General features: G+C 37.8%; 232 protein-coding genes, 1 tRNA gene, 4 pseudogenes, 1 riboswitch and 1 other annotated feature (2 of these 239 running past the window's edge). Of the genes and pseudogenes, 41 read left to right on the top strand and 196 right to left on the bottom strand.

Features of this window, described 5'->3' with window-relative positions:
- The 62 genes from rpsB to smc all read right to left on the bottom strand — a co-directional run.
- Positions 1 to 71, bottom strand: partial view of a 30S ribosomal protein S2 gene (gene rpsB / locus CD001_RS18615; RefSeq protein ID WP_096189097.1) — the beginning only. 628 nt of this gene lie to the left of the window's left edge; only the first 71 of its 699 coding nucleotides appear in the window; the start codon lies at positions 69 to 71; the stop codon falls past the left edge of the window.
- Positions 72 to 225: 154 nt separating this feature from the next.
- On the bottom strand, positions 226 to 795 hold the full coding sequence (locus tag CD001_RS18620) for a DUF6115 domain-containing protein (RefSeq protein ID WP_096189098.1): 570 nt from the start codon (positions 793 to 795) through the stop codon (positions 226 to 228).
- A 15-nt stretch (positions 796 to 810) separates the two neighbouring features.
- Positions 811 to 1,131: a hypothetical protein gene (locus tag CD001_RS18625; protein ID WP_096189099.1), complete on the bottom strand. Its 321-nt coding sequence runs from the start codon at positions 1,129 to 1,131 to the stop codon at positions 811 to 813.
- Between the two features lie 36 nt (positions 1,132 to 1,167).
- Positions 1,168 to 2,544 carry a DUF342 domain-containing protein gene (locus CD001_RS18630; protein WP_179298815.1) on the bottom strand — a complete coding sequence of 459 codons (1,377 nt, stop codon included), beginning with the start codon at positions 2,542 to 2,544 and terminating at the stop codon, positions 1,168 to 1,170.
- A gap of 58 nt (positions 2,545 to 2,602) precedes the next feature.
- Positions 2,603 to 3,379: a FliA/WhiG family RNA polymerase sigma factor gene (locus CD001_RS18635; RefSeq protein ID WP_096189101.1), complete on the bottom strand. Its 777-nt coding sequence runs from the start codon at positions 3,377 to 3,379 to the stop codon at positions 2,603 to 2,605.
- Positions 3,380 to 3,389: 10 nt separating this feature from the next.
- The gene (locus CD001_RS18640; RefSeq protein WP_096189102.1) at positions 3,390 to 3,743 is read right to left on the bottom strand and encodes a hypothetical protein; all 354 of its coding nucleotides are present in this window, start codon (positions 3,741 to 3,743) and stop codon (positions 3,390 to 3,392) included.
- Complete coding sequence (locus CD001_RS18645) at positions 3,743 to 4,246, bottom strand: chemotaxis protein CheD (RefSeq protein ID WP_096189103.1); 504 nt, start codon at positions 4,244 to 4,246, stop codon at positions 3,743 to 3,745. The genes CD001_RS18640 and CD001_RS18645 overlap by 1 nt, the downstream gene beginning before the upstream one ends.
- A complete protein-coding gene (locus CD001_RS18650; protein WP_096189104.1) occupies positions 4,239 to 4,880 on the bottom strand; it encodes a chemotaxis protein CheC in 642 nt (213 codons plus the stop codon). Before CD001_RS18650 ends, CD001_RS18645 begins: the two co-directional genes overlap by 8 nt.
- Positions 4,880 to 5,341, bottom strand: a complete 462-nt coding sequence (locus CD001_RS18655) for a chemotaxis protein CheW (protein WP_096189105.1) — start codon at positions 5,339 to 5,341, stop codon at positions 4,880 to 4,882. The genes CD001_RS18650 and CD001_RS18655 overlap by 1 nt, the downstream gene beginning before the upstream one ends.
- Positions 5,342 to 5,401: 60 nt before the next feature.
- Positions 5,402 to 7,456 (bottom strand): chemotaxis protein CheA, encoded by a 2,055-nt coding sequence (locus CD001_RS18660; RefSeq protein WP_096189106.1) that lies wholly within the window; start codon positions 7,454 to 7,456, stop codon positions 5,402 to 5,404.
- Positions 7,457 to 7,469: 13 nt separating this feature from the next.
- The gene (locus CD001_RS18665; RefSeq protein WP_096189107.1) at positions 7,470 to 8,528 is read right to left on the bottom strand and encodes a protein-glutamate methylesterase/protein-glutamine glutaminase; all 1,059 of its coding nucleotides are present in this window, start codon (positions 8,526 to 8,528) and stop codon (positions 7,470 to 7,472) included.
- 77 nt (positions 8,529 to 8,605) lie between these two features.
- Positions 8,606 to 9,487 (bottom strand): MinD/ParA family protein, encoded by an 882-nt coding sequence (locus CD001_RS18670; protein ID WP_096189108.1) that lies wholly within the window; start codon positions 9,485 to 9,487, stop codon positions 8,606 to 8,608.
- Positions 9,484 to 10,614, bottom strand: a complete 1,131-nt coding sequence (gene flhF / locus CD001_RS18675; protein ID WP_096189109.1) for a flagellar biosynthesis protein FlhF — start codon at positions 10,612 to 10,614, stop codon at positions 9,484 to 9,486. The genes CD001_RS18670 and flhF overlap by 4 nt, the downstream gene beginning before the upstream one ends.
- Positions 10,611 to 12,656 (bottom strand): flagellar biosynthesis protein FlhA, encoded by a 2,046-nt coding sequence (gene flhA / locus CD001_RS18680; RefSeq protein WP_096189110.1) that lies wholly within the window; start codon positions 12,654 to 12,656, stop codon positions 10,611 to 10,613. Before flhA ends, flhF begins: the two co-directional genes overlap by 4 nt.
- Positions 12,657 to 12,697: 41 nt before the next feature.
- Complete coding sequence (gene flhB / locus CD001_RS18685; RefSeq protein WP_096189111.1) at positions 12,698 to 13,777, bottom strand: flagellar biosynthesis protein FlhB; 1,080 nt, start codon at positions 13,775 to 13,777, stop codon at positions 12,698 to 12,700.
- Between the two features lie 2 nt (positions 13,778 to 13,779).
- Complete coding sequence (gene fliR, locus CD001_RS18690; protein WP_096189112.1) at positions 13,780 to 14,556, bottom strand: flagellar biosynthetic protein FliR; 777 nt, start codon at positions 14,554 to 14,556, stop codon at positions 13,780 to 13,782.
- 5 nt (positions 14,557 to 14,561) lie between these two features.
- Positions 14,562 to 14,831, bottom strand: a complete 270-nt coding sequence (gene fliQ / locus CD001_RS18695; RefSeq protein ID WP_096189113.1) for a flagellar biosynthesis protein FliQ — start codon at positions 14,829 to 14,831, stop codon at positions 14,562 to 14,564.
- 12 nt (positions 14,832 to 14,843) lie between these two features.
- On the bottom strand, positions 14,844 to 15,512 hold the full coding sequence (fliP, locus tag CD001_RS18700; RefSeq protein ID WP_096189114.1) for a flagellar type III secretion system pore protein FliP: 669 nt from the start codon (positions 15,510 to 15,512) through the stop codon (positions 14,844 to 14,846).
- A complete protein-coding gene (locus tag CD001_RS18705) occupies positions 15,506 to 16,207 on the bottom strand; it encodes a flagellar biosynthetic protein FliO (protein WP_096189115.1) in 702 nt (233 codons plus the stop codon). Before CD001_RS18705 ends, fliP begins: the two co-directional genes overlap by 7 nt.
- Positions 16,208 to 16,228: 21 nt before the next feature.
- A complete protein-coding gene (locus CD001_RS18710; RefSeq protein ID WP_096189116.1) occupies positions 16,229 to 16,588 on the bottom strand; it encodes a response regulator in 360 nt (119 codons plus the stop codon).
- A gap of 36 nt (positions 16,589 to 16,624) precedes the next feature.
- On the bottom strand, positions 16,625 to 17,827 hold the full coding sequence (gene fliY / locus CD001_RS18715) for a flagellar motor switch phosphatase FliY (protein ID WP_096189117.1): 1,203 nt from the start codon (positions 17,825 to 17,827) through the stop codon (positions 16,625 to 16,627).
- Positions 17,820 to 18,815: a flagellar motor switch protein FliM gene (fliM, locus tag CD001_RS18720; protein WP_096189118.1), complete on the bottom strand. Its 996-nt coding sequence runs from the start codon at positions 18,813 to 18,815 to the stop codon at positions 17,820 to 17,822. The genes fliY and fliM overlap by 8 nt, the downstream gene beginning before the upstream one ends.
- Before the next feature lie 36 nt (positions 18,816 to 18,851).
- Positions 18,852 to 19,283, bottom strand: a complete 432-nt coding sequence (fliL, locus tag CD001_RS18725) for a flagellar basal body-associated protein FliL (RefSeq protein ID WP_096189119.1) — start codon at positions 19,281 to 19,283, stop codon at positions 18,852 to 18,854.
- A gap of 3 nt (positions 19,284 to 19,286) precedes the next feature.
- A complete protein-coding gene (locus tag CD001_RS18730; RefSeq protein ID WP_096189120.1) occupies positions 19,287 to 19,517 on the bottom strand; it encodes a flagellar FlbD family protein in 231 nt (76 codons plus the stop codon).
- A 91-nt stretch (positions 19,518 to 19,608) separates the two neighbouring features.
- A complete protein-coding gene (locus tag CD001_RS18735) occupies positions 19,609 to 20,850 on the bottom strand; it encodes a flagellar hook protein FlgE (protein ID WP_096189121.1) in 1,242 nt (413 codons plus the stop codon).
- 83 nt (positions 20,851 to 20,933) lie between these two features.
- Positions 20,934 to 21,323 (bottom strand): TIGR02530 family flagellar biosynthesis protein, encoded by a 390-nt coding sequence (locus tag CD001_RS18740; RefSeq protein ID WP_096189122.1) that lies wholly within the window; start codon positions 21,321 to 21,323, stop codon positions 20,934 to 20,936.
- Positions 21,324 to 21,342: 19 nt separating this feature from the next.
- Entirely contained in the window at positions 21,343 to 21,807 is a 465-nt protein-coding gene (flgD, locus tag CD001_RS18745) for a flagellar hook assembly protein FlgD (protein WP_257009860.1), read from the bottom strand.
- An 8-nt stretch (positions 21,808 to 21,815) separates the two neighbouring features.
- On the bottom strand, positions 21,816 to 23,084 hold the full coding sequence (locus tag CD001_RS18750; protein ID WP_096189124.1) for a flagellar hook-length control protein FliK: 1,269 nt from the start codon (positions 23,082 to 23,084) through the stop codon (positions 21,816 to 21,818).
- Positions 23,085 to 23,114: 30 nt separating this feature from the next.
- A complete protein-coding gene (locus CD001_RS18755; protein WP_096189125.1) occupies positions 23,115 to 23,672 on the bottom strand; it encodes a MotE family protein in 558 nt (185 codons plus the stop codon).
- 14 nt (positions 23,673 to 23,686) lie between these two features.
- Positions 23,687 to 24,124 (bottom strand): flagellar export protein FliJ, encoded by a 438-nt coding sequence (gene fliJ / locus CD001_RS18760; protein ID WP_096189126.1) that lies wholly within the window; start codon positions 24,122 to 24,124, stop codon positions 23,687 to 23,689.
- The gene (fliI, locus tag CD001_RS18765) at positions 24,121 to 25,443 is read right to left on the bottom strand and encodes a flagellar protein export ATPase FliI (protein ID WP_096189127.1); all 1,323 of its coding nucleotides are present in this window, start codon (positions 25,441 to 25,443) and stop codon (positions 24,121 to 24,123) included. The genes fliJ and fliI overlap by 4 nt, the downstream gene beginning before the upstream one ends.
- Positions 25,430 to 26,233, bottom strand: coding sequence for a flagellar assembly protein FliH (fliH, locus tag CD001_RS18770; protein WP_179298818.1), 804 nt, complete (start codon positions 26,231 to 26,233; stop codon positions 25,430 to 25,432). The genes fliI and fliH overlap by 14 nt, the downstream gene beginning before the upstream one ends.
- Complete coding sequence (gene fliG, locus CD001_RS18775; RefSeq protein ID WP_096189129.1) at positions 26,226 to 27,236, bottom strand: flagellar motor switch protein FliG; 1,011 nt, start codon at positions 27,234 to 27,236, stop codon at positions 26,226 to 26,228. Before fliG ends, fliH begins: the two co-directional genes overlap by 8 nt.
- A 15-nt stretch (positions 27,237 to 27,251) precedes the next feature.
- The gene (fliF, locus tag CD001_RS18780) at positions 27,252 to 28,841 is read right to left on the bottom strand and encodes a flagellar basal-body MS-ring/collar protein FliF (RefSeq protein WP_096189130.1); all 1,590 of its coding nucleotides are present in this window, start codon (positions 28,839 to 28,841) and stop codon (positions 27,252 to 27,254) included.
- Between the two features lie 233 nt (positions 28,842 to 29,074).
- The gene (fliE, locus tag CD001_RS18785) at positions 29,075 to 29,383 is read right to left on the bottom strand and encodes a flagellar hook-basal body complex protein FliE (protein WP_096189131.1); all 309 of its coding nucleotides are present in this window, start codon (positions 29,381 to 29,383) and stop codon (positions 29,075 to 29,077) included.
- 26 nt (positions 29,384 to 29,409) lie between these two features.
- Positions 29,410 to 29,865, bottom strand: coding sequence for a flagellar basal body rod protein FlgC (flgC, locus tag CD001_RS18790; protein WP_096189132.1), 456 nt, complete (start codon positions 29,863 to 29,865; stop codon positions 29,410 to 29,412).
- 6 nt (positions 29,866 to 29,871) lie between these two features.
- Entirely contained in the window at positions 29,872 to 30,276 is a 405-nt protein-coding gene (gene flgB, locus CD001_RS18795; RefSeq protein ID WP_096189133.1) for a flagellar basal body rod protein FlgB, read from the bottom strand.
- Positions 30,277 to 31,433: 1,157 nt separating this feature from the next.
- The gene (gene codY / locus CD001_RS18800; RefSeq protein ID WP_096189134.1) at positions 31,434 to 32,213 is read right to left on the bottom strand and encodes a GTP-sensing pleiotropic transcriptional regulator CodY; all 780 of its coding nucleotides are present in this window, start codon (positions 32,211 to 32,213) and stop codon (positions 31,434 to 31,436) included.
- Positions 32,214 to 32,225: 12 nt separating this feature from the next.
- On the bottom strand, positions 32,226 to 33,629 hold the full coding sequence (gene hslU, locus CD001_RS18805; RefSeq protein WP_096189135.1) for an ATP-dependent protease ATPase subunit HslU: 1,404 nt from the start codon (positions 33,627 to 33,629) through the stop codon (positions 32,226 to 32,228).
- A 143-nt stretch (positions 33,630 to 33,772) separates the two neighbouring features.
- Positions 33,773 to 34,318: an ATP-dependent protease subunit HslV gene (hslV, locus tag CD001_RS18810; RefSeq protein WP_096189136.1), complete on the bottom strand. Its 546-nt coding sequence runs from the start codon at positions 34,316 to 34,318 to the stop codon at positions 33,773 to 33,775.
- 16 nt (positions 34,319 to 34,334) lie between these two features.
- The gene (xerC, locus tag CD001_RS18815) at positions 34,335 to 35,228 is read right to left on the bottom strand and encodes a tyrosine recombinase XerC (RefSeq protein ID WP_096189137.1); all 894 of its coding nucleotides are present in this window, start codon (positions 35,226 to 35,228) and stop codon (positions 34,335 to 34,337) included.
- Between the two features lie 73 nt (positions 35,229 to 35,301).
- Positions 35,302 to 35,607 carry an FAD-dependent oxidoreductase gene (locus CD001_RS27385; protein ID WP_096189138.1) on the bottom strand — a complete coding sequence of 102 codons (306 nt, stop codon included), beginning with the start codon at positions 35,605 to 35,607 and terminating at the stop codon, positions 35,302 to 35,304.
- Between the two features lie 76 nt (positions 35,608 to 35,683).
- Positions 35,684 to 37,756, bottom strand: coding sequence for a type I DNA topoisomerase (topA, locus tag CD001_RS18825; RefSeq protein ID WP_096189139.1), 2,073 nt, complete (start codon positions 37,754 to 37,756; stop codon positions 35,684 to 35,686).
- Positions 37,757 to 37,967: 211 nt separating this feature from the next.
- Positions 37,968 to 38,840, bottom strand: a complete 873-nt coding sequence (gene dprA, locus CD001_RS18830) for a DNA-processing protein DprA (RefSeq protein ID WP_096189140.1) — start codon at positions 38,838 to 38,840, stop codon at positions 37,968 to 37,970.
- A gap of 103 nt (positions 38,841 to 38,943) precedes the next feature.
- The gene (gene sucD, locus CD001_RS18835; protein ID WP_096189141.1) at positions 38,944 to 39,849 is read right to left on the bottom strand and encodes a succinate--CoA ligase subunit alpha; all 906 of its coding nucleotides are present in this window, start codon (positions 39,847 to 39,849) and stop codon (positions 38,944 to 38,946) included.
- 17 nt (positions 39,850 to 39,866) lie between these two features.
- Complete coding sequence (gene sucC / locus CD001_RS18840; protein ID WP_096189142.1) at positions 39,867 to 41,030, bottom strand: ADP-forming succinate--CoA ligase subunit beta; 1,164 nt, start codon at positions 41,028 to 41,030, stop codon at positions 39,867 to 39,869.
- Between the two features lie 536 nt (positions 41,031 to 41,566).
- Positions 41,567 to 41,737, bottom strand: coding sequence for a small, acid-soluble spore protein, alpha/beta type (locus tag CD001_RS18845; protein WP_096189143.1), 171 nt, complete (start codon positions 41,735 to 41,737; stop codon positions 41,567 to 41,569).
- A 50-nt stretch (positions 41,738 to 41,787) separates the two neighbouring features.
- Complete coding sequence (locus CD001_RS18850; RefSeq protein WP_096189144.1) at positions 41,788 to 42,105, bottom strand: EscU/YscU/HrcU family type III secretion system export apparatus switch protein; 318 nt, start codon at positions 42,103 to 42,105, stop codon at positions 41,788 to 41,790.
- Entirely contained in the window at positions 42,102 to 43,709 is a 1,608-nt protein-coding gene (locus CD001_RS18855; protein WP_096189145.1) for a hypothetical protein, read from the bottom strand. Before CD001_RS18855 ends, CD001_RS18850 begins: the two co-directional genes overlap by 4 nt.
- A 46-nt stretch (positions 43,710 to 43,755) precedes the next feature.
- A complete protein-coding gene (locus tag CD001_RS18860) occupies positions 43,756 to 44,532 on the bottom strand; it encodes a ribonuclease HII (protein WP_096189146.1) in 777 nt (258 codons plus the stop codon).
- Positions 44,533 to 45,193: 661 nt separating this feature from the next.
- Entirely contained in the window at positions 45,194 to 46,036 is an 843-nt protein-coding gene (ylqF, locus tag CD001_RS18865; RefSeq protein WP_096189147.1) for a ribosome biogenesis GTPase YlqF, read from the bottom strand.
- A gap of 13 nt (positions 46,037 to 46,049) precedes the next feature.
- The gene (gene lepB / locus CD001_RS18870) at positions 46,050 to 46,595 is read right to left on the bottom strand and encodes a signal peptidase I (RefSeq protein WP_096189148.1); all 546 of its coding nucleotides are present in this window, start codon (positions 46,593 to 46,595) and stop codon (positions 46,050 to 46,052) included.
- Between the two features lie 317 nt (positions 46,596 to 46,912).
- On the bottom strand, positions 46,913 to 47,254 hold the full coding sequence (gene rplS / locus CD001_RS18875) for a 50S ribosomal protein L19 (RefSeq protein WP_096189149.1): 342 nt from the start codon (positions 47,252 to 47,254) through the stop codon (positions 46,913 to 46,915).
- Positions 47,255 to 47,372: 118 nt separating this feature from the next.
- The gene (gene trmD, locus CD001_RS18880) at positions 47,373 to 48,122 is read right to left on the bottom strand and encodes a tRNA (guanosine(37)-N1)-methyltransferase TrmD (protein WP_096189150.1); all 750 of its coding nucleotides are present in this window, start codon (positions 48,120 to 48,122) and stop codon (positions 47,373 to 47,375) included.
- Positions 48,119 to 48,643: a ribosome maturation factor RimM gene (rimM, locus tag CD001_RS18885; RefSeq protein WP_096189151.1), complete on the bottom strand. Its 525-nt coding sequence runs from the start codon at positions 48,641 to 48,643 to the stop codon at positions 48,119 to 48,121. The genes trmD and rimM overlap by 4 nt, the downstream gene beginning before the upstream one ends.
- Positions 48,636 to 49,052: a YlqD family protein gene (locus CD001_RS18890; RefSeq protein ID WP_096189152.1), complete on the bottom strand. Its 417-nt coding sequence runs from the start codon at positions 49,050 to 49,052 to the stop codon at positions 48,636 to 48,638. The genes rimM and CD001_RS18890 overlap by 8 nt, the downstream gene beginning before the upstream one ends.
- Positions 49,053 to 49,149: 97 nt before the next feature.
- Positions 49,150 to 49,377: a KH domain-containing protein gene (locus tag CD001_RS18895; protein ID WP_096189153.1), complete on the bottom strand. Its 228-nt coding sequence runs from the start codon at positions 49,375 to 49,377 to the stop codon at positions 49,150 to 49,152.
- A gap of 36 nt (positions 49,378 to 49,413) precedes the next feature.
- Positions 49,414 to 49,686, bottom strand: a complete 273-nt coding sequence (gene rpsP, locus CD001_RS18900) for a 30S ribosomal protein S16 (protein WP_096189154.1) — start codon at positions 49,684 to 49,686, stop codon at positions 49,414 to 49,416.
- Positions 49,687 to 49,838: 152 nt separating this feature from the next.
- Positions 49,839 to 51,182 carry a signal recognition particle protein gene (gene ffh, locus CD001_RS18905; protein ID WP_096189155.1) on the bottom strand — a complete coding sequence of 448 codons (1,344 nt, stop codon included), beginning with the start codon at positions 51,180 to 51,182 and terminating at the stop codon, positions 49,839 to 49,841.
- 12 nt (positions 51,183 to 51,194) lie between these two features.
- Entirely contained in the window at positions 51,195 to 51,524 is a 330-nt protein-coding gene (locus CD001_RS18910; protein ID WP_096189156.1) for a putative DNA-binding protein, read from the bottom strand.
- Positions 51,525 to 51,619: 95 nt separating this feature from the next.
- The gene (ftsY, locus tag CD001_RS18915; RefSeq protein WP_096189157.1) at positions 51,620 to 52,627 is read right to left on the bottom strand and encodes a signal recognition particle-docking protein FtsY; all 1,008 of its coding nucleotides are present in this window, start codon (positions 52,625 to 52,627) and stop codon (positions 51,620 to 51,622) included.
- A 27-nt stretch (positions 52,628 to 52,654) separates the two neighbouring features.
- The gene (gene smc / locus CD001_RS18920) at positions 52,655 to 56,224 is read right to left on the bottom strand and encodes a chromosome segregation protein SMC (RefSeq protein ID WP_096189158.1); all 3,570 of its coding nucleotides are present in this window, start codon (positions 56,222 to 56,224) and stop codon (positions 52,655 to 52,657) included.
- 254 nt (positions 56,225 to 56,478) lie between these two features.
- Between smc and CD001_RS18925 the strand changes: the two genes are divergently transcribed.
- A complete protein-coding gene (locus tag CD001_RS18925; RefSeq protein ID WP_096189159.1) occupies positions 56,479 to 56,697 on the top strand; it encodes a DUF1128 domain-containing protein in 219 nt (72 codons plus the stop codon).
- Between the two features lie 652 nt (positions 56,698 to 57,349).
- Here CD001_RS18925 and CD001_RS27010 read toward each other — a convergent pair.
- The 14 genes from CD001_RS27010 to CD001_RS18990 form a co-directional block, all read right to left on the bottom strand.
- A complete protein-coding gene (locus CD001_RS27010; protein WP_257009861.1) occupies positions 57,350 to 57,475 on the bottom strand; it encodes a hypothetical protein in 126 nt (41 codons plus the stop codon).
- A gap of 506 nt (positions 57,476 to 57,981) precedes the next feature.
- Positions 57,982 to 58,107, bottom strand: coding sequence for a hypothetical protein (locus CD001_RS27015; protein ID WP_257009861.1), 126 nt, complete (start codon positions 58,105 to 58,107; stop codon positions 57,982 to 57,984).
- A gap of 398 nt (positions 58,108 to 58,505) precedes the next feature.
- Positions 58,506 to 59,267 (bottom strand): ribonuclease III, encoded by a 762-nt coding sequence (rnc, locus tag CD001_RS18935; protein ID WP_096189161.1) that lies wholly within the window; start codon positions 59,265 to 59,267, stop codon positions 58,506 to 58,508.
- Positions 59,268 to 59,347: 80 nt separating this feature from the next.
- Entirely contained in the window at positions 59,348 to 59,581 is a 234-nt protein-coding gene (gene acpP / locus CD001_RS18940; protein WP_096189162.1) for an acyl carrier protein, read from the bottom strand.
- 79 nt (positions 59,582 to 59,660) lie between these two features.
- Complete coding sequence (gene fabG / locus CD001_RS18945; RefSeq protein ID WP_096189163.1) at positions 59,661 to 60,401, bottom strand: 3-oxoacyl-[acyl-carrier-protein] reductase; 741 nt, start codon at positions 60,399 to 60,401, stop codon at positions 59,661 to 59,663.
- 2 nt (positions 60,402 to 60,403) lie between these two features.
- The gene (gene fabD / locus CD001_RS18950) at positions 60,404 to 61,345 is read right to left on the bottom strand and encodes an ACP S-malonyltransferase (protein ID WP_096189164.1); all 942 of its coding nucleotides are present in this window, start codon (positions 61,343 to 61,345) and stop codon (positions 60,404 to 60,406) included.
- A 2-nt stretch (positions 61,346 to 61,347) separates the two neighbouring features.
- On the bottom strand, positions 61,348 to 62,349 hold the full coding sequence (gene plsX / locus CD001_RS18955) for a phosphate acyltransferase PlsX (protein WP_096189165.1): 1,002 nt from the start codon (positions 62,347 to 62,349) through the stop codon (positions 61,348 to 61,350).
- 1 nt (position 62,350) lies between these two features.
- A complete protein-coding gene (gene fapR, locus CD001_RS18960) occupies positions 62,351 to 62,944 on the bottom strand; it encodes a transcription factor FapR (protein WP_407081116.1) in 594 nt (197 codons plus the stop codon).
- Positions 62,945 to 63,008: 64 nt separating this feature from the next.
- Complete coding sequence (gene recG, locus CD001_RS18965; protein ID WP_096189167.1) at positions 63,009 to 65,039, bottom strand: ATP-dependent DNA helicase RecG; 2,031 nt, start codon at positions 65,037 to 65,039, stop codon at positions 63,009 to 63,011.
- An 86-nt stretch (positions 65,040 to 65,125) separates the two neighbouring features.
- Positions 65,126 to 66,004, bottom strand: a complete 879-nt coding sequence (sdaAA, locus tag CD001_RS18970) for an L-serine ammonia-lyase, iron-sulfur-dependent, subunit alpha (RefSeq protein ID WP_096189168.1) — start codon at positions 66,002 to 66,004, stop codon at positions 65,126 to 65,128.
- 24 nt (positions 66,005 to 66,028) lie between these two features.
- The gene (gene sdaAB, locus CD001_RS18975) at positions 66,029 to 66,691 is read right to left on the bottom strand and encodes an L-serine ammonia-lyase, iron-sulfur-dependent subunit beta (protein WP_096189169.1); all 663 of its coding nucleotides are present in this window, start codon (positions 66,689 to 66,691) and stop codon (positions 66,029 to 66,031) included.
- A gap of 466 nt (positions 66,692 to 67,157) precedes the next feature.
- Positions 67,158 to 68,015 (bottom strand): DegV family protein, encoded by an 858-nt coding sequence (locus CD001_RS18980; protein WP_096189170.1) that lies wholly within the window; start codon positions 68,013 to 68,015, stop codon positions 67,158 to 67,160.
- 31 nt (positions 68,016 to 68,046) lie between these two features.
- Positions 68,047 to 69,729 carry a DAK2 domain-containing protein gene (locus CD001_RS18985; protein ID WP_096189171.1) on the bottom strand — a complete coding sequence of 561 codons (1,683 nt, stop codon included), beginning with the start codon at positions 69,727 to 69,729 and terminating at the stop codon, positions 68,047 to 68,049.
- A gap of 21 nt (positions 69,730 to 69,750) precedes the next feature.
- Positions 69,751 to 70,116: an Asp23/Gls24 family envelope stress response protein gene (locus CD001_RS18990; RefSeq protein ID WP_096189172.1), complete on the bottom strand. Its 366-nt coding sequence runs from the start codon at positions 70,114 to 70,116 to the stop codon at positions 69,751 to 69,753.
- Between the two features lie 484 nt (positions 70,117 to 70,600).
- Between CD001_RS18990 and rpmB the strand changes: the two genes are divergently transcribed.
- On the top strand, positions 70,601 to 70,789 hold the full coding sequence (gene rpmB, locus CD001_RS18995; protein ID WP_096189173.1) for a 50S ribosomal protein L28: 189 nt from the start codon (positions 70,601 to 70,603) through the stop codon (positions 70,787 to 70,789).
- 188 nt (positions 70,790 to 70,977) lie between these two features.
- Here rpmB and spoVM read toward each other — a convergent pair whose 3' ends face one another.
- From spoVM to CD001_RS19070, 15 genes are all read right to left on the bottom strand, one after another.
- Positions 70,978 to 71,058: a stage V sporulation protein SpoVM gene (gene spoVM, locus CD001_RS19000; RefSeq protein ID WP_096189174.1), complete on the bottom strand. Its 81-nt coding sequence runs from the start codon at positions 71,056 to 71,058 to the stop codon at positions 70,978 to 70,980.
- A gap of 171 nt (positions 71,059 to 71,229) precedes the next feature.
- Complete coding sequence (locus CD001_RS19005; protein ID WP_096189175.1) at positions 71,230 to 71,886, bottom strand: thiamine diphosphokinase; 657 nt, start codon at positions 71,884 to 71,886, stop codon at positions 71,230 to 71,232.
- A gap of 24 nt (positions 71,887 to 71,910) precedes the next feature.
- Positions 71,911 to 72,504, bottom strand: a complete 594-nt coding sequence (gene thiT / locus CD001_RS19010) for an energy-coupled thiamine transporter ThiT (protein ID WP_257009862.1) — start codon at positions 72,502 to 72,504, stop codon at positions 71,911 to 71,913.
- Positions 72,505 to 72,638: 134 nt separating this feature from the next.
- Positions 72,639 to 72,743, bottom strand: a riboswitch (TPP riboswitch).
- An 18-nt stretch (positions 72,744 to 72,761) separates the two neighbouring features.
- Positions 72,762 to 73,412 (bottom strand): ribulose-phosphate 3-epimerase, encoded by a 651-nt coding sequence (rpe, locus tag CD001_RS19015; protein ID WP_096189176.1) that lies wholly within the window; start codon positions 73,410 to 73,412, stop codon positions 72,762 to 72,764.
- A 2-nt stretch (positions 73,413 to 73,414) separates the two neighbouring features.
- A complete protein-coding gene (gene rsgA, locus CD001_RS19020) occupies positions 73,415 to 74,296 on the bottom strand; it encodes a ribosome small subunit-dependent GTPase A (RefSeq protein WP_096189177.1) in 882 nt (293 codons plus the stop codon).
- Positions 74,297 to 74,557: 261 nt separating this feature from the next.
- On the bottom strand, positions 74,558 to 76,549 hold the full coding sequence (pknB, locus tag CD001_RS19025) for a Stk1 family PASTA domain-containing Ser/Thr kinase (protein WP_096189178.1): 1,992 nt from the start codon (positions 76,547 to 76,549) through the stop codon (positions 74,558 to 74,560).
- On the bottom strand, positions 76,546 to 77,307 hold the full coding sequence (locus CD001_RS19030; RefSeq protein WP_096189179.1) for a Stp1/IreP family PP2C-type Ser/Thr phosphatase: 762 nt from the start codon (positions 77,305 to 77,307) through the stop codon (positions 76,546 to 76,548). Before CD001_RS19030 ends, pknB begins: the two co-directional genes overlap by 4 nt.
- 223 nt (positions 77,308 to 77,530) lie before the next feature.
- Positions 77,531 to 78,886 carry a 16S rRNA (cytosine(967)-C(5))-methyltransferase RsmB gene (gene rsmB / locus CD001_RS19035; RefSeq protein ID WP_096189180.1) on the bottom strand — a complete coding sequence of 452 codons (1,356 nt, stop codon included), beginning with the start codon at positions 78,884 to 78,886 and terminating at the stop codon, positions 77,531 to 77,533.
- A gap of 1 nt (position 78,887) precedes the next feature.
- A complete protein-coding gene (gene fmt / locus CD001_RS19040; RefSeq protein ID WP_096189181.1) occupies positions 78,888 to 79,829 on the bottom strand; it encodes a methionyl-tRNA formyltransferase in 942 nt (313 codons plus the stop codon).
- Between the two features lie 549 nt (positions 79,830 to 80,378).
- Positions 80,379 to 82,811: a primosomal protein N' gene (priA, locus tag CD001_RS19045; RefSeq protein ID WP_096189182.1), complete on the bottom strand. Its 2,433-nt coding sequence runs from the start codon at positions 82,809 to 82,811 to the stop codon at positions 80,379 to 80,381.
- Positions 82,808 to 84,016 carry a bifunctional phosphopantothenoylcysteine decarboxylase/phosphopantothenate--cysteine ligase CoaBC gene (coaBC, locus tag CD001_RS19050; RefSeq protein WP_096189183.1) on the bottom strand — a complete coding sequence of 403 codons (1,209 nt, stop codon included), beginning with the start codon at positions 84,014 to 84,016 and terminating at the stop codon, positions 82,808 to 82,810. The genes priA and coaBC overlap by 4 nt, the downstream gene beginning before the upstream one ends.
- A gap of 88 nt (positions 84,017 to 84,104) precedes the next feature.
- Complete coding sequence (rpoZ, locus tag CD001_RS19055; RefSeq protein WP_096189184.1) at positions 84,105 to 84,326, bottom strand: DNA-directed RNA polymerase subunit omega; 222 nt, start codon at positions 84,324 to 84,326, stop codon at positions 84,105 to 84,107.
- 4 nt (positions 84,327 to 84,330) lie between these two features.
- Positions 84,331 to 84,942 carry a guanylate kinase gene (gmk, locus tag CD001_RS19060; protein ID WP_096189185.1) on the bottom strand — a complete coding sequence of 204 codons (612 nt, stop codon included), beginning with the start codon at positions 84,940 to 84,942 and terminating at the stop codon, positions 84,331 to 84,333.
- A 499-nt stretch (positions 84,943 to 85,441) separates the two neighbouring features.
- Entirely contained in the window at positions 85,442 to 85,705 is a 264-nt protein-coding gene (gene remA / locus CD001_RS19065) for an extracellular matrix/biofilm regulator RemA (protein WP_096189186.1), read from the bottom strand.
- Between the two features lie 152 nt (positions 85,706 to 85,857).
- Positions 85,858 to 86,739 (bottom strand): YicC/YloC family endoribonuclease, encoded by an 882-nt coding sequence (locus CD001_RS19070; protein ID WP_096189187.1) that lies wholly within the window; start codon positions 86,737 to 86,739, stop codon positions 85,858 to 85,860.
- A gap of 280 nt (positions 86,740 to 87,019) precedes the next feature.
- Between CD001_RS19070 and CD001_RS19075 the strand changes: the two genes are divergently transcribed.
- Positions 87,020 to 88,732 (top strand): Rqc2 family fibronectin-binding protein, encoded by a 1,713-nt coding sequence (locus CD001_RS19075; RefSeq protein ID WP_096189188.1) that lies wholly within the window; start codon positions 87,020 to 87,022, stop codon positions 88,730 to 88,732.
- Between the two features lie 152 nt (positions 88,733 to 88,884).
- Here CD001_RS19075 and CD001_RS19080 read toward each other — a convergent pair whose 3' ends face one another.
- From CD001_RS19080 to spoIIGA, 25 genes are all read right to left on the bottom strand, one after another.
- On the bottom strand, positions 88,885 to 90,702 hold the full coding sequence (locus CD001_RS19080; protein WP_096190682.1) for an ABC transporter ATP-binding protein: 1,818 nt from the start codon (positions 90,700 to 90,702) through the stop codon (positions 88,885 to 88,887).
- 30 nt (positions 90,703 to 90,732) lie between these two features.
- A complete protein-coding gene (locus CD001_RS19085) occupies positions 90,733 to 92,487 on the bottom strand; it encodes an ABC transporter ATP-binding protein (protein WP_096189189.1) in 1,755 nt (584 codons plus the stop codon).
- 444 nt (positions 92,488 to 92,931) lie between these two features.
- Complete coding sequence (locus CD001_RS19090) at positions 92,932 to 93,579, bottom strand: class I SAM-dependent methyltransferase (protein ID WP_257009996.1); 648 nt, start codon at positions 93,577 to 93,579, stop codon at positions 92,932 to 92,934.
- Positions 93,580 to 93,604: 25 nt separating this feature from the next.
- Positions 93,605 to 94,231 (bottom strand): orotate phosphoribosyltransferase, encoded by a 627-nt coding sequence (pyrE, locus tag CD001_RS19095; RefSeq protein WP_096189191.1) that lies wholly within the window; start codon positions 94,229 to 94,231, stop codon positions 93,605 to 93,607.
- Entirely contained in the window at positions 94,212 to 94,943 is a 732-nt protein-coding gene (gene pyrF, locus CD001_RS19100; protein ID WP_096189192.1) for an orotidine-5'-phosphate decarboxylase, read from the bottom strand. The genes pyrE and pyrF overlap by 20 nt, the downstream gene beginning before the upstream one ends.
- Positions 94,925 to 95,854, bottom strand: a complete 930-nt coding sequence (locus tag CD001_RS19105) for a dihydroorotate dehydrogenase (protein ID WP_096189193.1) — start codon at positions 95,852 to 95,854, stop codon at positions 94,925 to 94,927. The genes pyrF and CD001_RS19105 overlap by 19 nt, the downstream gene beginning before the upstream one ends.
- Positions 95,851 to 96,618 (bottom strand): dihydroorotate dehydrogenase electron transfer subunit, encoded by a 768-nt coding sequence (locus CD001_RS19110; protein WP_096190683.1) that lies wholly within the window; start codon positions 96,616 to 96,618, stop codon positions 95,851 to 95,853. Before CD001_RS19110 ends, CD001_RS19105 begins: the two co-directional genes overlap by 4 nt.
- Positions 96,619 to 96,629: 11 nt before the next feature.
- Entirely contained in the window at positions 96,630 to 99,839 is a 3,210-nt protein-coding gene (carB, locus tag CD001_RS19115; protein WP_096189194.1) for a carbamoyl-phosphate synthase large subunit, read from the bottom strand.
- On the bottom strand, positions 99,832 to 100,920 hold the full coding sequence (locus CD001_RS19120) for a carbamoyl phosphate synthase small subunit (protein WP_096189195.1): 1,089 nt from the start codon (positions 100,918 to 100,920) through the stop codon (positions 99,832 to 99,834). Before CD001_RS19120 ends, carB begins: the two co-directional genes overlap by 8 nt.
- A gap of 1 nt (position 100,921) precedes the next feature.
- Positions 100,922 to 102,214 (bottom strand): dihydroorotase, encoded by a 1,293-nt coding sequence (locus tag CD001_RS19125; protein WP_096189196.1) that lies wholly within the window; start codon positions 102,212 to 102,214, stop codon positions 100,922 to 100,924.
- A complete protein-coding gene (locus tag CD001_RS19130; protein WP_096189197.1) occupies positions 102,198 to 103,106 on the bottom strand; it encodes an aspartate carbamoyltransferase catalytic subunit in 909 nt (302 codons plus the stop codon). Before CD001_RS19130 ends, CD001_RS19125 begins: the two co-directional genes overlap by 17 nt.
- 188 nt (positions 103,107 to 103,294) lie before the next feature.
- Positions 103,295 to 104,614: a uracil permease gene (gene uraA / locus CD001_RS19135; RefSeq protein WP_096189198.1), complete on the bottom strand. Its 1,320-nt coding sequence runs from the start codon at positions 104,612 to 104,614 to the stop codon at positions 103,295 to 103,297.
- Positions 104,615 to 104,857: 243 nt separating this feature from the next.
- Complete coding sequence (gene pyrR / locus CD001_RS19140) at positions 104,858 to 105,403, bottom strand: bifunctional pyr operon transcriptional regulator/uracil phosphoribosyltransferase PyrR (protein WP_096189199.1); 546 nt, start codon at positions 105,401 to 105,403, stop codon at positions 104,858 to 104,860.
- A gap of 196 nt (positions 105,404 to 105,599) precedes the next feature.
- Positions 105,600 to 106,511, bottom strand: coding sequence for an RluA family pseudouridine synthase (locus CD001_RS19145; RefSeq protein ID WP_096189200.1), 912 nt, complete (start codon positions 106,509 to 106,511; stop codon positions 105,600 to 105,602).
- Positions 106,511 to 106,978, bottom strand: coding sequence for a signal peptidase II (lspA, locus tag CD001_RS19150; protein ID WP_096189201.1), 468 nt, complete (start codon positions 106,976 to 106,978; stop codon positions 106,511 to 106,513). Before lspA ends, CD001_RS19145 begins: the two co-directional genes overlap by 1 nt.
- Positions 106,979 to 107,160: 182 nt before the next feature.
- Complete coding sequence (gene ileS, locus CD001_RS19155) at positions 107,161 to 109,923, bottom strand: isoleucine--tRNA ligase (protein WP_096189202.1); 2,763 nt, start codon at positions 109,921 to 109,923, stop codon at positions 107,161 to 107,163.
- A 66-nt stretch (positions 109,924 to 109,989) separates the two neighbouring features.
- Positions 109,990 to 110,226: a binding site (T-box leader), on the bottom strand.
- 93 nt (positions 110,227 to 110,319) lie between these two features.
- Positions 110,320 to 110,841, bottom strand: coding sequence for a DivIVA domain-containing protein (locus CD001_RS19160; RefSeq protein WP_096189203.1), 522 nt, complete (start codon positions 110,839 to 110,841; stop codon positions 110,320 to 110,322).
- A gap of 123 nt (positions 110,842 to 110,964) precedes the next feature.
- Positions 110,965 to 111,738, bottom strand: a complete 774-nt coding sequence (locus tag CD001_RS19165) for a YlmH family RNA-binding protein (protein ID WP_096189204.1) — start codon at positions 111,736 to 111,738, stop codon at positions 110,965 to 110,967.
- A gap of 29 nt (positions 111,739 to 111,767) precedes the next feature.
- On the bottom strand, positions 111,768 to 112,034 hold the full coding sequence (locus tag CD001_RS19170) for a YggT family protein (protein ID WP_096189205.1): 267 nt from the start codon (positions 112,032 to 112,034) through the stop codon (positions 111,768 to 111,770).
- Positions 112,035 to 112,054: 20 nt separating this feature from the next.
- Entirely contained in the window at positions 112,055 to 112,498 is a 444-nt protein-coding gene (locus tag CD001_RS19175; protein ID WP_096189206.1) for a cell division protein SepF, read from the bottom strand.
- A gap of 21 nt (positions 112,499 to 112,519) precedes the next feature.
- Positions 112,520 to 113,206, bottom strand: a complete 687-nt coding sequence (locus CD001_RS19180) for a YggS family pyridoxal phosphate-dependent enzyme (RefSeq protein ID WP_096189207.1) — start codon at positions 113,204 to 113,206, stop codon at positions 112,520 to 112,522.
- A gap of 429 nt (positions 113,207 to 113,635) precedes the next feature.
- The gene (locus tag CD001_RS19185; RefSeq protein WP_096189208.1) at positions 113,636 to 113,908 is read right to left on the bottom strand and encodes a YlmC/YmxH family sporulation protein; all 273 of its coding nucleotides are present in this window, start codon (positions 113,906 to 113,908) and stop codon (positions 113,636 to 113,638) included.
- Between the two features lie 223 nt (positions 113,909 to 114,131).
- Entirely contained in the window at positions 114,132 to 114,917 is a 786-nt protein-coding gene (gene sigG / locus CD001_RS19190; protein ID WP_096189209.1) for an RNA polymerase sporulation sigma factor SigG, read from the bottom strand.
- A gap of 126 nt (positions 114,918 to 115,043) precedes the next feature.
- Positions 115,044 to 115,763: an RNA polymerase sporulation sigma factor SigE gene (gene sigE / locus CD001_RS19195; RefSeq protein ID WP_096189210.1), complete on the bottom strand. Its 720-nt coding sequence runs from the start codon at positions 115,761 to 115,763 to the stop codon at positions 115,044 to 115,046.
- 25 nt (positions 115,764 to 115,788) lie between these two features.
- Positions 115,789 to 116,709: a sigma-E processing peptidase SpoIIGA gene (gene spoIIGA, locus CD001_RS19200; protein WP_179298819.1), complete on the bottom strand. Its 921-nt coding sequence runs from the start codon at positions 116,707 to 116,709 to the stop codon at positions 115,789 to 115,791.
- Between the two features lie 184 nt (positions 116,710 to 116,893).
- Between spoIIGA and CD001_RS27020 the strand changes: the two are divergent.
- A pseudogene (locus tag CD001_RS27020) lies at positions 116,894 to 117,748 on the top strand (transposase); the annotation flags it as partial.
- Between the two features lie 221 nt (positions 117,749 to 117,969).
- On the opposite strand, the gene ftsZ reads toward CD001_RS27020, so the two are convergent.
- From ftsZ to CD001_RS19310, 20 genes are all read right to left on the bottom strand, one after another.
- Complete coding sequence (ftsZ, locus tag CD001_RS19215; RefSeq protein WP_096189214.1) at positions 117,970 to 119,124, bottom strand: cell division protein FtsZ; 1,155 nt, start codon at positions 119,122 to 119,124, stop codon at positions 117,970 to 117,972.
- A 39-nt stretch (positions 119,125 to 119,163) separates the two neighbouring features.
- A complete protein-coding gene (gene ftsA / locus CD001_RS19220; RefSeq protein WP_096189215.1) occupies positions 119,164 to 120,474 on the bottom strand; it encodes a cell division protein FtsA in 1,311 nt (436 codons plus the stop codon).
- Positions 120,475 to 120,716: 242 nt separating this feature from the next.
- Positions 120,717 to 121,076 carry a small basic family protein gene (locus CD001_RS19225; protein WP_096189216.1) on the bottom strand — a complete coding sequence of 120 codons (360 nt, stop codon included), beginning with the start codon at positions 121,074 to 121,076 and terminating at the stop codon, positions 120,717 to 120,719.
- Between the two features lies 1 nt (position 121,077).
- Positions 121,078 to 121,776: a DUF881 domain-containing protein gene (locus tag CD001_RS19230; protein WP_179298820.1), complete on the bottom strand. Its 699-nt coding sequence runs from the start codon at positions 121,774 to 121,776 to the stop codon at positions 121,078 to 121,080.
- Between the two features lie 5 nt (positions 121,777 to 121,781).
- Positions 121,782 to 122,495, bottom strand: a complete 714-nt coding sequence (locus CD001_RS19235) for a DUF881 domain-containing protein (protein WP_306454084.1) — start codon at positions 122,493 to 122,495, stop codon at positions 121,782 to 121,784.
- A complete protein-coding gene (locus CD001_RS19240; protein WP_096189219.1) occupies positions 122,470 to 123,255 on the bottom strand; it encodes a cell division protein FtsQ/DivIB in 786 nt (261 codons plus the stop codon). The genes CD001_RS19235 and CD001_RS19240 overlap by 26 nt, the downstream gene beginning before the upstream one ends.
- 200 nt (positions 123,256 to 123,455) lie before the next feature.
- On the bottom strand, positions 123,456 to 124,364 hold the full coding sequence (gene murB, locus CD001_RS19245) for a UDP-N-acetylmuramate dehydrogenase (RefSeq protein ID WP_407081117.1): 909 nt from the start codon (positions 124,362 to 124,364) through the stop codon (positions 123,456 to 123,458).
- A gap of 474 nt (positions 124,365 to 124,838) precedes the next feature.
- A complete protein-coding gene (gene spoVE / locus CD001_RS19250; RefSeq protein ID WP_096189221.1) occupies positions 124,839 to 125,936 on the bottom strand; it encodes a stage V sporulation protein E in 1,098 nt (365 codons plus the stop codon).
- Between the two features lie 71 nt (positions 125,937 to 126,007).
- Complete coding sequence (gene murD / locus CD001_RS19255) at positions 126,008 to 127,369, bottom strand: UDP-N-acetylmuramoyl-L-alanine--D-glutamate ligase (protein WP_096189222.1); 1,362 nt, start codon at positions 127,367 to 127,369, stop codon at positions 126,008 to 126,010.
- Positions 127,370 to 128,344, bottom strand: coding sequence for a phospho-N-acetylmuramoyl-pentapeptide-transferase (gene mraY, locus CD001_RS19260; RefSeq protein WP_096189223.1), 975 nt, complete (start codon positions 128,342 to 128,344; stop codon positions 127,370 to 127,372).
- Positions 128,345 to 128,576: 232 nt separating this feature from the next.
- Entirely contained in the window at positions 128,577 to 129,524 is a 948-nt protein-coding gene (locus tag CD001_RS19265) for a Mur ligase family protein (RefSeq protein WP_179298821.1), read from the bottom strand.
- Position 129,525: 1 nt separating this feature from the next.
- Positions 129,526 to 130,989: a UDP-N-acetylmuramoyl-L-alanyl-D-glutamate--2,6-diaminopimelate ligase gene (locus CD001_RS19270; protein ID WP_096189225.1), complete on the bottom strand. Its 1,464-nt coding sequence runs from the start codon at positions 130,987 to 130,989 to the stop codon at positions 129,526 to 129,528.
- A 154-nt stretch (positions 130,990 to 131,143) separates the two neighbouring features.
- Positions 131,144 to 133,081, bottom strand: a complete 1,938-nt coding sequence (locus CD001_RS19275) for a stage V sporulation protein D (protein WP_096189226.1) — start codon at positions 133,079 to 133,081, stop codon at positions 131,144 to 131,146.
- Between the two features lie 110 nt (positions 133,082 to 133,191).
- Complete coding sequence (locus CD001_RS19280) at positions 133,192 to 135,414, bottom strand: penicillin-binding protein (protein ID WP_257009863.1); 2,223 nt, start codon at positions 135,412 to 135,414, stop codon at positions 133,192 to 133,194.
- A gap of 39 nt (positions 135,415 to 135,453) precedes the next feature.
- Positions 135,454 to 135,813, bottom strand: coding sequence for a cell division protein FtsL (ftsL, locus tag CD001_RS19285; RefSeq protein ID WP_179298822.1), 360 nt, complete (start codon positions 135,811 to 135,813; stop codon positions 135,454 to 135,456).
- Between the two features lie 2 nt (positions 135,814 to 135,815).
- Entirely contained in the window at positions 135,816 to 136,757 is a 942-nt protein-coding gene (gene rsmH, locus CD001_RS19290) for a 16S rRNA (cytosine(1402)-N(4))-methyltransferase RsmH (protein WP_096189228.1), read from the bottom strand.
- Positions 136,758 to 136,778: 21 nt separating this feature from the next.
- Positions 136,779 to 137,210, bottom strand: a complete 432-nt coding sequence (gene mraZ, locus CD001_RS19295) for a division/cell wall cluster transcriptional repressor MraZ (RefSeq protein ID WP_096189229.1) — start codon at positions 137,208 to 137,210, stop codon at positions 136,779 to 136,781.
- Positions 137,211 to 137,449: 239 nt separating this feature from the next.
- Positions 137,450 to 139,075 (bottom strand): bacillithiol biosynthesis cysteine-adding enzyme BshC, encoded by a 1,626-nt coding sequence (bshC, locus tag CD001_RS19300; protein ID WP_096189230.1) that lies wholly within the window; start codon positions 139,073 to 139,075, stop codon positions 137,450 to 137,452.
- Positions 139,076 to 139,325: 250 nt separating this feature from the next.
- Positions 139,326 to 139,709 carry a DUF3397 domain-containing protein gene (locus CD001_RS19305; RefSeq protein WP_257009864.1) on the bottom strand — a complete coding sequence of 128 codons (384 nt, stop codon included), beginning with the start codon at positions 139,707 to 139,709 and terminating at the stop codon, positions 139,326 to 139,328.
- Positions 139,702 to 140,589, bottom strand: a complete 888-nt coding sequence (locus CD001_RS19310; RefSeq protein ID WP_096189232.1) for a ketopantoate reductase family protein — start codon at positions 140,587 to 140,589, stop codon at positions 139,702 to 139,704. Before CD001_RS19310 ends, CD001_RS19305 begins: the two co-directional genes overlap by 8 nt.
- A 385-nt stretch (positions 140,590 to 140,974) precedes the next feature.
- Here CD001_RS19310 and CD001_RS19315 point away from each other — a divergent pair, with 385 nt between their 5' ends.
- Complete coding sequence (locus CD001_RS19315; protein WP_096189233.1) at positions 140,975 to 141,454, top strand: N-acetyltransferase; 480 nt, start codon at positions 140,975 to 140,977, stop codon at positions 141,452 to 141,454.
- 222 nt (positions 141,455 to 141,676) lie between these two features.
- Here the strand turns inward: CD001_RS19315 and CD001_RS19320 are convergent, their stop codons facing one another.
- From CD001_RS19320 to CD001_RS19340, 5 genes are all read right to left on the bottom strand, one after another.
- Entirely contained in the window at positions 141,677 to 142,225 is a 549-nt protein-coding gene (locus CD001_RS19320; RefSeq protein WP_096190685.1) for an RsfA family transcriptional regulator, read from the bottom strand.
- A gap of 227 nt (positions 142,226 to 142,452) precedes the next feature.
- Complete coding sequence (locus tag CD001_RS19325; RefSeq protein ID WP_179298823.1) at positions 142,453 to 143,199, bottom strand: enoyl-CoA hydratase/isomerase family protein; 747 nt, start codon at positions 143,197 to 143,199, stop codon at positions 142,453 to 142,455.
- Between the two features lie 294 nt (positions 143,200 to 143,493).
- Positions 143,494 to 144,834 (bottom strand): IS1182 family transposase, encoded by a 1,341-nt coding sequence (locus CD001_RS19330; RefSeq protein WP_096189235.1) that lies wholly within the window; start codon positions 144,832 to 144,834, stop codon positions 143,494 to 143,496.
- A gap of 340 nt (positions 144,835 to 145,174) precedes the next feature.
- A complete protein-coding gene (rpmF, locus tag CD001_RS19335; RefSeq protein ID WP_096189236.1) occupies positions 145,175 to 145,348 on the bottom strand; it encodes a 50S ribosomal protein L32 in 174 nt (57 codons plus the stop codon).
- A gap of 47 nt (positions 145,349 to 145,395) precedes the next feature.
- A complete protein-coding gene (locus CD001_RS19340) occupies positions 145,396 to 145,902 on the bottom strand; it encodes a YceD family protein (RefSeq protein WP_096189237.1) in 507 nt (168 codons plus the stop codon).
- Positions 145,903 to 146,235: 333 nt separating this feature from the next.
- On the opposite strand from CD001_RS19340, the gene CD001_RS19345 reads away from it, so the two are divergent.
- On the top strand, positions 146,236 to 147,471 hold the full coding sequence (locus tag CD001_RS19345; RefSeq protein ID WP_096189238.1) for a nucleotidyltransferase: 1,236 nt from the start codon (positions 146,236 to 146,238) through the stop codon (positions 147,469 to 147,471).
- A gap of 68 nt (positions 147,472 to 147,539) precedes the next feature.
- On the opposite strand, the gene CD001_RS19350 is transcribed toward CD001_RS19345, so the two are convergent.
- Together CD001_RS19350 and CD001_RS19355 are read right to left on the bottom strand one after the other, a co-directional pair.
- Positions 147,540 to 148,592, bottom strand: coding sequence for a SepM family pheromone-processing serine protease (locus CD001_RS19350; RefSeq protein ID WP_096189239.1), 1,053 nt, complete (start codon positions 148,590 to 148,592; stop codon positions 147,540 to 147,542).
- Positions 148,582 to 149,373, bottom strand: coding sequence for a patatin-like phospholipase family protein (locus CD001_RS19355; protein WP_096189240.1), 792 nt, complete (start codon positions 149,371 to 149,373; stop codon positions 148,582 to 148,584). Before CD001_RS19355 ends, CD001_RS19350 begins: the two co-directional genes overlap by 11 nt.
- Positions 149,374 to 149,562: 189 nt before the next feature.
- Between CD001_RS19355 and ylbJ the strand changes: the two genes are divergently transcribed.
- Positions 149,563 to 150,792, top strand: coding sequence for a sporulation integral membrane protein YlbJ (gene ylbJ, locus CD001_RS19360; protein ID WP_096189241.1), 1,230 nt, complete (start codon positions 149,563 to 149,565; stop codon positions 150,790 to 150,792).
- A gap of 1,013 nt (positions 150,793 to 151,805) precedes the next feature.
- On the opposite strand, the gene coaD is transcribed toward ylbJ, so the two are convergent.
- The 11 genes from coaD to CD001_RS19415 form a co-directional block, all read right to left on the bottom strand.
- Positions 151,806 to 152,288 carry a pantetheine-phosphate adenylyltransferase gene (gene coaD, locus CD001_RS19365; RefSeq protein ID WP_096189242.1) on the bottom strand — a complete coding sequence of 161 codons (483 nt, stop codon included), beginning with the start codon at positions 152,286 to 152,288 and terminating at the stop codon, positions 151,806 to 151,808.
- Positions 152,289 to 152,852 (bottom strand): 16S rRNA (guanine(966)-N(2))-methyltransferase RsmD, encoded by a 564-nt coding sequence (gene rsmD, locus CD001_RS19370; protein ID WP_096189243.1) that lies wholly within the window; start codon positions 152,850 to 152,852, stop codon positions 152,289 to 152,291.
- Between the two features lie 603 nt (positions 152,853 to 153,455).
- Positions 153,456 to 154,667, bottom strand: coding sequence for an MFS transporter (locus CD001_RS19375; RefSeq protein WP_096189244.1), 1,212 nt, complete (start codon positions 154,665 to 154,667; stop codon positions 153,456 to 153,458).
- Between the two features lie 222 nt (positions 154,668 to 154,889).
- On the bottom strand, positions 154,890 to 155,165 hold the full coding sequence (locus CD001_RS19380) for a YlbG family protein (RefSeq protein ID WP_096189245.1): 276 nt from the start codon (positions 155,163 to 155,165) through the stop codon (positions 154,890 to 154,892).
- An 88-nt stretch (positions 155,166 to 155,253) separates the two neighbouring features.
- The gene (locus CD001_RS19385; protein ID WP_096189246.1) at positions 155,254 to 155,694 is read right to left on the bottom strand and encodes a YlbF family regulator; all 441 of its coding nucleotides are present in this window, start codon (positions 155,692 to 155,694) and stop codon (positions 155,254 to 155,256) included.
- Between the two features lie 46 nt (positions 155,695 to 155,740).
- Complete coding sequence (locus CD001_RS19390) at positions 155,741 to 157,222, bottom strand: hypothetical protein (RefSeq protein ID WP_096189247.1); 1,482 nt, start codon at positions 157,220 to 157,222, stop codon at positions 155,741 to 155,743.
- Positions 157,201 to 158,865 carry a DNA repair helicase XPB gene (locus CD001_RS19395; RefSeq protein ID WP_179298824.1) on the bottom strand — a complete coding sequence of 555 codons (1,665 nt, stop codon included), beginning with the start codon at positions 158,863 to 158,865 and terminating at the stop codon, positions 157,201 to 157,203. Before CD001_RS19395 ends, CD001_RS19390 begins: the two co-directional genes overlap by 22 nt.
- Positions 158,866 to 159,066: 201 nt before the next feature.
- Positions 159,067 to 159,309: a YlbE-like family protein gene (locus tag CD001_RS19400; protein ID WP_257009865.1), complete on the bottom strand. Its 243-nt coding sequence runs from the start codon at positions 159,307 to 159,309 to the stop codon at positions 159,067 to 159,069.
- Between the two features lie 15 nt (positions 159,310 to 159,324).
- The gene (locus CD001_RS19405; RefSeq protein ID WP_179298825.1) at positions 159,325 to 159,765 is read right to left on the bottom strand and encodes a YlbD family protein; all 441 of its coding nucleotides are present in this window, start codon (positions 159,763 to 159,765) and stop codon (positions 159,325 to 159,327) included.
- Between the two features lie 79 nt (positions 159,766 to 159,844).
- Positions 159,845 to 160,912 (bottom strand): CAP domain-containing protein, encoded by a 1,068-nt coding sequence (locus tag CD001_RS19410; protein ID WP_096189251.1) that lies wholly within the window; start codon positions 160,910 to 160,912, stop codon positions 159,845 to 159,847.
- Between the two features lie 169 nt (positions 160,913 to 161,081).
- Positions 161,082 to 161,510 (bottom strand): CBS domain-containing protein, encoded by a 429-nt coding sequence (locus CD001_RS19415; protein ID WP_096189252.1) that lies wholly within the window; start codon positions 161,508 to 161,510, stop codon positions 161,082 to 161,084.
- 167 nt (positions 161,511 to 161,677) lie between these two features.
- On the opposite strand from CD001_RS19415, the gene CD001_RS19420 reads away from it, so the two are divergent.
- Both CD001_RS19420 and ytvI read left to right on the top strand, forming a co-directional pair.
- On the top strand, positions 161,678 to 162,031 hold the full coding sequence (locus CD001_RS19420) for a YugN family protein (protein ID WP_096189253.1): 354 nt from the start codon (positions 161,678 to 161,680) through the stop codon (positions 162,029 to 162,031).
- Positions 162,032 to 162,471: 440 nt separating this feature from the next.
- Positions 162,472 to 163,530 carry a sporulation integral membrane protein YtvI gene (ytvI, locus tag CD001_RS19425; protein ID WP_096189254.1) on the top strand — a complete coding sequence of 353 codons (1,059 nt, stop codon included), beginning with the start codon at positions 162,472 to 162,474 and terminating at the stop codon, positions 163,528 to 163,530.
- A gap of 114 nt (positions 163,531 to 163,644) precedes the next feature.
- Here the strand turns inward: ytvI and CD001_RS19430 are convergent.
- The 8 genes and pseudogenes from CD001_RS19430 to cyoE all read right to left on the bottom strand — a co-directional run.
- Positions 163,645 to 163,818 (bottom strand): annotated as a pseudogene (locus tag CD001_RS19430) (IS3 family transposase); the annotation flags it as partial.
- A gap of 1,101 nt (positions 163,819 to 164,919) precedes the next feature.
- Positions 164,920 to 165,378 carry a DUF420 domain-containing protein gene (locus tag CD001_RS19440; protein WP_096189256.1) on the bottom strand — a complete coding sequence of 153 codons (459 nt, stop codon included), beginning with the start codon at positions 165,376 to 165,378 and terminating at the stop codon, positions 164,920 to 164,922.
- Between the two features lie 403 nt (positions 165,379 to 165,781).
- The gene (locus CD001_RS26710) at positions 165,782 to 166,027 is read right to left on the bottom strand and encodes a hypothetical protein (RefSeq protein ID WP_218839259.1); all 246 of its coding nucleotides are present in this window, start codon (positions 166,025 to 166,027) and stop codon (positions 165,782 to 165,784) included.
- Positions 166,028 to 166,231: 204 nt separating this feature from the next.
- The gene (locus tag CD001_RS19445; RefSeq protein ID WP_096189257.1) at positions 166,232 to 166,582 is read right to left on the bottom strand and encodes a cytochrome C oxidase subunit IV family protein; all 351 of its coding nucleotides are present in this window, start codon (positions 166,580 to 166,582) and stop codon (positions 166,232 to 166,234) included.
- A gap of 4 nt (positions 166,583 to 166,586) precedes the next feature.
- Complete coding sequence (locus tag CD001_RS19450; RefSeq protein ID WP_096189258.1) at positions 166,587 to 167,207, bottom strand: cytochrome (ubi)quinol oxidase subunit III; 621 nt, start codon at positions 167,205 to 167,207, stop codon at positions 166,587 to 166,589.
- 2 nt (positions 167,208 to 167,209) lie between these two features.
- Positions 167,210 to 169,012 carry a cytochrome c oxidase subunit I gene (gene ctaD, locus CD001_RS19455; protein WP_096190686.1) on the bottom strand — a complete coding sequence of 601 codons (1,803 nt, stop codon included), beginning with the start codon at positions 169,010 to 169,012 and terminating at the stop codon, positions 167,210 to 167,212.
- Positions 169,013 to 169,083: 71 nt separating this feature from the next.
- A complete protein-coding gene (gene coxB / locus CD001_RS19460) occupies positions 169,084 to 170,106 on the bottom strand; it encodes a cytochrome c oxidase subunit II (RefSeq protein WP_096189259.1) in 1,023 nt (340 codons plus the stop codon).
- Between the two features lie 36 nt (positions 170,107 to 170,142).
- Entirely contained in the window at positions 170,143 to 171,063 is a 921-nt protein-coding gene (cyoE, locus tag CD001_RS19465) for a heme o synthase (RefSeq protein ID WP_096190687.1), read from the bottom strand.
- 588 nt (positions 171,064 to 171,651) lie between these two features.
- Here cyoE and CD001_RS19470 point away from each other — a divergent pair.
- Positions 171,652 to 172,548 (top strand): COX15/CtaA family protein, encoded by an 897-nt coding sequence (locus CD001_RS19470; protein ID WP_096189260.1) that lies wholly within the window; start codon positions 171,652 to 171,654, stop codon positions 172,546 to 172,548.
- Positions 172,549 to 172,601: 53 nt separating this feature from the next.
- Here the strand turns inward: CD001_RS19470 and CD001_RS19475 are convergent, their stop codons facing one another.
- Both CD001_RS19475 and pyc read right to left on the bottom strand, forming a co-directional pair.
- Entirely contained in the window at positions 172,602 to 173,051 is a 450-nt protein-coding gene (locus tag CD001_RS19475; RefSeq protein WP_096189261.1) for a Dps family protein, read from the bottom strand.
- 207 nt (positions 173,052 to 173,258) lie between these two features.
- Positions 173,259 to 176,705 (bottom strand): pyruvate carboxylase, encoded by a 3,447-nt coding sequence (gene pyc, locus CD001_RS19480; RefSeq protein ID WP_096189262.1) that lies wholly within the window; start codon positions 176,703 to 176,705, stop codon positions 173,259 to 173,261.
- A gap of 566 nt (positions 176,706 to 177,271) precedes the next feature.
- Between pyc and CD001_RS19485 the strand changes: the two genes are divergently transcribed.
- Together CD001_RS19485 and CD001_RS19490 are read left to right on the top strand one after the other, a co-directional pair.
- Entirely contained in the window at positions 177,272 to 177,574 is a 303-nt protein-coding gene (locus tag CD001_RS19485) for a hypothetical protein (protein ID WP_142303617.1), read from the top strand.
- Positions 177,540 to 177,971, top strand: coding sequence for a transposase (locus CD001_RS19490; protein WP_142303618.1), 432 nt, complete (start codon positions 177,540 to 177,542; stop codon positions 177,969 to 177,971). The genes CD001_RS19485 and CD001_RS19490 overlap by 35 nt, the downstream gene beginning before the upstream one ends.
- 632 nt (positions 177,972 to 178,603) lie before the next feature.
- On the opposite strand, the gene CD001_RS19495 is transcribed toward CD001_RS19490, so the two are convergent.
- Complete coding sequence (locus tag CD001_RS19495) at positions 178,604 to 178,888, bottom strand: YlaN family protein (RefSeq protein WP_096189265.1); 285 nt, start codon at positions 178,886 to 178,888, stop codon at positions 178,604 to 178,606.
- A gap of 379 nt (positions 178,889 to 179,267) precedes the next feature.
- Entirely contained in the window at positions 179,268 to 180,200 is a 933-nt protein-coding gene (glsA, locus tag CD001_RS19500; RefSeq protein ID WP_096189266.1) for a glutaminase A, read from the bottom strand.
- A 218-nt stretch (positions 180,201 to 180,418) separates the two neighbouring features.
- Here glsA and CD001_RS19505 point away from each other — a divergent pair, with 218 nt between their 5' ends.
- Positions 180,419 to 180,904 carry a hypothetical protein gene (locus CD001_RS19505; RefSeq protein ID WP_096189267.1) on the top strand — a complete coding sequence of 162 codons (486 nt, stop codon included), beginning with the start codon at positions 180,419 to 180,421 and terminating at the stop codon, positions 180,902 to 180,904.
- A gap of 207 nt (positions 180,905 to 181,111) precedes the next feature.
- Here the strand turns inward: CD001_RS19505 and CD001_RS19510 are convergent, their stop codons facing one another.
- Positions 181,112 to 182,464: a PhoH family protein gene (locus tag CD001_RS19510; protein WP_096189268.1), complete on the bottom strand. Its 1,353-nt coding sequence runs from the start codon at positions 182,462 to 182,464 to the stop codon at positions 181,112 to 181,114.
- Between the two features lie 101 nt (positions 182,465 to 182,565).
- On the opposite strand from CD001_RS19510, the gene CD001_RS19515 reads away from it, so the two are divergent.
- Positions 182,566 to 183,159: a YhcN/YlaJ family sporulation lipoprotein gene (locus CD001_RS19515; protein ID WP_096189269.1), complete on the top strand. Its 594-nt coding sequence runs from the start codon at positions 182,566 to 182,568 to the stop codon at positions 183,157 to 183,159.
- Between the two features lie 89 nt (positions 183,160 to 183,248).
- On the opposite strand, the gene CD001_RS19520 is transcribed toward CD001_RS19515, so the two are convergent.
- Entirely contained in the window at positions 183,249 to 183,704 is a 456-nt protein-coding gene (locus tag CD001_RS19520) for a pyridoxamine 5'-phosphate oxidase family protein (RefSeq protein ID WP_096189270.1), read from the bottom strand.
- 279 nt (positions 183,705 to 183,983) lie between these two features.
- Between CD001_RS19520 and CD001_RS19525 the strand changes: the two genes are divergently transcribed.
- Positions 183,984 to 184,187 (top strand): YlaI family protein, encoded by a 204-nt coding sequence (locus CD001_RS19525; protein ID WP_096189271.1) that lies wholly within the window; start codon positions 183,984 to 183,986, stop codon positions 184,185 to 184,187.
- 49 nt (positions 184,188 to 184,236) lie between these two features.
- Here CD001_RS19525 and CD001_RS19530 read toward each other — a convergent pair whose 3' ends face one another.
- Positions 184,237 to 184,587 carry a YlaH-like family protein gene (locus CD001_RS19530; protein ID WP_096189272.1) on the bottom strand — a complete coding sequence of 117 codons (351 nt, stop codon included), beginning with the start codon at positions 184,585 to 184,587 and terminating at the stop codon, positions 184,237 to 184,239.
- A 150-nt stretch (positions 184,588 to 184,737) separates the two neighbouring features.
- Here CD001_RS19530 and CD001_RS19535 point away from each other — a divergent pair, with 150 nt between their 5' ends.
- Positions 184,738 to 184,923, top strand: a complete 186-nt coding sequence (locus CD001_RS19535) for a DUF5325 family protein (protein ID WP_096189273.1) — start codon at positions 184,738 to 184,740, stop codon at positions 184,921 to 184,923.
- A gap of 12 nt (positions 184,924 to 184,935) precedes the next feature.
- Here the strand turns inward: CD001_RS19535 and CD001_RS19540 are convergent, their stop codons facing one another.
- Complete coding sequence (locus tag CD001_RS19540; RefSeq protein ID WP_096189274.1) at positions 184,936 to 185,718, bottom strand: inositol monophosphatase family protein; 783 nt, start codon at positions 185,716 to 185,718, stop codon at positions 184,936 to 184,938.
- Positions 185,719 to 185,960: 242 nt separating this feature from the next.
- Complete coding sequence (locus CD001_RS19545) at positions 185,961 to 186,149, bottom strand: hypothetical protein (RefSeq protein WP_096189275.1); 189 nt, start codon at positions 186,147 to 186,149, stop codon at positions 185,961 to 185,963.
- A 300-nt stretch (positions 186,150 to 186,449) separates the two neighbouring features.
- On the opposite strand from CD001_RS19545, the gene CD001_RS19550 reads away from it, so the two are divergent.
- Positions 186,450 to 187,070 carry a DUF1054 domain-containing protein gene (locus tag CD001_RS19550; protein ID WP_096189276.1) on the top strand — a complete coding sequence of 207 codons (621 nt, stop codon included), beginning with the start codon at positions 186,450 to 186,452 and terminating at the stop codon, positions 187,068 to 187,070.
- Between the two features lie 60 nt (positions 187,071 to 187,130).
- Here the strand turns inward: CD001_RS19550 and CD001_RS19555 are convergent, their stop codons facing one another.
- Positions 187,131 to 187,406, bottom strand: a complete 276-nt coding sequence (locus CD001_RS19555; RefSeq protein ID WP_096189277.1) for a UPF0223 family protein — start codon at positions 187,404 to 187,406, stop codon at positions 187,131 to 187,133.
- Positions 187,407 to 187,605: 199 nt separating this feature from the next.
- On the opposite strand from CD001_RS19555, the gene CD001_RS19560 reads away from it, so the two are divergent.
- Positions 187,606 to 189,075 (top strand): aminotransferase class I/II-fold pyridoxal phosphate-dependent enzyme, encoded by a 1,470-nt coding sequence (locus CD001_RS19560; RefSeq protein WP_096190688.1) that lies wholly within the window; start codon positions 187,606 to 187,608, stop codon positions 189,073 to 189,075.
- Between the two features lie 430 nt (positions 189,076 to 189,505).
- Here CD001_RS19560 and CD001_RS19565 read toward each other — a convergent pair whose 3' ends face one another.
- The 4 genes from CD001_RS19565 to CD001_RS19580 all read right to left on the bottom strand — a co-directional run bounded on the left by CD001_RS19565 (position 189,506) and on the right by CD001_RS19580 (position 193,124).
- A complete protein-coding gene (locus tag CD001_RS19565; RefSeq protein ID WP_096189278.1) occupies positions 189,506 to 189,634 on the bottom strand; it encodes a GapA-binding peptide SR1P in 129 nt (42 codons plus the stop codon).
- Positions 189,635 to 189,981: 347 nt separating this feature from the next.
- Positions 189,982 to 190,422, bottom strand: a complete 441-nt coding sequence (locus tag CD001_RS19570; protein ID WP_096189279.1) for a hypothetical protein — start codon at positions 190,420 to 190,422, stop codon at positions 189,982 to 189,984.
- Between the two features lie 681 nt (positions 190,423 to 191,103).
- On the bottom strand, positions 191,104 to 192,237 hold the full coding sequence (locus tag CD001_RS19575) for a M23 family metallopeptidase (RefSeq protein WP_096189280.1): 1,134 nt from the start codon (positions 192,235 to 192,237) through the stop codon (positions 191,104 to 191,106).
- A gap of 32 nt (positions 192,238 to 192,269) precedes the next feature.
- Complete coding sequence (locus CD001_RS19580; RefSeq protein ID WP_407081119.1) at positions 192,270 to 193,124, bottom strand: polysaccharide deacetylase family protein; 855 nt, start codon at positions 193,122 to 193,124, stop codon at positions 192,270 to 192,272.
- Between the two features lie 287 nt (positions 193,125 to 193,411).
- Between CD001_RS19580 and CD001_RS19585 the strand changes: the two genes are divergently transcribed.
- Together CD001_RS19585 and CD001_RS19590 are read left to right on the top strand one after the other, a co-directional pair.
- Positions 193,412 to 194,929: a glycine betaine uptake BCCT transporter gene (locus tag CD001_RS19585; protein WP_096189282.1), complete on the top strand. Its 1,518-nt coding sequence runs from the start codon at positions 193,412 to 193,414 to the stop codon at positions 194,927 to 194,929.
- 162 nt (positions 194,930 to 195,091) lie between these two features.
- Positions 195,092 to 195,493 (top strand): hypothetical protein, encoded by a 402-nt coding sequence (locus CD001_RS19590; RefSeq protein WP_096189283.1) that lies wholly within the window; start codon positions 195,092 to 195,094, stop codon positions 195,491 to 195,493.
- A 167-nt stretch (positions 195,494 to 195,660) separates the two neighbouring features.
- Here the strand turns inward: CD001_RS19590 and lpdA are convergent, their stop codons facing one another.
- The 5 genes from lpdA to CD001_RS19625 form a co-directional block, all read right to left on the bottom strand.
- Positions 195,661 to 197,070 (bottom strand): dihydrolipoyl dehydrogenase, encoded by a 1,410-nt coding sequence (gene lpdA, locus CD001_RS19600; protein ID WP_096189285.1) that lies wholly within the window; start codon positions 197,068 to 197,070, stop codon positions 195,661 to 195,663.
- Between the two features lie 4 nt (positions 197,071 to 197,074).
- A complete protein-coding gene (locus CD001_RS19605) occupies positions 197,075 to 198,367 on the bottom strand; it encodes a dihydrolipoamide acetyltransferase family protein (RefSeq protein ID WP_096189286.1) in 1,293 nt (430 codons plus the stop codon).
- Positions 198,368 to 198,681: 314 nt separating this feature from the next.
- Positions 198,682 to 199,659, bottom strand: a complete 978-nt coding sequence (locus CD001_RS19610; RefSeq protein WP_096189287.1) for an alpha-ketoacid dehydrogenase subunit beta — start codon at positions 199,657 to 199,659, stop codon at positions 198,682 to 198,684.
- 3 nt (positions 199,660 to 199,662) lie between these two features.
- Positions 199,663 to 200,751: a pyruvate dehydrogenase (acetyl-transferring) E1 component subunit alpha gene (gene pdhA, locus CD001_RS19615; RefSeq protein ID WP_096189288.1), complete on the bottom strand. Its 1,089-nt coding sequence runs from the start codon at positions 200,749 to 200,751 to the stop codon at positions 199,663 to 199,665.
- An 823-nt stretch (positions 200,752 to 201,574) separates the two neighbouring features.
- On the bottom strand, positions 201,575 to 202,216 hold the full coding sequence (locus tag CD001_RS19625; RefSeq protein WP_257009997.1) for a YkyA family protein: 642 nt from the start codon (positions 202,214 to 202,216) through the stop codon (positions 201,575 to 201,577).
- A gap of 319 nt (positions 202,217 to 202,535) precedes the next feature.
- On the opposite strand from CD001_RS19625, the gene CD001_RS19630 reads away from it, so the two are divergent.
- Both CD001_RS19630 and def read left to right on the top strand, forming a co-directional pair.
- Positions 202,536 to 202,715 carry a YjcZ family sporulation protein gene (locus CD001_RS19630; RefSeq protein WP_407081120.1) on the top strand — a complete coding sequence of 60 codons (180 nt, stop codon included), beginning with the start codon at positions 202,536 to 202,538 and terminating at the stop codon, positions 202,713 to 202,715.
- A 189-nt stretch (positions 202,716 to 202,904) separates the two neighbouring features.
- Positions 202,905 to 203,486: a peptide deformylase gene (gene def, locus CD001_RS19635; RefSeq protein ID WP_096189291.1), complete on the top strand. Its 582-nt coding sequence runs from the start codon at positions 202,905 to 202,907 to the stop codon at positions 203,484 to 203,486.
- A gap of 181 nt (positions 203,487 to 203,667) precedes the next feature.
- On the opposite strand, the gene CD001_RS19640 is transcribed toward def, so the two are convergent.
- The gene (locus tag CD001_RS19640) at positions 203,668 to 204,441 is read right to left on the bottom strand and encodes a Cof-type HAD-IIB family hydrolase (RefSeq protein ID WP_096189292.1); all 774 of its coding nucleotides are present in this window, start codon (positions 204,439 to 204,441) and stop codon (positions 203,668 to 203,670) included.
- Positions 204,442 to 204,974: 533 nt separating this feature from the next.
- On the opposite strand from CD001_RS19640, the gene CD001_RS19645 reads away from it, so the two are divergent.
- A complete protein-coding gene (locus tag CD001_RS19645; protein ID WP_096189293.1) occupies positions 204,975 to 205,184 on the top strand; it encodes a DNA-dependent RNA polymerase subunit epsilon in 210 nt (69 codons plus the stop codon).
- 5 nt (positions 205,185 to 205,189) lie between these two features.
- A complete protein-coding gene (rnjA, locus tag CD001_RS19650; protein WP_096189294.1) occupies positions 205,190 to 206,854 on the top strand; it encodes a ribonuclease J1 in 1,665 nt (554 codons plus the stop codon).
- Here rnjA and CD001_RS27390 read toward each other — a convergent pair.
- The 3 genes and pseudogenes from CD001_RS27390 to CD001_RS19665 form a co-directional block, all read right to left on the bottom strand.
- A pseudogene (locus tag CD001_RS27390) lies at positions 206,841 to 207,098 on the bottom strand (IS5/IS1182 family transposase); the annotation flags it as partial. The gene rnjA and the pseudogene CD001_RS27390 sit on opposite strands and share 14 nt — an antisense overlap.
- Positions 207,099 to 207,101: 3 nt before the next feature.
- A pseudogene (locus tag CD001_RS27395) lies at positions 207,102 to 207,266 on the bottom strand (IS5/IS1182 family transposase); the annotation flags it as partial.
- Between the two features lie 435 nt (positions 207,267 to 207,701).
- Entirely contained in the window at positions 207,702 to 208,253 is a 552-nt protein-coding gene (locus CD001_RS19665; RefSeq protein WP_096189297.1) for a peroxiredoxin, read from the bottom strand.
- Between the two features lie 285 nt (positions 208,254 to 208,538).
- Between CD001_RS19665 and CD001_RS19670 the strand changes: the two genes are divergently transcribed.
- On the top strand, positions 208,539 to 209,375 hold the full coding sequence (locus CD001_RS19670; protein WP_096189298.1) for a mechanosensitive ion channel family protein: 837 nt from the start codon (positions 208,539 to 208,541) through the stop codon (positions 209,373 to 209,375).
- 193 nt (positions 209,376 to 209,568) lie between these two features.
- On the opposite strand, the gene CD001_RS19675 is transcribed toward CD001_RS19670, so the two are convergent.
- The 6 genes from CD001_RS19675 to CD001_RS19700 all read right to left on the bottom strand — a co-directional run bounded on the left by CD001_RS19675 (position 209,569) and on the right by CD001_RS19700 (position 215,643).
- Positions 209,569 to 209,820 (bottom strand): YkuS family protein, encoded by a 252-nt coding sequence (locus tag CD001_RS19675; protein WP_096189299.1) that lies wholly within the window; start codon positions 209,818 to 209,820, stop codon positions 209,569 to 209,571.
- Between the two features lie 227 nt (positions 209,821 to 210,047).
- Positions 210,048 to 211,181: an N-acetyldiaminopimelate deacetylase gene (locus tag CD001_RS19680; protein WP_096189300.1), complete on the bottom strand. Its 1,134-nt coding sequence runs from the start codon at positions 211,179 to 211,181 to the stop codon at positions 210,048 to 210,050.
- Positions 211,182 to 211,186: 5 nt separating this feature from the next.
- On the bottom strand, positions 211,187 to 211,906 hold the full coding sequence (dapD, locus tag CD001_RS19685) for a 2,3,4,5-tetrahydropyridine-2,6-dicarboxylate N-acetyltransferase (protein WP_096189301.1): 720 nt from the start codon (positions 211,904 to 211,906) through the stop codon (positions 211,187 to 211,189).
- A 254-nt stretch (positions 211,907 to 212,160) separates the two neighbouring features.
- Positions 212,161 to 212,769, bottom strand: a complete 609-nt coding sequence (locus CD001_RS19690; protein WP_096189302.1) for a hypothetical protein — start codon at positions 212,767 to 212,769, stop codon at positions 212,161 to 212,163.
- Between the two features lie 407 nt (positions 212,770 to 213,176).
- Positions 213,177 to 214,238: an HD-GYP domain-containing protein gene (locus CD001_RS19695; RefSeq protein WP_096189303.1), complete on the bottom strand. Its 1,062-nt coding sequence runs from the start codon at positions 214,236 to 214,238 to the stop codon at positions 213,177 to 213,179.
- A 316-nt stretch (positions 214,239 to 214,554) separates the two neighbouring features.
- The gene (locus tag CD001_RS19700) at positions 214,555 to 215,643 is read right to left on the bottom strand and encodes a mechanosensitive ion channel family protein (RefSeq protein ID WP_096189304.1); all 1,089 of its coding nucleotides are present in this window, start codon (positions 215,641 to 215,643) and stop codon (positions 214,555 to 214,557) included.
- Between the two features lie 515 nt (positions 215,644 to 216,158).
- Between CD001_RS19700 and CD001_RS19705 the strand changes: the two genes are divergently transcribed.
- The 8 genes from CD001_RS19705 (at position 216,159) to CD001_RS19740 (ending at position 222,540) form a co-directional block, all read left to right on the top strand.
- On the top strand, positions 216,159 to 216,851 hold the full coding sequence (locus tag CD001_RS19705) for an ATP-binding cassette domain-containing protein (protein WP_096189305.1): 693 nt from the start codon (positions 216,159 to 216,161) through the stop codon (positions 216,849 to 216,851).
- Between the two features lie 488 nt (positions 216,852 to 217,339).
- Positions 217,340 to 217,765 carry an Hsp20/alpha crystallin family protein gene (locus CD001_RS19710; RefSeq protein WP_096189306.1) on the top strand — a complete coding sequence of 142 codons (426 nt, stop codon included), beginning with the start codon at positions 217,340 to 217,342 and terminating at the stop codon, positions 217,763 to 217,765.
- A gap of 17 nt (positions 217,766 to 217,782) precedes the next feature.
- On the top strand, positions 217,783 to 218,085 hold the full coding sequence (locus CD001_RS19715; protein ID WP_096189307.1) for a YppG family protein: 303 nt from the start codon (positions 217,783 to 217,785) through the stop codon (positions 218,083 to 218,085).
- Between the two features lie 279 nt (positions 218,086 to 218,364).
- Positions 218,365 to 219,114, top strand: a complete 750-nt coding sequence (gene nfsA, locus CD001_RS19720) for an oxygen-insensitive NADPH nitroreductase (protein WP_096189308.1) — start codon at positions 218,365 to 218,367, stop codon at positions 219,112 to 219,114.
- 219 nt (positions 219,115 to 219,333) lie between these two features.
- The gene (locus tag CD001_RS19725; RefSeq protein ID WP_096189309.1) at positions 219,334 to 219,969 is read left to right on the top strand and encodes a class I SAM-dependent DNA methyltransferase; all 636 of its coding nucleotides are present in this window, start codon (positions 219,334 to 219,336) and stop codon (positions 219,967 to 219,969) included.
- A gap of 18 nt (positions 219,970 to 219,987) precedes the next feature.
- Positions 219,988 to 220,464 (top strand): S-ribosylhomocysteine lyase, encoded by a 477-nt coding sequence (locus tag CD001_RS19730; RefSeq protein ID WP_096189310.1) that lies wholly within the window; start codon positions 219,988 to 219,990, stop codon positions 220,462 to 220,464.
- A gap of 14 nt (positions 220,465 to 220,478) precedes the next feature.
- The gene (locus CD001_RS19735; RefSeq protein ID WP_096189311.1) at positions 220,479 to 221,402 is read left to right on the top strand and encodes a PLP-dependent cysteine synthase family protein; all 924 of its coding nucleotides are present in this window, start codon (positions 220,479 to 220,481) and stop codon (positions 221,400 to 221,402) included.
- A 1-nt stretch (position 221,403) separates the two neighbouring features.
- Entirely contained in the window at positions 221,404 to 222,540 is a 1,137-nt protein-coding gene (locus CD001_RS19740) for a bifunctional cystathionine gamma-lyase/homocysteine desulfhydrase (protein ID WP_096189312.1), read from the top strand.
- Positions 222,541 to 222,622: 82 nt separating this feature from the next.
- Here the strand turns inward: CD001_RS19740 and CD001_RS19745 are convergent, their stop codons facing one another.
- Together CD001_RS19745 and CD001_RS19750 are read right to left on the bottom strand one after the other, a co-directional pair.
- Entirely contained in the window at positions 222,623 to 222,850 is a 228-nt protein-coding gene (locus CD001_RS19745; protein ID WP_096189313.1) for a hypothetical protein, read from the bottom strand.
- A gap of 202 nt (positions 222,851 to 223,052) precedes the next feature.
- Positions 223,053 to 224,396 carry a transposase gene (locus CD001_RS19750; RefSeq protein WP_257009867.1) on the bottom strand — a complete coding sequence of 448 codons (1,344 nt, stop codon included), beginning with the start codon at positions 224,394 to 224,396 and terminating at the stop codon, positions 223,053 to 223,055.
- Between the two features lie 89 nt (positions 224,397 to 224,485).
- Here CD001_RS19750 and tnpA point away from each other — a divergent pair, with 89 nt between their 5' ends.
- Complete coding sequence (tnpA, locus tag CD001_RS19755; RefSeq protein WP_096189315.1) at positions 224,486 to 224,887, top strand: IS200/IS605 family transposase; 402 nt, start codon at positions 224,486 to 224,488, stop codon at positions 224,885 to 224,887.
- Between the two features lie 539 nt (positions 224,888 to 225,426).
- Here the strand turns inward: tnpA and CD001_RS19760 are convergent.
- Positions 225,427 to 225,849, bottom strand: coding sequence for a GNAT family N-acetyltransferase (locus CD001_RS19760; protein WP_096190690.1), 423 nt, complete (start codon positions 225,847 to 225,849; stop codon positions 225,427 to 225,429).
- Positions 225,850 to 225,857: 8 nt separating this feature from the next.
- Positions 225,858 to 226,373 (bottom strand): YjcG family protein, encoded by a 516-nt coding sequence (locus CD001_RS19765; RefSeq protein WP_096189316.1) that lies wholly within the window; start codon positions 226,371 to 226,373, stop codon positions 225,858 to 225,860.
- Between the two features lie 292 nt (positions 226,374 to 226,665).
- Here CD001_RS19765 and CD001_RS19770 point away from each other — a divergent pair, with 292 nt between their 5' ends.
- The 7 genes from CD001_RS19770 (at position 226,666) to CD001_RS19800 (ending at position 230,410) form a co-directional block, all read left to right on the top strand.
- Entirely contained in the window at positions 226,666 to 227,226 is a 561-nt protein-coding gene (locus CD001_RS19770) for a phosphatidylglycerophosphatase A family protein (RefSeq protein ID WP_096189317.1), read from the top strand.
- 252 nt (positions 227,227 to 227,478) lie between these two features.
- On the top strand, positions 227,479 to 227,676 hold the full coding sequence (locus CD001_RS19775; RefSeq protein WP_096189318.1) for a hypothetical protein: 198 nt from the start codon (positions 227,479 to 227,481) through the stop codon (positions 227,674 to 227,676).
- A gap of 99 nt (positions 227,677 to 227,775) precedes the next feature.
- A tRNA-Val gene (locus CD001_RS19780) sits at positions 227,776 to 227,851 on the top strand.
- A 239-nt stretch (positions 227,852 to 228,090) separates the two neighbouring features.
- Positions 228,091 to 228,621 carry a GNAT family N-acetyltransferase gene (locus CD001_RS19785; RefSeq protein WP_096189319.1) on the top strand — a complete coding sequence of 177 codons (531 nt, stop codon included), beginning with the start codon at positions 228,091 to 228,093 and terminating at the stop codon, positions 228,619 to 228,621.
- 735 nt (positions 228,622 to 229,356) lie between these two features.
- Complete coding sequence (locus CD001_RS27150) at positions 229,357 to 229,566, top strand: hypothetical protein (protein WP_407081150.1); 210 nt, start codon at positions 229,357 to 229,359, stop codon at positions 229,564 to 229,566.
- A 290-nt stretch (positions 229,567 to 229,856) separates the two neighbouring features.
- Entirely contained in the window at positions 229,857 to 229,958 is a 102-nt protein-coding gene (locus CD001_RS19795; protein WP_096189320.1) for a YjcZ family sporulation protein, read from the top strand.
- Between the two features lie 356 nt (positions 229,959 to 230,314).
- Entirely contained in the window at positions 230,315 to 230,410 is a 96-nt protein-coding gene (locus CD001_RS19800; RefSeq protein ID WP_096189321.1) for a YjcZ family sporulation protein, read from the top strand.
- Between the two features lie 161 nt (positions 230,411 to 230,571).
- Here CD001_RS19800 and ltrA read toward each other — a convergent pair whose 3' ends face one another.
- Positions 230,572 to 230,686, bottom strand: the end of a protein-coding gene (gene ltrA, locus CD001_RS19805; protein ID WP_096186737.1) for a group II intron reverse transcriptase/maturase. Its footprint extends 1,145 nt past the window's final position; 115 of the gene's 1,260 nt are visible here — the last part of the coding sequence; its start codon lies off the right edge, out of view; the stop codon is at positions 230,572 to 230,574.

Below are 230,686 nucleotides of genomic sequence, written 5' to 3' on the forward strand. Positions count from 1 at the left end.
TTCCAACGGCGTGTTTGATGACCGAAGTGCACCCCTGCTTCTAATAATTGTTTCATGGAGATCACTGCCACTTCACTCACCTCCTCTTGGTTTTTTTTCCTCCGTTCGCATCTCCTTTAAGTGAAACTGCAAGAAATGCAGCACCACCACTTAAATCAGCAAACGTGTGTGATTAACACCGAGAAATAATATACCATATTGTTCATCTTATGACAAGGGCTCTCGTTATAATTGTTTATTAAACTTTAACAGTAGTTCTACTTCTCCTGCTCCCATATCTAGTTGTTTGGCAATATCGTGTACGTTGTAACCTTTTTCATATAATGAAAGGACCTTTGAAGTTGTGGAAGTTTCTACATATTTATGTGCAGTTTCTTCTTGAGGAGAGGGAGGTTCGTATAATGAGTACTTTACATCTTCAAAATCTTCATGCTCCTTTACACGCTCATTTGCATAACTTTTAGAATCACTGCTTTTATGATCGACATTTGCCGTAGACACTTGTGCCTGGTCCTCGACTGTATTTGTATGCTCTTCCGGTTGTAAGTTCGTATGAACGCTGTTTTGTACATTAGGATGACCTTCATGTTGAATATTTAAATGATTCATCCGTCGTGCAAGCCTGTCGTTATTGTCCTTCATTTCGGTCGTATAGGCGATTAATAAATCTTCCATCTCTTTTACCGTTTTCTTGTGATCGTTTGGATGCTGCTCATTTTGTCTTTGGAATAGGATGACAATGAAGAAGAAACTAATAAAATGTAACATTAAGCTTACAATTAATAAATATACCATACATACTTTTCCCCTTTACCATGATGCGTCAAAATTCTTACCTTTATATGGGTGATGCTCATTTTCCTCTTCTTCTTTGCCTTTTTTTCTATGTTCATATGTAAACATTTGATCTTTGCCACGCTTTTGTCCATCGTCTTCATTGTTAAGATTCTTCTTTTGAGAATGTTCAGATTCTGTAACTGACTTCTTCTTTTTTTGTTCCTCTTCCTCTTTACTTTTAGCAATATATCCTTGGGTGATTTGTCCACGCTGCTGTAATTGATCTTGGATTTTCCCGGCTGTCTGAGTACGAGGCAAAGCTACTTGCATTCCGAGTGACTTTACTCCTCCCATAACCGTTCCCTCCTTAAAATCTCTCGTTAACAATATTTACAGTGATTCAAAGCTGATTTCCCGTTGGTCTAATCGGAACATAACATATTTGTGTTTCGTAACGATTTTCCGTCTATATTTACCAAAATGGATATTTGTATTCGGGTAAAGTTCATTAAAAATACGAATTTGACTATTGGACTGACTTTGAAAAACAACCTCTAAATCGGCGAGCTCATCTTTTATCTCTTCAATGTTCTGTTGTGTTTCTTTAAATGAGTTTTGCACCCGCAGTTTCATAATCCGGTCTTGGCTGCTCAATTGACTTTGCTTTTCTTTTTGTATTAATTTTTTATATAACAATCCCAGCTTTTGTACATCTGATTGTAACGTTTCTAATTGAACCTTTAAAAGCTTTTCTTTTTCGATAGCATGTTGTCCAATTCCTAAATAAAGAGAGGTAGGTGTGTTCATATTATTTCCTACTTCATTTACTTCAATGCCTTTACCTGCAGAAATGCTGCCTCCAACTATATTACCGCGGCCATGTTTACAATAAACATACCCCTGCGCTTCTATATGACTATGTAAAATTGATTGTGAAACGACGACATCTCTGGAAACCCTTACATTCCCTTGATTAATAAAAGACGTAGTAAAGTCACCTTTTGCTTCGATGATTCCTTTTCCTTGAGCTACTACACCTTGATGAATAAAAATAGAGCCCCCAGCTTCTAATGTAACTCCTTCCACGGATCCGTGAATTCTGATATCTCCCGCCGCTTTAATACGAAAGCCTTCTGGAACATTCCCTCGTATATTGACATTGCCGACAAAATCGATATTTCCTACTTTTAAATCCAAATCACCATTCACTTCGTATACTGGATAGACGTGAATAACTTTACGATCAACAGACAACTGGCCATCTACCGTAGCAATAACTTTCGTCCCTTCTTTATTAATTCTCGTATTTTTTCCGGGTCTTAGCTTCATATCTTTGCCCGGCTTCGGTTTTAATTCTACCCCTAGTACGTTCATACCCGATATTCCGTCCTTACTAGGAACTTTTTCACCTACTACCGTTCCTTGAGTAACGGATGGGATTTCGATTACTTGTTTTAAATCTACTTTTACTGTATCATCTAGAGCAATATTCTCATTTTTATTTAACGGAATTATCGGCTTTAAATAAGCATCTTCTCCATCAACTGCCTTCTTCCCTTCTGCTACGATGACTGGAGATGTAACTTTTCCATCTTTCATATCTTCAACAATATTTTGATGAATCCCGTATTTAATTCCGTGTTCATTGATAAACTGTTCTATTTCGTCTAAACTTACTTGTTCATTTGCTGTCGACTTCAGTTTAACATAGGCTTTTAAATGATCATCACTTATCTCAATTTCAAAAATATCATTTAATTCAATCATTGGTATCATCCCTTAAATGTTTACTAGACATCTATTTGGCAGATACTAAATTAGTATCTTATATGTGTTCTTTTTTCTTTAACAATTTTTGTTGTAATTTAAACAGCGTTTTAGAATGTATTTGAGAAATTCTAGATGTCGATAGCTTTAAGACTTCACCTATTTCAGTTAATGATAATTCTTCAAAATAAAATAAACTGATCACAAGCTGCTCCTTTTCAGACAGCTGCTTGATGACTTCTTCTAATTCTCCCATTTGTGCTTTTTTTACAAGACTTTGTTCAGGAGTTAAAGTGTTCCGATCAACAATGGTTGAGGAATAAGATTCTTCTCTTTCACTATCTTGTGTCGGTTCATCAATTGACAACTGATTCGCTAAAAAACTCTCATTCATAATATGAAGAACATCTTCCTCTTTCATCGATATCTGTTCTGCGACTTCAGTAGAAGAAGGTGTCCTCCCTAATTCTTGTTCTAGTTTTTCGATCGTTTGTTCGATTTTCTTTGACTTTTCACGTAGAGATCGCGGAAGCCAATCTTCCTGCCGCAACCCATCTATAATTGCACCGCGAATTCGAAAAGAAGCATACGTATCAAATTTAAGATCTCTTGAGTGATCAAACTTTTCTAATGCATCATACAAACCGAACATCCCATGGCTCCGTAAATCATCTAAATGAACATTTTTCGGAAGGGTTGCTCCAATTCGTTGAACATGATATTCAACTAACGGAGTGTATGCATGGACAAGTTGGTCACCCGCAACAGTATCGCGATCTGATGTCCAGCGATCCCAGTCTTCTATTAGTTTCTTTGTAACATGAACTTGAGGCATCGGAACCCTCCTACTCATTCAATAATTGTTTTACATAACCACTCGTTTTCTTCACTTCGTCTTTTTGAAATTCAGCTTCTCGTTCGCTTTGACCTTGCTTCATTTCAGCAATCTGTTCTTCTAATTCTTCAGGTTGATTTTCTTCCTTTAATAGACGACTTTCTTTTTGTGAATGCTGTTTTTCAGCAAAAACATATTTATAAGACCAGTAAAGGAAGATACCAATTACTCCACCTATGATTGAACCCATTAGGCTTCGGATTACAGATGTTAAAAAAGTATTTATAAATATAGATGATAAAAACACGGTGACTAACCCGATGAGTGAAAAGTGAAAAAACCATTTGATGTTCCCTTGAATCATTAGATCTCCTTCACTCCTTTATTTACAGTTCGAATTTCTAGTACCATCGTGCTTGGGTTAAATTCAATTGTTCTACCACTGTTCCCGCCTACATCTTCACTTACGATCGGGATCTTATGTGCGTCCAAGGCTTGTTTTACTGCTTCAACATTTCTCGGTCCGACCCTCATCACTTCATTATGTGTAGAAAATTTAAACATTTGTGCGCCTCCAGCTATTTTGGCTTTTAATCGGATAACAGTAGCACCTTCTTTCATTAATCCGCTAACTAAATCTTGAATAGCTGTATTCGCATATTTTGCTCGATTTATTGCGCCTGATTTTGCTAATGATGAATCAGGGAGCATAATATGTGCCATCCCAGCTAGTTTCTTGCGCTCATCAAATATAATGATTCCAACGCAAGAGCCTAGACCTGATGTACGAATCGTATTAGGGGGGGTTGTAAGTTTTAAATCTGCCATTCCTACTTTAATAACTTGAGCTGATAATACGCTATTCATCGACTGGTACTCCTAAAGATTCAAAGATTTTTTGAAAGGAGTCAGGATCCGGTAATAGAAAAAAGTGACCTTTCGTTTTAGTAATATTTTCTTCATCCTTTTCGTCTATTTCGGTATCGATCACGATTGCATAGTCACCAGTTCTGGAGATTTCGATTAACCCGTGACTAATAATAGCCATCATCATATCAATTGCTACTTCTGGAGGGGTCGGCTGTAAATTCAGTTTCGTAAAATCAGCCAGTGCCGATAAGTATGAACCTGCGAGAATATTCCCCATTTCATTTAGTGCTGATAAACCCATTTCCGAATAAGGAGGTGCTGTTAAATCTATACTTTCATCACCAGTTAAATGCTGAATGAGCACAGATGCTTCTTCAACAGGAAGCATAAAAAACATATTTCCTGGGGCATCTCCTTGAATTCTTAAAAAAATGCCCGCAACAACCGTTTCTTCACCACCAAGAGTATCACTTATTTCATTAAAAGGAACTACATTGACAGACGGGACTTGCATTTCAATTTCCTTATTTAATAAATTTGATAAAGCAGTCGCAGCATGTCCCGCTCCAATATTACCTACTTCTTTTAACGTATCTAAATGATAATCTTTAATGTTATCTAAGTAACTCATTAGCCATGAGCCTCAATCTCATGTAATTCATTTATTTCTTGATGATTTAACACTTTATCTAAGTTTAGCAATATTAAAAGACGCTTATCTAGTTTTGCTACACCTCTAATATAATCAGCTTCAAGACCGCCAACCACTTCAGGTGGAGGTTCAATCGCCTCGCCTCTTATGTCGATGACATCATTAGCAGCATCAACAATTAACCCTACTTCCATTTCTTCATATGAAATAATAATAATCCTTGTCGCATTTGTCTCTTCTGCAGGTTCTATCCCAAATCGAGACCTTAAGTCTATAATTGGTGTTACAACCCCTCTTAAATTAATGACTCCTTTAACAAATGGTGGTGTATTTGGCACACGTGTAATATGCTGGACACGCTCAATGGACTTCACTTGCTCAACTTCAACTCCGTATTCTTCATCCTTCAATTGAAATACAATTACTTTTAAATCCGTCACGTTTACGACCTCCTAATATAAAATCTTTCATAATCACTTACAAGTTTCCTAAATCATCCATTACGATTTGATTAACGAATTACAATCAACAATAAGTGCAACTTGTCCATTCCCTAAAATAGTTGCCCCGGATATAGCAAAGACATTTGTTAAATAATTCCCTAATGATTTTAAAACAATCTCTTGCTGACCAATGAATGAGTCAACGACGAGAGCAGCCATTTTCTCCCCTTTGCGAACAATCACAATTGAATGATACTTGCCTTTCTCTGTCGTTTTCGGAACGTCGAAAAATTCATTTAAATAAATTAACGGAACGACACTGCCTCTAAAATCGATTACCTTCTGATTATGGGCAGCCAAAATTTCTTCATCTTTAATAATTGCCGTTTCAATAATCGATGATAAAGGAATCGCAAAAATTTCATCTTCCACTTCTGTGAGCATTACTGATATGATCGATAAAGTGAGCGGTAATTGAATTAAAAATTCAGTCCCATAACCAGGCTCTGAATCTACTGAAACGTTTCCGCCTAATGATTCAATTTTGCTTTTTACAACATCCAACCCAACACCTCTACCTGAAATATCAGATATTTGGTCTGCTGTACTTAATCCACTCGAAAACAGAAGTTCATACACTTGTTTATCAGTTAACGACGAGGCATTCTCTTTCGATACGACACCGCGATCAATCGCTTTATTTAAGACTTTTTCACCATTAATACCTGCACCATCATCAGACACTTCAATAAATACATGGTTTCCACTATGATAAGCATTAAGCGTGATGTTACCTTGAGCTGGTTTCCCGTTCTTTTTTCTCGTCTCTGGGTCTTCCACCCCATGATCAATCGAGTTTCTTAATAGATGGACGAGCGGATCGCCAATTTCATCGATAACCGTCCGGTCTAATTCTGTTTCAGCACCGATGATTTCTAAATGGACATCCTTATTTAAATCTTTTGACAGTCCCCGAACCATTCTCGGAAATCTGTTAAATACTTGCTCGACAGGGACCATTCGCATATTTAAAATAATATTTTGTAAATCACCAGAAATACGAGACATATGTTCAACAGTTTCTGTTAATTCGTTACTGTTAACTTCTTTTGAAATTTGCTCTAATCTTCCTCGATCAATAACGAGTTCCTCGAATAAGTTCATTAATGTATCGAGGCGTTCAATATTCACCCTTATTGTTTTATTTGCTGACGGTGCTGCTTTTTGTTTGTCACTTTCTTTTTCTTGATTATTTTCACCTGAATTATCATCCTTCTCAGATAACTTTTCTGTTAAAGAGTCTGCAGAAGAATCATGATCGTAGTTGTCTGTAATGTTATTTATTGCATCAAGATTTAATTCATCTATCACGACTTTTTCAATTTCAGACACCTTCATAACACGTTCTTTGACCTCATTTGCCGATTCTTTTGTAACGAGTGTAACGATAAATGATGTTTCGAACTTCTCCTCTTCCAACTGTTCAACTGTAGGATTTGACTTGATTACTTCACCAATTTGTTCTAAAACTTCAAAAACCATAAACACTCTAGCGGCTTTTAATATACAATCTTCTCTCAAATGAATGGAGAGATTAAATGACGAGAAACCTTGTTCTTTAGATTGTGATAAAACGGTTAATTCAAAATCATCAAATCGAAGTTCTGAGGCAACTTCGGTCTGACTTTTATGTTCCTGTGTAGCAGTCGTTGCTGCTATTTCTTGTACAGCTTCGCCTTTTTCAATTCGCTCAAGCTTGTCAACAATTGCTTTAACATTCTTTTTACCTGAACCGTTATTTGAGATGTCTTCAACCATTTCTTCTAAATAATCGACAGATTCAAAAACGACATCCATCAATTCACTCGTTGCTGAAATTTGATTATTACGAATCCCATCCAGCACATTTTCCATCTGGTGAGTTAAGCTTGCTAAATCTTCAAATCCCATCGTAGCAGCCATTCCTTTTAACGTGTGCGCTGACCGGAAAACTTCATTGACAATTGATGTATCACTTGGATTTTTTTCTAACGATAATAGATTTTCATTCATCGCTTGTAAATGCTCGTTGCTTTCATCAATAAACATGTCCAAATATTGGTTACTCTCCACAACCTTACCTCCTCTAGTTACATTCACTCACAATTTTTGGTGCGACATCTTCTAAATCTAGGACAAAATCTACTTTTCTCGTTTCAACAGCTGATCTCGGCATTCCATAAACAATCGACGTCATTTCTGACTCAGCAATACTACATGTCTGTGTGTTCATTTTTAAATTCAAAAGTCCTTTCGTTCCATCAGAACCCATTCCTGTTAGGATTGCAGCAATGACTTTTACATTCAATTGACAGAGAGAGTTGAACATTGTGTCAACAGATGGTCGGTGACCATTAACCGGTTCAGACACGTCTAATTTAATTACAATGGAAGTTCCCATTTTTTTCGCTAATAAGTGGTACCCTCCAGGGGCAATATAAGCAACTCCTTGCTTTAAAATCTCTCCATCTTCTGCTTCCTTCACCGTAATTTTTGAAAGAGAGTTTAACCGTTGGCTTAATGATTTTGTAAATCCTTTAGGCATATGCTGAACGATTAATATCGGATGCGGAAAACATTCTGGAATGACCGGCAGAACTTCTTGCAATGCCTTCGGACCACCGGTTGATGTGCCAATTGCTACGACCGTTTTTGTTTCACTCTTACTCGAAAATCTCTTATTGATCTGTTTTATATCATGACTATGAGGAAGCGATTTTTTCCTTTCAAATTTAGAGAGCTTCGTTACTTTCGTTTTCGCAGCCCATTTTACCTTTTCGACTAAACTACTCTTTACTTTATGTATATCTAGAGAGATTGGACCTGACGGTTTAGGAATGAAATCAAAGGCGCCTAATTCCATTGCTTCAATTGTCGTTTCGGCGCCTTCCTTCGTCGTACTGGAAAGCATAATTGTTGGTGTGGGGTACTTTTCCATAATTACTTTTAAAGCATGGATTCCGTTCATAACTGGCATTTCTACGTCTAATGTGACGACATCAGGTTTATATTGAACGATCTTCTCTAAAGCATCTTCTCCATTACGAGCTTTAGCGATAACGTTTATCGCAGAATCTTCTTCAAGGAAATCACTAATCATTTTTCTCATAAATGCAGAATCGTCGACGACTAGAACGTTAATCATTGGCGTACCCCCTTTATATTTTTTTCGTGAATGTCATCCTTTTCCGAACGACTTTAAGTAAGATATGTTTGATAGATTTATGATTTAAATAACCTTTTTACTTTTGATAGAAAATATTGATACCGATCAATTTCTTCTTCATACTTGCTTGCTGTATAATTTTTTGCGATTTTCTTTATCGCGGCCGCTGGTTTGGAGTTAGGTGCGTCCAAAATGAACGGCCTTTGTGAACGGACAGCTTTACGAACTGAATTATCATCAGGGATTGCTCCTAAATAATGAACTTCTTTCTGTAAAAAACGGGTGCTCACATTTAGAATGTTTTGAGCTGTTGTATTTCCTTCATTTTTATTGAGTGTCCGATTAACAACGATCGATAACGGAACCTCTTCATCTTCAACGTGAATGTGCTTAATCATCGCATAAGCATCTGTTACAGATGTCGGCTCCGGCGTTGTCAAAAGAATAATTTCATGAGCAGCTAATAAAAACTGGAAAGAACTTTTACTCGCCCCTGCACCCATGTCAAAAATAATATAATCATAATGCTCATTCATGACTTGTAATTGACTCATAAAATGCTCTTTACGATGATCATTCATCTCAAAGACATCTCGTAACCCTGAACCGCCAGCGATATAAGAAATACCATCAGGGGTCTTTTCGACTATATCCCAGATCGGCAACTCTCCTTCTAGAAGATCAACGATCGATAACCTAGACGTTTGTCCCAATAAAATATCAATATTCGCCATCCCTATGTCTAAATCAAATATTAACACGTTTTGCCCCTGATTTTGAAGCTCTAAGGAAAAGTTGACGACAAAATTTGACTTGCCGACCCCTCCTTTTCCGCTTACGACACCTATAACTTTAGTCTCATCCCTTTCGATTACCGACCGAGACTTACGCGCTATAGTGACTCTGTTTCTTAAAGCATCCGCTTGGTCTTTCATCATTTGTTTCTCCTTAAGACCTTATGAACAATGTCGCTAACGTTAGCTTCAGTAATGTCATCTGGGACATTTTGTCCTGTTGTAATATAAGATAAGCCTATTCCACTCTCGGCGATGACGTTGATCATAGCCCCAAGAGAATCGGTTTCATCTGCTTTAGTAAAAATAAATTTATTTATATTAATATGGTTAAATTGTTCAACGATTTTTTTCATATCGCGATATTTTGACGTTAATGATAAGACAAGGTGAGTTTCCATTTCTTCATTAAAATCGATGACTTGACTAAGCTGCTGAACATATAGTGAATTTCTAAAATTACGTCCTGCTGAATCAACTAGTATGAAATCGCAGTCTTTGAACCTTAATTTCGCTTGTTGAAAATCCTCTATTGAGTAAGCAACTTCAATTGGTGCATGTAAAATTTTCGCATACGTTTTCAATTGTTCTATGGCAGCAATACGGTATGTATCAGTAGTAATAAACGCAACTTTTTTTCCATCTTGTATGGATGCTTTCGCTGCAATTTTAGCGATTGTTGTCGTTTTCCCAACACCTGTAGGACCGACTAGATTTAAAAACTTTTTATTATAAGAAACTCCGCCATTAGGGATATCACGAATCAGTTCCTTTAGTTCTTCTACTGTCCAGTCCATTATTTCTTCCTTTTCTTTTGTTTCTCCCTCATGTTTATACCATCGTTTTAATAGATTCTTCATGACATTCAATCGATTGACTTCATTAAGTTCCTGATCAACAAGGACCTCATTGATCTCATTTAACGCTTCAGGATATTCTTCGTGACTTCGTAAATGACTTCTATTCATCGCTTCAATCATTTTTTTAATATTTTCGATCTCCGATTTCAGGTGATGTTTACGTTCAGTTGAAGGAAAAGGAGATTTTTCAGGACTTGCTTTTACTGGTCCTTTTCGAATCACTTTTGTCTTTCGTATTGCATCAGGGTCAATCGCTGCGATCACTTCAATATTTTTTTTTGTAAAAAAACCTAATATCCCGCCAGTTTCGACCTGTTTTGAATTTAAAATGACTGCATCCTTTCCTAATTCTTGACCAATCTTTGTCATCGCTTCCTGCATATTTTTCGCTATATATTTTTTTATCTTCATGACCCATTCACCACCCCGACACTTTGTACTTCTATATGCGGCTCCAACTCATTGTAAGATAACACTGGAACTTGAGGAATATACCGCTCAATCAAGTTACGAACATACATTCGAACAGCTGGTGAACAAAGGATGACCGGCATTTGACCTGTTTCTTGCATTCGCTCAACTTCCTTCATTGTCGTCTCAATAACAGATTGCATCGTATTAGGATCTAAGTTCAAAAAGTTTCCATGTTCTGTTTGTTGAACAGCATCTGCTATCGTCTTTTCTACGGATCCACCGACAGTAATGACGTATAATGGCTCATTTTCAGCCGTATACTGCTTGGAGATTTGTCTTGACAATGATTGTCGGACATATTCAGTTAATAAATCGGTATCTTTTGACATTTGACCGTAATCTGCCAATGTTTCAAATATGACAGGTAAATTTCGAATTGAAACCTTTTCTTTTAATAAATTACTTAACACCTTCTGAATTTCCCCAGTTGACAGTGGGTTCGGTGTTACGTCTTCGACAAGCGTTGGATACGACTCATTTAAATGGTCAATAAGCTGCTTCGTTTCTTGTCGGCCAAGTAATTCATGAGCGTGACGCTTAATTACTTCTGTTAAATGAGTAGAAACAACGGAAGGTGGGTCTACAACTGTATAGCCTGATAATTCAGCTTGATCCTTTAATTCCTCTGATATCCAAAGAGCCGGAAGTCCGAATGCAGGTTCGATCGTCTCTATACCAGTCACTGACTCATCTTCAACTCCTGGGCTCATCGCCATAAAATGGTCTAACAGCAGCTCACCTTTCGCTACTTCATTGCCTTTTATTTTTATTGAATATTCATTTGGTTGAAGTTGAATATTATCCCGGATACGAATGACTGGTACAACCATTCCCATTTCTAATGCCAGTTGCCTTCTAATCATCACGACGCGGTCTAGGAGATCCCCTCCTTGGTTGGCGTCAGCTAATGGGATTAATCCATAACCAAATTCAAATTCAATGGGATCAACTTGCAATAAATTCACGACACTCTCTGGAGATTTAATATCCTCTTCTTTTCCAACTGGTTCTTCCTCTTCTACGTTTTCCACTTCAAGCATCTTCTTCTCATTTCTTTCAAGGAAGAAGCCTCCAGCACCTAAAATAACTGCGACAATCGTTGTAATAATTGGATCAATAGGTGTTAAAAAACCTAAAAGTGCAATGGTAGCTCCTGCGACATAAAGCATTTTAGGGTACGCGAACAACTGACGTGTTACATCGTGACCAAGGTTTCCTTCAGAGGCAGCTCTCGTCACGACGATTCCTGTAGCCGTAGAAACAAGAAGTGCTGGAATTTGACTAACAAGTCCATCTCCGACTGTTAGCAGCGTATATTTATTTGCTGCTGACGTAAGGTCTAATCCTTCTTGTATCATTCCAATGACTAAACCAAAAATAATGTTAATTAAGACGATGACGATCCCAGCAATTGCGTCCCCTTTAACAAATTTACTTGCACCATCCATCGAACCGTAAAAATCTGCTTCTTGTTCAATTTTCTTTCTACGTTCTCTCGCTTCAGAATCAGAAATCATCCCTGCATTTAAGTCTGCATCAATACTCATTTGCTTTCCTGGCATCGCATCTAATGTAAATCGCGCGCCGACTTCTGAGACACGTTCAGCCCCTTTTGTAATGACGACAAACTGGATGACGACTAAAATAATAAATACAACAAAACCGACAAGTGCATTTCCTCCAACAACAAAGTCTCCAAACGTCTCAATGACATTTCCTGCATCTCCGTGATTTCCTAAGATTGCTCTAGTTGTAGATACATTAAGACCGAGACGGAACAACGTCACAAGTAATAATAATGTTGGAAATATTGAGAACTGCAGCGGTTCTCTTGTATTCATTGAAACGAGTATAATTAAGAGCGCAAAGGAGATATTAATAATGATTAAAAAGTCAATCATTCCAGTTGGCAGTGGAATAATTAACATGATTACGATAAGTATAACTCCTAATAATATACTTAAATCTCTAGGTGCCATTGCGCTTCTCTCCTTCTAATATCGAAATACATTAAACGATCTTATAATTTCTTTTGAATGCGATATACATATGCTAGTACCTCTGCTACCGCTTTAAATAGATCTTCTGGTACTTGATCCCCTATTTCTGCTTGAGCATATAAGGCTCTTGCGAGCGGACGATTCTCAACTGTTACGACATGATTGTTTTTAGCAACGTTGATCACTTTTAAGGCAATGTAGTCAACACCTTTTGCTACGACGACCGGAGCATCCATTTTTGAATCGTCATATTTTAGTGCTACGGCATAATGAGTCGGGTTCGTAATGACGACATCAGCTTTTGGTACTTCTTGCATCATCCTGCTCATCGCCATTTGTTTTTGTTTTTCTTTAATTTTGGATTTGATCAGCGGGTCACCTTCTGTTTTTTTATACTCATCTTTCACATCTTGTTTTGACATTCGAATATTTTTTTCGTGGTCGTATTTTTGATACATATAATCTAAGATTGATAGAAAAATAAGTAAGAAAGCAACAGACAGTCCCATAATGACAGTCAAATTACCAATTAAGCGAACACCTTCTCCGACCGAATATAAACCTAATTTTAATATTTCATCAAAAAACACCCAGATGACAGTAAACGTGACAATACCGACGAGTGTTATTTTCAACATAGATTTTAAAAATTCTACAAGCGCACGAATTGAAAAAATTCGCTTTGCACCTTTAATTGGATCAATTTTACTAAGCTTCATTTTAATAGCTTCTGGTGCAAATAAAAATCCAACTTGCACATAGTTGCTGAAGATTCCGGCAACCATTGCAATGAACATAATTGGTGCAACGATAATCACAGCTTGATATGTATAGTTTAAAAACATCGAATGAACATTTTGTTCTGTTAAATCAAGTAAAAGATATTCTTCATAAGTAAACCTCGCAATTCCAAACATCTGCTCTGCTGCAAAACTTCCAATAAACCAAAATAATAAAAAGACAAATAATAATATAAATGCTGTATTGACATCAGTACTTTTCGCTACTTGACCTTTTTTTCGAGACTCTTGTCTTTTTTTCGGTGTTGCCTTTTCAGTTTTCTCTTGAGCGAAAAATTGTAAATCGAGGGAAAGATACATCCCTAAACTCCTCCATAAAGTTCCATCAATGTTCTCATTGTCAATGTCATCGTTTCGATTAAATATTGAACTAACACGAAGAACGGAGCCATGACTAAAAAGAGAATAATAAAACCTGCAATAATCTTTAAAGGCAAACCTACAACAAAAACGTTTACTTGAGGAACCGTCCGGGAAACCATCCCTAAGGCTACATCAACTAAAAACAGAGAACCGACAATGGGCATCGCCATTTGGAAGGCAATAATAAACATCGTATTAAAGCTAGTAACGACATGATTCATTACAGATTCATCTCCTATTGGTAGAAACAATTGCTCTAAAGGGACGAACTGATAACTGAAAAACACACCGTCCAATAATAAATGATGTGCATCTGTCGCAAGTAAAAACAATAAGGCAAATGTATATAAATAACCACCAGTTAGAGGGCTTTGTGCTCCCGTTTGCGGATCAATAACATTGGCAATCATAAAACCCATTTTTATATCGATGAAACCACCAGCTACTTGTATTGCATATAAAATAATTGTTGCAACTAAACCTACTGTCAAACCTACGAGTGCTTCTTTTATAATAAGTAAAAAATATTCGTAATTGATTTCAAAAACTGGCCAATCACCTGTAAAAAAAACTAACCAACTTATAAAAACTCCGATGCCAATTTTTAATGGCGCTGGAATGTTTTGATACGAAAAAAAAGGTAACGTGACTAAAAAAGCGGTGATACGAACGAAAATGAGTAAAAATGCTGGAAACCATTCAAATATTTCAATCATTGGATTTATCCTACAAACTGATGCAAGTTACTGTATATCTGTTGAGCAAATGCCAGCACTTGAGAGAGCATCCATGGTCCAAAAATAACTAACGCGAGTAATACTCCGACTATTTTCGGGATAAATGCTAATGTCTGCTCCTGGATTTGTGTCGTTGCCTGGAATATACTGACGATTAAACCGAGTCCTAAAGCCGTTATTAACAGTGGACCCGCTACTAAAATCACAGTAAATACCCCACGCTCCGCTAAACTTATAACCATTTCTGCACTCATTCGAACCACCCTTTAAAAACTAAGTAACAATGACCTGACAACAAGATGCCAGCCATCGACCATCACGAACAGGAGTATTTTAAATGGCAATGAAATCATTACTGGTGGTAACATCATCATCCCCATCGACATTAAAACACTGGCAACAACCATATCAATGACTAGAAAAGGAATAAATATCATAAAACCAATTTGAAAGGCTGTTTTAAGTTCACTAATGGCAAACGCAGGAACTAAAGAAGTTAACGGAATATCTTCTAATGATTCCGGCCTGTCCAATCCTGCATAGCCCATAAATAAAGCAAGATCTTTTTCTCGTGTATGCTGTGCCATAAATTCTTTCATTGGTAACGCTGCGGCATCAAATGCCTCTTCTTGGTTTATTTCACCTTCAAACAATGGTTGAAGTGCTTCTTCATTTACCTCCGCAAATACAGGTGCCATAATAAAAAATGTAATAAATAAGGCCAAACCGATCAGCACTTGGTTCGGTGGCATTTGCTGTGTTGCAAGACCGGACCGTACGAATGATAGAACAACAACGATTCTTGTAAAACAAGTCATTAAGATCAATATACCTGGTGCAATCGCTAAAACTGTTAAAAGTAGGAGCAGCTGTACGGTTGCTGTTAAATTTTCCGGGTCGTCACTAAAAATATCTAGCGCTGGAATTTCTACCATCTGTCTTTCTCCTTAAATGACGAGTGAGCTTTTTCTTGAGAGTCTTTAACTTCTTTCAACTTATTATCTAACAAGCTATGAAACGATTCAGATGACTGATTTTCAGAACCTCGACGTTTTTGCATCCATGTAGATAATTTTTTTATCGGTTGTTCAAGACCTTCAGTTGGCTTATGCTCTTCAAGAATTTTTTCGATCTCATCTTCATCTTCAATTTCTTTTAATAACTGCACTGTTTCTCCAACGCCGACAACGAATAGCTTATCTCCAATTCTGACAAGCTGTATCGACCGGTTCGCCCCTAACCCTACTCCGCCTATACTTTCGATTGTTGAATGGCTCCGAAATGATTTAGAGCGGTTATTTACAAATTTCAACAGACCGTAAATGAGGAATATGACAACACCAAGTGCCAAGAACATTTGCATAGATAACAAAAATAAGTTTTGTTCACCTATTCCGGCTACCTCACTAGATTCTTCATCCGAATCATACGTTGTTTCATCAGCTCGGTCCTCTACGTGTTCATCCTGATCAATTAATGAATCTTCATGCTGCTCAACATTTTCAATTTCAAACATATCCCCAACTTTACCGTCACCTTCTCCGAACTGCTCAGCAAATGAGAAGGTAGGGATGGAAAAGGCAAAGCATATGACAAAAATAAATATCGTTCTTCCAATTGCTTTCAACATTTACACTCCTCTGAAGCGATCTTATCCTAATGTTTTATTAATCGCTTCTAACACGCGATCGGCTTGGAAAGGCTTCACAATAAAGTCTTTTGCACCTGCTTGAATCGCATCGATAACCATTGCTTGTTGCCCCATTGCTGAACACATTATCACTTTTGCATTAGGATCATGCTTTCGAATTTCTTTCAACGCCGTAATCCCATCCATTTCAGGCATTGTAATATCCATCGTAACTAAATCAGGTGACTGCTCTTTATACATCTCTACAGCTTGAGCTCCATCTCCCGCTTCCCCTACTACTTCAAAATCATTTTTCGTTAAAATATCTTTGATCATCATTCTCATGAATGCAGCATCATCAACAATAAGTACTTTTGTCATTTTTCTAATTCCTCCTAGCTATACGTGTTAGTTCCATTATCTTAATTTTTTTAAACGATCTTTCGGACTGACGATGTCAGTTAATCGTACACCAAAGTTTTCATCAATAACGACGACTTCACCTTTTGCAATTAACCTTTGGTTCACTAATATATCAATCGGTTCACCTGCTAATTTGTCTAACTCAATAATTGACCCTTGGCTGAGCTCTAAAATATCTTTAATTGATCGCTTCGTTCTTCCTAGCTCTACCGTCACTTCTAGAGGGATATCTAAAAGCATATCTAAATTTTTCACTTCAGAACCAGTTAATGATGGTGTATCAAAGTTTGAGAATTCAGCAGGTTGAACATTAGCTGACCGTTCAGACTGTTTCGGTCCAGATGATAAATGCTGAGGTTGATTTCTTTCTTGCAATTGCGAAGCACCACCTTGTTGAGCTAATCTATCTTCATTTGACTCGGATGAAACTGCTTCTTGAGTTTGTTGTGAGTGTGGCGCTGTTTCCTTTTCATGACTGTCCAATGATTGGTTCTCTTGAACCCCTTCTTCAGGATTCATTAGTTGCTCTACCATTGTTTTCGCAAAGTTTACAGTAACTAGTTGCATAATCTTTGAATCAATTAAACTGCCAACTTTTAAATCGAATGAAATTCGAATTAATATATCATCATCTGGAATGTCTACACCGTCAGGATCTTCTTGTAAATTTAATGCGTCAATATCTGGTGGTGATATATCAACTCGTTTGTTGAAGATCGTTGACATCGATGTAGAGGCAGAACCCATCATTTGGTTCATTGCTTCTTGAACAGCACTCAATTCCATTTCACCAAGCTCTTCATTTACATTTGATCCGTCATTTCCTAGCATTAAATCTGCAATGACTGCAGCATCTCTGCTTTTAATTACGAGTAAGTTTTTCCCTTGAAACCCCTCTGTATATTGAACAGAGACAGCAACGTGTGGCTGTGGGAACTCTTTCTCCAATTCATCATGTTTTACAACTGATACTCTAGGTGTCGTAATATCTACCTTTTGATTAAGCAGAGTAGATAGTGCAGTTGCTGCGCTTCCAAATGAGATATTACCAATCTCACCTAAGGCATCCTGTTCAATTCCTGATAAATAATTTTCAACAATTAGATCTGAAGATGTTTCATTTCCCGCTGAATCGTCTTCATCCATCCCATTTAATAATGCATTAATCTCTTCTTGTGAGAGCATATCATCATTCATCTTCGTTCCCCTCCTCATCAATGATGTCAGTGATTTGAACTGCTGTGTTGGATTTCTTTTTCCCTGGCTGTGCTTTAAATTTCGAATGATCGCCAACCCTGACAAGTAATGGATCTTCGATTGATTGATCGAGTTCGATAATATCTCCTTCAGTTAAATGTAAAAACTCGTTGATAGAAATTTGTGAAGTACCTAACTCGACAACAACATCTAATGGTGCTTTTTTTAAGTTTGTTTCTAACGATTCAATTTCACCCGGTTGTCGCTCTTTTTTCTTTGTTTGCATCCATAAATGAACAGACAATTTAGGCAAGATTGATTCAATGACAACATGAGGAATACATAAGTTTATCATACCGGACGTTTCGCCAATCGTCGTTGATAAAGAAATGACAACGACAGTTTCATTAGGAGATACGAGCTGTAAAAACTGAGGATTTACTTCTAAATCATCCATCACTGGATCAATTTCCTCAACTGATTCCCAAGATTCGCGGAACGTTTCAAGCGTCCGTTGAAATAATTGTGTCATAATTTTCGTTTCAATTTCTGTTAAGTTCTCAACTTTATTTAATGCTTCTCCTTTGCCGCCTAGCATTCTGTCAAGCATCGCATAACCAACATTCGGATTAAATTCCATGACAAATCTTCCCTCAAGCGGATATGGCTCAAATACACTTAGTAATGTCATCTTTGGTATTGAGCGGATAAACTCGTCATATGGCAGTTGGTCAACAGAAGCAACATGTATTTGAACAAATGTTCTCAGTTGTGCTGAAAGCTGAGTTGTTAAAAGACGCGCAAAATTTTCATGTATTCTTGTTATGCTTCGAATTTGATCTTTTGAAAAGCGAAGTGCTCTTTTAAAATCGTAAACCTTTATTTTTCTTTCGCTTTCCTCTTTTTTTAATTCATCTGCATCCATTTCACCTGTAGATAATGCAGAAAGGAGGGCGTCAATTTCTCCTTGTGATAATACATCTGCCAAAGAGCCTCACCTCTCTTTTTCGTTTCTAGCGTAATTTTATTGAATCACTAAATCTTTCACATAAACTTTTTCAACATTTCCTTCTTGCATCACTTCATTGACTCTAGAACGAATCTGCTCTTCTAATCCGCGGATTCCTTCTGCACCTTGAAGATCACCTTCTCTTAAGTCGGACAATTCTTGAATGATAATGTTTTTAACTTGGAAATCTCTTTTCGTAAACTCATCTTTTGCATTTCGGTTCTCAAGTTGTACAACAAACGTTGTGCGGACAATATTATTAGATAATAAGTTCGTAGTAATTTCTTCTGTTTCTGCAGAAACTTTCAACACTTCATCAATTGTCGGTTCCCCTTCTGCACTCGTTTGTTGAAAAAACTGAGTATACAATACAAGGGTTAAAACACCAATAAGCGTTAATGCAACGAGCATAATAAGCATGATGTTAACTAATCGATTTTGAAACAATGTTTAACCCTCCTTTTCTTTAAGTACAGATGTATTCTGTACAGCTACTCCTGCAAGTCCTATTTTTTGATAAAATGCTTTTACTTTTTCAACTACTTCTACTTCTGATTCCTTTACGACTATTTTCTTCCCATTTATCAAAGTCACTGTTGTATCAGGGAGTGATTGTATTTGCTCAATGAAAACAGCATTTAATGTGAATATTTGGTTATTTAGTCTAGTTAATTCCACCATTGTGTTTTTAACGGTGTTTTCTCAACACCTTTCCTCCTTTTAATAAAATGGGGGGGCTTAGTGCGAACGCCACACTAAGCCTGTTCCCTTCTTATCGTTTTAAGTTAACAAGTTCTTGGAGGATTTCATCTGATGTCGTAATCATTCTTGTATTTGCTTGGAAACCGCGTTGTGCCACGATCATTTCAGCAAATTCTTCAGAGAGATCAACATTTGACATTTCAAGTGCTGCCCCTGTCAACGTACCTCGTCCTCCGTCTCCAGCAAAACCAACTTGTGGAGCACCTGAGTTGTTTGACACTTCATACAAATTATTGCCTGCTTTTGACAGTCCACCTGGGTTATTAAAGTTTGCTAACGCAATTTGTCCAAGTATCCTCACTTCACCGTTAGAGAATACACCATTTATCTCGCCAGTCGCAGATATGTTATAGCTTTCAAGGGTGCCGTCCATATTTCCTGAAATGTGATAAACATCAGCTGTTGTATTTCGAGCAAACTGGGACATGTTTGATAGATTCATTTCAATCTCCAAGTCATCTGCATCATCCAAGTCTATACCATAAAGGCCATCTGTAATCGTAAGGTCCAGTGTGCCTCCTGCAACCACTTCACCAGAAGAGTTGAATTGTAATCCGCCTACATCACCTATAGCGTCAAACCCTCCATCAGCATCAACAATTCCGACTGTCCATGCATTGCCTTCTTCTTTACGAAAACCTAACTCTAATTCATGAATTCTCCCTAGCGAATCGACAAATTCATAAGGAACTGTAATTTCTTCACCAGTCTCTGTATCTGCATTTAAGTTCCCTCTAAATTCAATAGAATCAGTTGCTTGTGGCGCCATCAATTCGCCTGCAGCAATTTCTAAGTTTCCAATTCCTGCAGCTTCATTAATATTTCCATCAGCATCAACACCGTAGCCTTGAACTCTTAAGCCGTCTGAATTGACCAAGTTTCCTTGCTCATCTAAATAAAAGTTACCTGCTCTCGTATAATAAGATTGTTCTCCATCATTCACGATAAAGAAGCCATCTCCCGAGATTCCCATATCGAGATCTCTTCCTGTCGTTTGTAAAGAACCTTGCGTATGGATTGCATCAATTGATGCTAAGCTGCTGCCTAGTCCGACTTGTTGAGGATTTGTTCCCCCACGATTATCTCCTGCTGTACTCGCACCGGATAATTGTTGACTTACTAAATCTTTAAAAGTTGTTCGACCTTTCTTATATCCGAATGTATTAACGTTAGCAATGTTATTACCAATCGTATCAAGCTTTGTTTGGAAGTTATTCATTCCACCGATACCAGAATACATAGAACGTAACATGTGTTTGTGCCCCTTTCAGATCCGTTTAATTTCACTGCTTCAGTCATTCCACAGCTGCTAGCTTCCTTTCGGTCCAGCTAGTTTTAGCCATCAATTAAGATAGCTCCGTTAATATTTGTAAACACTTGTGTTTCAGCTTCTTCACGGTCCATAGCAGTAATGACCGTTTCGTTTTTCGCACTAACGATTAACGCCGCGCTATTCGTTACCACTAGTGAGTCTACGACTCCTTTATCTTTCGCTGCCTTTACTTTATCGTGAATTTCTTCCCACGTTTCAGGTCGTATGTCAATTCCTCGATCTTGAAGTCTCTTTTCTGCATGCTTACTAATTTTTAAATCATTTTTGTGATCGAGTGATTCGTTTAAGAGCTTCTGGAAAGAGACGGATGGCTTCGATTGTTTATTTGTCGATTTTATCGCTGGCTTCGGTAACGGTTGCTGCAGGTGATGGGGCATGATTTTATGTCCCATAATGTTCACCTCCATTTTCCTATTCAACTATGTTTGGTAATGAAACGGACCTTATATCATCCGTCGAAACAGTATGGTCATCATCTATAATTAATTCTGCTTTTCCTTCTTTGAAAACAACAGATGTAACGATACCCTCCAAAAGTTCAACCCTTTTATTACCGTTATCACTTTCAACTTCTTGTTCCCATTCGACACTTTTCCCAATGAGATCACTGTGGGTGATAAATTGATCATTTTGCATTTGATCAACTAGCTTCGCCATAGACTCACTCATATTTGTCATTTGTTCAAGTGATGAAAATTGTGCCATTTGAGCAATAAACTCTTTATCTTCCATCGGATTTAATGGATCTTGATTTTGTAACTGTGTAATTAATATTTTTAAAAATGCATCTTTATCGAGGTCAGAGTTTCCATGCTCTTGCATTCTTTTTTGGTAGTCCTGTAAATACAAACTGTCAGTCATTTGAACCGGCATCATTTATCACCCTATACTTCCATATTTATCGTTTCTTCTAAAAAGTCAGCAAAGCTCTCTTCCCCTTGCGCTTCTTCTTCATTCGTATCGTCTTTCAAAGTCTCTTCTTTGTTTGCTGACTCATCATTAGTCTGATCTTTTAATGAATGTTGCTGAGCAGTTTGCTGCTGAGACACTTCGATTTTATCAACTTGTATTTGTTGAGCTTGAAAAGCATTACGCAAGTGTTGTAACTGCCCTTCAATTAATTCTCTAGCTACAGCAGTTGTCGTCATCATTTTTGCAACGAGCACACCATTTATTTGTTGGATCGTAATATCAAGTCTCCCAAGGGATTCTGGGTGCAGCTTAATATTTAGTTGCTGTACACCATTTCCTAAGTTTTGAAATTGACTCCGCGCTAAAATATTTTGAAACTGGCGTAAAAACTGCTGTTCAGATGGTCGATCAGCTTGTTGTTCCCCAGCGTGTACGATAAATTGCTGCAATCTTGACATATGACTGTTAGATAAGTCTACATTCATTGTCGGCAATACATTAGATAATGTTTTTGAATCACGCTGTGTGGCATGCTGTTGATATACTTGTTCCGCTATTCGCTTTTCATTCATTTGTTGTGTTAGTCTTCGCGTCCATTCATCTGGCTGTAACGAACGGTGCGGACCTGATTGTTCAGACTTCATAAATCGTTCGAGATCTTTTGCTAATGCTTCATTTAATTCTCGAACTGAACTAGAAGTTGATAGCTGTTGGAAGTTCGGGAATGCTTTACTTATCATTTGTTCAAATTGACGTATAGTCGGTTGGTCAATGTCCACGGCCTCATTTTTCTCTTGATAAGCGATTGCTATCATGAAGGCGATCAATTGTAATGGTTCATTCACAAACGACATTTCATCAACTAATTCCTCAAGAGGTGTCCCTTCTTCAAAAAGTGCTTTTACAGCTTCTTGAATCTCGGTCGGAAAAACGTTGAGCAATCGTTTATTTTCGTCTAACTCCAACATCCCCATGTGTAAATAACCATCTTCATAAGGAATCTCTTCTAGCAATTCCTCAATCATCCTTAATAATTGTGCAACATCAAATGTCTCATCCTCTTCTAAAACATCGATATACGTTTGCAAGTCATATTCAGTCTCTTCACTGCCTAATACTTTTTGCAATGAAAGTAAAAACTTGCTATCTGCATCTGTTTTTCCTTCTTTCGACAGTTTCTGTTCTGTAAGTGATCCATTCATTTGCTGCAGGCTTGCCATCATTTGAACGATTGCATTCATTTTCTCACCCCCTTTCAGCTAGCTTCATCGTTAATTAGATAACTGACTAACGATTTGTGCTGCTTCTTCTGCATCCATTCTGGCTAAAATTTGCGACCTTGAGTCTAAGCTCATTAACTGTAAATACATGACAGCTTCATCTTGTGACAACTCACTCATAATACTTGCAGCTTTCGAGGCTGTCATCCCTTCCAACGTCCGGACTACTTCCTGTAAGTCTGGTCTTTCTTCCTCTTGATCTTCCTCATTATTCTCATTCTCTATATAAGATTGAATTTCTAATTCAAGTTGACTGATTTCCTCATCTTTCATTGCTAACTCATATTCCAATTGTTCAATTTGCGATAAATAGTTTTCATTCTCGTGTTCTAATTGAACGAGTCTTTCTTCCCTCGAACCATCACTCAATTCATCATCATTTTCATCAGAAATGAAAGGCAAAGCTGAAAAGGCACTTTTCACACTATCACTAACGTTAATCCCCATGTAGTAAAGTAAAACGACTGCTAAAACGACTGCAAAAATTGCTGGGATTAATACGACCATAAAGAACAATTGTAATTTACTTTGTTTTTGATTTTCGCTCATATGTTCACCTTATTTCATCGCTTCAAAAACTGTTGAACAGAAATTTCATCTAGAAATTTGTTCTCTTTTACTTTTTCTGCCTCAATATACTGCTCGTATTTACGTGATTTCATTTTTTCATATTTTTTTACGTCAATCGATTTAAACATTAAAAACTGTTCTTGATCATTCATTCGATTTCTTGCTTTTTGAGTCTCATACTGCAATTTATCTATTTCACGTTTCAGGTGGGATATCGTCTGCTGAGTTTGCTGAATCGCTAATATCGATGTACCTGTTTGTATTTTGTCATTATAGTAATCTTCTAGTTCTTCCTTCTCTTTCATGTAGTGATACAGTTTTGTTGCGACATCTTCGAATTGTTTCATCGCCTCTGTATACTTGGATTCAGCTTCTGACTTTTCGTGCTCTTTTACTTCTAATACTTTTTCAAGCGTGAATTGAAAACTCAAGATTTCCCACCTCTTCCGTATGCATTGACTAACTTTTCTACCGATTCTTCATAAGACACTTTTTCATCCGTACTTTGCTTTAAATAATTGATAATATTAGGATGTTCTTTTATTGCAGCATCAACTTCTTTATTTGACCCCCGCTTATAAGCACCAATACTGATCAAATCTTCTGAATCTGAGTATAAAGCTAACAAATGGCGTAAATGGTCTGCAGCTGCTCTATGCTCCCTAGGAACGATGTCATTCATAATCCGGCTTATACTAGTTAATACATTTATTGCAGGAAACTGCCCTTTATTAGCTAATTTACGGTCTAGTACTAAATGACCATCTAGTATCCCCCGAACCGTATCGGCAATTGGCTCAGAAAGGTCATCTCCGTCAACAAGAACCGTATAAAAGGCAGTAATTGAACCAAATTCATTTGTACCGCTCCGCTCTAAAAGTCGTGGTAACAAAGCAAATACGGAAGGAGTATACCCTTTAGTAGTAGGAGGTTCTCCTACAGCTAGTCCAATCTCCCTTTGAGCCATTGCAACTCGTGTAACGGAATCCATCATGAGTGTGACATTGAGCCCTTGATTACGAAAATATTCGGCAATTGCTGTTGCGGTCATCGCACCTTTTATCCTCATAAGTGCTGGCTGATCCGATGTAGCTACGACAACAATCGTATTTTTCAATCCTTCTGTTCCTAAATCTCGCTCAATAAAATCTCTTACTTCTCTGCCCCGCTCTCCAATGAGCGCAATGATATTCAAATCCGCTTCAGAATTTTTTGAAATCATCGCCATTAATGTACTTTTTCCGACGCCACTGCCGGCAAAAATCCCAACTCTTTGCCCTTTTCCAACTGTAAACAATCCATCAATTGCCCGTACTCCAAGGCTAAGCGGTTCATGTATTCTCGGACGCTTTAACGGGTTAGGTGGCGGATTATCAGTTGGGTAAGAAAATAAACGATTATCAAATGCGCCACCGTCAAATGGTCTGCCTATACCATCGACGACTTTACCGATTAAATCTGTCCCAACTTTAATTTCTAGAGGTCTATTCGTTGCTTCTACTAAAGAGCCAGGTGCAATGTCATTAACGTGGTCAAATGGCATAAGCAACACATTTTCATCGCGAAAGCCGACAACTTCAACTTTAATTTTCCTGTGTGAATGATCACCAATTAAAATATGGCAAATTTCTCCTACCGACACTTGCGGACCTTTTGATTCAATCATGAGGCCGACAACTTGAGACACTTTTCCATATTGTTTAAATGTATTAATGTCATTCACTTGTGGAATAAGGTCACGAATATTCATCTTGATCCCCTGCTTTTAACATTTCATGGAGTGCCTTTTTCATTTCTTCAAGCTGACTATCTATCGATGCATTCACTTTCCCAAAAGGAGTCTCAATAATACAGCTGTGTTTGAGTAACGAAGAGTCAGGATATATGTATAAGTGCCTTGTGTGTAAGGCAATTTCTTTGATTTCCTGCTCGTGTTGTAATGTAAGCTCATATGCACTTACCGGTACATATATTTTCACTTCTTCTTGTTCTCTTACTTCTTTTACAGCCTCTTTTACGAGATGTATCCATGCATTGTGATCTTTTACGATTGATTCTCCAATTATTTTTTCGGCAACTTTTAATGCAAGGTCTAACAAATCGGATTCTGCTTTTTCGACCTTTAAAAAATAATCTTCTTGTGCTTTTCGAACGGCATTTTCTGCCTTTTTAATTAGCTCATCATATGACTGTCTGCCTTCCAATACCCCGGCTTCATATCCTTGTTTTCTTCCAGATTTTTCTGCTTCAGTGAATTTTTTCTCAGCTTCATTGAGAACATTTTTTTCATATTGTTCAAGTTCCATTCTTTTAGCTGCTATTTCGTCATATGCTTCATTTAATAAAGCACCTGCATGCTGCTGTGCCTCTATTAAAAGCTTTTCCGGTTCTTTATAGTGAACATTCTTTCCGGTATCCTGCTGATCTTCATGAATATCTATTTGGTCTTCATGAGAAGCAACGAATACTTGTCGAACATTAATCGTCTTAACCGAATCGTCTAACTCCTTCGCATTGGCTGATTTAATTAGCTTAGACAATGATATCATCTCCTCCACCACGTGCGATGACGATTTCACCTGCTTCCTCTAGACGGCGAATGATAGCAACAATTCTTGTTTGGGCTTCTTCGACATCACGCAGGCGGACAGGCCCCATAAATTCCATCTCGTCTTTAAACGTTTCTGCCATTCGCTGTGACATATTATTAAAGACGATATCTTTTACTTCATCACTAGCAACTTTTAAAGACAATTGTAAGTCTTCATTTTCAACATCTCTTATCACTCTCTGAATTGAACGATTATCGAGAGTGACGATATCTTCAAATACGAACATCCTTTTCTTAATTTCTTCTGCAAGCTCTGGGTCTTGTATTTCAAGAGCGTCCAATATTGTTCTTTCTGTACTTCGGTCAACCCCATTAAGAACTTCAACTACCGATTCAATACCGCCTGCTTGAGTGTAATCTTGGGTCACTGTTGCTGAGAGCTTCCTTTCTAATATAGCTTCAACCTCATTAACAATTTCCGGTGACGTACTATCCATAACGGCAATTCGTTTAGCTACATCTGCTTGTACTTCTTGTGGCAATTCAGATAAAATCTGGCCTGCCGGTTCACTATCTAAATAAGATAAAATAAGAGCAATAGTTTGTGGATGTTCATTTTGGATAAAGTTTAAAATTTGTCCAGGCTCAGCTTTTCTTGCAAAATCAAAAGGTCTTACTTGAAGCGTTGAAGTGAGGCGGTTTATAATTTGCATCGCCTCTGACTCTCCTAACGCTTTTTCAAGAACATCCTTTGCGTAACCGATGCCGCCTTGCGTAATATAATCTTGTGCTAATGCTAATTGATGAAATTGTTCTAAAATTTCTTCTTTCGTATTTGCATCAACTTTTCTAACGCCTGCTATTTCTAACGTAAGCTTTTCAATCTCTTCTTCAGTTAAATGCTTATATACTTGTGCTGAAACATCCGGACCTAGAGAGATGAGTAAAATAGCGGCTTTCTCTCTACCCGTTAGCCCTTTTTTTTTCGCCACTTATTCTTTCACTCCTTAGTCCTCTGAAAGCCAGGTTCTTACTAATTTTGAAAACTCTTCCGGCTTCTCTTTTGCAAGTTTTTCTAATTGGCGACGTCTAGCTTTTTCCTCTGAATCGACGTCATCCCCAATATCTGGAATGTCTATCATCGTTTGTTCACTTTCGACGACTTCTTCATCTTCGTCTGATTTTCGTTTATTTCTAAATAGAAGGAATAGCAGCAAGATTACGAGTAGCGATAGCCCTCCAAGTGCGTAATACCACCACGGTGTTCCGGAGGCAATATCGTCAAACTCCACTTTTCCATAAAAAGGCTGTGATGATACGTAAATTCTTTCTTCAAGCTCATTCGCTCCCCATTCCGCAGTCACATCAGTATCAATAGACGTTCTGACAATTTGCCCTAATATTTGTTGGATATCATCCAACCGGTTCGGTGGTAAAGAATTTGGATCTTCTGGGTCTGGAGGCTCAACCATAACTTGAATCCCGATATCGCGTACTTTATAAGGACTTTCTACGATATCCCTTTGAATTCGATTCACATCGTTATTAATCCGTTCTTCAATTAGTTCATAATCTCCTGAGCCGCCACCTACTACACCAGGGTATCCCGGTATGTCTGTTTCGCCTGCACCAGGTACTCCTCCTTCAGCAACTTCATCGCCTGTATACGTTTCAGTAATACGTTCGACACTTACTGAAATTCCTTCCATGTTTTCTTCGTCCACAGGTGTTACTAGTTGTTCTTGCCTGTTCTCTTGCGTGAAGTCTATATCAGTCGAAACTGACACTAGAACTTTATCTGGTCCCATCATTGTGCCGAGCATTTGTTGTATTTGTCTTTGAATGTCTCGTTCAACGTCCTGCTGAATTTTACGATGCTGCTCATAAACTGAAAGTGTCGTGTCTCCGACCATTGAAGGATCATCATGAAGTTCTAAGTAGTTTGACATTTGGTCCATAATGACAATGTTTTCTACCGGCAGATCTGGAACACTTTTAGAAACAAGATGATGAAGCGCTCTTATTTGACCTTGGTCCAGATTGTATCCAGGCTGTAAATTCAACAAAACAGAAGCTGTTGCTTGTTCTGGTTCATCTGAAAGCCAAATACTTTCTTCTGGAAGTGTAATCATCACTTGTGACGATTGGACACCGTCTACATTTCGAATTAAGTCCTCTAATGTCGTTTGTAATGCCGCTCTTTCTAATAAGCTGAACTCATTATCAGTCGTTCCAAAACCCATATTATCTCGAAAAGTTCCATAATCGATTCTTCCAGACTGAGGTATACCTTCCGCAGCTAAATCTACTTTTAGGTCATCCACCATCGTTTCTGGAACTAGAATCGTCGTCCCATCATTTGTAATTTCTGACGATATCCCCCTGTTGTCTAAAGTACCTTTAATCTCACCTGTTTCTTGAGGTGTTAGGTTTGTATATAAAGGAACATGATTCGTTCTTGCCCCAAACCAAACAAAAGATAAAAATAGGAGGAGTACGAGGACTATAGAACCGACTAATAACCCTTTTTGATTCGTCGTTCTTGATTGCCAAAATTCAGTTGTTTTATCTCTGTAATGTATAAGCTTTTCGTTCATGTTTCCTCCCGCACCACTGCTTTAAATTGTCTCTGCTGAACCAGCCATAAAATTACTTACCATCTTTTTAGAAGGCAATGAAACAAATATAAAATTAAAATTCTATTAACATCTCAAAAAAAATTCCGATAAAGTAGATAAGACCGACAAAAACAGAATTGTTCTCACGTATATATGTATTAAAGAACAATGTTCAATCAAATAAATTCACTATTTTGAACAAAAAAAGACAATTAAACTTGCATTCTCATTATCTCTTGGTAGGCTTCGATTACTTTATTACGAACTTCTACTGTAGTTTGCAGTGCAATACTTGCTTTTTGACCGGTAATCATCACATCATGCAAATCAACATTTTCACCGCGTGCAAGCTTTTCGGTCATATTTGCAGAGTCAACTTGAGCTTGGTTTACATCTTTAATCGCTTCATCTAACCAGCTTTTAAAGGTTTCTTGCGCTTCGTTCGGAGCAATTTTCGGTTGCTCAGGGGTTTGTTGAATTGGTCTCATAATATTTGTTACTTGATTTATGTTTCCATCCATTTTACTCACCTCATCTTTTGATCGTTTTATCTGCCTATTTCAAGTGCTTTTAACAACATATTTTTATGTCCGTCAAGTACTGTAACATTCGCTTCATAGGATCGTGTTGCACTCATAAGATCAATCATTTCCTTTAATGGATCAACATTAGGCATTTCGACATAGCCATCCTCATTCGCATCAGGATGATCCGGCTGATAAACTTGTCTGAACGGTGTTTCGTCTTCAATGACTTCGCGAATTTTCACACCATCACCCGTGCCGCCTGAACGCCCCATTGCACGGCTTAAATGTGAAGTAAATGATGACTTTTGATTCGGTTCCATGACAACCATCTTTCTGCGGTAAGGTTCCCATTCTCCATCAACCATTCTACCTCGTGTCGAATCTGCATTTGACATATTTGCAGAGACAACATCCATTCTAAGTCTTTGGGATGTTAATGCAGAGGCGGATGTATTCATTCCATTAAAAATACTCATTCCTCATTATCCCCCTTGTCCTAAGACAGTGCGCACACTGTTGAATCGACCGTTCATACGATCAATCAGAGCATTATAGTAAATTTGATTTTGTGCAAGCTCTGCCATTTCTTTGTCAATATCAACATTATTTCCGTTGTGGTTATACATCGTATTATTTTGCTGAACAACTCTAGCAGCTTCTGAATTCGTAACACCGCCAAAATGACTATGTCTTTCATCCGTTCTATGGGCTTGAAGATTTGTGTGAGACGATGCTCGATCCAACTCATGTGAAAATAGTGTTTTCTTAGCCTTATAGTTCGGAGTATCGACATTCGCAATGTTTTGCGCAATCGTATTTTGTCGTGTCATAGAAGCAGAGAGTCCTGTTTGGATAAGTGAATTTGTCGAATTATTGATAATATTCACGGATATACTCCCCTTTTTATTTATAATTCTTCAAAAATCGCCTTTTTTTACCTGTACAGATGTATTTTATATAATAATCTAGTAATTGTCTAACAGTCTCAGGCAATGTGTTTAGTTCGATAAAAAAGACCTAATAAAATTTAAGAATATAGTCTCAACATAGGAAATATGTCTTTACTATCGATAAATCATGTTCCATTCCAAAAAAGAAGGCATTTATCATACATGTCCTTTTACCTAAAATTCTAGCACAAATTTCGACAGAATTATTCAATTTCTCCAAATTGACTAAAATATTTTCCGAAAACCGTTTTACCTTCTGTTAAAACTCGCAATCGATAATCATTTATGTGATAAATATCTCTTTTCATAGGGATATTGGATCAGTCTGGGGAAAATAAGAAAAGCGCAAGCGCCTTCGGTTATCGACGAAGAAAACTGGTTGGACTACTAAACACCACGTTCTGTGGCATACCCGACACTAGAATGTCCTGTTCTTCGGACTGGCCCGAGTGAGAGGTGATGGAAGTATCTCAAGTCGTTCATGTTGCCTCTTCCTCTACCTGAGTTGCTTCGTAGTATGTCCGTCGAGGTAAATCGCTAGATCAGATCTTCTGCTAACCCCCCGTGTCCTACGAGAACGCCGAAGTCACCACATCCGTGTGGAAGCTCGTGATGTAACGCTCTTCGCTGAAGCTAGACAACGATCGAGAGATTGAAATTTTATCCTTTCTTAACCTTCAAAGAAAAGAGGTACCCTTAACAAGTACGATCGTACTTATTAAGAATACCTCGCTGAGGGGATGTTCAAAAAGTCTAGGAAAGGTAGCTTTCGAGCCTCTGAGTTGACTCGTTTCTTCGTTCTTCACGTATTAACACGATATGCTCAGCTAATCAAAACTTCGTCGACTTGAAAACACACTATCTCTTCCTTTACAAGTACAAGCTAAGCTTTGTCGTGTATCCTTTAACCGAACAAAATCCACGTCCTGTTGCATATCCGGCATTAGGATGTTCTATCATTCGTGACAACTCGTAAGAGTAGACCACCTTCGGCTAAAGCCCTGGTGTCCTGTAGGAACGACGAAGTCACCACATCCGTGTGGAAGCTCGTGGCTCTTTTTGTCCTCCTTTTTAAACACACACTTTAATTGACATTATGAATTTTTTAACTTGTCCAGTTCAACTAAGAATTTATTGTTAAGTACTTTAATGTACGTCCCTTTCATTCCTAACGAACGAGACTCAATGACACCAGCACTTTCTAATTTTCTGAGAGCATTTACGATAACCGATCTAGTTATGCCTACTCTGTCAGCAATTTTACTTGCAACTAGCAATCCTTCGTTGCCATCTAATTCTTCAAAAATGTGCTCTACTGCTTCTAATTCACTATAAGATAATGAACTGATCGCCATTTGAACAACTGCTTTACTTCTTGCTTCTTGTTCAATTTCTTCAGTTTTTTCATGTAGTATTTCCATTCCGACAACGGTAGAAGCATATTCAGCTAATAATAGATCGTCATTGTCAAACGAATCTTGCAGACGCGCAAGAATTAATGTACCTAAACGCTGCCCTCCACCTTGAATAGGAACGACCGTCGTTAACCCTGCTGAAAATAAATCTTTATTTTCTACAGGAAATGCTGTAAATTCGCTGCTAATGTCCAAGTTAGAAGATGTTTCTTCAATTTTAAATAATCCACTCGTATATTCTTCTGGAAATTGACGATCCTCTAGCATTTGCTTCATACGCTCATTTTCAATTTCCTGTTTAATCGCATAGCCTAATAACTTTCCGCGTCGGCTTACAATAAAGATATTTGATTCAATAACATCTCTTAATGTAACTGCAACATCTTTAAAGTTTACAGATTGACCTCCGCTCTTTTGTAATAACTCATTAATCTTTCTCGTTTTTGATAATAAATCCATTTCTACATCCTCCTAAAGAATATATTGACTTAAGTCTCGATTTTTCACTACATCTTGTAATTTCTCTTCTACATATTCAGGTGTGATAACAATTTCTTCTAATGTAATTTCAGAAGCTTCAAACGATAAATCTTCGAGCAGCTTTTCCAAAATTGTATGGAGTCGTCTGGCACCTATGTTCTCGGTTTCCTCGTTTACTTCTGTAGCGATCACAGCAATTCTACGAATAGCATCGTCAGAAAATTTCAATTTTATTCCTTCAGTTTGTAAAAGAGCTTCATATTGTTTCGATAAAGCGTTATCTGGTTCAACTAGGATGCGTACGAAGTCGTCAACGGTTAAACTAGAAAGTTCTACTCTGATCGGAAAGCGCCCTTGTAGCTCAGGAATCAAATCTGACGGTTTTGAAAAGTGAAATGCTCCTGCAGCAACAAATAACATATGGTCTGTTTTTACCGGTCCATGCTTTGTTACAACGGTAGAACCTTCAACAATCGGTAAAATATCACGCTGTACACCTTCACGAGAGACATCGGCAGACTGCTGCTGATTTTTGGCTGCCACTTTATCAATCTCATCAATAAAGATAATTCCCAATTGTTCAGCTTTTGAAACAGCTGCTTGCGTAACCTCATCCATATCGATCAGTTTTTGAGCTTCATCTTCTATTAAAACGTTACGCGCGTCTTTTACTTGAAGTTTGCGATTCTTTTTCTTTTTCGGCATCATATTGCCGAGCATATCCTGCATATTCATTCCCATTTGTTCCATGCCTGAACCTTGGAACATATCGAACAAATTCCCTTGGTTGCTTTCATCGACCTCAACGGTTACATATTCATCTTCAAGTTCTCCTGCAGCTAGTTGAGAAGCAACTTTTTTCCTCCGATCGCGGACACTTTCTTCTTCTTGCTCAGATTCCTGCTGTCCTTGATCGTCTTGCTGACCTCCTTGAAATAACATTTCAAATGGATTTCGATAGTTCGATTGTTTTTTAGCCTTCGGAACTAATAATTCGACGAGTCGCTTATTAGCATTCTTCTCTGCTAAATCTTTGACATCGTGCATCTTTTCTTCTTTTACGATTCTAACAGACGTCTCTACAAGGTCTCGAACCATCGACTCCACATCTCTACCGACATAACCTACTTCCGTAAATTTTGTCGCTTCTACTTTTACGAACGGAGCGCCGACAAGTTTCGCTAATCTTCGAGCAATTTCAGTTTTTCCTACTCCAGTTGGACCAATCATTAAAATATTTTTCGGTGTAATTTCTTCTTTCAGTGCATCTTCTAATTGACTTCGACGGTAACGATTTCGAAGTGCAACTGCGACTGACTTTTTAGCATTCGTTTGTCCTACGATGTATTGATCAAGTTTTTCTACTATTTCACGTGGTGTTAGCTTTTCACTCATTCAATAAACCTCCTGTACAAGTCCTTGTTCAAAAAGCTGAGTCTCGAGTAATCCATTAAAGGATTTTATCTCAAACTACACCCTTTTAAATCGGGAATGTGAATAAGAGTCCTTCATCTCTTTTAGCTAGTGAACTTATTTATTTATTCACCAAGTTCCTCAACAATAATCGAATCATTCGTATATACACAAATATTTGCAGCAGTCTTTAATGAAGCATAAGCCATTTCTTTCGCTGACAAATGTTGTGCATGTTCCTTTAACGCTCTGCCAGCAGAAAGAGCATAATTGCCACCTGAACCTATCGCAAGGATTCCATCATCAGGTTCAATGACTTCACCTGTTCCTGCAATTAAATATAGGTTTGACTGATCCATAACTATCAACATTGCTTCTAATTTTCGAAGGACACGATCACTTCTCCATTCCTTCGCTAACTCAACTGCTGCTCGTTGAAGATTTCCGCCAAATTCTTCAAGCTTTGATTCGAATTTTTCATATAAAGTAAATGCGTCTGCAACCGACCCTGCAAAACCGGCTATTACTTTACCACGATACAACTTACGAACTTTCCTAGCTGTATGTTTCATCACTACTGCATTGCCAAATGTAACTTGGCCGTCTCCAGCCATTGCACATTGACCTTTATGTTGTACTGCAAAAATAGTCGTACCCCGTATTTGTTCCATTCGTATCCTCCTTGACTTATGCTCTCGGATGAGTGTGACGATAAACTTCTCGCAACCTGTCTTTCGTTACATGGGTATAAATTTGAGTCGATGAAAGGTGGCTATGCCCTAAAAGTTCTTGCACCGTTCTTAAATCGGCTCCTTCATTTAACAAATGTGTTGCAAATGTATGACGTATGACATGCGGACTCATCCTCGATGAAATTGAGGCTTCTTCTACAAGAGAATTTAAGATTTTTCTTATACTACGATCTGTTAATCTGCCTCCACGGTAATTTAGAAACAAGGCTTGATCGTCTTTCCCGCTTTTCCCTAAATAAGGACGCCCCTTTTGTAAATAAAGGTCAAGTGCATCCATTGCGTAACTTCCGACTGGGACGTACCTTTCTTTACGACCTTTTCCTTTTACGAAGAGCGTTCCTAATTGTTGATCGTAGTCAGCTATGTTCAAGTTTACACATTCACTGACACGAATCCCCGTAGCATATAAGAGTTCTAATATCGCTAAATTCCGTTTACCTAATGGGCTGTCGAAGTTGATTGACTCAAACAATTTAACCATTTCTTCTTCAAAGAAAAAAGTAGGTAAACGACTTTCCCCCTTTGGAACAGATACCATTTTAAATGGATTCGTTTCTATTCGTTCTTCTCTAACTAAATAGTCAAAAAAAGAGCGTAATGATGAAATTTTACGAGAAACTGTTTTTCGTGAATATTCTTTCTCATGAAGAGTGGTTAAATATACACGAATTTCCACATATGAAACAGCAGTGATTGTATGAATGTTCTGCTGCTCGACAAACTTTAAAAAGTCAGCTATATCCTTTTGGTAATGGGTAATCGTGTGTATAGATGCATTCTTTTCAATTTGCAAGTATTGTATAAACTGTTTGGTCCAATTTGTAATCATTTATACCTACACCCTTTACCATGATTAAGAGCTACTAAATATTATCACAATTTAGTAGCCCTTTCAATAAATTTTACACTTTTTTCACAAAATTCTGAATTGTGGTCGATACTAGTTCTGCATACTTCTTTTTACGCTCTTTTTTATTTCGAATTCGAGGTTCAAATGGAGGGAAAAGTTCAAAAAAACCATTTGTAATCGTATTCACTCTTATTGAATTACTGCAGACAAGGTCAACGAATTTATTTATATGATGAGCCTGCAAATGTTTTGCCGTGATCATCTCGTATAAATGAACAGGAATTCCCCGCTTAGCTAGATGCCAAGCGGCTTTAATTCCTGCTATACCAGCGTCGATGACAATGACATGTTGTTTCAACGGGAATTCCTCCACTTAATCAATCTTTCCGTTGGCAAATATACCTTATAAAGAATAAAGATTCAAGCAATTACCCTTAATTTTTTTCTTCTTTATAATCACATGATGAACAATGAACTTGTGTACCTTTTTTCGATTTTTTCTCTACGAGCATGCTTTCACATTTTGGACATGTTCGTGCAATTGGTTTATCCCACGAAATAAACTCGCAGTCTGGATATCGGTCACACCCGTAAAAAATACGTCGTTTTTTACTTTTCCTCTCAACGATGTTCCCTTTATGACAACTTGGACATGTTACACCAATTTGCTTGACGATCGCTTTCGTGTTACGGCAGTCAGGAAAATTGGAGCATGCCATAAACTTTCCGAACCTGCCCATTTTGTATACCATTTCATGTCCACACTTTTCACAATCTTCACCAGCTGGTTCATCGCGAATTTCAACTTCTTCCATCTCTTCTTCTGCTTTTTTCAACCGTACTTCAAAATCACGATAGAACATATCAATGACACGAACCCAATTTTCTTTACCATCTTCAATGGAGTCTAAGTCTGTCTCCATCTTTGCAGTAAATTCAACATTTAAAATTTCTGGGAAGAATTCCTGAATTAGTTCTAAAACAATTTCACCTAACTCTGTCGGAACAAATCGACGCTCTTCTAAAGCAACGTAGCCTCTACGCTGGATCGTATCAAGCGTCGGAGCATACGTTGAAGGTCTGCCTATTCCTAGCTCTTCCATTGTTTTTACGAGTCTTGCCTCCGTATATCGTGGTGGGGGTTGTGTGAAATGCTGGTTCGGCTCTATATTTTCAGCTTTCGCAGTTTCACCTTCACTCATATCTGGGAGCAATCGATCTTCTTCTTTCTTCCCGTCATCATTTCCTTCAATATAAACTTTCATAAACCCAGGGAATTTTAACTTTGATCCAGTTGCTCTAAATATCACACCGTGATTTTCTAAATCAACTGACATCGTATCCATAATTGCAGGTGCCATTTGACTTGCAACCATCCGTTCCCAAATCAGTTTATAAAGGCGAAACTGATCTCTGCTTAAATAAGGTTTTACCGATTTTGGATCTTTCATGACTGATGTCGGACGGATTGCTTCGTGTGCATCCTGTGTTTTGTTCGTTTGCTTTGATTTAGGTTTCGTTTTGTTATGGTACTCTTTACCGTAATGTGATTCAATATATTCTTGCGCTTCTTTCTGAGCAGTTTCAGATAACCTTGTTGAGTCGGTTCTCATATAAGTAATTAAACCAACTGTTCCCTCTTTACCTATGTCAATTCCTTCATACAGTTGTTGAGCTAACATCATCGTCTTTTTTGCTCTGAAGTTTAATTTCCTTGCTGATTCCTGCTGTAATGAAGAAGTTGTAAACGGGACGACAGGATTTCTTTTTCTTTCTTTCTTTTTTACTTCATTAATATGAAAATCATTTCCAGAAATTTTTTCTAATACCGCTTCTACATCTTCTTTTGATTTTAGCTCTTTTTTCTTTTGGTCAATTGCAACAAACTTTGCTTCAAATGGCTCCCCATCTTTCGTAAAGTTTGCTTCAATCGTCCAATACTCTTCAGGCTGGAACTGTTTAATTTCATTTTCACGATCAATTATCATTTTTACAGCTACAGACTGAACTCTACCGGCACTAAGGCCTTTTTTTACTTTTTTCCATAGTAAGGGACTAATATTATACCCTACTAATCGGTCGAGCACACGGCGAGCTTGTTGTGCATCAACCAAATTCATATCAATAGTTCTAGGTTGTTTAAAGGAATCTTTTATTGCTTGTTTTGTAATTTCGTTAAAAACGACACGGCACTCAGAACTTTTGTCTATATTTAAACTGTCTGCCAAATGCCAGGCAATCGCTTCCCCTTCACGATCGGGGTCGGCAGCGAGATATACACGTTTTGCTTTCTTTGCTGCTGTTTTTAATTCTTTTAATATTGGCCCTTTTCCGCGAATCGTAATATATTTAGGTGTATATTCTTTTTCAACATCAACCCCCATTTGACTTTTTGGCAAGTCAATAACATGTCCCATTGATGCTTTAACTGTGTACTTTTTCCCTAAATATTTTCCGATTGTTTTCGCTTTAGCGGGCGATTCAACGATCACTAAGTAATCGGACATACCCAATTTCCTCCCCCTTAGAGGTAATTTAAAATCTTCCCTATTATTAAACACACTTTTAGCATTTGTCAAACATTGAATGAAAAAATTTGAATAAATTCATGCAATGAGAGCGCTCATAACAACGTTTTTTTACTATAAATAATTTTCGAATATTTCAAAGAAAAAGATCAAGAAATATTCTATTCTTATTTGTATTCCACGAATTCACCTAAAAATATTCCTCTAAAATATTATCGGCAGATAAAATAAGTTTTGCACCTTGTTGTATAAGGTGGTTTGTTCCAAGCGATTCTTCTTGTGACAAGCGTCCAGGAAGAGCAAAAACGTCACGATTTTGCTGCAATGCTGTGTCAGCTGTAATGAGTGACCCGCTTCGCTCTTTCGCTTCAACAATTAATGTGGATAATGATAATCCGCTAATAATTCGATTACGTTCTGGAAAATGCCATTTTTTTGCTTTTACAAATGGAGGGTATTCAGAAAGGACTAATTGGCTATCACTCAATGTGTGAAAAAGTGTGGCATTTGAGCGGGGATAAATATGGTCAAAACCAAATGCACAAACGGCGATCGTTTTACCAAGAGCGTTTAATGTTATTTCGTGTGCATACTGATCAATCCCTATAGCAAGACCGCTGACAATGGTTATATTTTTTTCAATAAGGGGGGGAAGGAGAATTTTCAACTCATCATATGCATACTTTGTCGGGTGTCTTGTTCCGACAACGCTTAACAACATTGGGTGTGCTAATAATGATAAATTGCCTTTACAATACAGGACCCATGGAGGATCATAAATTTGTTTTAATAATGACGGATATTCTTTGTCAAAAATTGTCGTCACATTAATTTTTTTAACCTCTAGTGACTCTGATATTTGTTCAATCGAAAAACGGTTCATATTTTGTTTCATTATCGCTGATTGTTTTCCTGTTAATTTAAAGAACGACTGTACTTCATCTGAATGTAAATCATAAATTTTAGTAAATGAAGGATCTAGGTCATATATTTTTTTTATGAGCCTGAAGTCACCATACGAACAGTAGTGCATATGGAGGAGTTTTTCTTTACGTGTATGCATTTGTCACCTTTCCTTTCAAGAGGATCTTTTCGAGGGGATAAGAGGGTTTAATATAATATGAAAGCCCACCCTCACTCATTTCGTGAGGGTGGTCCTATATTCTTTATTTATGTGTCACACACTTTTCAAATATACCTTGCTCTTTTAGTACTGAAATAAGTGTCTCTCCCATAACAGCAGGGGTTTCGGCAACTTTTACGCCAGCACCTTCCAGTGTTTTAATCTTTTCTGCAGCAGTTCCCTTACCGCCAGAAATTATCGCACCTGCGTGGCCCATACGCTTACCAGGAGGCGCCGTTTGACCGCCAATGAAGCCGACAACAGGCTTTGTCATATTTTCTTTAATCCATTCAGCAGCTTCTTCTTCTGCAGTACCGCCGATTTCACCGATCATGATCACTGCATACGTTTCTGGATCTTCATTGAAGAGCTTTAATACATCAATAAAGTCTGTTCCGTTTACAGGATCCCCGCCAATACCTACTGCTGAAGATTGGCCGATTCCTTCTGTTGATAATTGGTGTACCGCTTCATACGTTAATGTACCAGAGCGTGACACGACACCGACATGACCTTTTTTATGAATGTACCCAGGCATAATACCAATTTTACATTCCTCAGGAGTGATGACTCCAGGGCAGTTAGGTCCAATTAAACGAGTACTTTTACCTTCTAAATAACGCTTTACTTTCACCATATCTGAAACAGGAATACCTTCTGTAATCGTTATAACTAACTCAATACCAGAATCAGCTGCTTCCATAATGGCATCTGCAGCAAATGCAGGTGGGACATAAACTACAGAAGCATTTGCCCCTGTTTTTTCTACAGCATCAGTTACTGTATCAAATACAGGAATACCTTCGACCTCTGTACCACCTTTACCAGGAGTTACACCGCCAACAATGTTCGTTCCATATTCAATTGCTTGCTTCGTATGGAATAACCCTGTTGCACCGGTAATTCCTTGAACAATGACTTTCGTATCTTTATTGATCAAGATGCTCATTTAAACCCCGCCTTTCTTTACCCTTTAACTAGTGAAACAATTTTTTCTGCACCGTCTGCCATTGAGTCAGCAGCAGTAATATTTAATCCAGATTCCTCTAGAATTTTCTTCCCTAATTCAACATTTGTCCCTTCTAAACGAACGACTAAAGGAATTTCTAAACCAACCTGTTTTGTCGCAGCGACAACACCATCGGCAATGACATCACATTTCATAATGCCGCCAAAAATATTCACGTAAATTCCTTTAACGTTTTCATCAGAAAGGATAATTTTAAATGCTTCTGTTACTTTTTCTTTCGTTGCCCCGCCTCCAACATCAAGGAAGTTCGCAGGGTCTCCATTGTAGTGTTTAATAATGTCCATCGTAGACATTGCAAGACCCGCACCATTTACCATACATCCAATGTTTCCATCAAGTGAAATATAACTTAAGTCATATTTTGATGCTTCAATTTCTTTTGGATCTTCCTCATCTAAATCACGATATTCTAAAATATCTTTTTGACGATATAATGCGTTTGAATCAAAGTTTAATTTTGCATCAAGTGCCATCACTTTTCCATCACCTGTAGTAACTAGCGGATTAATTTCAGCAATTGAGCAATCCTTTTCAATAAATACTTTGTATAGTCCCATCATGAATTTGACTGCATCTCGTACTAATTCTTTTGGGATATTAATGTTAAATGCTAGTCTTCTAGCTTGGTAAGGCATTAATCCGACAACCGGGTCAACGACTTCTTTAAAGATTTTCTCTGGCGTCTCAGCAGCAACTTCTTCAATTTCAGTACCGCCTTCTTCAGATGCCATCATAACGACACTTGAAGTTGCACGATCAACAACAAGCCCGATATAATATTCGCTTTGAATGTCGCACCCTTCTTCAATTAGTAAGCGTTTTACTTCTTTTCCTGCTGGTCCAGTTTGATGCGTTACTAAGGTTTTGCCTAAAATTTCATCGGCATATGTACGAACCTCATCTAAGTTCTTTGCAACCTTTACTCCTCCAGCTTTTCCGCGACCACCCGCGTGAATTTGTGCTTTGACAACGTTTACATCAGTTCCTAAAGATTTCGCTGCTTCTACTGCTTCTTCTACAGTAAAAGCTACCTTTCCATTAGGAACGGCTACACCGTAGCTTCTTAAAATTTCTTTACCTTGATACTCATGGATATTCATAGCCATCCTCCTTACTGAGTAAATGAGATCTTGTATGGCAGCTTCTGCTACCATACAAAGAATTCGCGAAGTTTTTCACAAACCCTTTTTTAAAAATATAAATGTTGAGAAAAATTAAAACCGTGTGACACGTCAAAACTAACTTTCATGACGTTATAATCACACAATATTTATTCTACTATACTTTTCGACAATTTTGTGAATAATACGCTCAAAAATTTATAAAAATTTATGAAATACAGAAACATCACTGATTTTCGACAAAATTGTCATTATCCGATAATTTAGAGTCTCATAGTTCTATTCTTTTTAAAGACGAAAAAACTGCCCCAAAAAGGCAGACCCTTATTCGTTTTGAGTCATTTCCCTTTTGAGCCAGTTTTTCCTAATTGACGAAATGATATGGTAAATGTGAGTATCTGCTTTACTTTTAAAAACGAGGTACACTCGTTTTGAAGCCCTTTGATTAAGTAGAAGTACATTTACCGTAAGAATAATATTGGCTGTCATTGACGTTCAACCAATTGCTAATTGAGTTATTTTTTGTCTTTTTGTTGTAAGATTCTTCTAGTAGCTGATCCCATTTTCCCTTGCTGATCCGTCTGTGTTGCACTATGAAAAATACCGAACTCTTGAGCTATTTCCTCTCGGTATTGATTCATATAGTCTTCTACACCATCAACAATTAACTTCGACCGTTTATTCACGATCATCCCTCCTTTGTTCTTTAGGATGACCACTTTATGAAAGAGAAAACTTAGGAAATTTTTCCTTTCTCTCGATCTAATTGATAAATAAAGGCAAAAATTTCTGCTACTACACTATACAATTCTGGAGGGATTTTTTCGTTTATTTCAAGTTGTGACAACACTTCCACTAATGAATGATCTTCTTGTATAGGAATTTGCTCTTCTTTCGCTCTTTTAATAATCTCCTCTGCTACATAGCCTTTACCTTTTGCTTTCACAACTGGTGCATAGTCTACAGAAGATTCATAACCTAATGCAATTGCTCGTTTTTTGCGGATATGTTCCTTCTTTTCTTCACTTTTTTGATTGTAGTAATTCCCATTCATATCCGAACGTCCACTCCTTTATAAGATGGGTATTCATGATCGTGTTCAGGTTGAATGTTGGAACGGTTGTTATGATCAAGAGATTTTGTCCATTTTACAGCTGATAATTCGTAGTTTAGTTCGTGTAATTTTTCTTTCAGGAGTGGAAACCATATGTGTTGAAGCGTAGCCGGTTTCTCATGCTCATTAAACACTTGAATTGAAATAACTTTGTTCTGAATTTGTACGTCAACAACTGTATCTTTTAACGATTCTAATTGTAAATAAAATAATATTCTGCAATGATCTTTATCCAATTGTCCATTGTTAAGCTTTCTCCCTTCCCATTGAATTGTCATATCTTGATATTTATTCATCAACTTCACTGGGATTTGTACACCAATATGATGAATCGGTCCATGCGTTTCTGAAGCTAGAAGCTGATTCCCTGTTATTCTTTGCAGCAACAGATCTGCTTGATCTTTTAAACCGCCATGAAATTGAAACGGTTGTTGGACAAATTGCAAGAGTAATGATTTTAAAGTCTGTTGATGTTGCAGTGGCTGATTTTGCTCGACATTCGTTTTTAAATTTGTCTCATGCTGGATTCCTAGCAATTGAAGAATAGCTTGTATCGGAAAATGTCGTAATGCTTGTTCAGATGTACCATTTGACTGCAATAAATTGAGTAAGTGACTAACGTCAGAGGTAGTATTTAAATTTATAGACTTCATCAATAGTGAAAAAATAACACGTGGTTCCAACGATTGCAGCGAACTTTGATTCAAGCTAAGCCTTGGCCATAATTCTCTCACTAATTGACTGTTATCATCTTTGAAAAAAGCATGACGAACACGTGTATACACTTCATAATCTGACATGGAGACAGGAACTGCTCCTGCTTCACGCAACGCTGCTAAAGCATTTTCAGGCTTTCCTTGGAGTGATTGAAAGAGTGTTTGCACTTGATTTTGTGTATTCTTTGTATTTCCATTCTCTAGAATGGTTGATAACAGCTGTGACAGGTCGTTGTTCACTTGACTAGATGTTATCTGTCCTCTTAATCCATGTAGTAATGTTTCCATCATTGCAGCAGTCGGTTGAGGGTGTTGTAGTGACATTAAACTATCAAACGTTACTTTTGTTAAAGGGAATTCACGTTGAACCATCGAGACAATGACATGTAGGGACTGCTGTTGGGAGTGTCGCGAGTGTTCTAATAATGCCCCTCCTTCACGTATATTTTGTGCTGTAAAGGGGAGGTTCTCTTGGATAAGCCGCTGTATTAACAATTGATTTGCTCTAGAATTTTCTAGCCCTAACTGCTGAAGAGGGAGTGAACCTTGTTTTGCCTCCTGCTTCATTAAAGGAGTTGATTCTAATACTTTTAATCGAGGTACTCCATCACCTCTTAATACACGGAACCAGTACCTTTCTCCCTTTTCTAATTGTGCTTCTAGCTTTGCAGTTAATGACATCGTTCCGATTTGAAGCTGGGCTAGTTGACCTGGGTACAATGTAGAAATCGTTCCTTGAAAAATTTGACCAGGCTTCAGTTGAACAGACTTCGCATGGATAGGATCGAGCCCTTGAACAAATTGATTGATCATATGTGTTTGAAACACCAGGTTCACCTCTCATTTACAAACGATTATGAACGATTTATGTTTATTAAGAAATGATTGCTTTAACGGGGGTAAATGACAAACGGTGCTCATTTTCTACAATGCCATATTTATGTAGTGCTGTTAGATGGTCGCTCGTTCCATATCCCATATGATTTTCAAATCCATACTCTGGATACTCGCGACCTAAAGCTGTCATATAATGATCTCTTGTTACTTTTGCTACTACTGAACTTGCAGCAATACTAATGCTTTTAGCATCTCCTTTTACGAGTGGAGTTTGTGGAATTGTATTTGGCAAGCTCATTGCATCTAATAATAAATAATCTATGTTTACGTTTGTATTTTCAATTGCCCTCTGCATTGCTAGTTTCGTAGCTTCGTATATATTATGTTTATCAATCTCTGCTGCAGAAGCAGTACCGACCCCTACCGCTTTTGCATGTTCCTTTATGACTTCGTAGTAATGTTCTCTTTTTGCTTTTGTTAATTTTTTTGAATCCGTTAACCCCGGTAAAAAAAAGTCTTCTGACAAGATCACACACGATGCAATGACTGGGCCTGCCAACGGTCCTCTCCCTACTTCATCCACTCCTCCAATAAATTGATAGCCTTCCTTCCATAACGACTCTTCGTAACGTCTCATGTCGTAAAACTGTTCTTTTAAAGCTCGCTCCTGCTCTCTCTTTTTATTCCATAACTGTATGACATGTTGTACCCCTTTACGAGTATCTTGATGAACTTCTATAAAAAATGGATCATCCTCATCATTTATGTATTTTAGTTTCTCTTTAATCTCATTAATCGTATATTTTGATTTCATAGTATTCAACTCCTTGCCCTCTCTCAATAATATCGGAATAATGTTCACCTACATTGAGTGTAAATGAATGTATATATAACAAAAAAGCACAAGCGCATTCGGTTATCGAAGAGAAAACCGGTCGGACAAAACGCCACGTCCTGTGGCATCCCCGACACTAAAACGTTCGTGTTCGTCGGACTGAGCCGAGTGAGATAAAGAAGTGTCGAAAGCTTGTCTTTGTCTCTTCCTCTATTAGAATTGCTCTGGAGTGCATCCGTCAACCGGGCAATACGCCACGTCCTGTGGCATGCCCGGCATTAGGACGTCCTGTCCGTCGAGACAACTCGAAGTCTTGCGTGATGTAAACGCTTTCGCTCTCGACTTATCGTAGACGAGGTGAGGGAAGTTTCTCAAGTCGTTCATGCTGCCTCTTCCTCTACCTGAGTTGCTTCGTAGTATGTCCGCCGAGGCAACCACTAGATTAGATCTTCGGCTAAACGCCCCGCGTCCTACGAGAACGCCGAAGTCACCACATCCGTGTGGAAGCTCGTGATGTATCGCTCTTCGCTGAAGCTAGACAACAATCGAGAGATTGTAATTTTATACTTTCTTAACCTTCAAAGAAAAGACACGCATTTATGCGCGCCTTTATAAACAAATTGTTTACTTTTAACGATTGTTATGGAGTTTCTAACGTAATTGTTCCCATTTTTCCAGTTCTGAAATCACGAAAAACAATTTCTGAAACTCTGTCATAATCAATATGTCCTCCGGAAATGAGGCAACCTCTTTTTTTACCAATTTCATCAAACAATTCTACAACGCCATCAGGAATGACATCTAACTTATACCGTTCTTTTAAACGTTCGGGATATTCTTCACTTAAATATCGTAAAAGAAATACCGTTGTTTGTTCAAAGTCAAAAATTTCTTCTTTTATTGCACCAGTGAGTGCTAATCTGTAACCTACTTCTTCATCTTCAAATTTCGGCCATAAAATTCCTGGAGTATCAAGAAGTTCCATTTCTTTACCAACTTTAATCCATTGCTGCGCCTTCGTTACCCCTGGCTTATCACCGATTTTGGCAATCTTTTTGTTCGCTAACCGATTGATGATTGTCGATTTACCAACATTTGGAATACCGAGAATTAAGGCACGTACAGCACGTGGGTTCATCCCCTTCGCTCTCATCTTATCTGTTATTGGCTTCGCTAGCAATTGAACCTTTTCTGAGATTTTTTTAATGCCTTTGCCTCGTTGAGCATCGATTGCTAAAACGGCATGTCCTTTTTTCTCAAAAAACGTTATCCATTTCTCCGTTTTTACCGGGTCAGATAAGTCAGCTTTATTGAGTAAAATAAGCCGAGGTTTCCCATGCGCAATTTCATCAATAACAGGGTTCCTCGAAGATAATGGGATCCTAGCATCAATTAATTCAATAACGACATCGATCAATTTCAGTTTCTCAACAGCTTCTCGGCGTGCTTTAGCCATATGGCCTGGATACCATTGAATTGTCACTTATAAATGCCTCCTAGTCCACTAGACGCACATCAGAAAATGGCCAGAACACAAAATTGGCTTTACCGACAACTTCATCATAAGGAACCATTCCAATATGCCTGCTGTCCTTACTATGTTGACGATTATCACCTAGTACAAACACATGTCCTTCAGGGACTGTTTCATAACCAGTAATGTCTTTTATATGAAAATCTTGTGTAAAAGGCAGTTTTGATGCACTTTCTTTATATTCATTTAAGTAAGGTTCTTCAACCGCTTCCCCATTGATGTATAATACATCATTTTCATAATAAATGGTATCGCCTGGTAATCCAATTACTCTTTTAATATAGTCTTTGTTTTGTGGTGCATGAAATACAATAATATCAAATCGATCAGGTTCACCTATGTTATAACCAATTTTGTTCACAATCATTCGGTCATTGTGTTCCAATGTAGGCATCATTGACTGCCCATCTACTACAATAGGTGCAAAAAAGAAAAAACGAATGACGACTGCTAGTAATAATGCGACGACAATCGCTTTTAGCCACTCCCATGATTCTGATTTTGCCATGTCTTTGTCATCCTCCATCTATCTTTCAACAACAAGATCTTTTTATTAAGTCTTTTTATAGCAAACTGTTGTTTATCATTTTCAAAAAAAGCGAAATGGGTCATAAAAAATCCACATTTCCGCAGAAAGACTCCATTCTACTTTAAACTATATACTACCATATCTTTGTACATTTTTCTGTAGGAGGAATCGATTAAATTTCTAGAGACCAGTATTATATAAATATCGTTATTCGAAAACTGCTTTATTAAATCAATCTCATAACGACTTATTTGAAACGAAAAAAGGAGCTTGACATTAAGCTCCTTTTTACAACATTATCTTTCTTTAATACGAGCTGCTTTACCGCGTAGTGCACGCAAGTAGTATAGCTTCGCACGGCGTACTTTACCTCGACGAGTTACTTCTAGCTTGTCGATACGTGGTGAGTGAACCGGGAATGCACGTTCCACTCCAACACCGTAAGAAATTTTACGAACAGTGAATGTTTCGCTGATTCCAGAACCACGGCGTTTAATTACAACACCTTCAAATACCTGGATACGTTCTCGTGTTCCTTCAACAACTTTAACGTGTACACGTACAGTGTCTCCAGCACGGAACTCTGGAAGATCAGATTTCAATTGTTCTTTCGTAATATCGCGAATGATATGTTCCATTTTCTGTTCGCCTCCTTCCCTCCAGACGTTCATGTTACATATATTAATAAAAACAGCGGAACATCTTGATAATGGCTAAAAGCCACAACGATTATATTACCATAGGATGAGTATGATCTCAACTCTTTTTTGGATCGCCTCTCAGTGAACGAATAAAATGTTTATCCGCTTCTGACAAATCTAGTTTCTCTAATAAATCAGGGCGTCTTTCATACGTTCTTCTCAAAGATTGTTCGCGCCTCCACTGATTTATTTTTTCATGATGACCGGATAATAGGACATCCGGTACTTTATAGCCTTCATATACAGCAGGTCTCGTATAGTGAGGATGTTCTAACAGTCCAGTACTGTACGAGTCTGTTACAGCTGACGTTTCATTGCCTAATGCTCCAGGAAGTAGCCTTGTCACACTGTCAGCTACGACCATTGCCCCTATCTCTCCACCTGTTAAAACATAGTCACCTATTGAAATTTCATCAGTAATAAGGTGTTCTCGTATCCGCTCGTCATAGCCCTCATAATGACCGCATATTAAGATAAGATGGTCCTCTTTTGAGAACTCTTCAGCTTTTTTTTGATTATAACGTTCACCTTGCGGACAAAGAAGAATAATTCGTGGCGGTTTACTTGACGAGCTTTTTCCTTTTAAATCGGCCACTGCATCGAATATTGGTTGAGGTGTTAATACCATTCCGCCTCCTCCGCCATATGGGTAGTCATCAACACGGTTATGTTTATCGTTTGTATACTCACGAAAGTTTTTCACATCATACGTCACGACACCTCGTTCTTGGGCCTGTTTTAAAATTGACTGGTGAAAGACACCTGAAAACATATCAGGAAACAACGTTAAGATTGATATGTTCATTCATCTAACAGTCCTTCCATCGGGTTAATAATGACGTTCCCCTCGTCTAAATCGACCTCTTTTATCACTTCATCAATATATGGAATAAGGATATCTTTTTTGCCGGCAACAGGCTTTACAACCCAAACGTCATTTGCACCGGGTGATAAAATTTCTTTTATCTTCCCTACATGCAATCCTGAATTTGTATAAACGTGTAAGCCGATTATTTCATGATAATAGTATTCACCTTCATATAAATCATCATGAAGATCCTCTTTTTGCACTTGAAGAAGATGGTCTTTAAACCGTTCTACATCATTCACATTTCCATATTCCTCGAAGCTCAATAAATCAAATTGTTTATGCCGTCTCCAAGATTTGATGGTCACAGGATGATGATTAGATTCACCATCGAAAATAAACAATTTATTCCCTATGGCATAACGTGTTTCCGGAAAATCAGTTTTTGAGATCACTCGGACTTCACCATGAATACCGTGAGTGTTCACAATTTTCCCCACGTTTAACCAATCAGTCATCCTCCATGCCTCCTTGGCGTAACTCATGAACGACACCGTCTTTAATGACAATCTCTGTTCCTTTCATAACTTCTTCCCAATTGTCTCCCTCTTCGACTGTTTCAATCATTTGAATAGAGCCTTCCCTAACTTCTGCTCCTAATTCAAGTTCTTCTAACTGACCGAGTTTCAGCTCAATTTGTCGCAGACGGTCTTTTCGTCGGGCTACTTCCCGCTTAAAGCTTTCTTTCAATGACGTTTGGTAATTCACATTATTCTTATTTTCTTTAAGCTTTTTATGTAGCACGAAGTCTAGTTGCTGAATTTCTTTATTTAATTGGTACTGCTTACTTAAAAACTGTTCAGTGAGCCTTTTCTTACTTTGCTTAGTTAAAATTTGCTTAACGACAACTTTCTTTATAATCTCCACTATGCCACCTCCGCATAGAATTTATCGAAACTTCGTTCGATCTTTGAACGTTCATTAAAATTACATATGGAAAAAGGGAGAGGACACACCCCACCCTTTAACCAATTTCTAAATTAATGCGTTTGTTTTGATTCGTTCCTGCTGCATTCACAACAGAACGGATCGCTTTTGCAATACGGCCTTGTTTCCCGATCACTTTACCCATATCGTCCGCGTGTACTTCTAACTTTAATGTGAGTGATTTACCATTTTCCACTTCGGAAACACGGACGTCATCTGGATGATCGACAAGGGCTTTTGCAATAGATTCCACTAATTCTCTCATGTCACTCACCTTTTTCATTATTTACTCGCGTTGAACTTATTTTTCGTTCTTCGCATTGTGTAGCTTTTCCATTAAGCCTACGTTTGAGAATAAGTTGCGAACAGTGTCGGAAGGTTTTGCACCATCCATCATCCACTTCAACGCTTTATCTTCATCTACGTTAAATTCCACTGGGTTTTTCAATGGATTATAAGTACCGATTTCTTCAATAAAACGACCATCACGTGGTGAGCGAGAGTTCGCTACTACGACACGATAGAAAGGAGATTTCTTTGCTCCCATTCGCTTTAAACGAATTTTAACTGCCATGTGTTTCACCTCCAAATTTCATTAACACAGTTACATATATTATCATAAACTATACTGAAGGACAACCCCAGTAAAGTAAAAAACCTTAACAGATTTTTAAAGTGTATACGCCTTGTCCACGACCTATTAAAAAAACTACTCATATTCTCTCTTTACATAAATGGTAATTTAAAGCCGCCTTTTTTCTTCCCTTTTTGCATACCGGACATTTGCTTCATCATCTTTTTCATATCACCAAATTGCTTGATCAGGCGGTTTACTTCTTGAATGGATGTCCCACTTCCTTTTGCAATTCTTCGTCTGCGGCTAGCATTTAACAAGGATGGGTCTTGTTTTTCAGCTTTCGTCATTGATTGTACGATCGCTTCAATGTGTGAAAGCTGCTTGTCATCAACTTGAACATTTTTTAAACCTTTCATCTTATTTGCACCTGGCATCATGTTAAGGAGCTCATCTAACGGCCCCATGTTTTTCACTTGATCCAATTGCTCTAAGAAATCATCAAATGTTAAATCATTTGTCCGCATTTTACGTTCAAGCTCTTTTGCCTTCTGTTCATCTACGTTTGTTTGCGCCTTTTCTATTAGAGTAAGGACATCACCCATGCCAAGAATTCTTGATGCCATCCGATCTGGATAAAAAGGTTCTAAAGCATCTGTTTTTTCACCCATACCTACGAACTTAATCGGTGTATCTGTTACAGATTTTACTGACAATGCTGCACCACCACGAGTGTCTCCATCAAGTTTCGTTAACACAACGCCAGTAATGCCTAACCGTTCATTAAAACTCTCTGCTACATTAACTGCATCCTGCCCGGTCATTGCATCTACAACTAAAAGAATTTCATCCGGATTGGCCAATTGCTTAATGTCATCTAATTCATTCATTAAGTCTTCATCGACATGCAGACGACCTGCTGTATCAATTAATACGTAATCATGGTGATCTTCTTTCGCTTTCTCTAAAGCATTTTTGGCAATTTCAACAGGGCTTACTTGATCCCCCATTGAAAACACCGGCATGTTCAATTGTTTACCGAGTGTTTCTAGCTGTTTAATCGCAGCAGGACGGTAAATATCAGCGGCAACCATTAACGGGTTACGATTATGCTGTTTACGTAAATGATTGGCTAGTTTCCCTGTCGATGTCGTTTTACCTGCCCCTTGTAGACCGACCATCATCACAACTGTCGGTGATTTGGCAGCAACCGCTATTTTACTTTGCTCCCCGCCCATTAGCTCGGTTAATTCTTCATTTACAACTTTAATAACTTGCTGACCAGGTGTTAAGCTTTCTAGCACTTCTTGACCGACAGCACGCTCTTTAACGCGAGAAATAAATTGCTTTACAACTTTAAAGTTTACATCTGCTTCTAAAAGTGCAAGGCGGACTTCCCGCATCATTTCTTTTACATCTTGCTCCGAGACTTTACCTTTGCCGCGGATTTTATTTAAGGTCCCTTGCAGACGTTCTGCTAAACCTTCAAATGCCATTTGATTTGCCCCCTATTCAAGTTTCTCGAGCTTCCTTACAATCTCGATCATCATTTCGGGACTTCCACTCTCTTGAATGACTTGCTTTAGTTGTTCGTAAAGTTTTTGTCGATGTCCATAACGATGAAGAAGCTTTAACTTCTCTTCATACTCTTCTAACAAGGATTCTGTCCGTTTGATATTATCATATACTGCTTGTCGGCTTACCTCAAAATGTTCAGCAATCTCACCGAGCGACCAATCATCTAAATAATACATTGACATGTATTGGTTTTGTTTATCTGTTAAGAGATCTTGATAAAAATCATATAAATAGTTGATTCGAACCGTTTTATCTATCAAACGTCTCACCACCTTGTTAAGGGATTTGACTTTACAATTCATTATGATACAAGAGAGACGGAAGACTGTCAAGAAAAAATCTTGTCATGTATCGATTATGAAGATTGATCTTCAGCTGTTTCTTCTGCCTGAGCTAATACCTCCGAAAATAAACCGTGAACATATTGTTCTGCATAAAACTCTTGCAAGTCGTCCATACCTTCTCCCAGGCCGACAAACTTAACAGGAATATCGAGCTCATTACGAATCGCTAACACGATTCCACCTTTTGCTGTGCCATCTAGCTTAGTCAGGACAATTCCGGAGACATCAGTCGCTTCACCGAAAGTTTTTGCCTGACTCATCGCATTTTGCCCTGTTGTAGCATCTAAAACGAGTAGTACTTCATGAGGCGCGTTCGGGATTTCTCTCGTAATGACACGCTTTACTTTCTCCAGCTCTTTCATAAGGTTCACTTTGTTTTGTAAACGTCCAGCTGTATCACATAATAAAACATCCGCTTTTTTCGATTTTGCAGACTGGATTGCATCATACATGACAGCTGCTGGGTCTGATCCCTCTTGTTGTTTAATCGTGTCAACACCTACGCGTTTTCCCCAAACTTCCAATTGTTCAATTGCTCCTGCACGGAACGTATCCCCTGCGGCAAGAAGTACTTTTTTTCCTTCTTGCTTAAATTTATGTGCCATTTTACCGATTGTCGTCGTTTTCCCGACACCGTTTACTCCAACAAATAATATAACGGTTAAGTCCTCTTCTTGCATGTTAAGTTTTGTTTCTTCTTCGGATTTTTGCAGTAGCTCTGCCAGCTTTTCTGAAATAATCGGCTGGATATCAACAGCCTCGGAAATATTTCTTGAGCGAGCTTCATCCTTCAGTTGATCAATTAACTCCATTACAGTATGAACACCAACATCAGCTGATATTAAAATATCTTCAAGTTCTTCAAAAAACTCTTCATCTACTTTACGGTAGTTTTTTACAAGGTCATTCATCTTTCCGACAAATGATTCTCTTGTTTTCGTTAATCCACCTTTAAATTTTTCAGTTACTGTATCTGTTTGATAGGTAATTTTCTCTTTTAATTTTTTAAAAAAGCTCATCGTTGCTCCTCCATTTCTTCGGCAATCTTATGTCATTTGAACCAGTTCTTCCGTTTCTTCAAGTTTGACTGATACTAATTTCGATACACCTGATTCTTGCATGGTTACGCCATATAATACATCAGCCTCTTCCATTGTCCCTTTCCGATGAGTGACAACGATAAATTGTGTTTCATGACTGAAGTCCTTTAAAAATTGGGCAAAACGTACGACGTTTGCTTCATCTAACGCCGCTTCAACTTCGTCTAATACGCAAAAAGGGACAGGACGGGTTTTTAAGATTGAGAACAACAAAGCAATCGCAGTTAAAGCTCGCTCTCCACCAGATAATAAGGCTAAGTGCTGAAGCTTTTTACCTGGTGGCTGTGCAACAATATCAACACCAGTATTCAGCAAGTCTTCAGGATTCGATAATCTTAAATCAGCTTTTCCGCCACCGAATAATTCCTTAAAAATGATATGGAAGTGTGATTGAATCTCATCAAATGTTTCTTTAAAGCGTTTTGTCATTTCATCATCCATTTCATTAATGACTTGATGCAATGTTTCTTTCGCTTCTTCCAAATCACTTTTTTGTTCGAGAAGGAAGTCATGTCTTTCTTTCACACGTTCGTATTCCTCAATCGCACCAACATTTACAGATCCTAGTTCATCAATAGCCATTTTAATCAACTTTACGTTCTTTTTCGCTTCAGAAAGGTCAATTTGTAATGGGAATTGTTCTTTTGCAGCATCAAATGTCAGTTCGTATTCCCCTTCAAGTTTATTGAGACGGTTATCTAACTCAACATCTAACCGGTTAACTTTTACTTCTGTTTCATGAAGAGTAGATGATGTAAATTTAAGCTGACGGCGCTGCTCTTTTAGTTCATTTTCAATATCTTCCTGATTTTGCTGAACGGCCAATCTTTCTGATCGTCTTTTAGAAATTAACTGGATTGTTCGATCTTTTTCTTTTCTTCGCTTATCAATTTCATCTTCTAAACTCTCTGCATTTGTACTTTGCGAAGACATTTCTTTTTCAAGCTGGAAATATTCCTTCTCTTTTTGAGATAAAAGTCCAGATGTTTCCTCATATTCAAGCTTTAACCTTTCATAGCGGTCTTCACTATTGTGCAACTGTTCTTCTTCTTTCGCCAAGTTCACTTTTAAATTCGTCAGTTCTTCGCGTATTGTTTCCTCGGAGTTTTTTGTCTCCTCCTGCTGTTTTGATAGCCGCTCCATTTCATCATTTAATGAGTTAATTTTTTCATCGCAGTGGCTAAGTTCTTTTTCTAACAGAGCAAGTCGATCTTTTTTACTCGTTTCGTCTTCATCATACTCATTCTTTTCTAAATCATATAACTTCAAACGTTCACTCACTGTTTGTTCGGAAAGTTCAAGTTCATTTAAAACCGCTTTTTTCTCCTGTTCTTGCTCACGGAGCTGCTCACCTTCAAGCTGAGCTTCTTTCATACTTTTATCGAGTGTCTCTTTTTCATGTTTTAGCGATTTCACTTGTTTTTGCAAGTGGTCTGAGTCTTTTTCTAGTTTTTCTAAGTTTTTGGATACGGTCGAAAGCTCCTGCTGACGACCGAGAATCTGACTTTGTTTTTGCTTTATACTTCCACCTGTCATCGCTCCGCCCGGGTTAATCACATCTCCTTCGAGGGTGACGATTCTAACACGATACTTCGTACGATTTGCTACTTTATTCGCACTTACCATATCTTCGGTTATGAGAATGTTTCCTAAAATGTGTGAAAAAACATTTTCATACATCGGATCATATTTTACGAGATCTTTCGCAACCCCTATAAAACCTTCAATTTCCTTTGCTTCTGATAAATCAGTATGATTTACATAACGAGGTTTTATGACATTCATTGGCAGAAATGTCGCTCGACCTAATCGCCGTTGCTTCAAGAACTGAATCGCTTTCCTTCCAGTTTCTTCATCATTTACAACAACGTGCTGTTGTGAAGCGCCTAAAGCAATATCAATGGCAGTTTGATGTGTTTTCTCCACTTGTAACAGCTCGGCAACTGCTCCTTGAATCCCTTTAAAATGTCTGTCACGTTCTTTAAGTATTTCTTTAACACCTTGGAAAAAACCAGAATAATCATTTTGCATATCTTCTAATACTTCTTTTCTTGATTGAAGCTGCTGTAAATGTCGATATGCTTCATATAATAATGATTCTTTTTTCTGAAGGTCTGTTTCCACCTTCTCTATCTCTCGCTTCATTTTCTGATATGACTGTAATTTTTCATCGATCAACTTTCTTTTTGTTTCCCATTCAGCTTTCGCAGTTGAAAGTTGTTCTCTAATTTCATTTCTTTTTTCAACGAGACCGACATTATCTTTTTCTAATCTCGCTTGCTTTTCACGTTCTTTCGACAGCTGCTCCTCAATATACTTCATTTCATTTTTCTTAGAAGCTTGTTCATTTAGCCACTCTATGTACTCTGATTTCAGCTGTTCTAATTTTTCTTCACTGTTCTGTTCTAAATCAGCTAACTGCTTCGATTTTCCCTCTATTTTCGATGCTGTCGCATCCAGCTTTTCTTTATTATTTTTTACTTGTGTTTCTTGTTCAGAAAGGGTCATTTGCAGTTTTTCTTTTTTCTCTTTTAATTGCGACATCTCTTGTAAAAACTGATCTTTATTATGTGCGAAGTTTTTCTTTCGTTCTCTCCAAACTTCTTTTTGTCCTTCCTGTTTTTCTAATTCTTCACTCGTCGTTAATAGTACATCTTGAAGATCATTGATCGATTCATCCATCGTTTGCATATCTGAACGGAGTCGCTCCACTTTGGCTTCTTGCTGTTTTACAACTGCTTGAAGAGACCCCTCTTTATCCTGGAGATTTTCAAGCTCTTCTTTTTCTTTCGTCCACTTTTCATGAAGCTCTTCAATTTCTTTTACTAAGACTCCGACCTCAAACTCTTTCAACTCATCTTTTTTTTCTAAATACTCTTTTGCAATCGAAGCTTGTTCTTTTAGTGGTTCAACTTGTCCTTCTAATTCATGGAGAATATCTTTAACACGATTTAAATTATCTTGAGTATCCGCTAGTTTTTTTTCAGATTTAATTTTTCTATGTTTATATTTTAAAACCCCTGCTGCCTCTTCAAAAATCGCGCGTCTCTCTTCAGATTTACTGCTTAAAATTTCTTCTACACGGCCTTGCCCAATAATAGAAAAGGACTCTTTCCCTAAACCAGAATCCATAAATAAATCAACGATATCTTTTAACCGGCAAGGTTGTTTATTAATTAAATATTCACTATCACCTGATCGATAAACACGCCTAGTGACTGCGACTTCACTATAGTCAACAGAGAGGTGCTGATCTTCATTATCCAAAACGAGGGTGATTTCAGCCATATTTAATGGAGGACGACTATCACTTCCTGAAAAAATGATGTCTTCCATTTTTGATCCTCGTAAGTTTTTTGCTGATTGTTCTCCTAATACCCAGCGGATTGAATCTGAGATATTACTCTTTCCACTCCCGTTCGGGCCGACAACCGCTGTTACACCTTGAACGAAGTCGATCGAAAGTCTTTCAGCAAAAGATTTAAACCCAACGAGGTCCAATCGTTTAAGAAACAATGACATTCACCTCAATTTTTCTTCTGTATAAACTATGACCTTAACTTAATTATTTTACCATAAAGATACGATTCGGTTAAATGTATTTCCAGAAATGATGGCGTTTTGTTATGAACATGTTACAATAAAGAGAGCTTTTAAATAGTTAAAAATAGAAATTAGGTTCATGTCATCGGAATCATACATTTGAACATTCTTGATAGTGAATGTGCGTGTATAATGTAAAGAAAGTCTGGACTGAGAGGGTGTACAATATGGAAAAGAATCGTGAAAACATGACGTTAATGATTGAGGAAATTATTTCTCAATTAAAAGTAGTAAATGCCGGGGCTATTCGACCAGAAGATTATTCATTAGATCGTTTTGAAGATGTGCAAGAAATTCATACGATGGTTATGAAGAAGCCTTCTTTTAGTGTCAGTGAAATGGATGCGATTGTAACGGAACTCGGATCAATGAGAGATAAGAAATAACAAAAGTAATGCTAGTATGATCGGGTATGGAGAACGTTTCTCTATGCCCGTTTTGTTTTCCTTAAAGGTGTATAGGTGTTGTTGGCTGATTCGATGGTGGTTTGGACGTTTGACGGACCGGCTTGGTCGTTTCGGTGGTGGCTTGGACGTTTGACGGACATGAGATCCGTTAAATCATCGAAAGGAGGCGAAATCAAGCCTTTTGAGGACACCAGATCCCTTATTGCTAGTAATTCAGCAAAAATAGCCCTTAAAGTCTACTGATAACGGATTTGATGTCCGTGAACTTGCTACTGTCACCGTTTTAGGTAGTATTAGCGGATCGTATGTCCGCGTAGCTGTCAAAGTGCATCTGCGAGCTTCCCTCTGTTTGTCCATCCGTCGAGGCAACTCGCTGATGATTCAAGATGTTTCGCTCGTTCCTGCGCCAGTTTGATTGCTCCTTTCGTCGCTTTCAAACTTTGCTCGTCGCAGGGGGGGGAGGGGCGCATTAGATTCGTTCCTCATATTGAAAAAACTGTTCGTCAAGCGAGGCAATTTCTTGCCTCGTTACGCTTCGCGTAATAGCGCCTTTTCTTCCTCTCTTTCGAGATGAGAATGCCTTTTTTTACTTATCGAATTTTTCTCTTTTTCATGGGGATTTTTGGCGTGGTCACGCTGCTGCCTCTTCCTCTTCTAGCTTCCCTCTGTTTGTCCATCCGTCGAGGCAACTCGCTGATGATTCAAGATGTTTCGCTCGTTCCTGCGCCAGTTTGATTGCTCCTTTCGTCGCTTTCAAACTTTGCTCGTCGCAGGGGGGAGGGGCGCATTAGATTCGTTCCTCATATTGAAAAAACTGTTCGTCAAGCGAGGCAATTTCTTGCCTCGTTACGCTTCGCGTAATAGCGCCTTTTCTTCCTCTCTTTCGAGATGAGAATGCCTTTTTTTACTTATCGAGTGTTTCTCTTCTTGGGGGAAATTTTGGCGTGGTCACGCTGCTCGCAATTACTCTTCTAGCTTTCCTCTGTTTTCCATCCGTCGAGGCAACTCGCTGATGATTCAAGATGTTTCGCTCGTTCCTGCGCCAGTTTGATTGCTCCTTTCGTCGCTTTCAAACTTTGCTCGTCGCAGGGGGAGGGGCGCATTAGATTCGTTCCTCTTATTGAAAAAACTGTTCGTCAAGCGAGGCAATTTCTTGCCTCGTTACGCTTCGCGTAATAGCGCCTTTTCTTCCTCTCTTTCGAGATGAGAATGCCTTTTTTTACTTATCGAGTGTTTCTCTTCTTGGGGGAAATTTTGGCGTGGTCACGCTGCTGCCTCTTCCTCTTCTAGCTTCCCTCTGTTTGTCCATCCGTCGAGGCAACTCGCTGATGATTCAAGATGTTTCGCTCGTTCCTGCGCCAGTTTGATTGCTCCTTTCGTCGCTTTCAAACTTTGCTCGTCGCAGGGGGGAGGGGCGCATTAGATTCGTTCCTCATATTGAAAAAACTGTTCGTCAAGCGAGGCAATTTCTTGCCTCGTTACGCTTCACGTAATAGCGCCTTTTCTTCCTCTCTTTCGAGATGAGAATGCCTTTTTTTACTTATCGAGTGTTTCGCTTGCTCCTGCGCCAGTTTGATTGCTCCTTTCGTCGCTTTCAAACTTTGCTCGTCGCAGGGGGAGGGGCGCATTAGATTCGTTCCTCATATTGAAAAAACTGTTCGTCAAGCGAGGCAATTTCTTGCCTCGTTACGCTTCACGTAATAGCGCCTTTTGAAACTGGCTTTTTGGACAAATGAATTTGTCCTGGAGCCAGTTCGAAAAGGCTGACTTGACGAACAGTTTTTTGGTTATGAGTTGAGTTTTTCTAATGCTTTTTGGGCGGCTTGCTGCTCGGCTTCTTTCTTTGATCTTCCTGTGCCGATGCCTAGCTGAGTGTCTTCAAGCCACACTTCTGATACAAATTCGCGGCAGTGTGCTGGACCTTTTTCTTGAACAATTTTGTACTGTATATGCCCGTGTGCTTCTCGCTGAATGAGTTCTTGGAGCTGACTTTTGAAATCCATCATATGAGAGAAGGCGCCTTCTTTTATTTTTGGATATATATATTGATCCAAAAATCCGTATACAGCGTCCATTCCTAAGTCAAGATACAACGCTCCTACGAAGGCTTCAAATACATCTGCAAGCAATGCAGGTCGTTTACGGCCTCCAGTCATTTCTTCGCCTTTACCTAATAAGACATATTCACCGAAATTCAGTTCATCAGCAATCTTTGCTAATGATGGTTCGCATACGATGGCAGCTCTGAGTTTGGTCATCTCTCCTTCACTCATATTTTCAAAGTACTTAAATAAATATTGTGAGATGGCCAATTCCAAAACAGCATCGCCTAAAAATTCGAGTCTTTCATTGTCATCGTGAGGGCGAATTCTATGTTCGTTAACGTATGAAGAATGGGTAAATGATTGGATAAATAAGTCTTCGTTTTTGTAAGCGATATGAATCGATTTTAGAAATTGACGGTATTTTGCTTTCTGTGTATTCGTCATTTGCATTTTTTTTGCTTGACGTTTCATTCCCCTTCTTTGGATCTTTCTTGATTGTTGCATGAGAACCCCCATCGCTTCTATCAGTAATTTTGAATTAAACTTGAAATCCCAAGCCCTTTGTATAGGGCTTGGGTTAAATACTATTGGTGATTATCTATGTAATTAATTACATCACCTACAGTAGAGATTTTTTCTGCATCTTCATCGGAAATTTCTAAATCAAACTCGTCTTCAAGTTCCATAACAAGTTCAACAACATCCAAGGAGTCTGCACCTAAGTCTTCTTTAAACGTAGCTTCCGGTTTCACTTCGGACTCATCTACGCCAAGACGTTCAGATACGATTTTTGCAATACGATCGATCGTTGAAGCCATTTACTTCACCTCCTCTCAGACATTATAGGATAAAGTTTATGAAAAAACTAGAGTTTTTCATTGTATTTCCCTTTTTTCCTTACATCACCATACCGCCATCTACATGGAGTGTTTGTCCGGTCATATATCCTGATGCTTCACTTGCTAAGAAAACGACAACGGATGCTACTTGCTCAGGTGACCCTAATTTCCCTAACGGAATTTGCTTTAACATCTCTTCTTTCACATTTTCCGAAAGTTCATCTGTCATATCCGTTTCGATAAAGCCTGGGGCGATAGAATTCACATGAATATTACGGTTAGCAAGTTCACGTGCCAAAGATTTTGTTAACCCAATTACTCCAGCTTTACTCGCTACGTAATTCGCTTGTCCTGCATTACCTAAAACACCGACTACAGAAGAGATGTTAATGATCCGGCCATACCTCTGTTTCATCATTGGTCGTGTAACTGCTTTTGAGCAATTAAACACACCTTTTAAGTTTGTTTCAATAACTGCATCAAAGTCCTCTTCCTTCATTCTCATAACAAGTGTATCTCTTGTGATCCCTGCATTATTTACTAAAATGTCAATGGAGCCAAACTCGTCTACAACGGTCTTCACCATAGATTGGACTGCTTCGGAATCAGCTACATTTCCTTGAAGTGCCATCGAGTTAACTCCTAACGAACGACACTCTTCTGCCACTGCCTCTGCTTTTTCCTTATTTCCTGCATAATTAATTGCGACATTTACACCTTGCTTAGCTAATTCTAAAGAAATAGCTCTTCCTATCCCTCTAGATCCTCCAGTCACTAATGCATTTTGTCCTTTCATCATGGTCACTCTCCTTTAATTGTGGCTACTGCTTTATCCAGTGTCTCATTATCATAAACCGGAAGTACAGTTGCCCGGCGCGATACTTTTTTCACTAGACCGCTCAACACTTTACCTGGACCTACTTCTATAAATGTATCAACACCTTCATCTACAAGTTTACGAACTGTATCTTCCCATAACACTGGGGAGTAGATTTGTTTATAGAGTAAATCTTTTATTTGCTCTGAGTTCTCAACTACATCAGCAGTCACGTTCGCAACTACTTTCGTATTAGGATCTGTAAAGTGAATAGTAGACAAATGGTCTTTCATTTTTTCTGCGGCAGGTTTCATTAACGAGGAATGGAATGGTCCGCTAACCGTAAGTGGGATCACACGCTTTGCTCCTTGCTCCTTTGCTAGCTCTCCTGCTCTCATTACCCCTTCAGCCGAACCGGAAATGACGATTTGTCCAGGACTGTTAAAGTTTGCAGGTTCAACTACCCCTGCATCTAATGTAGCCTGTTCCGTGACTTTCAACAGAGATTCACGTTCCATACCGAGGATCGCTGCCATCGTTCCTTCACCTGCAGGTACAGCTTCCTCCATCCATTGACCTCTTTTCCTAACAGCCAAACATGCTTCTTCAAATGACATACTTCCACTTGCCACAAGGGCAGAATATTCTCCTAAACTATGACCTGCTACAAAGTCACTTTCGATTCCTTGCTCATCGAGTAGTGACCAAATAGCAACACTCGTTGTTAATAAAGCAGGTTGAGTATTTTCGGTTCGTTTGAGTTCTTCTTCATTTCCTTGAAAAATCAACTCCGTAAACTGTTCATTTAACACATTATCTGCTTTTTTAAATACATTTAAACACGTTGAGTATGTTTCAGCTAATTCCTTCCCCATACCAACTTGCTGAGATCCTTGTCCCGGAAACAAGAAAGCTGTTTTTCCCATCGTTACATCTCCTTTTTCGTTTCAGATACACGAACCGCATCTTTAATTGTATCTACTACTTTTTCATCGTGCATTCGCTTCGCTTGTCTAATAGCACTAAAAAACGCACGATCGTCCGAAGAGCCGTGTGCTTTTATAACTGGAGCATTTAACCCGAACAATCCTGCCCCGCCGTACTCTGAGTAATCCATCTTTTGCTTTACTCTTTTAAATGAAGGTTTCAAGACTCCTGCAGCTAGTTTGTTTTTGACTGAAGATGTAAGTTCTTCTTTTAATAAAGAAAATAATGATAGTGCAGTTCCCTCAATTGACTTAAGCACGAGATTTCCTGAGAAACCATCACATACAACAACATCTGCCGCTCCTTCTAATAAGTCACGGGCTTCGACATTTCCAACAAATTCCATGTCGCTGTTTTCCAGCATGTAATAAACTTCTTTTGTAAGATCAGTACCTTTCCCAGCCTCTGTGCCAACATTCATTAAGCCAATTCTTGGCTTCTCTATGTTCCGCACTTTTTTCATATAAACATTTCCCATTACCCCATATTGATAGAGGTGAGATGGCTTCGCTTCCATATTTGCGCCTACATCTAACAATAAAAAACCGTCTCCACCAAGAGTTGGCAGCATCGGTGATAATGCCGGACGCTCGATACCCTTAATTCTGCCGATAATTAATAAGCCCGCAGTCATTAATGCTCCCGTATTACCTGCAGATATTGCTGCATCGGCCTTCCCGTCTTTTACTTGTTGTACAGCTAATACCATTGAAGAATCTTTCTTCCTCCGAACTGCTTTCACTGGTGAATCTTCAGCATCAATCTTCACAGCAGTATGTAAAATTTCAATACGATCAGACATTTCAATGTGCTGCTTTATTTTAGCTTCATCACCTATTAAAGTGATTGCCAAATCTTTATAAGTATTTAAAGCTTCCGCACACCCTTTTAAAATACTTTCCGGTGCGTGGTCTCCACCCATCGCATCAACTGCGAGTTTCATATTAAACACCTTCCTCTAATGATTGATCTTGGCGGAACATGAAGAAGTCCCCACGGAAAACGATTTCTTGTTCAACGTAGCTGACAACTTCTACTGTCGTTCTAGATTCTTTAATCTCAACGACACGTGCTTTCGCTACAACACGTTCCCCCGCTTTTACTTGACGTTTAAAAGAAACTTCTGCCTTCGTTGTCAGTGCTAATTCATCATCAATAATTGCTACAGCTAACGAGTTCGCTTGTGCAAATAAATGATGTCCACGTGCGATTTGGTTTCTTGAAAAAACGTGTTCTTCACGGATATCCAAAATGGAAATGGCATACTTGTCCAATTCCAGATCAATCACCTCGCCAATTACCTCTTCAATGGGCAGTGCTTTGACCGTGTCGTATTGCTGTTTAGCCACATCCTTTATCCGTTCACGAACTTCAGGGATGTTTAACTCTAAACGGTCAAGACGAATGGTTTGAACACTAACACTAAAATGATTTGCCAGTGCTTCATCAGTTACGAAAGGGTTTTCTTCAATTTTTTCCTTTAATAATGGTTGTCTCTGTTTTTTTGACAGCTTCAATATTATCACGTCCACACTCATATGACTAGGTACTAATAGTAGTATATAATTGCTACTTTTAATTTTCAACTAAAAAATAGGAAGATTAATCAAGCTTATCATTATTAAAAACACCTTCTGCCTCTAATGCCTCTTTTAATGCTTTGTAATCATCACCGTTCCAAAATACTTCTGAATAGATAAGTTTAGCTGCATCTTGTCTTGCCACTTCTAATGTCCGGTAATCTTCTACAATATTAGCTACTTTAAATTCTGGTAACCCGCTCTGCTTCGCTCCGAAAAAGTCTCCAGGACCTCGTAATTCCAGGTCCCTTTCCGAAAGTTCAAACCCATCGTTTGTTTCGGTCATGATCTTCATTCGTTCTTTACCGACATCAGACTTAGGGTCAGCAAGCAAAATACAGTACGATTGTTCACTGCCTCTCCCAACACGACCTCGAAGCTGATGCAGTTGTGCTAATCCAAATCGCTCTGCATCATATATAACCATAACTGTTGCATTAGGTACGTTTACCCCTACTTCGACAACTGTTGTTGATACGAGCATATTTATTTTATTTTCTGCAAAGTCATTCATGACTGCCTCTTTTTCATCCGCATGAAGTCGTCCGTGCATTAATCCGACTTGATGATCGCTTAATGCTTGAGATAGCTGAGCATGTACATCAATTGCATTTTGGACATCCAGCTTGTCTGATTCTTCAATTAGCGGACAAATGACATAAGCTTGCCTGCCCTTTTTTAGTTCCTTCTTCATAAAATCAATGACACGGCTGAGCATATGTGGTTTTGCCCAATGAGTTTCGATCGGCTTACGACCTTTTGGCATTTCATCAATGATTGAAACATCCATATCGCCAAATGCGGAGATTGCTAACGTACGTGGGATCGGTGTTGCGGTCATAAACAAGACGTCAGGGCGTATCCCTTTCCTTCTTAAGACTCTTCTTTGTTCAACACCGAAACGGTGCTGTTCATCAGTAATGACTAAACCAAGATTATGAAAGTTCACACCTTCTTGAATGAGCGCATGTGTTCCAACGATAATATTTATATCGCCACTTTCTAGTTGATGTAGAATTTCCCTACGTTCTTTTACACGTGCCGAACCTGACAGTAATGCAACTTTCATATCGAACGGTTCAAGTAAATCTTTTAACGAGGAAAGGTGCTGTTCAGCCAAAATTTCTGTAGGAACCATAAGAGCACCTTGGAAACCTGACCTGACGACTGCAAAGAGCGCACATGCTGCTATCACGGTTTTCCCTGAGCCAACATCTCCTTGCAAGAGCCGGTTCATCCGATAATCTGAAGTAAGATCATCGATAATTTCTTTCAAAACCCTCGTTTGAGCGTTAGTTAACGGGAAAGGAAGTTCATGAACAAACGTTTCAACCATATCATCATCTATCTTTTTAGCTTGTCCTTCATCTGCTTCACGCTCTTTTTTTCTGAAATATTGCATTTTCAATTGAAATAGAAGCAGTTCTTCATAGGACATTCTACGCTTTGCTTGTATTAGCTGTTTTGCTGAGCTAGGAAAATGAAGGTTATAAAGTGCTTCTCTTCTGTTCAATAATTTATATGTAGTTAACAATTGTTCTGGAAGGTTCTCACACATTTGATTACGATATTGTTCAAAGGCTTGTTTTATGTATTTCCTAAGGTGATAAACTTTTATGTTCCCTTTGACTGAATAAACAGGTTCTAACCCTTGTGAGGAAGCATCTTGTGTTTTCATTGTTCCACCAGTAATCATCAGACGATGTCGGTCGAATTTCCCGCTGAAAATAATCTCTTCGCCAAGTTTTACATGTTTTTTTAAATAAGGCTGATTGAAAAATATACCTTGAACTAATAGACCGTCCACGAGCACGCGAACGGTCAATCTTGATTTCTTTTTACCGAAAAAGCGAAGGTTCGGTTCACTATGGACCGTTCCTCGCACCGTTACTCTTTCATCATGCTGAACTTCTGATAAAGGACGGATCGCATGATCTTCATAACGAAATGGGAAATATTCTAACAAGTCTTTTATCGTATGAATCCCCATCGTTTCTAACTGTTCCAATGTCCTTGGACCAATTCCAGTAATATTTGTTAATGAGTCGTTCATTTTCTTTCACACCTTTTTAGAGTTTGTTCAAAAATGTCGAGTATTTCAAGAAAGCTTTTTCCCGGACTTTTGAACACCACCCTCTCTTACTTTGAGGAACCAAAAATTTGTTCTTGGTATTTCCTTCCTGTAGGTGTTGCTGCTAATCCACCTTCTGCAGTTTCTCTTAAAGCAGATGGCATCGTTTCACCAATCCGGTACATTGCATCAATTACCTCATCACAAGGAATTCGACTCTCAATTCCGGCTAAAGCTAAGTCTGCAGCAACGATAGCATTTGATGCACCAAATGCATTCCGTTTCACACACGGAACCTCTACTAATCCAGCTACAGGATCACATACTAATCCTAGCATATTCTTAAGTGCAATCGCCATTGCTTGAGCTGACTGTTCAGGAGTCCCTCCTGCCATCTCAACGACAGCTGCTGCAGCCATTCCTGTTGCAGAACCTACTTCTGCCTGGCACCCTCCTGCAGCACCTGAAATCGATGCATTGTTCGCGACTACGTATCCGAATGCACCGCTAGTAAAGAGAAACCGGACCATTTGTTCTTTCGTTGGATTCAATTTATTTTTTACTGAAAATAATACACCTGGCACAACACCAGCAGATCCTGCGGTCGGTGTTGCACAAATCGTTCCCATTGCAGCATTCACTTCATTTGTAGCCATCGCTTTAGCTACAGCATCTAACAGTTGTGTTCCGGAAAGCGTATCATGATTTTGAATATATTCATAAAGCTTTTTACCGTCACCACCTGTTAACCCTGAAACGGATTTTACTTGCTCCTTAATCCCTCTATCTACAGCCTTCTCCATCACTTCTAAGTTTTTCTCCATTTGTGCAAATATCTCTTCCCTCGTACGATCATGTATATCCATTTCCTGTTTTATCATTATTTCCGAGATCGGAAGATTTTCGTTTTGAGCGATTTCTAACAATTCCTGAACATTTCTAAACATGATGCAACCTCCATTCTAGATGCATTAATCATGAATTTTCGTTACTTTTTCTACATTATCTAACTTGTTGATTTCGTTTAAAACTTCTTCACCAATATTTTGATCGACTTCAATGACCATTAAAGCTTCTTGTCCGACTTCTTTTCGGGAAACTTCCATATGCCCAATATTAACTTCGTGCATTGCTAAAACAGTTGATACAGAAGCAATCGCACCATATCGATCATTGTGGACAACTAATATTGCAGGGTGATTGCCACTCAATTTCAATTGGAATCCGTTTAATTCTTTTATTTCTACTTTTCCTCCTCCAATTGAAACTCCAATTAATTCCATACTATGTTCTTTATCACCTAGCTTTACTTTAACCGTATTAGGATGTTCCATATTCGCATCTTCTTCATGAAATGATACATCGATGTTTCTTTCTTTTGCTAGATCAAAAGATTTCGGTATGCGGATATCAAACGTATCAAATCCTAGCACTCCACCAAGTAGAGCAACATCTGTCCCATGACCTTGATATGTTTTTGCAAATGAACCATAAAGGTGAAATGATACCCACTCTGGTTCTTTTTGAAATAACTGTCTTGCAACGAGACCGATCCTTGCAGCACCGGCTGTATGTGAACTTGATGGTCCTACCATTACTGGACCGATTATATCGAATACACTGCGATATTTCATCGCTGTTTCCTCCTTCTTACATACAAAATTATTGCTTATATACTACTAAATATATGTTAACAAACGATTCGTGAAAGGGCTATCATTTCTTATTGGAAAAAGCCAGTCTTTCTTCACTCGTCCTTTCATGTTCTCACTTAATACTAGTACAAGATACGATGCAAGGTGCAATTTAGCGCAAGGCGCCCGCCTATCGGCGACACTCTTTACCTGCGACGAGTAACCGCTGGAGTCACGACAGGAAGATGTCCGAACTTAGACTTCAAGTGACGGGGCAAAGCGACCTCGAGCTGAAAACTGCTACCCTAGACAGCAATCGAGAGATTGAAATTTTATACTTTCTTAACTTATCAATAAAAAGTACCAGGCACCTCCATCATTAAAGAGAAAAATTGATCCTTTCTCTATTAAAAAAAACGGAGTGAACCTGGCATATATGTGAAAGTGCTGCTAATTTTTCATTTGTTTACTTTACTTTCGTAATTGAAACAGAGATCGTCCCTGGTCCAACGTGAGTGCCTATGACCGGACCAATGTTTGTAATGACTGACTCTTTCATATTAAAAGTTTCTTTCATTTTTACCATTAACTTTTCTGCTTCATCTTCTGCATCTGCATGAGAAATACCGATATGAACTGGGTCATTGCCATATTTATTTTGAAATTCTTGGATAATTTTAGAAACTGCTTTTTTATTCCCTCTTACTTTTTCAAACGGATATACTTCGCCTTCCTCGTTTAAAGAAAGGATTGGTTTTATTTTTAATAGTGAACCTAATACAGCGGAAGCCTTTCCTATTCTTCCGTTCTTTTCAAGAAATTCTAATGTATCAACCATAAAATATACAGTAGTATCTTCAAGGAGTTCGTCAATTCGTTTTAAGCACTCTTCCTTCGTTGCACCTGCTTTTGCCAGCTTGGCCACTTCAACTACGATAATACCAATTGCATAGGAGGCTCTTCTTGAATCTATAACGGTTAATGGTACTTCATCTCCTAATGTTTGTGAAGCAATATATGCAGACTGAAAAGTACCACTCAATTTTGAAGATAAATGAATCGATATAATGTCATCTTGAGGCCATTCTTCATGAATGCGACGGTATTCCGTTTCAAATTGATGCGGGGTTGGCTGTGATGTGGTCGGAATAATATTTGCACTTTTTAGTTTGTCATAAAACTGCGAAGCATTTAAATCAACACCGTCTTCAAACGTCTCTTCACCGAAGTGTACTTTTAATGGTACAACTGAAATGTTTAAATCTTTCACTAGTGATTCAGGAATATCCGCAGTTGAATCAGTTACTATTTTTACTTGCCCCATAAATCGCAACCCCCTTTATTTTTCAACCACCTTATTCGACAGAGATAATGTAAGAATATAATGGTTGGTTCCCTTCATGAACTTCAACTTCAACGTCTTCGTGTTCGTTTTCAATAAAGTCGACAAGTTCATCGGCTTCTTGTTCTGATCGGTCTTCTCCTCTAATAATAGTTACGATTTCACTATTATCATCAATCATTTTGTTTAACAGATCCTGTGCTACCTTTTGTACAGAAGAACCGGTCGTAACGATATTTTTTCCAAAAATACCCATGTAGTCACCTTTGTTAATTTCGACGCCATTTATGCTTGTATCACGAACAGCATACGTTACTTCTCCGGTTTTCACTGTGTTCAACGCCTCTGTCATTTCAGCTTTATTCTCATCAAGTCCATCCGTTGGATTGTAGGCTAATAATGCAGCTAATCCTTGTGGCACCGATTTTGAAGGGACGATGACAACTTTTCGATCAGCCACTTCAGCAGCTTGCTCGGCAGCCATCACAATATTACTGTTATTCGGTAACAAAATTAATTTATCTGCATTGGATTCATTGATCGCTTTTACAAAGTCTTCAGTCGATGGATTCATCGTTTGACCGCCTTCAATAACGACTTTTGCGCCTAACCCTTTAAACAGTTTGGCAATGCCGTCTCCCATCGCAACAGTGATTATACCGTATTCAGTTTTTTCTACTTCAATACTCTGACCACTTGCTGGAACTTCAATACCTTCTTGTTCTAAAATACTTGTGTGCTGTTCACGCATATTTTCAATCTTCACGTTCACAAGTGATCCAAACTTTTGGGCTTCGGTTAATACATTTCCTGGATACTCTGCATGTATGTGGACTTTTAACAAATCTTCATCTGAAACGACTAATAAAGAATCACCGTACTCGCTTAACGATTTCCGGAACTGATCTTCGCTGAATGGATTTTGTTTCACTTTATCCTGGTCAAATTTAACCATCACTTCTGTACAATAACCGAATTCAATATCCTCTGTTGCCATATGGCTTTGAGCTGATTGATGGTGTTCAACTTTTACCAGCTCGTCCATGTTAGGTACATGTTGAACGATATCAACAACTTTTTCCCCTTTTAAAACTGCTAAAAAACCTTCATAGATCGTAACTAAGCCTTGTCCGCCTGAATCTACAACTCCCACTTCTTTTAAAACTGGGAGAAGGTCGGGAGTTCTTTCAAGAGATGCTTTAGCTTCTTTTAAAACCGCTTCCATTAAGCCAATCACATCATCATTTCTCTTTGCATACTCGGCACCCTTTTTAGCTGAATCTTTTGCAACAGTTAAAATCGTACCTTCAACTGGTTTCATTACAGCTTTATATGCCATATCAACCCCGTATTCAAATGCTTTACTCAAATCATTCGCTGAAAGAGTTTCTTTCCCCTCCACGGATTTTGAAAAACCGCGAAATAACTGAGAAAGAATGACGCCTGAATTCCCTCTAGCCCCCATAAGCAATCCTTTTGCAAAGGAGCCTGCAATTTGACCGACATGGTCGGTACTCTGGCCTTTTACTTCCTTTACTCCAGAAGTAATCGTTAAATTCATGTTTGTTCCGGTATCTCCATCTGGTACAGGAAATACGTTTAATGCATCAATAGTTTTCGAATTGTTGGATAAATTGTTTGCTCCTTCAATTAACATATGGGCAAACTTTTCTCCTTCAATTTGCTTGATCGTCACGAATGCTCCTCCTTACTCTTCCTAAGGGTTTGTTACACGGACTCCTTGAACAAAAATATTAACAGAGTCGACAACTAAACCTAACATTTGTTCTAATTGATATTTTACTTTTGACTGTACATTATGCGCCACTTCAGAAATCTTTGTCCCGTAACTAACGATGATATACATATCAATATGGACCTGCTCATCAGATTCTTCACGAATTACAACCCCGCGACCTAAATTTTCTTTTCCTAATAGGTCTGTTATGCCATCTTTCAATTGTTTTTGTGAAGCCATACCTACAATCCCATAACAATCGATTGCAGCTCCCCCTGCGATAACAGCAACAACTTCCTTTGAAACGTCAATTCTTCCATAATTCGTTTTCATCTCGATGGTCATGAAAATGCCTCCTTTAGGTATTTCTCTTATGGCTACCGTCATTTTACTATAAAGGTGCACAATTTAAAAGAACACATAGGACCCAATCCCTAAAAGCTCGTAATATTATGTAGGGTAATATAATAGCCATGAATTTAATTTAGTGAATTAAACCCACATTAGATAAGAAAACATATTCCATAAGACGCTGTCAAGCCTTTTCCCTTGAAAGTTTATATAAAATTACTTGAAATCTCGTAGTCCTTATGCTAAGATTACGAAGTATTTGAATTGAAATAGTTCAAAAGAAAATGAGTATGTTTAAAAAGGATGACAAAAGGACCGCCAGCGGATTATTTTGGTTAAAGACTTTCGAAGCAACAGATTGAACAACAATCAGAATAACTGATCCGTGTTAGAAAATAGACGGTTACTTTTCCATGAATTTTTGAACATCTACTAAAAGAACAGATGATCTCATCGTGTGTCAGAAGGAGGGAGAATCATGGCACGTAAATGCGTAGTAACAGGAAGAGGACCACGCTCAGGAAACCAACGTTCTCACGCGATGAACGCGAATAAGCGCCGCTGGGGTGCTAACGTACAAAAAGTACGTATCTTGGTTGATGGAAAGCCGAAACGTGTATACGTTTCAGCAAAAGCACTAAAATCAGGAAAAGTTCAACGCGTTTAATATGAAAGTTGTACTAAAAAACGGCGCCCTCCCGCGCCGTTTTTTCCTTTCATACACAACCAACGTTAAAGAAGCTGACTTAGAAGTGCCTGGCTCTCCACCACCTACACGATACCTTCGCATTACAAATAGATACATATAGGACCTCTGCACTTTACTATTGTCAGCTTCTCACGTGATTATATCGATTAACCTTTTCGAAAAGTTCCAAGTACTGCCTTAACAAAACCTCCAATAAACCTAGGTAACTTAATCGTGTAAAACTTCATTTTTCCCCCTCCTCTAATAAGGTGCCGCCTCGGGACGTTATAACGTATACATAAAAACGTGCTTCGTTATTACCCATTATATTCAGCTCAGAGAAAATAGTACCTAATTTTTTGTGAAAGCAGGTTTGCTAATCAACGAAAAAATGTTGGAACGACAGATCACATGTTGTTTTACGATTGGTCATTTGTTTGAAAAACCATCAACAGTCCTTTTTCAAACGAATAAAATCCTTCGTCTGCAATTAATTCATTACTTATACACAGACTGCTGCCTTGTTTAATGAAAGCATTCTCTAGTGGGTAACGAAACTTTTTTAACGTCAGTCCTGTTATAGAATCCGACATTGGCAGAAACGAAACATACCGTGCATTGCTGCTTTTTACAGTATATGCTCCTGGCGATTTCAAGAACATTTTGTTCCACCGGTCTTCCAAAATGATTGGGATCTTTTTGTCTAACCCCTTTAACAATAGCTGGGCGTTTACAAAAAGATGATCTAAACGTCCGCCTGTTCCTCCGTAGATGACAATCTTATCAGGTTTTTGTTGTAATGCCCAATTTACAGCAATCTCAAGGTCGGTTTCATCTTTTTGTTCAGGATACACCTTCAAATGAACAGCTTTTTCTTCGATCCATCCTCTTTCCTTGTCTGACAATGAATCAAAATCACCAAACGCAAAATCTGGATCGATCTTTTCTTTTAGTAAATAATAAACTCCACGGTCTACTCCTATCCACCTTACTTCACTTTTTTCATATGATGTTTGAATAGAAGACAGTGATGGAATATTTTTAACCGGTCCACCCGCAACGATCAAATAAATCATCTGACACTCCCCTAATTCCATAGATTAATTTGCTTGGTGGAGGATGCGGTCACTAGATTTATTTAACAATAAGACAACGATCAGACATAAAATGAATGCAGGTCCCATATAAGTCAAATTGTAAGTGAATGAATAAACTAGTACCGGTGTGCCTTCTGGAGCAAACTCTCCAAACCAAACAACTCCTGCAGTAAAATGCGCTAAATATCGTAGCAGGCTACCTACGAAAACACCAACAGTGATACTTATGATTTTCCGACTGTTAGATACGCCTTTATTAAAATAGAATAATCCTGCAAAACCTACGACTAAAAATGCAATCGGATAATCAATCAACCCTTGAAGCCAATGAACAATGTACGGATTGTACATCATGTTCAAAAGTCCTACGATTAATCCAGTAGCTAAACTAGCAATTAAGCCTCTTCTAAAGGCCATTACGAAAATTGGCAGCATCGTTAATGAAACAGATCCTCCTTGTGCCCAGATTTTAAATGAAAAAAAGTCTAAAATAAAGGCTAATGCGGCCATGATTGCAACTTCGGCCATGATCGTCATTCTTTTTCTTCGATTTTTCATCAAATTCCCTCCATTTGGCTGTTCCCAACCATTACTCATAAATAAGCACCCTATAAACAAACGTTGTAAACTGATTGATTTACGTGTCTTTTTAAATAAAAGCTATACATTATTTCTTATGTCGTGTATCTAGACACAAAAAAACCAATGCATAGATATGCATCGGCTTCATCATGTGAATGCCTCCACATCCCTACGCAAGTATCAACTTACAGGTTCAAAGGGTCGAAGCGTACAGCTTCCTCTCAGTCCTTCTAAGGACTCCCCTCGTGGCTCTTATTTACGTTAACTTTATTTTACATGTTTCCTCTTATCGTTTCAATTGCTTCTTTCCGATTTGGCTGATTATACACTGCTGAACCTGCAACTAGTACATTTGCACCAGCATCGATACAGAGCTTTGCCGTCTCTTTGTTCACTCCGCCATCAACTTCAATATCGATACTCTTACCTGATTCGTCAACGAGTTTTCTTACTTGAGAGATTTTAGGAAGGACAGCATGAATAAATGATTGCCCCCCGAAACCTGGATTCACAGTCATTAATAGAATAAGATCAACATCTTCAATAACGTGTTTGATCATGTCTACTGGTGTCGCAGGATTAATAACAACTCCTGCTTTTACTCCTGTTTCTTTTATTAAATGGATGGTTCGATGTAAATGAGCAGATGCTTCTGCATGCACACTAATAATATCTGCTCCAGCCTTTGCAAATGCAGGAATATATTGATCAGGATTTTCAATCATTAAATGAACATCTAAAGGCAGTGTTGTAACAGGACGTATTGCTTCAACAATTAACGGACCAATTGTTATATTCGGGACGAAGTGCCCGTCCATCACATCTACATGTATATAATCTGCTCCACCGTTTTCAACATCTTTTATCTCATCGCCTAGCTTTGAAAAATCTGCTGATAAGATGGAAGGTGCTATTTTGATCATGATTAGTACCTCCGTTTTTGTGATTTAATTTCATCAATAAATTGAACGTAGTGGTCATAACGGTGCTGAGCAATCTCACCTAATTCAAGTGCTGCTTTTACTGCACACTTCGGTTCATTTACATGTGTACAGCCACGAAATTTACAACCTTTTGATCGTTCTCTCATCTCTGGAAATAGAAAGCCGAGTTCTTCCACTTCTATTCCATTAAAATCTAGTGAGCTGAAGCCTGGTGTATCGGCAACATAACCATTTTCAACTTTAATTAGCTCAACATGTCTTGTCGTATGTTTTCCGCGGCCAAGACTTTTAGAAATTGGGTTCGTTTCTATGTTTAAATCAGGCATTAATGCGTTCAATAATGATGATTTTCCAACACCTGATTGTCCTGCAAAAACAGATACCTTCCCTGACAAATAGGGACGGAGTGTTTCGATCGTTTCGTCGACATAGATTGAAGTATTTACGACTTCATAGCCAATCTCGCGATACGTTTTTTCATATAATTGGATTGCTTTTTCCGTTTCATCTTCAAGTAGATCAATCTTTGATAAACATATAATCGGCTCAATGTTATTTGCCTCAACATGAACTAAAAAACGGTCTAATAATAATGAGCTAAACGACGGCTCTTCAGTTGAAAACACAAGAACAGCTTGTTCAACATTAGCAATCGGCGGGCGAACAAGTTCATTCGTTCTCTCGTCTACATGTAAAACATATCCGTCCGTCTTATTTTCTGCTTCAAATTCAACCCAGTCCCCTACTAGCGGAGTAATCTTCCTTTTACGAAAGTTTCCTCTTCCTCTGCATTGGAAAGTGCCGTCTTCATTTTCCACATAGTAAAACCCGCTTAACGCTTTAATAATTCTTCCTTTGCCCATTCAATCCTCCTTATAATCCGAACTTTAGCTCTCCCGCAAAGTTCTTAGATAACTTTGGCTTTAAGCCTCGATCGAATGCCAAAGTCACCTCTTTCATTATAACGTGTATACGATGTACAAACCTATTATAGTTAGGAAATAATCGTTTAATTACCTTAGGCTCTTCCATACCTTTTCCTTTGTTGCTATTTTCTTATCGCAGTTTACATACTCACGATTGCCATGCTTCCATAAGCTCGTTTATCCCAGTTGGTGAGACCTTTATTGATATTGTTTTAATTCTTCATACGTATATTCATAAGGTGATGCTTCATATTGCTCTTCATTTATATAGAGTAATAAATAGCCTGATTCCCCTGGCGCTACTGTCATCGGTAATTCAAAACGTTCAGTTTCCCTAATATCACGATCAATAATCATTCGAGGTTCACTATTCATCATATCCATGACAGATATTTGCACTCGAAAGGTTTCGTCACCATTATCATTACCATCCAATTCAACTCTGAATGGCACATTTACTGAAATTGGCTCTTCCTCAGGTTCTTCTTCTGGCTCTGGACCGAGAGAAAAGACTACCGTCACATCTGTTCTTTCACGAATCTCCGTACCTCTTTGCGGATCTTGAGAAATAACTTTACCTTCTTCTATCGTCGGATGATGCTCGTCTTCAAAATTTAAATCAAGTAATGCATTTGATCCTATCGTATTTGCAACTTCATCTCGTGTCATTCCTGATAAATTATCCATAATATATGTTGGCCGTTCACTTACAACTAGTGTTACGACTGTCTCATGAGGAATAATTAAGTCACCAGCATCCGGGGATTGTGATAATACTGTATCATCATCATAATCAGATGTTTCCCGAAACTCGATTTCGATATCCTCAAATTCTTCCAGTTCCCTCTCAGCTCTTTCAAGAGAATGACCGACTACATCTGTCATCTCTTTCGGTTCAACTCCTTCACTGACATACAAGGTTATTCTCGTACCTTCTTTTACCGTTGCACCGGCACGAGGATTGTGAGAGAGCACTAATCCTTCTTCTATCTCATCGTCATAACGCCATTCTTCCTCAACTTCTAAATTTAATTCACGTAATTGTTCTGCCGCTTCCTCAGCTTCTATCCCGACTAAGTCATCTGGGATTGTCACATCATCGACATGAAGCCAGCTCGGGATTAATGCAAAGGCTACATATAATGCTCCGAACAAAAACAAGATTGATAAAATAATTGCAATTAGCCAATATTTTACGCCTTTTTTCTTTTTCTTAGGTGGGTCATTTTTCGGTTCATTCGATACTTTTGTCTTTTGATCATGAATGAATGTTTTATTTTCGTCATCTACTTGTTCATCTTTTATAACAGGCATCGCTTTTGTTGCATCTTCTGAAGGTTGTGGGAGTTCAAAACGTTTCTCTGATGCACGATAAGAACTAAAAACTGTATGCAAGTCTTCTAACAATTCATCCGCTGACAAGAATCGGACTGACGGATCCTTTGCCGTTGCTTTTAGAACTACATTTTCTACACTTTGCAGTAACGATGGATCTCGTTCTTTTAGTAAAGGCAACGGAGTTTGAAGGTGTTTAATCGCAACAGAAACAGCTGTATCACCTTGAAACGGCACTTCACCCATTAACATTTCATACATAACAATACCCAAAGAATAAATGTCCGACTGATACGTAACATTTCCACCACGTGCTTGTTCCGGTGACAAATAATGGACGGAACCTAACACAGAATTCGTATGTGTGATCGTTGCTTCGCTTATCGCTCTCGCAATTCCGAAATCCGTTACTTTTGCCTGTCCATCTTGACTAATTAATATGTTATGTGGTTTCAAATCACGATGAATAATATGATTTTCATGGGCATGTGAAACAGCTGATGCAATTTGTTCCATAAACGCAACAGCTTCATGAACATTAATTTTGCCTCTTTGATTGATATAATCTTTTAATGTAAGTCCTTCGACATACTCCATGACAATATAATAAAGGTCTTTTTCTTCACCAACATCGTATATATTCACAACATTCGGATGAGATAAGCTTGTTGCTGCTTGAGCCTCTCTACGAAAACGGCGAATGAACTCATCGTCCCTAGAGAACTGGGATTTCAATACTTTAACAGCAACTTTGCGGTCTAGTATGATGTCATGGGCTAAATATACATCTGCCATGCCTCCGCCGCCAATTGGCTTTATTATTTCATAACGTTCATTAATTCGTTCATCCCTCATGCTTTATTCACTTCCTCTGGCGTATATCTATATCGGACAATTGCAATCGATACATTATCTTCGCCACCACGTTCATTTGCAAGTGTGATAAGTCTGTCAGCTATTTCTGATAAAGTTTTATCATCTTTAAGTTCACTTGAAATATCAGCATCGCCCATCATATCTGTCAGCCCATCAGAACAGAGAAGGAGCCATGACCCTTTTTCCCAATCCATCGTATGAACATCAACTTTGACAGACCGTTCTGTGCCTAACGCCCGCAACACCACATTTTTACGAGGATGATTCACTGCTTCGTCTTCTGTAATTTGACCAGTCCTAACGAGTTCTCCGACTAGTGAATGATCATTTGTCAGTTGCTTCATCTCTTCATTCGTACTTTTCAAATAAACACGTGAATCACCGACATGACCAATTGAAATAAAGTCTTCATTGCATACTGCCACCACTAAAGTCGTTCCCATACCTTCACAATTTTCATTCTGTTGGGCATGATTAAATAGTCGTTCGTTTACATCCGAAATAGCATTATGTAACCATTCTTCTGTCTCTTTCGGTGTAAGCGGCTCATGTACTTGATTCCATTTTTCAAGCATAAGCTCTTTTGTCATCTGACTTGCCACATCACCCGCTTGATGACCTCCCATTCCATCTGCTACTAGAACGATCGTTTGCCCCCAATCTTTTTTTGAAAAAGCCCCATCATCTTCATTGTGACGGCGTATTTGCCCTACATCTGTGCGAAAGACTGCTTCCATATTCCTTATCCCCTCACTTCTTCTTTACGCTTCTTTCAATTTACAATTCGAACACCTATTTTGAAAAAGTTCATTTGTTTCCGCTAAATATTATGAGCAAATATGAGCATCATTCGTTTTCATAACTGAGATAACCATTAACGTTACTCATTCGTCAATAAAATGAAGAATTCCTTTGATTTATTAGTAAATTCAGCTATTTTATTTGCTCATAATAAATCAATTATTTCTTTACTAGTGCAGAAATAAAAAATCCATCAGTTCCATAGTCACCCGGGAACAGCTGTATCATTCCTCTGTTTTCATTCATAGTACGTTGGACTTCAACTGGTAGTCGATCTTTTAACGTTTCATCTATATGTGCATTTGGACAAGAATGAATAAAGGAACGTATATTTTCTTCATTTTCTTCTTGATCAACAGTACATGTACTATATACAAGTGTACCGTTTGTTTTCAACAATGGCCAAACTGAGTGAAGTATCTCCTTTTGGATTTCTGCCAATTGATAGATATCTTCTTCTTTCTTCGTCCATTTGATATCAGGTTTTCGCTGTATGACTCCTAAACCAGAACAAGGTGCATCAACTAATATACGGTCAAAGCTTTCCACTTCAAACTGATCGCTTGCCTTTCTTGCATCTAATGATTGTGCCGTCACATTTTTTATCTCCAGCCGTTCGACTTGCTGCATAATTAATTTTACTTTATGTGGATGAATATCTAATGCATGAATTTCTCCCGTATGATCTAACATTTCTGCGATATGGGTCGTTTTCCCTCCAGGAGCTGCACATGCATCTAAAATATGTTCATCTTGTTGAACACCAAGAGCATGAGCAACTAGCATCGAACCTTCATCTTGAATCGTAATCCAACCATGTTTAAATGCTTGCGTATGACTTAACGAACCTTTTTGTATAATAATGCTTTCTGGCAGAAGATCACTTTTCCTCGCTTCAATTCCCTCTTCTGAAAGTGAGTGTAACACTTCATCTACCGTTACACGACTTACATTTACTCGTGCTGAATGAGTTGGATGTAATAAATTACTTGCTGCCATTCTCTCAGTCTTTTCAAGGCCGTATTGATTTGTCCAACGATCAATTAACCAATACGGATGGCTTGTTTTTACAGCTACTTTTTCAATTTCGTCAAGTACATCGTCTACATTTGGCAAACCTTCCCGCTGGACCGAACGTAATATTCCATTGACCATCCCTGATATACCTTTATGGCCTCTTTTCTTCGCTATTTGTACAGCCTCATTTATCGCAGCATGATCGGGAATTCGCTCTAAAAATACGAATTGATATAATGTGAGCCTTAATAAAATCCGCACCCAGTCTTCCAATTTATGAAGTGGCCTTTTTGAAAAAGGAGTTAAATAAAAATCTAACGTCTTTTGACGTTGGATCGTTCCATAGACGATTTCTGTTAAAAGCGGGACATCTCTTTTATTTAACTTAGATTTTGTAATCATGTCATTTAAAAGCAGGTGACTGTATGCTTGATTTTTTTCGATTTTTAAAAGTGTTTCTAATGCTACTTCTCGAACATTTACTTGTTGTTGTTTCATGCTAATCTCCTAACAAAGTCCCTATTGAAATCGAACTTCCTGCTCCGTGAAGAAAGGTGTGAACATCCATTTTTTTCTTACCAGATGGTTGTACTTCCTTCAGCATTATGACAGTTCCTTCTCCACAGGCTACATAGATTGATTCTTCAGCTAATTTTATTATCATTCCCGGTCTTTCACTCGTCGTTTCATTTGTTTTTTCAGACCACCATATTTTCAGCCGCTTCTCATTTAAAGTCGTATAAGCAACAGGCCATGGGGCCAACCCGCGTATTTGATTATAAATTTGCTCAGCTGTTTTGCTCCAAACTACTTTTTCTTGTTCTTTCGAAATATTCGGAGAATAAGTAACTTCCGTTTCGTCTTGCTCTACCGCTTGAATTGTACCTTCTTCAATCATTGGTAATGTTTTTAACAATAAATCTGCACCTAACTGACTTAACTTATCATGCATAGTACCTGTTGTATCCTTTTCCTCAATTGCAATAGATTCTTGTGTCAAAATATCTCCGGCATCTAATTTCTCAACCATATACATGATTGTAATACCCGTTTCTTTTTTTCCATCTATAACAGCTTGATGAATCGGGGCACCGCCACGATATTCAGGCAGTAATGAAGCGTGGACATTAATGCACCCTAACGGTGGGATATCTAATAATTCTCTCGGTAAAATTTGACCGAAAGCAGCTGTTACAATAATATCAGGATTTACTTTTTCTACTTGTTTCCATTCGTCCTCTAACTTAATTTTTTCAGGTTGGAATACAGGAATTCCATGCTTCTCTGCTGCTACTTTAACAGGGGGAGGAGTCAGTTCTTTTTTACGCCCTTTTGGACGGTCTGGCTGTGTGACAACCATTACTAGTTCATAGCCATTCTTCACTAATGTATTTAGTACTGGTACTGCGAAATCGGGTGTTCCCATAAAAACGACTCTCATTTGCATTCCTCTCTTTCTACTTTACGAATGTTTATAGATATTCGAAAAATCTCGCTTTCATTTCCTTAAGCTGTTTTAAAAAAGATTGTTGCTTTTGGATATATATGGTTGTTCGAACCCGCTACTGGTGGACGCTTTCATCCCATGGCACAAGTTCGACATCTTCTCATGCTGCACTTCATTTGCATTCTCAGTTGCCATTGGCAATGCCTTATGTGCCACACTGTATGCACCTAGGGGATTTTCGACTATTGCTTGTCCTGTGCTCTGTAGCTGTCTGCGTCATCCGACCAAAACGCCACGTCCTGTGGCATGTCAGGCATTAGGACGTCCTGACGTCGAAGCAACTCGTTAGAGCAGATCTTCGACTCCCCCTCCCGCGCCCTGCGGGAACGCCGAAGTCCACAACATCCTTGTGGAAGCTCGTGAAGAAATACTAGTCGCTGGAGTCCCCGCCTTTCACTTCTTCGAATGATCAATAAAACTAAAATCTATGCGAAAAGTCCTTTAGTTAAAACATAAAAGTTCTACTTTCCATTTAAAAAATCGTTAAAGCATCATATAAGGATTCGTATCAATAATGATTGATAAGTCTGTACGGCTCATTTCACCTTGATACGTTTTAATAATATCTTGCAATACTGTTATCAACTTTGGCTCAACTTTGTATTTTACCATGCATTGGTAGCGATATCTATCTTTGATTCGTGGAATCGCTGATGCTACCGGACCATAAGTGATCGTGTTCTCAGATAAATTTCCTTTTAAAAATTGAACGATCTTTTCCGTTACTGATATAGCTTTTTGTAAATCAGTATCACTTATATGAATTAATGTTAAATAGTAATATGGAGGATATCCTCCTTGTTTTCTTATGTGCATTTCTTTTTGGAAAAATGAGACGTAGTCATGCTCTTTTACGTCCTGAATGCTGTAATGGTCAGGAGTGTAAGATTGTATGATGACTTCCCCATGCTTTTCATGTCTGCCCGCTCTTCCGCTCACTTGAGTTAATAATTGAAACGTTCTTTCTGAAGAGCGAAAATCAGGAAGGTGAAGCATCGAATCGGCTGCGAGGACACCGACTAACGTAATGTTTGGGAAGTCTAATCCTTTTGCAATCATCTGTGTTCCTAGTAGCACATCACCTTGACCACTGCCAAACTGGCTTAATAACTTTTCATGCGCTCCTTTTTTACGGGTCGTATCAACATCCATCCGAATCACTTCGATCCCGGGTATCGCTTTTTTTATTTCTTCCTCGACCTTTTGTGTACCTGAGCCGAAAAAACGAATAGAGTCACTTTCACACTCCGGGCAAATCGTTGGGACCGTTTCACCGTAACCGCAATAATGACATTGGAGCGATTGGTTCGTACGATGATATGTGAGAGAAATATCACAGTGAGGACATTGTGAAACGTACCCACAGTCTCGACACATTATAAATGTCGAATACCCTCTACGGTTTAAAAACAGTACGATTTGCTCATTCTTTTCTTTCCTTTCAAGCATTGCTTCTAACAATTTATTGGAAAACATTGACCGGTTGCCGACTTTTAATTCTTCACGCATGTCAATGATGTTAACATCAGGCATCTTAACATCGTTTACTCGTTTATCCATCGTTAACAAATGATAAACTTCTTTCTGGCCTCTTGCATAACTTTCTAATGAAGGAGTCGCACTCCCTAATATGACCGGACAGTTAAAATAGTCTCCCCGTTTAATCGCAACATCTCTTGCATGATATCTCGGAGATTCTTCCTGCTTATAACTCGTTTCGTGTTCTTCATCAATAATAATAATTCCGATATTTTCAAAGGGAGCAAATATAGCTGAACGCGCTCCTACTACGACGCTAACTTCTTTATTTCGGATTTTACGCCATTCATCATACTTTTCTCCCTTAGATAGTGCACTATGAAGAACAGCAACTAGTGACCCGAACCTCTCCTTAAAACGAGTAACCATTTGCGGAGTCAATGAAATTTCCGGGACTAACACAATGGCTTCTTTTCCAGACGATAGAGCATGTTCAATTGCCTGTAAGTATACTTCTGTTTTTCCGCTTCCAGTGACACCACGCAGTAAAAATGTGCGATGGATATGCTGTTCCATTGCTGAGATAATTGGTGATAATGATAGCTGCTGCTCTTCGGTCAGTGATAAAGATTCACTTTTTTTAAACGTTCTTCCTTCATAAGGGTCACGATTGAATGCCATTTCCTCTTCAAGTAATAACTCTTTTTTTACTAGCGATTGAACAGTTGCTCTTGATACGTTTGCTCTTTCTATGAGCTCGACTACCGGCCATAATTCAGCTTGTTCATTGATGATAAACGTCAAAAGTTCCTTTTGTTTCTCTGCATTTTTTGGTAAATCTTCTATCAGCTTTTGTAAGTCACTTATTGGCTTATTTCGTTTTATCACTTTTCTTTTCTTCTTTGTTTCATTTGTTCCGACGATCGATTCCACAACTAGGTGTCCATTTTTTATTGCTTTTGTAAGCTGTTTTCTTAATTGCTCTGAGAGCTGCTTATGGATTTCATCCCAATCGAGTTTGTTTGTCGGATTTCGAAACATTTCTTTCAGCTCTTCCGGTAATTTCCGCTGGTCAAATTCTGGGTTAATCGTAATTTCTTTTTTATATTTTGCTCTCATCGCGGCAGGAAGCATGACTTTCAAAGCGGCTATATGAAAAGACAGTGTCTTCTCTTTCAACCACCAGCTCAATGATAACAACTCATCTGTTAACGGAGGCTCGACATCGACCACTTCGATAATAGATCTCATTTTTTTTAGTTCATAATCACTTGATTGAACAATGTCGACGACAAAGCCTTGTACCTTTCGCGGCCCGAACGGAACAACAACTCTGACTCCAGGTACCGTCGTTTCTTCATAGACCTCCGGAATAAGATAATCAAATTGACGGTCAGTTTGATTCGCGGCTACATCAACAACAACACGTGCAATCATTCTATTGATCCTTTCTGGAACGTCAGTGCTTCATCTAGCAATATTTTTGCAACTTCAGTTTTAGTGGACATTGGAATCGTGACGCTATCACCAGTACGTTTAAACAGAATGACCTCATTGGTATCACCTTCAAATCCAGAACCAGGACTGGAAATTGAATTTGCCGCAATCATATCTACTTTTTTAGACTCGAGCTTTTTCCTTGCATATTTTTCTATATTTTCCGATTCTGCTGCAAAACCGATAAGGATTTGTTTTGTCCTCTTTTCACCTAACTCTTTTAATATATCTTTCGTCCGCTCCATTTCTATTTTCCAAGGACCTTCCTGTTTCTTCATTTTTTGCTCAAATGTCATTTTCGGCTTGTAATCTGCTACTGCGGCAGATTTAATCACAATATCCTGGTCAGGAAATGCCCTCATCACTGCCTCATACATTTCTTCTGCTGATTGAACATTTATGACTCGAACGCCATGTGGAGGGGTTAATGAGGTTTGTCCAGATATTAAGATAACTTCAGCCCCTCTTTTCGCTGCTTCATTAGCAATTGCATAACCCATTTTTCCTGTCGAACGGTTTGTAAAAAAGCGGACGGGGTCAACCTTTTCCCTCGTTGCTCCTGCTGTAACTAAAACCTTTTTACCGTTCCAATTCTTGTACGCTAATTTCGTAAAGTGATAGTCAATCATTTCTATTAAATCTTCTGGTTCAGTCATTCTTCCTTTTCCTTCGTACCCACATGCCAAGTAGCCTTCATTCGGCTCAACAAATGTATAACCGTAACCTTCTAATGTTTGCATATTTCTTAACACAGCTGGGTGAGCATACATGTTGACATTCATCGCTGGTGCGACCATGACAGGCGCTCTAGTTGCTAATAATGTCGTCGTTATCATGTCATCAGCAATACCATTCGCTAATTTTCCGATAATATTTGCAGTTGCCGGAGCAATGACAACTAAATCAGCCCAATCTGCAACATCGATATGGGCGATTTTCGCTGGATCTTTTTCTTCAAATGTATTTGTATAAACGCGATCACGAGATAAAGCTTGAAATGTTAATGGGGTCACAAACTGTTGTGCCGATGATGTCATCATGACTTTAACATCGTAACCGTTTTGAACAAGCTTGCTCGTTAATGCTGCTGCTTTAAAAACAGCAATTCCACCGCTAACACATAATAATACTTTTTTCTTTTCCATCTATGTTCGCCTCCAACATATTTCCTCTATTGCTTCTACTATATACTAACGATACCGAAAAAAGCTGTGAAAAAAAAGAAAAACAACCTTATACAAGGCTGTTTTCATTCTTTGCACTCTCATATGTTAATTTTTCTGCATCAATTTCTTCTAATGCTTTACCGACAAAATTGACAGACTTTGACTTTTCTGGTTTTTGAAACAACTCGGGGTTTTCGCGAAGCTGACGAGCTCTGTGTGATGATACTGTCACGAGAGTATACTTCGAATTAATTTTTGTCATTAATGAATCAATCGATGGATTTAACATGTAATCACTCCTCAACAAGTTCTTTATAAATATGAATGAGTCTTTCTTTTTTACAATTTTCTGCAGTAACAATCGATTTAATTCTTTCAACAGCTAACTCGACTTCATCATTTTCTACAACGTAGTCGTATTTATCCATTAAGTCTATTTCTTCTTTTGCGATCGTCATACGGCTGTCAATTAAATCTTTCGTTTCTGTCCCTCTTCCTTCAATACGACTTCTTAACTCTTTTAAGCTCGGAGGCATCAAAAAGATAAAAACACCTTCTGGGAATGTCTTTTTCACTTGTAAAGCACCTTGAACCTCAATTTCTAAAATAACATCCTTGCCCGAGGCTAACGTCTCTTCGACGTATTTACGCGGTGTGCCGTAATAATTGTCAACATATTGAGCCCATTCCAACAACTCATTTTCTTCAATCATCCGCTTAAACTCTTCTTTTGATTTAAAAAAGTAATTGACTCCGTCAACTTCGCCTTCTCGTGGATTTCGAGTTGTAGCAGAGACAGAATATTGAATATGTGTATCATGCTGCCTTAATGCACCGCAGACGGTACCTTTTCCTACCCCAGAAGGCCCGGATAAAACAATTAATAAACCTTTTTCCCTTTTCATATAAACCTCCAGCATTCCTTCAATAATAAGTCTTTCAACGTAATTCTTATGAATGACGACTGTTTCATGACGATAAAGACTTCATTATCGTTTCCTTCATTTGAAATAATGATACGATCTCATTCAGTCTTTCATTTTTGAGATAAGAAATTATAAAATTTCAATCTCTCTATTGTTTTCTAACCCCACAGAGCGTTTACATCATGAGCTTTCATCCGGATGTTGTGACTACGGCGTTCCCGCAGGAAGCGGTTGGTGTAGCCGAAGATCTGATCAGCGATTTGCCTCGACGGACAGGACCTCCTAATGCCTGACATACCACAGGACGTGGCGCTTTGCCCCGTTGGCAGGTGCGCGCTACAGAACGTTGCTCGTAGAGGTAGAGGCAGTGCTTTTCTTATTTATGTATCATATTTATCATTTTTGTAAAAATAATTCAAGTCCATAAATTGAATGATGAAGCCACCGGAAGATCCGATGGCAATGTGTAAACGTACGATTATTCTTCTGTCGCATCTTCTTTATTACTAATCACTCGTTGAGCGACTGTTTCTGGCTGTACAGCAGACAATATAACATGATCACTATCAGCAATAATGACTGCGCGTGTCCTTCTTCCATACGTAGCATCAATTAACATATTTCTGTCTCTAGCTTCAGTAATGATACGTTTAATTGGTGCTGATTCCGGACTGACAATGGAAATAATTCGGTTTGCTGAAACAATATTTCCAAAGCCAATATTAATTAATTTAATATCCATCTTCATTTCCCCTAACATTTCTTGTCGTTTCTTCGTTTGCTTTTGTAAATAGATGATTTTTATTATTACAAGTCTGCAGTATTAGAACGCTGAAACTTTTTTCGTTTCTGCGCCTATATGAGAACACGAGATTATACAAGCTACCTTATTCGTTATTCTATATTTTGTACTTGTTCGCGAACTTTCTCTAACTCAGACTTTAGATCGACAACGAGTTGACTAATTTGTATATCATTTGCTTTTGAACCAATCGTATTTGTTTCTCGATTTAATTCCTGAACGAGGAAGTCTAACTTTCTACCAACAACATCATTTTGCTTTATAATTTGTTGAATTTGTTTTAAGTGACTTTCTATTCGTGTCAGTTCTTCTTGAATATCTGCTTTATCAGCATAGACAGCGACTTCTGTTAACATACGCGAATCATCAATATCTATTTTACCATTAATAAACTCTTCTACACGAATTTTAAGTTTTTCACGGTAGTTTTCTTGTACACGCGGAGCTAATTCTCTTAATTTCTCAGTCCAGTCAGACATTTTCTCTATTCGCTTTGTGACGTCTGCAAATAGTTCTTTCCCTTCTTGTACTCTCATTTCTTTCAGTTGAAGTGAGGCTTCTTCAACAGCAGTAAGAAGCAGGTTCTTCAAACCTTCAGATACTTCTTCACTCTCTTGCACTTCTACAATGTGTTCATGAAGAAGCAGCTGGTCTACCGGAAATGGATTGGAAGATGTCGTTCGTTCAGTCATTTTTGAAAATGTTTCGTGATATTCATGAAAAAGATCCCAATCAACTTGAAGTGACCTGTTGACGATCCCTTCTCCTTTTAAGTGAATAAACACGTCAACTTTCCCTCTTTGTACATATTGAGAGATTTTCTTTTTCAGTTGGTCCTCCATAAAGAAAAACTGCCGCGGCATCCGAATGTTTATTTCACAAAATCGGTGATTAACTGCCTTCATTTCGACTGTAACCTCATAATCCGCGATTTCCTTAAATGAGCGACCAAATCCTGTCATACTTACGATCATTTCTATCACATCCACAAGTCTATTTTATACAATTTTAAGTTGAACAACAAGAGAGAAGGAAACATTCTTTTATTGAACATTGAATTTTTCATTTTTCTTCCATTTATTTTATTGAACTTTGAATGATATCATATAATCTGCTAATATTCTACAATGCACTCGTAAATAGTACGTTCTTTCTAAAAACATGTTATTCTTATTGATGAAGGATTCAAAAAAGGAACTCTTAGCTAATTGTATACATATATTTTGAATAGATTTCCTACAAGGAGGTGCTGACATGTCATTCGATGGGATTATGACAAGAGCAGTTACACACGATTTACAACAAATAATAGAAAGTGGACGTATCGTAAAAATTCACCAACCATATAAAACAGAATTAATTTTTACCATTCGGGCAAATGGAAAGAACTATTCCCTATTATTTTCTGCAAACTCATCATTTGCGCGGTTTCACCTAACAAATGAAAAATATGAAAACCCTAAAGAACCACCAATGTTTTGCATGCTGTTAAGAAAGCATCTTGAAGGGAGCCTTCTTGAAAAAATTGAGCAAAAAGGGTTGGAAAGAATTATTACGTTTTCATTCAGAGGCAGAAACGAATTAGGGGATGTTTCTTACAAAAAATTGATCATTGAGCTGATGGGTAGACATAGTAACATTCTCCTTGTTGATACTGAAAAAAACACGATTTTGGACAGTATTAAGCATGTGCCGCCTTCTGTATCATCGTACCGTACCGTTTTACCAGGGCAGCCGTATAAAGAACCCCCTCACCAGGACAAAGAAAACCCTTTAAATATGGATGAAGAAACACTTAAACGTAAATTGAACTTTCACCAAGGAAAAATGTCTCAACAACTGATTGATACGTTTAGTGGATTATCTCCTCAAGTTGTTGAAGAAATATTATATAGAGCAAAATTTGCAAACGTGGAGACGATACCGCCAACATTTATTCAAACATTAACACCAGTCAAAAATCATGAATATGTCCCTGAACTAATCAGTGATAAAACAGGAGAAGCATTTACAGTCATCCCGCTTACTCATAAGGAAGGGACAAGAAAATCATTCGCTTCTGTCCATGAACTGCTCGATCGGTACTTTTACGGTAAGGCTGAACGAGACCGTGTAAAGCAGCAAGCTCATGACTTAGAGCGGATGCTACGTAATGAGTATAATAAAAACAAGAAGAAGATTAAGAAACTCGAAAAAACGTTAACAGATGCAGATAAAGCGAAAAAACAGCAACGATACGGAGAACTTGTCACCGCCCATATGCACCTCATTAACAACGGTGATCATGAAGTAGAAGTTATTGATTATTACGATCCTGATCAGAAAACAGTCGTTATACCTCTTGATCCGAGAAAGACTCCGTCAGAAAATGCTCAACAATATTTTAAAAAATATCATAAACTGAAAAATTCAGTTGCAGTCGTCAAAGATCAAATCAATAAAGCTGTCGAGGAAATGACTTATTTAGACCAAGTGATTCAGCAAATTGAATCAGCTTCTCCAAGTGATATTGAGGATATAAGAGAAGAACTTCAAGACGAAGGCTATTTAAAGAAAAGAGCTGCTACAAAGAAAAAGAAAAAAAATGATAAACCACAACTCGAAAAATATCTTTCCTCTGAAGGGATTGAAATTTACGTTGGTAAAAACAATAAACAGAACGAGTATTTAACAAATCGACTTGCAAGACAAAATGATACTTGGCTTCATACAAAAGATATTCCTGGATCACACGTCGTTATTAGAAGTGATACATTTAATGAAACAACGCTTCACGAAGCAGCCAATTTAGCCGCTTATTTCAGTAAAGCAAGAAACTCTGGACAAGTTCCAGTAGATTACACATTGATACGTCATGTGAAAAAGCCAAGTGGGGCAAAGCCAGGATATGTGATTTATGATAATCAAGCAACATTGTATGCAACACCTGATGAAGATCTCGTCCTTACACTGAAACAAAAGAAGTAAACCCGAACCTTGTAATCGACCAGAGCCTGCTAAACAATCGCATCATAATAGTAAAACAAAAAAAGAGGATGAACCTAAATATTGACTGTCCTTGCCTATTTGACAAGGACAGTTCAAACATAGGTAACCTCTTTTTCTTCATCATTCACTCATTATCCTGTATTTAATACTTTGAATTGTGCTTTTACTAATCCGTAATATTCACCCTTTTGGTTCATTAGTTCTTCATGATTTCCATGTTCAATGATGTTTCCTTGTTCAAGCACAAAGATATTATCCGCTTCTCGAATCGTTGACAGACGGTGAGCAATCATAATCGCAGTTCGTCCGTGTAGTAGTCTCCTTAATGCTTTTTGTATCAATTGCTCTGTCTCCGTATCTATGGATGCTGTTGCCTCATCTAATATTAAGATTTGAGGATCTGCTAACAAACAGCGTGCAAACGATATTAACTGTCTCTCACCAACAGATAAGACGTTTCCGCGTTCTTCAACTTCAGTGTCGTAACCATTTTTTAAATTTGAAATAAATGGATGTGCTCCGACTGTTTTTGCTGCTTCAATCACTTCTTCATCTGTTGCACCAGGGCGTCCGAAGCGAATATTATCTTTTATTGACCCAGAGAAAATAAACGTATCTTGCAGGACGATACTCACTTTATGCCGAAGGCTATTTAAAGCTATGTCTCTTAAGTCATGTCCATCAATTAATACCCGACCTTTTGTAGGATCATAAAATCGGCTGATCAAGTTGACAATCGTCGTCTTTCCGCTTCCCGTATGTCCAACGAGTGCAACAGTTTGCCCTGGCTCCATCATTAAATTAATCCCCTTTAACGCTTTACGATCTTCATCATAGGCAAATTCAACATTTTCAAACTTAATTTCACCTTTAATGTCACCGAGCTCTATTGCTTTGTCACTTTCAGGAACAGAAGGTTGTTCATCTAAAAATTCAAATATTCGTTCTGATGATGCCATACCGACGAGTAACTGATTGTATACTTGCCCAAGCCTTGAAATCGGCTCCCAGAACATCCCTAAGTAAAGTGAAAACGCAAAAAACTGACCAATTGTAATCCCACCATCAGCCTGGATTAAATAAACGCCAAACCATAATAGTACAGCGACTCCAACTGCACTACTCATCTCTACAAATGGGCGAAAGAGTGCGTTCTTTTGTGTTGCATTTCTCCATGCTTCGTAATTGTGTTTATTCATATTTCGAAAAAATCCGATGTTCTCTTTTTCTTGTGTAAATGATTGTGTTACACGGATTCCTTGAATGCTCTCATTTAAGTGAGAATTTATCATCGATTGTTTGATCCTGACATCTTGCCATGCTCTACGGATATTTCTTCGCAGTTTCGTTGAGATGAAGAACATGAGCGGTAAAACAATCATAATCGCTAAAGTCAATTCAGGACTAATCATAAAGAGAATGAAAATAATCCCAAACAGCATAAGCAGATCCATTAATAAATTGATAACCCCGTTTGTAAATAAATCTTGTAAAGAGTTCACATCATTTGTAATTCGAACTAAAATTGACCCTGCTGAACGTTGATCGAAAAAACGGTGTGAAAGCCGCTGAATATGATCGAACAAGCTTTTTCTTAAGTCAAATATAATATATTGACCTACTTTGTTCATGTATTTAATCCTCAACACATTTCCTATCCATGCAATTAAGTACATCACGGCAATAATCCCGACCATGATCCATAAAAAGTTCAAGTCACGATGGTCAATAATGTTGTCTAAAGCATAACTACCGATTAAAACTGGAGCTAACAATCTAACTGCTGTAGATAAGATCATGCCGAATATTGCAATTGGTAAGATCGTTTTAGCATACGGTTTCATATAAGTCAACAAGCGCAACATTTGTTTCCAGTTAAAAGGCTTTTCGATCGCTTGGTCGGTAGAGTAATGAAACCGTTTATTAATCCTCGTATCATTCGTTTTCATTTCATTATCTGGCACTTTCGCTCACCCCCGTTACTTCGCTTCCTGTAAAACAGCATGTCGGTCTTTAAATTGAATATCATAAATATGTCGATAATGTCCGTCTTTTAATAACAATAATTCATCATGTGTCCCTCGTTCGACAATCTCGCCATTGTCCAAGACAAGTATTTCATCGGCATGCATTAACGAAGAAATCCTGTGAGCAATGATAAATGTTGTTCTCCCTTTCATCACTTCCTGAAATGCTTGCTGGATTTTTCCTTCCGTCTCCATGTCAACTGCACTTGTTGCATCATCAAGAATCAAGATACTCGGATCAATACAAATTGATCTCGCAATCGCAATTCGCTGCTTTTGTCCACCAGACAATCCCATTCCTCTTTCCCCTAATATCGTGTCATAACCATCTGGTAAGTTCATAATAAAATCATGCGCTTGAGCCCTTTTTGCAGCATCAATAATTTGTTCTTCCGTTGCATCAGGATTACCATAAGAAATATTATCTTTTATTGTCGAAGAAAATAGGAAAGATTCTTGGAGCACGACCCCAATATTCTTTCGAATGGATTTTAATGTATAATCTTGGATTGAGCGGCCGTCAATTAATACTTCTCCTCGATTTGGCTCATAAAATCGTGATATTAACTGAGTAATGGACGTTTTACCAGAACCGGTAGCACCGATAAGGCCGATCGTTTTTCCAGGAGGAGCATCGAAAGTGATGTTATTTAAAGCACATTCATCTTCGCTGTCATAGTAGTGAGTGACATGATTAAATTGGACATGACCGTCCAAACGCTCTTTTACTATCGCATTTGGGTTGTCAAAAATATCTTCTTTTTCATCTAAAACTTGTAACAAACGTTCCCCTGAAGCTTTTGACTGTGAAAACGTGTTAATGATAAACCCTAAATTCATTAAAGGGCCGATAATATACCAAATTAAACTAAAGAAGGCAACGAGAACACCTGGAGCTAGCTGGTTATTAATAACGAGCCAGCCTCCATAGCCAAGTAAAGCGACAACACATATTTGTCCGATTAATTCCATAATAGGAAAATAGCGCGCCCATATATTAGACGTGTAAATATATTTGTCCTTGTAATCAGTATTTTTATCGTCAAACCTTCCAATTTCAAAATCTTCTTTTGATAACGACTTAACAGTATTCATTCCGCTAATGTTTTCTTGTACTTTCGTTGTCATACTTGCAAGTGACTTTCGAATACTAGTGAAAGCAGGATGTACTTTTTTGTCAAAACGCTTCACTGTAACAATTAAAAACGGCATAGAAATTAACGTCACAACAGCTAATGACGGGCTGTAATATAGCATAATTCCCATACTCAAACCGACGAGCATGATTAAATTGATTAATTGAGCAAAGCCAAAAGACAAAAAGAAACGGAATCCCTCTACATCAGCTGTCAAGCGTGACATGAGGTCCCCCGTTCGTGCGTTATCATAATATCGAAATGGTAAAAATTGAAGTTTTCGATATAATGCATTCCGCAGCTCATATACCGATCTTATTCCAAATAAATCTCCTAAGTACTGATGGAAGTAAGTAGCTACCCCTTTCAGACCCATTAAGAGCAGGAATCCTATCGAAACATATGGAACGAGCTCATAGTTTTCACCTAAGATAATGTGGTCAATCGTAATTTGTAAAATAACAGGATACACAACCGTGATACCTGTTACGGCGAGTAAAAAGAGAATCGATAAAATAAAGTACTTTTTAAATGGCCAGTAAAACTCTTTTAAACGCTTAAACGTATTCAATCGGGTCACCTCCTAATCGTTCTTTTGCGATTGAATTTCCCATAGATAGAAAAGACACTAAATTAGCCCAAATGAAAAAATTCAGACATTTAAATAGAAAAGAAAGGGAATAGTAATAATATATCGGTTTCCGAAATATTTATCTATCCCCTATTTGTATGATTTACTGTTATATTCAACTGATTATGCCTATTTCGCTAGGTATATACTACTTTTTACCAAAGTTTCTCTATAATTCTCCCGAATCATCCTTATTTTAAAAGATCTACTCTTATGATAAAGTGATTTTAATAATTATTTATGACCGTGTTTATTTCTCCTTCATCATTTTACTCATATTGTTATTTTATATGAAAGATTTTAAATATACGAGCCTTCAATCCTATGTAGATGGATGATGACATATCAACACCATGTTACCACGGGGTCAGGAAACAAATAAATTTATTTTTGGGCAATTGTTATGAGTGAGAGATCTTCCAAATATGTAAACTGTTCAACGTCTTTAAATCCACAATTTTTAAGTAGCTGTTCGAATTCATTCATATGAAACGTATGCCTTCGTTCTGAGATACGTCCCCATTGAATAAGTGCATCTGCTTCAATATCTTGCAAGTTCCACATTTGAACGTACTGCTCTGCTACACGTACATTTAGTTTCGAGCTCGGGTTTATTAATCCTAAACAGCCGCTAGGCTTTAGAACTCGGAACATTTCTTTTACGACTTTTTCTGGGTCAGGAATAAGAAAAACAACACACGTTGAACATACGATGTCAAATGATTGTTCATGAAATGGAAGCTTTTCTGCATCGGCTACTTGAAATGAAAAGGAACGTGGATTGACTGAACGAGTAAACAGTTGTTCAGCATGTTTAATCATGTTTTTAGATAAATCAATTCCAACTACGTCGGTCGATTTGGTCGTCCCTTTCATAAGTAATCTTCCAGTACCGCAGCCAACATCTAACACTTGCTTATCTTCCCACGTTCCCAATTGGTCAAGGAAATGTTCATGAATGGCCGACAACCAAGAAGACATTGCCATTTGATCAAAAAACTTTACCTTTTCATCAAATTCCTCCCCAGTCATTTTACGCAAAATGAATCACCTCGTTTTAGTTTGTAAGCCAGCTTTCTGGATCTTGCCGCCATTTCTCAAGCAAAAAATAATCTTCTTGTGATATTTCGTCATTTTTTAACGCTGTCTTTAATAATATTGAAAATGTTGTTAACGAATGATTCGAAATTTTCGCATCCTGAAATGCTTGTTTCGCTTTTGGCAGCTCGTATGTAAAAATCGAACATACCCCTATAACTTGTCCCCCTGCTTTTGATACTGCTTCAGCAGCTTGTAGAGAAGAACCTCCTGTAGATATGAGATCTTCGATAACGAGTACTCTATTTCCTTCACTGAAAGTACCTTCAATTAAATTTTCTTTTCCGTGACCTTTCGCTTTCGAACGAATGTAAACCATTGGCAACCCTAGTCGGTCAGCAATCCACGCTGCGTGAGGAATTCCTGCTGTTGAAGTACCAGCTATGATTTCCACACCGCTATATTTTTCTTTAATAATTTGAACAAATGCATGAATAACTTGTTCTCTTTCTTCGGGGTGTGAGATAACAAGTCGATTATCACAATAAATAGGTGATTTCAAACCTGAGCTCCACGTATATGGTGAATTTGGACTTAATGTAATAGCTTTAATATTTAATAGCAGATTAGCAATTTTCTCTGTCATAGATAAATTCCCTCCATTCTGTTTCGTACAATTTATAAGCAGTTAACGGATCTTCCGCTCTCGTGACTCCCCTTCCTACAACAATCGCATCGCTTCCGTATTCCCTTGCTTGTTGAGGTGTGACGACACGATGCTGATCATTGTTACGGTCACTGATTCTTCGAATTCCAGGTGTTACAGTATATAAAGGTGAACCAACTGCTGCTTGAATCATCGGGACTTCCAATGCAGAGCAGACGACTCCGTCTAACTTTGCTTTTCTTACTTGTTTACACAAATGAAGCACGTGGTCTGGTAATGAACCTGTTATCCCTTGTTCGTTTTTCATCACTTCTTCTGACGTACTCGTAAGTTGGGTAACAGCAATACACATCGTTTTTTGTCCACTCTGTGTGCCTATGTCAAGTCCTTCAGCAGCTGCTTCCATCATCGCCACACCGCCCATTGCGTGAACGTTCACTAAGTCTACTTCTAGTTTCGCTAATTGTGTCATCGCTCGTTTGACTGTATGAGGAATATCATGAAGTTTTAAATCGAGAAATACGTGGTGCCCCATCTCTTTCAGCGAATAAACGAGAGATGGACCTTCACGATAAAATAGTTCCATTCCTACTTTTACAAATAATTTCTCATCATCAAAACGGTTCAAAAAAGAATCCACGTCTTTTTTATCTGCAAAATCTAATGCAATAATTAATGGGTTACTTTGCAAGTTTTCCAGCTCCTCCCGATGATTGATGAAAGTTGATCAATCTCTAGCTCCTCCATCCGCTTCTCTAACTGTCCGATTAATGAAGGGCATACATAAGGATCAACAAAGTTTGCGGTACCAATGGCAACAGCTGATGCACCAGCCATCATAAATTCCAGAATATCATCCACTTCATGAATTCCACCCATTCCGATGATTGGAATGTTCACGTGCTGACTTACTTCATGGATCATTCGAATTGCGACAGGTTTGATCGCTGCTCCTGACAGTCCACCAGTTTTATTCGCAATGACAGGAGAAGCAGAATGCACGTCAATTCTCATGCCAAGCAATGTGTTTATCATACTTAACCCGTCAGCACCTGCTGTTTGTACTGATTTTGCCATTTGCACAATGTCTGTCACATTTGGTGATAATTTCACATAAACAGGTACTTGTGAAACAGACTTTACTTTTTCCGTTACGTCTGCTGCTAAATCTGGATTCGTACCAAACGTAAGTCCACCTTCTTTCACATTCGGGCAAGAAATATTTAACTCTAGTGCATGAACATTTCGAACTTCTGACACTTTTTCAGCAACTGTCATGTAATCTTCTGGTGTATTTCCTGCAATATTCACAATTACAGGAGTGTCATATTGTTCTAGCCATGGCAATTCATTGGCGATAACGTGATCTAAACCAGGATTCTGTAACCCGATCGCATTTAGCATTCCACTACTCGTCTCTGCTACTCTAGGAGTCGGATTTCCAGTTCTACTTTCCACGGTAACGGCTTTAACACAAATAGCCCCTAATTCATTCAAGTTATAAAATTGACTATACTCTTGACCGAATCCGAAGCATCCTGAAGCAGGCATAACAGGATTTTTCATTGTAAGCCCTGGCAATTCTACTTGTAAACGATTCATACAATGACCTCCCCTGTTTTAAATACTGGTCCATCACTGCAGACTTTCCGATAGGTTCGTTTAAGATCACTAATAGCATCTTCATGTACATCACATACACATGCTAAACAAGCTCCAACTCCGCATCCCATTCGTTCCTCTAAAGACACGTATCCTTCAGTATTTGCTTTCTTTTCAACCGCCCGTAACATCGGACGAGGACCACAGCTGTAAAATGTTTGATAATTCCCGTTCACCTCATCCATTGCATGAGTGACAAACCCTTTTATTCCTTTTGAACCATCTTCTGTCGTAATGTATAGATCTCCAAGCTTCTCAAACTCTGATTCTAGAAAAATATCTTTTTCTTTCCTAAACCCTAGAATCGTCATTACTTTAGCCCCTTTTTCTACAAGCTTTTTTGCTAAGTAGTAGAGGGGAGGGATCCCAACTCCTCCTCCTACGAGTAAACAATTATCGCCTTGCTGAATTTGTTCTGTTGGGAACCCATGCCCTAACGGGCCAAGTACATTCACTTTACTTCCAGAACATTTATCTTTTAATCTAGCTGTTCCTTTTCCTTCAATTCTGTAAATCATCGAAAACGTTTCATTCATCATATCGACATCACAAATACTAATCGGTCGTCGTAAAGTATGTTCTAATGAGTTTTCAATACGGAGATGTACGAATTGTCCAGCTTCAGTCATTTCTTTCGTAAGAGTACCTTTTATTTCGATTTTATATATATTAGGTGCAAGCTCATCTTGGTTGACGATAGTCATATTTTCAGTTTTCAAACCGTCACCCCACGTTTCGACCCGTTATGATTTCCGATTGCTTCTGCGGAAAATGTAATCATCTCGATGACACGTAATAATGCTTCGGCTGTATCCATCGATGTCATACAGACGACACCGTGTTCCACTGCTTCCCGGCGAATTCTGAAGCCGTCTCTTGCAGGCTGCTTTCCTTTCGTCAACGTATTAATTATAAATTGTGCCCTGCCTTCTTCAATGACTTGAAGCATGTCTGGAGCTTTCCCACCAACTTTTGAGACGACCGTTACAGGAATATTTTCTGCTTGTAATCTCGTTGCCGTTCCTTCTGTCGCTAGTAATTGATACCCGATTCGATGGAAGCGGCGAGCGAGTCTCATTGCTTCCTCTTTATCTTTATCAGCAATAGTAAATAAGACAGAACCATGAGTTGGTATGTTCATTCCTGATGCTACTAATCCTTTAAATAGTGCTTTTTCAAGCGTGTAGTCTCTTCCCATCACTTCCCCTGTTGATTTCATTTCAGGTCCAAGTGTAATATCGACACTGCGAAGTTTTGCAAAAGAAAATACAGGTACTTTGACTGAGACAAGGTCAGGCTCTCGTAAACACCCTGTTTTATACCCTAACTCATTTAATGGCGTTCCTAATATCGTCTTCGTCGCAACATTCGCCATATTAATACCGGTGATCTTACTCAAAAATGGAACTGTTCTACTTGATCTAGGGTTCACTTCTAATACATACAGTTCATTTTTATGAATGACAAACTGGATGTTTAATAAACCGATGATTTCAAATCCTCTTGCTAGTCTGATTGTATAATCAATTATTTGTTCCTTTAATTTCTTAGAAATATTTTGTGTCGGATATACAGCTATCGAATCGCCGGAATGAACTCCTGCTCGTTCGATATGTTCCATAATCCCAGGTATAACAACCGTCTCCCCATCGGAGATTGCATCGACTTCTATTTCTTTTCCAGTTAAGTAACGATCAATTAAGACTGGATGCTTTTCATTTACCTTAACTGCACGATCCATATATTTTAATAAATCATATTCGTTATAAACGATTTCCATTGCACGTCCGCCAAGAACATAAGACGGTCTAACGAGTACCGGATACCCAATTCCATTTGCAATTTCGACTGCTTCTGTAACAGATGTCGCTGTTTTTCCTTCGGGTTGAGGAATGTCTAGCTGAAGTAACGTTTGTTCAAATTTATCTCGATCTTCTGCACTGTCCATATTTTCTAACGACGTTCCGATTATTTTCACGCCTCGCTCTTCTAATGACGACGCTAAATTTAATGCTGTTTGACCTCCAAACTGAACGATGACACCTTCAGGTTTTTCGTGGTTAACAACGTTCATGACATCTTCTGTCGTAAGAGGTTCAAAATATAACTTATCTGATACTTCAAAGTCTGTAGAAACCGTTTCAGGATTGTTGTTTATAATAATCGCTTCATAGCCAGCTTCCTGAATCGCTTGGACGGTATGCACAGTCGCATAATCAAATTCTATACCTTGGCCAATCCGAATCGGACCAGATCCTAAGACTAGAATAGATGGCCTCTTCGTTACAACCGACTCATTTTCAAACTCATAGCTGCTGTAATAATAAGGTGTTTCAGATTGGAATTCAGCAGCACACGTATCAACCATTTTAAAAACTGGCTGAATGTGATGCTCTTGGCGGTACTGCTCGACTTCACGTTCAGAAGTATTGAGCAAAGTTGCAATTGCCCGATCGGAAAAGCCTCTTTCTTTTGCATCTCGGACGTTCTCTTCATTCCAACGCTTGTTTTGCAGCAAACCTTCGAGCTTCACGATACGCTCAATTTCATAGAGAAAGAAACGGTCGATTTTCGTCATCGCATACAATTCTTCAATATCGTATCCTAGGCGAAAAGCTTGTGCAACAAGGAGAATCCGTTCATCATCTGCGGTGACAAGACGTTTTCTTAGTTCTTCATGGTTCAACGTATCATCTTTCACTTGCAAATGATCGAATCCTACTTCAGTCGAGCGGATTGCTTTAAGAAGGGATTCACTAATGTTGCGGCCGATCGCCATTACTTCACCAGTTGCTTTCATTTGCGTTCCAAGCTTACGGTTTGCAGAATCAAACTTATCAAATGGCCAACGTGGTATTTTCGTAACGACATAGTCTAGTGCAGGCTCAAAGCTGGCATAGGTTGTTTTCGTAATTGGGTTTATACATTCATCCAAATGATAGCCGACCGCTATTTTTGCTGATAGTTTTGCGATTGGATAGCCAGTCGCTTTCGAAGCAAGGGCAGATGACCGGCTTACACGCGGATTCACCTCAATGATGTAATAATTCTCACTGTATGGATCAAGGGCACATTGAACGTTACAGCCCCCTTCAATTCCGAGAGCACGAATAATTTTTAAAGATGAGTTTCTTAAAATTTGATATTCACGGTCCGTTAATGTTTGACTCGGTGCTACGACGATTGAATCACCTGTATGAATGCCGACAGGATCGATATTTTCCATATTACAAACGACAATCGCCTGGTCATTGCTATCACGCATCACTTCATACTCAATTTCTTTAAAACCGGCAATGCTTTTTTCAATTAAGCATTGATTGACAGGGCTATTACTTATTCCACTATCTGTGAACACCTTTAGTTCCTTTTCATTGTTTGCAATTCCGCCACCGGTTCCACCAAGCGTATAAGCAGGACGAATGATGACAGGATAACCAATCCGGTTTGCAAATTGTCTAGCTTCTTCAAATGTATGAACGATCTCACTTGGGGGAACGGGTTCATTTAATTCATTCATTAAAGAACGGAACAGCTCACGATCTTCTGCTTGTTCAATTGCTGCTAGCTTTGTTCCTAACAGCTCTACATCATAATCCTTTAAAATACCTGATTCAGAAAGTTCTACTGCTAAATTCAAACCAGTTTGACCACCTAAAGTGGCTAACAATCCATCCGGACGTTCCTGGCGGATGATCCGACTGACGAACTCTAATGTCAATGGCTCAATAAAAACTTTATGTGCTGTCGTTTCATCGGTCATAATCGTCGCTGGGTTTGAATTGATAAGAACGACTTCATATCCTTCATCCATTAATGCTTGACAAGCTTGTGTACCTGCATAATCAAATTCTGCTGCTTGACCAATGACAATCGGACCAGATCCGATAACTAGGATTTTATGAATATCTGTACGTTTAGGCATATGCTGTTTCCCCTTTCTTCTCGTCCATCATCGATTGCAACTCATTAAATAACCCTTTCGCATCTTCCGGCCCAGGAGATGCTTCAGGATGGTACTGTACACTAAATGCAAGTAGATCTTTATGTTTTAATCCTTCGACTGTGCCGTCATTGACATTGATATGAGTAATTTCTAGCGGTGTATCTTTCACCGATTCCGCAATGACCGTGTAACCGTGATTTTGTGAAGACATCGTTATTTGTCCAGTCCTTAAATCTTTTACAGGATGGTTGGCGCCGCGATGCCCAAATTTCATTTTTCCTGTTTTCGCACCGCATGCTAAAGCTAACAGCTGATGTCCTAAACAAATGCCGAAAATTGGCACATGACCGAGGAGATTTCGTACTGTCGTTATCGCATCTGGTACATCTGTTGGATCTCCAGGGCCATTACTTAGAACGACACTATCAGGAGCCATCGATAAAATTTTATCTGCAGTCGTGTTATATGGAACGACGATCACTTCATATCCTTTTGCCACTAAATCTTTTATAATGCCTTTTTTTGCTCCAAAATCAATTAAGACGACACGTTCTTTCGTTCCTGGATTAATAAACTCACTTTTTGTTGACACTCTTGACACTTGGTCAGTTCGAAAATGTGTATTTTGTAATTCTTTGACGACTTGCTCAATATTCACTTCTCCGCTGCAAATTTTCCCTTTTAACGTTCCAGTTTCTCTAATTAACTTCGTTAGCCTTCTCGTATCAATACGTTGTATTCCAGGGATATCATGTTGTTTTAACCATTCGTCTAACGACAGGCGCGAACGAAAATGACTTGGAATGTCGGCTGCTTCTTTCACAATCATTCCTTTAATATTTGGAATAATACTTTCAAAATCATCACGATTAATCCCGTAGTTCCCAATCAACGGATATGTCATTGTTATGATTTGATCACAATAGGAAGGGTCCGACATGATTTCCTGATATCCAGTCATACTCGTATTAAAGACAACTTCTCCTGTTTGCTCTTTTTGACTGCCTAACGCTTTCCCGTAAAATACTTCTCCATTTTCTAAAATAAGCATCCGTTTCATATTACAATTCCTCCTCTTCCTGCCAAGCCACATGTCCTTCATATACAGTTGCTGTCGGCCATCCTATTAACGTTTCCCCAATGAATGGTGTGTTTTTTCCTTTAGATAAAAGCTGATCAGCTTCTACTCTTTGTTCATGATGTAAATCAACAATTGTAAAATCAGCTGAAGACCCTTCTGTTAACCTTCCATATGGTAAACGGAAAACGTCAGCGGGTGCTTTTGTCAACCAGTTAATTAACTGTGATAAGCTGAATATATTCGTTTTTACAAACTTCGTATAAAGAAGAGGAAAGGCGATTTCTAATCCGACGATGCCAAAAGGAGATTCCTCCATTGGTAATGACTTCTCCTCTGCTGTATGAGGTGCATGATCTGTTGCAATAAAATCAATCGTTCCATCTAAAAGTCCATCAATAAGGGCTTGTCGATCCTCTTGACTTCTTAATGGTGGATTCATTTTATAGTTCGCATCGTTTCCAGGGATATCATCATCACATAATAATAAATGATGAGGAGTAACTTCAGCCGTCACATGGATGCCTGCTCTTTTCGCATCTCTTATCACTCTGACCGATTCTTTCGTGCTTACGTGACACACATGATAGTGAGCTCCGGTAGCTTCAGCTAGTAGAACATCTCGAGCGATGTGCACTGATTCAGAGACGGAAAGAATTCCCCGAATGCCACTTTTTTCAGAGAATCTTCCCTTATGAACAGCACCGCCATACAAAAGTGAATTGTCCTCACAGTGTGCGACAATCGATTTACCAACTTGTGCAGCTTGCTGCATCGCTTCATACATTTTTCCAGCCTCTTGTACACCAACACCATCATCAGTAAACGCAAATGCACCTTTTGCTGCTAGCTCCTCCATATTCGTAATCGTTTCACCTAGTTGTCGCTCTGTAATCGCCGCGTATGGCAGCACACGAACGTGACCTTTCGTTTTCATAGCATCATAGATTTGTGCGAGGTGCTCTTTCGTATCAGGTACTGGGCGAGTGTTTGGCATTGCCGCAATCGTTGTAAATCCCCCACGTGCAGCTGCTAGCGTTCCTGTTTCAATCGTTTCTTTCGCTTCACCACCCGGTTCTCTTAAGTGAACGTGAACATCAACAAAACCTGGTAAGACAAGCTTTCCATTCAAATCAACTGTACGATCGTAATCCACTGATGGATTATGCTCACCTACTTGAGTGATTTTTTTCGTCTCTTCATCAATAACGAGATAGATGCTGTTCATTTCTCCACTTTCTGTAATGGATTTACCATTTTTATACAATGTTTTCATACTTGACTTCCCCTTTCGTTTTTAAAACGTGTTCAAGTACAGCTTTTCTTACCTTCACACCATTTGTCATCTGCTTAAAAATTCGTGACCGAGAGCATTCGACTAATTCACTTGCAATTTCTACATTTCTGTTCACAGGTGCTGGATGCATAATAATCGAATGATCTTTCATTTGCTGCTCACGTTCTATCGTTAAACCGTATAGGTGGTGGTAATTTTCTTGATCGATGAATCCATTTTGACCATGACGTTCTGTTTGAATGCGCAATAGCATCATGACATCTGCCGCTTTCACAGCTTGATCGACTGGTACAACGTTTGAATAAGTGATGTCATAATCCATCCATTCGTCAGGACCAGAAAATGAGACGTTCGCTCCAAGTCTTCTTAATATTGCTGCATTCGTTCTCGCTACCCTGCTATGGCGGATATCTCCGGAGATCACGACATGAATATCTTTAAACGTTTTAAATTCCTGGTAGATCGTTAATAAGTCTAATAAAGATTGTGTAGGGTGATCACCAGCTCCATCCCCACCGTTTATGATCGGAATGTTCACATCCTGGAGCTCTTTATAAAAAGCTTTTAATGGATGCCTAATCACGAGTGCATCGCAGCCTATCGCTTCAAGTGTTTTCACTGTGTCATATAAAGATTCCCCTTTTTGTACACTTGAAGAGGTAACATCGAAATGCAATGAATGAATATTTAATTCTTTTTGTGCCATTTCAAAGCTCGATTTTGTCCTCGTACTCGGCTCATAAAATAGATTTGCAACGGTAAATCTTTTACTCCCCGACATAGACAGCATGTCGATCCCTCGTTCTGCTCTCTTAAGCAATTGCATAATCGTTTCATTTGATATTTCATTTAATGTTGTGAACTGAACCATTTTGATCACCAACCAATCATTGTTATTTCATTATCGCGTGCATTGATCCCAAAAAAAGAGCACCCGGCTTACATACACGGGTGCTCACTAACTCTTTTGTACATACCACAAAAGAGAAGAGTCATCATTGTGACTCTCTGAATCACCCTTGCAAGCCTCTCTGGACTTCATTAAAGGATGTATGAAATTTATACTGCGCTTTTATTACTCGCTTGCTCACTCTTTTCTACATCAAACATTGCATCTGTATCTTTTACCTTTTCACGGCCAGGTAATAGGAAGTTCAAAATAATACCAATGATTGCTGCAAGTGCCATTCCGGCAACTTCAACGTTATCTTTCACTTGGATAAGCGCTCCTCCGATACCAATAACGAGGATTACGGAAGAAATAATTAAATTTCTTTTTTTCCCGATGTCCACATTGTTATCGATAAGCATTCTTAAACCGTTCGATGCAATAATCCCGAATAGAAGGATCGATACTCCTCCCATAACCGGTGAAGGGATCGTCGTAATGAGAGCTGAAAATTTTCCAATAAAACCGAATGCTACTGCAATGATAGCCGCACCACCGATAACGAATACACTAAACACTCTTGTTAAAGCAACGACACCGATGTTTTCACCATAAGTCGTATTTGGCGGTCCACCTATGAAGGAGCTAATGATTGTCGCAATTCCATCGCCCAATATTGAACGGTGTAAACCTGGTTTTTTGACAAAGTTTCTTTTAACAATTTTACTTAACACCATCTGATCACCGATATGCTCTGACAACGTTACGAGTGCTACGGGAACCATGATGAATAGAATTTCCCAAGAAAACGATGGTGTGTATGTGACATAAGGTACGATAAATTCAGGTGTTTGTATCCAGTTTGCTTCTCGTACGGGAGAAAAGTCTACTAACCCTTGAAAAACCGCAGTAATATAACCGCCAACAATTCCAATTAATATTGGGATAAGTCCGAAAAATCCTTTAAAGAAGATAGAGGCAATAATCGTAATAAACAATGTAATAAGTGCAACACTAAAATATGCTCCGTTATAGTACCCTTCGGCATCATTCATTGCCATGTCAATGGCTACTCCGGCTAACCCTAAGCCAATGACCATGATGACAGGGCCAACGACAATCGGCGGTAAAAGTGCCATTAACCAGTTCACACCTGTTGCTTTAATGATCAGAGCTACGATTCCATATACAAGCCCGGCAAAGAAACTTCCGATCATCGCCCCTTCTGGACCACCAGTTGAAATCGCAGCAATAATCGGCATAATAAATGCAAAAGAAGATCCTAAATACGCCGGAATTTGCCCTCTCGTTATAACTAAATATGCAAGTGTTCCAAGACCGCTTGATACTAATGCGACAGCAGGACTTAACCCTACGAGCATTGGAACGAGAATCGTTGCACCAAACATTGCAAAAAGATGCTGGATACTAAGAACGATCCATTTATCTAACCTCGGTACTTCATTAATTTCAACAGTTTTATTATTCATCGTCTTTCCTCCTCTTTTTTTCGCTAACAGAACGGTGTTTGGCACCCGTCCAGGTCTGCTATTACTACCAGTTATAGGTTTGGGAACGATTTCCATCTTCCGAAGCCTATTCAACCTACATAAACGAGCAGTAATTTAGACCGACAAAAAACCTCTTTGCTGTACAAAGAGGTATCGTCACAAGCCTGCACGAAACGTCATGCAGGAGAGGAGTATACCCCTTGTCAGCCTCACGGGACTGGTTTAAAGGGAGGTTTTTTGCTTAATAATGACTTCATCTACTTGATCAACTTCACTTAATCTTGCTTCTACAACTTCAGATTTTGAAGTTGGAACATTCTTACCGATAAAGTCTGGTCTGATTGGAAGTTCACGATGACCGCGGTCGATTAAGACAGCTAGCTGAATTTGTGAAGGTCTTCCTAAATCTATTAACGCATCTAACGCTGCTCGGACAGTTCGTCCAGTATATAATACATCATCTACAAGGATGACTTTTTTATCATTTATATCAGTACGAATATGAGTGCCTTTTAATTCTGGTTCTTCATCTTTCGTTTTTGTCGTAAGGTCATCACGGTAAAGTGTAATATCGATGTCCCCTACAGCCACTATTTCGCCTTCAATTTGTTCAATCTTTTCAGCAAGACGGCGAGCAATATAAATTCCTCTCGTTTTGATTCCTACAAGAATAAGGTCGTCAATCCCTTTATTTCTTTCAATAATTTCGTGAGCAATTCGTGTTAAAGCCCGTCTAACAGCTTGATCGTCCAGTATTGCTTTTGACATAAACATTCCCCCTTTTTATGTGAGGACCCTTGGATCAAAAAAACCTCTCACCGTTATGATGAGAGGGGTATCCAAAAATTGATAGACTTCACCTGAATGAAGTTTGATCCCTTCTCAGCCTCACGGGACTGATATTAAAGGTGTCCGTTATGCGATTCTTATCATATTGTGTCATTTTCCTATCCAAAAGTCAATGTTAATTTTTGCGAAGCTCTGATAAACACGCTTCCATATCATTTGGCAATGGTGCATGGAATGTTAATTGCTCATTCGTTCTCGGATGCTTAAAGCCAATTGTTTCTGCATGCAAAGCTTGTCCTTCTATCGGTAAATGCTGTTTTTTTCGGGGACCGTATTTAGGGTCACCAACGATCGGAAATCCGATATATTTCATATGCACCCGAATTTGATGTGTTCTGCCTGTTTCTAGATCACACGCAACAAGTGTATGGTTTTTGAATCTCTCAATAACATGAAAATGAGTGACTGCATCTTTACTGTTTTTCTCTGTCACTGTCATACTTTGACGATCTTTTTCATCACGTCCGATCGGAGCATCTACCGTTCCGGTTTCATGTGAAATGACTCCTGTAACGATCGCTAAATAACGTCGTTTCGTCTCTTTATTTTTTAATTGATTCACTAATGACTCATGGGCTAAATCATTTTTTGCAACCATTAGTAATCCTGAAGTATCTTTATCGATTCGGTGGACAATCCCTGGACGCATCACACCATTAATACCTGAAAGGTCATGACAATGAGCCATTAATCCATTCACGAGCGTCCCTTCGTAATGTCCAGGTGCAGGATGTACAACCATTCCGCGTTGTTTATTGACAACGATGACATCATCATCTTCATATACGATCTGTAAATCCATTTCTTCCGCTTTAATGTCTAATGGTTCAGGTTCTGGTTCAGTTATATGAATTTCATCATCTACCGTCACCTTATAATTACTTTTCGTTCTCTTGTCGTTCACAACGATATGACCGTCACGAATCCACTGTTGGATGAGTGATCTCGACCATTGTGGAAACTGGTCTGATATAAATTTGTCGATACGAACCCCTGATGATTCTGCTTTTATTGTAAATTCATTCATTAACTTTTGACTTCCTTTGCTTTTTTTTCTTCTTTAAAAGCGTGAATAACCCACATAATAACTCCAGTAACGAGCGCCATATCGGCCACATTAAAAATTGGGAAGTTATATGTAAAAATGTATACGTCTATAAAGTCTACGACTTCGCCACGAAACATACGGTCAATAAAATTACCAATTGCTCCTCCTAAAACGAGCCCTAATAATGTACCGAACCATTTGCTGTTGTTCGTTTTAAATTGGATAAGATAGATGACAACAGCAACGACGATAATCGTAGCAATAAAAAACAGCCACATTTGCCCTTGCATCATCCCAAATGCAGCACCAGCATTTCGGTGTGATGTTAAATGTAAGACCCCGTCAATAATCGGAATGCTTTCTCTAAGCTCCATATTTTTATCCACTAACCATTTTGTCCATTGATCAAGAATGATAATAACGATTGCTATAAGGTAATAAACCACCTTGTTTCCTCCATTTCAAAAACAATTGTGTCCCTATGCATTTTAGCACAGCCGGCCATTCCAGACAATTTATTTCGTCCTTTAACTATCTCGACTACATATTACGAAGATGACATGATCAACGTAAATAAGGCTGTCTCAACAGTATTATAATAAACACTTTAGAGACAGCCCCCTATCAATTATTCGTAATGGTTAACGACAATATCTGTACAGCTTTCACATAGATGAGGGTGATTTTCGTTTTTACCAAGCGACGGTGTGATGATCCAGCAGCGCTCACACTTATCACCTTCTGCAAAATCTATATAGACGCTCATTTCTTCATATCGTTTTGCTTCAGATGGAGCATCCTTCATTTCTCCGGAAAGAGATGCAGCTGAAGTAATGAACAGTTTGTTAAGATTCGAGATGCCCTTTAACAAATGATAATCTTCTCCATCTGCATATAAATGTACTTGTGCTTGAAGACTTTTCTTAATTTCTTTTTCATTTCTCGCTTCTTCAAGTGCTTTTAATACATCATCACGAAGAACCATAAAACGATCCCATTTACTTTCTAACTCTTCGGTTCCCTCAAATGTTTTGACTTCCGGCATATCCGTAAGCTGGACACTTTCGGATGTTACGTTTGGAATATGCGTCCATACCTCATCAGTCGTATGAGCTAAAATGGGTGCAGTCAGTTTCGTTAGCGTCACTAACGTTTCATACATGACTGTTTGAATCGCTCGTCGGTCTTTGTCATCTGCATGCTGAATATAAAGTGTATCTTTGGCAATATCCATATAAAACGAACTTAATTCTATTGTACAGAAGTTGTGTACTTTATTATATACTGAAGCAAATTGGTACTCTTCATAGCCACTTTTCACTTCGGTAACAAGATTGTTTAATTTCACAAGCATGTATTGGTCAAGTTCGGATAAGTTTTCATATTCGACTGCATCAGTTTCTGGATTAAAGTCATGAATATTACCGAGTAAGAAACGGAATGTGTTCCGGATTTTACGGTAAACTTCTGCTACTTGCTTTAAAATATTATCTGATACACGAACATCTGCTTGATAATCAACAGAAGCAACCCATAATCGTAAAATATCCGCTCCAAGCTGTTTCATCACTTTATCAGGAATGATGACATTCCCTAAAGACTTACTCATCTTTCTTCCTTCGCCATCCAATGTAAATCCATGGCTTAAAATACCTTTATAAGGTGCTTTTCCTGTCACAGCAACTGCAGTAGATAAAGAAGAATTAAACCAACCTCGATACTGATCTGAACCTTCTAAGTAAAGGTCTGCCGGTCGGACAAGGTCATCTCTCTCTTCTAATACAGACTGATGGGAGGAGCCAGAATCGAACCATACATCCATAATATCCATTTCTTTCGTAAATTCTCCGTTAGGACTATGTTCTGACGTAAACCCTTCTGGTAAAAGATCTTTCGTCTCCCATTCAAACCAAATGTTTGATCCGTGTTCACGGAATAAGCTTGAAACATGCTCAATCGTTTCATCCGAGATAATCGGTTCACCGTCTTCACCATAGAAGATTGGGATCGGAACACCCCAAGCACGTTGCCGTGAAATACACCAGTCACCACGATCACGCACCATGTTATACAATCGGGTTTCTCCCCACTTCGGCAGCCAGTTTACTGCTTTAATTTCATTTAATAAGTTTTCTCTAAAATCTTTAATTGATGCAAACCATTGTGCAGTAGCCCGGAAAATGACTGGTTTTTTCGTTCTCCAATCATGTGGATACGAATGAGTCATAAAGTTTAACTTAAGTAATGCCCCTACTTCGTCTAACTTTTCCGTGATCGGTTTATTTGCTGCATCGTAGAACAAACCTTCAAACATTGGAGCTTCTTCTGTAAACACACCTTTGTCGTTTACAGGGCATAATACATCTAAACCATACTTTTGGCCGACAATGTAGTCATCTTCCCCATGACCAGGTGCTGTGTGTACACACCCTGTACCTGCGTCTAATGTTACATGATCTCCTAAAATAATAAGTGATTTCCGTTCATAGAATGGGTGTTTCGTCACAATGTTTTCTAATTGTGCTCCTTTATTCGTTCGAATAATTTCATAACCTGACCAATCGAGTTCACTTTCTAACTGCTCTAATAAACCTTCTGCAACAATGTATTTAGCATCATTCACTTTAACTGTTGCGTACGTCAATTCTGGATGAAGCGTGATCGCTAAATTGGCAGGAATCGTCCATGGTGTAGTCGTCCAAATAACGAACTTTTCATCGCCATCTAATACCTCTTTCCCATCTTTCACATCAAATGCGACGTAAATCGAAGGGGAGCGTTTATCATGGTATTCAATTTCAGCTTCAGCTAAAGCTGATTCGGAGGAAGGCGACCAATAGACTGGTTTTTTCCCTTTATAAATGTAGCCGCGCTTAGCCATTTCACCGAATACGCGAATTTGTTGTGCTTCATATTCATGTGAAAGGGTAATATAAGGGTTATCCCAATCGCCTCTAACTCCTAATCGTTTAAATTGTTCTCTTTGGTTGTCAATTTGCTGTAAAGCATATTCTTCACACTTTTGACGGAATTCAGCAATACTTAATTTCTTCCTGTTCACTTTCCCCTTTTTTGTAAGCGCCGTTTCAATCGGCAGACCATGAGTATCCCAGCCAGGAACATATGGTGCGTGAAAACCTGTCATTGATTTATAACGAACAATGAAGTCTTTTAAGATTTTGTTTAATGCATGCCCCATATGAAGATCACCGTTCGCATATGGAGGACCATCATGAAGGACGAACATCGGACGTCCTTTCGTCCTTTCTTGAACTTTGGAATAAATATCTTGTTCATTCCATTCTTGTTGCATTTTCGGTTCACGATTTGGTAAATTACCTCGCATTGGAAAGTCTGTCTTTGGCATTAACAGTGTATCTTTATAATCCATTGCATACTCCTCCTTCACGTCTACGATTATAAAATTCAATCAAAAATAAAAATCCTTCTCATCCACAAAAGGGACGAGAAGGAACCCGCGGTACCACCCTTATAAACAACCGGATAATCTATTCATAACAGCTGTTCACTTAAAGCATTTGATAACGGCAAATGACCCGACACATCCTACTCATGAACATTTTCAGTGTGTAACTCGAGGGTGATTTTCCTTTTTTCGTTTGCACCAGACTCACACCAACTCTGGCTCGCTTTGACAAACTGAAAAAAGTACTCTCCCTGTCAACGTCGGCATATAATTATTATTTTTGACCAATTAATATAAATTAAAACGTATAAATAAAATTACATATAAAAGTATATGACATAAATGAAATAAGCGTCAAGATTATCCTTTTACATTTTCATAAGAATCGTAAGGATCATTCGTTTCAATTTCATCTTCAATATTTTTATTTAACTGGTCCCAATCATCATTATTTAACAATTCTAATTGTGCTTCTAAAAGCATTTTGAATCGAGTACGATATACAGAAGACTGCTTTTTCAACTCTTCTATTTCTAGTGCAATTTTTCTGGATTTTGATAATGCTTCGTTGACAATTCGATCAGCATTCTTTTCTGATTCTTTAATAATCAGTTTGGCTTCTTTATCTGCATTTCTCTTGACATCTTCTGCAGTTTCTTGAGCTACGAGAATTGATTTATTTAAAGTTGTCTCAATATTTGAGAAGTGCTTTAGCTTTTCCTCTAATTCATGAACCCGGTCAGTTAACTCCTTTTTTTCACGAATCACGATTTCATAATCCTTTATAACCTGGTCTAAAAACTCATTTACTTCATCTTCATCGTATCCGCGAAACCCACGCGTAAATTCTTTGTTATGAATATCAAGCGGTGTTAACGGCATATGTAAGCCACCTCCAACATAATTTATACAAATACTTTATCCTAGTACTCCCTACGTATCTAGCTTTATGTAAACGTATTTCGACAATGTCTATTTGAGTTCCTGCTTCTCTGACAAAATTATTTATTTTGGAAAGCCGATCGTTAGTCTCCACTTCCCCTTTTTCGTTTGTCCATCAGATGCTTTAATCATACATCTGCCTTTTCCCCGAACAGACAATACATCTTGAACTTGAATCTGATAACTAGGATCTTCTACGGTTTTCCAATTAACTTTGACCAGACTTGCTTCAATCAACGGTTTCACCTTTGACCGTGACATGTGATACGCTTCAGAAATGATCGTATCGAGTCTTAAAGATGAGACAGTCACGTCTTTGAACTCAACTTGCTCTTTCGGTTCAATGATTTCATTTTGCTCAATTTCTTTAAGACTCACCTTTGTTTTTCCAACTGAAGTTAAGTTCCATTGAACAAAATCAGACACTTCATTCGCAACAATTGCTTGATAGACACCGTCATTATTCAAAATATCACCAAATTTTTCTCGAATAAGACCAATATTCATAAGTGCACCTAATATTTGCCGATGTTCTATCGTAATGAATTTCCGGGGATAATCAATGGAAAATACTCTTATTTCAAAATCATTTGCATCTGGAACGTAATATGCAGGAAATAATAATGCTCTTGTTCGTTCTGACTGATCATGACCACCCCAAAAGGAAATTTTTACTTCTTCATTTTCTCCTATAATTGTTTTTGCAATTGCTTGCTGCCGAGGGTCTAAAAAGTCGGTCAGTTTTGGCCGGTATTGTTCTTCTACGATAAACTTCCACTCGATAACTTGATCAACGAAAGGATGCTCGTCCTTTCTGAAGTGATCATAAATACTCATGTTTTTCACTCCGATTCTTATAAATCCCCTTATCCGAGTATACTGAATAAAAACCGGACGCCTGACATCGCAAGATTCAAAGCAAAAATAGCAACAATTGGAGAAATGTCAATCATACCTAAAGGAGGAATAATTTGACGAAAAGGTGCTAAATAAGGTTCTACCATTCTGCCTATGAACTTTCCAAAGCCTGATTCTCTTGAGTTTGGAAACCATGACATAAAAATATAGATCACACACATGATTAAATAAATCATCATTAAATTAAGTATAAATGTTTCGATTGTGTGTAGCATGTTGTTCACCATCCTTACGGTTATTCGTATTCTTGCATCATTTCTGAGATATTCCCTGTTACGTCTACATTATCAGGCGTGCATAAAAAAATATTGATCCCTAGTTTTTGTATGTCCCCACCAATAGCATAAACAGTTCCGCTCAAAAAATCTACTATTCGTTTTGCTTGGTCTCTCGGCAGTCGCTGCAAGTTAATGACAGTAGCTTTCCGGTTTTTTAAATGATCAGCTATTTCCTGAACTTCGTCATAGCTGTGTGGTTCAATTAATATGACTTTAGCTTGACTCTGTACACTCGAAAGGCTAACGATATTTCCTTTCTGATCTTTTTTATGGTCTTCAAAACGCGTTTCTTTTTTCGTTTGCACTGGTTCGATTTCATCCATGTTATCTACAGCAACTTCTGCATCACTATATTCATCCTCTAGCTCAAAAAAACGTTTGAATTTTCTTTTCATACTCATTTGTTTCCACCTCTATTCGAATCAAATTTCTTTCGTGCCTACTAACGATGATCCAATCCGGATAAACGTTGCCCCTTCTTCGACTGCAACTGTATAGTCATTTGACATTCCCATTGATAAATGACTGCATGGGGCGTGATGTAAGTTCATTTGTTCAATTTCTTCCTTTAATTGACGAAGCTGTCGAAAATATGGCCGAACTTCTTCAGCATTTTCAACAAACGGAGCCATTGTCATCAGACCGACAACTTCTATAGCTGGATACTTATGTAAACTTTTTATAAAAGGAATCGTTTCTTCAACAGATAAGCCAGATTTCGTTTGCTCACCAGACACATTTACTTGCACAAAACATTTCTTTTTACTTCCCTCTGATGTACGTTTCTGGATTTCTTTAGCTAATGACTCACGATCTAGTGAATGAATATAATCAAAAGCATGAATAATATCTTTCACTTTGCGAGTCTGGAGGTTCCCGATGAAATGCCATATACCTTGCTTCCCCAGCTCGTCCCACTTTTTCATACCTTCTTCTGTTCTATTTTCACCAATATGTTTTACACCAGCTTCTAACGCTTCTTTTGTCTTTTCTATAGAAACATATTTCGTTACAGCTACAATGTTTATTTCAGCTGGATTTCGATTACTTTTACTGCAGGATTCTTCTATAGCAGCACGAACTTGATTTAATTGATTCTTAACAGACACTTGAGCGACTCCTTCCAACTTACATGTTAAAACATTATTCTCCCTTTATCATAAAGAATCTTGTCGCATCAAGCAATGATTTCATAAAAAGAGGGGAATAAAATCACATCTTTTTATGAAAAAGTCTGTGAAAATTTATAGAACAGTCCAAGTTTCCATCCACTTCTTCTACGATTTGTTAAAGTGGCGCGATTTACCATATAGTTGAATGAATGTATTAGTTCCATTATCTACGTTAATGGTATTCATACGAAACACTTGTTCCTCAGTGGGAAGGTGCTTGGACTGCAGAAGTCTAATTATTGTGCTGACTTTATCACACACTTCAATTGCAACAAAGGTCGATGTAAACGCTCTTTGAGGTTAGACATTGAAATTTTATACTTTCTTAATTTAAATAAAAATGAACCATAACTGCGGTTCATTTTACTAATTTTCTTGTTCATCAGCAGTCATTTGAAAATGACCAGACCCTTGATAGCGAACTAAGATGACATCTGAGCCAATTTTCACTATATTCTTCCAAGGGATAATAATCTCTTCTTCCCTGCTAAACAGATTCATCATTTTTCCACCACCTAGAATGATTGCTTCAACACGACCGTTTTCAAGGTTAATATCTAAGTCTGATATGTGCCCTAACAAACGCCCATCAGCTAGGTTAACAATATCTTTTGATTGAATATCTGATATTTTTAACATCCTCGTCCCCTCCTCTTCCGTACATTTTATGCACATGAATGTACTGATATATCTGTTTATTATGAAGATGTTACGATTTTTATTACTTGATCCGGTACGAACGATAATAAAATAAAGCTTAGAATCGAAAACACGAATGTTGCCTTCTTGATAACCATGAAAAAGGCATGTGATTCAATATTGAATCGCATGCCCATGTAGTAAAAATATACATAATTCTTATTTATTCTTTTGCATGTTTGTTCATCTGCTGAATCGCTGCTTTTTCTAAACGCGACACTTGTGCTTGTGATATTCCTATTTCATCTGCGACCTCCATTTGTGTCTTTCCTTGGAAAAAGCGCATATCCAGAATCATCTTTTCTCTGTCATTTAATCGGATCATCGCTTCCTTTAAAGCGATTTCTTCAATCCATTGAATATCTTTCTGTTTATCATCACTTATTTGATCAACGACATAAATTGGATCACCGCCATCATTATAAATAGGCTCAAATAATGACACGGGATCTTGGATAGCATCTAATGCGAAAACAATATCCTCTTTTGGAACGTCTAACACTTTTGCAATTTCTTGTACTGTCGGCTCTCTTTCACGAGTTTTTTCGCTCATTAAGTTGTCTCTTACTTGAAGAGCTTTGTAAGCAATATCCCGTAGAGATCTCGATACGCGAATTGGGTTATTATCACGTAAATACCGTCGAATTTCACCTATGATCATCGGAACAGCATATGTCGAAAATTTAACGTTCTGACTTAAATCAAAGTTATCAATCGACTTCATTAACCCAATACAGCCAACTTGAAACAGATCATCTACGTACTCTCCACGATTATTAAACCGTTGGATGACACTTAAAACTAAACGTAAATTTCCATTCACGAGCTTTTCTCTTGCAGTTTCATCTCCACCTTGCATTTGTTCAAACAGAACTCGCATTTCTTTGTTCTTTAAAACTGGAAGCTTCGATGTATCTACACCGCAAATCTCAACTTTATTTCGTGTCAATGTTGTCCCCCCTTAAGGAACTGATGTACAGGATTCAGTATCTCCTCAGGAGGGAAATTTATGCAGAAATAGATCAATAGAAAAAGGCTTGATTGAGATCAAGCCTTGATACTTCCCATTTTTTTCTTACAACATTTTATTAAATTCTTTTCTCAGACGCTTAATGATCCTTTTTTCTAACCTAGATATATAAGATTGTGAGATTCCAAGCATGTCAGCAACATCTTTTTGTGTCTTTTCTTCATCCCCTGCTAAGCCAAATCGCAGCTCCATAATTTGTTTTTCTCGATCATTCAACGTTTCCAATGCTTTCACTAAAAGCCTTCTGTCTACTTTATCTTCAATTCCACGGGTAATAATATCTTCTTCAGTCCCTAAAACATCTGAAAGTAAAAGTTCATTACCGTCCCAATCAATGTTCAAAGGTTCATCAAATGACACTTCTGAACGGATTTTATTGTTTCTCCTTAAATACATTAAAATTTCGTTTTCGATACACCGCGATGCATAAGTTGCCAGCTTAATTTTCTTTTCCGGATCAAATGTATTTACAGCTTTAATCAATCCGATAGTCCCGATACTAATTAAATCTTCAATATTAATACCAGTGTTTTCAAATTTACGGGCGATATATACGACTAAGCGAAGATTTCGTTCGATCAGCATAGCTCGAACGGATTCATCACCATTTGGAAGCTTTTTTAACAAATACGCTTCTTCTTCTTTCGTTAAAGGGGGCGGCAATGCTTCACTACCGCCTATGTAATATACTTCATCTGACTTGATTCCTAGTTTCATTAAAACTTTATGAATGAAAAGACGTAGCTTTAATTTCCATTTACTCATGCTTCTTCCCCCTTATGATTATGATCTATGCAAATGCTATCCTTTTCTTTTGTTGCATGATTCTAGGGTGCAGTAAGCATTGATAATCTTTACGGTCTGAAAGTGTAGACTGACTTAAACCAATTAAGACTGAATAGCAGTTATAAGCTTCATTTTGATCATATATTGTTACACTATCGGGACGAACCGCCCACATAAACTGCTCCGATTCACCTACCGTTCTAAAAGGAAGCAATGTCAGTTTATTCTGAAACTCGACTGGAACATCATCCATTTTCGAAAAGGCCTGACCCTTTATTAACTTTTGTATGGAATTAGGGAATTGATCTCCAACTTCTGACATATCTATTACTATGACAGGTTTTCTCGTTATTGGATCCTCCAATCTGTTACCACTATCAACAAACCCGTGCAGTTGTAATTCAATATGAGCGATTGTTATTTTGACGGCGTATACTTCATCGTAACGAATTTTTTCCGTTTCAACTGCTTCGAACCTTTTTTTCGAATAATAATACATAATCGGTAATCCGATAAGGACAAAAGCCCAGCTTATTGGGCTTCCAAAGCCGCTAGTTTGTGTCGCAAAGGTTCCATGGATAAAGTCCATATCAGCTTGTATAAAGTAATGTAAACCTAATAGCCCACCTCCTACTGCGAAGTTAACAAAATAAAACATTAGCCATGCTTGAATAAATAGGCGGAAACGGTGAAAGCCAAATGTAATCAAAACGATTAAAATGGAATAGAACCCTTTTGCAAACGGATTTACTGCAACCTCCTGAAATGGCGTAAATAAAAAAATGACATAAAAAGAGGCGAAAAATGCCCCTAATATTAAGCGGAATTTGCGTAAATCGCGTTTCAAAACGATGGCGGTTAACAGCAGTAACATGAAATCTACAAATAAGTTTAACAGCCAGATCACATCTAAATATATTTGCACTGCTCCCACCGTCCGATTAGGAATTTGAAAATAGTATAGCGTACACAAAGCTGTATGTCTGTCACATCTTGAGTAGAAAAAAACACTATTTTTGCCACCTTATCACTGATCTTGTCAACGTGTCGTTATAAACAAGTTCGAACAAGGTTCACCCTTCATAGACTTATATAAACTTGAAAGAAAATACGTATCCGCCGGTAAAACGGGTGATTTTCGCACTATCAACCGTTTTCGCTCCGAGAAGATGAAGATATTATTTATGAAGATTTCTTTTCCATAGTTGATCTCCTTCGGAATCACGGCCTCGTAAAGTTAGAAGATTACTTCCTTGATGGCACCAAAGTATAAGCTAATGCCAATAAATATACGTTCGTCTAGCGAAAAGCCACAGAGCGCTACAACAGTCAGCTCAACGAAAAGTACCACACCATTATGCAGGGCATTGAAAAGATGACCAAGCAAGACGAGGAACACGCAGGAGAGTTGGACGAGCAAGAGAAACTGGAGGCTTGATCCAATTACTTCAGAGGATATCAAAGAGTCTATTAACCATCTCGAAAAGAAACTGGTTGATGAACCAAAAAACCGTGAGGTTAAAAAAGCGAAGCGCCAGCTTGAGAAGGACCTTCTTCCGCGAAAAGAAAAATATGAAAAACAAAAAGAGATTCTGGCGGGACGAAACAGCTATTCTAAAACGGATACGGATGCCAGCTTTATGAGAATGAAAGACGACCATATGCGTAATGGCCAACTCAAGCCAGGTTACAACATTCAGACAGGAACCGAAAACCAGTTTATTACCGGGTTTAGTCTTCATCAGCGTGCCGGTGATCCTGGTTGCCTAAAACCCCATTTTGAACTTTTAGAGAAATACGGACGACCACTGCCGGAGCATCTGATAGCCGACTCAGGATACGGTAGCGAGGAAAATTACTCCTTTTGTGAAGAGAAGCAAATGGAAGCTTTTGTGAAATACAGTACGCTTGATAAAGAACAGACTAAAAAGTTCAAAAATCAGGTTGGACGGGTGGAAAATCTCCAATAGATGAGGATTTGTATTGCCCATCACTTTCTAAAATGGGAAAGACATTCTAAATTCAAAGAACAAAAAGAAAAAAAGAGAGAGCAGAAGGCAGGATAACAGGCCACCTGTCCTCTAAAACTATAAAAAATTAAACGAAATAGAAAAGAGGTCGTCTACTAAAGGTCGCTATTCAGCGACCTTTTGAGACAGCCTCTTTCAATTTTTTTACTCCGTATTTAGTTACGACGCTTACGATTTCTTAAGAACGTCGGAATGTCTAGTGTATCCAGGTCTTCTTCAGACGAAGTGGATTGTTTTTTCGGTGGAGTAGAAGGTTGTTGATGTTGTTGTTGTTGTGCAGAAACAGATTCTGTACGATTCACAGGCTTTGTACGTTGTATAGATGGCTGCTGATGACTGCCTTGCACCTTTTCAGGATCATCATCAAATCCTGTAGCAATAACAGTCACAACAATCTCATCTTTTAAATTTTCATTAATAACAGAACCAAAGATCATATTAACTTCACTATCTGAAGCTGTCGACACAATTTCTGCAGCTTCATGAACTTCGAATAAACTTAAGTTAGCACCACCAGTAATGTTCATTAACACACCTTGAGCACCATCAATTGATGTTTCTAATAAAGGTGAGGAAATCGCTTTTTTCGCAGCCTCTGCCGCACGACTCTCACCTGTTGCGATTCCGATCCCCATTAGTGCTGAACCTTTCTCACTCATGATCGTTTTTACGTCTGCAAAGTCTAAGTTAATAAGTCCTGGAACTGCAATAAGGTCGGAAATACCTTGTACACCTTGGCGTAAGACGTTATCTGCCTCTCTAAAAGCTTCAAGCATAGGTGTATTTTTATCAACTATTTCAAGTAAACGGTCATTTGGAATAACAATTAACGTGTCGACTTTTTCTTTTAGTGCACCAATGCCGCCGCCAGCTTGTACCATTCGCTTGCGGCCTTCGAATGTAAACGGACGTGTAACGACACCAACAGTTAATGCTCCTGCTTCTTTTGCTATTTCAGCAATTACAGGGGCAGCACCTGTACCAGTTCCTCCGCCCATTCCAGCAGTAATAAATACCATATCTGCTCCGCTTAACACTTCTTCAAGTTGTTCTCTGCTTTCTTCTGCTGCTTTTTTACCTACTTCAGGATTCGCACCTGCTCCTAGCCCTCTCGTCAGTTTCCCTCCGAGTTGGAGCTTCGTTTCCGCTTTTGATAAGTGTAATGCTTGAGCGTCTGTATTCACAGCAATGAAATCGACACCTTGTAATCCATTTTCAATCATGCGGTTAACAGCGTTACTTCCACCGCCACCTACACCGATAACTTTTATTGTTGCTAGTTGTTCCATATCCATTTCAAATTCTAACATTTTCGATCCCCCAATCCATCTTGGTTCACAATTTTAATCCTATTCAAAGAATACTTTGAACCAGTTTGAAACTTTCTTCTTCACCCCTGGTCCTTCCGGTTGTGTTTTTTGTTTCGCAACCCGTTCTTTACGATCTTTTCGTTCATTTCTTTCATTTCTTTCCTCTTCATAACCGCCGCCTTCTCCAGTTGCAAGTGCAGATGGCAGTTCTTTTCCTTGAATACGCAAGTTTCGATGAGCAAATGTAATAATACCGACACCATTTGTGTATTGAGGTTCCCTTACCCCTATGTAATCCGGTATTGCTACACGTACATTCTTTTGCAATACATCTCTTGCTAGCTCAAGTACCCCTTGCATTTTTACTGTTCCGCCAGTTAACACATAGCCTCCGGCTAACTCGCGATAGCCTAGACGCTGAATTTCTTTTTGGACGAATTGAAGAACCTCTTCAATTCTAGGTTCAATAATGTTGGCAATTTGCCATTGAGAAAATTCTTGTTTTTGATCACTACCAATCTCCGAAACTTCGAAAGTTTCATCATCGGAGGCATGATCAACAAAAGCATGTCCATACTCTTTCTTTACAAGTTCAGCTTCTTCTGTAGACGTCCTTAAGCCAACAGATATATCATTTGTAATATGATCTCCACCTATTGGAATTTGTGTTGTGCCTTGAAGAACGCCATTTTCAAATACAGAGACAGTTGTAGAACCTCCACCTAAATCTATTAAGGCTACTCCTAAACTTTTTTCATCTTTTGATAATGCAATTGAACCAGCTGACAGCGGCTGTAATACTATATCAGCAACTTTTAATCCAGCTTTTTCAACACAACGTAAAATATTATGTAACATTGTTTTTGAGCCAGTAATAATTGTTCCTTCCATTTCAAGACGAACACCTATCATTCCTCGTGGATCATTGATTTCGTCTAAGCCATCAACAATAAACTGTTTTGGAATGACGTCGATAATTTCTCTTTCAGGAGGAATCGAAATAACTTGAGCTGCATCGATTACACGTGTGACATCTTCATCACCAATTTCTCTATCTTCACTTGATACGGCTACAACACCATGGCATGGCTGCAGTTGAATATGATTACCTGTAATCCCCACAATAACATGGTTAATCGATAATCCAATCATTCTTTCTGCTTTATCAACGGCATTTTGAATCGACTGTACGGTTTCATCTATATCAACAATAGAACCTTTTTTGATTCCTTTAGAACTCGTCTCTCCAACACCAATGATGTTCAGCGTTCCGTTCGACATTTCTCCGATAATGACACGGACGCTTGATGTGCCTATATCTAATGTTACGTATATTTCTTGGTTGTTCATTGGCTGGCACCTCCTTTAAAGCATACATTTACACATATTAAGTGATTTCCCTTATTTCATTAACAATAAAACGAGATAGATATGAAACTTATTCAACAACGATGTCATTATCCCTTTTTTTAAAAGCTAATTTTTAAATTAAATCTGAAAAATTTGTTATCGAGAGATGACTTACGCAAGTTTAACTACATTTATATTAATTGTAACGTTTATCTCTTAGATGTACTAGAGGAAAATAGTTTTCATTCAACTTGTTTATTCCTTCTACTCATCCATCTTTCTAGCAACATGCGACGAATCATCGCAATGTTATGGAAAAGCCGAACGCCGAAAGCAAATACAGCGACTAAATACAAGTCTACACCAAGATGAACGCCTAGAAAAGCCAAACCCGCTGCTAAAATGATGTTCGTAAAAAAACCTGTTAAAAATACCTGTTCATTAAATACATTTTCCAGATGTGCGCGAATGCCTCCAAATAACGTATCTAATGCAGCAAGTACAGCTATTGACAAGTAGTTACTATATTCATCTGGAATTTGAAATTCCGAAAATAGACCTAATAGAACCCCAATTAAAAGACCTACGATTGGAAGCCACATTTTATGAATCCTCCTTTACCGGAGTCATGTAACGAACTCGGTATGTTCTTTCATATGCCGGAATTGTTAAGTAGTTAATTGGCTGTGATTCAATGTTGAAGTTGTCATATGAAAAATATTCCTTTGATTGAGAGGACATAATGGCATGGTGCAGCTGTTCAGGATCATCAGTTATTACACGAACCTTCAACGGAAATTGGGTCATTCGGCTTCCATTAACTAAAGTAACTCCATTTGCTTCACGGATCGCAGAATTTGAAACAATTCTTTGATGACCAATTGCTATTTCTTCTGCCCCGTTAATATTCAGCTCATTAATTAACATTCGTAGTAAATGCGGTGGGACTGACCGTATTGCACCACCTGAATAATTTTCATCAAAATGCGGACTAATTTCTATAACAACACCTGCTCCGCTTTTTTCTGTCAACCCAGCACTTTCACTTAATTCTTCAATCACATCTGAAATAACATCCTCAACATTTTCTGACTGTTCTAATTCATTTAAAAGCTCAATCTGTCTATCTATTTCCTCATTTAACTCTTTTTGCCTTTCTTTTTCAACGGTAAGAGCTTGTCTTAATTCATTTACATTCCGTGTATCCCGTACTTCTGGCTCTTTCGTAATTTGGAATTGGATGGCGACCATGAACCCTATTATCATCGTGACAATCGTAAATGTAATCATTCGATCCTTCATAGATGTCATCCTTTCTCTGCATAGTACGGATCAAGAACGATATCATTCTTTTTTTCAATCCTTACTTCAATGTTTTCTCCGACGAGGAGGTCTTTTACGCCTCCAACCATGTTTAATGACGAGTTTAACGTTTCACTATCACCGATAGCAGTAATTTCAAATGGAGCGTAAGAAGTATGGCCGTCTACTTCAATGACAGGTCCAATACATTGAATATAAGATTGGTGGTTTATTCGATGACCATTAATCGCAATAGCTTCAGCACCCGTAACAAGAAGCTCGTCTATCACCATTTGAAGATGCTGTTCGTGAACAATGTAGTTGTTTGGGTTTTCCTCTTCATGTATATAGTCAGAATCATCTAAGGATACAACGATTCCTTCACCTTGAACTCCTACTTCACCAGTAATCATTCTTAACCGGTCTAAATCTTCTACTAAGTTAAAATACGTTCGTTCGCGATGAGCGACTTCCTCTTCTATTTCAGTGATTTGCTGCTGAAGTAACCTCAACTCTTCTGTTAAATTGCGATTTATTTGCTGTTCCATTAAAACTTGATTACGAAGATCATCTTCCATTCTCCATTGACTGCTAGACATGTTTGGAGATGAGTCAGTTTGACTGTTCGTAAACTGGTAACTCAGGGCAACGATAAATCCAGTCACTAATAGAACGAAAGCAAATATAACGTGACTACCCTTCACCTTCAACCTCTTCATCCTCCTCTTCATGGAAACTTTCAAAATATGGGTTCATTCTCATATGCACAATTCCTTCTTCATTTGGATCTAGCTGCTCAACAACAGAAGGATATGGGGCAATACGTTCAGCAAAATCACGTATCGTTGTACTAACGACAAACCCATCATTCATATAGATCATGAGCCTTGTCTGATCATTTTCAGTAGGTGTTAAATATATCTCTGACATATGGTAACGTAAGTGATCTTTCACTTTACTCAATTCTTCAGCAAATAAAGTTAACAATTGATCTTCATCACTAAAGTCATTTAAGATCGGAGCATCATATGGGAAAGGTGAATGAATGAATGGTTCCGGTAGCGTTTCACCTGTTTCAATAAGGGGAAGAAACTCATGGCCATCCTTTATGTAAGCAACGATTTCATACTCCTCCACATTAATTGATACTGTATTTGGCCATTGACGCTGAATTGCGGCTTCGTTAATAAGCGGGTGTTCTTCAACGTTACCGATGACAGTATCCCTGTCTATCGTCCACATATTTACATCATTTAAAAGGGCAGAAGTATCGATAATCCATTCCTCTTCTGTATAAATGTTTCCATTCACTTCGACTTGTTGTACATTTGAAAATGAAGTTTGAAAGTAAATGACGATCGTCATTAACAAAAAGAAGGTAGAAACATAAATGATTAGTCTTCTATTTGCTCGTTGTTTGCGTCTTTCTTTTAATGTTGGAATACGTTCTTCTATTTCAACTACTTTTTTATGATTCATTTCATTATCCTCCATTGTATAGCAAAGGAATCAGGGAAAAAATATACATATACTCGCATTTAAAAAAATAGACAAATGACCTGTTTAGCTACAAGGAAGATTCTAGGTAATAATTCCTATTTTTTTTTTAGAAATTTACCTACTTATAATTTCGAAAAGGCAGGTTAGCCCTGCCCTGCTTAACAGCCTACTATTTGATTTTAATCGGTAATCCCCACTTGTTCAACCTCTGTTTCCATCTTTACTTCATATTTTTCAAAAATGGTCTTCTGAATGTGCTTAATAAGGTCTATTACATCTTTTGAAGTTGCATCTCCTTTGTTCACAATAAAGTTAGCATGGACTTCCGATACTTGTGCCCCGCCAATAGAATACCCTTTTAATCCAGACTTTTCTATTAGCTGACCAGCATAGTAAGGAAGAGGATTCCGAAACACACTGCCACAGCACGGAAAGTTCCACGGTTGTGTATCTCTACGATAATCTTTATTTTTTTGTAGTTCTTGTTTGATAGTTTCAGGATCTCCTTCATTTAGTTCGAATTCAGCTTCGACTACAATCCCCTCTTCTGATTGTAGGCGAGAAGTCCGATAGGAAAATGACATTTTATCACAATTGATCCATTTAAAAGTCCCATCTGGATATAATATATGAGCACGTATTAAAATGTTTGACATATCTGATCCATGAGCACCAGCGTTCATAAAGATTGCCCCACCGACCGTTCCTGGAATACCAGCTGCAAATTCTAATCCGGAAAGTCCTTTTTTACTAATGATCGTGGCAAGCTTGATTAACGAATAGCCGGCACCTACTCTTAATGTTGTCCCCTGAACTGAGTAATCACTAAGTTTTTCACTAAGTTTAATAACAACACCATTAATCCCTTTGTCTGATATAAGTAAGTTGGAACCTCTTCCTAAAGGAAACCAAGGAATATTTTCTTTATTTATATATGCTATAGCTTGCTTAAGTGCATCCACAGTATAAGGTTCAAAGAAAAGTGCCGCAGGTCCGCCAATTTTCCAAGTTGTGTGATTTTTTAACGGCTCCCCTTCAATTACACTACCTTCTAACCGTTCAAAATACTTCTTTATGTTCTCCATCATAAAACCTCCTTACCGTTTCCATGTAAGACCCTGCGTATATATCAATTCGTTCATTTAATATGGCTGTTATGCATTTTTATTGCTATTACATTTTCATAATGGACATTCAAAGCAACCAATAAACATTGTTCCCTTTTTCCACTATGACCTTCATGAACGATTAACTGTTCCTATGTAATCATCACCACTAAATTTACCTCACATAATATTATATCTTAAAAATAGTTGTCTTGATGTTACGAATTCATCATTTTTATGAAAAGAAAAATAGAGGGTGTCTCAAAAGTATTTTGAGGACACCCTTTCTTTCATTTTATAATCAAATATTCGAAATTGCTATCACCAGAGCATTCACTTCAGGGCACAAGTGCGACATCTACTCGTGCTGCATTTTCGTTTGCATTCGTTACGTCTTCTTTCCCTTCGGCAATGCTTCAACTTCCTCGTGTTTAAAGAATTTGAACCGTTCAAATGTTAACGCATATGCCGGCTAATATTCAGTAGAACGCCGATTGAGGTTAACATTAAGGTTAATGATGACCCCCCGTAACTAAGTAATGGCAAAGTAATTCCTGTAACAGGCATAAGACCGATAACAACTCCAATATTAATCATAACTTGAATAGCTATCATCCCGATAATACCTGTGGCCATTAAGCTTCCATATAGATCCGGGGCAAATAAAGCAATTCTTAAGCCTCTCCACAAAAGGATTGCAAAACACGCAAGGACAAATGCCCCCCCGATAAAGCCAAGCTCCTCTGATAGAATCGCAAAAATAAAATCGGTTTGCGGTTCAGGAAGATAGAAATATTTTTGCCTGCTCGCCCCAAGACCTAACCCTAAAAACCCTCCAGGGCCAATAGCATATAATGACTGAATAATTTGAAAGCCACTCCCTAGAGGGTCCTGCCAAGGGTCAAGAAAAGAAGTAATTCGTTCAAGTCGATACGGCGCTGATATAATTAGTCCAACTAAGCCGACAACACCAATCATTCCTAAGTATACAAAATGACTTATTTGTGCCCCGGCAATAAAGATCATAACCACACATGTTAATACCATGACTGCACCAGTCCCTAAGTCTGGCTGAAGCATAATCAAAGCAAAAGCAAGCATGACAAGTCCTAGTGTCGGAAAAAGCCCTTTCTTCCACGTCGTCACATACTTTTGTTTATCTGATAAATACTTGGCTAGAAAAAAGATCATCGCAATTTTCATAAACTCTGAAGGCTGAATCGAAAATGCGCCTACCCCTAACCAACTTTGAGCACCGCCTCTAACGAGCCCAACTCCAGGTATTAATACTAAAATTAGCAAGCCGAAACAGATGATCAAAAAAATCTTAGCCATTTCACGCCAGTTCCAATAATCAATATTCATCATAAAAAACATAGCGATGAGTCCTAGACCAGCAAAAAACAATTGACGTTTCAGGAAAAAGAAAGAATCATCGAATCTATAATCGGCCCATACTGCACTAGCACTAAAAACCATGATTAATCCAACAATTAATAAGCTTACTGTTGCTCCTATTAACAATAAATCTGGAGCTGACCTAACTTTAGGCAATAGAGTGCACCTCCGATTTTGGACAGAATCTCTATTACCTATTTTTATGTCCGAGTTGGACAAACATGACTTTATTGTATAATCTTTTCTACAGCTTCTATGAAACACTCTCCGCGCTGCTCAAATGTTTTGAATTGATCCCATGATGCACAAGCAGGTGATAATAAAATAACATCGCCCGACTCAGAACATTGATATGCTGTTTCGACTGCTTCATTGAGATGCGACGTTTTCTCAACCTTAGTAACCCCTGCTTGCTTTGCCGTTTCTGCTATCATGTCTGCTGTTTCTCCGTACGTCACAACTGCTTTTACGCGCTTCTTAAAATATGGAATTAAATCATCAAATGACACACCACGATCTAACCCGCCGGCAATTAATACGACTGGCTGTTCAAATGCTTTTAAAGAAGTAATCGTTGCAGGAATGTTCGTTGCTTTTGAATTGTTATAAAATAATCTCCCATTAAAGGAATCGACAAATTGTAACCGGTGTTTTACACCACTAAATGTTTTAAGGGTATGGATGATTTGTTCTTTTGACCCTCCTGCCAATACTGCAGCAGCAGTAGCAGCTAGTGCATTCGCAATGTTATGTTCACCAGGAAGAGACATTTCTTCTTTATGAATGAATCTATCTCCGAAGATGACAAGCCAGCCATCACGATCTAAGTATGCACCATTCTCTATACGTTGTGTAAGAGAAAATGGGATTTTTTTTGCTTGTCCACTTTTAACGATGTGAACTACTTGGTTATCATCTGCGTTATAAATAAGATAATCCTCAGACGTTTGATTTTCCATAATTCGGCTTTTTGCTTCTTGATAGTTTTCAAACGAACCGTGGTAATCAATATGGGCTTCCACGATATTTAAAATCATCGCGATATAAGGTTTAAACGTTTCAACACCCATTAATTGAAAACTTGACAGCTCAGTAACGAGTACATCATCCTCAGTTGCATGTTCCGCAACTTCACAAGCAACATCTCCGATATTTCCTGCAATTAAAGGGCTTTTCTTTCCTCCATTAAGCATTTCATATAAATAGGTAGTTGTTGTCGTTTTACCGTTTGAACCAGTAATTCCGATTATTTCTGCTTCACTAATTTGCGAAGCGAGCTCTATTTCTGTAATAACAGGAACCTTTTGTTGTAATGCTTTTTCAATTAGTGGATTCGAATACGGAATCCCCGGGTTCTTAACGACATAATCGATTTGCTCATGAATTAACTGTAATGGGTGTGAGCCACAAATGACTTCTGCCCCCATTTCCTCTAATTGTTGTGCTTGTTTATTTTCTTCTAATGGGAGACGGTCATTAACCGTCACATTCGCCCCAAGCTTTAAAAGCAGCTTAGCCGCAGCTGTTCCACTTTTTGCAAGCCCTAGCACGAGTACATGTTTACCTTGAAAACGAGTTGTTTCTTTCATTTATAACCACACCTCAATATAAACTCCAATGATGGCAAATAAGAAGCCGACAAGCCAAAATGTAACGACTACTCTCCATTCACTCCACCCCGATAACTCATAATGGTGGTGTAATGGGCTCATCTTAAAAATCCGTTTTCCTGTTGTTTTAAAAGAAACAACTTGAATGATGACTGATAATGTTTCGATAACAAATACACCGCCAATAATAACGAGGAGTAATTCCATTTTCGTTAAAATTGCGATTAACCCGATTGCTCCACCTAGTGCTAGAGAGCCCGTGTCACCCATAAATACTTTAGCTGGATGTGCATTAAATACTAAAAAGCCAAGTACTGCTCCAACAACTGCAATAGAGAAAAGCGAAACAGAATACATCGATAATGAATATGCAATAATAGCAAATGCACCAAATGCAATCGCTGAAGTACCAGCAACAAGACCATCTAATCCATCAGTTAAGTTCACAGCATTAGAAGCACCGACTAAAATAATAATCATAAGTGGGAAATAAAGCCAACCTAATTCAACAGACAAGTTCGTTCCGGGAACGGTTATGTCAGTCGGTAATCCGTGCTGGACTAAAACGAAATATACAATAGTTGAAATAAACACTTGGCCGAGAAACTTTTGTTTTGATGTTAGTCCTAAATTACGTTTTTTGACAACCTTGATAAAATCATCTAAAAATCCTAGTAATCCAAATCCAAGTGTAACGAAGATAAGCATCCAAATTTCAACATTAATGGAATGGAATTGTCCTGCTAATATTAATGTCGAGGCTACAATTGATAGGACGATCATAATTCCACCCATTGTTGGTGTTCCTGTTTTTTTCTGATGTGATTTCGGACCTTCATCCCTAATACTTTGACCAAACTTCAACCTTCTTAAAAATGGGATAAAAATGGGTGATAAAAGCACCGTAATTAAAAATGATAAAATTAATGTAAATAATAATCCTTGTTCCAGCATAATTTTTGGAACTCCTTTCTAACAACAACTCAATTCTTTGATGTATTTATTCATTTACTGTCGAGCAGTTTTTATAAAACTGTATGTTTGTTTTGACATATGAAGCTTACATTCTTTGAAAAAGTGATTCATGGGTTATATATAATGGCTTATTTTTATTTTATCGCCTTCCGTCCTATTTAATGCCTCTGCATTCCAAAAAAGGAAAGTTTACCGCTTATTAAAAAGAGTGTCAATTGACTTTTTCTCTATACTCTTTTAATGTCTCTGCAATTTTTTCAGGCATTACACCTAGGTGAACGGAAAGCGCAATAGCAAAGACGGCATTTTTCACGAGCGGTTCTGAAACTAATGGAAGGGTAAAAGTCATCCTTACACCTGATAATGTGAAGTTTACCTCTGTCTGGCTTTTAACGACATGATCAATATGAAACAAAGAATCTTTATGAAAGCCACAATAGAGAGGGTCTGCTCTCCAATCTCTTCTTAATAAAGGCTCGTCTCCGTCAAGGATTAAAACTGAACTTGCTTTCATGGCACTTTCAACTTCAATCGCAAAATCAATTTCCGAAGCCTGTGAACGAACTGATTCCTTGTTTTGATTACTAGTGATGATCAAGTAGTTCGGAACGATAATTTGCTTAAGCAATTGGATGTCGACCTTGGTTTCAACTGGTAATTCGAATACGAATGCATCTGCTTCCCTTGACATATTTAAAGCAGCTAATGAAATATCTTCATATCCTTGAAGAACCTCGGTTGTTTGATGAACATGAAATTGTTTTGTCAAAATCGATGTAACGATATCTTTTGTCATCCTCTTTCCGTCGCTACTTGTAACGCAGATCACAATCGGGTCAATTTCTTTTAAGTACATGTTTGATAATTCATGTAAAGCTTTCGATGTATTTTCTACGAGAAATAAAGGGAATGTATTAGGAACGGTTTCAGGGATAGGCTTATTTTGCTGCCATAGAGCCGCACTCGCTCCTCCTTCAATAGCAGCCTCCAAAAACCGGTGGCCATCAAACGTCTCCGTCTCTAACGGAATATATAAATGGCCTTTCTGAATACTATCACTATGAACACTTGCTCCTTGTGCAATAAACGTAAGGGGAACATCGCCTGCTGTCGTTAAAGATACTGATTTTAATAAGTGTAAATCAATCGTTGACAACATCTTATTTTGCCTCCTCGGCTGCCTTTTTCGCAATAACTCGATCATCAAAATGATAGTTCGTCGTTCCAATTGTTTGATACGTTTCATGTCCTTTCCCGGCAATCAAGATAACTTCATCTCGCTGTGCTGATTGTACAGCTGTTTCAATAGCTGATTTCCGGTTTTCAATGACTTTATAATCCGTCCCTTTCATACCTGTTTCCATATCTTCTAAGATTTTCAGTGGATCCTCCGTTCGTGGGTTATCCGAAGTTAAATAGACGAAGTCAGCCAATTGCTCAGCAACTGCAGCCATCTTAGGACGTTTTGTTTTATCACGGTCACCGCCACATCCGACAACAACAGTCACTTTACCTTTTGCAAACTCTCTAATCGTCTCTAACACATTTTTTAAGCTGTCAGGAGTGTGGGCATAGTCGACAATGACATGGTATGGGCTATTCATTTCCACTCGCTCAAATCGACCAGACACACCTTTCACTTCTTCTAAACTCGTACAGATGCTTTCCAAGCTTATACCGGAAGCATACGCAGCAGCTAATGCGGCTAGTGCATTATAAACAGAAAAGGTCCCGGCCATCTTTAAACGAACAGGCATTGAATGTTCACCAATGTTTACGTGAAAATCGGTTCCTGTTTCATGTACATTGATATTTGTCGCCTTGACGTCAGCATCTGAATGGATTCCATATGTTAAAACTGGTACAGCTGTCATCATTTTAATACGCTCAGAAGCTTCATCATCATTATTAATAACAGCCATTTTATATTTGTTCTGGTCATAGGCATTTCCTAATTGGGCAAATAACAGCCCTTTTGCGTAACCGTAACGCTCCATCGTTCCGTGAAAATCTAAATGATCTTGCGACAAATTTGTAAACACTGCAATATTAAATTCACAACCGTGAACTCTTCCTTGTTCTAGTGCATGTGAAGAGACTTCCATTGTTATCGTATCTACCCCTTCACGAACCATGTTCGCAAACTCCTTTTGTAAAACGAGTGATTCAGGAGTTGTATTTTTAACCGGCACTTCTTTCTCGGCGTACCTCATATACATCGTACCGATCATACCGATATTTTTTTGTGCATCCGTTAAAATTTTTTCGATTAAATGAGTCGTTGTCGTTTTACCATTTGTACCAGTGACACCGATCATGTGTAAATTCTTCGTCGGATATTCATAATAAGCCGCTGATACGATTGCCATTGCACGCTTTGAATCTTTTACTATTACAACAGGAATGTCGACATCCAATGGTTTCTCAGCAACTAGTGCAACTGCACCATTTGAAATGGCTTGCTCAGCATAATCATGCCCATCAACTGTATAACCTGGGACACAAAAGAAAAGACTTCCTTCTGTGACTTCACGCGAGTCCATGTGGAGGTCTTGAATGAATGGATTACTCTCATTTGGTAGAGAATATGCTGGCAATAATGCTACTAAATCATGTAAATACATTGTCACTACTCCTTCAATCTCGTTATCAATTCTTCATATTCAACGATTTCTATACTGTAGCTGACTCATTTGTGCTTCCCATTATACTTTTGAGTCAGCCCATAGTTAGATTATGTTTCCTGAAACATTTTCACAAATATTGTTCTTTACTATTTTACTGTTCATCTTCTTGTTTGTCACCCATATATACACGAATTGTTGAACCCGCACTTACTTTTGTTCCAGGTTCAGGAGATTGAAGCACTACTTCTTTCCCTTCCCCGGAAGCATCAAGACTCAAGTCATAATAAGCTTGATTAATATCATTTATTGTCCTCCCTACTAAATCAGGTACTTCTACGAGCGGGACATCGTTCCACATCCGTTCTTTTTCAATTTGTTCATCTCTTTTTTCTACTCCTAATGCTCTTAAACCGTCTTCCATAATGTTACCGACAATAGGTGCTGCTACTGTTCCACCAAATTGAACCGTACCTTTCGGGTTATCAACTGCAACATAAACAACAATTTGCGGATCATCAGCAGGGGCAAATCCTATAAAAGACACGATATGGTTATTCTCCAAGTATCGACCGTCTTTTGCTTTTTGAGCTGTCCCTGTTTTTCCTCCTACACGATAGCCATCAACATATGCACCGCGTCCTGTACCTTTTGCAACAACGTGTTCAAGCGCATTTCTTACCTCAGTTGATGTTTCTTCTGAGATGACCTGTTGCTTCATCGTCGGATTCGTTCTTGAAATCACTTCTCCTGTTTCGCCATCAAGCCATTCATGTGCAAAATACGGCTGATATAAGTAACCTCCGTTAATAGCAGCCGCGACAGCTGTTACTTGTTGTATCGGAGTAACAGATACCCCTTGCCCGAATGCCGTTGTCGCTAATTCAAGCGGTTTTACTTCCTCTACATCAAATAAAATTCCGGTTCCTTCACCTTGAAGGTCAATACCGGTTTTACTACCAAACCCAAAATCATGAATGTATTGGAATAAAGCCTCTTTCCCTAATCTTTCCCCCAATGCGACAAACCCAGGGTTACAAGAATTTTGTACGACTTCTAAAAATGTTTGGGAACCGTGACCACCTTTTTTCCAGCACCTTAGTCTATGACCAGCTACTTCAATATACCCCGGATCATGGAATGAATCCGCATGAAGATCTACTTTTCCTTCCTCAAGTGCTGCGGCTAGTGTAATAATTTTAAATGTAGAACCCGGTTCATACTGACTCCAAACAGGTTTGTTTTGGTTGTAAATTTCAGGAGGCACTTCACGGAAACGTTCAGGGTCATAATCAGGACGAGAAGACATACCAAGAATTTCGCCTGTATTAGGGTTCATCGCAATCGCCATTGCACCATCTGGATTATATGTCGCTTCAGCAATATCTAATTCTCTTTCAATAATCGTTTGAATTCTTGAATCGACTGTTAATTTTAAATGTTGACCATTTTTTGGCGCGGTATATTCATCAGCAAGATTTGGCATTCGCCTTCCTTTTGCATCTGAGTAAAAGGAGACATGGCCTTGTTCGCCAGCAAGCTTTTCATCATAATAAAGCTCAAGTCCGGTTAGTCCTTGGTTATCAATGCCTGCAAAACCTAACACATGTGATAAATAATTCCCAAATGGGTAATGCCTTTTATTATCTTCAGCTATATAAACGCCTTCGATGCCAAGCTCTCTTACTTCTGCTGCTAGTTCATTACTTATTTTTCTACCTTCAGGATTAATTCGTTCAATGGAAGAATTTTTTGTCACAAGCTCATACACTTTTTGTTCTTCCATCTTCAATACTTCTGCAAGCTTCGCTGAGACATCTGCTGGATCTGTTATTTGCCTTGGTACTACTAAGACAGACGGAGCACTAATATTCGTCGCAAGAGGTACACCATTTCTATCTAATATTTCCCCACGCTTCGCTTCAAATGGGATATTCCTGCTCCACAAGTCTTCTGCTTTATCTGAGAGTTCATCTCCCATTGCTAATTGAACGTAACCTAGTCTAATGATCATTACAAAGAAAACGATAAGTCCGACACCTAATGCAAAAATTAACCTTTTACGTACGGTAACATTCGATACTCTTTTCATCATGAACCCCCCGTTGTCTAAACACTTTGGCTTGGTTCAGTAATATGAAAAAAATGGACAGGTTAGAACCTGTCCATAAGAACTTTTATACAATGTATCGAATCGTTTCTTTAATCCATGAAAAACTCATCATCTTCTAATTCTTCATCGTCCTCATCATCATGAACATCTTGGTCAGCTTCTCGTTCAACTTCTTCATCAAAAGGTTCCGTTAATGTCACGATCATCTTCGTAACGCCTTCAATCGACTCACCTGGCGATGGACTTTGATCCCGAACAAACCCGCTGCCATCGAAATCGATATCTATTCCCGTTAAGTCTCTGAAAGCAAACAGCTGTCTCATTGACCAATTTGTCATATCCGGGAATTCACCACCGTTTCCATCCGTTTTGAGTAAAACCTTCTCACCAGGAATAATCTCTACTTCTGGACGCGGAATTTGCGCTTCAACAGTACTCCCATCACCAACAACAAAGACTTGCTGACCATCTGATTCTAGTTGCTCTACAGCTTCTTGTATATTTTCTCCAATGTAGTCTTCCATCTCTATTCCATGCGACATGTTCTCATCGCCAATTTCCTCTGTCGGCGAAATGTTTAAATATTGTAAGCTTTGCTGCATGACTGGTTTAAAAATTAATGAAACAGGTGTTGAACCTGATTCTGACTCCTCTAGTTGTGGGCGATCGACAGCAACATAAACAATAACTTCAGGATCTTCTGCAGGAGCCATACCTAGAAAAGAAAAGATATTTTTTCCATGTCCATTTAAATACCCATTACCTTCTGGATCTGGAATTTCAGCTGTCCCGGTTTTTCCGGCTATATTAAATCCTTCAATGGCATAAGGAGTACCGGTTCCATCTTCTGATGAAACGACCGTTTCTAATATATCTAGAACTTCTCTAGAAGTTTCAGATGAGATTGGTTCGCCTACAATTTCAGGCTCATTATTCGTAATCACTTCACCATCTTCGTCATTCACAATTCGGTCTATGATATAAGGTTTCATCATTTTCCCTTCATTTGCAATAGCCGATGCTGCTTGGATTTGTTGAATTGGCGTTACCGCTGAAGCTTGTCCAAATGCAGTATATGCAGCATCACCATACCATGAATTTGCAAGAACCCCACCCGTTTCATTTGGAAGGTCAATCCCTGTTGGTTCAGTAAAACCAAATGAAGTTAAATATTGATATAAATTTTCTTGACCTAATTTTTCTAAAGCAAGAATGGAGAAAGCTACGTTCGATGAACGTTGCACTCCTTCATTAAACGTAATCTCTCCCCACCCACCACGATGATGGTCACGAATTGTGTGTGGACCAATTGTGTAAGAACCTGACTTGAATGTAGCTTCTCCGTTATAGACTCCAGCATCGACAGCAGCAGCAAGCGAGAAAACTTTCATTGTTGAACCAGGTTCAAAATGGGTTGAGACGTTAAAGTTCGTATAGTTTTCAATTGATTCATATTGATTCGGATTAAAACTAGGACGGTTTGACATCCCTAGTATTTCACCTGTTTTAGCATCGGCAACGACAGCCATCATCCGTTCTGGTTCGTATTCCTCTTCTACTTGGTTCATCGTTTGTTCAATGGACATTTGAATTCTCGAATCTAATGTTAAAAAAACTTGATCACCGTTTTTCGGTTCTTCGATCACTTCGTTTGCATTTACTAATGAACGATTAAGCGCGTCCTTTTGATACGTGATCCGCCCATCCTCTTCTTGTAAATATTCATTTAAACTATTCTCAAGTCCCATTCTTGCTTCCGACATGTCTCTTTCTGTATAACCGAGAACATGAGAGGCAAACATCTGCTTCGGGTAATATCTCCGGGCATCTTCTCTAAAAGTGATTCCATCAAGTTCTAGTTCCTCAACTTCTTCCATTTTTTCATAGCTTAAGAATTTTGTTTGAGGTCCTAACTCTACTTGGACCTTTTCATTTTGAATTCCCTCAGATAAAAGTCTTTCAATCACCTGCGTATCGATATCTAACACTGTACTTAATTGTTGTGCAGTAAATTGAGGGTCACTCACATAGTCATCGTACGTGTCATTCACAATAGCAACGATTGAATAAGAAGGAATTTCTTCAGCTAACGCTTCGCCATTACGATCATATATGGTCCCCCTCTGCCCATCGATCACTCTTGACTGGGACCACCTTTGTTCTAATAATTCTTGTAAATCCTGACCTTGTACTTCTTTTGCTGCTTGTATGTAGACAAAGCGCGAAAACATAATTGTTATCCCAATTAAAATGGCTAACAATATATAGAGTCCACGCTTTGTTACGACTACACTTTTATTTTTCTCTAACAAACAATTCGTCACCTCCAAAAAGCGAACAAGGGGAAGGTGTTAATCATGAATGCTTCTTACATCTTCTACACGAAGCTCCATCCCCATTGCCTCTGCTTCTGCTAATATTCTGTCTGGGTCTGAAAGCTCTTTCACTTGTAGTTCCAGCCCTTGGTTGATGCTCGCCTGCTGGGCAATGTCACTTTCTGTTTGTTGAATTTGATGGTTTACGATATACATAGAGGCATAATTTGATATCACAAGATAAAGTCCAAATACGACTGCAGCAAGAGCTGCAAAATAAATCAACTTCTCCCCTTTTGTAATCCCACCATTAAACACTTTTTGTTTAACGGTTTTTGTCTCCCGTTTTGGTTGCGGGTTCCATTGTTGTTCCTGCCTTTGTACTAATGGACTCATCTTCATTCCTCCTTATTTTTTTCAGCAATTCTAAGTTTTGCTGAATGGGCTCGTTGGTTTAGTTCTAGTTCATCCTCTTTAGCGACAATCGGCTTTCTGTTCACAAGTGTTAATTCCGGCTCAAACCCTTCAGGTACAACAGGTAATCCTTTCGGTAATTCAGGTGGTGTACCTCTCCTTTTAAAGACTTGCTTACATATTCGATCTTCTAGAGAATGGAACGTAATAACAGCAATACGGCCACCTTGTTTCAGCATATCGATCCCATCGTTAAGAGCATGATCAAAAACATTCAGCTCATCATTAACAGCTATTCGAATCGCTTGAAACGTACGTTTAGCCGGGTGTCCTCCTTTTCTTCTAGCAGGAGCAGGGATCGCTTCTTTAATCACTTCAACAAGTTGAAATGTTGTCGCGATAGGCTCTATTTCTCTAGCCTGTTCAATCTTTCGAGCGATTTGTTTCGCAAATCGTTCTTCACCATATTTTGAGATGATTTTCATAATGTCTTGAAACGACCATTCATTAACGACTTCATATGCCGTTAGAGCTTCGTTTCGATTCATCCTCATATCTAATGGTGCGTCAAAACGATAACTGAACCCACGTTCTGGTTCATCAAACTGCGGAGAAGATACGCCAAGGTCAAAGACAATTCCGTCTACCTTATCGATCCCTAACAGCTCAAGTTCCTTTTTTACATATTTAAAATTACTATGGACGAAATGTACGTTTCCTTCATAAGATGCAAGACGTTCTTTTGCATGGAGAAGTGCCGTTTCATCTTGGTCAAATGCAATTAAGCGTCCTTCTTCATTAAGTTCTGAAAGGATTCGTTCACTATGTCCACCACCACCAAGAGTGCAATCAACATAAATTCCGTCTCGCTTGATGTTTAATCCTGCTACTGTTTCTTCTTTCAGAACGGTTACGTGTTCAAACAAAGAAGTCCTCCTCCTATCTCACTACAATTCAAAGTCCACGATATTTTCTGCGATTTCTGCAAAAGATTCTTCTGATTCTGCAAAATACTCTTCCCACACTTCCTTACTCCATATTTCAACTCGATTGGATACACCGATTACGACACATTCTTTTTCTAATTTTGCATATGTACGCAATGTAGAAGGCAAGTTAACTCGGCCTTGCTTGTCTAACTCACTTTCAGTTGCGCCTGAAAAGAAAAAGCGAGTAAACGCTCGTGCATCTTTTTTCGTGAAAGGAAGTGATTTTAGCTTTTGTTCTAATTGTCTCCATTCATGCTCAGGATAAACAAATAAACATTTATCCATTCCTCTAGTAACGACGAAGGTGGATCCCAAGTCTTCACGGAATTTTGCTGGAATGATCATTCTTCCTTTCTCATCAACATTGTGATGAAACTCTCCCATGAACATGGATCTCCACCTCCTCCACTTTATAACACTAATTTACCACATCTCCCCACTTCTTACCACTTCAATTTCAAATATTTTTTTGAAAAGCGTAAACACCTGACAGGCGAGCGCTAAAAGTTACCTTACGAGTCCCCTTCTTGATAGCAAGAGTGGTGTGTCAGCTTCATCAATGACATTGAACTTAGTCATATAAACAAAATAAAAAAAGCCCTGCTTCCTGCAGGACTTTTACACACTAATTATAAATAAATATATCCATGTTGGCCGGGTTGACAGACTTCTTCTAAAACAGTTTGTAACATTCGTTCAATTAAGTCTGGTCCATATATATTTAAATACGGAAAAATATTTAATTGCCTTTCTTGCAAGTTCCCGTTCGGCTTCATTTCGCATTGTACAACATCAAATCGTCTTAAACCAGATTCATTTTGTTTCTTCAATTGAGCAGTAAACTTTGTTTCTAATTGAGTCATATAAGTTTTTGCTTTCTCTCTATACGTCTCCTGTAACGATTCAAATTCCTCCCCGTATTTTTGAAAAGTGGGAGACAGGTGGGAGAAAATTTCATCTATCTGTTCAACAGCATGTTGAAATTGTTCTTTGTAAGGAGCTTTTTCTTGTTCTATTAACCATTGTTCTTTCTCTTTTTCTACCCCTTTTTTTGTTACACTTTTATCATCCAACCTTAGTTTAACCAAGTTTTTTTCACTTTGCCTTGAAATAAAGGTAAAGTGCAGCCTTGGCTGAACAATAGGCATTCGCATTTGAAAAGTATGAAACACTTCTTTTAAAGTTGCCCAATATTTTAATTCTCCTGGACCTGCAACAAACGAAAGAACCGGCAGTAAAAACTCTTGCATTAACGGACGTGATACAACATTATTACTAAGAGAATTCGGGTCAATACTAATTTCATTAAGAAGTTCTTCCTCAGTCCAGTGACGATTGCTGTCTTTTTCAAGAAAGACCTCTCTTTCTTTAGACAATAAATACCTTTGACCTTGGTCATGTATAAAGAGATGAGCATTATTTTCATCGATGTCGATCGGTTCTTCTTGATAAACCTTTTTATACCGCAAAGCACCTTCTATAAATGCACCACGTAATTGATCGTTTTTACGGATTAGTTGTTTAAAATAATCACTCTCTATTTTTCTAATGTCCGGACAGGCAGCATCCATTAATATGATCCCTGTACCTTTGAATATTCGATGAATGATTTTGGCACACCAATCAACATAAGTTATATCCGTATTGATATCTGCTACTAATTCATCGTAGAGCTTGCGTGTATATTCTGTTTCCTGTAAAAATTGGAACAACTCCTGAATGATCGCATGGCCGTCCACTGAAGAAATCCGTCTATTTGAAACAGGATACTTTACATCATTTCTTTCTCCAATACGGACCTTTTTAATTTGATCTTCATAATGGAGAAATGTATGATTCACTTCATCAATATCGTGGTCTTCACCGGCTATCCAAAAAATAGGGACGACAGGAATCTGATGTTTCCGCTCAATATCTGATGCATATTTTATGATCGAAACTATTTTATTAATTGTATAAAGCGGACCTGTTAATAAACCTGCCTGTTGACCTCCTACGACTGCGACAGATCGTTCATCCTGAAGCTTATTGATCATCTCTATTGTCGCATCATCTGCATGATGCTTTTTATTAAAATTTGTGAGTACATCAACTAATTCTTTTCTTTTAAATGTACGCGTTTTTAAGTCACCATATCTTAATAAATATGATTTATCCTCTAAAGAATAATCAAAAAAGGATTCTGCCTCTTTTTCATTATGTAAATACTCGTTTATAAATCCAGTATTTTGCGCTTCTTCCCAAACGAATTTCATCTGATTCAACCTCTCACTTTCGATAGGTGAAGTTATTTCGACCTTCCAAATAAATCGACTCTAATTATAGCAAAGTTATTTCAGGTTACCAATGAAGATGACTTGAAAGTATATATGAAATCAAGTAGACAAAGAGGAGCGAGATATGTGAATCGTCACCACTGCCTGATCAGAACCGTCTCGACAAATACGGTTGTAAAGAAATCAGTACCGGGACTACTAGATTTTTTCTAGAAATTACTCTCAGTTCTTAAATAGCAGCAATATTAGAAATGAACCCATATATTACTAAAAAGAAGTAGACCAAGAAAAAAACAAAAAACTGAAACCTCCAAACACCTTTCAATACTTTATGAATCGATATATCATCGTTCGTTTTCCAATGGAGAAACGTAAAGAAAACAGCTGTTATTAAAAAGAATAAGATAAATAGCCATATAATTGAAAATCCCCATATTTCTAACACGATAAAATAGATAGAAGTCATGAACAAAATAACGGTAAGGTCTGCAGCAAGTTTTATAGAAAACACTTTATTTTTTGTGCTTTTCATTGTAATAATATAGATGAGATAAAATCCTAACAGCGGTACTGTAACAATCGATGCAATAATAACAATAAAAATATTAGACATCTCCCCAACTCCTTTCCAGGTCTTTAATCGCGTTATGAACGAACATAATATTCGGAACATGAATATGTTGTTTTTTTGCTTGTATTAATAAATAACCTGTAATCGATTCTATTTCTGTTTTTCGTTTCATTTGAACATCCTGATACATCGACGATTTATTTTTTGAAGTGCTTCGTATTACATTTAATATAGTTGGGAAATAGTCATCATTTATTTTCAAAAGCTGTTTACCTTCCTCAAATAACGCCTTCACTTGAGCTATATATGGGTCGTCCAGCAACGCACCGTTACGTACTTTGTATAAAGCGGTTAATGGGTTAACAACTAAATTTATCAATAGTTTTTCTTTCATGTTGACGTGAATGTTGTTTGATTGCTTCCAGCCTAAAAGCTTGCCGTTCGTCACTTCGTTTAATTGATCATTGCTGTTCTTCCATGATCCAACCGAAATTCCTCCATTCCCCGTATGCTTTACTTTATTATCATTTAGTTTTAATGCACCGTGTGTAACAATACCTGCAAACAAGCGATTGTCTGTTTGCAATTCAGCTTTTTCCATATGTCCCATTCCATTTTGTAAAAATAGCAATGCGGATTCGGATAAATAAGGTAAATGATCATCAAAAAAACGGTTTAAATGTGTCTGTTTTAACGCAATCGCCGCGACGTCATATGAATTCTTTTTATAACTTATATCATGAAAAGCTTGAACACGCACAACATACTTACGATTTTTGTTAATCATAATTAAACCGTCACGATTTATTACCTTTGCTTGGTTTTCTAATCTCGTTACGACAGATACATCATGCCCTTCCATTTGTAAGTATGATGAAACAAGTAATCCGATAGACCCTCCGCCAACAACTAATATTTTCATACGTTCACAACCTTAAATAAAATGTTCAAAAAGTCCGCAAAAAAAATTTTGTCGTATCTCTGCGTTGGCTTAAATACGCTCGAATCCTTACTAATATTAGTCTATGTCTCTATATTTTGGAGAAAGAAGTGAGCAACACGAAGCACAATCAAAGAAGAATGACTCGTTGATCCTTTTTTGAACATAATTGTCAGGACTTTTGCTCTCCTTATATTATCATAAAAATTACCAATATAGCTGAAAATTCCTTCAGTTCAGTACATGAATACGATAAAATAAAAAAGTTTATCTTTACCGCATTTGAAACCCTTTTCTTTTTTATCTTTTTTAAATTATAATAATATATAGATAATTATTTTTTATAGATACACTGGAGGGGAAGCTTATGGATAAGTATGAAGTTGTCAGACTCAAAATTAACTTTAAAACACTTGAAGAATTTGAAAATTTCCGAGAATATGGACAGCAGGAACTCTCTATGAAAGAAGATTTAGAAGGAAATATTATAGATAATGATAGTGAATCGCCTTTTTACGGTATATATTTTGGTAACAAGCTCGTTGCTCGAATGAGCTTATACAAAATTGAAGCTAAATTTGATCGATATTTCGAGCCCCCACAGGACTATTATGAATTATGGAAGCTAGAAGTTTTACCAGCATACCAAGGCAGAGGTATCGGAAAAGCACTTGTGGATTATGCTAAAAGCTTAAATCTGCCAATTAAAACAAATGCGAGACAACGGTCAGATGAATTTTGGAAGAAGATGCAATTTGAACCTATTACGTATCAAACAGACCGTGACCGTGGTGAAAACCCATTTGTATGGTTTTCTGAAGGCGCTTCCGAACAAAAAATTTCTTAACTTTAATTTCATGTTTAAAGCCCTTATTTATTAACACATCAAAAAAGGAAGTACCCCAAGTGTCAATTGCACGGAGTACTTCCTTTTTTACGTCCTGAAAGACAATTAAAATACACGTCAAAATAAAATCATTTACCTCGGCACAGTCAAATATAAATACGAGACAAGTACATCGCCAATTATATTTATATTAATCGCCAAGCTAGATGTTCGGATCCTTTTCTATTTCAAAAAGGATTCTTCACCTTTTCGTTTTGAAGCTCGTTCTACGACATTAATCATAAGCTGATAATCACTCTTAATAAATTCATATTCTTCCTTTAACCTTCTCAGTTCCAATTGTAATGACTGATTTTCTTCTTTTAATAATTCAACATCTTCCTCGGTATTTTCCTGTTCGTTAAGCAACTCTTCTTTTCGGTTTAACAAAAATGCAATCACGTGCTCAATTGATTCGATAAGGTCTTGCTCATCATCAGTTCCATTTACCTTTTGACTCGTCTTCGTTGACGTTTCCACATCCGATTCTTTAAAATCCTTCCCTTTTAAGTCTCTACGTTGTTTTTTGGCCAGTTGGATAGCTGAATCATATTTTTTTCGTATTGATGAGTTCCAACGAAACCCACACGCCGCTGGAGTCCTCGATAGCTTTTCTCCTACTTCTTCAAATGCTGATAATTGGGTACTTCCTTCACGGATATGTCTTAGAACGACTTCTGCTAATAATAAATCTTCATCTTGGTTCCACGCATCTTGCCTAACCAATGAAATAACCCCTCCTTCACATATGTTCAAAATATATGTATGCAATTAGTAGAAACGATAGACTTTTTTTACTATAAGCAATTGAATTTTTCTTGTTTATCTATAACTTGACTATGATTCGAGCATATTTCATAGACATCCTATGATTAATTTCCATATCGTTAGCTACAACTAGTATAAACAGATAAGAAGGACGACATTCTTTCAAAGCTAGTCAAATCGCGTAGAATTGATTACTTTTTCTCTTTTCTCAAAAAACATTCTACTGCTTCGTGGTGTTCTTCGGACTCCCACAAGGACGAACAGATGTCAACCTCACGGTTCATTTCTGTATATAACTTCTCTTTATCGATACTTAAAATCGATTTATAGTTTCGGATCACTGCTGGAGCGGTGATCCATCGCTCTGCCCATAGATAAGCCTCGCTTATTGATGGGACAATTTTATTAATAAATCCTATATCCTTAACTTCTTCAGCTGTATAAATATGAGCAGTCCCCGTCATTTGCAATGCCACTACTTCCCCTACTCTTCTCTTTAAAATCGATGTTCCGCCCCATCCTGTCGTTAAATGCAATCGCCCTTGAATAAAACCTACTTTAGACCTTTTAGTAGCAATACGAAAGTCAGTAGATGCAGCAATTTCTGCTCCCCCTCCCACTGCAGGTCCATCTATAAATGAAACAGTAACAGCAGGTAATGCAACAATTTTTTTTAGTACTTGACACATAGGCTTTAACATCGTTAACGCATCATCTTTCGACCTTAATTCGTGAAAGGCTTGCAAATCTCCACCACTGCAAAAAGCCCCACCTTCACCTCTAATCATTAAGATTGTGAGATTCTCATTTTCAGATAAACGCTTCAGATGCTCTAATAATTGATGGACAACCTCCATATCGACAGCATTTTTTTGTTTTGGACGATTCAATATTAGTTCTGCCATATTTTCATTTACATAACGACATACGACTTTCATACGCCCCTCTCCTTTCAGTAACAGCCTTTTCATTTAATATCACTCTTACAGTATACTTTGTTGCTAATTCAAGTTGAAATACTAAAAAAATAGCCATTTTTTCTATATTTACTTCGTTACAGTTCCGCTAGACCACATCCACCACCGAAAGAATCAAACGTAAAAATCAGGAGGGAAAGATCCCTCCTCAGATTGTCGAGAAACCCACACTTTTTGAGAAGTGCGGGTTTCTCTTTATTATTTTCGTCAGAAGAATTTGCTCACCCTACGGTGAAGAATGGCCGAAACCACCTCTTAGCTCGCTGAGAGGTGGTTTGCGATCTTTTTTATGTTCTGTGCTGCCAACGCTTGTTCTGATGCGCCCTTTAAGCTGCGTAACCGGCAGTAGCGAAGCCCGTGGAGCTGTTTGGCATCCGCGAAGCTTCGCTCAATGGTTTCTTTTCTTTTTTTATAGAGGAATTTCCCTGTTGCGGAAAGTCTATGCTCTCTCACTTTTTCCTTACTGTCTTCCCATACATGCCTTGTGAGAACTTCTTTATGATTTTTGGCTTTCGTACATTGGTTAAGCAGGGGACAGTTTACACATTCTGCAGGGTTTGAATGGTATTGACGATAGCCTTCGCGGTTCGTTGTAGCGTAAGATAAGGTGCTACCATTAGGGCATGTATAAGTATCCGTCTCTTTGTTATAGGTAAATTTCCACTTTGGCAAATCCCCCTTTTTAGGTTTGAAGCGGCGGTGTGCGATAACCCCCATAATATGGCGATCTTCTAACCCTTTACATAAGAGAATGGTTAAGTAGCCCGCGTCTAATCCGACAGCTTCCACATTGAAACCAAATGTCTTTATCTGACGGTCCAGTCGATTTAAATACGGCAGGGAATCATGGATATTTCCTGGTGTTAAATGAACATCAGTAATAATATTAAATTTCATGTCTGTTGTCCGATGGTCTAAATAAAAGAACCCTTCGGGCTTTCCATCCCTGAACATATAGCCGCTTTCTTTATCTGTCATACTGACTTTAATCTCTTTTTCTTTTACCATCTCTTCTCTTTCCGGTAAGGGCTTTTTTCCATGTGCTTTTCGATCCTCCTCAACCGCTTTATTTAGATCTTCTATGTACTCGCGTGTTTCAACTTGAACCGTCTTCTTAGTGAATTTCCGCTTATTTGCATTGGCTTTAAGGTGGGTAGAATCAGTAAATAAAGCTCTCCCGCCAACCATACGATGCTTCATAGCCAGAAGAACGGTCTCATCAAATATCTCTTGAAAAATGTCTGTTTCTTTAAACCGTTTATGCCGATTGAAGCTTATGGTGGAATGGTGAGGAACCGAATCAGTTAGACTTAATCCTAAAAACCATCGATAAGCAATATTTGTCTCAATTTCTTTTTCTAACTGTCTTTCAGATCGGATACCGTAAAGGTATCCAATAAACATCATTTTAAAAAGCATAACCGGATCAATTGGTGGGCGACCGTTATCTTCACTGTAGTAAGGTTTTACTTTGTCATATATGAAGGAAAAATCAATTGTGGCATCAATTTTTCTTAGTAAGTGGTCGTCTGGGACTAACTGATCGATAGAGACCATTTCGAGTTCAACTTGTTGTGCACGAATGGGGCGTAACACACGATCACCTCACGAGTGGTTTTATCTATATGATACTATATTTACCTGAATAATCAGATAAAACTGATGAAAAAATAACCATCATTTCTAAATAGGAAACGATGGATGTTCTAGGTTGATTGAAGAACGAAAGGCGGCGACTCCAATGGGATCAGCGCAGTCTGAAAATCCATTCTGACGATGCTTCGCTGAGTCAGAATTAGTTGAAGACAAGCCCCATGGAAAGCGGCCGCCGGGAGGGATGAGATCGTGAGATATCATACTTTTCTTTTAAAAAAAGGCTGTTGAGAAAACTTTCTCAACAGCCTGAGGAGGGAAAGATCCCTCCTGTTTTACTTTATTATTTGTTTACTACGTCTCGTCCTTTATATGAACCGCACTCTTTACATACGCGGTGTGAAAGTTTTGGTTCACCACATTCAGGACATTTCACCATACCAGGTACAGTTAATTTAAAATGTGTACGACGCTTTCTTTTGCGAGTTTTACTCGTTTTTCTAAAAGGTACTGCCATGAGTCCCACCTCCTTGGAGATCTTCAAACATCCTCATTAAGAAGAAGTTAATTGTTATCAAAGAACTTTTCAAGTTCCTTTAAACGAGGATCCATTTTTGTTTGGTCCTCATCTTTCGTCTTCAGTTCCCAATCCTTGCCGGATTTCGGGGCTGGACCTTCGTCTTCCTCACTGAAGACCCGCATTGGTTTTTCTAATAAAATACGTTCTTTTACGTAAGGTAATAAATCAACCGTGTTATCTTCCAATTCATGAACTTCGTCATCCTCTTCGAAGGTGGCCCATTCATCCAGCTGAAAAATCTCTCTGGCATTAATGGTGAAAGGATACTCCACATCATTCAATGTTCTTGCACAAGGAAGAGTCATTGATCCAGAAATTTCAAGGTTGAAAGTAACCGTCTTACTGGAAAAATAACCATCTCCTTTTACTTGAACAGGAGTTATTTCACGAATTTCACGGTCAATCTCTTTTACTTCGCTAACATCTACCGATTCTTCGATATGCAATCCTTTATTTTTAAAGGCTGCTAATTGCTGAACCGACCATTTCATAGGTTTTTCACCTCAAGACAACAAATGTAATTATATCCTTCGTGTATCCTTTTGTCAAGGTAACTTCTTTACATTATTATTTAAAGTGCATGTTCAAAAAAGAGGACAAAAAGATCACGACTTATCTTGCCGAATTTAACGAGAGCTTCTTCCATTTTTATCCTTTAATCAAAGGTCATTAATTGTTAGAATATCATAGATTCCCCCTTGTTTAAAGGGAGGATATTTGATCGAAATCGTGTTTTTTTCTTCATTTCTGTATAGAATGGACATATGGTCCAAGTTTTAAAGGTATAGTCATAACCTTCCTAATTAGTAAGGAGTGATACAAAAATGAAGTCATTAGGAGTTGTTGTAGAATATAACCCTTTTCATAATGGACATTTATATCATTTGCAAGCTTCAAAAAAACATACGAACGCTGATGTAACTGTTGCAGTGATGAGTGGGTCTTTCTTACAACGCGGTGAGCCTGCAATTGCGAATAAATGGAGCCGAACGAAAATGGCCTTAAAAGCTGGAGTAGATCTCATTGTCGAACTGCCATATCTTTATTCCGCGCATAAAGCAGAAGTATTTTCTGATGCAGCAGTTGCACTGTTACATACACTTGGTATAGATGAGCTTTGTTTCGGCAGTGAAGAAGGGAATATCACCCGTTTCATCAACACTGTTGAACATATTCATCAACATAGAGATCATATTGACTCCGTTATTCAAACATTTATAAAAGAAGGGAACAGCTATCCTGCAGCATTTGCGAAAGCATTTCAGCAAGTTTGTAAAGCAGATGATACAATCGACCTCTCTAAACCGAATAATATATTAGGTTACCATTATGTTTTATCAATAAAAAAACTATCTTCATCAATTACACCAGCAACAATCAAGCGAGAAAAAGCCGGATATCATGATATTGTTCCAACAGATCACAAAATAACGAGTGCTACGGCAATACGCAATCAACTTTTAGTAGAAAATAAAGATGTGAAGGAAGTTGCACCATTTTTACCGGTGGCAACGACAGAAGAGCTTCTAAACCTTATTAAAAACGGTGAGCATTTTGCTTCATGGGAAACTCTGTTTCCTTTGTTACAATACAAATTACTGACTGAAGACATTCATTCGCTAAATCGAATTTATGAATGTACGGAAGGAATTGAATATCGTTTAAAAAAGATGATTACAAAAGCGGACAGCTTTTACCAGTTTGTTGACTTAGTAAAAACAAAGCGGTATACGTGGACAAGAATTCAAAGGTTGCTCGTTCATCTCATTATGAATACGTCTAAACAATTTATGGATGAGCATTCCAATCCATTGCAGCCAACGTATATTCGTATTCTAGGGATGAGCAGTAAAGGGCAGCATTATTTATCAGCTAAAAAGAAATCATTAAACATTCCACTCATTACGACGGCTAGTCAAGGGAAACACCTTCCTGTACTGCAAAAAGAAATCCAAGCTGCGCAATTACGTAATTTACCTATAATCGGTTCAGATGCATTTATGAATGAATATAACCAACGGCCAATTCGATATAACGAAGAAAAAGGAACCTTTCATTAATGATAAAGGTTCCTTTTTCTTCAGACGTAATAAGAAAATTTTAAAGATCTGTTTCGTAAATTCTTGCTCTAGGATGCTGGTGGTAATTCATTTAAATATTGCAACGCTTCTTCAAACGTATCAATTGGAACAATTTCCATATTTGAATCAATATTTTCAGCAGTCTCTAGCGCAATTTCATAGTTCGATTCAATCGCTCCTCGTTCATTCGGGACAAGGAATGCAGATGCACCCGCTTGATCAGCAGCAATAATTTTTTGTCTCACACCGCCTATACGCCCTACGTTTCCATCTTCATCAATCGATCCAGTTCCAGCAATATGTTGACCTTTCGTAATATCTTCTTCAACAAGCTGATTATATATTTCTAAAGAAAACATCAAACCTGCTGACGGACCTCCAATTGTTGCCGTATCAATGAACACATCCGGTCTATTAACTAATACGCGATCAGTAACAGGGTTAGCAATCCCTACACCACCCCGATCACCTTCAGGGTCAATTTCCTCAGGGAATGGTTGAACAGCTAATGAGTAGTCATGTATTTCTTCTTCCCGTTCAACCGTGATTTTCACTTGATCACCAATCTCATGTTGACCTAATAATTCAAAAAGCGTTTCAACCTCTAATACTTCTACATCATTTACTGCAATGATTCTGTCACCCATTTGCAGCTTTCCCTCTGCATCCATTTTCGGAATAATCGACGTGACTAATACACCATAATTTTCAAAATATGCCTCTCTTCCAGCATAATTATAGGCTACAAGGACAGCTAGTTCTTGTGATCCTGCCATCATCATCATTTGCCTGTGGTGGTACTCTTCGTCAGTCTCTCCTTCTGGCCTTATTTGGTCCTCTGGGATGATTTCTCTCTGATCACTAAACATCGACCAAACATAATTCACGACATTTGCTTTCCCCATTCTAACTGTCGTAAGCATAAACGTACCTGCGTATTCATTTTTATCTTCAACTTCAATCACTTCGCTTAATACTTTCGCATCACCTGGAATCGTAAAATAATACGGTAACTCATAAAAGTTTATAAAAAGCAAAATAGCAAATAGGATGACCCATCTTATGATTGATCTTCTAGAAACTCGATTTTCATGACTCATGATGTTGCTCCTTCCACTCCTGTATCCTCTTTTTCAACTGCTGCATATATTTTCTTGTTTCGATTTCCCCTACTTTTATGATCTCTTCTACATCGGTAAACTGTGTTGCTTTTATATGTTTAAGTATCGGACGGATCATCACATCTGATTGAATTTCACGATATCTTACCATTTCTTTTTCCATTATATCCATACTCTGCATAATCACATCATATATCGTTGAAATATCAGGTTCAGAATTAAAAAATGATACGTCCACAGCAATAATAATATCAGCACCCATTTTCTTCAAGACACTAACCGGAACACGATCAATTACTCCGCCATCAACATATAATGTCCCATTTAGTTTTTCAGGAACGACAATACCAGGGATCGCGATACTTGCTCGAACAGCATCTGCGGCATTGCCTTTTGTAAAAACGACTTTTTCTCCTTTCAACAAATCCGTTGCTACGACAGCAATTTCGGGTGATAAGTCTTCAATATTTTTATACTTCGTTAGCATATGAATGACTTGCTTTGCTTTATCTCCTTTAATAAACCCCATTTTCGGAACGGTAAAATCAAGAAAATATTTTCTGCGAAATTGAATAGCCATTTTTTCTAACATAGTTGAAGAATGGCCTGCACCAAATAATACACCAATTAAAGCTCCCATACTACTTCCCGCAATATAGTCAACTTCTATTCCTGTCTCCTCTAACACTTTTAAGACCCCGATATGAGCAAAGCCTCGAGATCCACCTGAACCTAATGCTAAACCAATTTTCGGGTTCATTCAGTTACTCCCCTCCAAGTACCGAAACGAATTCAAGGTCTACTTTCACCTAACATACGTATATTTTACTAAGGACAAGTTTATGTTTCAGATTTTCTTATGTACGTGGTACATGTTAACGAAAGCGAACATATATACGATTTGAACAAAATGAAAATGGCTAATACAACTTTAGAAAAGGAGTTCACAATGCATTCTTATTCCGCTTATATTAAAACGATTCTATATGCCAGTTCAGTATCAATTTTGGCAGTCTCATTTATGATCTTTCCTAAAGAAGCATATGAAGCTTCGGTTCGCGGTCTCTCTATGTGGTGGGATGTCGTCTTTCCATCTCTACTTCCATTTTTCATTATCTCAGAATTTTTAATAAGATACGGAGTTGTCTCTTTTATTGGTGCGCTTTTTGAACCAATTATGCGCCCATTATTCCGCGTTCCTGGATCTGGAGGATTTGTTTGGGCAATGGGACTAGCATCTGGTTTTCCAGCTGGAGCAAAGTTAACAGCCCGCTTACGACAGGAAAACAAAATTACAGCTATTGAAGGAGAAAGACTCGTTTCATTTTCAAATGCTTCTAATCCGTTATTTATTTTTGGTGCGATTGCAGTAGGGTTTTTTCATAATCCTGCACTCGGTGTCGTCTTAGCTGCTTCTCATTACGGCGGCAACCTGCTTGTCGGGCTTGCGATGAGATTTTATGGCCGGAAAGAAGAACTGAGAAGCAGGAATAAAAAAAGATTTTCACTTTCTTATGCGATTGCGTCTATGCATAAGGAACGTCTTAAAGATCAAAGGCCGATCGGAAAATTGATGGGAGATGCTATACAGTCAGCGATTCAAACATTACTAATGATCGGTGGATTTATTATTCTTTTTTCTGTCTTAAATCAAATTTTAGCATTGATTCATATCTCTGCAATTTTTTCATTTTTCATTACGATGTTACTTGGGCTCATCCAAATGCCTGATGAATTAAGTACACCTATCGTTTCCGGCTTATTTGAAATAACATTAGGAAGCCAATTAATTAGTAATACGATACAAACAAGCTTATATGAGCAAGTCATTATTACAAGCTTTATTTTAGCCTTTAACGGTTTTAGTGTCCAAGCTCAAGTCGCGAGTATCCTCGCTGAAACAGATATCCGTTTCAAGCCTTTTTTTCTAGGGCGTTGTCTTCACGGACTCTTTGCTGCAGGTCTAGCTGCCCTTTTATTTGAGCGACTATATCAAGAGGACGGAGGAGACAGCACGGTTTTCCTTCCTCTCATGAAAGGTGAGTCATTTTCATCCTCTATGATTCAATTGTACGAATGGTTCCTCCATTGGGGAGGTTATATTACACTCAGCTCACTCATTATTTATATTTGCTATACGAGTTATCAAGCATTAAACAGCACAACACTTTCTCGTTAATAAGTATCCGCCCGTAAAACGGGCTGTTTTAATTTCACCCTATAAGGGCACTTTACCACAAGAGTCCCTTAAGGGACCTATTTAATTTGGTCCGTGCCAAAAGAATTTTGAGGACATCCCTTTTCATCATCAAATAGAATTCGAAATCGCTATAAGGCGGACGCTTTCACTCCAGAGCACAAGTGCGACATCTACTCGTGCTGCACTTCGTTTGCATTCGTAGTGTCTTCTTTGCAGCGGGCAATCCCTCAACTTCCTAGGTGCCACACTGTATGCACCTAGGGGATTTTCGACGATTACTTTTCCCGCCTGAGTCACCGCCTAGCGCTCTTTCGAGTACATGATAATAGTTAAATGACATACTAATAGCAGAAAAACGTTGTGGGAAGTTGATCTCTGCTCATTTTTTATCTCATTTAAATGGGAATGGGCTTTTGTTATCAAAGATATTTATGTTCATATCGTATCCATCTTTTAAGATTATAAATGACATCACGCAAATAAAGTTGGCATCAAAAGGTGGAAGGTACTGCGCGACTGTCTCTTCCTCTACTAGTATGGCTTTGTTGTTTATCCGTCGAGACAAATCGATGTATTTTCGAAGAAGCAATGCTCTTTCCTACGGAAAAACGGACGAGTTGAGATCCCTTCGAGCTTGATCGAAGTAGCTCAACCGTTCGTCCGTGGCAAAGAAGACACCGTGAATACGAACAAAGTGAAGTAAGAGCGGATGTCGCACTTGTGCCCTGGGGTGAAAGCAAGCAGTATACCTTCCAACTATTCGTTACTTTTGTTGCTGTTTAGACAATGTAAGAATACCAATCCTAAAAAAACTTTTATATAAAAAACTGCACGAATTATCTGCAGCCTTTTTATCCGTATGATCAAGTTCTATTTTTTCCTATCAAGCGATTCATCACAACCTCCTGAAGTACACGGATTAGAAGCAAACTGCTTCTTCGTCCAAAACTTTAGATACGATAGTGTTACATAAGAATATCTCTTTTTGAACGTTACATACGGTTTTTATTTCGTAAAGCCTTTTCAACTGCAGGTGGAACGAGATCATTTACTGAAGCTTCGTACTTCGCTAACTCTTTGACAATACTCGAACTTAAATAAGAATAATGGTTATTTGTCATCATGAAAAACGTTTCTACTTCTTCATCCAATTTTCGATTAATTGACGCCATTTGTAATTCATATTCGAAGTCTGATACTGCACGCAAGCCTTTGATGATCGCGTTCGCTTGTTTCTTTTTAACGTAGTCGATCAATAGTCCGTCAAAGTGATCAACCTCTACGTTCGGCAAATGATTTGTTGTTTCTTTTAAGAGCTCAATGCGTTCTTCTACTGAAAAAAGCGGGTTTTTACTTCTATTATTTAATACGGAAACGATGACTTTATCAAAGATTTTCGAACCTCTCGTGATAATATCTAAATGTCCAAGCGTCACCGGATCAAAGCTTCCAGGACATACAGCGATACTGCCCATTTATTTTTCCTCCCTTACTCTTCTAAAAATACGGATCATTGTATCTCCATATTGTTCATTTTTTTTCTCAACAATATTCTCGTATTCCGTTTGCAGGTGAACACCTGCTCCATGTTCAACGACAATCGTCCCTCCTTCTCTTACTACCTCATGTTCTGATAAGAAGAGTAATTCCTCATGAAGCCGTTGATCTGCATAAGGTGGGTCTAAAAAAACAAGATCAAATTTCCGTTCTTTCTTTGCGATCGCTCGTAATGCACGTTTAGAATCATTTCGAAAAATTTCAACCTTCTCCTGTACATCACTTATTTTCGTATTATGATATATAGTAGAAATCGCTTTTTTATCGCGGTCAACAATAACAGCATGTTCCATTCCACGGCTAATTGCTTCAATTGCAATAGCCCCGCTTCCACCATATAAATCTAAGATCGTTCCACCTTGAAAATATGGACCGACCATATTAAAAATAGATTCTTTCACTTTATCAGTTGTCGGTCTAGTTGACTGGCCAGGTACTGCTTTTAACGTAATACCTTTTCTTGTTCCACTAATTACTCTCATATTTTTCACCTTATATTATGTATGTTTTTGCATTCATATCCTACCATAAAACGACTCAGAGAGGAAATTAAAAGTGGTCAAAAGATTCTTACTCTTCCTCTTTATGTATAAACGAGTTTCAGTTTTTCCATAATAAAGATAGCAACATGAAAGATCATGTTGCTGACAACCGCGGAGAAGGCTTACGTTTCCCCATAAGTTCTTCCTCCGGTTTCTCCTCTCCCATAGCCTTTATAAAGGAAAGAGCGTGTTTAACAACACATTTATCCTTTATAATGAGGCAACCCGCAGAAAATTCTGCGGGTTTTTTTTGCTTTTATAAAGCTTTTTAAAAGGGAATGATAAATGAGGGGAGATTGGTCAAAATATTACTCGCTTGCACTCCAGAGCACAAGTGCGACATCTACTCGTGCTGCACTTCGTTTTCATTCATCGGTTCTTCTTTGCCGCGGGCAAGACTTCAGCTAATCGCGGGAAAATCCCCCGATGGATCTTCTTCTCTTGCTTTTCCCGCTGGCGTCTCGTCATTTTTGACAATCAACATACGAAAATTGTCAATCTTCTATTCGTATACACAAGAAGATACGAAAAGAACAGACCACGTCAGCTTGTATTTTGACGTGATCGATTTTCTTTTATTAATGGAATTACTTTCGTTTTTACGACGAAAGAATTTATTAGCAGCAACACTCCTGACGCTATAAATAAGCTGCGTATCCCTGCAAATGACGATAACCATCCTCCTAATATTGGACCTAGCATATTCCCCAAATACATTGCACTATTGGAAAAACCGTATGTACGACTTTCCATCCCTTCAGGGGCAAGGTGCCTAATTAACGTATTCAGAGCTGGTAATAACCCTCCTAAAGACAGACCTAAGAGAAAGCGGAATCCAATTAATTGCCAATAGTTATCTACAAAAGCTTGCGGAAGTGATGCCAATGCTGCAAACAGTAACGAACCAAATAAGACGTATTGAGCCCCTTTTTTATCACTTAGTTTTCCTAAAAACGGACTTGCTGTCATATTCGCAATACCCATAATCGACATCGCCAAACCTGCAAAAAAAGCGATGTTTTGCGAGGGTGATAGTTCTTGGACAAAAATTGAAAGAAGCGGGTTTACCCCAATTAATGCACATTGTACAACAAACATGACGAAAAAAAGTGATAGGATTGGTGATGTACGAATAATCGTTTTAAAATCTTGTACCGTATTCGTTTTCTTCGTCGTTTCTTTTTTCTCAAATTGATCATGGACAAACATTAACACAACAAAAGCAGCTATGAGAATGGCAGCACCTGTAACATAAAAAATCATCCGGTAACCCATTATGTCAGCCATTAAACCACCGAATAATGGTCCACATATTCCTCCTGCTACAGCTCCAGCTTGTAACATCCCAAGTGCATAGCCTGCTTCTTTCTTAGGAGTGTTCATTGATGTTAAGGCGATCGAAGCTGGGATAAATCCAGAAATGACACCGTTCAACAACCTTAATAAAAGCAATGACCATGGTCCTGTGGCAAATCCTGTTAACGTAATAACAATTGCCATTCCGAACCCAGACCTAAGAAGCATTAGCTTACGTCCGTGCCGATCAGCCAGTCTCCCCCACATTGGAGAAAATAAAAAAGCTGTTAAAAAATTCGCTCCAAAAATAATTCCAGTCCAGCGACTTAAAGCTTGTGGATCGGTTACCCCTAGTTCTTGTAAGTATAGTGGTAAAAATGGGATGATCATCGTCATAGAGCCCATCACTAAAAATTGACATCCCATTAAAATAAATAAACTCCTCTTCCAACGGGGCATACATCTTCACTTCCTTTGTCTATGATTCTATTATATATTTCGAGTGACGAAATTTCAAACCAAAATAAAGAAAGAGATCGTGAAACGCTCGTTGCTTCTGCGGTTACTCGTCGCACAAAAGAACACTCTTGCTTTTCCCGCTGGCGTCTTAATTTTGACAATCAACTATTTTAACTAAATAAAGAACCTCCAACAAATGTTAGAGGTTCATACGTTCAGCATTTATATTCCCATTTTATAATCGTACTCTTTTTCCTTTTCAGGAACAGCGTTTTGATATTCCGTTTTTATCCATGGCCTCATTGACATGGACACTTCTTTTACAAAGTGGAACGATTCTATTTTTTCGATTGTCGTTTCGACAAGGTCTGCATCACAGTACATGATAATGTATTTCATTTTTCGGGAGACATAATGTACATTCCCTAATCGCTTTAATTGTTTTACTTGTTTCAAGGAATGCACCCAGATGGCAAGTCCTACTCGATTTCCGACCATGATGATAATCTCCTTTATAAACAACATCGTTTAATAGCTTCTTTGCCAACAGTCTAGCACGTAAAATGGAAGAAATCAATAAATGCTTTTAAGAACAGCCGCAGCTTCCGCCTGATCCACATCCGCCACCGCACCCATCCTGGTCAAAAAATGGATTACCAGTAGGAACTTTAATTTGTGGGGAAACTGCTTGTGCAATCATTTGACTTACATCAATTAGTAATTGGTGTAACTCTTCTTCAGCTTGTTTATATTCAACGATCGCATCATGTGTATCGAGTTTCCTTTTCCATTCTCTAACTTCAGATGTTACCGTTTTAAAGTCAGGATGATACTTCCCAAAGCGCTGAACTTCATCATATTTTTCTTTCAGCTGTTGGAAATGTTTGATCAAATGCTGCGCTTCCTTATTTTGATCTAAAGCCTCTTTTGACTGAATATATGAATCAAATACTTCAGAGGAAGTTATGATTTCTCCAAAGTCTAATGCTTCTTGTAAGACGTCGACATTTGTCATGGTTGTGAGCATTTAATCACCTCCAAATTCATTATAACATGTTCAAAGTAAAAACGAATCATTCGTGTACCGATTTAATATCATTAAGTGGATTATACAAAGCAATTCTTCGAATCGAGCTTTGATCAATTGTCCGTTGATCATATGTTTTCAGTGAAACATTGTCCCCTTCTTCTATTAATCGCTTAACCTCAACAACCATTTGCTTACCATCGATCTCTTCAATGAGTAGTGGTATTTTCATAATTTGACTCTGCCTTACGAGCCTTCTCAAAAAATTCCCCTTATATGTCATTAACGTAAACGTTACTTCAGGGAGTTGTTGGACTTCTTTCCACTCGTTCGGAAATTCGAGCGTCCCGCTAATAGTCATCTGTTCCTTATCATGCTTCTCAAATTCTCTTGAAGAAGATGTTATGTTAATTTCCATTTTTTTTATTTCTCGCTCCCATTGCCGGACAATCTCAGTTGAAATAAACATTCCCTTTTTTGATCCCATGACTTTTTTAGAACCGAACTTTTTCTCACTCATTTTCAAGAGTTGCTTCATTAATGGTTGTGATCGAATGGAATAAAAGACAAATGATCCTTCTTTAAATATAGCTGACGATCCTTGCCACCAGTTGTCAAACGTTTCAAAGCTAGCTCCTTCTTGAGGGAATAAACGATGAAGCAAATGTTGATAAAGCCGATAAGATGCACAAATTGATTTTCCTTTTTGAACTGTTGATTCAGAAAAATTTATCGTAACCATCGACCCAATACTTTTTATTTCTCCAAAAATACTAGCTATCCATAACGTAAAGTAATGATCGTCCCTCGGAAATAGCCATTGCTGTTCATGGACTTGAACAATCTTTTTATCGCCTTTACCTTTGTTGAGCATTTCATCCAACAATGAACAGCACTCTTCCACCTTTCTTTCTGAGAGCTGATAAAAATGTTTTTTCAATTCCATGCTATCTTGTCTCTCATTGGTCAGCAGCTGATTTTCTGCATTTGAATAAACAAGCAATTCAAGAAAATCATCGAACCTTTCTTCAATCCACGTTGTAATCAGTGTGTAAGGTTTGTCAGACCATTTTTTAAAATAAGAGGTTACTGTTGAAGCAATATTGTTAGTATGAACATCATCATTCTTTTCTCCTGACGACAATGACGTTCCATGAATCTGATCATTGACTTTTATACAAAAGCGAATGTACAATTCAAAAATATTATGACCTTCTGTCTTTCCTCCTCTCTCTACTGTTTTGTTCCAAATGATAAAAAAGTCTACTTCCCGGGGAACGAGATAAAATACTTTTTGGTGTTGTTCTAAAATAAAAACTAGGTTGCTTTCTAACAAATTGTGGATCATTTTATAATATAAAAATGGACCGTACTTATTTTTCACGAGTTCATCGATAACACTTTTTCGTTTATCGATTATCATGACCATTTCTGTGAGCAGCTCTTTTTCTGATAACGTTAAGTTCGACCACTTCTCTTCGATCCATTGATGGTCGATAACTTTATTTAATATTGACTGTACGAACATAATGACCACTCTTCCCATTCATAATGATATCCTTGTTCCTTCATAAATAATTGACGATTTGATGCCCTTTCTTCCTCTTGCGTCATAGCAGTAACGAGTGAATAAAAATAAACGGGCTTTCTTTCTGAACTTGGTCTTAACAGCCTTCCTATCCGTTGAGCCTCTTCTTGTCTTGATCCGTATACTCCAGAAACTTGAATGGCAACATTTGCAGACGGTAAGTTCACAGCCATATTTGCAACTTTGCTAACGACTAAAGCTTTTATCTTTCCAGCACGAAACTGCTTGTATATATTCTCTCGTTCAGACTTTTTCGTTTTACCTGTAATAATCGGGATTGAGAAATGAGCAGCTATTTTTTCCAACTGCTCGATATACTGACCGATGATTAATATATGATCTTCCCGATGTTTTTCAACTAATACGTTCAATACGTTCAGTTTTTCATCGTTTACACTGGCCATTTTATACTTTTCTTTTTTTGAAGACTGTAAATATTTCTCCCAATGATCCTCGCTAAAATGAACTTTATATTCTTTGCATATCGGTTTTGCTATCCAATCGTTATGTTCTAATTCTTTAATTCCTAACTCATATCGTTTTGGACCTATTAAACTATATATATCATCTTCTCGGCCGTCTTCCCTGACGAATGTTGCTGTTAAACCGAGTCTCCGTTTCCCTTGCATATATGAAGTCATCCGAAATAACGGTGCAGGAAGCAAATGTACTTCATCATAAATGATTAATCCCCAGTTCCGTTCTTGAAAGAGTCGGAAGTGAGGGTATAAATTGTTCTTGCTCTCCCCTCTGTAAGTCAACATTTGATACGTTGTCAATGTTACTGGCCGTACATTTTTCTCTGAACTCGCATATAACCCAATATCAGAATTGCCTAAATTCGTATTTGCAAAGATCTCAGCTCTCCATTGATGAAGCGAAGTATCATTCGGAGCAATAATTAACGTCTCTTCATTTATTTTAGACATAACCCCAATGCCAACCAACGTTTTTCCAGAACCACAAGGCAATATAATAAAACCATTCCCTTTTTCATAACTTTTAGGTTTTATAAACGCTTCAACTGCTTCTTTTTGATAAGGTCTTAAACGAACATGATTGTTCAAAGTAATAGGTAAATGCTCTCCTTCGTCAATTAACAAATAGTCAAGAACTGGATAACCACCTTTGATCAGCCGATGTTTTAATGTTCCTCTTTCAGTCATTGACATTCTCATGGCCGCCCCTTGTTCATGTCGAAAAATGCCATCACTTCTTTCAGGAAAACATTCCTCGATCATTTGTATCGATTCACAAAAAAGACATGGGCCTTCTCCTTCAATATTTTTCATAATAAATTTTCGACTAGAATCTTCCCAACCTCTAATCTTATTCATAAGAGATGATGGAACAGGCGGATTTGAAAAAGAAATTAAAAATGTAATGATTTCCTCACTAGTTATCCCTTGATCAAATGCATACCATACCGAATATTGAGATAACTCGTAAATGTGCATTTCAGAAGGGGATTGTTTTAAATGGGCGAATTTACTAATAAATGGATGGGCAATGTTTGCTTCTGGGTGTACTGAATTAAAATAGATAAGCCCGTCTTCCTGGAGATAGAGCGGTTGTTGTTTCATAACATTTCTCACCTCATATGAACTGCTAGTCATATTGTGATAATTAAAGATTCATTCTATACATGGTCAGAAAAACGATCATTATATGAAAGCGCAAGCGTCTGCCATAATGGATTCGAATAATCCTATAATATGATCCAAAAGCAACAATCTTTAAAATAACAGCCTTTAGTATAAAAAAAAGAAGAGGTATCCTCCTCTTCAGCTTTGCTGGTTAAATGATTTCATCATTTCAATCATCATCATCGCTAAATTCATATTATTTTCGATCTTTTCCATCCTTTGCGGGAACGTTTTACCGTAAAACAATTTAGCCTCTTGTTCCATCTTTGGTATATCGTAAGGGTTTCGTGACAGTCTTCGATACCAGTTAGGGTGGCTTCGTAAAAACTTATGCAAATCTGGTTGACTGCGAATGTATTGATATACTTCTCCTCTCATCATGCCCACTCCGATCAATTAATCTTCACGGAAAGAAAATGGGGAGCTTTGCTGCTCATCTTGCGCTCCTGACCCTCCAGTAGGATTTTGTTTAAACTGACCTAGAAGTTCCTGAACTGAAGTCAATACCCCATTAAACTGTGCTAAATGATTTTGTAAATCATTTAAATTCATCCTTTTAAACATTGATAATAAATCTTGAGCAGAAACATTTTCATTGTTGCCGTTCTTTTCTGATTTAACGTTTTCTTCATCTGATGCATTGGATTCCGATTGACGCTTGTTTGTACGATTCGCTTTATACGTTTCCCATATCTCATCATCTTCCCCAAACAATGACCATTCTTCAAATAAATCTTGTAATGATTTTTCACCAGATTTCACATCACGTAAAACGTAAGGATGTTTTTTGACAAATTGCTTAAATTTTTGAACGTCAGGATGGAGGGAGTCTTTCACAATGGCACCTCCTAGTCATATGTCTATATTACTTGTTACTACATCATACAAACGACTTCAATAGAAGGTGCGCCCAAAATTACCACGGTGTAATAAAATTTTGTGTGTAATAGTCTCTGTATACCCCTACTCCTAAGTGTGTGAATTCATCATTTAATAAATTCACTCGATGTCCTTCGCTATTTAACCATCCTTCAACTGCTGCAATACCGTCCACATATTTTGCTGCTATATTTTCTGCAGCAAGTTGATAATAAATGTCTTCAGCCTCTAAACGGTCATTTAGCTCCCCCGCTTCGGGTGATGTATGCGAGAAATATTCGTTTTGTTCCATATCTTCGCTGTGTAAGTATGCTACATATGCCGTTTCCTCATCCCATTCCAATTCAGATAAGCCATGTCTACTTCTAATAACATTTGTAATATCATAAATTTGTTTAGCTTGACCTTCTTGTACACGTGTCCATTCATCATCCGTTAACTCAACAGGTTCAGGCAGTTCGCCTCGGTAAACGATTGAATATGGGCGATGCAGTAATAAAAGCTCTGGCGTAATATAACGAATCGAAGATAATTCCTCTTCGATTGTGTCGAAGTAAAATTGGACATAAATTTCTTCATTTATTTTTGCTAATGGCCGCATGTTCAATTCCTGAGATGTCAATTCAAATTGGTAAGAAGAATATGAGCCACTTAACGAAACATGTTCATGAAATGAAAAGATATCATCCACTTCTTCATAATCTTGACCAATCTCGATACTTCCATTATCCAAATCGTGATAATTCGTGAAAATTGATACTACTTCATCATCTAATATTGCAATTTGTAAATACGTATCATCATTGTATATTAACCACTCATAGCCATATGGAGATAAATCAATTCTCTCAGGCTCTCCAAATTGTTCTATAATATCCTCTTCCGATTTCCCGATCCAATCATGTAAACCTGCCTCATCAATGATTGGTTCATCTATACTCGTTGTTTCGTTTTCTTCTTTACTTTCTTCTTCTTTACTTGAAGACGACGTCTCTTCGTTTACAGACTCTTCCTCTTCCATTTTTGTTTCTTCTTCATAAAGAAATATAGTTAACAAGCCAAATACAAGTAAAAATGAAATGATAAAAGAAATAATCAGCTTCATAGCGGTCTCCTCTCCACAAACTCTAGTCCATACTCAATTCTAGAGATAAAAAGAGGCTTCCTGCTAGATGACAATGGTTCTTATTATTTGTTAGATTCTTCCGAATATCTACAAACAATACAAAAAGCCTGCACGATATGCACAGACTTTTTTTGACATTCGCCTTGGCTTAATGATGAACTTCCGGACGTTCAGAAATTTCGGATAGAGCAAACGCAGCATCATCTTCAGTTGACGTATGGACAGCTAAATCTCCTAATGAAACGATTCCTACTAACCTGCTGTTTTCTACGATTGGTAAACGACGTATTTGTTTTTCAGCCATCATTTTTGCAGCATCATCAACACTCATATTAGGTTCTGCTGTAAGTAAATGCTCACTCATGACATCTGTAACTTGAGCAGAATTCTCTTTCTTTTCGGCTACACCTCTAATGACGATATCACGATCTGTAATCATCCCTAGAAGATGCTGATTTTCACAGATCGGAATCGCCCCTACGTTTAACTCCTTCATTTTGACCGCAACTTCATATACATTATCTTGTGGAGTACAGGTATCTACATTACTTGTCATTATGTCTTTTAGTGTTTTCACGATATTTCCTCCTTATTTAATCATACGTTTTTATTATTTTACAGATCATCATATACCATACATAATTATTTATTTTGTCAGATCACCGGCATATCGTTGCATCCTGAGTCATTTCGTAATATCATAATGAAGAATAAGTTTGTTTGAGTAAGCTAGGAGGTAAAAAAATGAAGTTTGAAGAAACAGGTTTAGAAGGTGTATCAATTGAATTTCATGCTTTAGAAGACATTATGGAGAATGCAGGATTTCATTACGTATATGATTATGAACGCGTGACATTTGACTATAAAATCATCGATCAAGTAAAAGATGATATTTATTACTTCCGTGTTCAAGCTTTCGCAACTGATGGTGAAGTTCCTAATCCACACAGTACTGTTAAATTAATGAAGCCGATTTTAGGTAAACATTATTATCCGCATGGTATTGAGTACGATGAAGAATTTTCACAGAAAATCATTGATAAGTGCAACAAAAAATTAAAGAACATCACAGAAAATATAAAAGCTGAAGCTCTATAAAACAAATACATATATGATGGTGATGTTTGGAAAAGACGATGCTTTCGATCAAATTTACTCATATTTCACATGAGTAGTTTGTCGGAGGCATTCTTTTTTAACTCGGCCCATCTGAATAAAAACTTCATCAGCTACATAGCGAAAATTTTTATACATAACTTCGATTTTTGAAAAAAAGAAATACCTATGACTTTGACACAAATAATCAATGATTCTGCCCTAAAAGTAATAAATAACCCTGTTATTCCCTTCATTTTCATAATATAATGTATATTAGTAGCCTTATATGATGATTTAACGTGTGAATAAAATAAAATTCCCGTAGGGTCACAGCTTTTATTGTCTATGTACCTATTGGAAAACCGAACTTAACTTGAACTTAAGAACCTGAACCATTAAAAGCTGATATCATTTTCTATTCAATAGAGAGGGGCATTCCATTGACGTCGCAAAACTTCAAAAAATATATTTATATTATTATTGGGGTCATTCTTGCTGCCCTATTTATATATTTCGTATTACCTGTATCTGTACCAATTATCGTTGCATTTGTTTCAGCTCTTTTCTTATCACCAGCAGTAAATGCATTACATAAAAAAGTGAAACTTTCACGTAGCCTATCTGTTTTCATTGTATTTATTATTTTTCTTTCAATTATTAGCATATTAAGTTACTTTACGTTGACTAGAGCAATGACTCAATTAAATCAATTTGTTGAAAACTTGCCGATGACAATTAATGAGTTAAATATTGCTTGGATTAACTTTTTAGAAAATTTAAAAACACAATTTGGCCATTACTCCCAAGATATTGTGAATGAAATCGACAGAGCTGTGACTCAGCAGCTTGTTGGATTGAGAACTGATTTGCAAGATCTTGATATCTTTGGCTATGTATCAGCCATATTAATTAAAATCCCTTCATATCTCGTTTCATTTTTAGTTTATTTAATTGCACTATACTTATTTTTGCTTGAATTACCAAGGCTGAAAACGAAAGTATTCAATTATATGACTGAGAAAACAGCTGAGAAGGTTCGTTTCATGTCTTCGCGCTTATCATACGTCATCTTTGGTTTTTTCAAAGCTCAATTTTTAGTTAGTATTATCATTTTTATTGTAACATTTGTCGCGCTTTTATTTATCGCACCTGAAGTGGCCTTTTTAATGTCGTTGTTTATATGGATTATCGATTTTATTCCGATAATAGGGTCTATAGCAGTTCTTGCACCTTGGGCTACATACCATTTAATTGCAGGGAATACTCCATTAGCGATTCAATTACTTATACTCGCTGCCGTATTACTTACGATTAGGCGTACTGTAGAACCAAAAGTGATGGGGCACCATATCGGTCTGTCACCGCTTGCTACACTCATCTCGTTGTTTATCGGGCTGCAATTAATCGGTATACTCGGTTTTATACTCGGACCACTGCTTGTCATCCTATTTACAAGTGCTAAAGAAGCCGGAATTATTAAATTGAACTTTAAAATATAAGTTTCCTTTCTTAAGTAGCCATCGAATCAGCGTAACGGATTTCCTTCAGAGGTGCAGACAAGCTATTCGAAGTAATAACGCATGGATTTTCAAAGCGAAAATCGGTGGTTACCCCTAAAAGTTAGAGTTTTTATTATGCAACTGATGGCTGGGTTGTGTTCGGTATTCAACTGGACTTAATCCAGCCAATTTTCCTTTTGATCGTTCATGATTGTACCAGTAGATATACTCTTCAATCTGCGTTTTTAATTCTTCATGGCTTACTAATTCTCCCCCATAATACATTTCTTGTTGTTTTTCTTTATTTTAACCCTTCTACCCTTGAGTCTTATAAACGTTTACCCAGTCACGTATAGGGGTCTGGCTACCCATATTATACTATTTTGCCAAAGATCCATAACCAATGTAGTAGGTAAAGGCAACATAAATCAGGTTTGCGTAGTCGAAACTGAGAGTCGTAAAGTTGTTATCCGCATGAACGATCAAGATACATTTCCGAGCTTTGTCAAAGAAAAATGGTGTATTGAGCAAGCAGCCGCTGTTGGCATTCCTGGACCTGAGGTGTTGTCCGCTTGGTATAGTTGATGAAACAGCATACATGATTCAAACTTTTATATATGGCGTCAACGGGTTAGATAGTACGGTTCAAAAATCCGGTGTTTGGAGGTAACTTGGCGAATATACCTAGCTTATTGATTCGATTCAAGTAAAAGAGTTTGGAAAAAATTTAATTGATCCTGTCCATGGTAAGTTTCGGACACCTTCTCACGTAGGATCAAATGGCAGTTGGCAAGGGGGATATTCAATATAATATAAATAGTTTGACGGAGTATGATCCGTTGATTAAACATGGAGTAATCACTCAGGTAGATCAAGTTATATTGTTGGATTGGGGCCATGCAGAAGTAAGTGTGGTACCCGCATGGAAGTGTTATTTAATTGATGCAGTACCTAATACTAGGACTAGGAGAAGACCCAAATATTGAGGAATTCAAAGCGTTTTTAGACGGGTACGGAGTAAGTGTAAAAGACTTTGCTGACATGAGACATTTGCTATTATTAAAGGCTTTCAATAATCTCAGGTGGGCTATTGATCGAATCCTGATCTAATCAAACCCTATACTTCTTTTGCGAAACAAGTTGTTGAAATGATTATCGATTAGCAGAAATTGATCGATGTTTTTGTACATCAATTCAACCTAGTGTGAAGAACATTATTAAACAGGTGCGTTAGTTCGACTGGCGAATATGATAATTTAAAGGACGAAGAAATGCTCTTCGTCCTTTTTTCAATGCAATTTAGCCTGTGAATATATCTGTGTTTTTTAGTTTTGCACCTCACAAGTGAACCCGTTAGATCAGCAGGGATTTTTTTATTCGTTATATAAACTAAAAACCGATAATTGCCCTAAACAGGTTTGTTGTTTCACCTGGTGGATAAATGACATAAAGAAGTAAGTAAACAACAACTCCAGTACTTGCTGAGCCGAACCAAATAATCGATGTGAGCGGTCCAAGCCTTACGTGGGTTGAAAGTTTATTTTTATATCCAGTTATTAATGTTATGATTCCTAATACAGCTGCAACAGTTGCTAAAGTAATGTGAAAAAGAAGAAACACTTGATAATAGGTTGCTACATGCTCTGGTCCCCCAAACGCAGTGCTCCCTACAAAAATTGTCTTCGCCAAATACGTTATAAAAAATATAGTCGCTAATATTGCTGCCCAAAACATCACTTTTTTATGTGCTTCAATTTTTCGTTTTGCAACTAAATACCAGCCTGCAGCTACGAAAATGGCACTCAATGCAATAAATACAGTGCTTATAAACGGTAAAAACGTTGCCAAAATGTTGTCATCCTTTCTAAGACCTTAAGCTTATCCCAGATATATTATAATTCGATTCATAATTAAATGGAAATGAAAGTTGTGAAGATTTGATTACAATTGAGTATATTAAGGATAAGACAACTTATCCTATGAATGCAATCAAATAGAATTCGAAATCGCTATAGGCGGACGCTTTCACTCCAGAGTACAATTGCGATATCTACTCGTGCTGCACATTTGTAGTGTCTTCTTTGCAGCGGATAATGCCTCAACTTCCTAGGTGACACACTGTGTGCACCCAGTATTTTCTGCGACGAGTAACCGCAGGAGCAAATGTTTTCTGCGACGAGTAACCGCAGGAGCAACGAGCGATTCTTCTCTGAATTCTCTACGAGCTGCTTCGACGCATTCTCTTCTTCGATTAATCTTGCAGAGGAAGAAGCACATAGTCTGCGACGAGTAACCGCAGGAGCAACGAGCATTTCTTCGCTGAATTCTCTACGAGCTGCTTCGACGCATTCTCTTCTTCGATTAATCTTGCAGAGGAAGAAGCACATAGTCTGCGACGAGTAACCGCAGGAGCAACGAGCATTTCTTCGCTGAATTCTCTACGAGCTGCTTCGACGCATTCTCTTCTTCGATTAATCTTGCAGAGGAAGAAGCACATAGTCTGCGACGAGTAACCGCAGGAGCAACGAGCATTTCTTCGCTGATTTCTCTACGAGCTGCTTCGACGCATTTTCTTCTTCGGTTAATCTTGCAGAGGAAGAAGCACGTAGTCTCTAAAGGTTGATTTTCACACAGGCAGTACCTGTGGTTTACGAAGAATGTAATAAAGAAACCCTCGCATGATGCGAGGGTTTCTTTCTCCTTAATACTTTACAATTCCAAGAAGCAACATTAACGATGCAATAGTCGGAATAGCTACAATAACCCCTGACCAAATCATTGTATTCGGCCAACCGTTGCCACGCTCATTCAAGTGCATGAACACATACAATTGAATTAATACGTTCACAACAGCAAGGATTAAAATAAATGGTACTGCGAAGGTATTAGGGATTGCATCACTTGCAATTGAAACAAATGCAATTGATGTCATAAAGATTACAAAAACAAATGAAATAAGTTGTGTTCTTAATTCTTTTGCTAACTTACGTTTCGTTTTCTTTGTAGGTTCACCTGTTAATGGTGCACTTGGATCGATACCATGATCAGCCATTTATTTACCCTCCTAGTCCCATTAAGTATACTGCTGTAAAGATAAATACCCACACAACATCAATAAAGTGCCAGTAAAGTACGGCTACATAAAACTTCGGTGCGTTCGTTAAAGTTAGCCCTGTTTTACGGTAACGAATGAGCAACGTAATGATCCAGCAAATACCAAAAGCGACGTGGGCTCCGTGAGTACCAACAAGTGTATAGAAAGATGATGCAAATGCACTTGTTGTAAAACCTAAGCCATAATGATAATACTCAACGAACTCATAAATCTCAAATCCTAAGAAGAGCATACCAAGGAATACGGTTACCCACATCCATGCTAGGAGACCTTTATAGTTCCCTTTTTTCATGGAAATTATCGCAAAGACACTCGTTAAACTACTTGTCAAAAGAAACATCGTCATTATAAATACTAGAGGCAGATGGAACAAATCTGCAGGACCAGGTCCATCCATAGTACCTCCGCGTAACCCTAGATGAGTTCCGAATAAGCTTGCAAAGAGTACCGTTTCTCCACCTAGAAAGAACCAAAAGCCTAGAAACTTATTCTTCCCTTCTAACGTCGCTTTTTCAGGGTTAGGTGGCAAGGTGTGATTTTGTACAGCTTGATCATTTGCCATAACTACCTAACCTCCTTATCACGTTTTATTTCATCAACTGGAATGTGATATCCATGGTCTTCTTTAATTGAACGAACAAACATGGAACCGAATGTAATCGCTAAACCGATAACTGCAACTACCCAACCATATTCTGTCGTTGGGTGGTATATGAAACCAAAACTTGCAATGAATAAACCAACAGACATAAACATTGGAATAATTGAACCATTTGGCATGTGAATATCTCCAAGTGGTTCAGCTGCTTTAATTTTCCCTTCACCTTCATGTTTTTCATACCATAATGGATCCATGTCACGGATAAGCGGTGTTTGTGCAAAGTTATACTCCGGAGTAGGTGATGGAATTGACCACTCAAGTGTACGTCCATCCCAAGGATCTCCAGTCGTTTCTTTGTTTTTCATTGATACGAAAATCGTAATGACAAATATGATAAAGGCAATCCCCATTAGGAATGCACCAATCGTACTAATCATATTCATTGTATTAAACCCTTGATCTCCAAAGTAAGTTGCAATTCTTCGTTGCATTCCCATTAATCCTAGAAAGTGCTGGACAAAGAATGTTAAATGGAAACCAATTAGGAATAACCAGAAGAACCATTTTCCTAACGTTTCGTTTAATGAATAACCGAACATTCTTGGCCACCAGTAGAACGCACCACCGAAAATTCCGAGTACGACACCACCAATAATAACGTAGTGGAAGTGAGCTACAACGAAATAAGTGTCATGGAACTGATAGTTCGCTGCACTTGTTGCAAGCATAACACCGGTAACCCCACCCATAACGAATGACGGGATAAAACCTAATGCAAATAAATTCGCTGTTGTAAACTTAATTCTACCGCCCCACAAGGTTAACAACCAGTTAAAGATTTTAATCCCTGTTGGAACAGCGATTGCCATCGTTGCAACAGCAAAGATCGAGTTCGCTACTGGCCCCATACCTACTGTAAACATATGGTGAGCCCAAACCATGAACCCTAAAAATCCGATAATTAATGTTGCAAAAACCATTGCTGAGTATCCAAAAAGACGCTTCTTTGCGAAAGTCGGAATAATCTCAGAAAAGATACCGAACGCTGGTAAAATAAGGATATAAACTTCCGGATGTCCAAAGATCCAGAATAGATGCTGCCAAATAACGACATTTCCACCAAAGTCCACAGCAAAGAATGTTGCTCCAAAGATTCTTTCAAGCATTAATAGTAATAAACCAATTGTTAATGCTGGAAAAGCGAATAAGATTAAAATCGATGCGACAAATGAGCTCCAAGTAAACAATGGCATTCTCATCATGCTCATGCCTGGTGCACGCATATTGATAATGGTTACAAGGAAGTTAATCCCGGCGATTAATGTACCAGCACCACTTACTTGAAGTCCTAATACATAATAATCAATCCCAGTACCAGAGTATTCACTTGATAACGGTACATAAGCAGTCCACCCCGCATCAGGAGCTCCACCTAAAAACCAGCTGAGATTTAATAAAATTCCACCGAAAAAGAACAGCCAGAAGCCTAGAGAGTTTAAAAATGGAAAAGCAACATCTCTCGCCCCTATTTGTAGCGGAATTATGTAGTTCATGAAACCGAATAGTAACGGCATTGCTGCCAAGAATATCATCGTTGTACCGTGCATCGTTAACAATTCGTTAAACGTCTGCGCTGGTAAGAAAGACGCTTCAGGAAACATGAGCTGGATACGCATTAATATTGCTTCTAGTCCACCTAGAGCAAAGAAAAATGCACCGGCGACGAAATACATAATACCAATTTTTTTATGGTCTACCGTCGTCATCCAGTCCCAAAGCGCACTTTTTGACTGAGCCTTCGCATAAGACACGTTAATTTACCCCCTTGTGTAAGAAGTTAATCTTCTAATACTTTTAAGTCGTTTAAATATTCAATAAGTGCGTTCATTTCTTCGTCGTTAATTGTGTCGTGATTAAAACCGGGCATTTCATTTCCAGGTTTTAATTCTTGCGGATAACGAAGCCATTCTTCTAAGTTTTCATCACCGTATTCAATGAACCCAGCAATATTTTGTCTTTCACCAAAATTCGTCAGGTTCGGACCGATGTTTCCGCCCTCTTCTCCGACAGCATGACAACTAATACAGTTTTGCTCAAATACTTCACGTCCCTCAACCGCAACCTCTGATTGAGGCTCATTTACCTGGGCTGGAGGTTCTTCCATATTCGCTATCCATGTGTCAAATGTATCCGGGTCTACTGCAACGACTCTAAAGTCCATCCATGCATGGCCTTCACCACAAAGCTCGGCACATTTTCCACGATATACACCTTCATTTGGTGCTTCAAACCATAAGTCATTCGTAATTCCAGGTACATTATCTTGTTTACCTGCTAATGCAGGAACCCAGAATGCATGAATAACATCACTTGATTCCAATTCAAAAATGACTCTCGTATCTGTAGGAATATATAAATCCTGACCAGCAACAACATCATAGTCAAGGTATTCAAATTCCCACCAGAATTGGTGCCCGGTAACTTTTACAGTAATCGCATCTTCATCTTCTTGTACTTCAACATCAGCTAATGTAAACGTCTCCATGACGTTCGGTACAGCTAAAATGATTAGTAAGAAAATTGGAATAATCGTCCAAACAAATTCCAGACCACGATTTCCGTGTACTTGCTTCGGAATGTGTGTATCTCCAGGTCGCTCACGGAAGCGAAGTAAGACAATCACATAAATCACGAAGACGACCACGATTACGAAAATCATAATATACAAGCTGAGCATAATTAAGGAAAATTGACTTTCCGCTACTGGACCTTGTGGGTCAAGCGCAGATAAGTTCTGCATTCCGCAACCAGACATCAGCAAGATGAAAGATAATGGAAATAGTCGCCAAAAGTATTTCATCTCGTTACAAACCCCTCTTTCTGTCTTTAAATAATCTTAAAACATGTGAACAATGACCATAAGGACAAACAAAATCGTTAAATAATTTAATGAATACACAAACATTTGCTTCGCCCATTTAAGATCATCTTTATATTTGTAGCCAGCTAAGCCTAAGGCTAACCAACCGACTCCCAGAATTGTTGCAACGGTTGTGTAAACCACTCCAAAGTGTGCAACCGTTAAAGAAACAGGAATTAATGTAGCAACATACCAGATTATCTGTCTTTTGGTCATTGCAAAACCGGCAACTACCGGAAGCATTGGAATTCCAGCACGCTTATATTCATCAGCCCGTCTCATCGCTAATGCTAAGAAATGAGGCGGCTGCCATATAAACATGATTAAGAACATCGACCAAGCAATAGGATGTAAACCTGGATCAATCGCAGCCCAGCCAATTAAAGGCGGTACCGCTCCAGCAAAGCTCCCAACAATCGTATTTAACGTCGTTGTACGCTTTGTCCACATTGTATATAAAACTACATAAGTAACTAAACCCGCTAAACCGATTATCGCAGCCATGAGTGTTGTCATCGCCAAGAAGATCGTCCCTAAAAGGGAAATCGATAATCCATATGTCAATATTTGCCTTCCTGATAGTTCACCGCTTACAGATGGACGTTCCTTCGTTCTTTCCATATATAGATCAATATCACGATCAATATAGTTATTTAATGCACAACCTCCAGCAATAATTAAAGCGGATCCAGCGAGTGCCAGTAAAGCTGTTAATGGATCACTATGAAGCGTACTACCAGTGTAGTATGCAGCAAGATAAAGACCAGCAAAAGTCGTGATTAAATTTGACATTACGATACCAGTCTTTGAAATTGCTAAGTATGATTTCCATGACACTTGCTTAACGTCTTGTTCAACATTTTCATTAATTGCTTCTGAAGATGTAATCGAGCTCATCTTATTCAATTGTTTCACCCCCCAGACAGAATACTTACTATACCACATTTCAAAGGTTATCGTTTAGTCTAATAATTCATATAACCTGCTATTCATTAAAAATAGAATGTAACCTACATTACACTCCTTAGAAAACATGTTATCAAAGTGAAGTTTTCTTCACCATATAATATTATTCTTGAAAACTATTTACAAGTTCACAATAAAAATTATTAGACCTTCAAACACATTATAAACGATCATTCAGTGATTTTCATTACAAAAAAACGATTACATTCAAGGTCCTATACAAACCATATACATTTTACCATAATCACGTTTTTAATATGAATAAATTATGAATAAAACCCACTTTAAAAAGTGACGATTTTTTGAACAAAACCTTCACATCTTAAAAATTCACCTTTTTTTAATTATGATTAAAATTGACTTTTATTTTTGATATCCATAAAATGAATGTCGAGTATTGCAATAATACTATAAATCATATTCATCTCGATGAGCGATAATTTTCCCCTCATAGATACTATTAACATTATTTTCTAAAATTATTTTAATTTTATATTTAGAAAGTCGGTGACTTTATTCATGCTTAGAGCTTTAAAAGCTTACGGGATTATTACGACCCTAGGAATGCTTGTCGTACTCATTCAAGGAGCTTTAGTGACACAAACAGGATCCGGAGATGCCTGCGGTGCAGAATGGCCGCTCTGCTATGGACAAATCTTCCCCGAATCTCCAACAATTCAGACGATGATTGAATATACCCACAGACTTGTATCTGGATTACTAGGAATTATGGTTATTATTCTTTCCATCTGGAGCTGGAAAAAGCTCAGTCACATAAAAGAAACAAAATTCTTTGCGATTATAGCGGTACTGTTTATTATTTTACAAGGATTATTAGGAGCTGCAGCCGTTGTATGGGGACAATCGAACGCAGTTATGGCCCTTCACTTCGGGTTTTCATTAGTTTCATTTACGAGTGTTTTATTGTTAACGATTCTCGCATTCGAAAGCAGTAAACCACAAGAATTACTCGCTCCATCTATTAAAAGAGGGCTGAAAAATTATATTTATTTCGTACTTATTTACATTTATATCGTCGTATATACCGGTGCATACGTCCGTCACACCGATTCAAGTGCAGGCTGTACAGGATGGCCATTATGTAACGGACAGGTCATTCCATCATTTGACAATTATACGATCTCGATTCAATTTGCTCACCGTGTGTTTGCAGGTATTTTATTTCTTGTTATTGTCGTTATGTTTATCCGAATTGTAAAACAGCACAAAGCAAACAAACCTTTACTTTATTCAGGACTTGTCAGCTTAATCTTAGTAACGATTCAAGTGTTAAGCGGTGCTTATGTTGTATTGTCTGGTCTTACTTTGGAAGCTACAATGTTCCACGCCTTCTTCATCAGCTTGTTATTCGGTGCAGTCAGTTACACGACACTTCTTGCATACCGAGCAAAATAATTCCTTTGGAAACAATGAAGCTAGCCACCTCTAGATGGCTAGCTTCTCATTATTTATTCCCCTAAAAATGCTCGGAACATCCAATTGTGCTTTTCAACAGACTGACGAATTTCAATAAGCATATCAGCTGTTGCTTCGTCCCCGGCTTCCTCTAACGTTTCAATATCAGCTTTAAGTTCATTATCTACTTCATTAAAATCTTGAACGAGGTTTTTCACCATCTGTTCAGCAGATAAAGATTCCCCTGCTTCCGACTCATTTATCGTAGAAATATCCAAATACTCTCGCATCGTAGCAACTGGTTTCTCTTTTAACGCTAGTAAACGCTCCGCCAGTTCATCAATGTAGCCAGCCGCTTCATTGTATAATTCTTCAAATTTCTCATGGAGCGTAAAAAAATGCGGTCCTTTTACATACCAATGGTAATTATGTAATTTCACAAACAATACATTCCAATTGGCAACATGTCTGTTTAAAATTTCAGTTTGTTTTTCATGAGGCATGATGATCAACTCCCTTAATTTATGTTCATTTATTTAATTCCCCGAAAATGAGAGGTTCTAAACATTTTTTTTACGAGTAGGATCATAATGCCGACTCGTTCTTTTTACGTTTACATTCAAGTCATTACTTGAACGATCACTTTAAACGTGAAAAGGGCTGTCACAAAAGTTTTAACTTTGCGGACAGCCCTTTTTCATCAGAAATTCTTATTCAAACTCAACTAAAAGATCGCCAGCTTGGATCGCTTCACTATTTGAAACATGGATTTGTTTTATCGTTCCATCATAAGGTGCTTGAACGGTCGTTTCCATCTTCATCGATTCAGTGATCATTAAATGATCTCCTTTTCTCACCTTATCACCTTTTTCAACTAATGTTTTTACGACTGTTCCTGGCATGGACGCACCAATGTGTTTTTCATCATTTTTGTCAGCCTTCGCTTTTACAGAAACGACTGACTCTACGTTTTCATCACGGACGACCACTTCTCGAGGCTGTCCATTCAGCTCAAAGTAAATGACTCGTGTACCATCTTTTTGGGCTTCTCCAATTGAGACTAACTTTACGATTAACGTTTTTCCTTGTTCAATTTCAACTTCAATTTCCTCACCTAATCGAAGTCCGTAAAAGAACGTTGGTGTGTCAAGAACTGATACATCACCGAAATGCTCAGTAAATGCCTGATTATCTAAATATACTTTCGGATAAAGGGCATAAGACAGTATGTCATGTATCGTTACTTGTCTTCCTAGCTTTTTATAAAGGGTTTCACGTATTTCATCAAAATCAACAGGGTCCATATTTTCTCCAGGTCGTTCAGTGATCACTTCTCTCCCTTTTAAGACCACCTCTTGTAACTTTTGAGGGAACCCTTGATAAGGTTGACCTAAATGTCCTTGGAAAAACTCAATAACAGAGTCAGGAAAATCGAGTGAATGTCCTTTCTCATAGACGAGTTCCTCAGTTAAATCGTTTTGTACCATAAACAATGCCATATCTCCAACAACTTTGGAAGAAGGCGTCACTTTTACGATATCACCAAACATATCATTAACTTTCCGGTACATTGATTTTACTTCATCCCACCGGTCACCTAGTCCGACTGCTTTCGCTTGCTGCTGTAAATTACTATATTGTCCGCCAGGCATTTCGTGCAAATAGATTTCAGAATGAGGCGACATCATCCCACTCTCAAAATCTTGGTAGTACTGTCTCGTATCCTCCCAAAATCCATTCAGCTTTTCTACATTTTCAATATTGATTTCTGGTTTTCTTTCGTGTCCGCTTAACGCGTGGTACAACGAATTCATACTAGGCTGACTCGTTAAACCTGACATTGCTGAAATCGCTGTGTCAACAATATCTACACCGGCATCGATCGCTCTAGCATACGTAAATATTCCATTTCCGCTCGTATCATGAGTATGGAGGTGAATCGGAATACGAATTGAATCTTTTAATGCAGATATTAATTCATAGGCAGCCTTAGGTTTTAACAATCCAGCCATATCTTTAATTCCTAATATATGAGCACCTGACTCTTCAAGCTCTTTAGCAATCGATAAGTAATAGTCAAGGTCATATTTCGTCCGATCTGGGTCTAAAATGTCACCTGTGTAACAAATACTTGCCTCTGCAATTTTCCCTGCTTTTCTCACCGATTCAATTGCCGGTCGCATGCCTTGTACCCAATTTAAGCTGTCAAAAATTCGAAATACATCTATACCCGCATCTCCAGATTTTGCAACAAATTCTTCAATTAAGTTGTCAGGATAATTTTTATACCCAACTGCATTTGAAGCTCTTAGCAACATTTGAAATAGGACGTTCGGTGCTTTTTCTCTTAAATGAATTAACCTTTTCCATGGGTCTTCATGAAGAAACCTCATCGATACATCAAAAGTAGCTCCTCCCCACATCTCCAAAGAGAATAAATTCGGGAGCATTCTAACAGTCGGTTCTGCAATTTGGTTTAAATCAGTCGATCGAACTCTTGTTGCAAGTAAGGATTGATGAGCATCACGAAACGTCGTATCTGTCAGTAATACTTCATTTTGTTGTTTTACCCATTGTGCTACCCCTTCAGGACCATGTTCATCCAAAATTTGTTTCGTCCCATTTGGAATCGGTTCAACATAGGAAACTTTTGGTACACGTCTCTTTTCAAAAACAGGCTTTTTCTTTCTGCCAATTCCAGGGTAACCATTCACAGTTGTGTTCGCAATAAATGACAACATTTTTGTTCCTCGGTCTTTCCGCTTCGGGAACACAAATAATTCTGGAGTTGAATCGATAAATGACGTACTGTATTCGCCATTTAAAAACTTTTCATGTCGAACAACATTTTCTAAAAACGAAATGTTTGTTTTAATACCTCTGATCCGGAATTCTTTTAAGTTACGAACCATTTTATGAGCAGCATTATCAAATGAAAGTGCCCATGTTGATACTTTCACTAATAAAGAATCATAATGAGGTGAAATAATCGCTCCCTGGAATCCATTGCCTGCGTCGAGCCTTACACCAAAACCCCCACCAGTTCGATAAGCCATAATCCTTCCTGTATCAGGCATAAACTGGTTTTGCGGATCTTCAGTCGTTACACGAGATTGAATTGCATACCCATGTGTAGAAATATCCTCCTGTTCTGGGATACCAACTTCAGGACTATGAAGTTCTTTGCCGTCTGCAACAAAAATTTGTGATTGTACAATGTCAATCCCAGTAATCATCTCTGTTATTGTATGTTCAACTTGAATACGTGGATTTACTTCAATAAAATAAAACTCTTCATCATCGTTAACTAAATACTCCACAGTCCCAGCATTTATGTACTGAATGTTTTTCATTAACTGTAAAGCCGAATCACAAATCTTCTGTCTAGCTTCTTCTGATAATGAAACACTCGGGGCAACCTCAACCACTTTTTGATGTCTACGTTGCACTGAACAGTCTCTTTCATATAAATGAACAAGATTCCCATGGTGATCCCCAAGGATTTGTACTTCAATATGTTTAGGATTTTCTACAAATTTCTCAACGTAAACAGCATCATTTCCGAATGATGCTTTTGCTTCTGATCTTGCTCGGTCAAAGGCTTCCTTTAATTCCCCTTCATTACGGACTATTCTCATGCCACGTCCGCCACCACCAAGAGCTGCTTTAATTATTAATGGAAAACCATGTTCATTAGCAAAATTTGTCACTTCATCTAATGATGTAACGGGACCATCTGTACCTGGAATAACCGGGGTGTTCGCCGCGATTGCTGTTTTTCTAGCTTGAACTTTGTCACCAAACATATGTAAATGTTCAATGGACGGGCCTATAAAAATAATCCCTGCCTCTTCACAGCGTCTTGCAAATTCAATATTTTCAGATAAAAAACCGTAACCAGGGTGGATGGCATCGACTCCATTCCGCTTAGCAATTTCAATAATGCCCTCAATATCGAGATATGCATCGATAGGTTTTTTTCCTTCGCCTACTAAATATGCTTCATCGGCTTTATAACGGTGAAAAGCACCTGTATCTTCCTTTGAATAAATCGCTACTGTCCTTATATTAAGCTCTGTACAGGCGCGGAAGATTCGAATTGCAATCTCTCCTCGATTCGCTACTAATACTTTATTAATGCGCTCAAGTCTTTTCATCTCTAGTACGTCCCCCTTACCTAATGTTGTTTGGATATGCATCGTGATTTGTAAAAACTTAAACCTATATTATCATTTTCATATCGTCTTTTCATCTATTTAATGACAAATCATTATGTGACATAAGAATTAACAAAGGAAAAAACGAGACAATTCGCCTGTGACAAAGGTTAGATAATTACGACTATTTATAATTATTCATTTCATCACTTTGTCATAATTTCAATATTTTTAGAAAAATGTGCAGGGAGCAACTTAATATTTTGAGCAAAACCTGAATCCGTGACGAAATAAGTCATTTCTGAGTATTTGCTAAAGACTCTTTATCTTTTGGTTAGTTGCGGTAATACTCGAATTCGTTACTGGCGGACGCTTTCCGTGGGCAACACTTCAGCCTCCTCATTCGCATAAAACACACTCATTGCGGGGTCTTCAGTCGTTGCTTTTCCCACTGGAGTCGCCGCCAATCACTTCTTCGAGTAATCTAACAAAAAGGTTCTTCGAACCTTGCTATAATAAGAATAGGAATTGTTTTTGTTCAAATTCTTATTCACCAGGATGGTGTTATGATGAAATTTATTTTAGAAGCTTCTGATGAAACTTTATCCACTCATTCTGGATTAGGTCTAATTAGTTTACTTTTATCAAAAACGGAACTCTCCACTCGTTTAACCAGCTTAAATTACATTGGTCAAGAAGGCTATGTTGTTAATGTAGAACTGCGTGAAGGGAAAACCCATGTACAAAAAGATACAGATGTTTTCTTAAAAGAATCGATTCGTTACGCCAAAGAATTAACCAACATGCCTTTACTCGTCCGCGCGGACGGGGGAAATGATCGTATCGATAATCTTAAAGTCTGTGTATGAAAAAGCAGATTTTATCATCAAAAGAAATCCTCGACGAGAGAAGCCAGAAACTTGGTTAATGATTGTAGGACAGAAAGGGAACCAAGCTCCATCAAGAGGTGGTAAACGTATCTATTATGGCTCTGTTCCAGTAACACCAAAAGGTATGAAGAATCCTTTACGTCAAGTGTATAAAGTAGTTGAAAGAACGATAGATAAACATGGTCAAATTCTCATCATTCCAGAAGTTAAATTTGAAAGATACTGGACTACATTAGACATTGAACCTGAAGAAGTAATAGCACTTTACCATGAACACGGCACTTGCGAACAATTCCATCGTGAATTGAAAACGGACTTAGATTTAGAACGATTACTTCGGGAAAGTTTTGTACCAATGACCTCATTTTACATTTAGGGTGCTTCACTTATAATTTACTACGTATCATTGGACAAGAGAGCCTGAAAGAAGAAGATGCCCCACTGAAGAAAACAGTGTTACGTCGACGAGTGAAAACAGTGGTCCAAAATTTAATAACTCTAGCATCGAAGGTGGTATCACACGCTCGCAGGCTCTATTTGAAATTTGGTAATCATAGCCCATGGTTTCTAACATTTAAGCGAATATATTCAGCTTTTTTAACCTAACCCTTCTTTGTGATCATATCATTTTTGCAGCTTACCAAAAGCATTTTATTGTGAGGCTTATTTAGTAAGCTTTAAAACAGTAATACAGAAGAGTATCGTTGATTTGACAGGAATCTACGAGACTGTCTCTTCCTCTACTAGTATGGCTCTGTCGTATATCCGTCGAGACAAATCGATGTATTTTCGAAGAAGCAATCCTCTTTCCTGCGGGAAAAGCAAGAGCTTTCTCTTGTGCGACGAGTAACCGCAGGAGCAGAAGATCCCGCAGGACGATTTGCCCGAGGAAGCTGAAGCCTTGCCCGCGGAAAGCGAGTAGATGTATGGCATATCAACACGGTTATCACGGATTCAGGCAAAAATTAAAAAACCAAACGATGGATGTCGCTTGGTTGTTAAAGTACACTATGATTTTTTCATCGATGCTTCATGAAGTGCCGTAAGCTGTTTTTCAAGTTGATCTAATAATTGCTTCCCTTCTTCTTCACGAATTAAATTTAATCGAATCGCAAAATCAATTTCTCTCGATAAGCCGAACATTTGTGTATCTAAAACTTCCTCATATAAAGGACATTGTGGCATAGTTAAGTTAGCCATTTGGACTTCAATCAGTTTTAGGATCTTTTGAGCATCTTCTTTTAGAAGGGCATATGCTTTCTCGCTCTGTCCGGACAGGGTCTCAACTGACATTTGAATCCCTCCTACATTAAAACTGTTCCTATTTATACATATTATCTCCTATTTCAATAAATTGCAATAGATTGGAACAAGCTAAATCACTTTTATCTATCAACATGATATTAAGTGAATGCTATATTAATGATATCTTTTTAAAAGTGTGTGTTCAAAAATGAGGACAATATGAGCTGAATAGATCAAGGCGACAAAGGTATAAGTAGCGGAGCTCATGGTGTTAATACGTACGCATTAGGAATCACCCTAGAATCTGTTTCGCACGCAGGAAAAGTCGTTTTCTTTTCCAAGGAACAGAGAAACGAGTTATCAATGAGAGACGAATGTTTTTTCAAAAACGTTATGAAACTCCTCTTTAAGAAAGTCATCAAATGAGTTAAAAAATACTTAAATCAAACCGTTGAGATAGGGATTCTAATAATTTCATCCCTGCCATGCTGTTTCCTTTATCATCTAATGCCGGTCCATATATACCTATGCCTACTCCGTACGGAACTGAAGCCATGATCCCTCCCGACACACCACTTTTCGCTGGAATACCGACTCGAATAGCAAATTCACCAGATGCATTATACATGCCACACGTTACCATAAATGTTTTTAAAATCCGGGCAATATGGAGCGGAATAATTGGACGTTGCGATTGAACGTGTTTACCTTCATTTGCGATAACGTAGCCAATTTTAGCCAAATCTTTACAACTGACTTCGATTGCACACTGCTTTGTGTACAATTCTAATAAATGTTCAACGTTATCATCAATTACATTGTGCTGTTTCATATAATAGCAAAGTGATCGGTTTAAATTTGCTGTCTCATATTCTGACCTTGCAACCGTATCATCATATCTGATTGAGGAATTACCAGTTATTTCGTGAATAAAGGTTAGCAGTCTGCCGAGTTTCTCATCTATAGACGAACCGTAAATCATCGAGGTTACTGCTAATGCTCCAGCATTGATCATCGGATTCAATGGTTTGGAAGGTGAGTGTGTTTCAAGTTTAATAATGGAATTAAAAGGATCACCTGTCGGTTCCATACCGACACGAGAAAACACTTCCTCTTCTCCCCTATCCATTAAAGCTAATGCTAAGGTAATAACTTTGGATATACTTTGTAATGTAAACGTTTCTTCTGTATTTCCTGCTGTTACACAAGTTTCATCATTTTCATAAATAGCAAGCGACAGCATATCTGGATCTGCAACTTTTAATGCGGGGATGTAATCCGCAACTTTTCCATACTGAGTATAAGATTTTGCTTCTTCTACCATCACATCAATTGCTTCTTTATCTTGACAGATGCTCATATCAAAAACCCTCCTTAAAGCTCTCCCTCAACTCGTGACAAACGCTTTCATTCAATTTATACTGAAAGAAAGTGATTATAAAGGAATAAAAATGACTAGTATAGTATCCTACATTCTACAACCTAGCATACACGGGATCATCTTTTCGTCGACTAAGGTTGGTCATGCAGAATATTTTCCTTTTTAATTCACAAGCTTGTTAAAGGAGTGTTGTCATAATGATTTTAACGATTAATGGAAATGTGAAACATACGATTACTTTAGATCCTGGGGTTTGGATTTTTGATAATCGAAAAGTGGACCTCCATACATATTTTTCCGAAGAAAATCTAAGTTCTCAAAATAGCGAATTAAATGAGCTTGGCAAAGCATGGGATAAGCAAAGAAGGGAAGGTTCAAATCCTTTTTCGAACGGCAATGATGTGAAAATGAGCCGAAAAGAAATAGCAGAATCTTCTTATGGTATTCCTTTATACCCATTTTTAGAGAATGCCGTTCCAAATGCTAATTCTGAATATGTTGCCTTTAAGTGTAAAGATGGGAAAGAGATTAAAATTCCACTTGCAGAGGCGAGAGAAGGAATCTTAGGCTTTTCCCATAAAGGCATGCCTTTACGAGAAGACGGACCGGTTCACTTTTATTACCGTGATGGCTCAAATCAAGATTCACCAATTACGTCTATTGAACAAATCGTTGTGATGTAGAAATACGAAGCGACCATGAGCCGATAGCTTCTTGAGAATAAAAAATTGAAATATTATAAAACTTATCTAAATAAGCAACGAGGCTGTCCCATAAATGAATTTGTTTATACTAAGATGATTGCATAGATACAGCTGCTTAATAAAGTATCTCTCTGAAAGCAATGATCATTGCAAATTGTTCGATTATGGTACAGCCTATTCTTTCTTTTACAATAAATCCGCAGCCATTTGCGCAAGACCAGAGCGTTCACCTTTATGAAGTTTCATATGCCCTGTTTCTCCTAAATGTTTCAACCTCTCGGTAACGTATGTTAATCCATTCGTATATTCATCTAGATATGGATGATCAATTTGTTTTGGATCACCCATTAAGACAATTTTACTTCCTTCGCCTACACGTGTTAAGATCGTTTTTACCTCATGCTTCGTTAAATTTTGAGCTTCATCGATGATGATGAATTGATCCGGGATACTCCGCCCGCGTATATACGTTAATGCTTCTACTTGAATTGACCCCATACCTGCAAGAATTTGCTCCAATTCCCCTGGCTTTTTAGTATTAAATAAAAACTCCAGATTGTCAAATATTGGTTGCATCCATGGCCTCAACTTTTCTTCTTTCTCACCTGGCAAAAAACCAATATCTTTTCCAACAGGTACAACTGGCCTAGCGACAAGAAGTTTCTTGTACCTTTGTAAGTCTTCCGTTAAGTAGAGGCCTGCAGCTAACGATAGAAGCGTTTTACCGGTTCCTGCTTTTCCTGCTAATGTGACAAGTGGTATGTCCTCTCTCGTCAATAATTCAAAAGCCATTCTTTGTTGTACATTCCTAGGTCTAATTCCCCATACAGTTTCATCATTTGATACGAATAATTGCAATTGATCCCCAGATTTATTTGTCATCGCTAAAGCCGATCGTGATGCATTCGTATCATCTTTTAATATATAAAATTGATTTGGATAAACAGGATGAACATCAATTTTACCAATTGGCAATGTTCGATCTTGAAATAGTTGATCAATCATTTCCGGAGGAAACCATACTTCCTTATACCCTTGGTACATTCGGTCATATTGTACGACTCTGTCACTTAAAAAATCTTCTGTATTAAGTCCGAGTGCATCAGCTTTTACTCGCAACAATGCATCCTTACTTACTAACGTTACCCGGATTCCAGAATTTTTTTCTTCTTCCTCCTGACTCATATTTAAAGCTACTGCTAAAATGCGGTTGTCATTTGTCGGTTCCATAAAATGCTCTTTCATTTTTTTAAAGGATCGATGATTTAATTCAACCCGTAACGTTCCTCTATTTGGTAATGATACCCCTAAATGCAATTTTCCTTTTTCTCTTAATTCATCTAAAAGCCTGGCAACATACCTTGCGTTGCGCCCTACTTCATCCATATACCTCTTTTTCGAATCAACTTCTTCTAAAACGACAGCTGGGATAACTACTTCATGAATATCAAATGAATAAATCGCCATCGGATCTTGCAGCAACACATTTGTATCAATAATGTAGCGACGCTTTTCCAATCTCTCGCCTCCTAAAAACATTTTTATCTCTATTTCATTTAATACAATGTATGAACGGTCGAATAAAGATAGACGCTAAAACGAACAATACAATTAATATTGAAAGAAAGTGAGGAGTATTTATGAGAAAAAGCTTGATTTTCTTTCTTGTGCCAATATTATTATTCATCGGATGTCGAGCTCCAGAATACGGAACAGATACGAACCCGATAGAAGCTCAACAGTACGGTGGATATGGTGGTCAAGAAATGTCAGCAAATGAAATAGCTAATCACCTTGCAAATATTAGTACACAAGTTCCAGACGTAAACAGTGCTACGGCTATTGTTCTTGGTCCTTATGCGTTAGTAGGCATTAATGTTGAAGGCGAAATCGACCAATCCGAAGTCGGTTCTATTAAATATCAAGTAGCTGAGGCATTATCTGATGACCCATATGGTGCCCAAGCTGCTGTAACAGCTGATGCTGATATTGTAAACCGTATTGAAGAAATGCGAGTCGAAATGGGACAAGGCAGACCGCTGACCGCCATTGCTGATGAATTAGCAGCGATAGTAGGCAGATTAATACCTGTCGTACCTAGTGAGGAACATCAACAAGCAGATCCGATAGAATCTAATCAAAAGCAGACATCTGAACCTGAAGGAAATGAACTAGAAGATATCCAGGACGAGCAAAGTGATGGAAGAATCAGCGATAAGAAGCGTCATGATTAGTTAGGTGTATAAGCAAGCGTAGTCTAAAACATAAATAACGAAAGAGGGTGTCACCAAAAGCTATACAATTGGGACACCCTCTAATTTTATTACCCTTTTTTTATTGCTGCCATCACTTGTCTATCAAGCTTATCTGCAGCATCCTTATCATATGTTTTTTCATATTTTGGCTCTGTTGTTATTCGTGCTCCATAAAACATAACGTCTCTGACTTCAGCAACAGATATTTCAACAAGTGCTAACTTTAAAGGAACACCTTCAATTTTTTCATGAATGATTTTAGCTTCCCCAGCAATCGCATATGTAGACCCTGCACCAATTACTGTTAACGTAACGCGAGGCTCTTTTCTTATATTTTCAACGATCCGGGAGCGATTATCAACTGAAAAACGCACTGATTTTGAGTCATGACCGTAAACCCATGAAATGGCATTTACATTTGGCCCTCCATTTTCATGATCGACCGTGGCGATAGTGACATACCTTTCTTGTCTTAAAAGCGGTAAAAGCTCATCAGTTAATTCTGTTTCAACTTGATTTGCCATATCAGGATCACTCCTTCTCATTTCTTATAATACTACTATACCTATCTTCTTATAAAGATAAAACCACCAAAAATGATCTTTTTATAAAGAATGATACATTGGAGTATGCTTTGAGCTTTCATGACTTCCTCATTTAGAGCTACCACCTTTTTTAAACATCCAGTTTTCACTGATATTAATCGTTCATTCACGATTTCGATGATTACATGTTATAATAATGAAAACTTGTCCATCAAAACTTATCATTTATATACATTACCCTAAAAAACGAGGTGAATTATGAGAGTAAAATGTGTAATTTGCGACATTATTGAAAATATTGATGACTACTCACCTTTAGCAAAAAAGTTGAGAAACAGACCAATTCATACGTATATGTGTCAATCATGTTCTTCGCGAATTGAACAAAGGACAGAGGAACGAAAAGATACAGGAAACTTCAGATTATATAAAAGTCAAGACAATGAAGAAGAGTTTATTTAAAGTACGTTTCCCCTTCTGCTGATACTCAAAAAAAGAGGTTGACCAAAAGTCAGCCTCTTTTCTCTTCTGCCAATTCTTCTTTTTTATGTCTTCTTAACTGCAGTTTATACACACCAAGTACTAATGCTGCTACGAATAAAGATTCAATAATCGGTAGTGTTAATGCTAAAAAGGTAATAAAGATGTTTCCAAAAAGCATCATGACGTAAACGATGACGGTCTTTAATATCGGCAGTTTTCGAGCAAATCCTAAGTTAAAAACAATAATCGTTAATACATTGGTCATAATGTATAAAACAGTAAAGGCAAACAAGAAATTTTCAGGGTTTGTCGCACCTAACCATTCTGCAATCGGGGTCATATTCGGCGCACTCTCAAGAGTGCTTGTTGCAAGAAACATGAATGTCACTCCTATTATTTCAGTCAATAATTTTTGTCAATATTAGACTACCTGATTATTATATCATAAGATGAAACAGCGATGATACTCGCCTAACATCTTTTATATGTATTCGTTTTCGTATAAAATATAGAAAGGGAGGTTTGATTCATGAGATCATTTGATATAATATTCTTCTTACTAGCGTTATTTGGTACTGCAGGCTTGCTCGGGGTTGGAATCGGGATTGCTGAGGAAAGTGTTCTTATTATTTTAGCATCAATTGTTGTGTTTATCGTAACACTTGGTGGAGGATTTGCACGTAAGAAAAAGATTAGAGAAGAAGGACGAGCATAAAGCTCGTCTTTTTTATTCTTTATGAATTTCATTTAATATTGTACTATGAATCTCAGGGCTAGCTGCTAACAACGTGTCTTTACTTAAAAATGTTAAACGATCACCTCGATAATTCGTTGCTTTTCCACCGACCTCTTTGATTAACACTGCTCCTGCTGCCATGTCCCATGGGGCTAAATTAAAACTAATATATGCATCCAGTCTTCCAGCGGCAACATAAGCCATTTCCAACGAAGCCGCACCATAAGATCGTAAACCGCGTGAATTCTCTACTAGCTTTTCTAAACGCCGGTCTTTTAACATCCATCCAGCATTAAAGCTTAAAATTGATTCTTCCATATTCACTTTATCTAAAGGCTTTAGTTTCCGATCATTTAAATAAGCCCCTTCTCCTTGCAATGCAGTAAACATCTCATCATGCATGACATCATATACAATGCCGATTTTGCCGATCCCTTCGTGGTAGATTCCTACTGAAACAGCAAAGTAACTTTCCTGGTGGACAAAATTAACTGTCCCATCTATCGGGTCTAAAATCCAGACAGTTTCATTTAAGTCGTGAATATGTTGAGCAGTCCCCTCTTCGCCCATTAATCGATGACTTGGAAAAGAATCCATTAATTTCTTTTGAAAAAAACGCTCTACCCCTTTATCAACATCTGTAACTAAATCATGCTGATGAGCTTTTGTAGAAATATGGAAGCTTTTCACCATTTCAGATTTTATGTATTGTCCTGCCTCTTTCGTCCAATTGATCGCTTGATTATAAATCTGATTCCACTCTTGTTTAGTCACGAAAACATCTGCCTCCTCTATACATAGAACATCTTATACATATATCACACATTCGGCTCTCTGTACAAATATTAGTATGTCTAAAATGACACCGGTTAAAAATTAATTCGTGCACAGAAAGAAAACCCGGCGATTGCCGAGCCTTCATATGAAGGTTAGTCCTTGTTCAAGTGGTTTTAATAGATAGATGTTCCCCATTCATCAATCATGAAATATTGCTGCATACGAAACAGAATAAATGATTAAGGTTCCAGTCGAAGCCATTCACACCTAAGTTTTTCAAGCTTCTTAATACTAGCTTCAATTTGTTCTCTCTCATTTGCTTTTATTGCATCATGCAACGTCATTAGCTCATAGTCAATCTCCATTTTCAAAACGGGGATCCGCCTTTCACCGTCTCTTCTTTTTAACGTTTGAATGACCTTTTCCAAGATTTACACCCCTTTTCGATTTCACTTTCAACCAATCCTAATAACGTACGATATGTGAACCAAACACGACTTCAGTGGTAATTAATATAGAATATGAAGCAGCTTATGATTTTGGTACGCTTTCTTATTTGTTAATTTTTAAATACCACAATGAGCACTAGCTTAAACCTCTTGAGACAGTTCCATATTCACGGTAATAAAAATTACCACCTTATCAAATCGTATGATTTGAAGTTTGAAAGTGAAACAGCTAACATAACGATGTAAGCAAAAGATGTCGAATAAAGGAGTTGAATATAGATGACACAATTTTCAGGATTTCATAAAGAAGACTTTGACGTATTTCATATCGAAGGTCTTGAAGCAAGAATGGAAGGCATTCAAAAGCGTATTCAGCCTAAATTTGAAGCAATTGCAGCGGAGATTAATTCTGATCTATCTGAATTTGTTGGCAATGAAATGTATTTACATGTAGCACGGCATGCAAGAAGAAAAGTAAACCCACCAAACGATACTTGGTCAGCTTATTGTCATAACAGACGAGGGTATAAAAAACACCCCCACTTTCAAGTAGGCCTTTTCGATGACCATCTGTTTATTTGGCTCGCTTTTATTTATGAGTTACCAAATAAATCGAATATTGCTCAAACATTTTTAGAAGATCAAGATTCCATTATCGAAAATGTCCCTAGTGATTACGTCATATCGTTAGATCATATGAAAAAAGATGCTGAATCACTTGGTACAATTGACTTGCAGCATGCATTAGAACGGTTCCGCGATGTGAAAAAAGCAGAATTTTTAATCGGGCGTCATATTAAGGCAGATGATCCAATTTTACAAAACGGAAAAGAACTTATAAGTTATATTCTAAACACGTTTAAAACGTTAACACCATTATATAAAATGTCGATGAGATAAGAATAAAATATGTCTCACCAAAAAGAAGCGTCAAAAGTAACTACTCCGACGCTTCTTTTATTACATTTTAACAATTGTTTCAGGTTCTTCCTTTTTAGCTTGTTGAACGACATGATACGGCGATTGACCAGTTTGATCTTGATAATCCTTAAACGATTGTTTTTCCTCAGATTTTGATGGAACAATTTCTTTAAACCTCCGATAAAGGCCGATTAATAAATCGCGGTCTACTCCTTTTTTATAAGCTTGATCAACAGCTTCATAAAAATGAATCACATCTACTACTTCATCTTTTGACCAATCGTAGGAAATAGGAAAACTCACTTCATTTTTCATCTGAAACACCCCAAATATGTCTATTTGCTTTTCGTTAACATTTTGATATACTCAAGTTTGTTTTTATGAAACAACTGCATTTTAACATGAACGACATTTCCTTTCTATATTTACCAAAATAACTTGATCATAAAAGTTTAGAAACATAAAGGAAGCGTACGCTAAAAAGTATGAGGTGATAGTTTTGAACAGAAATCAAATGAAGACCCCATTATTTGATGGTCTTTTGCAACATATTCAACAAAATCCAATCCAATTTCATATCCCCGGGCATAAAGGTGGGGCTGGAATGGATCCTTCTTTCAGGGAATTTATCGGATCTAACGCACTATCCTTAGATTTAATTAACATTTCTCCGTTAGATGATCTCCACCATCCAGACGGGATTATTAAGGAAGCACAACAATTAGCTGCCGATGCTTTCGGAGCAGACGAAACTTTTTTTTCTGTTCAAGGGACAAGCGGTGCAATTATGACGATGATTATGAGTGTATGCGGACCGGGGGAAAAAATTATCGTACCTCGTAACGTTCATAAATCGATTATGTCAGCAATCGTTTTTTCAGGTGCAACACCGATTTTTATTCATCCTGAAATTGATAAAACGTTAGGGATCTCACACGGAATCACGGTAGAAGCGGTTAAAAAAGCGCTGCATGCTCATCCAGATGCTAAAGGGCTGCTAGTTATCAATCCTACTTATTTCGGTGTTTCTGCAAATTTAAAAGCAATCGTTTCACTCGCCCACAGTTACGACATTCCAGTACTTGTGGATGAGGCACACGGTGTTCATATACACTTTCATGATAAACTGCCACTCTCAGCGATGCAGGCTGGAGCAGATATGGCAGCAACAAGTGTTCATAAATTAGGCGGATCTTTAACGCAGAGCTCTGTACTAAATATTCAAGGAGATAGAGTATCTAAACACAGAGTCCAAAGTATCATTAGTATGCTGACGACAACCTCCACTTCGTATATTTTATTAGCATCGTTAGACGCAGCAAGACGGCATCTCGTCATGAATGGCGAAGAGCTGTTATCAGAAACGATATCACTAGCCTATAAAACACGAAATGCGCTCAATCGAATTAATGGGATCTATTGTCCTGGAAATGAGCTTTTAGATGATAAGGCAATCTTTGATGTTGACCCAACGAAAATCATTATATCTGTAAAAGACCTTGGTGTTTCAGGCTACGATGTTGAAGTGTGGCTTAGAGAGAATTATCAAATTGAAGTCGAACTAAGTGATTTATACAATATTTTGTGTATCATTACTTTCGGTGATACCGAAGAGAAAACGAACAAATTAATCGAAGCATTAACAAAATTGTCACTGGAGCAATTAGGTATAATTGAGAAGAAGGAGCGTAAACACGTTAACGTATATGTTCCTAACATTCCAACATTGTCATTCTCCCCTCGGGATGCCTTCTATGCTGAAACTGAACTTATCGTACTTGAAAATTCAGATGGAAGAGTTAGTGCTGAATTTGTAATGGTATATCCGCCAGGTATTCCCATATTAATTCCGGGCGAAATTATCGATAAAGAAAACTTAGATTACATTGCTAAAAATATCGAAGCTGGCCTTCCTGTACAAGGACCTGAAGATCCGACTTTAAAAACGATAAGAGTAATAAATGAACGAAAACCAATCGTTTAATAAAGTCTCGAGAAATAGACTGGCCACCCCACCGTTTGGTGAAGGCCATTCTCGATTGATTGTGATTATTTAAATACACTCGCTTGCAATCCTGAGCACAAGTGTGACATCGTGCTGCACTTCATTTGCATTCGTAGTGCCTTCTTTCTACGGGCAGAGCTTCAGCTAATCGGGGGAAACCACTCCGATGGATCTTCAGCGCTTTTTTGACAATCAACTTAAAAATCTAAAACGATGATTGGAACCATTTTTTAGTTATTTTGGACTAGTTATGTCCCAGCCTTTTATAAAATTCGACGTCGCTATTGCGGACGTTTTTACCGACATATGTTGATATTTAAACCTCATAGAAAAACGAGCTGGGATATGATTCATACATTTCCAGCTCGTTTTTCCCATCTCAATTTTGCTAGGACGGACTCAACATTTATTATGCCTCGTTAGTATCTACTTGCTTTTCTTCTCCACAATTGCAACAACTTCCATATAAAACAGATACTTTTTCATCTTCGTACCATTCGATGATTTGATCACAAGTTTGACAGATGATGCTTCCCATGAATGACACTCCTTTTCTTTAAAATGAAAGCGTTTTACCGTTATCTTTATTTTAGTATGTCACATTCTGAATGTCAATCCATTTTGTATATCACATTTAAGGGAAATGTGTCCATTTTAATAATATTTTCCTACTGCTTAGTATCACTTATTGTAGGCAAAAAGAAAAACCCGATTATACCGGGTTAATAATAATGACCTGAATCCGTGATGAAGTAAATTGTACTTTGTAAGAACCTTAATAATCTTTCGATTTAACATAATTGGATAATGACTCGCATCCGTTACTGGTGGACGCTTTCACTCCAAAGTACAAGTGCGACATCTTCTCGTGCTGCACTTAATGATTTAAAATGTCAGCCGCTTCGCCTCAATAAAACGGACTACCTCGTTTACAAATTCTAAATCTTGATTCGTAATCGGATAATCAGATTCTAATATATTAAAACATATAGCATATTTTAATATACCATCTTCATATACAGGAGCAATTGTAGCTTGCTCTCCATTTTTCTTCAATAATATAGATGCTTGCAGATGACAAACTTTTATAAAACCTAGGCCAAAGTGTTCTTTCGTATTTGTCCGTTCACCATTTTCCAACAAAAACGTCCTTCTATATGTATTGGAATGTTGATTATATTGATAAATGGATATCATACATTTTTTATTAACCGTTGTATATATGGCATTCAGTACTTTTTTCATAAAATCAGTAGAGTTTGCTGAATAATCATAGGCAAGACCAACTTCCAGCCTTAATTGATCTAACAGATCGGATTTTCTCATAGATCTGCACCTCACTTTTCGTTACTACATAACGTTCATAAATAAAGTTGTTATACAGTATAGCATAATGATATCAAGATGGTTGTCGCCTTTTGTCAATAGAATAAATAAGTTTCCCGCCCTTAAAACGGGCGGTTTTAATTTCGCCCTATAAGGGCACTTTACCACCAGAGTGCCTTAAGGGATTTTATTTAATTCGGTCCGTGTCAAAACCGCAGGAGTAACGTTTTTCTGCGACGAGCAAACAAGTCGCGCAGGAGCAACGAGCGTTCCTTCGCTGAATTCTCTAATAGTAACATCAAGAGAAGATTCCGAGTTCCTTGACGGTAGGAAAAGCAGTCATAGTACCGTCAAGAGATGATTTCGAGTTCCTTGACGGTAGGAAAAGCAGAAAAAGTACCGCCAAGAGATGATTTCGAGTCCCTTGGCGGTAGGAAAAGCAGAAAAAGTACCGCCAAGAGATGATTTCGAGTCCCTTGGCGGTAGGAAAAGCAATCGAGCTGCTTCGACGCATTCTCTTCTTCGATTAACCTTGCAGAGGAAGAAGCACAGTATACCTTCCAACTATTCGTTACTTTTAAAGAGATCTCACGAATACAACCCTTAAAGGGTTATTTTCACACTGGTAGAGCCTGTGGTTTACAAGAACCGAAAAAAAAGAAAAGGCATTTAACCTTTTCTTTATTCACTGCCCCATATTCCATTTAATATTTGAGTCACTTCTTCTGGATCATATGGTTCCCAAAACATTTCACCATATATAAGAAGATCCTGATGTAAGTGTAACCCCCCATTTTCATCCGTAAATGCGTGACTAGTTCCAGAGTTACCAACATATCCAATAATTGTATTTTCATCTACCGTACTACCTAATTCTAGATCTTCAGGAATATCATCTAAGTGTGCAAATCTGTTCATGACCCCATTGTCATATTGAACCCAGACTTGCTGGCCACGGAGTCGATCTAAAATATACTCGGGTGTTAAACCCATTTCGTGAGCAAGTTCCAAATCTTCATTTCTTACTTCAGCTGATTCGTATTCTTCAAAATCATGATCTACTCGAACAACCGTTCCTTCAGCCATTGCATAAATCGGTGTTTCTGTTGTTATTGACACTCCTGCACCGTACGCGTACCAATCGATTCCTTCGTGTGTTCCGTTTCTATAATCACGTGGTGCTCCAGGTAAATGGCTTTCGACCATGCTTACTTGTGCACCTTCGATCGGATCGTGTAAAAATGACAAGTATTCAATCATCTCATCAACTGTGAAAGCATCCAAATCAAAATCGTCTCGACTAGGCGGAGCCCATGCTTGAATCACTTCATCTTCCCAAACAAATTCAAGCTCATTACTTTCAAGAACTTCATAATCAGTTTCTAGCCCATGTTCAATGAATTCTTTCGTAACGTAAGGGGCGGATTCATCATCAAGTACTAATAACACTTCATCAGTCGGTAAATATTCACCGTCACGCTCCAATACAGGAACTTCATAGACTAGATAAAAATCACGTCCTGAAACGGACATAGATAATGTTCGGTTAATATCATCGAACGAAAACTCCCCTTCTAGTTCATCCATTAACTGTTCAACAGGAATCACTTCTTTATTATTAACATCGAACGTATCAATCGTTATCGTAGCCATTACTTCTTCTTCATGTACTTCTTCATCTATATCATCACTATTTTCTACTACAGGGCTTTCATCTTCTTGGTCGTTGGAATCATCTTCTGTAACCTCTTCAGGCGATTGTTGACAGCCTGTTAATAATAATACTGTAAAAATACATAATAAATACTTTTTCATAATGACTCATCCTTGTCTAAGTTGTCTAATGATTACTTGATTAATGAAGGATCAACAATTTCATAGTCTTTTTCACGTAACCCTTCAACGATATCTGCAAGAGCCTCTTTCGTAAATTCGCGATCATGCATTAATAAATTGGCACCACTTCTAAGCTCAGGGGCTTCAACCATAATTTCTGTTAAAGCGTCAGTTTCCATATACCCTTCAACAAAGTCGTATCCATACGTCCAATTCATCCATTGCATGTTCTCTTCTTCAACAATACGCTTTGATACATCTGTATTGACTCCGAATGGTGCCCTGAAAAAGCGAGGCCGCTCTCCGATGATCTCTTCTACAAGATCATTTAATTCAACGATTTCATCTATTTGTTCTTCCTCTGTTAAATCTGATAAATTTGCGTGCGTCATCGTATGGTTCCCAATTTCAAAACCTAATTCATAGATTTCTTGTAACTGCGCTTTGCCTTCCTCCGATTGTAAAAAATGGCCATTCACAAAAAAGATCGCACCTGCATCTAAATCAGCTAAAATATTGGCCATCTCTGCACTATAAGAATCAGGAGCATCATCAATTGTTAATAATACAACCTTTTCATTTGCATCATCAATCGGCTGGACTGTATGATCTTCTGCGAGTTCATACATTGGATCAAATTGATCCGCTACTTCCTCAGTTTCATTTTGTTCGTCTATTTCTTCGTGATCTGTTTTGCCTTCATCTATTTCTTCTTCATTCCGTTTCTCTTTCATCTCTTTCTCCTCTTCATCTATTTCTTCATCCTCATTATCTTCGTCTAATTCATCGATTGTTTGTCCATTATCATTACATGCAGTGACTAAAGCTAAAATGAACATACAAAAGATCATTCTAGTACGATTCAAACATATCATATCCTCTCTTCTCAACAGATTCTCTTGCATTTTAACACAATTAATATGGATAAAAAATAATACTTTCTGTTTAGTTCAGCAATTGTATAGAAACGATACAAGTACACATAATGATGGTAAGTTAAACCACTTTACTGTTTGATAGATGAAATAGGTGGGTATGGTAAAAAAGGGTGAAAGTAGCATTTTTTCTTGAATTTTGTCTAATTTTTTAAGATAATACATACTGGCGCTTTTTAGATCGGCAGATTAAAAAATAAAATGAAAGGGGTATGTATGTGAAGAAATTAACACCTGTATTTATTATTTCAGTTATCATTGCGGTTGCGTTTATTTTATGGGGCGTAATTGCTCCTAACCACTTAGAAGAAGTAACGACGAACATCCAAGGGTTTCTCACGGACCAATTCGGATGGTTTTATTTACTCGCTGCAACGGGCTTTTTAGCCTTCGCTATCTTCCTTATCCTCAGCCCGATCGGCAGAATTAAATTAGGAAAGGAAAACGAAGAACCTGAATATAACTATTTAACGTGGTTTTCATTCCTTTTTACAGCCGGAATGGGAATTGGTTTAGTATTTTGGGGAGTATCAGAGCCTATGTATCACTTCTACACCCCTCCCCCAGCTGAAGGGAACCTTGATGAATCCGGAGCTGCCGGAGTCGCTCTCCGTTATTCTTTCTTTCATTGGGGGCTTCATCCTTGGGCTATTTATTCTGTCGTAGCATTAGCTTTAGCTTACTTTAAGTATCGTAAAGGATCACCTGGTGTGTTAAGTGCTGCCTTTGAACCGCTTCTAGGCGACAAAGTAAACGGAGGAATTGGAACGACAATAAACGTGATTGTCGTCTTTGCGACTGTATTCGGTGTCGCCACTTCACTAGGATTTGGAACAACTCAAATTGGCGGGGGGATTTCAAACTTAACTGGAATCGATAATTCACTCTTTTTGCAAATGATGATTATACTCGTTATTACAATTTTTTATATGACATCCTCTCAAACAGGGTTAAATGTTGGAATTCGAATATTAAGTAAAACAAATATTTATTTAGCAATTATTTTAATGCTATTTTTGTTATTTTCAGGTCCGACAAACTTCATCATGAATTCATTCACACAAACGTTAGGAAGCTATATTCAAAATCTAATCGGGATGAGCTTTAGATTAGATACATTTAACTTCGACCAAACGTGGGTTGAGGATTGGACGATCTTTTATTGGGCTTGGTGGATTGCTTGGGCACCATTCGTTGGAACCTTTATCGCGAGAGTATCACGAGGAAGGACGATTCGAGAATTTGTTCTTGGGGTCATTGCCGTCCCTACTATATTTGGAGCACTTTGGTTTTCCGTGTTTGGCGGAACAGCGATAAACTTAGACTTCTACCAAGGTGTGGACATTATGGGCGTCATAGAATCTGCAGGAATGGAAACGGCTTTATTTGTTGTTTTACAAGAGTTTAACTTTGGTGTCATTATGTCAATCATTGCGATTTTATTAATTGCATCATTTTTTATTACTTCAGCTGATTCAGCAACTTTCGTCCTAGGTATGCAGACGACAAATGGAAGCTTAAACCCACCTAATACAGTGAAGTTCATATGGGGGATCATACAGTCAGCTACAGCAGCGATTTTATTATGGTCTGGTGGGCTAGATGCACTGCAAACAGCATCCATTATCGCAGCCTTCCCATTTGCGATTATTATGATCTTTATGATTATTAGTTTACTAAGGGCACTTCGAGCTGAAAAAATCCCGCCAAGAAAACCTAAAAAGTATGATGAATAAATAACTATTTTAGCCCACTGAGACATTCAGTGGGCTTGTTTTTAGTTCTTTATGATCTGCTTTCATTTGTGTAACAGTTTGATTACGAAGCAATATAACAATCAAAACAATGATAATATAAAGTGAAGCTTTTCTGAATACGAACTGAAGGGATGACTATAAATGAAAGGTATTTTAACCGTATTATTCATTTTGTCAATATGCACAATGAATGGCTGTCAATCAACTGATATTCGTGCAAATTACCCTTTTTTAGAAGTTAAAGGTAATACTCCAGTCACCGTATTGTTTTCTAATGACCATAATATCGAAAATGAAAGTAGTTATTATGAAGCACTTTTAGATTTCAAACAAACTCATCCTGAACATTTAGAATCAATAAACGTCGTTTCATCAGAAGAAACAAGTTTAGTCAGCTACTATGATATACATACTTTCCCTACTTTATTAATTATAGATGATGTCGACGTATTACTAAGAATAGAAGGGTTAAAGGATTCGTCTGAAATATTCCTCGAGCTTGAGGCCAGCTTAAATTTGTCAAATGAAGAAGAGACTTTTTAATTGATATTCTATGACAGAACGAATGCTATTGACTACCATAGCAAAATGCTTATGATGTACAATCATATTGAAAGCGCTTTAAAGACATCGTCAACGTTACGATCACCATATGCACCAAATAAAAAAAGACAGTCAGGACGACTGTCTTTTTTTATTCTTTTAAATAATTATTTTACGATATGAACAGGCATTCCGATTGCAACTTCTGCCGTTTCCATCGTGATTTCACCTAAAGATGGGTGTGCATGAATCGTTAGTGCAAGATCTTCAGCAGTCATTCCTGCTTCAATTGCTACACACGCTTCAGAAATCATATCAGATGCATTCGCACCAGCAATTTGAACTCCTAACACTAAGCCATCTTCTTTACGAGTAACCATTTTCACAAATCCTTCAGATTCATTTAAGGATAATGCTCGCCCATTTGCTGCAAATGGGAACTTCGCAACGGTAACGTCGTATCCTTCCTCTTTGGCATCCTTTTCTGTCAAGCCAACTGTAGCTAGTTCAGGGGCTGAGAATACGACAGCTGGAATCGCAGTGTAATCAATTTCAGCTGGTTCACCAGCAATTGCTTCAGCAGCTACTTTTCCTTCATAAGATGCTTTATGTGCTAATTGCGGTCCATCAACAATATCACCGATCGCAAAAATATTTTGTGAAGAAGTACGGCATTGCTTATCAGTCTTAATTAAACCACGATCATCTAACTCTACACCGGCTTGTTCTAAACCTAACTCTTCTGTGTTTGGCTTACGACCAACAGTGACAAGAAGAATATCTCCCTCAAATTCTTCTTCCTTACCTTTTACTTCAGCCTTAATTTTCACACCTGTGTCTGTTTCTTCCATGCTTTGTGCAAATGCTTCTGTCTTAATTGTTACACCATTTTTCTTCAGGCGTTTTGCCACTAGCTGGCTCATTTGCTTTTCAAATCCTGGAAGAATCGTTTTTGATCCTTCAAGGATCGTTACTTCAGAACCTAAATCAGCGTATGCAGACCCTAGTTCTGTTCCGATATATCCTCCACCGATAACAATCAATTTTTTCGGAACTTCTTTCAATGCAAGTGCTCCAGTTGATGAAACAACACGCTCACTCCATTTAAATGCTGGCAATTCAATTGGATGAGAACCAGTTGCTACGATACAGTTGTTGAACTTGTAAGTCTGTGAATTTTTTTCATCCATAATGCGTACAGTCGAATCATCGACAAAATAAGCTTCACCTTGGACGATATCTACATTATTACCTTTAAGTAACCCTTCGACTCCGCCAGTTAGCTTTTTTACTACAGATTGCTTCCATTCTTGTACTTTAGAGAAATCTAAGTTAATTTCTCCAACAGAGATCCCCATATCCTCTGAATTATTTGCATTATGATAACGGTGTCCCGCTTCAATTAGTGCTTTTGAAGGAATACAACCAACATTTAAGCATACTCCTCCCAAAGTATCTTTTTCTACAATAGTTACCTTTTGTCCAAGTTGTGCGGCACGGATTGCTGCAACATATCCTCCTGGACCTGAACCAATAACGAGCGTATCAACTTCTACCGGAAAATCTCCTACTACCATGTGTTTAGCCCTCCATTACGATTAATTGTGGATCATTCAACAAACGTTTAATGTGGTTAAGCGCGTGTTGAGCAGTTGCACCATCAATGATACGATGATCGAAGCTTAATGACAAGGCAAGAACTGGAGCTACGACAATTTCTCCATCTTTAACAATTGCTTTTTCTTGAATTCTGCCAAGACCTAAAATGGCTACTTCTGGGTGATTAATTACTGGTGTGAACCATTGGCCTCCTGCTGAACCGATATTCGTAATTGTTGAAGAAGCGCCTTTCATTTCATCAGAAGAAAGCGTACCTTCTCTTGCTTTCGTTGCAAGTTGATTTATTTCATCAGAAATCGCAAAAATTGACTTTCGATCTGCATCTTTCACGACGGGAACAAATAGTCCTTTATCTGTATCAGCTGCAATTCCAATATTGAAATAATGTTTGTAAACAATTTCTTCGTTAGCATCGTCAAGAGAAGCATTTAAGATTGGGTATTCTCGTAAAGCAGATGTTAAAGCTTTTACGACATAAGGCAAGTATGTTAATTTAATGCCTTTTTCTTGCCCGACCGCTTTAAACTTCTTACGATGTGCTACTAAATCAGTTACATCAATTTCATCCATTAACGTAACATGTGGAGCAGTATGCTTGGAATTGACCATTGCTTTTGAAATAGCTTTACGAATGCCAGACATTTTTTCACGCGTTTCTGCATCGGATTGAGCAGGTGTATATGCAGGAACTGACTGTTTTTCTGTCGTTTCAGTCTTTTCTGGAGTAGCAGTATCTTCAGCAACTTTTTGGTCTCCAGATAAGAAACTTTCAATATCTTCTTTCAATATACGGCCATTTTTTCCTGTACCAGTTACTTTACGAATATCAGCACCTTTTTCACGTGCATATTTTCGTACTGAAGGCATTGCAATGATACGTCGATTTTCATCAACCTCTTCTTGTTGCTTAGAAGGCTCAGCTTGTGTTTCCGCTGTTTCTTCTTTCTCTTCAGCTTTAGGCTCTTCTGCTGGTGCTTCCTCTTCGCCTCCACCATGTGCATCAGCTGGCGGCTCCGCATCTGTTTCAAAAGTAATAATGACACTACCTACAGTAGTAACAACACCTTCATCAACGTGAAGTTTTTTAATCGTTCCATCGACTGGAGAAGGAATTTCTACAACTGCTTTATCATTCTGAACTTCACATAGGACGTCATCTTCTTTAACTTCGTCACCTTCTTTAACTTCCCATTTCACAATTTCACCTTCGTGGATACCTTCACCGATATCCGGCATCTTAAATTCATATGCCACGATTAACGCCTCCGTTTCGATTGTACTTCAAATAAAAGGTGTTCAAAAAGCTGATAAACAGAAATCAGATGGACAATGAATGTTCATTCTCACCCTATTCACTGCATGAAAGTATCAGTGAGCTGTGTAAGATTAAAATTCGGTTTAATTTACTCGGTATGATAACTTCACTTGTCCTTTTGAACACACAACCTTTGCTTTAGTTCTTCCATTATTGTTCGTGAATTTTTAATTCCTTACACGAACCTTTTGAACAAAGCGATATAAAGCAAGGAGGACTGAAAAGGAACCCCTTCTCAGTCTAATAATCTGTTTTAAAAATTAATCACTTGCTGTGCTTTTTCAACGATGTCTTTATAGCTAGGTAGCCAAGTGTCTTCAGCAGAAGCAAACGGATAAACTGTATCTGGTGCAGTTACACGTAATACAGGTGCTTCTAAGCTGAGGATCGCACGGTCGTTAATTTCAGCGACAACATTTGCCGCGACTCCTGCTTGCTTTTGTGCTTCTTGTACAACAATTGCACGATTCGTTTTTTCAACAGAAGCAATAATTGTATCAATATCTAGCGGGCTTACTGTTCTCAAGTCAATGACCTCTGCTTCAATACCATCTTTCGCTAACTCTTCTGCAGCTTTTAATGAAGAGTGAACCATAGCACCGTAAGTGATAATCGATACATCTTTCCCTTCACGTTTAACATCCGCTTTACCTAAAGGAATTGTATACTCCTCTTCAGGAACTTCTTCACGGAATGAGCGATATAATTTCATATGTTCTAAAAATACGACAGGATCATTATCACGAATTGCTGAAATTAATAATCCTTTTGCATCGTAAGGAGTAGATGGGATTACAACTTTCACTCCAGGAGTTTGAGCCATCAACCCTTCTAAACTGTCAGCATGCAGCTCCGGAGTTTTCACTCCTCCACCGAAAGGAGAACGAATCGTTACAGGAGAGTGGTATACACCACCTGAACGATAGCGCATACGAGCCATTTGTGCTGCAACTGCATCAAATGTTTCGAAGACGAACCCAAAGAACTGTATTTCCATTACTGGACGAAAATCTGTTACACCTAACCCTGCTGCTAGTCCACCAATCCCTGACTCTGCAAGCGGTGTATCAAAAACTCGGTCTTCGCCGAATTCTTTTTGTAATCCTTCTGTTGCACGGAACACCCCGCCGTTTTGACCAACGTCTTCTCCGAACACGAGAACATCTTCGTTGTTCTTTAATTCGTTACGCATGGCATCGGTGATTGCTTGGATCATTGTCATTTGCGCCATAGCTTACTTCGACTCCTTTTCTTTATATTCTTCCATTTGCTCCTTTAAGTTTGAAGGAAGCTCTTCGCCCATAAATCCAATGAGATCAGTTACCTTTTGTTTAGGAGCATCATCTGCTTGTTTAATTGCACTTTTAATATCTTCTTTCGCTTGTTCAACAATCTTATTCTCTTCCTCTTCAGTCCAAAGGTCTTTCGACTCAAGGAACTTACGAAAACGAACAAGCGGATCTTTCTTTTCCCACTTGTCATCAAGGTCAGACGAACGGTAACGAGTTGGATCATCTCCAGCCATTGTGTGCGGACCATATCTGTAAGTTAATGTTTCAATTAAAGTTGGTCCATTGCCTTCCAATCCACGTTCACGAGCTTCTTTTGTTACAGCATATACAGCTAATACGTCCATTCCATCAACTTGTACCCCATGAATTCCTGCTGCAACTGCTTTTTGAGCAATTGTTTTCGCTGCAGACTGTTTTTCAACAGGTACCGAAATGGCAAAACGGTTGTTTTGAACGACAAAGATTCCAGGAACGTTGTACGCACCCGCGAAGTTAATTCCTTCGTAGAAATCACCTTGTGAAGCACCGCCATCACCAGTGTAAGTAATTGCAACTGCGTCTTTTTTCTTGCGCTTTAGTCCCATTGCCACACCAGCAGTTTGTGTAATCTGTGCACCAATGATAATTTGAGGCATCATTACGTTAACCCCTTCAGGCATTTGACCACCTTGAAAGTGACCACGTGACCATAGGAAAGCTTGATCTAGAGGAATACCATGATAAACGACTTGTGGAATGTCACGGTACCCTGGTAAAATCCAGTCTTGCTTTTCTAAAGCATACTGTGAACCAAGCATAGAAGCTTCTTGTCCAGCAACTGGTGCATAGAAACCTAAGCGTCCTTGTCTGTTTAAAGAGATCGCGCGCTGATCCCATATACGCGTATAAACCATACGAGTCATTAACTCTTTTAAGTCCTCATCAGAGAGGTCAGGCATCGCATCTTCGTTTACGACTTCCCCTTCTTCGTTTAGAATTTGGAAAGTTTCAAATTGACTTTCAATGTTTTGCAAAGTCTTTGTTTTTTCCATGAATCCTTTCACCTCTTCCTTTCTGCTTGCAATTGGATAATGTTAATGTGTTAAAACGTAAAAAATTATCAGCCATCAATAGGATACCCATCATAAACAAAACAATGTGATTTTGTATGAAGCCGAATTCACACTTTAAAGGTTGTATACCCAATCGCCCTTATCATTAATCTGTTTTTGTAGCACTTACTAAGTATCTGTCTTAATATTATCGTACAAAGACTAGTACAACCTTCTATTCGAAACTAAGTTTACATGATACAAAGATCATCCGTCAATCATTTTGAACTTGATTTTATCGGTTTTTTATCAATTATTTAAAATAGTTAAAGTTCCACTCCTGTATAACTGTTATACAAAGACATTTTCTTCTGTTATATAATGAACAAGCACCGTTTCTTTTTATTTTATTTCTTAAATAACTGCATGGAGCAATAACTATATCCGTCTGTAAAACAGGCGGTTTTAACTTCGCTCTATAAGGGCACTTAACTACCAGAGTCCCTTAAGGGACCTTTTTAATATGGTCCGTGCCAAATGTATTTTGAGGACATCCCTTTTCATAATCAAATAGAATTCGAAATTGCTAATGCAGGACGCTTTCACTCCAGGGCACAAGTGCGACATCTCCTCGTGCTGCACTTCGTTTGTATTCGTAGTGTCTTCTTTGTAGCAGCAATGCCTTAACTTCCTAGGTGCCACACTGTGTGCACCTAGGGGACTTTCAACAATTGTTTTTCCCGCCTGAGTCGCCGTCCGTCGCTCTTTCGAATACATGATGAGAATGTAAAAAGAAAACGCCACATTTCTGTGGCGCTTGAGCTTAAGCATCTTCATATACGACGTTTAATTCTGCTACTTCATAAAATTCTCTCTTTTCCTCATTGTATTGTACAGTTTTTTCGTTAAAATTGTTGTTTAACTCATTAATTTCTTCATACGCTTCATTAACTAAATCATGCTGTTCTTGCAATTCTTCAACAGTTAAATCTTCTTGTGCAATTAACTCGTACAATTCAATATCAAGTTCAATCGTTTCATTATATTTATTAAACAGCTGTTCATACAATTCATAACGCTCTTCCATCGTTTGCACGAGCTGAACTGCGTGTGTAGCAACCTCTTCATCTAGTTCTGTTATAAACTCTTTAGATTGCTGAAATTCTTCATACGCCTCTTCAATGATTACTTTTTCGTCATTCATTAATGTTCTCCGCTCTTCAGCCGACTCAATTGCTTGTTGAGAAAGCTCCTGGATTTCATCTTCATCCGATAAAGCAAGCATTTCTTCATACCACTCATGTTCAAGTTGTTCAGCTTCAGTTAACGGACCTTGCTTATCTGCTACACTATGTTCTATTTGTACAGCTTCCTCTAAATGTTCATAAATAAATTCGGCTGGCTCTTCGCCGCCACATGCAGTAAGGATAACTCCTAGAATTACAGATAAAAAGATAACGGACATTTTCTTCAACTGTTTTCCCCCCTGAATATAATATGTAAAAGTGCCAAAACAAAATAACAGTATGCCAGTGTCATATCGAGGCACTACTTGTCAAACATTCGGACCACGTTCTTTATTCAAAAAAAGATACATTAACAAACTATCTTATATTCTTTTATTTGACAAGGCTTTTATAATAATTAAAAACCGAATATTTTATAAATGCCCAATAATTACTCCTTAAAAACTGGGTATTCATCCACTCCATATAAAATCAGGTGCATAGCATAGTATTACATCGCTGCCAAGGCGGTTGATTTATCAAAAAGGAGGAATTGCCATGTACGGATATGGTGGTGGATGTTGCTTTGATCCTTGTGGTGTAGGTGGATATGGATACGGTGCCCCAGCTTACGATCATGTTGCGCCAGCTTATGCTGGACCTGGAAGAGGGTTTGCATTAATTGTCGTCCTCTTCATTTTATTAATTATTGTTGGTGCATCTAAATTCGGATATTAATTCACCTTCATAATGAAACGAGAGTGATCCAGCTCTCGTTTCTTTTCATTTTGTCCATTATAATATATGATAGTAATGTTTTAATTAGGACAAGAAATGAATATCTGCTTTGGAAAACTTGTACTTTATTTAAGTTTAGTTTTCCTAACTTTTAAGTATTAAATCCATTTAATGAAAGGAGAGATTCCATTGTTAACAATGGACGATATCGTTAGAGAAGGAGATCCAGTTTTACGTAAAGTTGCCTCTTTTGTACAACTCCCAGCTTCTGACGAAGATAAAGAAACATTAAAACAAATGTTGGAGTTTCTAGTACATAGTCAAGATCCAGAGACTGCAGAAAAATATAATTTGCGTCCTGGAGTAGGGTTAGCTGCACCACAAATTAATATAAGTAAACGTATGATTGCAGTTAGTGTTACTGATCATAAGGATGAACTTATCGAAGTCGGCCTTTTTAACCCCAAAATTATTAGTCACTCTGCCGAGACAACTTACTTAGAAAATGGCGAGGGCTGTTTATCTGTTGACCGAGCTGTACCAGGCATAGTTCCCCGCTATTCACGAGTTAAAGTCCAAGGAACAAATATTGATGGTGAGGAAATAACCTTAAAGCTCAAAGGATTACCTGCTATTGTGTTTCAGCATGAAATCGACCATTTAAACGGCATTATGTTTTACGATCGTATCGAAGAAGATGACCCTTATAAACAACCTCTTCCGCCTAATGAAGTCATTAAACGGAACGAATACGACGGTCCATTAGCGTGATATATGAGCGTAAGAGTTATTAAAATTAAGTCAAAAAGGAGGTGCCTCAAAAGTATTTTTTGGGGCACCATTTCTTTCCTAATACAATTCGAAATCGTTATTGCCTGTCGCTCTTTTAAGCATACAATAAGAAGATCCGAGCTTTCGATCATGTCTAGTCCCCTAGGCATCTTGCGCTTTTTTAGATTAGTCCTACTTTTTTTAAGCCGTTATAAATTCCATTTTCATCGACGTGAGTCGTAATGAAGTCAGCAGCTTCTTTTGCTTCTGGAACACCATTTCCCATCGCGATCCCACACCCTACATATTCAAGCATTTCCAAGTCATTAAGAGCATCACCAAAGGCATACGTATTTTCAACTGGAATATTTAACTTATGTAGTAACTCTTGTATACCACGTGCCTTTGATCCTCCTTTAGGGAGAACATCGAGTGCTTTCGGATGCCATCTGACATAGTCAAAATGGTTATGAGTAGTTGGAAATTTCTCGCCCTCTTCCACTTGGGTAAATAGTAATGCTTGGTATACTTCATTGTTATGATGGAAGTGTTCATCCTTTTCCGGATGACTCATTTTTAGCGAGCTCATGCTTTCCTCGATAAATGGATGATTATCCCAGTTCGAAACTGCTAGGTTTTCGTTTAAGAAAACCATTGGATGTCGATATGTAAAGGCTGTTTTTTCAAGTTCGAGCAATTGGTCTTTATCTAAAGGATGGGTAAATAATACTTCTCCATCAAAAACAACATACGAACCGTTAAAACTTACATACGTAGTAATATTTAATTCTTTTAAAATATCTTTAAACATAAACGGAGCTCTTCCTGTTGCAATCGCAACATAGACACCGTTTTCCTGAAGCTTACTTACTGCCTCTTTCGTAGACTCGGGAATTTCCTTATTTTCGTTTAATATCGTCCCATCAATATCTAAGAATACAACTTTATTATTCATTTAACGTCATCTTCCTCTTTTCTTTTTACTAAAATTAAACTTGGTAATAAAGCTACTAAAGATGCTCAAAAATGTAAAGAGATAACCGTTTACTAAAGAGAACAAAAAATACTCTGTTGCTCCCCTTCAACTTTATTAACAATAAAAATAAAAATAACTTTTAAATTCTTTAATTCCCAACGATTCCCTTACAAATTCTCGTCAATCAAACAAACACTAACGATAAAAAAGAAGGCTGACTCTTGAATATCGTTGAAGGAGGGTTTAAAATGTTGAAAAGGTGGAGAGAACGAATATTGAAACGATGTCGGGATTTACTTCCTAAACAATTATACGCTTAATCGTCTCAATCCTTCTTTCTCACAAGGGAAAAGAAGGATTATCCTTTATCATATAGAATCATAAAAACAGTGATTTTTGTTTATGTACAAGAGGATAACATACATAGGATGGTTAAAATATATTTTTTCACGAAACATTAAAAGCCCTTATAAAGTCCTATTAAAAATTTAAATACAAAGGAGAGGATATACTTGATTTTTAAAGTGTATTATCAAAAAACGATCAATGAAGTCCCTGTTCGAGAAGAAACAAACTCATTGTATATTGAAGCGGAGTCAGAAGAAGATGTCCGCAAAAAGTTAGCAGATCGCCAATACAACATTGAATTTGTCACCCCCATGTCAAGCGATCACTTGGAATATGAACAACAGCATGAAGACTTTCGTGTTGAAACGGTGTAATATACATGAAAGCTAAAAATCACCAAGCTGCGGTTTTTGCCCTCGGGGGATTGGGTGAAATCGGAAAAAACACATATGCTGTTCAATTCCAAGATGAAATCATTTTAATCGATGCAGGGATTAAATTTCCTGAAGATGAATTGTTAGGAATTGATTATGTCATTCCTGATTATACGTACTTGGTAAATAATCAGGACAAAATTAAAGGGCTTTTTATTACACATGGACACGAGGACCACATCGGCGGTGTACCATATTTACTTCGTGAAATTAATGTACCAATTTATGGTGGGAAATTAGCTTTAGGACTTATCCGTAATAAGTTGGAGGAACATGGATTGCTTCGTAAAGCTCAACTAAGAGAGATCCACGAAGATCAAGTCATTAAATTCCAAAAAACGTCTGTTACTTTTTTCCGAACGACACACAGTATCCCGGATTCATACGGAATTGTCGTTAAGACACCTTCTGGAAATATCGTTCATACTGGTGACTTTAAGTTTGATTTTACCCCAGTTGGAGATCCTGCCAATTTAACAAAAATGGCAAAGATCGGTGAAGAAGGAGTATTATGCTTACTTTCAGATAGTACAAACAGTGAAATTCCTGGATTTACGATGTCAGAAAGTAAAGTCGGAGAAAGTATCGATCAAATATTCCGAAGTGTAGAAGGCCGCATTATTTTTGCAACTTTTGCATCAAACATCTATCGGTTACAACAAGCTGTAGAAGCTGCTGTAAAATATCGAAGAAAGATTGTTGTTTTCGGTCGGAGTATGGAGTCTGCAATTAGCATCGGATTAGACCTAGGCTATATAAAAGCACCCAAAAATACGTTTATTGATGCTTCTCAATTGAATAAAATTCCTAATGATCAAGTTGCTATCCTATGTACAGGCAGTCAAGGCGAACCGATGGCTGCTTTATCAAGAATTGCCTTTGGTACTCACAGACAAATTCAAATTATTCCTGGAGATACAGTTGTCTTTTCATCTTCACCAATTCCGGGCAATACACTTAGTGTAAGTAAAACAATCAACCAGCTGTATAAAGCCGGTGCTGAAGTCATCCACGGTTCTTTAAATGACATTCATACATCCGGACACGGTGGACAAGAAGAGCAAAAACTAATGCTCCGACTCATGAAACCAAAATATTTCATGCCTATCCATGGTGAATTTAGAATGTTAAAAATGCATTCGAAATTAGCAATTGATTGTGGTGTACTTGAGGAAAACTGTTTCTTAATGGACAATGGAGACGTATTAGCTCTAGATAAAAACGAAGGACGACTTGCAGGGAAAGTCCCTTCCGGATCGGTTTATGTCGACGGAAATGGGATTGGTGATATTGGAAATATCGTTCTTAGAGATCGTCGAATTCTTTCTGAAGAAGGTTTAGTTGTCGTTGTAGTCAGCTTGAATATGAAAGAATTTAAAGTCGCATCTGGACCAGACATTATTTCTCGTGGCTTTGTTTATATGAGAGAGTCAGGCGACCTTATTAACGAGGCGCAAGTGAAGCTTTCCGCCCATTTAGACGAGCTTATGGAAAAGAAAACGTCTCAATGGTCAGAAATTAAAAATGAGATTACAGATACATTAGGACCATTTTTATATGAAAAAACCAAACGTAAACCAATGATCCTCCCGATCATTATGGAAGTATAAGGAAAAGGGGCTGGGACATAACTAGCCAAAAATAATGAAAAATGGTTCCAAACATCAATAACTGATGATTGGAACCATTTTTTGTTGGATTGTTTTTATTGTCTATGGATGAATGAGGTGTTCTAGCGGTGTACTTCCTCAAGTTCACCGCTATGAATGCAAACCCTAATTCATTTTTTACTTTCTCTTTGCCTCTCACGGACATTCGAGTGAAGCCCAAATTAGCCTTCAAAAATCCGAAGACCGTTGGATGGTAAGCTGGGTTGCCCGTATCACGCAAAAAAACTGGCGAAGGCTTCATCAGGTATCTGTTCCACAAGATCATTACAGTGTAGGCAATATCCTTTTCCTGAAGCTTTACTTCTAAATCTAACGGCAAAATAACTTGATCCATGTTATAATATTTAAACATAAGGACACCCCCGGTTTAGTTATTGTGTGGTTACTTTAATTTTATCAGAAGGTATCCTTTTTGTTTCAAAAAATTAGTTGATTGTAGCGAAAGGTGCGAGACGCCTTCGGGAAAAGCATTCGGCGAAGATCCCGCAGGGCGGTTTTCCCGAGGAAGCTGAGGCAAGCGAGCATCCTGTAGCGAAAATCAACGACAAAGTTCAGCAGAGTATAAAAATAAAGAGAGGCACTCCACCCAAACATTTGGATGAGCGCCTCTCTATTTTTATTTACTGGGTTTTGTCCCAGCCTCTTTTTTAGTGCGTCTTCACCTAGTCTTCAGATGACTTGCACAAAAAAACTATCCCCTTTTCAGTAGGAATTCATCCGAAATCCGATGGAACACAATTAAAAAGAAAAAAGCCTAACCATTAAATGTTAGGCTAATTACTCGTTATTATACTTTTAGTGTATCTTGTCCTGGTTTCCAGTTCGCAGGGCAAAGGCCACCAGTTTGTAGCGCTTGTAGTACACGTAGTGTTTCATCTACATCACGGCCAATGTTGTTATGGTTAACAACAGAATACATTAATTCACCTTCTGGACTAATAATGAACAACCCGCGAAGAGCAACACCTTCTTCTTCAATTAACACACCATACTCACGAGAAACTTCATGATTTGTGTCAGCAGCTAAAGGATAAGCTAACTGCTCAAGTCCATTGTCATCACGACTCGTGTTGATCCAAGCTAAGTGTGTGTGAATCGTATCTGTAGATACACCAATAACTTCTGCATCTAAATCTTCAAACTCATCGAAACGGTCACTTAGTGCAGTAATCTCAGTTGGACATACGAAAGTGAAATCCATTGGATAGAAATAAAGAACGGTCCACTTATCGTTTTTCATGTTTTCCTCAAGGCTTACTTTACCAAATTCTTTGTTAGGTAAAACCGCGTCCATTTCAAAACGAGGTGCTTGCTTTGCTACCATACGCTTTTCTGACATATGTAATCCCTCCAAAATAAAATATGCTTGTTCAAACAATGATGATTATAAGATAACTAATATGATCAGTCAACCAATTCGAGGCTCTGAATAATATTCTAAAATAATCTTTTGTATGAACCATCCACTATTATAACCAATTTAATATAAAATCAAAATAAAAAGCCTTAAACTTATAGGTTTAACCTCATATAGTGTTGTGGTAAACTCTATAAATACAGCTATAAAATCTTCTAGATTAAATAACAACTACTAAAGCTGTATTTTAAGAAAGGAGATAACAAAATGAGCGAATGGATTGAAGCAATTAATTGGACAGCAATAGGTACGAAAGCTTTAACTGTCTCATTACAGTTAATTGCAATACTCATCGTATTTTTCGTTGTCAGAGCAATTGGAAGGAGAATTATAACAAATAGTTTTGAACGTATGAGTCAGCAACGTGGTATGTCTGCTGGACGATCTAAAACATTAGAGAAACTTGCATCAAATGCATTCTCCTACATATTGTTATTTATTTTAATTACTTTCATCGTGGGAATCTTCGAATATGATGTCACAGCACTAATTGCCGGTGCCGGTATTGTCGGATTAGCTATTGGTTTCGGTGCCCAAGGATTAGTAAGTGATATCGTAACAGGTTTTTTCATATTACTAGAAAAGCAGTTAGAAGTCGAAGAATATGTCACAGTTGCTGGTATTGATGGTATCGTTGAAGAGGTTGGATTAAGAACGACAAAGATCCGCAGCTTTGATGGGACGTTGCATTATATACCAAACAGAGAAATTGGTAGCTTAAGTAACCATTCTCGTTCTAATATGCGAGCTCTTGTAGATATTAGTATAAGCTATGATGAAAATGTAGATGAGGCGATTCAAGTATTGCAAGAAGCATGTGACCGTTTTGCCAATGAAAATGATGTCGTGAAGGAAGGTCCAGATGTACTTGGTGTACAAAGCTTAGGTGACAGTGATGTAGTTATCAGAATTTTAGCCAAAACTGCAAATATGGAACAATGGGCTGTTGAACGCGAATTGCGTAAAGTGTTAAAACAAGCACTTGATAATAATAATATTGAAATTCCTTTTCCACACCAAGTGTACATTCAAAAAGATGCATAAAAAAATACCGATTGATAAATATTAATCAAAACTTGGCTTGCGTACCTAGAACCTCTTATGCTTTCGTGCAAGCCTTAATGGTAAAAGGTTTAGTTAGGAGTTATACGATTGTTCATAGGTTATAATAAAATGAAAGGGCTGTTCAAAAATGAAGTAGGAACTACTTATTTTTAAACAACCCTTTTTATTTTCTCTACTGTTGTGGATTTACCCGACTTTCAACTTGTTGGCACACTTCTTCAGCAGTTAATCCATGAGCGTTAATGACAGCACCCTCTATTGCGGTTTGCTGCTCCCCCATTACATTTTGATCTTGACCAGTGATGACGCAGCAGTCACACCCCTCTGCATCTTGTTCTTGTTGCAACTGAACAATCTCATGACCTCTTGCTTGCAGTTCTTGCTGGACGTCCGATAATGATTGTTCCACACCAATTCGAGCCATACAAATTCCTCCTTTATTTGGTTACATTTGATAATGTAACCAACATATTGGAAAATATTCCGGTAAATTAGGTCTCGAATTAATATGGAGCTATCATTCATAACCTCAGAAAAAATGGTGTCTCAAAAGGGCGACCTAAAAATCGGAGGATAGGAAGGCCATTAAGGCTTTTTAGTTTACAAAAATCCCCTTTTAAAGGTAGAAAAGAGACTGACATTCAGACAGCCTCATCTCTCTATATATTCAATGATTAAGTTAATTGCTACGTGTATAGCGTCTTCATCTGCATTTAGTTTTGAAGAATGTAGCCCGCTTTCACTATTAACCCCTAACCAAAACATAAACCCAGGAATCTCTTCTAAAAAGTAACCAAAGTCTTCTCCTGTCATCGCCTTTTCACTTTGTACGAATTGTACGGAACCGTTTCGTTTTACAAAATCAATAAATTGTTTCGTTAATTTTTCATCATTATAAACTTGACAGTAGTTCGCACCGTAATCAATCGTAATTTGACATTCAAAACTTTCTTCGATACCACGACATATGTTTTCTATTCGTTTCTTTACATTTTTCATAGAATCAAGATTCAATGTCCGGATGGTCCCTTCGACCCTAGCGTGTTCGGCAATAATATTTTGTTTCGTTCCCCCGTGTATTTTTCCGATCGTAAGAACAGAAGAATCTAGCGGGGTAATATTTCGAGAGACAATCGTATGGAGCTGAGTCACAAGATGACTAGCCGCTACAACCATATCATTGGCTAAGTGCGGATAAGCAGCATGACCGCCTCTTCCTTTCAGATCAATAAAAAGCTCACTCGTATTAGCAAACAATAGACCTGGCTTCGTCCCTATCGTACCTGTCGGCAGGTCCGGTGCAATATGAAGAGCAATCATTTCATCAGGTTTCATTTGCTGAAATTCCTCAGATTGAAGCATCGGTTCTGCTCCTCCTGGCCCTTCTTCTGCAGGTTGAAAAATAAAAACGAGATGATTTTTAGGCTGATTATTTGAAAAATACGTAAGGATACCTAATGCAATACTCATATGAATATCATGGCCACAAGCATGCATCATCCCTTCATGCGTTGATGTAAAAGAAAGACCTGTTTCTTCAGTAATTGGAAGACCATCAATATCTGTCCGATAACCAATAGTCTTTTCAGGAGAACTTCCTTCTATTTTTACCAATATTCCAGTCCGCCACGTTTCTATTGTTATAAACTGCTGTGGTAGAGAATGAATATAGTTTAAAAGGTACGCTTGCGTTTTATTTTCCAAAAAACCTCTTTCAGGAATTTTGTGCAGATCCCTGCGGATCTGCACATATTTAGCTGAATCATTGTGATCGATTCGAGTCATTATTATTATTCCTCATTTAATTTACGTAATTCTTGTTTAATTTCTGTTTTGCCCTTCGTCTGTTCATCAATTTCTTTGATGACTCTTGCTGGTGTTCCTGCAACGACTGTATGAGGAGGTACATCTTGTGTGACAATTGCTCCTGCTGCAACAACAGAACCTTCACCTACCGTTACACCTTCTAAAATAACAGCATTTGCACCTACGACAACACCATCTTCAACAACGACAGGTTTAGCTGAAGGCGGCTCAATCACCCCTGCCAATACTGCTCCAGCACCGATGTGGCAATTTTTCCCAACTGTAGCACGACCACCTAGTACAGCGTTCATGTCAATCATCGTTCCTTCACCAACGACAGAACCGATGTTAATTGATGCACCCATCATAATTACTGCACTATCACCAATTTCGACTTGATCACGAATGATCGCACCTGGCTCGATACGAGCTTTAATATTTTTCATGTCAAGTAACGGAATTGCCGAGTTGCGACGGTCATTTTCTACGACAAAGTCTTCTATTTTTTGTTCGTTTTCTTTAATAGCCGTTTGGATATCCTTCCACTCACCAAAAAGAACTCCAGTATTTCCTTGGATAAAACTTTTCGTTTCACTTCCAAAATCAATGCCTTCAAGCTCACCTTTTATATGAACCTTAACAGGTGTTGATTTTTCACTGTTTGAGATAAAGTTAATAATTTCATTTGCATCCATCATTTTCATTATTCGTTCCTCCTTAATTATTCATATAACACATTCTTAATGATAGACATTTCATATAAAAAATGCAATGAAATGAATATATCAGATAAAAAGAGTATAATCCAAATATCTCTCTATTAAAGTTCATGATTGATTATTCAAATTGCCAATGTATTTCCCCTGTGTTCACTTCATTTTTCATCCTCAATACGTTTTACAACAAATAAAAAACCACAAGCACGTTGCTGTGGCCTAATGTAACCATTTTTCACATTCTATTTTGTAAATAATCCATCTTCTGTTAACCAAATATAAAATGGCGGAGAAACTTCATCTATTCTCTCAATCATGATGTCATATTCGTTCCAATTGTATAATTCCATCCATAAGTTATCCATTTCATTAAATGATTCTTCAATAAGGTGGTCCTGGAGGCTTGCTTCAATTTCAGCTAATGTTTCTTGTTTGATTTCTTCAGCTGGAATAGCGATTGCATTAATAATCTTTGATTCCGGATTCATAAAAAACGTTGTATGGCCGTAATCAGCAAAGATTCCGCCTTCATACATCCCCTCTTCTGTTGGCTCTCCTACCACTTCATAAAGCTTGTCCTGACTATCGCCAATATCTACACCTTCATTGAAAAAAACACTTTCCACAGTTGATATGTGTCGTTCTTCATTCTCAGTGTTTTCTTTATTCTTTATATTTTCTTCATTTAATTCAACATGAATGTTTTTCTTCTCTCGTACAATTGTTTTGTTTTCGTTTACAAGAAGTTCAGTGGTGTCAACTTCATTCGCTGCATAAGAAAATGACCAAAATGTACTAAGAGCAAAAATCATCATAATAGCTGGTATTATCCAAATTTTTGACTTTTTCATGTTGTCCCCTCCTTTACAAATTTGTTTCCCTATTACAGAGAATTGTAATCATTTTTTGACATCAGCTTTATATTAGTATGCTTATAATGAATCGCTATCATAACTATGAGACAAACGCTAAACTATGACTCATTCTGTCAATTTTTAATGAAGTCACTTCTAAACTCCTATGCTTGCAAAATTGATTTATATGTATATTTCTTACGTTAAAAGGAATAATGACAAGTGGTATGGGATGTAGCTGCCAAAGCAATGTCACGCTTTTCACTAAGCATGGCATTACAGGTGAAAACCTGTCCATCCCACCACTTCTTTATATACTATAAGACGTTTTAACATAGAAGAAAGTTTCAAGTTTTAAAAGGGCAACATAAAAAAGTCAAGGGTGAGAACCCCTGACTATCTATTTAGACTAGTATTTTTTTTATAAACAATGTCGTTTCTTTTGCTAAATCAATTTCTTCGAATGTCACATTCTCACCGTCAGGATCAAAAGTTCGTATAATTGGCCTTTGCGGTAAACCTCTATGTTGGGCAACGACAACACCAATGTGACCATTGCTTAGCTTCACTTGACTCCCTGTAGGATAAAAAGCAACACAGCGCAAAAATTTCCACACCACTTTATGGTCATACCTCCTATTTGTCATCCCCATCAGTCGTTCACACGCTTCATATGGGTACATAGGTTCTTTCATATTTGTACGATTACGATCAAACAATAGATGATCATAGTCATTTGCGACAGCTACAATTTTCGATAACAAATGAATGTCTTTATCTTTCATTTGCCGTGGTTCCCCGGTTCCGTCTACATTTTCATGATGAGTTAATGCAATGTGCGCAGAAAGTGTACTAATCTCAGACGATTTCCTTAACAGATTAAACCCTTTCCATGAATGATGAAAAGGTAGCTTCTTATCATCTTCGAATCCTAAAGGAATATCTTTCTTATCCACGTTTGCTACATGTTTCCCTATATCGTGCAAAAGTGCTCCTGCAGCAAGCTCGTGAATGCGATTTGACGACAGTCCAATTTGTACGCCTACCATCACTGAAATGATACAAACGTTCACAGAATGCAAAAATAAATCATTGTCTTTCGTACGAATATCAGTTAAATGTAAGAGAACATCTTTATTTAACATCACTTCTTCAATTAGTGTACGTACGGACCTACTTATTGCTTTTCCATCGAGGCTTTTATCTTCTTGAACGTATTGAATAGATTGGATTAACGTAGCAATTAATTTCTTTTTTGTCGATTCTGAGACGACATCCTCTACCTCAATATCCTCAAACCGTGAATCTTTTACAAACAGTGCAGTAACTCCCATGGCTCTCAGCTTTGAAATTAATCCTACTGTAAGCGGGACACCTTCATTTAATAAGATACGTCCATCACTTGCAAATATATGTTTAGCAAGCTTTTCACCTTGTTTTACTGATTCAACTGATACATATCTCATTGACATCCCTCAATTAATGAATTCGTTTTCTATCGTACATAATTAAATCGGAACGTTTCGTCCAATACCTTTCAATTTACATGAAACTTGCCGAATATTCTACAAATCGAATGATGATAAAGCGAAAGACCCATGTGAGAAATGAAAGACATCCTCCTTTTTCATTTACCAATTAAATGAGTATGTACGGATTCAGCAAAATCATTTAATATTGAATCGAAAACATTTTGGGATAAAAAAGAAGAGGCCGTCACCAAAAGTTATTCCTTTTAGGATGCCTTTTCTCGGCAATCTGGAGATCTCTATCCTGAACTCCTTAATTTGCTTCGTTCATGTCTGACTCATTTTTGCTGCCTTGTTCCAAATATACACTTCGGCTTGGGAAAGCGATTGAAACCCCTTCTTCTTCAAGGATTTTCATCACTTTTAAATTGATATCCTCTTTAACCTCTAAATGTTCTGCCCACTCAGTCGTTTTCGTAAAGAAGTATAGAAAAATATCCAAACTACTCGAATTAAACTCAGTAAATCGAACCATGATTAACTCTTGATCGACCTCTTCATGCTGACGGAGCATTTGATCAATACGCTGAACACAGGCTTCTACTTTTTCTCTCGGTGTCGAATAAGTGACACCAAGATTATATGTAATTTGCCGCTTACCCATCCTGGAATGGTTTTGAATCGATTCATTAGCTAACGTCGAGTTCGGTACAGTAATAAGCGTATCAGCAAACGTTCTAATTTTTGTACTCCGGAACGTGATATCTTCAACGATCCCTTCCACACTCGGTGTGCTAATCCAATCTCCTATCGTAAACGGCTTTTCTGTAATAATGACAACACCGCCAAAAAAGTTACTTAATGAGTCTTGAGCTGCTAATGCAAACGCTAGTCCTCCTAACCCAAGGCCGGCAATAAACCCACTTACGTTATAGTCCCATACATCTGCAATCATTGCGATTGCCATTGCAACAACGGCAAAACGAACGAGTTTAGACAAAAAAGGGAGTAAAATATCGTCCAATTCGATGTCGAGCCGCTCTCCAACTTTCGTAAAAACAGTTGACGATGATGCTGCTAAATTGAACAACCCCCAACCCATTAATATAACGATAACCGAACGGAACATTTTAATCATCGGCTCATTAAATGCTTCACTTAAAGGTAAATATAATAAGGCGAAATAAAAACCAATAATGACGAAAAACACACGTAACGGCTTTTCAAATGCTAACAATATATTGGTAATAATATCTGTCGGTGCTTTCTTTGAGAAGCGTAAAACCATTTTGAACAAATAATTAGTAAATATTTTGCGGAAACCTAAAAAGATGATGATGATCACTACAGCATACCCTACTTGTTTCCATGTAAAAGGCATTGCTTCATTTATAAAATCCATTTTATGCTCCTTTCAGCATAACTCTTTATGTTTATATAGTGTTTATTTATCTCAAACCTACTCTCAACTTATTAGTAAAAGTCGTGTTCGATTTTCATTTCATTTTTATATTAACTTGAAAATTGAAGAGTGTAAATGTATATGAAGTCGATCATCATGACTAAAATCGAATAACAGTAGACGTTCGATCGAACTATAGCTTTACCATTATCTTAGGAAAGGATGACGATAAAGTAGATGTCACTCCTCAACCGGATGAACGTCTATTCAGAGACAATGCTTTCGTTTTAATTAGGATATGATGACAAATCGATTCACACAGTCACACGTTAATGAAAAACATCATATCATATCAAACTTCTCACGTTATACACCTGAGTGGAATTTTTTGATTTTACTAAATTATCAAAATTTTTATTTGAGAGCGGTTTCATAATTTTTGTTTACATGGTTTAATATATTAATAAGGGGAGTGGTCAATACTATTGTTAATACTTTCTGGGGGTGAAGTAACGATGTATGCTGTTGAATTGAAGAACGTTTTAAAGCGGTTCGCTGATGGTACGGGATTAAATGTATTATTCGATGAAATGAACTTGCAAGTTCACGAGGGAGAACTCATTGTCGTATCTGGAGGAGATCGTACCGGTAAAACAACTCTTTTGAAGATGATTGCTGCAATGACACCACCAAACAAAGGAACAGTTGAAGTCTTCGGAAAAGATTTATTAACGATCAAGCATCGAACTGAATGGCGTTTAGAGCATATCGGCTTTATAACTGACGAAGGCTGTTTAATCCCATTTCTTACAACGAAGCAAAATTTGTTACTAGGAACACCATCTGATCATTCGAATTATAAACGAACGGAAGAGGAAGCGGAAAGGATTTTAAGTGAATTAGGCTTTTCTAAAGAAAAGATGAATGAGACCCTTGAAGGGTTGGATAGTAAAGAACAAGTATTAGCAACTATCGCTCGCATATTAATGACTAAACCGAAGCTCATTTTAGCTGATGAGCCCACCAAACAGTTAACAGGTATTGATGGACAGGAAGTGTTATCAATGTTGCTGCGATTCGCTAAAAAGAATGGTTCTACTGTTATCATTGTTAGTAATGATGACAGCATTAAAGAGTTTGCAGATAAAATTTACATGCTCGAAAACTGTAAATTAACATGCAGCGGTGAAAATAGAGCTATTCAGTAAAATATGGTTACACTTTTGAAAAGACTCTGTTATGAAATGCCTCCCAATTTTAGATGTGTCTAAAATTGGGAGGCATTTCTTTTTTAGTCATCTTATCGGTCAATTTCAACAGCTCACTTTAACGAGCTTTTTAACGCATCGATCGGGCATTCTGCCGGATATTATGTATTACCGCTATTAACAATTGCTAAAATGGTTAAAACCGTGTAAATAACGACAATAGAAGCTGAACCTGCCAATAATAATATAATAAAAAATTTATGTAATTTTTCCATTTGTCACACCCCTAATTACAACTTGAACAATAAAAACATTTTTATACCTTCATTATGCCAATTTATTTCGTTAAAATCTAGAATCATTATTTATATAGAAAGGGTACATTTTTGAGAAAAGGCGAAAGTATAAAAAAATATTAGACTCCTGCCTAAACGTTCATATCAATCTTTCATATGATATTAGGGGAAAGAATAGTGAGGTGATCTCTTATGAGCAAAGACAAAAGAAAAAATCAGCCTATCCATGAGAGGCCTTTCGGTGATATTTTACAGTCCATTGATTCTTTTTTTCAAGATACGGTTCGTAACTTCCACATCCCTCGTTCAATACCTGTATACCGGTATGAAACGAAAACAGAGTACATTATCGAAGCAGAAATACCAGGAGTAAAAAAAGACCAAATCACATTAGATATTTATCATAATTTTATTAAAATAGCTGTTTCATATGAAGACTTTGAAGAAGTAAAAGATTCAAAAACACAAGTATTTAAACAAAGTACATCATTCGAAAGGTCAGAAAAAACAATACAACTTCCATTTGCTGTAAACGAATCTGAAGTAAAGGCACAATTGAAAGATGGTGTATTAAAAATTCGAATCCCGAATAAAAAGAAACCAATCCAAATTGATTAAAGGAGGGATATGATCAAATGTTATTTCCACCAAGAAGGCCAGAGCAAAGACCGCCATATCATCAAGGGATGTCCCCTCGTCCAAACCAACAGCATTACTGGCACGGACCGAACCAGTTCCATAATTGGCATGGGAACTCTCATCAGACTAATCAAAATCCAGGTAATTCCACACTAAATGGAATTATCTCTGCATTTCAAACTCCAGATGGAAAATTTGATATTAACAAAGCAATGACAACGGTCGATCAAGTAGTAAAAACAGCGAACCAAATTAGCCCTATCGTCAAACAAGTTGGCGGATTCTTTATTAAAAAATAGGCTCTGTTAAATAAAAATGTTGATTTTTGACTTGTTTATGTTGAAAAATACCGAGACTCTGTGGAAAAGCGAGCTATTTCAACCATCATCAATGAGTTTTAACCAAACCAAAAAATAAAAAAGGGATATGGAATCGAATCAAAACGGGCAAAGCCCGTTTTTCCTTTTTCACTTGATTATTCTCTATTTTATTTTTCCTTTATACAAAGTGTTATGTTTAGCACCGAGAGATTGTGTATGGTATAAAAGTAGAAAGCAATAAAATGAAGGAGTGGAAATATGAATGATACAATTGAAACGTTATTAAACCACAGGTCCATCCGTAAATTTAAAGACAAAAGTTTGTCACAAAAACAAATTAAGACGATTATTGAAGCTGCTCAAATGGCTTCTACCTCAAGTTACATACAAGCATATTCGATTATAGGAATAAAAGATGCCACAAAAAAGGAGCGTCTGGCGGAACTTGCAGGGAATCAGAATTACGTTGCGAAAAATGGTCATTTCTTTGTGTTTTGTGCAGATTTATATCGCCATAAATTAGCTGGGGAATTAGAACATATCGATGTGAAGCAATCAATTGAAAGTACAGAAAAATTTCTTGTCTCGGTTATCGATGCATCACTCGCTGCACAAAATGCAGTCATTGCAGCTGAATCTATGGATCTCGGCATTTGTTATATTGGAGGCTTAAGAAATGAAATTGAAAAAGTCGGACAATTATTAAACCTCCCTCCTTATGTCATTCCATTATTCGGGTTAGCTGTTGGTGTTCCTGAGAACGCTTCAAATAAAAAACCGAGATTACCATTAGAACATGTTTATCACGAAGATACGTACAACAAAGACAAGCAAGAATATTTAGCACAATTAGAAGCATTTAACGAAACCGTGTCCGCTTATTATGAACTGCGAACGGGCGGGAAACGAAATGACCGCTGGACTGAACAAATCGCCAATATGCTCGCAGTGCCTAAGAGAATGCAGATGAAAGCATATATCGAAAGTACTGGATTAAAAAAGACATAAAATGAAGCTGTCCCAACCCTAGTTTTAGAATTGGGACAGCCTTTCTTTTTTACCTCATTCAAGTGCCAATATGTATTTCATATAACTACGCCGTCTTCCTCCCTACCCTTAGCTGTCAAAAAACTCTTCCCTTTTTACAAATTATTTCATATGATATAATAACATTAATTCCTATTATTTTAATGCGAATTATAAGGTTTAGAAAAGGAAGTGATATCAATGGGACTTGAATTTGTTGATTTATTCGACCGTTGGGCTGAATCTTACGATCAAACAGTCGCAGGTGTTGATGAAGAATATAAAGAAGTTTTCGAAGGCTATGGACAAATTTTAAATGAGGTAGCAAAGCGTTCCTCGGGACACATTTTAGAATTTGGAGTAGGAACAGGAAACTTATCCTCTCTTTTATTAGCGAAAACAGACGATTTTACCGGCATTGAACCGTCTGAGAAAATGCGTTTGATTGCTACAAAAAAACTTAATCACACGATATTACCAGGTGACTTTTTACACTTTCCTTCTCTTGATAAACAAGTAGAAACGATTGTGTCTACTTATGCGTTCCATCATTTGACGGATGAAGAAAAACGTGAAGCAGCAAACCTGTATAGTGAATTATTAAATACTGGTCATAAGGTCGTCTTCGCTGATACAATGTTTATAAACGATGATGCCAAAAACGAGATCATCATAGATGCAAAAAAGAAAGACCATTTAAATTTAGCTGAAGACCTGCAAACTGAGTATTACACAACGATCCCGATGTTAACAGACATCTTTGAAGAGTCTAATTTTGATGTATCCTTCCAAGCGATGAATACATTCGTTTGGATATTAGAAGCAACAAAACGATAATAAGTGGAGGAATAAACAATGACCAAAAAAATGAATGTTGAAAGCTTTAATTTAGACCACACAAAAGTAAAAGCACCGTACGTGCGTCTAGCAGGAACAACAGAGGGAATAAATGGAGATAAAATATTCAAATACGATATTCGTTTTTCCCAGCCAAATAAAGAGCATATGAAAATGCCCTCTCTTCATTCATTAGAGCATTTAATGGCAGAACTAAGCCGAAACCATCATTCTCAAATAGTTGATATTAGCCCGATGGGATGCCAAACAGGATTTTATTTATCAATTATTAATGATGAAAGCTATGATAACGTCCTTGATTTATTAGAGAAAACGTTAAATGACGTATTAAAAGCGGACGAAGTTCCTGCTTGTAATGAAATCCAATGTGGTTGGGCTGCCTCTCACTCTCTAGAAGGCGCAAAAGAGCTAGCTGCAAATATGCTTCAGAAAAAGGATGAATGGACGCAAGTTTTTGCTGATGATTCCAACTAAAGGTGGTACCGAACATGACTATTTATCGTGGTATTCACTCTCTCGTTGGAAACACCCCTTTATATGAAATTACGAATGTTCCGTTGCCAAATGAAGTGAACATTTATGCAAAGTTAGAATATTTTAATCCTGGCGGCAGTGTAAAAGACAGACTAGGGCAAGAACTCATCCGTAGTGCAATTGATCATGGACACATTACACCTAAAGGTACACTTATTGAACCGACAGCAGGAAATACTGGTATTGGACTTGCGCTGGCTGCAGTAGGAACGGATGTAAAAGTGATTTTCGTCGTGCCTAAAAAGTTCAGCCAGGAAAAACAGATGCTCATGCGTTCTTTAGGAGCAACTGTTATCAATACGCCAACAGAAGATGGAATGGTCGGGGCAATTAAAAAAGCAGCGCAACTATTAACTGAAATTCCGGACTCTTACTCACCTGCGCAATTTCAAAATGAAGCAAATCCAAACACGTACTATAAGACATTAGGCCCGGAAATTATGAAGGATCTTCATGGCGATCTTGACGTTTTTATCGCAGGTGCAGGTACAGGCGGTACATTTATGGGAACAGCTAAATATTTAAAAGAATTCAATTCATCCATAAAAACCGTTATCGTGGAACCTGAAGGGTCGATTTTAAACGGTGGCGAAGCTGGTCCACACCGAACCGAAGGAATTGGGATGGAGTTTTTACCACCGTATATGGATACATCCTATTTTGATTCGATTCATACGATTTCTGATAAAGAAGCATTTCAATTCGTGTTAGAACTGACGAAAAAAGAAGGCTTATTAGTTGGGAGTTCATCAGGTGCTGCATTTGCAGCAGCCCTGAAAGAAGCAGAAACAGCAAAGCCTGGAGCAAAGATTGTCACGGTATTTCCTGATAGCAGTGAGCGTTATTTGAGTACCGGAATTTATGGAGGTAAGGATTAATATGAAGAAAAAAACACAATTAATTCATGGAGGGATTGTTGGAGATAAGCATACTGGCGCTGTATCTGTACCAATCTACCAAGTGAGCACGTATAAACAAGAAGGCGTCGGTAATTTCGCTTACGAATATTCAAGAACTGGCAATCCTACACGAGAAGCATTGGAATCACTTATTCGCGATTTAGAAGGAGGACATGCAGGTTTTGCCTTTGGGTCTGGTATGGCTGCCATAACTGCAGTGATGTCGTTATTCAAAAGCGGTGATCACGTCATTTTTACCGATGATGTTTATGGCGGAACATACCGGTTAATGAGTAAACTGATGAATCGCTTTAACCTTGAGGTCACTTTCGTTGATACGAGTGATATAGATCAAGTAAAAGATGCGATTCAAGACAATACAGTTGCCATTTATGTAGAAACACCGACAAACCCTCTTTTAAAAGTTACAGACTTTAACGAGGTAAATGCAATTGCTAAAAAACACGACATTCTTTTTATCGTAGACAATACATTCAGTACACCTTATTTCCAAAACCCAATTTCTTTTGGTTCTGATATTGTGCTTCACAGTGCTACGAAATATCTTGGTGGACATAGTGATGTCGTTGCTGGGCTTGTCGTTGTCAATTCAGAAAAACTCGCTGAAGAAGTACACTTCATTCAAAATTCTTCAGGAGGTATATTAGGCCCTCATGATTCCTGGCTACTTATGAGAGGAATGAAAACGCTCGGACTTAGAATGGAACAAACCGAAAAATCGACGAAGAAAATCGTAGACTTTTTGTCTGAGCGAGATGACATCGTAAATATTTATTACCCTGGTCTTGCAAACCACAAAGGTCATGACACACACAAACAGCAAGCGACTGGGTTTGGAGGTATGATTTCCTTTGACGTTGGTAGCGGCGAACGTGCAGAGCGGGTGTTGAGAAAAACGAAGTATTTCACATTAGCAGAAAGTCTAGGAGCAGTTGAAAGTTTAATTAGCCTTCCAGCTAAGATGACTCATGCTTCCATTCCTAGAGAAAGAAGATTAGAATTAGGTATTACCGACGGTCTCATTCGTGCATCTGTCGGTATTGAAGATGCAGAAGACCTTATTCAAGATTTAAAACAAGCTTTAGACAATGAATAATGATTCAAGAGGGTGTCATCAAAAGCATTAGACTTTTGAGACACCCTCTCTTCTTTAACATGAGTATTCATACTAAATATACTCAAAACATCGATTGATTTCGTTTTAATGTTGTTTTCGGTAAAACAGCAAGAATATTTTCTTTCTTGAAATGACGAACTTCATTACGAAGATGGCAATATCCATATAAAGATTGTTTGTTTACTTTAATGACCGATACGGTTCTCTTCGTCACGAGCCCTTTCGTCGACATATACATAATCTCTATTGGCCGGCCTTTGGATTTCTCCCGTAACAATAAACCATCCATAAAATTCGCCTCCTAAAGGGATTCTCCCTCCATTATACGAACATACGTTTCTATTTACAACTAAACCTGATAAATTGGGCTCATTACCATCTACCACGAATGTTTATCATAGTGAACCTCTCCAACTAAATCGAAGATTTTGATGGAGCATCCCTTATCTTACATACAGCTCAATATCTCGCAGTGTAATTCCCTTCAGGAACTACTGTGCCAGATTAAGGCTAATTAATGAAGACAAGGTCGTATTTGTCCTTTTTGACAACTCAGGAACTTTTGCCTGAAGAGCCAACCACTTCTTTTCAGAAATGGATTTTTGGATGCCTCGAATAAAATATCGAGCTCCAATGTTGTACGAAGCTGATAAATCCGCATGATAGACTTTGCCTGTTGTAAACATGGCAAGGTCTTTTTTGTCGTTTCTTTCGACGAATCCAGACCCATCATATGCAAGGGCGCTCGTATTACGAGCGTTTACTCTAGAGATGCGCATACCTAAATAGTGTGCCATTTCTTCTACTTTGTTTTGAATGCCTTTCTTTCTCCAATAACGCAGCTTGAAACGAAGTTTCTTTGCTCCCCAAACCCCCTTTGGAACTTTCATTTTGTCAAGGTACTCAAACACAATAACATCACAATGATGTTCATTTGCAAACTTCACAATTTCGTGTGAAGTATTGTTTACAATTTGCTTTTGTAATCCATTTATTCTACGCCAAAAATTCGGTGCAGATATCCAACCTGAATTACGTTGAACTTTGCGTAATTTGTTCGTCATCGTGTACAATTGGTCTTTTTCTTTGGGTTGAATCATAAACTTTCTAGCCAAGACAGTTCCATTTGCATCGATGACCGAACAAACCGCAGAGTTATTCACTCCAAGGTCGACAGCACATGCTTTTTGGTCTTTCATTTTAGTTTTTGATAATGTTACTTTTGATTGATAACTAAAATGAAGGAAATACTTTTTTCCAACTTTAACTAGCTTGGGGTTATTTTCTTTCCAATCCCAAACACCGCGTTTATATAAATCTTGTTTTTTGAATTCGATCTCCACCCAAACCCAATCGTTTTTATGAAAAACCTTGATTTGAGCTGTTGTATCTGATGTTCTCTCGAACATGTTGCCACGGTAAAACACAGGAAACTCCTTATGTTCGAGTTGCAAACGTGGTGGCTTTTTCTTAAATTTCTTTCCTTCGGAAAGGACGATTGCTTTTTCTTCTTCCCAATTACGGTAATGAGAACGATAACTTTTGACCTTGCCAAAAGCTGTTGCAATTGCTCCTCTACGGAAATACGAAGGAAATTTATAAAAAAGAGAGTCAAACTCTCGGTATTTCGGAAGAGGGTTTGATTTCGTTGTATGAATGAGCTTTTCTACCAACGGAACGATAGATTTCGTCGTCATATCATCAAGATGATCAAACTCTTTTTCGATGATATCAATAATGAAAGATAAAGCATGATTATACACTTCTAACGTAGCATCGAAGATGCGAGAATGATTCGTAATCTTGTGAGATAACGTTTTAGCTATTTTCATCATCAAACCCTCCTTCCAAAACTTTCATTTATATGATATATTTATCATATCAAAATCAAATTTAGTTGTAAATAGAAACGGGAGGGATTAAAATGACTGATTATAAAAAGAATAGACACGCATATTTTAAGTTGACTTATCATTTAGTTGTCGTTACAAAATACAGACATAAATGCATCAATGATGATGTGATGAAAAGGTTGAAGGAAATATCAGAAGATTTATTTTCGAAATGGAATTGCGAGATGATCGAGATGAACGGTGAAGAAGACCACATACATATCCTTTTCGACGCACCTCCTCAAATAAATCTAGCAAACACCATCAATAGCTTTAAAACCGTCACTTCTCGATATATTCGCAAAGAATTCCAAAATTACCTGAGTAAATACTATTGGAAACCGTATTTTTGGAGCAGAAGTTATATGATATTAACGACTGGCGGAGCAACAATCGATGTAATAAAAAAATACATTCAAGAACAGGGAGAATAAGACTTTAGCGACTAATCCCCACTAAATCAATAGATTTTGAAGGGGAATGCGTCGCTAATTTTTTTGTTCAAAATTAGGCTTATCGTTAAAGGGTTGTATCCATCAAAGTGCCCAATCTCCTCTCTTGACCGTACAATTATCGTCTTTTGCTACCGTCAAGGTACCCAAACTCTTCACTTAGCGGTACAATTTTAATCTTATTCTACATAAGAATTCCTATAAAGTTCGTGTTCAAAAAGAGGACAAAAAGAGACACGAGCGTCACATCACGAGCTTCCACATGGATGTGGGGATTTCGGCGTTCCCGCAGGACGTGGCATTTTTGCCGGGTTGACGGATACAAGACAAAGCTTAGCTTGTAGAGGAAGAGACAGAGTTTTTCAAGGCAACGAAGTTTTGAGTAGCGGAGGTAAGGTGTTGTTAAAACGTGAGTAACGGAGAAACGAGTCAACGCAGAGATACGGAAGCTATTTTCCCCAGACTTTTGAATATCTTCTATAAAAAAAGAACAGCCACCATCTGCTGCTCTTTCGTTCAATTTATAATATTTTTTTCATTGACACATGTGGGATCCCTGCATCAAAGAACTGATCTGAATACGTATCATACCCGAGCCTCTTATAAAAACGTTCTGCACGTATTTGAGCATTTAACCGTAACTCAGTTATGTGTTCCTCTTTGGCTACCTGCTCTAAATACGACATGAGCTTTTCACCGACTCCATGACTTCTTACACTTTTAAGAACACAAATTCGCTCTACCTTCCCATAACTGCCGAGTATTCGCAATCTTCCTGCCCCTACAGGACTTCCTTTTTCATAGGCTACAAAATGGATTGATTCATCTTCATATTGATCAACCTCAATTTCCTCAGGAACGTTTTGTTCTTCAATAAATACCGTTTTCCTTACAAAGAAAGCATCCTTGCTCTCCTCTGCTGTATTAACTACCTTTACTGTCACGTCCACATCTATTCATCCTTATTAAGACGGAACGTTTCATACACTGTCCATGTTCCGTTTTCTAATTGATAGAGTAGTGAAAAACGGTCTATCTCTTCCTGATGTGAAATAGATTCTAGTCTAAGCCGTCCAAACACATCAGAGCACTCATCATTTTCAATGTCTTGACCAATCGTAATATGAGGAACAAACTGGTACTCTTGTTCCTGACTCAATTTCCCACTGTTTAACCGCTCTTGTAGTGTAAGTAACTCTTCGTTTTCTTTCACTTTCATATAAATTGTATTCGTTACCGGGTGGAAAGAACTGAATTTATAAACTTCGAGAATAAAAGGTTTTGATGCTTCTGCAACCTTTCGAATCGTTTCGATATATTCTGGAACCTCCTCTTCATCAGCTTCAAATGGTTCTTTCAGCGTCAAATGAGGTGGTATTTTTGCATAATGTGAATCATACCTTTTTCGATATGAATTTGCGATATCTTGCAATTTTTTTGATGGAAATACTGCGATCCCGTATCTCATTTCATTCCCTCCTTCTTTCAAATAAATGCTGTGGCATCATTATCTTCCATTATTTTTCCCAAACCGCCTGTTTTCAAACAGAGGTTTGCACGATACACACTTATTCTGCATGTCAGTAAAAAATTCTACATTTCTCCTTAAATATCCTTTAATTTTATCGAAAAAAATCTTTTCAATTACGGTTAAGGTCAATAGTAGTTTCCTTTCATCACAGCATGAATCTCTACTATTACATTAAAGTATGTTAGAATACTAGTCAAATGGACAGTATTTCACAAAGGAGTGATAGCAAATGTCAAAGAGAGCACCTGTACATTGTCATGTCGTCGAAAGTGCTGCAAGGAACCTTCTTAAAGAACGTGGTGTAGACATTTCAGACATCGCAAAAATTGTCTATGATATGCAAATTGAATATAATCGTCATTTAAAAATGGAAGATTGTATGGAAAGTGTTGATAAAGTATTAGAAAAGCGGGAAATCCAACATGCTATCCTCGTTGGAATCGAATTAGATAAATTAGCTGAAAAGAAGCAATTGTCTGAGCCATTGCAGTCCATAGTAGAAGATGACGAAGGGTTATTTGGTGTCGATGAAACGATTGCCCTCGGTTCAGTATTTGGGTACGGCAGTATCGCTGTTACAACATTTGGATATTTAGATAAGGAAAAAGTAGGAATTATTAAAGAATTGGATACGAAAACAGATTCATCCGTTAATACGTTTCTCGATGATTTACTTTGCAGTATAGCGGCAAATGCATCTAGCCGGTTAGCCCATCGTTTAAGAGACCGTGAAGAGCAGCTGCGCGAAGAAGAAATACGCCGAAAAGATGAAGAAGAACGAATCGGGTAGGAAAACACCGGGCAAGCTCTTTTGCCCGGTGTTTTAATATGCATAACAGTAGCTGCTATATGTCATTAAACATGATCAGATCAGCATAGGTTACGAACAAGCGTTGTTTTTTTCACAGCACAAGGATCATTAATGCTGTTTCACTAAAAAGTGGTGATGTCGCTCCCCTTCTGTTCCGGTCATTTGCTTGATTCTTTAAAATTTAAATGGTATTCTTTTGAACATGACCGTAACACATTGAGGTGAAAATCAATGGAAAAGCTCCCAAACAAACAAATTAAACCTAGATGGATTTATCTAAAACAAATATTTGACTCTAAATTTCAAGCAAGCTGCTTAAAGGCAAAACTTGAAGATAATTGGCAAAACGGCTATGAAATTCCACCTTGGGTTGAGATTCGAAAAATTAAAAACGACAGATATGTTGTTCGATATACATATGACGAGTAAATTCTATTAATATAATTTCTTTATAAAAAAATCCATAAATCTTATTGACTTTCTTTGCCCTTTGATATATATTATTAATTGTCGCAGCAAATAAAACAAGTTCCGTTAGCTCAGTTGGGAGAGCGCTACCTTGACAGGGTAGAGGTCACTGGTTCGAGCCCAGTACGGGACACCATAAAATACACGCGCAAACCCTTTATACATAAGGGTTTTTTCTGTAGTTTTTCTTTACTATGTAACTCACCAACATCATTGATTTTTTGTCGAACTGAAATATAAGTTAACATGCCTTATGATTTACTTTCTTAAATAACCTTGTATAATTAAACTAATTTTGTAAATTGAAGGGACTGAACTATGCGCAGATATCAATATTTTTAACCTATAATAAAATCAAATTAGGAGGTAAAAGTATTGACGACAGATTTGTTTACAGAAAGATTACATTTAAGAAAAATGACAACTGATGATGCACCTAGCTTATTTAAAGTTTGGTCTGATCCAGATGTTACTAAATTTATGAACGTCCGTAACTTCACCGATGAAAATCAAGCTATGGAAATGATCTCTTATCTTGAAAAACTGGCTCAAGATAATCAAGCTATTCGTTTCACTATAGTTGAATTAAAATCCAATGAAATTATCGGTTCTTGTGGATATAATTCTTTAGACTTCGAAAATGAAAAGACAGAAATCGGATACGACATCGCTAAATCATATTGGGGAAATGGCTACGCACCAGAAGTTATTTACGCTCTAAAAAATTACGCATTCGACTCCTTAAACCTCAATAGAGTTGAAGCGAAAGTAGAGCCTGGAAATGTAAATTCTATCAAAGTCCTAAAAAAGTTGAACTTTACATTCGAGGGAACATTAAGACAAAGTGAAAAATCTAAAGGGAAATTAATTGACCTCAATATTTATTCCAAGCTAAAAACGGACTGAATGGTTTCTACCTATATTTCACTGCAAAAGATATAGATATTCAACTAAAAATGATAAAAGAGTTAGATTTAAGGCACTTTAACTTACTTGTGTGTTGAAGAAGTGTTAAATGATTTTAGAATCAATATACTAGTTATTCCATTTAAGAGCGCTTTTCTGTAATAAGAATTGCGCTCTTTCTTAATGAGTATGGCTTACTTGCAGCAGATGAAGATGAACTCTTTACTTTTATAAAAATGATTGCAGCAAAAAATTAGTTTTAAACGTCAGTTCCTTTATTAAAGAGCTGACTTTATAGTTATATGTAATTTACAAACTTGCTCTTATTCCACAAACGCATAAATCATACTGCAAGTTTCAATTTTAAATTCTCCACAATTGTTAGTGAAATTGTAACAGAAATAGTTACCGGAAAAGAAGAGTCCATTAGCGAATTTAAGGATAATTTATATAACAGACTTTTCTTTAGATTTTAAAGGTGAATAATATGAATAAAGCACCAGTAATTAAATGGAATACTTGAAAGTTGAACCGTTATGCAGTGTCCTACATAAATAGGTTCATGACAAGAAGATACCGTGAATACGAAAGAGTGAAGTAAGAACGGATGTCGCACTTGTGCCCTGGAGTAAAAGTGAGTAGATGCAGTACAACAGAGCTGCATAGAGCAGTACATTATACGCAACCAAAAAATATATAGAAAAGAAAACGAGGAGATGAATATGAGAAAGATAGATAAAAGAAACCGATGCTCCATTCAGTTATCAGATAAATAAATATAATACAGTTTTTATAAAGTATTATGGTAAACAAGTGAAAATTTCAAATGTTAAAGATGCAAAAAAAATTTTAAAGAAAATGAGCGGTGCAGAAAATGAAAAAGCATCACAATTAATAATCGCAAAGATAACGGGCAACTTTAAAAGAGGAAATGAGCAAAATTGAATCATTCTGAGCAGTAGCGAAGCCACCTGCTAATTTGTCTTGTGTGATAATCTAGAGAATATTTTACTTTGCCCTTTTTAACCTAATATTTCATTACTTTAAATATGAAACAAAGAAAAACCTCCTAAAATTGGACGGTTGCTTTTTGATGCTACCTCCTCCACCCTAAACTCAATTCCTCCCATTAATTAAGTACAAATATCTAATTTTTATTTTTCACGGCATTTGCACTATACCTAGTGGTTAAACAAACATAACATATACCAACTGTACTAAAGGAGGTGCTTCATATGAGTGGTGGGTATGCAGGATTTCATGGATTTCCTTTAATTCTAGTTCTCTTTATCCTGTTAGTATTAATTGGATGTGCTTGTGCTGGATTTGGATACTAATTAGTATCTCAAAATTCCTCCTTACAAACAGTTAAGAGGTCTACTTTAGAGCAGGTTACGTACAGTTTCCTGCTTTTTTTACATAACTAAGATGTGAGGATGAATGACTTCTCTTAATACGATTTACCGAATTAATTTAAGAATGTTATTTAATTTACGTTGGATCGTTCCAATACGAAAAAAAGGCTTTCCCACTGCTTCCCCTACAAATCCGTCTTTTTTCTTTTATAACATATATACATTTAGACTCACTACCGTGTTAAAACATCTATTTTCTAATTACAGAGGCAGATGAACTATACCTTGTCTATCACAAAACATAAAATACACTATCGGAATAAAAGGAGGTGCTTTATATGGGTTATGCTGGTGGGTTTAACCATTTTCCATTAATTTTAGTTCTTTTCATCCTGTTAGTTATTATCGGTTGTGCGTGTGCAAATAGCTATTAGGAAATGGCTATTTAGGTAATTCCTCCTTAAAAATTAATCGTTCGATACTCAGGCAGGTGTTTAAATACCTGCCTTATTTTTAACCAATCGAGTAGGAGGGGGTGACTAACCCCCGACCTCTCACACCACCGTGCGTACCGTTCGGTACACGGCGGTTTCATTTAAGTCCAACGTAACGATTGATATCTCAAAAGTAGACTTTTAAGCCCTTGATTATTCCAATATCGGTTATCAAGGGCTCTATCTAATATAGGACTTTTAGCTATACGCCAGTAT

Source organism: Evansella halocellulosilytica (genome assembly GCF_002335745.1).
Classification (GTDB): domain Bacteria; phylum Bacillota; class Bacilli; order Bacillales; family Salisediminibacteriaceae; genus Bacillus_CA; species Bacillus_CA halocellulosilytica.

Excerpts from the sequence above, each read along its gene's own strand:
- CD001_RS18620 (WP_096189098.1), bottom strand. The coding sequence starts at position 795 with ATGGTATATTTATTAATTGTAAGCTTAATGTTACATTTTATTAGTTTC.
- CD001_RS18625 (WP_096189099.1), bottom strand. The coding sequence starts at position 1,131 with ATGGGAGGAGTAAAGTCACTCGGAATGCAAGTAGCTTTGCCTCGTACT.
- CD001_RS18630 (WP_179298815.1), bottom strand. The coding sequence starts at position 2,544 with ATGATTGAATTAAATGATATTTTTGAAATTGAGATAAGTGATGATCAT.
- CD001_RS18635 (WP_096189101.1), bottom strand. The coding sequence starts at position 3,379 with ATGCCTCAAGTTCATGTTACAAAGAAACTAATAGAAGACTGGGATCGC.
- CD001_RS18640 (WP_096189102.1), bottom strand. The coding sequence starts at position 3,743 with ATGATTCAAGGGAACATCAAATGGTTTTTTCACTTTTCACTCATCGGG.
- CD001_RS18645 (WP_096189103.1), bottom strand. The coding sequence starts at position 4,246 with ATGAATAGCGTATTATCAGCTCAAGTTATTAAAGTAGGAATGGCAGAT.
- CD001_RS18650 (WP_096189104.1), bottom strand. The coding sequence starts at position 4,880 with ATGAGTTACTTAGATAACATTAAAGATTATCATTTAGATACGTTAAAA.
- CD001_RS18665 (WP_096189107.1), bottom strand. The coding sequence starts at position 8,528 with ATGATTAACGTTCTAGTCGTCGACGATTCTGCATTTATGAGAAAAATG.
- CD001_RS18670 (WP_096189108.1), bottom strand. The coding sequence starts at position 9,487 with ATGATGAAAGACCAAGCGGATGCTTTAAGAAACAGAGTCACTATAGCG.
- flhF (WP_096189109.1), bottom strand. The coding sequence starts at position 10,614 with ATGAAGATAAAAAAATATATAGCGAAAAATATGCAGGAAGCGATGACA.
- flhA (WP_096189110.1), bottom strand. The coding sequence starts at position 12,656 with ATGGCACCTAGAGATTTAAGTATATTATTAGGAGTTATACTTATCGTA.
- flhB (WP_096189111.1), bottom strand. The coding sequence starts at position 13,777 with ATGTATCTTTCCCTCGATTTACAATTTTTCGCTCAAGAGAAAACTGAA.
- fliR (WP_096189112.1), bottom strand. The coding sequence starts at position 14,556 with ATGATTGAAATATTTGAATGGTTTCCAGCATTTTTACTCATTTTCGTT.
- fliQ (WP_096189113.1), bottom strand. The coding sequence starts at position 14,831 with ATGAGTGCAGAAATGGTTATAAGTTTAGCGGAGCGTGGGGTATTTACT.
- fliP (WP_096189114.1), bottom strand. The coding sequence starts at position 15,512 with ATGGTAGAAATTCCAGCGCTAGATATTTTTAGTGACGACCCGGAAAAT.
- CD001_RS18705 (WP_096189115.1), bottom strand. The coding sequence starts at position 16,207 with ATGTTGAAAGCAATTGGAAGAACGATATTTATTTTTGTCATATGCTTT.
- CD001_RS18710 (WP_096189116.1), bottom strand. The coding sequence starts at position 16,588 with ATGACAAAAGTACTTATTGTTGATGATGCTGCATTCATGAGAATGATG.
- fliY (WP_096189117.1), bottom strand. The coding sequence starts at position 17,827 with ATGAATGATGATATGCTCTCACAAGAAGAGATTAATGCATTATTAAAT.
- CD001_RS18730 (WP_096189120.1), bottom strand. The coding sequence starts at position 19,517 with ATGGTGGAATTAACTAGACTAAATAACCAAATATTCACATTAAATGCT.
- CD001_RS18735 (WP_096189121.1), bottom strand. The coding sequence starts at position 20,850 with ATGTTACGTTCTATGTATTCTGGTATCGGTGGAATGAATAACTTCCAA.
- CD001_RS18740 (WP_096189122.1), bottom strand. The coding sequence starts at position 21,323 with ATGGGACATAAAATCATGCCCCATCACCTGCAGCAACCGTTACCGAAG.
- flgD (WP_257009860.1), bottom strand. The coding sequence starts at position 21,807 with ATGATGCCGGTTCAAATGACTGACAGTTTGTATTTACAGGACTACCAA.
- CD001_RS18750 (WP_096189124.1), bottom strand. The coding sequence starts at position 23,084 with ATGAATGCAATCGTTCAAATGATGGCAAGCCTGCAGCAAATGAATGGA.
- CD001_RS18755 (WP_096189125.1), bottom strand. The coding sequence starts at position 23,672 with ATGAGCGAAAATCAAAAACAAAGTAAATTACAATTGTTCTTTATGGTC.
- fliI (WP_096189127.1), bottom strand. The coding sequence starts at position 25,443 with ATGAATATTCGTGACCTTATTCCACAAGTGAATGACATTAATACATTT.
- fliF (WP_096189130.1), bottom strand. The coding sequence starts at position 28,841 with ATGAACGAAAAGCTTATACATTACAGAGATAAAACAACTGAATTTTGG.
- fliE (WP_096189131.1), bottom strand. The coding sequence starts at position 29,383 with ATGGATGGAAACATAAATCAAGTAACAAATATTATGAGACCAATTCAA.
- flgC (WP_096189132.1), bottom strand. The coding sequence starts at position 29,865 with ATGAGTATTTTTAATGGAATGAATACATCCGCCTCTGCATTAACATCC.
- codY (WP_096189134.1), bottom strand. The coding sequence starts at position 32,213 with ATGGATTTATTATCAAAAACGAGAAAGATTAATGAGTTATTACAAAAG.
- hslU (WP_096189135.1), bottom strand. The coding sequence starts at position 33,629 with ATGAGTGAAAAGCTAACACCACGTGAAATAGTAGAAAAACTTGATCAA.
- hslV (WP_096189136.1), bottom strand. The coding sequence starts at position 34,318 with ATGGAACAAATACGGGGTACGACTATTTTTGCAGTACAACATAAAGGT.
- xerC (WP_096189137.1), bottom strand. The coding sequence starts at position 35,228 with ATGATTACAAATTGGACCAAACAGTTTATACAATACTTGCAAATTGAA.
- topA (WP_096189139.1), bottom strand. The coding sequence starts at position 37,756 with ATGTCCGATTACTTAGTGATCGTTGAATCGCCCGCTAAAGCGAAAACA.
- dprA (WP_096189140.1), bottom strand. The coding sequence starts at position 38,840 with ATGCATACACGTAAAGAAAAACTCCTCCATATGCACTACTGTTCGTAT.
- sucD (WP_096189141.1), bottom strand. The coding sequence starts at position 39,849 with ATGAGCATCTTGATCAATAAAGATACGAAAGTCATTGTTCAAGGAATT.
- sucC (WP_096189142.1), bottom strand. The coding sequence starts at position 41,030 with ATGAATATCCATGAGTATCAAGGTAAAGAAATTTTAAGAAGCTACGGT.
- CD001_RS18850 (WP_096189144.1), bottom strand. The coding sequence starts at position 42,105 with ATGAATGGGAATTACTACAATCAAAAAAGTGAAGAAAAGAAGGAACAT.
- CD001_RS18860 (WP_096189146.1), bottom strand. The coding sequence starts at position 44,532 with ATGAAATCAAAATATACGATTAATGAGATTAAAGAGAAACTAAAATAC.
- lepB (WP_096189148.1), bottom strand. The coding sequence starts at position 46,595 with ATGGCAAAATCAGAATCATGGGAGTGGCTAAAAGCGATTGTCGTCGCA.
- rplS (WP_096189149.1), bottom strand. The coding sequence starts at position 47,254 with ATGGAACATATCATTCGCGATATTACGAAAGAACAATTGAAATCTGAT.
- trmD (WP_096189150.1), bottom strand. The coding sequence starts at position 48,122 with ATGAACATATCAATCTTAACGTTGTTTCCTGATATGTTTTCAGGTGTC.
- rimM (WP_096189151.1), bottom strand. The coding sequence starts at position 48,643 with ATGACTGATTGGTTAAACGTGGGGAAAATTGTGAACACTCACGGTATT.
- CD001_RS18895 (WP_096189153.1), bottom strand. The coding sequence starts at position 49,377 with ATGAGAGAATTAGTGGAATCTATTGCAAAAGCCCTTGTCGATCATCCA.
- rpsP (WP_096189154.1), bottom strand. The coding sequence starts at position 49,686 with ATGGCAGTTAAAATTCGTTTAAAGCGAATGGGAGCAAAGAAATCTCCT.
- ffh (WP_096189155.1), bottom strand. The coding sequence starts at position 51,182 with ATGGCATTTGAAGGTTTAGCAGAACGTCTGCAAGGGACCTTAAATAAA.
- ftsY (WP_096189157.1), bottom strand. The coding sequence starts at position 52,627 with ATGAGCTTTTTTAAAAAATTAAAAGAGAAAATTACCTATCAAACAGAT.
- CD001_RS18925 (WP_096189159.1), top strand. The coding sequence starts at position 56,479 with ATGGAAAAGAATCGTGAAAACATGACGTTAATGATTGAGGAAATTATT.
- rnc (WP_096189161.1), bottom strand. The coding sequence starts at position 59,267 with ATGCAACAATCAAGAAAGATCCAAAGAAGGGGAATGAAACGTCAAGCA.
- acpP (WP_096189162.1), bottom strand. The coding sequence starts at position 59,581 with ATGGCTTCAACGATCGATCGTATTGCAAAAATCGTATCTGAACGTCTT.
- fabG (WP_096189163.1), bottom strand. The coding sequence starts at position 60,401 with ATGATGAAAGGACAAAATGCATTAGTGACTGGAGGATCTAGAGGGATA.
- fabD (WP_096189164.1), bottom strand. The coding sequence starts at position 61,345 with ATGGGAAAAACAGCTTTCTTGTTTCCGGGACAAGGATCTCAGCAAGTT.
- plsX (WP_096189165.1), bottom strand. The coding sequence starts at position 62,349 with ATGAAACTCGCAGTTGATGCGATGGGTGGAGACCACGCACCGGAAAGT.
- fapR (WP_407081116.1), bottom strand. The coding sequence starts at position 62,944 with ATGAGTGTGGACGTGATAATATTGAAGCTGTCAAAAAAACAGAGACAA.
- recG (WP_096189167.1), bottom strand. The coding sequence starts at position 65,039 with ATGAACGACTCATTAACAAATATTACTGGAATTGGTCCAAGGACATTG.
- sdaAA (WP_096189168.1), bottom strand. The coding sequence starts at position 66,004 with ATGTTTAGAAATGTTCAGGAATTGTTAGAAATCGCTCAAAACGAAAAT.
- sdaAB (WP_096189169.1), bottom strand. The coding sequence starts at position 66,691 with ATGAAATATCGCAGTGTATTCGATATAATCGGTCCAGTAATGGTAGGA.
- CD001_RS18980 (WP_096189170.1), bottom strand. The coding sequence starts at position 68,015 with ATGGGGCAAGTAAAAATAGTAACTGATTCAACTGCGGATATTCCTGAA.
- CD001_RS18990 (WP_096189172.1), bottom strand. The coding sequence starts at position 70,116 with ATGACCATCGAGATGAAAACGAATTATGGAAGAATTGACGTTTCAAAG.
- rpmB (WP_096189173.1), top strand. The coding sequence starts at position 70,601 with ATGGCACGTAAATGCGTAGTAACAGGAAGAGGACCACGCTCAGGAAAC.
- spoVM (WP_096189174.1), bottom strand. The coding sequence starts at position 71,058 with ATGAAGTTTTACACGATTAAGTTACCTAGGTTTATTGGAGGTTTTGTT.
- CD001_RS19005 (WP_096189175.1), bottom strand. The coding sequence starts at position 71,886 with ATGATTTATTTGATCGTTGCGGGTGGACCGGTTAAAAATATTCCATCA.
- thiT (WP_257009862.1), bottom strand. The coding sequence starts at position 72,504 with ATGAGTAATGGTTGGGAACAGCCAAATGGAGGGAATTTGATGAAAAAT.
- rpe (WP_096189176.1), bottom strand. The coding sequence starts at position 73,412 with ATGATCAAAATAGCACCTTCCATCTTATCAGCAGATTTTTCAAAGCTA.
- rsgA (WP_096189177.1), bottom strand. The coding sequence starts at position 74,296 with ATGGGCAAAGGAAGAATTATTAAAGCGTTAAGCGGGTTTTACTATGTG.
- pknB (WP_096189178.1), bottom strand. The coding sequence starts at position 76,549 with ATGAGGGATGAACGAATTAATGAACGTTATGAAATAATAAAGCCAATT.
- CD001_RS19030 (WP_096189179.1), bottom strand. The coding sequence starts at position 77,307 with ATGGAAGCAGTCTTTCGCACAGATGTAGGGCAAATACGCCGTCACAAT.
- rsmB (WP_096189180.1), bottom strand. The coding sequence starts at position 78,886 with ATGAAACAACAACAAGTAAATGTTCGAGAAGTAGCATTAGAAACACTT.
- fmt (WP_096189181.1), bottom strand. The coding sequence starts at position 79,829 with ATGAGAGTCGTTTTTATGGGAACACCCGATTTCGCAGTACCAGTACTA.
- priA (WP_096189182.1), bottom strand. The coding sequence starts at position 82,811 with ATGATTGCACGTGTTGTTGTTGATGTAGCCGCGAATCAAACTGACCGT.
- coaBC (WP_096189183.1), bottom strand. The coding sequence starts at position 84,016 with ATGGAAAAGAAAAAAGTATTATTATGTGTTAGCGGTGGAATTGCTGTT.
- rpoZ (WP_096189184.1), bottom strand. The coding sequence starts at position 84,326 with ATGTTAAATCCATCGATTGATTCATTAATGACAAAAATTAATTCGAAG.
- gmk (WP_096189185.1), bottom strand. The coding sequence starts at position 84,942 with ATGAAAAGGGAAAAAGGTTTATTAATTGTTTTATCCGGGCCTTCTGGG.
- remA (WP_096189186.1), bottom strand. The coding sequence starts at position 85,705 with ATGGATATTAAATTAATTAATATTGGCTTTGGAAATATTGTTTCAGCA.
- CD001_RS19070 (WP_096189187.1), bottom strand. The coding sequence starts at position 86,739 with ATGATCGTAAGTATGACAGGATTTGGTCGCTCATTTAAGGAAATCGCG.
- CD001_RS19075 (WP_096189188.1), top strand. The coding sequence starts at position 87,020 with ATGTCATTCGATGGGATTATGACAAGAGCAGTTACACACGATTTACAA.
- CD001_RS19080 (WP_096190682.1), bottom strand. The coding sequence starts at position 90,702 with ATGAAAACGAATGATACGAGGATTAATAAACGGTTTCATTACTCTACC.
- CD001_RS19090 (WP_257009996.1), bottom strand. The coding sequence starts at position 93,579 with ATGACTGGGGAGGAATTTGATGAAAAGGTAAAGTTTTTTGATCAAATG.
- pyrE (WP_096189191.1), bottom strand. The coding sequence starts at position 94,231 with ATGACAGAGAAAATTGCTAATCTGCTATTAAATATTAAAGCTATTACA.
- CD001_RS19105 (WP_096189193.1), bottom strand. The coding sequence starts at position 95,854 with ATGAATCGTTTACAAGTAGAATTGCCAGGGCTTACAATGAAAAATCCT.
- CD001_RS19110 (WP_096190683.1), bottom strand. The coding sequence starts at position 96,618 with ATGACTATCGTCAACCAAGATGAGCTTGCACCTAATATATATAAAATC.
- carB (WP_096189194.1), bottom strand. The coding sequence starts at position 99,839 with ATGCCTAAACGTACAGATATTCATAAAATCCTAGTTATCGGATCTGGT.
- CD001_RS19120 (WP_096189195.1), bottom strand. The coding sequence starts at position 100,920 with ATGAAACGGATGCTTATTTTAGAAAATGGAGAAGTATTTTACGGGAAA.
- CD001_RS19125 (WP_096189196.1), bottom strand. The coding sequence starts at position 102,214 with ATGAAAACATTGTATAAAAATGGTAAATCCATTACAGAAAGTGGAGAA.
- CD001_RS19130 (WP_096189197.1), bottom strand. The coding sequence starts at position 103,106 with ATGGTTCAGTTCACAACATTAAATGAAATATCAAATGAAACGATTATG.
- uraA (WP_096189198.1), bottom strand. The coding sequence starts at position 104,614 with ATGAATAATAAAACTGTTGAAATTAATGAAGTACCGAGGTTAGATAAA.
- pyrR (WP_096189199.1), bottom strand. The coding sequence starts at position 105,403 with ATGTCAAAAGCAATACTGGACGATCAAGCTGTTAGACGGGCTTTAACA.
- CD001_RS19145 (WP_096189200.1), bottom strand. The coding sequence starts at position 106,511 with ATGAATGAATTTACAATAAAAGCAGAATCATCAGGGGTTCGTATCGAC.
- ileS (WP_096189202.1), bottom strand. The coding sequence starts at position 109,923 with ATGGATTATAAAGATACACTGTTAATGCCAAAGACAGACTTTCCAATG.
- CD001_RS19160 (WP_096189203.1), bottom strand. The coding sequence starts at position 110,841 with ATGCCGTTAACACCGCTTGATATTCATAACAAAGAATTTACGCGTGGG.
- CD001_RS19165 (WP_096189204.1), bottom strand. The coding sequence starts at position 111,738 with ATGAGTATTTATGATCACTTCAGAAAGGACGAGCATCCTTTCGTTGAT.
- CD001_RS19170 (WP_096189205.1), bottom strand. The coding sequence starts at position 112,034 with ATGCTACACACAATCGAAACATTTATACTTAATTTAATGATGATTTAT.
- CD001_RS19175 (WP_096189206.1), bottom strand. The coding sequence starts at position 112,498 with ATGAGTATGAAAAGAAAATTCAAACGTTTTTTTGAGCTAGAGGATGAA.
- CD001_RS19185 (WP_096189208.1), bottom strand. The coding sequence starts at position 113,908 with ATGTTAAAAATATCAGATATTCAATCAAAAGATATTGTTAACCTAGCT.
- sigE (WP_096189210.1), bottom strand. The coding sequence starts at position 115,763 with ATGAGTAAATGGAAATTAAAGCTACGTCTTTTCATTCATAAAGTTTTA.
- ftsZ (WP_096189214.1), bottom strand. The coding sequence starts at position 119,124 with ATGTTAGAATTTGAAATGGATATGGAACAACTAGCAACAATAAAAGTT.
- ftsA (WP_096189215.1), bottom strand. The coding sequence starts at position 120,474 with ATGAACAACCAAGAAATATACGTAACATTAGATATAGGCACATCAAGC.
- CD001_RS19225 (WP_096189216.1), bottom strand. The coding sequence starts at position 121,076 with ATGTGGCTTCCAATCGTAGGTCTTTTAATTGGGGTTCTATTAGGTCTA.
- CD001_RS19230 (WP_179298820.1), bottom strand. The coding sequence starts at position 121,776 with ATGAAGGATCGAATGATTACATTTACGATTGTCACGATGATAATAGGG.
- CD001_RS19235 (WP_306454084.1), bottom strand. The coding sequence starts at position 122,495 with ATGAAGAGGTTGAAGGTGAAGGGTAGTCACGTTATATTTGCTTTCGTT.
- CD001_RS19240 (WP_096189219.1), bottom strand. The coding sequence starts at position 123,255 with ATGAATCATAAAAAAGTAGTTGAAATAGAAGAACGTATTCCAACATTA.
- murB (WP_407081117.1), bottom strand. The coding sequence starts at position 124,364 with ATGATGGAGAACATAAAGAAGTATTTTGAACGGTTAGAAGGTAGTGTA.
- murD (WP_096189222.1), bottom strand. The coding sequence starts at position 127,369 with ATGAAAGAAACAACTCGTTTTCAAGGTAAACATGTACTCGTGCTAGGG.
- mraY (WP_096189223.1), bottom strand. The coding sequence starts at position 128,344 with ATGCTGGAACAAGGATTATTATTTACATTAATTTTATCATTTTTAATT.
- CD001_RS19265 (WP_179298821.1), bottom strand. The coding sequence starts at position 129,524 with ATGTTGTCAACGATTGATTTACACTTATTAAAATCAGTATCTTTAACG.
- CD001_RS19270 (WP_096189225.1), bottom strand. The coding sequence starts at position 130,989 with ATGTATTTACATGATTTAGTAGCATTATTGCCAGCATATTCTCTACCA.
- CD001_RS19275 (WP_096189226.1), bottom strand. The coding sequence starts at position 133,081 with ATGAAAAGAGTATCGAATGTTACCGTACGTAAAAGGTTAATTTTTGCA.
- ftsL (WP_179298822.1), bottom strand. The coding sequence starts at position 135,813 with ATGAGTCCATTAGTACAAAGGCAGGAACAACAATGGAACCCGCAACCA.
- mraZ (WP_096189229.1), bottom strand. The coding sequence starts at position 137,210 with ATGTTCATGGGAGAGTTTCATCACAATGTTGATGAGAAAGGAAGAATG.
- bshC (WP_096189230.1), bottom strand. The coding sequence starts at position 139,075 with ATGAAATTCGTTTGGGAAGAAGCGCAAAATACTGGATTTATAAACGAG.
- CD001_RS19305 (WP_257009864.1), bottom strand. The coding sequence starts at position 139,709 with ATGTCTAATATTTTTATTGTTATTATTGCATCGATTGTTACAGTACCG.
- CD001_RS19310 (WP_096189232.1), bottom strand. The coding sequence starts at position 140,589 with ATGAAAATATTAGTTGTTGGCGGAGGGTCTATCGGATTACTTGTTTCA.
- CD001_RS19315 (WP_096189233.1), top strand. The coding sequence starts at position 140,975 with ATGGATAAGTATGAAGTTGTCAGACTCAAAATTAACTTTAAAACACTT.
- CD001_RS19325 (WP_179298823.1), bottom strand. The coding sequence starts at position 143,199 with ATGAAAGTCGTATGTCGTTATGTAAATGAAAATATGGCAGAACTAATA.
- rpmF (WP_096189236.1), bottom strand. The coding sequence starts at position 145,348 with ATGGCAGTACCTTTTAGAAAAACGAGTAAAACTCGCAAAAGAAAGCGT.
- CD001_RS19340 (WP_096189237.1), bottom strand. The coding sequence starts at position 145,902 with ATGAAATGGTCGGTTCAGCAATTAGCAGCCTTTAAAAATAAAGGATTG.
- CD001_RS19345 (WP_096189238.1), top strand. The coding sequence starts at position 146,236 with ATGAAGTCATTAGGAGTTGTTGTAGAATATAACCCTTTTCATAATGGA.
- CD001_RS19350 (WP_096189239.1), bottom strand. The coding sequence starts at position 148,592 with ATGAGTCATGAAAATCGAGTTTCTAGAAGATCAATCATAAGATGGGTC.
- CD001_RS19355 (WP_096189240.1), bottom strand. The coding sequence starts at position 149,373 with ATGAACCCGAAAATTGGTTTAGCATTAGGTTCAGGTGGATCTCGAGGC.
- ylbJ (WP_096189241.1), top strand. The coding sequence starts at position 149,563 with ATGCATTCTTATTCCGCTTATATTAAAACGATTCTATATGCCAGTTCA.
- coaD (WP_096189242.1), bottom strand. The coding sequence starts at position 152,288 with ATGGGCAGTATCGCTGTATGTCCTGGAAGCTTTGATCCGGTGACGCTT.
- rsmD (WP_096189243.1), bottom strand. The coding sequence starts at position 152,852 with ATGAGAGTAATTAGTGGAACAAGAAAAGGTATTACGTTAAAAGCAGTA.
- CD001_RS19375 (WP_096189244.1), bottom strand. The coding sequence starts at position 154,667 with ATGCCCCGTTGGAAGAGGAGTTTATTTATTTTAATGGGATGTCAATTT.
- CD001_RS19380 (WP_096189245.1), bottom strand. The coding sequence starts at position 155,165 with ATGGTCGGAAATCGAGTAGGACTTGCCATCTGGGTGCATTCCTTGAAA.
- CD001_RS19385 (WP_096189246.1), bottom strand. The coding sequence starts at position 155,694 with ATGCTCACAACCATGACAAATGTCGACGTCTTACAAGAAGCATTAGAC.
- CD001_RS19390 (WP_096189247.1), bottom strand. The coding sequence starts at position 157,222 with ATGTTCGTACAGTCAATATTAAATAAAGTTATCGACCATCAATGGATC.
- CD001_RS19395 (WP_179298824.1), bottom strand. The coding sequence starts at position 158,865 with ATGAAACAACAACCGCTCTATCTCCAGGAAGACGGGCTTATCTATTTT.
- CD001_RS19400 (WP_257009865.1), bottom strand. The coding sequence starts at position 159,309 with ATGATGAGAGGAGAAGTATATCAATACATTCGCAGTCAACCAGATTTG.
- CD001_RS19410 (WP_096189251.1), bottom strand. The coding sequence starts at position 160,912 with ATGAAGCTGATTATTTCTTTTATCATTTCATTTTTACTTGTATTTGGC.
- CD001_RS19420 (WP_096189253.1), top strand. The coding sequence starts at position 161,678 with ATGAAGTTTGAAGAAACAGGTTTAGAAGGTGTATCAATTGAATTTCAT.
- CD001_RS26710 (WP_218839259.1), bottom strand. The coding sequence starts at position 166,027 with ATGTGCTTCTTCCTCTGCAAGATTAATCGAAGAAGAGAATGCGTCGAA.
- CD001_RS19445 (WP_096189257.1), bottom strand. The coding sequence starts at position 166,582 with ATGGCTGATCATGGTATCGATCCAAGTGCACCATTAACAGGTGAACCT.
- CD001_RS19450 (WP_096189258.1), bottom strand. The coding sequence starts at position 167,207 with ATGGCAAATGATCAAGCTGTACAAAATCACACCTTGCCACCTAACCCT.
- ctaD (WP_096190686.1), bottom strand. The coding sequence starts at position 169,012 with ATGACGACGGTAGACCATAAAAAAATTGGTATTATGTATTTCGTCGCC.
- coxB (WP_096189259.1), bottom strand. The coding sequence starts at position 170,106 with ATGAAATACTTTTGGCGACTATTTCCATTATCTTTCATCTTGCTGATG.
- cyoE (WP_096190687.1), bottom strand. The coding sequence starts at position 171,063 with ATGAGCTCGATTACATCTTCAGAAGCAATTAATGAAAATGTTGAACAA.
- CD001_RS19470 (WP_096189260.1), top strand. The coding sequence starts at position 171,652 with ATGCTTAGAGCTTTAAAAGCTTACGGGATTATTACGACCCTAGGAATG.
- CD001_RS19475 (WP_096189261.1), bottom strand. The coding sequence starts at position 173,051 with ATGCCTCATGAAAAACAAACTGAAATTTTAAACAGACATGTTGCCAAT.
- pyc (WP_096189262.1), bottom strand. The coding sequence starts at position 176,705 with ATGAAAAGACTTGAGCGCATTAATAAAGTATTAGTAGCGAATCGAGGA.
- CD001_RS19485 (WP_142303617.1), top strand. The coding sequence starts at position 177,272 with ATGATGAAATTTATTTTAGAAGCTTCTGATGAAACTTTATCCACTCAT.
- CD001_RS19490 (WP_142303618.1), top strand. The coding sequence starts at position 177,540 with ATGATCGTATCGATAATCTTAAAGTCTGTGTATGAAAAAGCAGATTTT.
- CD001_RS19495 (WP_096189265.1), bottom strand. The coding sequence starts at position 178,888 with ATGTCAGTTGAGACCCTGTCCGGACAGAGCGAGAAAGCATATGCCCTT.
- glsA (WP_096189266.1), bottom strand. The coding sequence starts at position 180,200 with ATGAGCATCTGTCAAGATAAAGAAGCAATTGATGTGATGGTAGAAGAA.
- CD001_RS19505 (WP_096189267.1), top strand. The coding sequence starts at position 180,419 with ATGATTTTAACGATTAATGGAAATGTGAAACATACGATTACTTTAGAT.
- CD001_RS19510 (WP_096189268.1), bottom strand. The coding sequence starts at position 182,464 with ATGTTTTTAGGAGGCGAGAGATTGGAAAAGCGTCGCTACATTATTGAT.
- CD001_RS19515 (WP_096189269.1), top strand. The coding sequence starts at position 182,566 with ATGAGAAAAAGCTTGATTTTCTTTCTTGTGCCAATATTATTATTCATC.
- CD001_RS19520 (WP_096189270.1), bottom strand. The coding sequence starts at position 183,704 with ATGGCAAATCAAGTTGAAACAGAATTAACTGATGAGCTTTTACCGCTT.
- CD001_RS19525 (WP_096189271.1), top strand. The coding sequence starts at position 183,984 with ATGAGAGTAAAATGTGTAATTTGCGACATTATTGAAAATATTGATGAC.
- CD001_RS19530 (WP_096189272.1), bottom strand. The coding sequence starts at position 184,587 with ATGTTTCTTGCAACAAGCACTCTTGAGAGTGCGCCGAATATGACCCCG.
- CD001_RS19535 (WP_096189273.1), top strand. The coding sequence starts at position 184,738 with ATGAGATCATTTGATATAATATTCTTCTTACTAGCGTTATTTGGTACT.
- CD001_RS19550 (WP_096189276.1), top strand. The coding sequence starts at position 186,450 with ATGACACAATTTTCAGGATTTCATAAAGAAGACTTTGACGTATTTCAT.
- CD001_RS19555 (WP_096189277.1), bottom strand. The coding sequence starts at position 187,406 with ATGAAAAATGAAGTGAGTTTTCCTATTTCCTACGATTGGTCAAAAGAT.
- CD001_RS19560 (WP_096190688.1), top strand. The coding sequence starts at position 187,606 with ATGAAGACCCCATTATTTGATGGTCTTTTGCAACATATTCAACAAAAT.
- CD001_RS19565 (WP_096189278.1), bottom strand. The coding sequence starts at position 189,634 with ATGGGAAGCATCATCTGTCAAACTTGTGATCAAATCATCGAATGGTAC.
- CD001_RS19570 (WP_096189279.1), bottom strand. The coding sequence starts at position 190,422 with ATGAGAAAATCCGATCTGTTAGATCAATTAAGGCTGGAAGTTGGTCTT.
- CD001_RS19575 (WP_096189280.1), bottom strand. The coding sequence starts at position 192,237 with ATGAAAAAGTATTTATTATGTATTTTTACAGTATTATTATTAACAGGC.
- CD001_RS19590 (WP_096189283.1), top strand. The coding sequence starts at position 195,092 with ATGAAAGGTATTTTAACCGTATTATTCATTTTGTCAATATGCACAATG.
- lpdA (WP_096189285.1), bottom strand. The coding sequence starts at position 197,070 with ATGGTAGTAGGAGATTTTCCGGTAGAAGTTGATACGCTCGTTATTGGT.
- CD001_RS19610 (WP_096189287.1), bottom strand. The coding sequence starts at position 199,659 with ATGGCGCAAATGACAATGATCCAAGCAATCACCGATGCCATGCGTAAC.
- pdhA (WP_096189288.1), bottom strand. The coding sequence starts at position 200,751 with ATGGAAAAAACAAAGACTTTGCAAAACATTGAAAGTCAATTTGAAACT.
- CD001_RS19625 (WP_257009997.1), bottom strand. The coding sequence starts at position 202,216 with ATGTCCGTTATCTTTTTATCTGTAATTCTAGGAGTTATCCTTACTGCA.
- CD001_RS19630 (WP_407081120.1), top strand. The coding sequence starts at position 202,536 with ATGTACGGATATGGTGGTGGATGTTGCTTTGATCCTTGTGGTGTAGGT.
- CD001_RS19640 (WP_096189292.1), bottom strand. The coding sequence starts at position 204,441 with ATGAATAATAAAGTTGTATTCTTAGATATTGATGGGACGATATTAAAC.
- rnjA (WP_096189294.1), top strand. The coding sequence starts at position 205,190 with ATGAAAGCTAAAAATCACCAAGCTGCGGTTTTTGCCCTCGGGGGATTG.
- CD001_RS19665 (WP_096189297.1), bottom strand. The coding sequence starts at position 208,253 with ATGTCAGAAAAGCGTATGGTAGCAAAGCAAGCACCTCGTTTTGAAATG.
- CD001_RS19670 (WP_096189298.1), top strand. The coding sequence starts at position 208,539 with ATGAGCGAATGGATTGAAGCAATTAATTGGACAGCAATAGGTACGAAA.
- CD001_RS19675 (WP_096189299.1), bottom strand. The coding sequence starts at position 209,820 with ATGGCTCGAATTGGTGTGGAACAATCATTATCGGACGTCCAGCAAGAA.
- CD001_RS19680 (WP_096189300.1), bottom strand. The coding sequence starts at position 211,181 with ATGACTCGAATCGATCACAATGATTCAGCTAAATATGTGCAGATCCGC.
- dapD (WP_096189301.1), bottom strand. The coding sequence starts at position 211,906 with ATGAAAATGATGGATGCAAATGAAATTATTAACTTTATCTCAAACAGT.
- CD001_RS19690 (WP_096189302.1), bottom strand. The coding sequence starts at position 212,769 with ATGAAAAAGTCAAAAATTTGGATAATACCAGCTATTATGATGATTTTT.
- CD001_RS19695 (WP_096189303.1), bottom strand. The coding sequence starts at position 214,238 with ATGAGATATGTATCAGTTGAATCAGTAAAACAAGGTGAAAAGCTTGCT.
- CD001_RS19700 (WP_096189304.1), bottom strand. The coding sequence starts at position 215,643 with ATGGATTTTATAAATGAAGCAATGCCTTTTACATGGAAACAAGTAGGG.
- CD001_RS19705 (WP_096189305.1), top strand. The coding sequence starts at position 216,159 with ATGTATGCTGTTGAATTGAAGAACGTTTTAAAGCGGTTCGCTGATGGT.
- CD001_RS19710 (WP_096189306.1), top strand. The coding sequence starts at position 217,340 with ATGAGCAAAGACAAAAGAAAAAATCAGCCTATCCATGAGAGGCCTTTC.
- CD001_RS19715 (WP_096189307.1), top strand. The coding sequence starts at position 217,783 with ATGTTATTTCCACCAAGAAGGCCAGAGCAAAGACCGCCATATCATCAA.
- nfsA (WP_096189308.1), top strand. The coding sequence starts at position 218,365 with ATGAATGATACAATTGAAACGTTATTAAACCACAGGTCCATCCGTAAA.
- CD001_RS19725 (WP_096189309.1), top strand. The coding sequence starts at position 219,334 with ATGGGACTTGAATTTGTTGATTTATTCGACCGTTGGGCTGAATCTTAC.
- CD001_RS19730 (WP_096189310.1), top strand. The coding sequence starts at position 219,988 with ATGACCAAAAAAATGAATGTTGAAAGCTTTAATTTAGACCACACAAAA.
- CD001_RS19735 (WP_096189311.1), top strand. The coding sequence starts at position 220,479 with ATGACTATTTATCGTGGTATTCACTCTCTCGTTGGAAACACCCCTTTA.
- CD001_RS19740 (WP_096189312.1), top strand. The coding sequence starts at position 221,404 with ATGAAGAAAAAAACACAATTAATTCATGGAGGGATTGTTGGAGATAAG.
- CD001_RS19745 (WP_096189313.1), bottom strand. The coding sequence starts at position 222,850 with ATGGATGGTTTATTGTTACGGGAGAAATCCAAAGGCCGGCCAATAGAG.
- CD001_RS19750 (WP_257009867.1), bottom strand. The coding sequence starts at position 224,396 with ATGATGAAAATAGCTAAAACGTTATCTCACAAGATTACGAATCATTCT.
- tnpA (WP_096189315.1), top strand. The coding sequence starts at position 224,486 with ATGACTGATTATAAAAAGAATAGACACGCATATTTTAAGTTGACTTAT.
- CD001_RS19765 (WP_096189316.1), bottom strand. The coding sequence starts at position 226,373 with ATGAGATACGGGATCGCAGTATTTCCATCAAAAAAATTGCAAGATATC.
- CD001_RS19770 (WP_096189317.1), top strand. The coding sequence starts at position 226,666 with ATGTCAAAGAGAGCACCTGTACATTGTCATGTCGTCGAAAGTGCTGCA.
- CD001_RS19775 (WP_096189318.1), top strand. The coding sequence starts at position 227,479 with ATGGAAAAGCTCCCAAACAAACAAATTAAACCTAGATGGATTTATCTA.
- CD001_RS19795 (WP_096189320.1), top strand. The coding sequence starts at position 229,857 with ATGAGTGGTGGGTATGCAGGATTTCATGGATTTCCTTTAATTCTAGTT.
- CD001_RS19800 (WP_096189321.1), top strand. The coding sequence starts at position 230,315 with ATGGGTTATGCTGGTGGGTTTAACCATTTTCCATTAATTTTAGTTCTT.